The sequence below is a fragment of the Pseudomonas fragi genome, from assembly GCF_900105835.1.
Taxonomy (GTDB): Bacteria; Pseudomonadota; Gammaproteobacteria; order Pseudomonadales; family Pseudomonadaceae; genus Aquipseudomonas; species Aquipseudomonas fragi.
Map to the genome: position 1 here is coordinate 2,057,033 of NZ_LT629783.1, position 225,967 is coordinate 2,282,999.

The 225,967-nt window shown below is 59.7% G+C and carries 226 protein-coding genes, 1 tRNA gene and 4 pseudogenes (2 of these 231 cut by a window edge); 104 read left to right on the top strand and 127 right to left on the bottom strand.

Annotation, left to right across the window (positions count from 1 at the left end; translation table 11 throughout):
• A protein-coding gene (locus BLU25_RS09375) for a TetR/AcrR family transcriptional regulator (RefSeq protein ID WP_016781962.1) crosses the window boundary here: on the top strand, positions 1-175 show its final stretch. Its footprint begins 464 nt before the window's first position; only the last 175 of its 639 coding nucleotides appear in the window; its start codon lies beyond the left edge, outside the window; the stop codon is at positions 173-175.
• A 112-nt stretch (positions 176-287) separates the two neighbouring features.
• Here the strand turns inward: BLU25_RS09375 and BLU25_RS09380 are convergent, their stop codons facing one another.
• Positions 288-1,070: a class I SAM-dependent methyltransferase gene (locus BLU25_RS09380; RefSeq protein WP_016781961.1), complete on the bottom strand. Its 783-nt coding sequence runs from the start codon at positions 1,068-1,070 to the stop codon at positions 288-290.
• A gap of 93 nt (positions 1,071-1,163) precedes the next feature.
• Between BLU25_RS09380 and BLU25_RS09385 the strand changes: the two genes are divergently transcribed.
• Complete coding sequence (locus BLU25_RS09385; RefSeq protein WP_016781960.1) at positions 1,164-1,784, top strand: hypothetical protein; 621 nt, start codon at positions 1,164-1,166, stop codon at positions 1,782-1,784.
• Here BLU25_RS09385 and BLU25_RS09390 read toward each other — a convergent pair.
• From BLU25_RS09390 to ppc, 5 genes are all read right to left on the bottom strand, one after another.
• Complete coding sequence (locus BLU25_RS09390; protein ID WP_029611548.1) at positions 1,781-2,641, bottom strand: DUF72 domain-containing protein; 861 nt, start codon at positions 2,639-2,641, stop codon at positions 1,781-1,783. The two genes, BLU25_RS09385 and BLU25_RS09390, sit on opposite strands and share 4 nt — an antisense overlap.
• 7 nt (positions 2,642-2,648) lie before the next feature.
• The gene (locus BLU25_RS09395; protein ID WP_016781958.1) at positions 2,649-2,933 is read right to left on the bottom strand and encodes a hypothetical protein; all 285 of its coding nucleotides are present in this window, start codon (positions 2,931-2,933) and stop codon (positions 2,649-2,651) included.
• Positions 2,934-3,160: 227 nt separating this feature from the next.
• On the bottom strand, positions 3,161-3,844 hold the full coding sequence (gene tsaB / locus BLU25_RS09400; protein WP_083369612.1) for a tRNA (adenosine(37)-N6)-threonylcarbamoyltransferase complex dimerization subunit type 1 TsaB: 684 nt from the start codon (positions 3,842-3,844) through the stop codon (positions 3,161-3,163).
• Between the two features lie 95 nt (positions 3,845-3,939).
• Complete coding sequence (gene adk, locus BLU25_RS09405) at positions 3,940-4,587, bottom strand: adenylate kinase (RefSeq protein ID WP_016781956.1); 648 nt, start codon at positions 4,585-4,587, stop codon at positions 3,940-3,942.
• A 286-nt stretch (positions 4,588-4,873) separates the two neighbouring features.
• On the bottom strand, positions 4,874-7,504 hold the full coding sequence (gene ppc / locus BLU25_RS09410; protein WP_083369613.1) for a phosphoenolpyruvate carboxylase: 2,631 nt from the start codon (positions 7,502-7,504) through the stop codon (positions 4,874-4,876).
• A gap of 271 nt (positions 7,505-7,775) precedes the next feature.
• Between ppc and BLU25_RS09415 the strand changes: the two genes are divergently transcribed.
• Positions 7,776-8,189: a DUF4398 domain-containing protein gene (locus tag BLU25_RS09415; RefSeq protein ID WP_016781954.1), complete on the top strand. Its 414-nt coding sequence runs from the start codon at positions 7,776-7,778 to the stop codon at positions 8,187-8,189.
• Positions 8,190-8,255: 66 nt separating this feature from the next.
• The gene (locus tag BLU25_RS09420; protein WP_083369614.1) at positions 8,256-9,035 is read left to right on the top strand and encodes an OmpA family protein; all 780 of its coding nucleotides are present in this window, start codon (positions 8,256-8,258) and stop codon (positions 9,033-9,035) included.
• Positions 9,036-9,198: 163 nt separating this feature from the next.
• Here BLU25_RS09420 and BLU25_RS09425 read toward each other — a convergent pair whose 3' ends face one another.
• The 7 genes from BLU25_RS09425 to prfB form a co-directional block, all read right to left on the bottom strand.
• Positions 9,199-9,525 (bottom strand): hypothetical protein, encoded by a 327-nt coding sequence (locus tag BLU25_RS09425; RefSeq protein ID WP_029611547.1) that lies wholly within the window; start codon positions 9,523-9,525, stop codon positions 9,199-9,201.
• Positions 9,522-10,433, bottom strand: coding sequence for an alpha/beta hydrolase (locus BLU25_RS09430; protein WP_083369615.1), 912 nt, complete (start codon positions 10,431-10,433; stop codon positions 9,522-9,524). The genes BLU25_RS09425 and BLU25_RS09430 overlap by 4 nt, the downstream gene beginning before the upstream one ends.
• A gap of 117 nt (positions 10,434-10,550) precedes the next feature.
• Entirely contained in the window at positions 10,551-11,828 is a 1,278-nt protein-coding gene (locus tag BLU25_RS09435; RefSeq protein ID WP_016781951.1) for a flavohemoglobin expression-modulating QEGLA motif protein, read from the bottom strand.
• A 25-nt stretch (positions 11,829-11,853) separates the two neighbouring features.
• The gene (locus tag BLU25_RS09440) at positions 11,854-12,402 is read right to left on the bottom strand and encodes a hypothetical protein (protein WP_016781950.1); all 549 of its coding nucleotides are present in this window, start codon (positions 12,400-12,402) and stop codon (positions 11,854-11,856) included.
• 12 nt (positions 12,403-12,414) lie between these two features.
• Entirely contained in the window at positions 12,415-13,131 is a 717-nt protein-coding gene (locus BLU25_RS09445; RefSeq protein WP_016781949.1) for a TetR/AcrR family transcriptional regulator, read from the bottom strand.
• Between the two features lie 222 nt (positions 13,132-13,353).
• Positions 13,354-14,856: a lysine--tRNA ligase gene (gene lysS / locus BLU25_RS09450; RefSeq protein WP_016781948.1), complete on the bottom strand. Its 1,503-nt coding sequence runs from the start codon at positions 14,854-14,856 to the stop codon at positions 13,354-13,356.
• A gap of 112 nt (positions 14,857-14,968) precedes the next feature.
• Positions 14,969-16,064, bottom strand: a protein-coding gene (prfB, locus tag BLU25_RS23395; RefSeq protein ID WP_106115744.1) for a peptide chain release factor 2 whose coding sequence is annotated in 2 segments (ribosomal slippage) — positions 14,969-15,991 and positions 15,993-16,064 — 1,095 coding nt in all. Because the reading frame shifts where the segments join, the coding sequence is not laid out codon by codon here.
• 363 nt (positions 16,065-16,427) lie between these two features.
• On the opposite strand from prfB, the gene BLU25_RS09455 reads away from it, so the two are divergent.
• From BLU25_RS09455 to BLU25_RS09480, 6 genes are read left to right on the top strand one after another with little or no spacing between them, the layout of a single operon-like run.
• Entirely contained in the window at positions 16,428-17,936 is a 1,509-nt protein-coding gene (locus tag BLU25_RS09455; RefSeq protein WP_016781945.1) for a gamma-glutamyltransferase, read from the top strand.
• The gene (locus BLU25_RS09460) at positions 17,933-19,432 is read left to right on the top strand and encodes an MFS transporter (protein WP_016781944.1); all 1,500 of its coding nucleotides are present in this window, start codon (positions 17,933-17,935) and stop codon (positions 19,430-19,432) included. Before BLU25_RS09455 ends, BLU25_RS09460 begins: the two co-directional genes overlap by 4 nt.
• Entirely contained in the window at positions 19,401-20,003 is a 603-nt protein-coding gene (gene ribA, locus BLU25_RS09465; protein ID WP_016781943.1) for a GTP cyclohydrolase II RibA, read from the top strand. Before BLU25_RS09460 ends, ribA begins: the two co-directional genes overlap by 32 nt.
• A gap of 5 nt (positions 20,004-20,008) precedes the next feature.
• Positions 20,009-20,905, top strand: a complete 897-nt coding sequence (locus BLU25_RS09470; RefSeq protein ID WP_016781942.1) for a beta-keto acid cleavage family enzyme — start codon at positions 20,009-20,011, stop codon at positions 20,903-20,905.
• The gene (locus BLU25_RS09475; RefSeq protein ID WP_016781941.1) at positions 20,898-21,686 is read left to right on the top strand and encodes a class I SAM-dependent methyltransferase; all 789 of its coding nucleotides are present in this window, start codon (positions 20,898-20,900) and stop codon (positions 21,684-21,686) included. Before BLU25_RS09470 ends, BLU25_RS09475 begins: the two co-directional genes overlap by 8 nt.
• Complete coding sequence (locus BLU25_RS09480; RefSeq protein ID WP_083369616.1) at positions 21,686-22,327, top strand: riboflavin synthase subunit alpha; 642 nt, start codon at positions 21,686-21,688, stop codon at positions 22,325-22,327. The genes BLU25_RS09475 and BLU25_RS09480 overlap by 1 nt, the downstream gene beginning before the upstream one ends.
• Before the next feature lie 249 nt (positions 22,328-22,576).
• Here the strand turns inward: BLU25_RS09480 and BLU25_RS09485 are convergent, their stop codons facing one another.
• The 12 genes from BLU25_RS09485 to BLU25_RS09540 all read right to left on the bottom strand — a co-directional run bounded on the left by BLU25_RS09485 (position 22,577) and on the right by BLU25_RS09540 (position 37,506).
• Complete coding sequence (locus BLU25_RS09485; protein ID WP_016781939.1) at positions 22,577-23,578, bottom strand: diguanylate cyclase; 1,002 nt, start codon at positions 23,576-23,578, stop codon at positions 22,577-22,579.
• 52 nt (positions 23,579-23,630) lie between these two features.
• The gene (gene cheB / locus BLU25_RS09490) at positions 23,631-24,641 is read right to left on the bottom strand and encodes a chemotaxis response regulator protein-glutamate methylesterase (protein WP_083369617.1); all 1,011 of its coding nucleotides are present in this window, start codon (positions 24,639-24,641) and stop codon (positions 23,631-23,633) included.
• Positions 24,638-26,947: a hybrid sensor histidine kinase/response regulator gene (locus BLU25_RS09495; RefSeq protein WP_016781937.1), complete on the bottom strand. Its 2,310-nt coding sequence runs from the start codon at positions 26,945-26,947 to the stop codon at positions 24,638-24,640. The genes cheB and BLU25_RS09495 overlap by 4 nt, the downstream gene beginning before the upstream one ends.
• Positions 26,944-27,630 (bottom strand): chemotaxis protein CheW, encoded by a 687-nt coding sequence (locus BLU25_RS09500; RefSeq protein WP_016781936.1) that lies wholly within the window; start codon positions 27,628-27,630, stop codon positions 26,944-26,946. The genes BLU25_RS09495 and BLU25_RS09500 overlap by 4 nt, the downstream gene beginning before the upstream one ends.
• Positions 27,627-28,904, bottom strand: coding sequence for a CheR family methyltransferase (locus tag BLU25_RS09505; RefSeq protein WP_016781935.1), 1,278 nt, complete (start codon positions 28,902-28,904; stop codon positions 27,627-27,629). The genes BLU25_RS09500 and BLU25_RS09505 overlap by 4 nt, the downstream gene beginning before the upstream one ends.
• Positions 28,901-29,416, bottom strand: a complete 516-nt coding sequence (locus BLU25_RS09510) for a chemotaxis protein CheW (protein WP_016781934.1) — start codon at positions 29,414-29,416, stop codon at positions 28,901-28,903. Before BLU25_RS09510 ends, BLU25_RS09505 begins: the two co-directional genes overlap by 4 nt.
• Positions 29,416-30,978, bottom strand: a complete 1,563-nt coding sequence (locus BLU25_RS09515; RefSeq protein ID WP_238930704.1) for a methyl-accepting chemotaxis protein — start codon at positions 30,976-30,978, stop codon at positions 29,416-29,418. The genes BLU25_RS09510 and BLU25_RS09515 overlap by 1 nt, the downstream gene beginning before the upstream one ends.
• Before the next feature lie 288 nt (positions 30,979-31,266).
• Positions 31,267-32,943 carry an acid phosphatase gene (locus tag BLU25_RS09520; RefSeq protein ID WP_016781932.1) on the bottom strand — a complete coding sequence of 559 codons (1,677 nt, stop codon included), beginning with the start codon at positions 32,941-32,943 and terminating at the stop codon, positions 31,267-31,269.
• Positions 32,944-33,114: 171 nt separating this feature from the next.
• Positions 33,115-33,822 (bottom strand): tellurite resistance TerB family protein, encoded by a 708-nt coding sequence (locus BLU25_RS09525; protein ID WP_016781931.1) that lies wholly within the window; start codon positions 33,820-33,822, stop codon positions 33,115-33,117.
• Between the two features lie 77 nt (positions 33,823-33,899).
• The gene (locus BLU25_RS09530; protein WP_016781930.1) at positions 33,900-35,006 is read right to left on the bottom strand and encodes an NADH:flavin oxidoreductase/NADH oxidase; all 1,107 of its coding nucleotides are present in this window, start codon (positions 35,004-35,006) and stop codon (positions 33,900-33,902) included.
• A gap of 205 nt (positions 35,007-35,211) precedes the next feature.
• Complete coding sequence (gene recJ / locus BLU25_RS09535; protein WP_016781929.1) at positions 35,212-36,921, bottom strand: single-stranded-DNA-specific exonuclease RecJ; 1,710 nt, start codon at positions 36,919-36,921, stop codon at positions 35,212-35,214.
• A 42-nt stretch (positions 36,922-36,963) separates the two neighbouring features.
• A complete protein-coding gene (locus BLU25_RS09540) occupies positions 36,964-37,506 on the bottom strand; it encodes a YaeQ family protein (protein WP_016781928.1) in 543 nt (180 codons plus the stop codon).
• Between the two features lie 135 nt (positions 37,507-37,641).
• Here BLU25_RS09540 and BLU25_RS09545 point away from each other — a divergent pair, with 135 nt between their 5' ends.
• Both BLU25_RS09545 and BLU25_RS09550 read left to right on the top strand, forming a co-directional pair.
• Positions 37,642-38,841 carry a CaiB/BaiF CoA transferase family protein gene (locus BLU25_RS09545; RefSeq protein ID WP_016781927.1) on the top strand — a complete coding sequence of 400 codons (1,200 nt, stop codon included), beginning with the start codon at positions 37,642-37,644 and terminating at the stop codon, positions 38,839-38,841.
• Positions 38,842-38,884: 43 nt separating this feature from the next.
• Entirely contained in the window at positions 38,885-39,697 is an 813-nt protein-coding gene (locus BLU25_RS09550) for a TIGR02285 family protein (protein WP_016781926.1), read from the top strand.
• Positions 39,698-39,899: 202 nt separating this feature from the next.
• On the opposite strand, the pseudogene BLU25_RS09555 reads toward BLU25_RS09550, so the two are convergent.
• From BLU25_RS09555 to xerD, 6 genes and pseudogenes are all read right to left on the bottom strand, one after another.
• Positions 39,900-40,280, bottom strand: a pseudogene (locus tag BLU25_RS09555) (response regulator); the annotation flags it as partial.
• A gap of 104 nt (positions 40,281-40,384) precedes the next feature.
• On the bottom strand, positions 40,385-42,511 hold the full coding sequence (locus BLU25_RS09560) for a transporter substrate-binding domain-containing protein (protein WP_050901293.1): 2,127 nt from the start codon (positions 42,509-42,511) through the stop codon (positions 40,385-40,387).
• A 120-nt stretch (positions 42,512-42,631) separates the two neighbouring features.
• Positions 42,632-44,041 (bottom strand): threonine synthase, encoded by a 1,410-nt coding sequence (gene thrC, locus BLU25_RS09565; protein WP_016781923.1) that lies wholly within the window; start codon positions 44,039-44,041, stop codon positions 42,632-42,634.
• A gap of 106 nt (positions 44,042-44,147) precedes the next feature.
• Positions 44,148-45,452: a homoserine dehydrogenase gene (locus tag BLU25_RS09570; protein ID WP_016781922.1), complete on the bottom strand. Its 1,305-nt coding sequence runs from the start codon at positions 45,450-45,452 to the stop codon at positions 44,148-44,150.
• A 137-nt stretch (positions 45,453-45,589) separates the two neighbouring features.
• Entirely contained in the window at positions 45,590-46,321 is a 732-nt protein-coding gene (locus tag BLU25_RS09575) for a DsbC family protein (RefSeq protein WP_016781921.1), read from the bottom strand.
• 136 nt (positions 46,322-46,457) lie between these two features.
• Positions 46,458-47,354, bottom strand: a complete 897-nt coding sequence (gene xerD, locus BLU25_RS09580) for a site-specific tyrosine recombinase XerD (RefSeq protein ID WP_016781920.1) — start codon at positions 47,352-47,354, stop codon at positions 46,458-46,460.
• Positions 47,355-47,474: 120 nt separating this feature from the next.
• On the opposite strand from xerD, the gene BLU25_RS09585 reads away from it, so the two are divergent.
• Entirely contained in the window at positions 47,475-49,274 is a 1,800-nt protein-coding gene (locus BLU25_RS09585; protein WP_083369618.1) for a cation:proton antiporter, read from the top strand.
• 157 nt (positions 49,275-49,431) lie between these two features.
• Here BLU25_RS09585 and BLU25_RS09590 read toward each other — a convergent pair whose 3' ends face one another.
• The 6 genes from BLU25_RS09590 to ffh form a co-directional block, all read right to left on the bottom strand.
• Positions 49,432-49,845, bottom strand: coding sequence for an acyl-CoA thioesterase (locus BLU25_RS09590; protein WP_016781918.1), 414 nt, complete (start codon positions 49,843-49,845; stop codon positions 49,432-49,434).
• Positions 49,846-49,942: 97 nt separating this feature from the next.
• The gene (gene rplS / locus BLU25_RS09595; protein WP_003440273.1) at positions 49,943-50,293 is read right to left on the bottom strand and encodes a 50S ribosomal protein L19; all 351 of its coding nucleotides are present in this window, start codon (positions 50,291-50,293) and stop codon (positions 49,943-49,945) included.
• Positions 50,294-50,338: 45 nt separating this feature from the next.
• Positions 50,339-51,049, bottom strand: a complete 711-nt coding sequence (gene trmD / locus BLU25_RS09600; protein ID WP_228795904.1) for a tRNA (guanosine(37)-N1)-methyltransferase TrmD — start codon at positions 51,047-51,049, stop codon at positions 50,339-50,341.
• Between the two features lie 44 nt (positions 51,050-51,093).
• Positions 51,094-51,633, bottom strand: a complete 540-nt coding sequence (gene rimM, locus BLU25_RS09605; RefSeq protein ID WP_016781916.1) for a ribosome maturation factor RimM — start codon at positions 51,631-51,633, stop codon at positions 51,094-51,096.
• A 5-nt stretch (positions 51,634-51,638) separates the two neighbouring features.
• Positions 51,639-51,896 (bottom strand): 30S ribosomal protein S16, encoded by a 258-nt coding sequence (rpsP, locus tag BLU25_RS09610; RefSeq protein WP_016781915.1) that lies wholly within the window; start codon positions 51,894-51,896, stop codon positions 51,639-51,641.
• Positions 51,897-52,145: 249 nt separating this feature from the next.
• Complete coding sequence (gene ffh, locus BLU25_RS09615) at positions 52,146-53,522, bottom strand: signal recognition particle protein (RefSeq protein ID WP_016781914.1); 1,377 nt, start codon at positions 53,520-53,522, stop codon at positions 52,146-52,148.
• A 208-nt stretch (positions 53,523-53,730) separates the two neighbouring features.
• On the opposite strand from ffh, the gene BLU25_RS09620 reads away from it, so the two are divergent.
• The 3 genes and pseudogenes from BLU25_RS09620 to BLU25_RS09630 all read left to right on the top strand — a co-directional run bounded on the left by BLU25_RS09620 (position 53,731) and on the right by BLU25_RS09630 (position 57,007).
• Positions 53,731-54,543 carry a cytochrome C assembly family protein gene (locus tag BLU25_RS09620; RefSeq protein WP_016781913.1) on the top strand — a complete coding sequence of 271 codons (813 nt, stop codon included), beginning with the start codon at positions 53,731-53,733 and terminating at the stop codon, positions 54,541-54,543.
• Positions 54,544-54,732: 189 nt separating this feature from the next.
• Positions 54,733-55,434 (top strand): annotated as a pseudogene (locus BLU25_RS09625) (transporter associated domain-containing protein); the annotation flags it as partial.
• Between the two features lie 256 nt (positions 55,435-55,690).
• Positions 55,691-57,007, top strand: coding sequence for an MFS transporter (locus BLU25_RS09630; protein ID WP_016781911.1), 1,317 nt, complete (start codon positions 55,691-55,693; stop codon positions 57,005-57,007).
• A 108-nt stretch (positions 57,008-57,115) separates the two neighbouring features.
• Here the strand turns inward: BLU25_RS09630 and purT are convergent, their stop codons facing one another.
• The 5 genes from purT to BLU25_RS09655 all read right to left on the bottom strand — a co-directional run bounded on the left by purT (position 57,116) and on the right by BLU25_RS09655 (position 60,395).
• Complete coding sequence (gene purT, locus BLU25_RS09635; RefSeq protein WP_016781910.1) at positions 57,116-58,297, bottom strand: formate-dependent phosphoribosylglycinamide formyltransferase; 1,182 nt, start codon at positions 58,295-58,297, stop codon at positions 57,116-57,118.
• An 85-nt stretch (positions 58,298-58,382) separates the two neighbouring features.
• Entirely contained in the window at positions 58,383-58,844 is a 462-nt protein-coding gene (locus tag BLU25_RS09640) for a 7-cyano-7-deazaguanine/7-aminomethyl-7-deazaguanine transporter (protein ID WP_016781909.1), read from the bottom strand.
• A 177-nt stretch (positions 58,845-59,021) separates the two neighbouring features.
• A complete protein-coding gene (locus BLU25_RS09645) occupies positions 59,022-59,231 on the bottom strand; it encodes a DUF1289 domain-containing protein (protein ID WP_016781908.1) in 210 nt (69 codons plus the stop codon).
• Positions 59,228-59,752 (bottom strand): gamma carbonic anhydrase family protein, encoded by a 525-nt coding sequence (locus tag BLU25_RS09650; protein WP_016781907.1) that lies wholly within the window; start codon positions 59,750-59,752, stop codon positions 59,228-59,230. The genes BLU25_RS09645 and BLU25_RS09650 overlap by 4 nt, the downstream gene beginning before the upstream one ends.
• A 40-nt stretch (positions 59,753-59,792) precedes the next feature.
• Positions 59,793-60,395, bottom strand: a complete 603-nt coding sequence (locus BLU25_RS09655) for a CoA pyrophosphatase (RefSeq protein WP_016781906.1) — start codon at positions 60,393-60,395, stop codon at positions 59,793-59,795.
• A 146-nt stretch (positions 60,396-60,541) separates the two neighbouring features.
• On the opposite strand from BLU25_RS09655, the gene BLU25_RS09660 reads away from it, so the two are divergent.
• Positions 60,542-61,099: an NUDIX hydrolase gene (locus BLU25_RS09660; RefSeq protein ID WP_016781905.1), complete on the top strand. Its 558-nt coding sequence runs from the start codon at positions 60,542-60,544 to the stop codon at positions 61,097-61,099.
• Positions 61,100-61,134: 35 nt separating this feature from the next.
• Complete coding sequence (locus BLU25_RS09665) at positions 61,135-61,701, top strand: L,D-transpeptidase family protein (protein ID WP_016781904.1); 567 nt, start codon at positions 61,135-61,137, stop codon at positions 61,699-61,701.
• Positions 61,702-61,773: 72 nt separating this feature from the next.
• Here the strand turns inward: BLU25_RS09665 and BLU25_RS09670 are convergent, their stop codons facing one another.
• Together BLU25_RS09670 and purL are read right to left on the bottom strand one after the other, a co-directional pair.
• On the bottom strand, positions 61,774-62,085 hold the full coding sequence (locus BLU25_RS09670) for a YqfO family protein (protein ID WP_016781903.1): 312 nt from the start codon (positions 62,083-62,085) through the stop codon (positions 61,774-61,776).
• Positions 62,086-62,089: 4 nt separating this feature from the next.
• Positions 62,090-65,986 (bottom strand): phosphoribosylformylglycinamidine synthase, encoded by a 3,897-nt coding sequence (gene purL / locus BLU25_RS09675; protein WP_083369619.1) that lies wholly within the window; start codon positions 65,984-65,986, stop codon positions 62,090-62,092.
• 285 nt (positions 65,987-66,271) lie between these two features.
• Between purL and mltF the strand changes: the two genes are divergently transcribed.
• Positions 66,272-67,729 carry a membrane-bound lytic murein transglycosylase MltF gene (mltF, locus tag BLU25_RS09680; protein WP_029611546.1) on the top strand — a complete coding sequence of 486 codons (1,458 nt, stop codon included), beginning with the start codon at positions 66,272-66,274 and terminating at the stop codon, positions 67,727-67,729.
• Between the two features lie 131 nt (positions 67,730-67,860).
• Here the strand turns inward: mltF and pdxJ are convergent, their stop codons facing one another.
• The 8 genes from pdxJ to lptF form a co-directional block, all read right to left on the bottom strand.
• A complete protein-coding gene (gene pdxJ / locus BLU25_RS09685; protein ID WP_016781900.1) occupies positions 67,861-68,604 on the bottom strand; it encodes a pyridoxine 5'-phosphate synthase in 744 nt (247 codons plus the stop codon).
• A gap of 50 nt (positions 68,605-68,654) precedes the next feature.
• Entirely contained in the window at positions 68,655-69,344 is a 690-nt protein-coding gene (gene recO, locus BLU25_RS09690; RefSeq protein WP_016781899.1) for a DNA repair protein RecO, read from the bottom strand.
• Between the two features lie 125 nt (positions 69,345-69,469).
• Complete coding sequence (gene era, locus BLU25_RS09695) at positions 69,470-70,372, bottom strand: GTPase Era (RefSeq protein WP_016781898.1); 903 nt, start codon at positions 70,370-70,372, stop codon at positions 69,470-69,472.
• Positions 70,365-71,054 (bottom strand): ribonuclease III, encoded by a 690-nt coding sequence (gene rnc / locus BLU25_RS09700; RefSeq protein ID WP_029611545.1) that lies wholly within the window; start codon positions 71,052-71,054, stop codon positions 70,365-70,367. Before rnc ends, era begins: the two co-directional genes overlap by 8 nt.
• A gap of 218 nt (positions 71,055-71,272) precedes the next feature.
• Positions 71,273-72,127, bottom strand: coding sequence for a signal peptidase I (gene lepB / locus BLU25_RS09705; RefSeq protein ID WP_016781896.1), 855 nt, complete (start codon positions 72,125-72,127; stop codon positions 71,273-71,275).
• 5 nt (positions 72,128-72,132) lie between these two features.
• Positions 72,133-73,932 carry a translation elongation factor 4 gene (lepA, locus tag BLU25_RS09710; protein ID WP_016781895.1) on the bottom strand — a complete coding sequence of 600 codons (1,800 nt, stop codon included), beginning with the start codon at positions 73,930-73,932 and terminating at the stop codon, positions 72,133-72,135.
• A gap of 161 nt (positions 73,933-74,093) precedes the next feature.
• Entirely contained in the window at positions 74,094-75,155 is a 1,062-nt protein-coding gene (lptG, locus tag BLU25_RS09715) for an LPS export ABC transporter permease LptG (RefSeq protein ID WP_016781894.1), read from the bottom strand.
• A complete protein-coding gene (lptF, locus tag BLU25_RS09720) occupies positions 75,148-76,266 on the bottom strand; it encodes an LPS export ABC transporter permease LptF (RefSeq protein WP_016781893.1) in 1,119 nt (372 codons plus the stop codon). Before lptF ends, lptG begins: the two co-directional genes overlap by 8 nt.
• A gap of 309 nt (positions 76,267-76,575) precedes the next feature.
• Here lptF and BLU25_RS09725 point away from each other — a divergent pair, with 309 nt between their 5' ends.
• From BLU25_RS09725 to rlmF, 5 genes are all read left to right on the top strand, one after another.
• On the top strand, positions 76,576-78,066 hold the full coding sequence (locus tag BLU25_RS09725) for a leucyl aminopeptidase (RefSeq protein ID WP_016781892.1): 1,491 nt from the start codon (positions 76,576-76,578) through the stop codon (positions 78,064-78,066).
• 59 nt (positions 78,067-78,125) lie between these two features.
• Positions 78,126-78,578: a DNA polymerase III subunit chi gene (locus BLU25_RS09730; protein ID WP_016781891.1), complete on the top strand. Its 453-nt coding sequence runs from the start codon at positions 78,126-78,128 to the stop codon at positions 78,576-78,578.
• Positions 78,579-78,585: 7 nt separating this feature from the next.
• Complete coding sequence (locus tag BLU25_RS09735) at positions 78,586-78,969, top strand: hypothetical protein (protein WP_016781890.1); 384 nt, start codon at positions 78,586-78,588, stop codon at positions 78,967-78,969.
• Positions 78,970-79,141: 172 nt separating this feature from the next.
• Positions 79,142-81,988 carry a valine--tRNA ligase gene (locus BLU25_RS09740; protein WP_016781889.1) on the top strand — a complete coding sequence of 949 codons (2,847 nt, stop codon included), beginning with the start codon at positions 79,142-79,144 and terminating at the stop codon, positions 81,986-81,988.
• Positions 81,989-82,087: 99 nt separating this feature from the next.
• The gene (rlmF, locus tag BLU25_RS09745; protein WP_016781888.1) at positions 82,088-83,104 is read left to right on the top strand and encodes a 23S rRNA (adenine(1618)-N(6))-methyltransferase RlmF; all 1,017 of its coding nucleotides are present in this window, start codon (positions 82,088-82,090) and stop codon (positions 83,102-83,104) included.
• Between the two features lie 234 nt (positions 83,105-83,338).
• On the opposite strand, the gene BLU25_RS09750 is transcribed toward rlmF, so the two are convergent.
• Positions 83,339-83,620, bottom strand: coding sequence for an HU family DNA-binding protein (locus tag BLU25_RS09750; RefSeq protein WP_003440137.1), 282 nt, complete (start codon positions 83,618-83,620; stop codon positions 83,339-83,341).
• A gap of 386 nt (positions 83,621-84,006) precedes the next feature.
• Between BLU25_RS09750 and yejK the strand changes: the two genes are divergently transcribed.
• Together yejK and BLU25_RS09760 are read left to right on the top strand one after the other, a co-directional pair.
• Positions 84,007-85,011, top strand: a complete 1,005-nt coding sequence (yejK, locus tag BLU25_RS09755; RefSeq protein ID WP_016781887.1) for a nucleoid-associated protein YejK — start codon at positions 84,007-84,009, stop codon at positions 85,009-85,011.
• On the top strand, positions 85,011-85,361 hold the full coding sequence (locus tag BLU25_RS09760) for a glutaredoxin family protein (protein WP_016781886.1): 351 nt from the start codon (positions 85,011-85,013) through the stop codon (positions 85,359-85,361). The genes yejK and BLU25_RS09760 overlap by 1 nt, the downstream gene beginning before the upstream one ends.
• A 200-nt stretch (positions 85,362-85,561) precedes the next feature.
• Here BLU25_RS09760 and BLU25_RS09765 read toward each other — a convergent pair whose 3' ends face one another.
• The 4 genes from BLU25_RS09765 to BLU25_RS09780 form a co-directional block, all read right to left on the bottom strand.
• Positions 85,562-85,873 (bottom strand): GIY-YIG nuclease family protein, encoded by a 312-nt coding sequence (locus BLU25_RS09765; protein ID WP_037001480.1) that lies wholly within the window; start codon positions 85,871-85,873, stop codon positions 85,562-85,564.
• On the bottom strand, positions 85,870-86,340 hold the full coding sequence (locus tag BLU25_RS09770) for a nuclear transport factor 2 family protein (RefSeq protein WP_016781884.1): 471 nt from the start codon (positions 86,338-86,340) through the stop codon (positions 85,870-85,872). The genes BLU25_RS09765 and BLU25_RS09770 overlap by 4 nt, the downstream gene beginning before the upstream one ends.
• A 65-nt stretch (positions 86,341-86,405) precedes the next feature.
• Positions 86,406-87,725, bottom strand: a complete 1,320-nt coding sequence (locus BLU25_RS09775; RefSeq protein ID WP_029611544.1) for an MFS transporter — start codon at positions 87,723-87,725, stop codon at positions 86,406-86,408.
• Positions 87,715-88,374, bottom strand: coding sequence for a FadR/GntR family transcriptional regulator (locus tag BLU25_RS09780; RefSeq protein ID WP_016781882.1), 660 nt, complete (start codon positions 88,372-88,374; stop codon positions 87,715-87,717). Before BLU25_RS09780 ends, BLU25_RS09775 begins: the two co-directional genes overlap by 11 nt.
• A 165-nt stretch (positions 88,375-88,539) precedes the next feature.
• Here BLU25_RS09780 and BLU25_RS09785 point away from each other — a divergent pair, with 165 nt between their 5' ends.
• Both BLU25_RS09785 and BLU25_RS09790 read left to right on the top strand, forming a co-directional pair.
• Positions 88,540-88,851: a type II toxin-antitoxin system MqsR family toxin gene (locus tag BLU25_RS09785; RefSeq protein WP_016781881.1), complete on the top strand. Its 312-nt coding sequence runs from the start codon at positions 88,540-88,542 to the stop codon at positions 88,849-88,851.
• Entirely contained in the window at positions 88,848-89,318 is a 471-nt protein-coding gene (locus BLU25_RS09790) for a type II toxin-antitoxin system MqsA family antitoxin (RefSeq protein ID WP_016781880.1), read from the top strand. Before BLU25_RS09785 ends, BLU25_RS09790 begins: the two co-directional genes overlap by 4 nt.
• A gap of 154 nt (positions 89,319-89,472) precedes the next feature.
• Here the strand turns inward: BLU25_RS09790 and BLU25_RS09795 are convergent, their stop codons facing one another.
• The 4 genes from BLU25_RS09795 to BLU25_RS09810 form a co-directional block, all read right to left on the bottom strand.
• Positions 89,473-90,237, bottom strand: a complete 765-nt coding sequence (locus BLU25_RS09795; protein ID WP_016781879.1) for an amino acid ABC transporter ATP-binding protein — start codon at positions 90,235-90,237, stop codon at positions 89,473-89,475.
• 12 nt (positions 90,238-90,249) lie between these two features.
• Entirely contained in the window at positions 90,250-91,347 is a 1,098-nt protein-coding gene (locus BLU25_RS09800; protein WP_016781878.1) for an amino acid ABC transporter permease, read from the bottom strand.
• 10 nt (positions 91,348-91,357) lie between these two features.
• Positions 91,358-92,539 (bottom strand): amino acid ABC transporter permease, encoded by a 1,182-nt coding sequence (locus tag BLU25_RS09805; protein WP_016781877.1) that lies wholly within the window; start codon positions 92,537-92,539, stop codon positions 91,358-91,360.
• Between the two features lie 65 nt (positions 92,540-92,604).
• The gene (locus tag BLU25_RS09810) at positions 92,605-93,636 is read right to left on the bottom strand and encodes an amino acid ABC transporter substrate-binding protein (RefSeq protein ID WP_016781876.1); all 1,032 of its coding nucleotides are present in this window, start codon (positions 93,634-93,636) and stop codon (positions 92,605-92,607) included.
• 420 nt (positions 93,637-94,056) lie between these two features.
• Here BLU25_RS09810 and BLU25_RS09820 point away from each other — a divergent pair, with 420 nt between their 5' ends.
• Positions 94,057-94,713 (top strand): alpha/beta hydrolase, encoded by a 657-nt coding sequence (locus tag BLU25_RS09820; protein ID WP_016781875.1) that lies wholly within the window; start codon positions 94,057-94,059, stop codon positions 94,711-94,713.
• Between the two features lie 86 nt (positions 94,714-94,799).
• Positions 94,800-96,302, top strand: coding sequence for an ATP-dependent RNA helicase RhlB (rhlB, locus tag BLU25_RS09825; RefSeq protein WP_083369620.1), 1,503 nt, complete (start codon positions 94,800-94,802; stop codon positions 96,300-96,302).
• A gap of 117 nt (positions 96,303-96,419) precedes the next feature.
• On the opposite strand, the gene moaE is transcribed toward rhlB, so the two are convergent.
• The 3 genes from moaE to moaC are packed head-to-tail and all read right to left on the bottom strand — an operon-like array spanning position 96,420 to position 97,587.
• A complete protein-coding gene (gene moaE / locus BLU25_RS09830; RefSeq protein ID WP_083369621.1) occupies positions 96,420-96,869 on the bottom strand; it encodes a molybdopterin synthase catalytic subunit MoaE in 450 nt (149 codons plus the stop codon).
• Between the two features lie 2 nt (positions 96,870-96,871).
• The gene (moaD, locus tag BLU25_RS09835; RefSeq protein ID WP_016781872.1) at positions 96,872-97,117 is read right to left on the bottom strand and encodes a molybdopterin converting factor subunit 1; all 246 of its coding nucleotides are present in this window, start codon (positions 97,115-97,117) and stop codon (positions 96,872-96,874) included.
• Positions 97,114-97,587, bottom strand: a complete 474-nt coding sequence (gene moaC, locus BLU25_RS09840; protein ID WP_016781871.1) for a cyclic pyranopterin monophosphate synthase MoaC — start codon at positions 97,585-97,587, stop codon at positions 97,114-97,116. The genes moaD and moaC overlap by 4 nt, the downstream gene beginning before the upstream one ends.
• Before the next feature lie 146 nt (positions 97,588-97,733).
• Between moaC and BLU25_RS09845 the strand changes: the two genes are divergently transcribed.
• Positions 97,734-98,180 carry a DMT family transporter gene (locus BLU25_RS09845; RefSeq protein WP_016781870.1) on the top strand — a complete coding sequence of 149 codons (447 nt, stop codon included), beginning with the start codon at positions 97,734-97,736 and terminating at the stop codon, positions 98,178-98,180.
• Here the strand turns inward: BLU25_RS09845 and BLU25_RS09850 are convergent.
• The 3 genes from BLU25_RS09850 to BLU25_RS23400 form a co-directional block, all read right to left on the bottom strand.
• Positions 98,169-99,080 carry a LysR substrate-binding domain-containing protein gene (locus BLU25_RS09850; protein WP_083369622.1) on the bottom strand — a complete coding sequence of 304 codons (912 nt, stop codon included), beginning with the start codon at positions 99,078-99,080 and terminating at the stop codon, positions 98,169-98,171. The genes BLU25_RS09845 and BLU25_RS09850 overlap by 12 nt on opposite strands.
• A gap of 182 nt (positions 99,081-99,262) precedes the next feature.
• Positions 99,263-100,657 (bottom strand): PhoH family protein, encoded by a 1,395-nt coding sequence (locus BLU25_RS09855; RefSeq protein ID WP_029611542.1) that lies wholly within the window; start codon positions 100,655-100,657, stop codon positions 99,263-99,265.
• Positions 100,658-100,917: 260 nt separating this feature from the next.
• The gene (locus tag BLU25_RS23400) at positions 100,918-101,133 is read right to left on the bottom strand and encodes a polysaccharide deacetylase family protein (protein ID WP_156883331.1); all 216 of its coding nucleotides are present in this window, start codon (positions 101,131-101,133) and stop codon (positions 100,918-100,920) included.
• A 66-nt stretch (positions 101,134-101,199) separates the two neighbouring features.
• Between BLU25_RS23400 and BLU25_RS23405 the strand changes: the two are divergent.
• From BLU25_RS23405 to BLU25_RS09875, 5 genes and pseudogenes are all read left to right on the top strand, one after another.
• A pseudogene (locus BLU25_RS23405) lies at positions 101,200-101,271 on the top strand.
• Between the two features lie 60 nt (positions 101,272-101,331).
• Positions 101,332-101,904, top strand: a complete 573-nt coding sequence (locus BLU25_RS23410; protein WP_156883332.1) for a hypothetical protein — start codon at positions 101,332-101,334, stop codon at positions 101,902-101,904.
• 269 nt (positions 101,905-102,173) lie between these two features.
• The gene (gene yaaA, locus BLU25_RS09865; RefSeq protein WP_016781866.1) at positions 102,174-102,953 is read left to right on the top strand and encodes a peroxide stress protein YaaA; all 780 of its coding nucleotides are present in this window, start codon (positions 102,174-102,176) and stop codon (positions 102,951-102,953) included.
• A 57-nt stretch (positions 102,954-103,010) separates the two neighbouring features.
• Positions 103,011-103,475: a multidrug transporter gene (locus BLU25_RS09870; RefSeq protein ID WP_016781865.1), complete on the top strand. Its 465-nt coding sequence runs from the start codon at positions 103,011-103,013 to the stop codon at positions 103,473-103,475.
• 10 nt (positions 103,476-103,485) lie between these two features.
• Entirely contained in the window at positions 103,486-104,307 is an 822-nt protein-coding gene (locus BLU25_RS09875; RefSeq protein WP_016781864.1) for an SDR family oxidoreductase, read from the top strand.
• A gap of 109 nt (positions 104,308-104,416) precedes the next feature.
• Here the strand turns inward: BLU25_RS09875 and BLU25_RS09880 are convergent, their stop codons facing one another.
• Positions 104,417-105,301 carry a LysR family transcriptional regulator gene (locus tag BLU25_RS09880; protein ID WP_016781863.1) on the bottom strand — a complete coding sequence of 295 codons (885 nt, stop codon included), beginning with the start codon at positions 105,299-105,301 and terminating at the stop codon, positions 104,417-104,419.
• A 109-nt stretch (positions 105,302-105,410) separates the two neighbouring features.
• Between BLU25_RS09880 and BLU25_RS09885 the strand changes: the two genes are divergently transcribed.
• Both BLU25_RS09885 and BLU25_RS09890 read left to right on the top strand, forming a co-directional pair.
• Complete coding sequence (locus BLU25_RS09885) at positions 105,411-106,634, top strand: MFS transporter (protein ID WP_016781862.1); 1,224 nt, start codon at positions 105,411-105,413, stop codon at positions 106,632-106,634.
• A 13-nt stretch (positions 106,635-106,647) separates the two neighbouring features.
• On the top strand, positions 106,648-107,043 hold the full coding sequence (locus BLU25_RS09890) for a hypothetical protein (RefSeq protein ID WP_016781861.1): 396 nt from the start codon (positions 106,648-106,650) through the stop codon (positions 107,041-107,043).
• 109 nt (positions 107,044-107,152) lie between these two features.
• Here the strand turns inward: BLU25_RS09890 and BLU25_RS09895 are convergent, their stop codons facing one another.
• From BLU25_RS09895 to BLU25_RS09910, 4 genes are read right to left on the bottom strand one after another with little or no spacing between them, the layout of a single operon-like run.
• The gene (locus tag BLU25_RS09895; RefSeq protein ID WP_016781860.1) at positions 107,153-108,016 is read right to left on the bottom strand and encodes an efflux RND transporter periplasmic adaptor subunit; all 864 of its coding nucleotides are present in this window, start codon (positions 108,014-108,016) and stop codon (positions 107,153-107,155) included.
• Positions 108,017-108,026: 10 nt separating this feature from the next.
• The gene (locus tag BLU25_RS09900; protein WP_016781859.1) at positions 108,027-108,227 is read right to left on the bottom strand and encodes a DUF1656 domain-containing protein; all 201 of its coding nucleotides are present in this window, start codon (positions 108,225-108,227) and stop codon (positions 108,027-108,029) included.
• Positions 108,217-110,403: an FUSC family protein gene (locus tag BLU25_RS09905; protein WP_016781858.1), complete on the bottom strand. Its 2,187-nt coding sequence runs from the start codon at positions 110,401-110,403 to the stop codon at positions 108,217-108,219. The genes BLU25_RS09900 and BLU25_RS09905 overlap by 11 nt, the downstream gene beginning before the upstream one ends.
• A gap of 31 nt (positions 110,404-110,434) precedes the next feature.
• Complete coding sequence (locus BLU25_RS09910; RefSeq protein ID WP_016781857.1) at positions 110,435-111,946, bottom strand: efflux transporter outer membrane subunit; 1,512 nt, start codon at positions 111,944-111,946, stop codon at positions 110,435-110,437.
• Between the two features lie 222 nt (positions 111,947-112,168).
• On the opposite strand from BLU25_RS09910, the gene BLU25_RS09915 reads away from it, so the two are divergent.
• Positions 112,169-113,101 (top strand): LysR family transcriptional regulator, encoded by a 933-nt coding sequence (locus BLU25_RS09915; protein ID WP_016781856.1) that lies wholly within the window; start codon positions 112,169-112,171, stop codon positions 113,099-113,101.
• 95 nt (positions 113,102-113,196) lie between these two features.
• Here the strand turns inward: BLU25_RS09915 and BLU25_RS09920 are convergent, their stop codons facing one another.
• Positions 113,197-113,943, bottom strand: a complete 747-nt coding sequence (locus BLU25_RS09920; RefSeq protein WP_016781855.1) for a 3-oxoacyl-ACP reductase family protein — start codon at positions 113,941-113,943, stop codon at positions 113,197-113,199.
• A gap of 213 nt (positions 113,944-114,156) precedes the next feature.
• On the opposite strand from BLU25_RS09920, the gene BLU25_RS09925 reads away from it, so the two are divergent.
• Positions 114,157-115,146, top strand: coding sequence for a 2-hydroxyacid dehydrogenase (locus BLU25_RS09925; RefSeq protein ID WP_083369623.1), 990 nt, complete (start codon positions 114,157-114,159; stop codon positions 115,144-115,146).
• A gap of 112 nt (positions 115,147-115,258) precedes the next feature.
• Here BLU25_RS09925 and BLU25_RS09930 read toward each other — a convergent pair whose 3' ends face one another.
• A complete protein-coding gene (locus tag BLU25_RS09930; RefSeq protein WP_029611541.1) occupies positions 115,259-116,155 on the bottom strand; it encodes a DMT family transporter in 897 nt (298 codons plus the stop codon).
• A gap of 118 nt (positions 116,156-116,273) precedes the next feature.
• On the opposite strand from BLU25_RS09930, the gene BLU25_RS09935 reads away from it, so the two are divergent.
• Positions 116,274-117,146 carry a helix-turn-helix domain-containing protein gene (locus tag BLU25_RS09935; RefSeq protein ID WP_016781851.1) on the top strand — a complete coding sequence of 291 codons (873 nt, stop codon included), beginning with the start codon at positions 116,274-116,276 and terminating at the stop codon, positions 117,144-117,146.
• A gap of 156 nt (positions 117,147-117,302) precedes the next feature.
• Here BLU25_RS09935 and BLU25_RS09940 read toward each other — a convergent pair whose 3' ends face one another.
• The 3 genes from BLU25_RS09940 to BLU25_RS09950 form a co-directional block, all read right to left on the bottom strand.
• Positions 117,303-119,720, bottom strand: coding sequence for a TonB-dependent siderophore receptor (locus BLU25_RS09940; protein ID WP_029611540.1), 2,418 nt, complete (start codon positions 119,718-119,720; stop codon positions 117,303-117,305).
• 245 nt (positions 119,721-119,965) lie between these two features.
• The gene (locus BLU25_RS09945) at positions 119,966-120,952 is read right to left on the bottom strand and encodes a FecR family protein (RefSeq protein ID WP_016781849.1); all 987 of its coding nucleotides are present in this window, start codon (positions 120,950-120,952) and stop codon (positions 119,966-119,968) included.
• Positions 120,949-121,503, bottom strand: coding sequence for an RNA polymerase sigma factor (locus BLU25_RS09950; protein ID WP_016781848.1), 555 nt, complete (start codon positions 121,501-121,503; stop codon positions 120,949-120,951). Before BLU25_RS09950 ends, BLU25_RS09945 begins: the two co-directional genes overlap by 4 nt.
• 183 nt (positions 121,504-121,686) lie before the next feature.
• On the opposite strand from BLU25_RS09950, the gene BLU25_RS09955 reads away from it, so the two are divergent.
• From BLU25_RS09955 to BLU25_RS09970, 4 genes are all read left to right on the top strand, one after another.
• Complete coding sequence (locus BLU25_RS09955) at positions 121,687-122,175, top strand: sigma-70 family RNA polymerase sigma factor (RefSeq protein ID WP_016781847.1); 489 nt, start codon at positions 121,687-121,689, stop codon at positions 122,173-122,175.
• The gene (locus tag BLU25_RS09960) at positions 122,172-123,137 is read left to right on the top strand and encodes a FecR domain-containing protein (RefSeq protein ID WP_083369624.1); all 966 of its coding nucleotides are present in this window, start codon (positions 122,172-122,174) and stop codon (positions 123,135-123,137) included. Before BLU25_RS09955 ends, BLU25_RS09960 begins: the two co-directional genes overlap by 4 nt.
• 226 nt (positions 123,138-123,363) lie before the next feature.
• Positions 123,364-125,700, top strand: a complete 2,337-nt coding sequence (gene fecA / locus BLU25_RS09965) for a TonB-dependent Fe(3+) dicitrate receptor FecA (RefSeq protein ID WP_016781845.1) — start codon at positions 123,364-123,366, stop codon at positions 125,698-125,700.
• A 202-nt stretch (positions 125,701-125,902) separates the two neighbouring features.
• Complete coding sequence (locus BLU25_RS09970) at positions 125,903-126,331, top strand: HPF/RaiA family ribosome-associated protein (protein WP_016781844.1); 429 nt, start codon at positions 125,903-125,905, stop codon at positions 126,329-126,331.
• A 72-nt stretch (positions 126,332-126,403) separates the two neighbouring features.
• On the opposite strand, the gene BLU25_RS09975 is transcribed toward BLU25_RS09970, so the two are convergent.
• Positions 126,404-126,904, bottom strand: coding sequence for a phosphate-starvation-inducible protein PsiE (locus tag BLU25_RS09975; RefSeq protein ID WP_016781843.1), 501 nt, complete (start codon positions 126,902-126,904; stop codon positions 126,404-126,406).
• 255 nt (positions 126,905-127,159) lie between these two features.
• Here BLU25_RS09975 and BLU25_RS09980 point away from each other — a divergent pair, with 255 nt between their 5' ends.
• The 3 genes from BLU25_RS09980 (at position 127,160) to BLU25_RS09990 (ending at position 128,494) form a co-directional block, all read left to right on the top strand.
• The gene (locus BLU25_RS09980; RefSeq protein ID WP_016781842.1) at positions 127,160-127,417 is read left to right on the top strand and encodes a YebG family protein; all 258 of its coding nucleotides are present in this window, start codon (positions 127,160-127,162) and stop codon (positions 127,415-127,417) included.
• A gap of 78 nt (positions 127,418-127,495) precedes the next feature.
• Complete coding sequence (locus BLU25_RS09985) at positions 127,496-128,071, top strand: NAD(P)H-dependent oxidoreductase (protein ID WP_029611538.1); 576 nt, start codon at positions 127,496-127,498, stop codon at positions 128,069-128,071.
• A gap of 30 nt (positions 128,072-128,101) precedes the next feature.
• Positions 128,102-128,494: a MerR family transcriptional regulator gene (locus BLU25_RS09990; RefSeq protein ID WP_016781840.1), complete on the top strand. Its 393-nt coding sequence runs from the start codon at positions 128,102-128,104 to the stop codon at positions 128,492-128,494.
• Here the strand turns inward: BLU25_RS09990 and BLU25_RS09995 are convergent.
• From BLU25_RS09995 to hmgA, 4 genes are all read right to left on the bottom strand, one after another.
• Positions 128,470-129,495: a Leu/Phe/Val dehydrogenase gene (locus BLU25_RS09995; protein WP_029611537.1), complete on the bottom strand. Its 1,026-nt coding sequence runs from the start codon at positions 129,493-129,495 to the stop codon at positions 128,470-128,472. The two genes, BLU25_RS09990 and BLU25_RS09995, sit on opposite strands and share 25 nt — an antisense overlap.
• Before the next feature lie 242 nt (positions 129,496-129,737).
• Positions 129,738-130,376 carry a maleylacetoacetate isomerase gene (maiA, locus tag BLU25_RS10005; RefSeq protein WP_016781838.1) on the bottom strand — a complete coding sequence of 213 codons (639 nt, stop codon included), beginning with the start codon at positions 130,374-130,376 and terminating at the stop codon, positions 129,738-129,740.
• Between the two features lie 11 nt (positions 130,377-130,387).
• Entirely contained in the window at positions 130,388-131,692 is a 1,305-nt protein-coding gene (fahA, locus tag BLU25_RS10010; protein WP_016781837.1) for a fumarylacetoacetase, read from the bottom strand.
• Positions 131,693-131,695: 3 nt separating this feature from the next.
• Positions 131,696-133,000 carry a homogentisate 1,2-dioxygenase gene (gene hmgA, locus BLU25_RS10015; protein ID WP_016781836.1) on the bottom strand — a complete coding sequence of 435 codons (1,305 nt, stop codon included), beginning with the start codon at positions 132,998-133,000 and terminating at the stop codon, positions 131,696-131,698.
• Positions 133,001-133,164: 164 nt separating this feature from the next.
• Between hmgA and BLU25_RS10020 the strand changes: the two genes are divergently transcribed.
• Complete coding sequence (locus tag BLU25_RS10020) at positions 133,165-133,959, top strand: IclR family transcriptional regulator (protein ID WP_016781835.1); 795 nt, start codon at positions 133,165-133,167, stop codon at positions 133,957-133,959.
• Between the two features lie 12 nt (positions 133,960-133,971).
• On the opposite strand, the gene BLU25_RS10025 is transcribed toward BLU25_RS10020, so the two are convergent.
• The 3 genes from BLU25_RS10025 to BLU25_RS10035 all read right to left on the bottom strand — a co-directional run bounded on the left by BLU25_RS10025 (position 133,972) and on the right by BLU25_RS10035 (position 135,903).
• On the bottom strand, positions 133,972-134,346 hold the full coding sequence (locus BLU25_RS10025; RefSeq protein WP_016781834.1) for a hypothetical protein: 375 nt from the start codon (positions 134,344-134,346) through the stop codon (positions 133,972-133,974).
• 494 nt (positions 134,347-134,840) lie between these two features.
• A complete protein-coding gene (locus tag BLU25_RS10030) occupies positions 134,841-135,527 on the bottom strand; it encodes an LrgB family protein (RefSeq protein WP_016781833.1) in 687 nt (228 codons plus the stop codon).
• Entirely contained in the window at positions 135,517-135,903 is a 387-nt protein-coding gene (locus BLU25_RS10035) for a CidA/LrgA family protein (protein WP_016781832.1), read from the bottom strand. The genes BLU25_RS10030 and BLU25_RS10035 overlap by 11 nt, the downstream gene beginning before the upstream one ends.
• A gap of 99 nt (positions 135,904-136,002) precedes the next feature.
• On the opposite strand from BLU25_RS10035, the gene BLU25_RS10040 reads away from it, so the two are divergent.
• Positions 136,003-136,899: a LysR family transcriptional regulator gene (locus BLU25_RS10040; RefSeq protein ID WP_016781831.1), complete on the top strand. Its 897-nt coding sequence runs from the start codon at positions 136,003-136,005 to the stop codon at positions 136,897-136,899.
• Here the strand turns inward: BLU25_RS10040 and BLU25_RS10045 are convergent.
• A complete protein-coding gene (locus tag BLU25_RS10045; RefSeq protein ID WP_016781830.1) occupies positions 136,880-137,335 on the bottom strand; it encodes a flavodoxin in 456 nt (151 codons plus the stop codon). The genes BLU25_RS10040 and BLU25_RS10045 overlap by 20 nt on opposite strands.
• Before the next feature lie 100 nt (positions 137,336-137,435).
• On the opposite strand from BLU25_RS10045, the gene BLU25_RS10050 reads away from it, so the two are divergent.
• Both BLU25_RS10050 and BLU25_RS10055 read left to right on the top strand, forming a co-directional pair.
• On the top strand, positions 137,436-137,903 hold the full coding sequence (locus BLU25_RS10050; RefSeq protein ID WP_016781829.1) for a PAS domain-containing protein: 468 nt from the start codon (positions 137,436-137,438) through the stop codon (positions 137,901-137,903).
• Between the two features lie 58 nt (positions 137,904-137,961).
• Positions 137,962-138,567, top strand: coding sequence for a hypothetical protein (locus tag BLU25_RS10055; protein ID WP_016781828.1), 606 nt, complete (start codon positions 137,962-137,964; stop codon positions 138,565-138,567).
• A 6-nt stretch (positions 138,568-138,573) separates the two neighbouring features.
• On the opposite strand, the gene BLU25_RS10060 is transcribed toward BLU25_RS10055, so the two are convergent.
• On the bottom strand, positions 138,574-139,506 hold the full coding sequence (locus BLU25_RS10060) for a MerR family transcriptional regulator (RefSeq protein WP_029611536.1): 933 nt from the start codon (positions 139,504-139,506) through the stop codon (positions 138,574-138,576).
• Positions 139,507-139,768: 262 nt separating this feature from the next.
• Here BLU25_RS10060 and BLU25_RS10065 point away from each other — a divergent pair, with 262 nt between their 5' ends.
• The 6 genes from BLU25_RS10065 (at position 139,769) to BLU25_RS10090 (ending at position 142,753) form a co-directional block, all read left to right on the top strand.
• A complete protein-coding gene (locus BLU25_RS10065) occupies positions 139,769-140,338 on the top strand; it encodes an antibiotic biosynthesis monooxygenase (RefSeq protein ID WP_016781826.1) in 570 nt (189 codons plus the stop codon).
• An 88-nt stretch (positions 140,339-140,426) separates the two neighbouring features.
• The gene (gene folM, locus BLU25_RS10070; protein WP_016781825.1) at positions 140,427-141,137 is read left to right on the top strand and encodes a dihydromonapterin reductase; all 711 of its coding nucleotides are present in this window, start codon (positions 140,427-140,429) and stop codon (positions 141,135-141,137) included.
• Positions 141,138-141,161: 24 nt separating this feature from the next.
• Positions 141,162-141,722 (top strand): GTP cyclohydrolase I FolE, encoded by a 561-nt coding sequence (folE, locus tag BLU25_RS10075; protein ID WP_016781824.1) that lies wholly within the window; start codon positions 141,162-141,164, stop codon positions 141,720-141,722.
• Entirely contained in the window at positions 141,722-142,108 is a 387-nt protein-coding gene (folX, locus tag BLU25_RS10080) for a dihydroneopterin triphosphate 2'-epimerase (RefSeq protein ID WP_029611535.1), read from the top strand. The genes folE and folX overlap by 1 nt, the downstream gene beginning before the upstream one ends.
• Before the next feature lie 14 nt (positions 142,109-142,122).
• On the top strand, positions 142,123-142,419 hold the full coding sequence (locus BLU25_RS10085; RefSeq protein ID WP_016781822.1) for a DUF1244 domain-containing protein: 297 nt from the start codon (positions 142,123-142,125) through the stop codon (positions 142,417-142,419).
• Positions 142,412-142,753: a HopJ type III effector protein gene (locus BLU25_RS10090; RefSeq protein ID WP_016781821.1), complete on the top strand. Its 342-nt coding sequence runs from the start codon at positions 142,412-142,414 to the stop codon at positions 142,751-142,753. The genes BLU25_RS10085 and BLU25_RS10090 overlap by 8 nt, the downstream gene beginning before the upstream one ends.
• A 152-nt stretch (positions 142,754-142,905) precedes the next feature.
• Here BLU25_RS10090 and trxB read toward each other — a convergent pair whose 3' ends face one another.
• Positions 142,906-143,868 (bottom strand): thioredoxin-disulfide reductase, encoded by a 963-nt coding sequence (gene trxB / locus BLU25_RS10095; protein ID WP_016781820.1) that lies wholly within the window; start codon positions 143,866-143,868, stop codon positions 142,906-142,908.
• A 312-nt stretch (positions 143,869-144,180) separates the two neighbouring features.
• On the opposite strand from trxB, the gene cysZ reads away from it, so the two are divergent.
• On the top strand, positions 144,181-144,942 hold the full coding sequence (gene cysZ / locus BLU25_RS10105; protein WP_016781819.1) for a sulfate transporter CysZ: 762 nt from the start codon (positions 144,181-144,183) through the stop codon (positions 144,940-144,942).
• A gap of 61 nt (positions 144,943-145,003) precedes the next feature.
• Positions 145,004-146,194, top strand: coding sequence for a glycosyltransferase family 4 protein (locus BLU25_RS10110; protein ID WP_016781818.1), 1,191 nt, complete (start codon positions 145,004-145,006; stop codon positions 146,192-146,194).
• On the opposite strand, the gene BLU25_RS10115 is transcribed toward BLU25_RS10110, so the two are convergent.
• Together BLU25_RS10115 and BLU25_RS10120 are read right to left on the bottom strand one after the other, a co-directional pair.
• On the bottom strand, positions 146,191-146,673 hold the full coding sequence (locus BLU25_RS10115; RefSeq protein ID WP_016781817.1) for a glutathione peroxidase: 483 nt from the start codon (positions 146,671-146,673) through the stop codon (positions 146,191-146,193). The genes BLU25_RS10110 and BLU25_RS10115 overlap by 4 nt on opposite strands.
• Before the next feature lie 135 nt (positions 146,674-146,808).
• Positions 146,809-147,294 carry an FKBP-type peptidyl-prolyl cis-trans isomerase gene (locus BLU25_RS10120; RefSeq protein WP_016781816.1) on the bottom strand — a complete coding sequence of 162 codons (486 nt, stop codon included), beginning with the start codon at positions 147,292-147,294 and terminating at the stop codon, positions 146,809-146,811.
• Here BLU25_RS10120 and BLU25_RS10125 point away from each other — a divergent pair.
• The 3 genes and pseudogenes from BLU25_RS10125 (at position 147,263) to BLU25_RS10135 (ending at position 150,666) form a co-directional block, all read left to right on the top strand.
• Positions 147,263-147,600, top strand: a pseudogene (locus tag BLU25_RS10125) (DUF3565 domain-containing protein). The gene BLU25_RS10120 and the pseudogene BLU25_RS10125 overlap by 32 nt on opposite strands.
• A gap of 60 nt (positions 147,601-147,660) precedes the next feature.
• Positions 147,661-149,760 carry a phosphate acetyltransferase gene (gene pta, locus BLU25_RS10130; RefSeq protein WP_016781815.1) on the top strand — a complete coding sequence of 700 codons (2,100 nt, stop codon included), beginning with the start codon at positions 147,661-147,663 and terminating at the stop codon, positions 149,758-149,760.
• Positions 149,761-150,666: an acyltransferase gene (locus BLU25_RS10135; protein WP_083369625.1), complete on the top strand. Its 906-nt coding sequence runs from the start codon at positions 149,761-149,763 to the stop codon at positions 150,664-150,666.
• Between the two features lie 175 nt (positions 150,667-150,841).
• On the opposite strand, the gene cysN is transcribed toward BLU25_RS10135, so the two are convergent.
• From cysN to BLU25_RS10150, 3 genes are all read right to left on the bottom strand, one after another.
• On the bottom strand, positions 150,842-152,740 hold the full coding sequence (cysN, locus tag BLU25_RS10140) for a sulfate adenylyltransferase subunit CysN (protein ID WP_083369626.1): 1,899 nt from the start codon (positions 152,738-152,740) through the stop codon (positions 150,842-150,844).
• Positions 152,741-152,749: 9 nt separating this feature from the next.
• Complete coding sequence (gene cysD / locus BLU25_RS10145) at positions 152,750-153,667, bottom strand: sulfate adenylyltransferase subunit CysD (RefSeq protein WP_003439932.1); 918 nt, start codon at positions 153,665-153,667, stop codon at positions 152,750-152,752.
• A gap of 247 nt (positions 153,668-153,914) precedes the next feature.
• Positions 153,915-154,673 carry a Nif3-like dinuclear metal center hexameric protein gene (locus BLU25_RS10150; protein ID WP_083369627.1) on the bottom strand — a complete coding sequence of 253 codons (759 nt, stop codon included), beginning with the start codon at positions 154,671-154,673 and terminating at the stop codon, positions 153,915-153,917.
• A 100-nt stretch (positions 154,674-154,773) separates the two neighbouring features.
• Here BLU25_RS10150 and algW point away from each other — a divergent pair, with 100 nt between their 5' ends.
• On the top strand, positions 154,774-155,931 hold the full coding sequence (gene algW, locus BLU25_RS10155) for a Do family serine endopeptidase AlgW (protein WP_083369628.1): 1,158 nt from the start codon (positions 154,774-154,776) through the stop codon (positions 155,929-155,931).
• 126 nt (positions 155,932-156,057) lie between these two features.
• Here the strand turns inward: algW and hisC are convergent, their stop codons facing one another.
• From hisC to BLU25_RS10205, 10 genes are all read right to left on the bottom strand, one after another.
• A complete protein-coding gene (gene hisC, locus BLU25_RS10160) occupies positions 156,058-157,113 on the bottom strand; it encodes a histidinol-phosphate transaminase (protein WP_016781811.1) in 1,056 nt (351 codons plus the stop codon).
• Positions 157,114-157,115: 2 nt separating this feature from the next.
• Positions 157,116-158,441: a histidinol dehydrogenase gene (hisD, locus tag BLU25_RS10165; protein WP_016781810.1), complete on the bottom strand. Its 1,326-nt coding sequence runs from the start codon at positions 158,439-158,441 to the stop codon at positions 157,116-157,118.
• A 148-nt stretch (positions 158,442-158,589) separates the two neighbouring features.
• On the bottom strand, positions 158,590-159,225 hold the full coding sequence (gene hisG / locus BLU25_RS10170; protein ID WP_016781809.1) for an ATP phosphoribosyltransferase: 636 nt from the start codon (positions 159,223-159,225) through the stop codon (positions 158,590-158,592).
• Between the two features lie 181 nt (positions 159,226-159,406).
• The gene (gene murA / locus BLU25_RS10175; RefSeq protein ID WP_016781808.1) at positions 159,407-160,672 is read right to left on the bottom strand and encodes a UDP-N-acetylglucosamine 1-carboxyvinyltransferase; all 1,266 of its coding nucleotides are present in this window, start codon (positions 160,670-160,672) and stop codon (positions 159,407-159,409) included.
• A 31-nt stretch (positions 160,673-160,703) separates the two neighbouring features.
• Complete coding sequence (locus BLU25_RS10180) at positions 160,704-160,943, bottom strand: BolA family protein (protein WP_003439919.1); 240 nt, start codon at positions 160,941-160,943, stop codon at positions 160,704-160,706.
• 114 nt (positions 160,944-161,057) lie between these two features.
• A complete protein-coding gene (locus tag BLU25_RS10185) occupies positions 161,058-161,363 on the bottom strand; it encodes an STAS domain-containing protein (RefSeq protein WP_016781807.1) in 306 nt (101 codons plus the stop codon).
• Entirely contained in the window at positions 161,360-162,019 is a 660-nt protein-coding gene (locus BLU25_RS10190) for an MlaC/ttg2D family ABC transporter substrate-binding protein (RefSeq protein ID WP_016781806.1), read from the bottom strand. Before BLU25_RS10190 ends, BLU25_RS10185 begins: the two co-directional genes overlap by 4 nt.
• An 11-nt stretch (positions 162,020-162,030) precedes the next feature.
• Complete coding sequence (gene mlaD, locus BLU25_RS10195) at positions 162,031-162,498, bottom strand: outer membrane lipid asymmetry maintenance protein MlaD (protein WP_016781805.1); 468 nt, start codon at positions 162,496-162,498, stop codon at positions 162,031-162,033.
• Positions 162,498-163,295, bottom strand: coding sequence for a lipid asymmetry maintenance ABC transporter permease subunit MlaE (gene mlaE, locus BLU25_RS10200; protein WP_029611534.1), 798 nt, complete (start codon positions 163,293-163,295; stop codon positions 162,498-162,500). The genes mlaD and mlaE overlap by 1 nt, the downstream gene beginning before the upstream one ends.
• Entirely contained in the window at positions 163,295-164,104 is an 810-nt protein-coding gene (locus BLU25_RS10205) for an ATP-binding cassette domain-containing protein (protein ID WP_016781803.1), read from the bottom strand. Before BLU25_RS10205 ends, mlaE begins: the two co-directional genes overlap by 1 nt.
• Positions 164,105-164,396: 292 nt before the next feature.
• Here BLU25_RS10205 and BLU25_RS10210 point away from each other — a divergent pair, with 292 nt between their 5' ends.
• The 10 genes from BLU25_RS10210 (at position 164,397) to BLU25_RS10255 (ending at position 171,473) form a co-directional block, all read left to right on the top strand.
• On the top strand, positions 164,397-165,371 hold the full coding sequence (locus BLU25_RS10210) for a KpsF/GutQ family sugar-phosphate isomerase (protein WP_016781802.1): 975 nt from the start codon (positions 164,397-164,399) through the stop codon (positions 165,369-165,371).
• On the top strand, positions 165,371-165,895 hold the full coding sequence (locus tag BLU25_RS10215; RefSeq protein ID WP_016781801.1) for a KdsC family phosphatase: 525 nt from the start codon (positions 165,371-165,373) through the stop codon (positions 165,893-165,895). The genes BLU25_RS10210 and BLU25_RS10215 overlap by 1 nt, the downstream gene beginning before the upstream one ends.
• Positions 165,896-165,903: 8 nt before the next feature.
• Positions 165,904-166,476 (top strand): LPS export ABC transporter periplasmic protein LptC, encoded by a 573-nt coding sequence (gene lptC, locus BLU25_RS10220; protein ID WP_016781800.1) that lies wholly within the window; start codon positions 165,904-165,906, stop codon positions 166,474-166,476.
• Positions 166,463-167,008: a lipopolysaccharide transport periplasmic protein LptA gene (lptA, locus tag BLU25_RS10225; RefSeq protein WP_016781799.1), complete on the top strand. Its 546-nt coding sequence runs from the start codon at positions 166,463-166,465 to the stop codon at positions 167,006-167,008. Before lptC ends, lptA begins: the two co-directional genes overlap by 14 nt.
• Positions 167,008-167,733: an LPS export ABC transporter ATP-binding protein gene (lptB, locus tag BLU25_RS10230; RefSeq protein WP_016781798.1), complete on the top strand. Its 726-nt coding sequence runs from the start codon at positions 167,008-167,010 to the stop codon at positions 167,731-167,733. Before lptA ends, lptB begins: the two co-directional genes overlap by 1 nt.
• A gap of 237 nt (positions 167,734-167,970) precedes the next feature.
• Positions 167,971-169,464 carry an RNA polymerase factor sigma-54 gene (locus tag BLU25_RS10235; protein WP_029611533.1) on the top strand — a complete coding sequence of 498 codons (1,494 nt, stop codon included), beginning with the start codon at positions 167,971-167,973 and terminating at the stop codon, positions 169,462-169,464.
• Between the two features lie 75 nt (positions 169,465-169,539).
• The gene (gene hpf, locus BLU25_RS10240) at positions 169,540-169,848 is read left to right on the top strand and encodes a ribosome hibernation-promoting factor, HPF/YfiA family (protein ID WP_016781796.1); all 309 of its coding nucleotides are present in this window, start codon (positions 169,540-169,542) and stop codon (positions 169,846-169,848) included.
• Between the two features lie 12 nt (positions 169,849-169,860).
• On the top strand, positions 169,861-170,325 hold the full coding sequence (gene ptsN / locus BLU25_RS10245) for a PTS IIA-like nitrogen regulatory protein PtsN (protein ID WP_016781795.1): 465 nt from the start codon (positions 169,861-169,863) through the stop codon (positions 170,323-170,325).
• 2 nt (positions 170,326-170,327) lie between these two features.
• Positions 170,328-171,185 (top strand): RNase adapter RapZ, encoded by an 858-nt coding sequence (gene rapZ / locus BLU25_RS10250; RefSeq protein WP_016781794.1) that lies wholly within the window; start codon positions 170,328-170,330, stop codon positions 171,183-171,185.
• Positions 171,186-171,200: 15 nt separating this feature from the next.
• Complete coding sequence (locus BLU25_RS10255) at positions 171,201-171,473, top strand: HPr family phosphocarrier protein (RefSeq protein WP_016781793.1); 273 nt, start codon at positions 171,201-171,203, stop codon at positions 171,471-171,473.
• A gap of 279 nt (positions 171,474-171,752) precedes the next feature.
• Here BLU25_RS10255 and BLU25_RS10260 read toward each other — a convergent pair whose 3' ends face one another.
• From BLU25_RS10260 to pmbA, 6 genes are all read right to left on the bottom strand, one after another.
• Entirely contained in the window at positions 171,753-172,646 is an 894-nt protein-coding gene (locus BLU25_RS10260; protein WP_083369629.1) for a ZIP family metal transporter, read from the bottom strand.
• 27 nt (positions 172,647-172,673) lie between these two features.
• Positions 172,674-173,285, bottom strand: coding sequence for a superoxide dismutase (locus tag BLU25_RS10265; protein ID WP_016781791.1), 612 nt, complete (start codon positions 173,283-173,285; stop codon positions 172,674-172,676).
• Between the two features lies 1 nt (position 173,286).
• The gene (locus tag BLU25_RS10270; RefSeq protein ID WP_016781790.1) at positions 173,287-173,736 is read right to left on the bottom strand and encodes a hypothetical protein; all 450 of its coding nucleotides are present in this window, start codon (positions 173,734-173,736) and stop codon (positions 173,287-173,289) included.
• Positions 173,737-173,764: 28 nt separating this feature from the next.
• Positions 173,765-175,141, bottom strand: a complete 1,377-nt coding sequence (locus BLU25_RS10275) for a class II fumarate hydratase (RefSeq protein WP_016781789.1) — start codon at positions 175,139-175,141, stop codon at positions 173,765-173,767.
• Positions 175,134-175,529 carry a hypothetical protein gene (locus tag BLU25_RS10280; RefSeq protein WP_016781788.1) on the bottom strand — a complete coding sequence of 132 codons (396 nt, stop codon included), beginning with the start codon at positions 175,527-175,529 and terminating at the stop codon, positions 175,134-175,136. The genes BLU25_RS10275 and BLU25_RS10280 overlap by 8 nt, the downstream gene beginning before the upstream one ends.
• Positions 175,530-175,671: 142 nt before the next feature.
• Positions 175,672-177,018 carry a metalloprotease PmbA gene (gene pmbA, locus BLU25_RS10285; protein WP_016781787.1) on the bottom strand — a complete coding sequence of 449 codons (1,347 nt, stop codon included), beginning with the start codon at positions 177,016-177,018 and terminating at the stop codon, positions 175,672-175,674.
• Positions 177,019-177,125: 107 nt separating this feature from the next.
• On the opposite strand from pmbA, the gene yjgA reads away from it, so the two are divergent.
• Positions 177,126-177,647, top strand: a complete 522-nt coding sequence (gene yjgA, locus BLU25_RS10290) for a ribosome biogenesis factor YjgA (protein ID WP_016781786.1) — start codon at positions 177,126-177,128, stop codon at positions 177,645-177,647.
• A 47-nt stretch (positions 177,648-177,694) separates the two neighbouring features.
• Here the strand turns inward: yjgA and tldD are convergent, their stop codons facing one another.
• The 8 genes from tldD to mreB all read right to left on the bottom strand — a co-directional run bounded on the left by tldD (position 177,695) and on the right by mreB (position 189,067).
• Positions 177,695-179,137, bottom strand: coding sequence for a metalloprotease TldD (gene tldD, locus BLU25_RS10295; RefSeq protein WP_016781785.1), 1,443 nt, complete (start codon positions 179,135-179,137; stop codon positions 177,695-177,697).
• A gap of 155 nt (positions 179,138-179,292) precedes the next feature.
• Entirely contained in the window at positions 179,293-180,120 is an 828-nt protein-coding gene (locus tag BLU25_RS10300) for a carbon-nitrogen hydrolase family protein (protein ID WP_016781784.1), read from the bottom strand.
• Between the two features lie 153 nt (positions 180,121-180,273).
• Positions 180,274-184,086, bottom strand: a complete 3,813-nt coding sequence (locus BLU25_RS10305) for a YhdP family protein (RefSeq protein WP_016781783.1) — start codon at positions 184,084-184,086, stop codon at positions 180,274-180,276.
• 75 nt (positions 184,087-184,161) lie between these two features.
• On the bottom strand, positions 184,162-185,619 hold the full coding sequence (gene rng, locus BLU25_RS10310) for a ribonuclease G (RefSeq protein ID WP_016781782.1): 1,458 nt from the start codon (positions 185,617-185,619) through the stop codon (positions 184,162-184,164).
• 56 nt (positions 185,620-185,675) lie between these two features.
• A complete protein-coding gene (locus tag BLU25_RS10315) occupies positions 185,676-186,281 on the bottom strand; it encodes a Maf family protein (RefSeq protein ID WP_016781781.1) in 606 nt (201 codons plus the stop codon).
• 51 nt (positions 186,282-186,332) lie between these two features.
• Entirely contained in the window at positions 186,333-186,821 is a 489-nt protein-coding gene (gene mreD / locus BLU25_RS10320; protein ID WP_016781780.1) for a rod shape-determining protein MreD, read from the bottom strand.
• Positions 186,822-187,886, bottom strand: a complete 1,065-nt coding sequence (gene mreC / locus BLU25_RS10325) for a rod shape-determining protein MreC (RefSeq protein ID WP_083369630.1) — start codon at positions 187,884-187,886, stop codon at positions 186,822-186,824.
• Positions 187,887-188,029: 143 nt separating this feature from the next.
• Complete coding sequence (mreB, locus tag BLU25_RS10330; protein ID WP_002555108.1) at positions 188,030-189,067, bottom strand: rod shape-determining protein MreB; 1,038 nt, start codon at positions 189,065-189,067, stop codon at positions 188,030-188,032.
• Between the two features lie 210 nt (positions 189,068-189,277).
• On the opposite strand from mreB, the gene gatC reads away from it, so the two are divergent.
• The 5 genes from gatC (at position 189,278) to BLU25_RS10355 (ending at position 194,088) form a co-directional block, all read left to right on the top strand.
• The gene (gatC, locus tag BLU25_RS10335) at positions 189,278-189,565 is read left to right on the top strand and encodes an Asp-tRNA(Asn)/Glu-tRNA(Gln) amidotransferase subunit GatC (RefSeq protein WP_016781778.1); all 288 of its coding nucleotides are present in this window, start codon (positions 189,278-189,280) and stop codon (positions 189,563-189,565) included.
• Between the two features lie 15 nt (positions 189,566-189,580).
• On the top strand, positions 189,581-191,032 hold the full coding sequence (gene gatA, locus BLU25_RS10340; RefSeq protein WP_083369631.1) for an Asp-tRNA(Asn)/Glu-tRNA(Gln) amidotransferase subunit GatA: 1,452 nt from the start codon (positions 189,581-189,583) through the stop codon (positions 191,030-191,032).
• A 10-nt stretch (positions 191,033-191,042) separates the two neighbouring features.
• Positions 191,043-192,488, top strand: coding sequence for an Asp-tRNA(Asn)/Glu-tRNA(Gln) amidotransferase subunit GatB (gene gatB, locus BLU25_RS10345; protein ID WP_016781777.1), 1,446 nt, complete (start codon positions 191,043-191,045; stop codon positions 192,486-192,488).
• A 137-nt stretch (positions 192,489-192,625) separates the two neighbouring features.
• Complete coding sequence (locus tag BLU25_RS10350) at positions 192,626-192,997, top strand: septal ring lytic transglycosylase RlpA family protein (protein WP_016781776.1); 372 nt, start codon at positions 192,626-192,628, stop codon at positions 192,995-192,997.
• A gap of 50 nt (positions 192,998-193,047) precedes the next feature.
• Positions 193,048-194,088: a calcium/sodium antiporter gene (locus tag BLU25_RS10355; protein ID WP_029611532.1), complete on the top strand. Its 1,041-nt coding sequence runs from the start codon at positions 193,048-193,050 to the stop codon at positions 194,086-194,088.
• Here BLU25_RS10355 and BLU25_RS10360 read toward each other — a convergent pair.
• Positions 194,085-195,026 carry an AEC family transporter gene (locus BLU25_RS10360; RefSeq protein WP_016781774.1) on the bottom strand — a complete coding sequence of 314 codons (942 nt, stop codon included), beginning with the start codon at positions 195,024-195,026 and terminating at the stop codon, positions 194,085-194,087. The two genes, BLU25_RS10355 and BLU25_RS10360, sit on opposite strands and share 4 nt — an antisense overlap.
• A 64-nt stretch (positions 195,027-195,090) precedes the next feature.
• A complete protein-coding gene (locus BLU25_RS10365; protein ID WP_016781773.1) occupies positions 195,091-195,648 on the bottom strand; it encodes a hypoxanthine-guanine phosphoribosyltransferase in 558 nt (185 codons plus the stop codon).
• Between the two features lie 165 nt (positions 195,649-195,813).
• Here BLU25_RS10365 and upp point away from each other — a divergent pair, with 165 nt between their 5' ends.
• Positions 195,814-196,452, top strand: coding sequence for a uracil phosphoribosyltransferase (gene upp, locus BLU25_RS10370; protein WP_016781772.1), 639 nt, complete (start codon positions 195,814-195,816; stop codon positions 196,450-196,452).
• 1 nt (position 196,453) lies between these two features.
• Positions 196,454-197,731: a uracil-xanthine permease family protein gene (locus tag BLU25_RS10375; protein WP_016781771.1), complete on the top strand. Its 1,278-nt coding sequence runs from the start codon at positions 196,454-196,456 to the stop codon at positions 197,729-197,731.
• Positions 197,732-197,861: 130 nt separating this feature from the next.
• Here the strand turns inward: BLU25_RS10375 and hemH are convergent, their stop codons facing one another.
• Together hemH and BLU25_RS10385 are read right to left on the bottom strand one after the other, a co-directional pair.
• The gene (gene hemH, locus BLU25_RS10380; RefSeq protein WP_016781770.1) at positions 197,862-198,887 is read right to left on the bottom strand and encodes a ferrochelatase; all 1,026 of its coding nucleotides are present in this window, start codon (positions 198,885-198,887) and stop codon (positions 197,862-197,864) included.
• Between the two features lie 8 nt (positions 198,888-198,895).
• Complete coding sequence (locus tag BLU25_RS10385; protein ID WP_016781769.1) at positions 198,896-199,804, bottom strand: TIGR01777 family oxidoreductase; 909 nt, start codon at positions 199,802-199,804, stop codon at positions 198,896-198,898.
• A 192-nt stretch (positions 199,805-199,996) separates the two neighbouring features.
• On the opposite strand from BLU25_RS10385, the gene BLU25_RS10390 reads away from it, so the two are divergent.
• The 10 genes from BLU25_RS10390 to BLU25_RS10435 all read left to right on the top strand — a co-directional run bounded on the left by BLU25_RS10390 (position 199,997) and on the right by BLU25_RS10435 (position 209,566).
• Positions 199,997-200,983 (top strand): NAD(P)/FAD-dependent oxidoreductase, encoded by a 987-nt coding sequence (locus BLU25_RS10390; RefSeq protein ID WP_016781768.1) that lies wholly within the window; start codon positions 199,997-199,999, stop codon positions 200,981-200,983.
• 189 nt (positions 200,984-201,172) lie between these two features.
• Positions 201,173-202,141, top strand: coding sequence for a YbgA family protein (locus tag BLU25_RS10395; RefSeq protein ID WP_016781767.1), 969 nt, complete (start codon positions 201,173-201,175; stop codon positions 202,139-202,141).
• A 2-nt stretch (positions 202,142-202,143) separates the two neighbouring features.
• Positions 202,144-203,082 carry a MerR family transcriptional regulator gene (locus BLU25_RS10400; protein ID WP_016781766.1) on the top strand — a complete coding sequence of 313 codons (939 nt, stop codon included), beginning with the start codon at positions 202,144-202,146 and terminating at the stop codon, positions 203,080-203,082.
• Positions 203,083-203,090: 8 nt separating this feature from the next.
• Entirely contained in the window at positions 203,091-204,536 is a 1,446-nt protein-coding gene (gene phrB, locus BLU25_RS10405; protein WP_016781765.1) for a deoxyribodipyrimidine photo-lyase, read from the top strand.
• A complete protein-coding gene (locus tag BLU25_RS10410; protein WP_016781764.1) occupies positions 204,529-205,299 on the top strand; it encodes an SDR family NAD(P)-dependent oxidoreductase in 771 nt (256 codons plus the stop codon). The genes phrB and BLU25_RS10410 overlap by 8 nt, the downstream gene beginning before the upstream one ends.
• Positions 205,296-206,543: an NAD(P)/FAD-dependent oxidoreductase gene (locus BLU25_RS10415; RefSeq protein WP_083369632.1), complete on the top strand. Its 1,248-nt coding sequence runs from the start codon at positions 205,296-205,298 to the stop codon at positions 206,541-206,543. Before BLU25_RS10410 ends, BLU25_RS10415 begins: the two co-directional genes overlap by 4 nt.
• Complete coding sequence (locus BLU25_RS10420) at positions 206,540-207,340, top strand: DUF1365 domain-containing protein (protein WP_016781762.1); 801 nt, start codon at positions 206,540-206,542, stop codon at positions 207,338-207,340. Before BLU25_RS10415 ends, BLU25_RS10420 begins: the two co-directional genes overlap by 4 nt.
• Positions 207,327-208,598 carry an SAM-dependent methyltransferase gene (locus BLU25_RS10425; protein ID WP_016781761.1) on the top strand — a complete coding sequence of 424 codons (1,272 nt, stop codon included), beginning with the start codon at positions 207,327-207,329 and terminating at the stop codon, positions 208,596-208,598. Before BLU25_RS10420 ends, BLU25_RS10425 begins: the two co-directional genes overlap by 14 nt.
• Positions 208,591-209,097, top strand: coding sequence for a DUF2878 domain-containing protein (locus tag BLU25_RS10430; RefSeq protein ID WP_016781760.1), 507 nt, complete (start codon positions 208,591-208,593; stop codon positions 209,095-209,097). The genes BLU25_RS10425 and BLU25_RS10430 overlap by 8 nt, the downstream gene beginning before the upstream one ends.
• A 163-nt stretch (positions 209,098-209,260) precedes the next feature.
• The gene (locus BLU25_RS10435) at positions 209,261-209,566 is read left to right on the top strand and encodes a YkgJ family cysteine cluster protein (protein WP_016781759.1); all 306 of its coding nucleotides are present in this window, start codon (positions 209,261-209,263) and stop codon (positions 209,564-209,566) included.
• 826 nt (positions 209,567-210,392) lie between these two features.
• Here the strand turns inward: BLU25_RS10435 and BLU25_RS10440 are convergent.
• The 6 genes from BLU25_RS10440 to hemA all read right to left on the bottom strand — a co-directional run bounded on the left by BLU25_RS10440 (position 210,393) and on the right by hemA (position 215,727).
• Positions 210,393-210,911, bottom strand: a complete 519-nt coding sequence (locus BLU25_RS10440) for an acyloxyacyl hydrolase (RefSeq protein WP_016781758.1) — start codon at positions 210,909-210,911, stop codon at positions 210,393-210,395.
• An 83-nt stretch (positions 210,912-210,994) separates the two neighbouring features.
• Complete coding sequence (gene murI, locus BLU25_RS10445; RefSeq protein WP_016781757.1) at positions 210,995-211,786, bottom strand: glutamate racemase; 792 nt, start codon at positions 211,784-211,786, stop codon at positions 210,995-210,997.
• Complete coding sequence (locus tag BLU25_RS10450) at positions 211,779-212,534, bottom strand: molybdopterin-synthase adenylyltransferase MoeB (RefSeq protein WP_016781756.1); 756 nt, start codon at positions 212,532-212,534, stop codon at positions 211,779-211,781. The genes murI and BLU25_RS10450 overlap by 8 nt, the downstream gene beginning before the upstream one ends.
• Positions 212,528-213,358, bottom strand: coding sequence for a peptide chain release factor N(5)-glutamine methyltransferase (gene prmC / locus BLU25_RS10455; protein WP_029611595.1), 831 nt, complete (start codon positions 213,356-213,358; stop codon positions 212,528-212,530). Before prmC ends, BLU25_RS10450 begins: the two co-directional genes overlap by 7 nt.
• Positions 213,359-214,441, bottom strand: coding sequence for a peptide chain release factor 1 (prfA, locus tag BLU25_RS10460; protein WP_083369633.1), 1,083 nt, complete (start codon positions 214,439-214,441; stop codon positions 213,359-213,361). It lies immediately after the preceding gene.
• A gap of 2 nt (positions 214,442-214,443) precedes the next feature.
• Positions 214,444-215,727 (bottom strand): glutamyl-tRNA reductase, encoded by a 1,284-nt coding sequence (gene hemA, locus BLU25_RS10465; RefSeq protein WP_016781754.1) that lies wholly within the window; start codon positions 215,725-215,727, stop codon positions 214,444-214,446.
• A 201-nt stretch (positions 215,728-215,928) separates the two neighbouring features.
• Here hemA and BLU25_RS10470 point away from each other — a divergent pair, with 201 nt between their 5' ends.
• From BLU25_RS10470 to BLU25_RS10525, 12 genes are all read left to right on the top strand, one after another.
• The gene (locus BLU25_RS10470) at positions 215,929-217,653 is read left to right on the top strand and encodes a tetratricopeptide repeat protein (RefSeq protein WP_029611531.1); all 1,725 of its coding nucleotides are present in this window, start codon (positions 215,929-215,931) and stop codon (positions 217,651-217,653) included.
• Between the two features lie 3 nt (positions 217,654-217,656).
• Positions 217,657-218,283 (top strand): lipoprotein insertase outer membrane protein LolB, encoded by a 627-nt coding sequence (lolB, locus tag BLU25_RS10475; protein ID WP_016781752.1) that lies wholly within the window; start codon positions 217,657-217,659, stop codon positions 218,281-218,283.
• Position 218,284: 1 nt separating this feature from the next.
• The gene (gene ispE, locus BLU25_RS10480) at positions 218,285-219,145 is read left to right on the top strand and encodes a 4-(cytidine 5'-diphospho)-2-C-methyl-D-erythritol kinase (protein WP_016781751.1); all 861 of its coding nucleotides are present in this window, start codon (positions 218,285-218,287) and stop codon (positions 219,143-219,145) included.
• A gap of 37 nt (positions 219,146-219,182) precedes the next feature.
• Positions 219,183-219,257: transfer RNA gene (locus tag BLU25_RS10485), tRNA-Gln, on the top strand.
• Between the two features lie 45 nt (positions 219,258-219,302).
• The gene (locus BLU25_RS10490) at positions 219,303-220,244 is read left to right on the top strand and encodes a ribose-phosphate pyrophosphokinase (RefSeq protein WP_019825119.1); all 942 of its coding nucleotides are present in this window, start codon (positions 219,303-219,305) and stop codon (positions 220,242-220,244) included.
• Between the two features lie 139 nt (positions 220,245-220,383).
• The gene (locus BLU25_RS10495) at positions 220,384-220,971 is read left to right on the top strand and encodes a 50S ribosomal protein L25/general stress protein Ctc (RefSeq protein ID WP_016781750.1); all 588 of its coding nucleotides are present in this window, start codon (positions 220,384-220,386) and stop codon (positions 220,969-220,971) included.
• A 166-nt stretch (positions 220,972-221,137) separates the two neighbouring features.
• The gene (pth, locus tag BLU25_RS10500) at positions 221,138-221,722 is read left to right on the top strand and encodes an aminoacyl-tRNA hydrolase (RefSeq protein ID WP_016781749.1); all 585 of its coding nucleotides are present in this window, start codon (positions 221,138-221,140) and stop codon (positions 221,720-221,722) included.
• 23 nt (positions 221,723-221,745) lie between these two features.
• Positions 221,746-222,846, top strand: coding sequence for a redox-regulated ATPase YchF (gene ychF, locus BLU25_RS10505; protein WP_016781748.1), 1,101 nt, complete (start codon positions 221,746-221,748; stop codon positions 222,844-222,846).
• 124 nt (positions 222,847-222,970) lie between these two features.
• Complete coding sequence (locus BLU25_RS10510) at positions 222,971-224,047, top strand: FUSC family protein (protein ID WP_016781747.1); 1,077 nt, start codon at positions 222,971-222,973, stop codon at positions 224,045-224,047.
• A 235-nt stretch (positions 224,048-224,282) separates the two neighbouring features.
• Positions 224,283-225,200, top strand: a complete 918-nt coding sequence (locus BLU25_RS10515; protein ID WP_016781746.1) for a sigma 54-interacting transcriptional regulator — start codon at positions 224,283-224,285, stop codon at positions 225,198-225,200.
• A gap of 291 nt (positions 225,201-225,491) precedes the next feature.
• Positions 225,492-225,734: a hypothetical protein gene (locus BLU25_RS10520; RefSeq protein WP_016781744.1), complete on the top strand. Its 243-nt coding sequence runs from the start codon at positions 225,492-225,494 to the stop codon at positions 225,732-225,734.
• Positions 225,735-225,826: 92 nt separating this feature from the next.
• A protein-coding gene (locus BLU25_RS10525) for an EscI/YscI/HrpB family type III secretion system inner rod protein (RefSeq protein ID WP_016781743.1) crosses the window boundary here: on the top strand, positions 225,827-225,967 show its 5' end (the start). 228 nt of this gene lie beyond the right edge of the window; 141 of the gene's 369 nt are visible here — the first part of the coding sequence; its start codon is at positions 225,827-225,829; its stop codon lies off the right edge, out of view.

The following is a 225,967-nucleotide window of genomic DNA, read 5'->3' on the forward strand; positions in this document are numbered from 1 at the left end:
CGCGCTGCGCATCGACAACCCCCATTATGCGGCGGAGCACTTCTTCTGCATGCTCAAGGGCGCGCCGAACTTTCGCCTGCTGTTTGCCGGCGGTGAGCCGCCGGGGCCTGAGGACAGCGAGGCCCATGTGCAGGAAGTGGTGGGGATATTTATGCGGGCTTATCAGCCAGTTTGAAGCAACTGTGGGAGCGGGCTTGCTCGCGATGGCTTCACCGCGTTTTGCCTGACAGACCGCGGCGCCTGCATCGCGAGCAAGCCCGCTCCCACAGAAGGTGAGGGTGTAGTGTTTAAGGCTTCAACGCCTTCTTCGGATAAATATCGTACCGGCTCGATTTACCATCCAGCGCATGGCTCGGCTTGGGCCCGGCAATACACGGCGCCTTGCGCGGGCGCTTGACCACCACCCGGTGGCTGGCCAATGCCAACGCCGCCTCAAGCAACGCCGGGGCATCGTTGTCGTCGCCCACCAATGGCCGGAACAGGCGCATTTCCTTTTTCACCAGGGCGGTTTTCTCGCGATGGGGGAACATCGGGTCCAGGTAGATCACCTGCGGCGGTTCGCCTTCCCAATTGCGCATCACTTCGATCGAATTGCCCTTGAGCAGGTGCATGCGCGACACGATCGGCGCCACCTCAAAATCATCCAGGCCACGGGCCAGCCCGTCTTCCAGCAAGGCGCCAATCAGCGGCTGGCGCTCGATCAGACTCATTTCGCAGCCCAGGCTCGCAAGCACGAACGCATCTTTGCCCAACCCTGCCGTGGCATCCAGCACTCGCGGGCGCACGCCCTGCTGGATGCCCACGGCCTTGGCGATCATCTGCCCCGTACCGCCGCCAAACAAACGGCGATGGGCCGCGCCGCCTTCGACAAAATCGACCCGCACCGGGCCGGGCGCATCCAGGCCCAACTGCTGCAACTGCAAACCCTGGGCGCTCAACTGCAAGGCGAACTCGGCGTCCGGTTCGTCCAGGGGCAACCCCAGGCGCTCGGCCCATTGTTCGGCCAGGGCCTGATAGGCCTCGTCCAGGGCCTCGACTTTAATACGACAGCCCGCTGCTTGCTCAGTCATCTAAAAACACGCTCAAAAATTTAATGATCGGCAAAGGCTGCCGATAAATGAAATATCCGACATTTTGCCAGAGCTGGGCGTCAACCGAGAGCCATGTCAGACATTCATTCCGCATCTATCGGCTTTATTGCGCCCATTGGCGACTTTGGCCGACACAATTCGCAGATCACAGGCAGCGTCAATCACCTGTGGAAGGACTTCTATGCCCAGGCGTTGGCAGAACAGTCCGGTGCTGACGATTTTGCGGCGCTCGATATCGCACCCGCTGCCAAGGATGAAAAGACCGAGCCTCGCGGTGGTAGCGAGGTGCTGGGCACTATCGTCACCCAGCGCCATTGCGAAGTTCAGGACACCGAGCTGCGCCCGCCGCAAGCCCTGTTTCTGCCTATTGCCGAATTCGAACTGGACTTGCTGCCGCCGCCAGCAGTGCCCTACCCGCCGGAAGTCATTGCCGAGCAACAGCACCAGCAGGATTTCAACAGTACATGGGTACGTCCGATCGTCATGGATCAGGGCCATCCGCTGCCTGATCCGGGACCAGGACCTGAGCCACGCCCTCTGCATTTGCCGATTGCCGAGTTCGAACTGGACCTGCTGCCACCGCCCGCCGAGCCCTTCGACGCCATGACCCTGATCGAGCAACAACGGGCGATGGACTTCGACCTGGGCTGGGCGCGACCGTTGGTGGTCAATAACCTGCGCCTGGCAGCCTAAAGCAGGCCCAGTTGTTCGCGGCTCTGCGGCGGATGCAGCTCGGGCAGTGCCGGCAGCCCCGGTAACCTTTCACTCAATTGTTGATGAAAGCGCCGCGCCAGTTCCGGTGCGCGGTGATTGTCCGGCGTGTGTAAAAACACATACGGCGTGCGCCCTTCCTCGATCCAGCCCGCGACTTTTTCAACCCAGGGCAACAAGTAAGGGTCGTTGGCTTCAAGCTCCGGGCGGCCAATAAAACGCACCTGCGGCCACTGTGTGAAGGCCGCCGGTCGTGGTGGCACTCGCGGTTTTTTCGATTGGGCGTGGCGCACCGCAGGGTCGCTCGAATCGCAACTGAACAGTGCCCGCGGATCAAGACAGATACGCTCGACCCCGCGATCCATCAGCAAGCGGTTGAGCAAGCGCTCGGCATCGCCTTTGGCAAAGAACTCCGGGTGACGCACTTCAACCGCCAGCGGCCGCTGCAGGGCGTCCATAAAGCTCACCAGCTCAGCCAGGCGCTGTGGCCCGAAGCTGGCCGGCAGTTGTAGCCAAAACGGCGCCACACGCATGCCAAGGGGCTGCAACAGTTGCAGGAAGTCTTCGGCTGCGTGCAATTGCCCACGCAAATCACCGCCGTGGCTGATATCCCGCGGGAACTTGGCTGTCAGGCGAAAGTGTTCGGGCAGGCTGTGCGCCCAGCGCTGCACCGTGGTTGGCGCCGGGCGGGCATAGAAAGTGGTATTGCCTTCCACGGCATTGAAGACCTGCGCATACAGGCTCAGAAAATCCGCCGGGCGGGCGTTTTGCGGATACAGGCCTTCGCGCCAGGCGTTTTCACTCCAGGACGGGCAACCGAGGTAGTAAGGAAGCTCAATCATGGGCTCAGATATACAGATCCAGCCCCAGCACTTCCTGCTCCCAGTCAACAAAGCCTGCGGTGCTCAGGTAGCTGGCAAGGGCACTGGCCGCGCTTTTGCTCATGGCTCGCTGGAAGATCATGTCTTGCGAACGCACCGGCAACTGGCTGATGCGCTCGCCGGAAGATGTACGGGGGGTGTGCTCGGGCGCGGCTTGCGTGTCTTCAACCGACTCATCAACCACCGCCTGACCTTTACGCGGTTTGCGCTTGATGGGGTAGGACTGGGAAGAAAAGCCGTCAATGCGCATGGCTGCATGCTCAGGGGGGATAGTTACAATTTAGCGGCGCAGGCCAGACTAAGCAAATAGGCCGGTTATTTTGTAGCCGCTGCCGAAGGAACGAGGCTGCGTTCGGCGGCGAAGCCGTCGCGAAATCAGGCACTGCGGTGTGCCAGTCGAAACCCGTTATCAGGGTTTACGACGGCTTCGCCGCCGAACGCAACCTCGCTCCGCTCGTCAGCGGCTACAAAAGCGGATCAGACGCCACGTTCGGCTTTTGTTGCCGCAACCTTGTCACGCAGGTACACCGGCTGGGCGTCATCGGCGCGGATGGCTTCGCCACGGTCCCAGGCAAAGCGGGCCAGGGTCAGCAGGTCTTCGGCGTGGGGCAACATCCCCGCATCCATCGCGTAAGGCTTGACGTTCAAGCGCTCGGCATAACCCCAGCCCGTGCCCGCGCCATACCAGTCGCCTGTGGCGCCATCGGGCAAGGCCGCAGCTTCAGGCGCCAATACCGCTTCGGCGCCTTGCAGACGCATCTCACCGGCCTCTTCGCGATAGCAACCCCAGTACACCTCGTCCATGCGCGCATCAATGGCCGCTACCACCTGGGTGGCGCCGTGCTCGCGATGGGCGCGCTGGGCCAGGACCGCCAGGTTGGAAATCGGCAACACCGGGCGCTCCAGCGCAAAGGCCAGGCCCTGCACCACGCCGATGGCGATACGCACACCGGTAAAGGCACCCGGCCCGCGACCGAAGGCAATGGCCTCGACCGCCGACAGCTCGACACCGGCCGCCGCCAGCAGGTCCTTGATCATCGGTAACAGCTTTTGCGCATGCAGGCGCGGGATCACCTCGTAGTGGCTCGTAACCTTGCCATCGTGCAACAAGGCAACTGAGCAAGCTTCAGTCGCGGTATCCAGGGCCAGCAAGGTGGTCATCGGTGTTCCCGTCAGAATCAGAATTGAAAAAAGTCCAGCAGTATAAACAACAACAGCCCGCAAGCGGGCTGTTGTCATGAGGCAAAATCGACTTCTCAGCTCAGCGCTTCAAGCACCTTGGCCGTGATCGATTCTACCGAGCCAACGCCTTCAACGTGGCTGTACTTGGGCTTGCCCTGGGCAGCAGCCAGCTTCTGGTAGAAGTCCACCAGCGGCTTGGTTTGCGAATGATAGACAGACAGGCGGTGACGAACGGTTTCTTCGGTGTCGTCCTTGCGCTGTACCAGGTCTTCGCCGGTCACATCGTCCTTGCCTGCAACCTTTGGCGGGTTGTAGACGGTGTGGTACACGCGGCCCGAGGCTTCGTGTACGCGACGGCCAGCAATACGCTGGACAATCTCTTCGTCTTCAACGGCGATTTCCAGCACGTGATCCAGCTCTACACCGGCTTTGACCAGCGCTTCAGCTTGCGGGATGGTGCGCGGGAAACCGTCGAACAGGAAACCGTTGACGCAATCCGGCTGAGCAATACGCTCTTTCACCAGGTTGATGATCAGGTCATCGGAAACCAGACCGCCGCTGTCCATCACGCCTTTGGCGATCAGGCCCAGTTCGGTGCCGGCTTTAACGGCTGCACGCAACATGTCGCCAGTGGAGATTTGCGGGATGCCAAATTTTTCAGTGATGAACTTTGCCTGAGTACCTTTACCGGCCCCGGGAGCTCCCAGCAGAATTACGCGCATCGATGTGCTCCTCAAATTTTTTATTTAAATGACAACAGATTCGCCTCTTTGGGCCAATCTCAAAATCGGGTTCTGGCCATCAAAACGGCCAAGGGCTGATCAAGATACACAGCAGGCCCGGCCCACACAAGCCGCCCAAAGTAGGAAAAATTACAGCCAAACGGGCCTGTGCGGCCGGGTGTCACAGGTCGCAACCCCACAATAAAGTGTCGCGCCCACACAGGGGTCGGCACCAGGCCTGCCCTGTGCCTGCCTGCTCTGGCGCGACATTTGCCGCCGTTTTGCCCTAGCCGGTGTTGCGCAAGCCGGCCGCGATCCCGGCCACAGTCACCAGCAACGCTTGTTCCAGAGGGCTGTCCTGCGCCGCTTGCTGGCGTCGCGACCGCGCCAGCAGCTCGGCCTGCAATAGATGAAGAGGGTCCAGGTAAGTGTTGCGCAAACGGATGAACTCAAGCGTCTCCGGGCTATGTGCCATCAACTGCGCCTGGCCGGTCAAACCCAGCACCACCGAACACGCCTGCGACAATAAGTCGCGTAAGTGCGCACCCAATGGCAGCAGTTCCGGGCTCACCAGACGCTCGTCGTAGAGCCGGGCGATATCGGCATCGGCCTTGGCCAGCACCATCTCCAGCATGTCGATGCGGGTGCGGAAAAACGGCCACTGCTCGCGCATTTGTGCCAACTGCTCCCCTTCGCCCCGTGCCAGTGCCTGGCTCAGGGCGGTCTCCCAGCCCAGCCAGGCGGGTAGCATCAGGCGGGTCTGGGTCCAGCCGAAAATCCACGGGATGGCCCGCAGGCTTTCAATCCCCCCTGCCCGGCGCTTGGCCGGCCGGCTGCCCAGAGGCAAGCGGCCCAGTTCCTGCTCCGGGGTGGACTGGCGGAAATACTCGACGAACTGCGGATTGTCCCGAACCACGCCACGGTAGGCAGCGACGCCATCCGCCGCCAGCTCATCCATCAACACCCGCCAGCCCGGCTCCGGCAAGGGCGGCGGCAGCAAAGTGGCTTCCAGTACTGCGGCCAGATACAGATTGAGATTTTGTTCGGCAATGTCCGGCAGGCCGAATTTAAAGCGAATCATTTCGCCTTGTTCAGTGGTGCGGAAACGCCCCGCCACCGAGCCCGGCGGCTGTGACAGGATCGCCGCGTGAGCCGGGCCACCGCCGCGCCCCACGGTACCGCCGCGACCATGAAACAACAGCAGCTCGACACCTTGCTCACGGCAGATATTGACCAGGGCTTCCTGCGCCCGGTATTGCGCCCAAGCGGCTGCCGTGGTGCCAGCATCCTTGGCCGAGTCGGAATAACCGATCATCACTTCCTGCGGCCCCTGCAGATGGGCACGATAGCCCGGCAGCAACAGCAGGCGCTCGACCACCGGCCCGGCATTGTCCAGGTCAGCCAGGGTTTCAAACAGCGGTACAACCCGCATCGGCCGCACCAGCCCGGCCTCCTTGAGTAACAGTTGCACCGCCAGTACATCGGAAGCGGCACCTGCCATCGAAATCACATAGGAACCCAGCGAGGCGCCAGGCGCGGCAGCCACTTCGCGGCAGGTCGCCAGCACTTCGGCGGTGTCGGCACCCGGCTTGAAATAACCGGGCAACAGCGGCCGACGGTTGTTCAATTCACGCATCAGAAAGATCAGGCGCGCATCTTCGTCCCAGTCTTCATAGCGACCCAGGCCCAGGTAATCGGTGATTTCGGTCATGGCCGAGGCATGGCGGGCGGCGTCCTGGCGCACATCGAGGCGCACCAGGAACAGGCCGAAGGTCACCGCCCGGCGCAGAAAGTCCAACAACGGGCCATCGGCAATCACGCCCATGCCACAGGCATGCAAGGACTGATAGCAAAGCTGCAACGGCGCCAGCAGCTCGCGGTTGTCCTGCAGCACTTCGGGCGGTGGCGCCTGGGTGCTGTGCAAGGCGCTATGAGCCCAGCTGCGCGTCGCACGCAGGCGTTCGCGCAGTTGCTTGAGCACGGCCCGATACGGTTCGGCACTGTCGCCTGCTGCGGCCAGCAGCTCGGCGCTGGCGTGTTGCATCGACAGATCGGCTGCCAGTTTGTCGAGATCGCGCAGGTACAGATCCGCGGCCATCCAGCGCGCCAGCAGCAGTACTTCACGGGTCACGCTGGCAGTGACATTGGGGTTGCCGTCACGGTCGCCGCCCATCCAGGATGCAAAGCGGATCGGCGCCGCTTCCAGAGGCAAATGCAGGCCAGTGGCCGCATGCAGGGCCTTGTCGGCCTTGCGCAACATATGCGGCACGGCGTGCCACAACGAATGCTCGATAACCGCAAAACCCCACTTGGCCTCATCGACAGGCGTGGGCCGGGTGCGGCGGATTTCTTCGGTATGCCAGGCCTCGGCAATCAGGCGCTGCAAGCGCTGCTGGATCTCGGATTTTTCCGCCAGGGTCAGCTCACGGTGGTCCTGGGCCGCCAGCTGTTCGGCGATTGCATCGTACTTTTGAATCAGCGTACGGCGGGTCACCTCAGTAGGGTGCGCGGTGAGCACCAGTTCGATTTCAAGGCGGCTGACCTGACGCGCCAGCGACTCCGGGTCATGTCCTTCGGCCAGCAGACGTTCCAGCAGTTGCGGCAACACTAACGCTTCGAAGGGTTGGGGCTGGCCTTCTTCACGCCGGTGGATCAATTCGTACTGCTCGGCAATGTTGGCCAGGTTCAAAAACTGGTTAAAGGCCCGCGCCACGGGCAGCACTTCGTCATCGCCCAGGGCATCCAGAATCGCACTCAATTCCTCGCCCGTAGTGCCGCGCCGGTCGGCCTTTGCCCCCTTGCGAATCAGCTCGATCTTGGCGAGAAAAGCGTCGCCGTATTGGTCACGAATCGTATTACCCAACAGCTCACCCAGCAGGTGAACATCATCGCGCAAGCGTGCATCAATATCGGTCATCAGCAGTTTCTCCAGCAGGATCCGGGGACAGCTCGTACCCCAAGAGTGCGTTGCAATCGCTGCCTGTGGCAAGCCACGGGGCTCGCAGATTTAAAAAAATGTGCTGACCAATCGGTCAAAAAATCTTTTAGGCCAAATGCCATCTTTTATTGAACTATTCAAAAAACGCTTCGGTCACAGCCATTAACCATCACCGCTGGAACTCGTGTTCCAACACTCCGGGTGACCTTACCAGTCGTGATGGAATTTGCTGTTTTTAAGGAGCTTCCCAATGGAGTTGAAGACCATGATGACCCGCACTGTCAAAACCACCTCACCTCGCCTGCGCGGGCTAAAACTGGCTGCGCTGGCAATCGGCACCAGCTTCGTTCTGGCCGGTTGCGCTGGCAATCCACCTTCAGAGCAGTACGCCGTGACTCAATCGGCGGTGAATAACGCCGTGAGCGCAGGCGCTACTGAATATGCACCGGTGGAAATGAAATCGGCCCAGGACAAACTCAAGCAGGCCGAGCTGGCCATGCATGACAAAAAATACGACGAAGCCCGTCGTCTGTCCGAACAAGCGGAGTGGGATGCTCGCGTAGCAGAGCGCAAGGCCCAGGCGGCGAAGGCCGAGAAGGCTGTTCAGGATGCTCAGAATGCCGTTCAGCAATTGCGTCAGGAAGGCATGCGCAGCGTTAAGTAAACGCGGCCCTTTTTTGACTGCATCTGGCGACACAGCATTCCAAATCGATAGAAAGGACTAAATATCATGCGCAATACAGTACTGATCCCTGCCCTGTTGGCCCTGAGCGTTGGCCTGGCGGCGTGCTCGCACCAGCCGAACGTCAACCTGGAAAACGCCAAGACCAACTTCTCGGCCCTGCAGACCAACCCTGAAGCGACCAAGGTGGCAGCCCTGGAAACCAAGGACGCCAGCGAATGGCTGGACAAGGCTGAGAAGGCTTACCTGAACAAGGAAGACGAATCCAAGGTTGACCAACTGGCCTACCTGACCAACCAGCGTGTTGAAGTAGCCAAGCAGACCATCGCGCTGCGTACCGCTGAAAACAACCTGAAAAACGCCGGTGCCGCGCGTAACCAGGCGTTGCTCGATGCGCGTGATGCGCAAATCCAGCAACTCAAGGGCATGAACGCCAAGCAGACCGAGCGCGGCACGCTGGTGACCTTTGGTGATGTGCTGTTCCAGTTCGGCAAGGCTGACCTGCAACCCAACGGCATGCGCAATATCAACACCCTGGCCGAGTACCTGCTGCAGAACCCGGATCGCAAGGTGATTGTCGAGGGTTACACCGACAGCGTCGGCTCGGCGGCTTTCAACCAGACCCTGTCTGAGCGCCGTGCCGAATCGGTGCGTAATGCACTGGTGCGCAAAGGCGTAGACCCGACCCGCATCGTGGCCCAGGGCTATGGCAAGGAATACCCGGTGGCCAGCAACAACAGCGACTCGGGCCGTGCCCAGAACCGCCGCGTTGAAGTGACCATCTCCAACGACAACCAGCCGGTAGCACCGCGTACCTCAATGCGCTAAGTGGTCATGAAAAAGCCCCGCCTGAGTGATCAGGCGGGGCTTTTTTTTGGCGCAAATATATCCACAACTGTGGGAGCGGGCTTGCTCGCGATGCAGACAGCACGGTTCGTCAGGCAAACCTAAGCGATTCCATCGCGAGCAAGCCCGCTCCCACAACAGAACGTTACTGCTCCAGCTTCGGCGTTTCCTGGCCCAGGCAGCGTACCGCCTGTTTCTTGTTGTTGACCAATACCCCGGTCAGGCCTTTTTGTTCGGTGTCGAACAAGACGATGATGCCGTCGATGCACTGCGCCACCTGGTTGGCCGGCGTGAGCGAAACCTTATAGTCCTCCCCCGGGATAGTCTTGAGCATGGTGAAGTCGCTGAGGAGCAAGGCGTCTTCGGGTTTGGCAAAATGCAGGTAACCGTAGTACCACAGGGCGCCCACGGTGCCGATGATGCTGCAGATACCGGTGATGATCAGGGGAATGGCGTTGCGTTCTTCACTCATTGTTGGCTCTCGGGTTCAAGTTCGGTGTTCGTTGAGGCGGGGTAGTTGGCGATTTCGCCCAGGCGCCGCACGCCATTGAAGTGTTGCGGGTCATCCAGGTATCGCAGCATTACCTGGCGCCAGGTCGGGTCGGCAAACGTCTGTACATGGCCGCCACGGGTCAGTTGCAGCACCTTGGGCGGTGGCGCAGCCTGGTACAGGCGCAGACCATTGGAAAGCGGCACGACGGGATCATCCAGACTGTGGAAGATCAGCATCGGCGTGTCGCCCATGTTCGGCATCGCGTAAATGGCACTGTCGGCATCCGGCACCAGCCAGGACAGCGGCACTTGCAACGGCCAGGTCAGCCAGGAGGTGCTCAGGGCAAATTGCCCCACTTCGCGGTAACTGGCCGGCACGCCATCGAGCACCAGGGCCGTGATGCGCTCCCGCTGCTGCGGGTGCTCACTCAAATAATGAATACCCATCGCGCCGCCCAGGCTTTGCCCCAGCACAATCAGCGGCAATCCCTGGGCTTGCGGCTCATGCTGCAACCAGTCAAAAGCGGCATCGATGTCCTGGTACACCTCCGGCAACCCCGGCGCCCCTTGGGACAGGCCATAACCGCGATAGTCGAGCATCAGCACTTGATAGCCCTGCTCCGGCAACCAGGCCGTGGCGCCCAGGTGGTAAGCCAGGTTGCCGCCATTGCCGTGCAAATGCAGCACCGTGCCCTTGAGTGGCACGCCTTTTTTGGCCGGCAGCCACCAACCGTGCAGGCGGGTGCCATCGGCGGCTGTCAGGGTGACATCACGGTAGTCCAGGCCCGCGGCCGTCGGGGTGATCGGCTGGCCGGGCTCGGGATAGAACAGCAGGGAGCTGCATCCGCTGAGGGTCAGCAGCAGGCAGAGTGCAGCCAGGGTTTTCATCAGAACCATTCGCCTGAACGGGTGAGTGTGGGAGCGGGCTTGCTCGCGATGACATCGGCGCGGTTCAAATGAAACACCGCAGCGCCTGCATCGCGAGCAAGCCCGCTCCCACAGGGTTCACAAAATGTTGGAGTAATCCGCTTCGATACGGTCAAGGCTCAAATGGTTGAGGAAGTTGCTGAAGCACATCCAGGCCGAGAGCGCATTCATGTCGCGGAACTGGTCCGGCAGGTACTTGGGCGCTACCACCAGGCCTTCATCCACCAACTGGCGCAGGGTTCGCATGTCTTCCAGGGTGGTCTTGCCACAGAACAACAACGGCACCTGTTCCAGCTTGCCTTTACGCACGGCCAACTGAATGTAGTTGTAAACCATGATGAAGCCCTTGAGGTAGGACAAGTCTTTGGTGAATGGCAGGCCATTAGGCACCGATCCACGGAAAACCCGACTCGCGTTGCCGTAGCTTTCTGGCATCTCGAAGCCTTGCTCACGGAAGAATTCGTACACCTGCATAAAGTCCGCGCCCTCCTCCACCATGTGGATGGCCCGGGTACGGTTGGTCAGTTTGCGCAGGCGACTTGGGTAGGAGGCAAAGGTGATGATCTCCATCAAGATCGCCAGGCCTTCCTGGGTCACGGTGGACGATGGCGGCCCCTTGGACAGGAAGGTGCAGATCGGCTGGTTCAGGCCATTGAGCGTGGTGCCCACATGCACCAGCCCTTCGTGGACCTCCAGCGCACGCACATCACGTTCGTTGAACATCGCATCGCTACGGATCTTGATGTAGTCGGCGCCCGCCGCCGCATCCGCAACAATACCGTCGGACTCGAACACGCGGATGGTTTCTTCGGCCTCGCCAAACACCTTGTTCAAACGACTTTGCAGCAGATGCACGGCATCCTTGGCGGTGAGGGTCTTGGCTTCGTCCTTGAGCGCGCCGCGCCCGTCGATGTTATCCAGGTAGTCGGACATCATCAGGCCCAGGTCGGCCAGGGTCGGGTCACCGGCATGGAACGCATCGGAAGCGGCGCCATACAGTTCCTGAGAAATCAGCCCGAAGTCTTCGGTGCCGCGGGCTTCGAGCATGCGCACGACCATGCGGTATTCCTTGCACATGCGCCGCATGATCTGCCCGACCGGGTTGAACTGCCCCAGTTGGCGGGTGATATCCCGCTCGATACTCTGGAATTCGGACTTCACCGCCGCTGAATCGAAGGTCAGCGGCCGGCCCAGGTAATAGTCGCGGTCGACCGCCGGCATGGCCTTGCCCTTGGCCTTTAAAAAGCCCTGGCGGATGCTGTCGTCCCACTTCACCGCATCCAGCACGCGGATCGGGGTTTGTGCCAGCACGATGCGGTCAGACAAGGTGCGTATCGTGCGCTGGTAGTCGTCCACCGGCAGCTTCCTTTAATTAAGAGCGTTACTTGGCCACACGTTTATAGCGGGCCGCTTCGACAAATACGTCGGAATTGGCCGGGTCGTCCAGGTAGGCAAAGACCTCAGCCGACGGGCTTTTGATCAGGGTACCGGTGCCTTCGGCGGTTTCCACCGGCTCCCCCCTCAACACGGACTGGCCGACAGCCTGCTTGACCTGGTCAAGATCCAGATCATAGATCACCAGTTCACCGTTGTCGGTCAGCTCAAAACCGCTGAGGGTATGGTTGCCGCCCAGTTTGGCCGGTATCGCAGCCGAGGCATACCAGCGACTGCCGTGGCGGGCAACGATAAAGATATAACGTTCACGCGCCTTGGGTTCGCCCTTGGGATAGACGACGGCCTGATAACGGGTTTTGTCGATGGCACTGATTTCAAGATTGCGCGCCTGCCCCCAGGCATCCTTGCTGATCCATTTGCCCAGCAACTGTTTGGGCGCCGGCTGCGCCTCGATCGGTGCCTGGCTAAAGGTCACCAGACAGCCATTCAACATCAAAAATGACACTGCCAAAAGCATCACGCGCCAAGCTTTCATGCCTGCATCCTTCTATAGAGCGGCCAACACCAAGTGCATGTAACGCGTAAGAATAGCCAGCCGGTCGTCATCCGCCTCGGGCTGCGCGCCATCAAGTAGGGCCTGATATTCCATCCGACCGATAATCGCCGTCAAGACTTTGGCATCCTGCTGAGGTTGTGTGGAGCCTAGCACTTCGAAGATCTGCCCGGCCCCCTGCAGGAATATCTGTTGATGGGCACGCACCAGCACCGCCAGCCGGGGGTTGATCAGTGCAGCCTGATGAAAGGCTTGCTCGGCCATCAACTGGTCGCGACGGGTGAGCATTTGATGCTGAAGATAATCGGCGGTCATCCTGGCAATGTCATCGGCAAGCACCGCTCGCGCCTGCGCACTGCCATCCCCTTGCGCCATCATTTCACGCAACTTGCCTTCGGTGCCCTGCCATAATTTGGCCATAAAGGCCGCACTGTGCTCCACATACTGGGCGAAGGTGTCGTTGATCAGGTCATCGATATCCTTGAAGTAGTAAGTGGTTGCCGACAGCGGCACCCCCGCTTCGGCAGCCACCGCCCGATGGCGCACACCGCGCACGCCATCGCGGATGACGATGCGCATGGCAGCATCGAGGATCAGCTGGCGACGCTGCTCGCTGCCATGACGGCTGGCCTTGCGGCCCTGGTACTCAACACTTTGCGCAAGCGCGACCGCGACATTGGCTGCACCTTGGGAAGACCTGACGAGGCTCACGGAAAAATCCTTTTAATGTTGATAGTGATCTTGTAGCAGCTGCCGCAGGCTGCGTCCGGCTGCGCAGCAGTCGTAAAACAGCAATGCACGGTTTACCTGATGCACCGCGCAACCTGTATTTGCGATGGCTTCGCCATCGAACGCAGCCTTCGGCAGCTGCTACGCACGGGCATGCCAGGCAATAAAAAGCCGCCTGACAAGGCGGCTTCTTATTTTGCATCGTTACGCTTGTGGGCGCATGTGCGGGAACAGGATCACGTCGCGAATCGACGGTGAGTTGGTCAACAACATCACCAGACGGTCGATACCGATACCTTCACCGGCAGTCGGCGGCATGCCGTATTCCAGGGCACGCACGAAGTCTGCGTCATAGTGCATCGCTTCGTCGTCACCTGCGTCCTTGTCAGCAACCTGCGCCATAAAGCGCTCGGCCTGGTCTTCGGCATCGTTAAGCTCGGAGTAGGCGTTGGCGATTTCACGGCCACCGATAAACAGCTCAAAACGGTCAGTTACGTTCGGGTTCTCGTCGTTGCGACGGGCCAGCGGCGACACTTCGAACGGGTACTGGGTAATGAAGTGCGGCTGTTCCAGCTTGTGCTCGACCAGCTCTTCGAAAATCATCACCTGCAGCTTGCCCAGACCTTCGAAGCCCAGCACCTTGGCGCCGGCTTTCTTGGCGATGGCGCGAGCCTTGTCGATGTCGTTGAGGTCGTCAGCGGTCAGCTCGGGGTTGTACTTGAGGATCGAGTCGAATACCGACAGGCGCACAAACGGTTCGCCAAAGTGGAACACCTTGTCGCCATACGGTACGTCGGTCGTGCCCAGAACCAGCTGCGCCAGCTCACGGAACAGTTCTTCGGTCAGGTCCATGTTGTCTTCGTAGTCGGCGTAAGCCTGGTAGAACTCCAACATGGTGAATTCAGGGTTGTGACGAGTCGAAACGCCTTCATTACGGAAGTTGCGGTTGATCTCGAACACTTTTTCAAAACCACCTACTACCAGGCGCTTGAGAAACAATTCCGGCGCGATGCGCAGGTACATGTCCATGTCCAGGGCATTGTGGTGTGTTTCAAAAGGCTTGGCCGCAGCGCCGCCCGGGATGGTTTGCAACATCGGCGTTTCAACTTCAAGGAAGTCGCGGGCCATCAGGAAGCTGCGGATGTGCGCAATCACTTGCGAACGCACACGGAAGGTGTGGCGCACGTCTTCGTTGACGATCAGGTCAACGTAACGCTGGCGGTAGCGCTGCTCGGTGTCGGTCAGGCCGTGGTGCTTGTCCGGCAGCGGGCGCAGGGATTTGGTCAGCAGGCGCACGCTGGTCATTTCAACGTACAGGTCGCCCTTGCCGGAACGGGCCAGGGTGCCTTCGGCGGCAATGATGTCGCCCAGGTCCCAGGTTTTCACGGCGGCCAGGGTTTCTTCCGGCAGGGTCTTGCGGTTGACGTAGACCTGGATGCGACCGGTCATGTCCTGGATCACCATGAACGAGCCACGGTTAAGCATGATGCGACCAGCAACCTTGACCGGGATGGCGGCTTCAGCCAGCTCTTCCTTGGTCGCTTGCGCGTACTTCTTCTGCAGGTCGGCGCAGAGGCTGTCACGGCGGAAGTCATTCGGGAAGGCATTGCCCTTGGCGCGCTCGGCTGCAAGTTTTTCCTTGCGCAGGGCGATCAGGGCGTTTTCTTCCTGTTGCAGGTCTTGCGGGTCGAGTTGTTGGTCGCTCATGTCTTTAAAAATTCCATCACAGGTTCGTTGCCCCCGCCTTGCGGCAGGGGGAAGCGGGCTTTGGCGCGCCCTTTGGGCATCGCTGCGGCTTCGCACACGTTTTGTTGCCGACTTACAGCCCTTGTTTCAGGCTGGCTACCAGGTATTCGTCGATATCGCCGTCGAGCACCTTGTCGCAGTCGCTGCGCTCGATGTTGGTACGCAAATCCTTGATCCGCGAGGCGTCGAGAACGTACGAGCGGATCTGATGACCCCAGCCGATGTCCGACTTGGTGTCTTCCAGGGCCTGGGAAGCGGCATTGCGCTTCTGGATTTCCTGCTCGTAAAGACGTGCCCGCAGCATTTTCATCGCGGTGTCTTTGTTCGCATGCTGGGAACGTTCGTTCTGGCAGCTCACCACGGTGTTGGTCGGAACGTGCGTGATACGAACGGCCGAGTCAGTGGTGTTTACGTGCTGACCACCGGCACCGGAAGAGCGATAGGTATCGATCCGCAGGTCCGACGGGTTGATGTCGATTTCGATGTTGTCGTCGATTTCCGGCGAAACGAATACAGCCGAGAACGAGGTATGACGACGGTTGCCCGAGTCGTACGGGCTTTTGCGAACCAGACGATGGACGCCAATCTCGGTGCGCAACCAGCCAAATGCGTATTCGCCCTTGATATGCACGGTTGCGCCCTTGATACCGGCAACTTCACCGGCGGACAGTTCCATGATGGTGGCATCGAAGCCGCGCTTGTCGGCCCAGCGCAAATACATCCGCAACAGGATATTGGCCCAGTCTTGCGCTTCGGTGCCACCGGAGCCGGCCTGGATGTCCAGGTAAGCGTTGTTGGCATCCATCTCACCGCTGAACATGCGGCGGAATTCGAGTTTTTCAAGAGCTTCGCGCAGGCGTTCGACTTCAGCGGCCACGTCATCGACGGCGCCCTGGTCTTCTTCCTCGGCGGCCATCAACAGCAGGTCCTTGGCATCAGCCAGGCCTGTGTGCATCTCATCGAGGGTTTCAACGATCTGCGCCAGCAGGGAGCGCTCGCGCCCCAGCTCCTGGGCGTACGAAGGGTTGTTCCAGACACTCGGATCTTCAAGCTCGCGATTGACTTCGGTCAGACGCTCATGCTTTTGATCGTAGTCAAAGATACCTCCGAATGGTTTCGGAGCGCTCTGACAGGTCCTTGATGCTGTTAAGGATCGGGTTGATTTCCATGGCTGGCGGCACTCGTAGGCGATTTTTACAAAGCCGGGGAGTATACCGTAAACGAAGCGTATCAGCAGCCCGCCTGGCGGGGTTATGTCGCCTGTGACGACAGGCCGCGTGCACTCGGCCTGACAGGCAATTGGCCCTTCCCGACAAGAAGAACAGGGTGAACTTAAAGTCTGACCGCAAACGATGTGTGACAAACGAATATATTGCGTAGGAAAAGTTACTAACTTTAAAAGAAATAGACTACGAGCCAATTAATTGCACTTGAAAACAGACAACGCTATACCTCAATACGCCTAAGCAAACACCTACTGCTTGATACCCATATGCCATATTCCAATAACCCATTATTCAATGGCAGCCACCATGTCCAACTTAGCCAGCGGTCATGTATTCGGTATTGCGACGCCCCACTTCAAGTCATCCATGATGGGCATGCAAGACTATCTGTTAACAGGCGCAGGGCCGAGCGCCGCCATAAGCGCGGCACTCTCATTGACCTATAACCTCCCGCACCTGTGCGGCCTGGGAGGGGATGCCATCATCATGCAGGCAAGCCCCGGCAACCTGGAGGTATTCAACGGCACGGGCGTAACAGGCACGCACCAGCACCACGACAACTATTTATATAAAGGCCTTGAATCAATCCCGCGACGAGGCATTTACAGCACCATGGTGTATGGCTGCCCCAGTGCCTATGAGCGGTATACACAGTTGCACGACATTGATTTGAACAGGGTATTTAAACATCTGCACGAACATGATTTAAAACATGGACTGATAACAACTGAAAGTTTATTGCAGGCATTCTACAGCAGCACCAAAGAACCCCAGATACACACCCGTTTTACTCAATGGACGCATTGTTTCACTCAACGAAAAGACCCTGAACCCTTCTATCGCCACACCCTGGCAACTTTGGCACGGGAGGGCTTTTCGTCGATGTACCAGGGGTTGCTGGCCGAGCAGGTGTTCGACCTGTTGTCCAGATGCGACCCGCACCTTTATACGGCTGGTGACTTTGCCGATTTTGTGCCCAATCCCTCGCAGGTCAGAAGCACGCGCTTCATGCACGCCACGGTGACGGCACATGGCAGCAACAGCCCGTGGAAAGAGCTGTTCCTGCTGCTGAAAATCTATCAATTGAGTGCCCAGGACACCACCTTGCTGACGCCCGCTCAGCTTTGTACCGCCGCCGGACTGATCGACACCTGGCTGGCCTCACAGCCTGCTTCAGATACAGGCAATGAGCGCACCCTCGACCAACAGGCAGCACTGATCCATCAGCAGCTCAAACAGGACAACCCTGAACCTGTGCCCCAATCGTGCAAAACCTCGCACACCATCTTTATGGCGTGCGCCGCGGCTGACGGCACCCTGACCGGCATCACCAACTCGATCTTCACCCCCCTGGGCTCACTATTCGAAATCGATAACAGCGGCATTATCCTGAGCAACCGGGCCTTCTCATTCAATGGCCCCCATGCGTGCTCGACCTTCAAGGGCAGGACCGCCGCCAGCCACACCACCAACTGCGTCCATGTCAGCACCGACCACCTGGAGTTTATCCTGGGCACATCGGGGGGGCCGGTGCAGTCGCAAACCCTGGCGTTCATCATCTACAAGATTGTCGCGCAGAACTGCCCGATCCAGACCGCCCTCGCCAGCCCGCGCTGTGCCAATCTGGGCCGTCACCCCAAGACCGGCGGCATCACTTATTTAAGTGAGGCGCCACAGGCAGACCCGGTCTTTACCTGGACCAACGGCCTGTCCGACAAACTGGGGGTGGTGCAACTGGCCGGCATCAACACCCTCAACGGCCAGGTGTTCGCTGCAGCCGACCCCCGCGGTAGTGGCGTGGCTCTGGCGGTATGAACATTCACGGCAGCGGCTCGCACCATGCCGCCCTCCTGACCGTCGCCAGCGCTTTTTTTCTGGAGGTGCTGGATGCGACCATCATGATCGTAGCCATTATCCCCCTGGCCAACGATCTGGGCGCGAGTATCAGTGGCGTCACCCTGGCATTGGCCGCTTACCTGCTGGCCCTGGTGGTGTTCACCCCTGCGAGCGGGCATCTGTTCAAAACGCTCGGGCTTGCGCAACGCTTCCAGTGCGGCCTGCTGATTCTTTGCCTGGCATCACTGGCCTGCGCCAGTAGCCAAAACCTTTACATGCTGTGCATTGCCCGTCTGGCCCAAGGCTTTGGCAGTGCGCTGATCGTGCCCGCCGGACGCACCCTGATCCTGGCCAATACCGACAAAAACCAAATCCCCAGGATCATGGCCTGGCTGATTGCCCCTGCGCTGGTCGCCCCGATTGTGGCCCCGTCCATCGCCAACGTACTGCTGAGCCTGGGCAACTGGCGGCTGATCTTTGGTTTTATCGCATTCTGCGCGGCAGGGCTGATTGCCATATGCCGGGCGACGCTGTTCGCACTGCCTGCCCCCGCAGCCCGCCAGCATCCCTTGGACGTTTATGCCTACGGGTTGTGGGCGCTGTCTTCGTCGGCGTTGTTCACGATGTTCGTTGCCGGCTCGAACAGTCGCCCCCTCTATACCCTGTTGGCCGCCATCGTGATGCTGTATGCCGGCGTGCGGTTGTACCAACGACTATGCCAGGCCACTGATAAACAACTGTTCGACCTGTCGTTGCTCAACAACCCGTTGTTCAAGTTCAACATCGTTTCAGGCAGCTTTTTCCGTATCAGCATTTATGCCTTTCCAACCGTGCTGATCATCCACCTGCTGAAAACATCGGATTACCCGCCCAGTTCAATTGGCCACTGCCTGTTGTTTATCTTTGCCGGCAATCTTCTTGCAAAACCCGTGGCGGCCAGGATATTGGCGAACAGCCACTCGATAAAACGCTACATCTTGTACTCGGCGCTGGCAACGTCCATCACATTGAGCGTGTTCTTTTATCCGCGCCTGTCTGACCCACTTCCTGTGCTGTGGCTGGCCTGCGCCCTGCACGGCTGCGCGCGCTCTTTTCAATTTCTCGGCTACTCCTCCAGCAGCCTGCGCGATATCCAACCGTCGCGCATGCATCACGCCAACATTCTTCTCGGCGCGGTCATGCAACACAACGCACTGATCGCACAGGCGGTGCCCGCCCTGCTGGCAGCGTTCCTGATCCCCTCCCGCCTGCCCGGCGAATCCAGCGACGGGTTCTTCAACCTGGGCATGGCCACCGTAACCGCCCTGTCATTGATGGCCGTGCTGAGCGCGCTGCGCATGCCCAATTCGAGCAAACAAGGATCCCCCCCGAGCACTGCAAGCCCCACAAACGTAAAAGCTGGAAATCACACGCACTCAAGCGTTGTTACGCAAGGAGCTGAAGATGAAAGCCGTGAAGCTGAAAACCACCGTTGAAATCCCCATAGAGGGCATCCCCCTGCACACTCGATTTGTGTCATTTGAAGGTGTAGACAAAGAACACTTCGCGTTGCTGATTGGCGACTGCCACACCCTGCCCGTGCTGACCCGTATTCATTCCGAATGCCTGACCGGCGATGTATTCGGGTCCAGACGCTGTGATTGCGGCGCCCAGTTGAAAGAAGCGCTGTCCCACATGTCCGAACGCGGTGGTGGTGTATTGATTTATCTGCGCCAGGAAGGTCGCGGTATTGGCCTGTACTCCAAGTTCGATGCCTATGTGTTGCAAACCCAGGGCATTGATACCTTCACCGCCAATGAGATGCTCGGCTATACCGATGATTCAAGAGAGTTTGAAAGCGCGGGCGCCATGCTCAAGGCCCTGGACATTCGCCATATAGACCTTATTACCAATAACCCGGCAAAAGTCCTGGCGCTGCAAGGTTGCAATATCACCATCAACAGAACCCTGCCATCCGGTGTGTTTTTAACCGTCGAAAACGAGCGCTACCTGCGCAGCAAAATCAATAAAAAACAGCACACGATCAACTTGAATAAAAACAGGTGATTGCCATGAACGCTTATATCCTGAACTTTTGCCCCACCGGCATGGTGCCCACCAAGCACATGAACCCGCATACGCCGGTGAGCACGTCGGAAATCATTGAAGATGTATTGATGGCCTCCGAACTGGGGGCCTCCATCGCCCACTTGCACGCCCGGGATCAAAAAACCGGCGAACCCACAGGCGACCTCAATACCTTCGCCGCAATCATCGAAGGCATCCGCAAATACAACAAGCAACTGATCTTGTGCGTTTCGCTCAGCGGTCGCAATGTTTCCGATCCAGCACTCAGGGCCCTGCCCCTTTCGCTGGATGGCGAGGCCAAACCCGACATGGGTTCATTGACGTTATCGTCCATGAACTTTTCCACTCAAGCGAGCATCAATGCCCCGGGCACGATCAACTACCTCGCCGGGCAAATGGCGCTCAAGGGCATCTCACCCGAAGTTGAGATATTCGACAGCGGCATGTCGAGCTGCCTGAACAGCCTGATCAAAAAATCGTTAATGCCGCCCACTGTCTACGCCAATATTTTGCTGGGTAATTTGTTTGGTGCCCAACCAAGTTTCGCCCATATCGCCGCCATTACCAGTTCGTTGCCTGGCAATGTCGTGAGTTCCTTTGCCGGGCTGGGCAGTTATCAACTGCGCAGCAACGCCCTGGCCCTGGCCGCAGGTCACGGCATCCGCGTCGGCCTTGAGGACAATATCTGGTTCGACCACGAACGCACCACCCTGGCGAGCAACCGCAGTTTGCTGGAGCGCATCACGTCCATTGCCAACCTTCAGCAATTGACCCCGGCCACCCCGACGCAGGTCCGGGAGCGCCTGGGCTTGCAGCCCGGGCAAGGTCGCTATGGCCTGGTCCCTGTTGCTGACCAATACAGGGAAGCCGCCCATGGATAATGTCTGGTTTACGCCCGAGGGCTATCAACGCACGTCGCGGAACCTGCAAAGACGCTGTTTGCAGCTGCTGCTGTCCTTCGCCCCGCCCCGGGGCACCCTGCTGGATGTCGGCTGTGGAACCGGCAATACATTGCTGTTTGCGGACAAGGAACACATTGAACAGTATGTGGGCATTGATATTTCCCAGGACATGATTGCGTATGCCAACCGAGCCCACGCAGCCCCCCATGTCAGGTTTATGGTCAGTGACTTTCTCGATTACCCCCTTGAGCAATTACCGCTGTTTGATGCCGCCATTTGTGCCGCCTGTTTGCACTGGTTTATCCCCCACGAACAAACCGTTATCGACAAGTTGGCCGACGCCATAAAGCCGGGCGGTTATCTGTATTTGTCCTGCGCCTTTGACTTCGATTATGTCTTGGGCGAGCGCGCGATCCAGGAACAGGTGCTGATGGATATCCGCCGGCAATACCCCTGTATTGCCGACCCGGTGGTATTCGATGACTTTCGTTTCAACAGAAGCTCCCTGATCGACGCACTGCACGACTTTGAAATCATTCGCTCGCACCGTATCGAAGAACCTGTGCAGTTTGAGAACTTCGAAGACTTCAGAGATTGGCACCTGGGCAGCGGCTCGGTGATTTACGCTCAGTTCGATGAACGATTCCGCGAACGGGCAATTACCGATTACTACCAGAAACTGTATGAACACTATTGTGCCGGCACTTATAAAACCGCGTATTCCACTGGCCTTATGCTGCTTGAAAGGAGGAAAGCCTGATGTATACCGGCATTGTGCAAGGCACTGCCCGCGTTCTCTCCCTGCACAAGGAGACAGGGCACCAGAGGGTGGTACTGGTCCAGAGTTCGCCCCTGTTCGATAACATTGATATTGGCGCCAGCGTGTCGGTCAACGGCACATGCCTGACAGTGACCGCTTACTCGTCTGACAGCGCCACCTTCGATATCTCCAATCGGACAGCGGAAATCACCACGCTTGAGCACCTGCGGGTGAATGACCGGGTCAATATCGAACGCTCCCACCGAGCAGGTGAAGAAAACGGCGGGCACGCGCTCTACGGCCACATTGAAAGCACCGCGCAGGTGGTGTCGTGGCAGCCACTGGGCGAAACCGTGAGCGCCGTTTTGCGGCTGGAACCGGCGACCTCGGCTTATGTGTTCGAGAAAGGGTTTATCGGCCTGCATGGCTGTAGCCTGACTGTTGACCGCCTGGATGAAGAGCGGCACACGGTCACGGTCAACCTGATCCCGCAAACCCTGGCCCTGACGAACTTGAGCGGCTTGCAGGTGGGTGACCGGGTCAATGTTGAAATAGACCAGACTACGCGAACGTTGGTGGATACCCTGCAACGAACGCTGGCTCGCCAGCGCGGCCGGCCAAGGGCTATTCGTAGCAGCTGACGAGCGCAGCGAGGCTGCGGGACGTAGCCTCGTTCTACTCGTCAACTGCTACAGGTGCAGCGTGATCCAGGTGTGAATTCTGTAGCCGCTGACGAGCTGCGCGAGGCTGCGCCCGACTGCGTAGCAGTCGTAAACACAGGCGACTCGCTCGTCCTGACACACCGCAATTGCCGGATTTGCGACCGCTCCGCGCTCGATCGCAGCCTCGCTGCGCTCCTCAGCGGCTACAGGTTTTGTGTAGTGCGCCCCCTACTCGATCCCCACCTGGTTACGGCCGTTTTTCTTGGCCAGGTAAAGCCCCTTGTCCGCCGCCGAAATCAGCTCGCGGCAGTTACTGCCCTGCTGCGGGGTCATGGTCGACAGGCCAATGCTGATGGTCAGGCTGGAACCCGCTGTCGGCGAAATATGCGGGATCTTCATCGCTTCTACCGCCATGCGCAGCTTTTCTGCCACCAGCCGGGAGCCACCCTGAGAGGTATTGGGCAGCACGATGGCAAACTCCTCACCACCATAACGGGCCGGCAAGTCCGATGGCCGGCTGCTGGCATCCCGGATGGCTGCAGCCACCTTGCGCAACGCTTCATCACCGTCCAGATGACCGAAGGAGTCATTGTAGGATTTGAAGTAATCGACATCGATCATCAACAACGACAACTGGGTCTGCTCACGCATGGCACGACGCCATTCCAGTTCGAGGTATTCATCGAAGTGACGACGATTGGATAGCCCGGTCAGGCCATCGGAGTTCATCAGCCGTTGCAGCACCAGATTGGTATCCAGCAACTGCTGCTGGCTGACCCGCAGCGCACGGTAGGCCGCATCACGCTGCAACAGCGTCATGTAGGAGCGCGAGTGATAGCGGATGCGCGCCACCAGTTCGATATTGTCCGGCAGTTTCACCAGGTAATCATTGGCCCCGGCCGAAAACGCCGCGCTTTTGATCAGCGGGTCTTCTTTGGTGGACAACACAATAATCGGGATATTTTGCGTCGCCGGGTGGTTACGGTATTCACGGACCAGGCTCAAGCCATCCAGCCCCGGCATCACCAGGTCCTGCAAAATCACCGTCGGCTTGATGCGGATGGCCTGGGCAATGGCCTGGTGCGGGTCCGCACAAAAGTGAAAATCAATGTTCTGTTCAAGGGCCAACCCTCGGCGCACGGCTTCGCCGATCATTGCCTGATCGTCTACCAGCAACACCATGGCCGCGTTTTCATCAGTTTTAACGTCGTCCAACTGCAAGTCGCTCATGCGCGTTCACCTGAATTACTGCCTTCAAGCCAGTCCTGCGGGGTTTTACCAGTCATTTGGCAAATTTCTCCAGCAAGCGTGGCGCAATCTTGTCCAACGGGCGGATCTCAACCGCAGCATCAATGGCGGCCGCCGCTTTGGGCATACCGTACACCGAGCTGCTCTGCTGGTCCTGGGCGATGGTTAGGAAACCTTGTTCGCGCATGAGTTTAAGACCCTGGGCCCCGTCACGCCCCATGCCGGTCAACAGCACTCCCACCGCATCGCCACTCCAGTAGCGGGCAACACTTTCAAAAAAAACATCTATCGAAGGTCGATAAATTTCGTTAACCGGTTCCGCGGTGTATGCCAGCGTACCGTTTTTCAACAAGCGGATATGGTGGTTAGTGCCCGCCAGCAGCACGGTCCCCACCTGCGGCGCTTCACCGTCCCGGGCCAGACGCACGTCAAGCCCGCACGAACTGCTCAGCCATTCGGCCATGCCGGCGGCAAACACCTGATCAACATGCTGGACCAGCACGATGGCGGCCCCGAAGTTTCTCGGCAAGCCCTTGAGCAGGGTTTCCAGCGCTGCCGGGCCGCCAGCCGATGAGCCGATGGCCACCAGGGCACCCCGACCGCCCTGCACCCGCGGCTGGGCCGCTACCTGCCTAACGCGCTTTTCAGTCTGGCCCATCAGCCAGCCGACATTGAGGATCTTGCGCAACAAAGGCGCCGCTGCTTCCCTGGGGTTGCTGCCGCCCAGTACTGGGGTGTCCACCACATCCAGGGCACCAAAGCCCATCGCTTCGAATACGCGGTGTACGTTCTGCTCCCGATCGATGGTCACAATCACGATGGCGCACGGGCTTTCGGCCATGATCCGGCGCGTGGCTTCGACGCCATCCATGACCGGCATGATCAGGTCCATCAGGATCAGGTCCGGGGTGTCCTCGGCGCACAGGCGCACTGCTTCCAGGCCGTCGCCGGCAACCCAGATCACCTGATGGGCGGGCTCGAATGCCAGCGCCCGGCGCAAGGCCTCAACCGCCAGGGGCATATCGTTGACGATGGCGATTCTCATGTCTGGGCTCCTCCAATGAGCTCAACCACTGCATCGAGCAGGGCATCGTCATGGAAACTGGCTTTGGCTAGATAATAGTCGGCTCCTGCATCCAGGCCGCGCCGACGGTCTTCTTCGCGATCCTTGTACGACACCACCATCACCGGCATCGATTGCAAGCGGTTATCGCGACGCAACAGGGTAACCAGTTCAATGCCATCCATGCGCGGCATATCGATGTCAGTAATCAACAGATCGAAGTGTTCGGCCCGCAAGGCGTTCCAGCCGTCCATGCCGTCAACCGCCACGGCCACTTCATAACCGCGGTTGAGCAGCAGTTTGCGCTGCAGTTCACGCACCGTCAGTGAGTCATCCACCACCAGAATACGTTTGCGGGTCAGTTCGGCGGTATGCCGGTTACGCCGGTCGATACGCTCTAGCCGCCCGGTATTGAGCAGCTTGTCGACCGAGCGCAGCATATCTTCAACATCCACGATCAGCACCGGCGAGCCATCATCCAGCAAAGCCCCGGCAGAAATATCCTGGACCTTGCCCAGGCGCGGATCCAGGGGCAGTACCACCAGGGTGCGCTCGCCGATAAAACGCTCCACGGCCACGCCATACACCGCATCGCGCTCGCGAATCACCACCACCTTGAGGGTTTCGTCATCGCTCTGACCGGGCTGGCGTTGCAGCAGCTGGCTGGCGGCAACCAGGCCCACATGCCGGCCTTCGTGCCAGAAGTGCTGACGGCCTTCAAGCTGCACGATGTCTTCGGGCTGCAGGTCGCGCATGCGCTCGATATGGGCCAGCGGGAAGGCATACGCCTCGTCTGCCACTTCAACCACCAGGCTGCGCACCACGGACAGAGTCAACGGCACCTCAAGGTGGAAGCGGCTGCCATGCTGCGGGGTGTGCTCCAGCACAATGGCACCGCGCAACAGGCGCACCATATGCTGTACGGCATCCAGCCCCACACCGCGCCCCGAGACTTCGGTCACGGTGTCGCGCAGGCTGAAGCCGGGTAGAAACAGGAAGGTCAGCAGTTCTTCTTCGCTCAGTTGCGCCACTGTCTCCTCGGTGGACAGCTGACGCTCGACGATCGTGCGGCGCAAACGCTCCAGATCGACTCCGGCACCGTCATCGCTCAATTCCAGCACCAGCAACCCGGCCTGGTGGGAGATACGCAGGCGGATCAGCCCTTCGGCCGGCTTGCCCGCCAGCAAGCGCTGCTCCGGAGTTTCGATACCGTGATCGACGGCATTGCGCAGCAAATGGATCAAGGGCGCTTCGAGCTTTTCCAGCACGTCGCGGTCAACCTGGGTTTTTTCGCCTTCGATTTCCAGGCGGATCTGCTTGCCCAGGGCACGGCCCAGATCACGCACCATGCGCTCCTGCCCCACCAGGACATCGGCGAAAGGCCGCATGCGACAAGCCAGGGCAGTGTCGTAGAGCAATTGCGCGCGCTGGCCTGCCTGCCAGCAAAACTCGTCGAGTTCGGCGGTCTGTTCGCCGAGCAGGTGCTGGGACTCGGCCAGCATCTGCCGGGCATCGACCAGGGCCTGCTCGGCTTCATGGCTGATACCCGCGACCTTGAGGTGCTCATTGAGCGTATCCATAGCCCGCAAGTTGGTGCTTTGCATGCGTTTAAGGCGTTGCAAGGTCACCAGAAAGGGCTTGAGGCGCTGGGTTTCGACCAGGGATTTACTCGACAGGTCGAGCAGGCTGTTCAGGCGCTGGGCCGTGACCCGCAAGACCCGCTCGCCGCTTTCGGTCAGGCGCTGGGGACGCCGCGCAGGCTCCGCTGCTGCCTCGACAGGGGCCTCGACCTGTGGCTCAACCACCGGCTCAGGGGCCCGCTCGGGCACAGCTGGCGCGGGCATCAGCAGCAGCTGCGACACATCAAACTCGGGCGGCGCCACCCGCGCACTGGGCGCAGACGGGTCCAGCAGCTCATTCATGTGTGCCACATAGCCGTCAATGTCCTGAGGCGTGACGGTATTGCCGGGGGTGGCGATGCGCATCAACAGATCGGTGCCCTGCAACAGCGCGTCAATATGCTCGCGTTGCAGGTACAGGCGGCCTTCCTGGGCACTGACCAGGCAGTCTTCCATGACATGGGACACGCTCACGCCGGCATCCACGCCGACAATCCGCGCCGCCCCCTTCAGGGAATGGGCCGCACGCATGCAGGCTTCCAGCTGGTCGGCCTGGGTCGGGTTGCGCTCCAGCGCCAGCAGGCCTTCGTTGAGCACCTGGGTCTGGGCCTCGGCCTCCAGGCTGAACAACTCAAGCAGCGAGGCGTCGCGCATTTGCTCGGGGGTCATGTCAGGCTCCGGGTGATTGCGCTCAGCAGTTGCTCTTCATCCAGTAAACGCAGGCTGCGGGTTTTCCACTGCAGCACACCCCGGGTGTATTTGGCGCTGGCATGCTCGCCAGACAGCGACGCGGCATTGAGGTCGCCCTCGGCGATATTATGAATGCCATCCACTTCATCCACCGGCAGTACCACTGCCCCGCCGTGGGCCGCCACAATCAGCATGCGCGGCATCACCCGCAACGATGAGGCACCCGGCTCGGCAGGGTCGAGGCCCAGCAGTTCAACCAGCGACAGGCACGGCACCAAAGTGCCGCGCACATTGGCCACACCGCGCAAGGCCCGGGAACGCTGGTGCGGCAGAGAATGAATGGTCTGTATCGGCGCCACTTCATCCAGGCAGCGGGTGGGCAGCCCCAGCCACTCTTCACCCAGGCGGAAAACCACCAGTGAGCAGGTAGCCACCTTTTGTTCATGGGCCTGCGGGGCATACAGCTCCTGGCCCTGCTGCTCAAACGAATAACGGTCCAGCAAACGGGTCGCGGCGGCGGCGTAGGTGCCACAGTTGCGGCAATGGATATGCTGGGGCAGCAACGGGCAGCTTTTGTCACCGTAAATGCCGATACGGTTCCAGCAGTCATCAATGGCCTGCGCTTCGGAGTGAATCAAGCTCTGTGCTGCTAAAGCGCTCATTGTTTACGCTCACTTTGGGTGGAACGCCCGTTCCGGGCTGCGCGCTCGTGCAGGCGCCGTGCGCCTGCTTCATCGCCTTGTGAAGCCAGCAGCGCCGCCAGATGGGCCAGTGCTTCTGAATGCTGGGGTTGCAGGTACAACGCCTTGCGATAGAAACCCTGGGCCTGCGCGGTCTGACCCTGCACATCACTGAGCAGGCCCAGCCAGTAGAAGACCTCGGCCTGCGGGTCGTGCCGCTGCAGGAACTGCTCGCACGCTGCCTGCGCCTCGCGGCTTTTGCCCTCATTGGCCAAGGTGGCAATCTGCTCAAGCAGCATGCCCGGCGCGTCGGCTGACGATGCGGTTGTTGCCGCCGGGGCGTGTGAACGCGGGGCAAAAGGCCGGCTGGCCAGTGGCGCTACAGGCATGGGCGCTGGCGCTTTGGGCCGGGCCAGTGGCTTGGGTTCGGCAGGCGCCTGGCGCGCCGCAGGCACTGGCTCATGACTGTGGCAAAAAGCGAATGACTGCGGGGCACCGATCGAGCGCATGCCCAGTCGGCTGAGCAAGCTGCCTTCGGCCGGGCCGATAAATAAAACCCCGTCATCACGGGTCAGGCGCTTGAGCACATCCAGCGCCTGCTGCTGGGTTTTAAGATCAAAGTAAATCAACAGGTTGCGGCAAAACACAAAGTCATACGGTTCGTGGCTGGCGAGCAGGATCGGGTCCAACAGGTTGCCGACGGTGAAGCTGACCTGCCCGCAGACGCGCTCCGACAATTGATAACCGTCGTTGTCGATACTGAAGTAGCGCTCACGAAAATCCGTGGGCTGGCCACGAAAAGAGTTTTTGCCATACAACGCGTTTTGCGCGCGTTGCACCGACAGCGGGCTGACATCCAGGGCCTCGACCTTGAATTGATGCGCAGCAAAACCGGCATCAAAAAGCGCCATCGCAATCGAATACGGCTCTTCACCGGTCGAGCACGGCAGGCTGAGGATGCGCAATGTGCGACGGCTGCCGATTTCTGCCAGGCGCTGCCTGGCCAGGCGGCCCAGCGTGGCAAAGGATTCGGGGTAACGGAAAAACCAGGTCTCGGGCACGATCACCGATTCGATCAGCGCTTGCTGTTCGTCCTGGGAGCTGAGCAAACGCTGCCAGTAGCGATCGTTGTCGGGCATGTCCAATGCCATGCAGCGCTGGCGAACGGCACGCTCGATAATCGCCGGGCCGACTGAAGCCACATCCAGGCCGATGCGTTGCTTCAAATAATCGAAAAACCGTTGGTCAAGGCTCATGGCGCCACCTGGGCACAGGTGTCTTCTTCACCCTCGGCAAACAACAGTGCAGACACTGCCGGGCTGAGCAGGTCATCGACACTCAACCATTGCAACAGCCCGGCCTCGTCCTTGCGCACCGGCCCCAGATACGGCGCATCACGGTTATCAACGCCATAGGGTTGAAAGTCCGCCGGATCACAGCGCAACGTGTCACTGGCCTGCTCAAGCAGCAGGCCGAGCAATCTTGCGCGGTAGTTGACCAGCACCAGCCGGGTGCTGGTGCGGGCCACGGCGGGGCTGCCAAAGGTCATGGCGCTGATATCGATCACCGGCACCATGTGCTCGCGATGGGCAAACACCCCCGCGACCCACGCCGGAGCATGGGCGATCGGTTTGAGCGGCAAGCGCGGCAACACCTCGACCACATCCGTGGCGGCCAGGGCATAGCGCTCATTGTCGATAAAAAACACCAGGAACAGGCGCCTTGACGACACCTTTGCGCCCGCCTGTTTGGTTGCAAGCTCGTTCATCAGACTTTGAAACGCGAAACGCCGCTGCGCAGCCCAACGGCAACCTGACTCAATTCGTCGATCGCGAAGCTGGCCTGACGCAGGGACTCGACGGTCTGGCTGCTGGCATCGCCCAGCTGCACCAGCGCAAGGTTGATCTGCTCGGCACCCGTGGCCTGAGCCTGCATGCCCTCATTGACCATCAGCACACGCGGCGCCAGGGCCTGGACCTGATGGATGATCTGCGACAGTTGCTCGCCCACTTGCTGCACCTCGGACATGCCGCGGCGCACCTCTTCGGAGAACTTGTCCATGCCCATCACGCCCGCGGAAACCGCCGACTGAATCTCGCGCACCATCTGCTCGATATCGTAGGTGGCCACGGCAGTCTGGTCGGCCAAACGGCGTACTTCAGTGGCCACCACGGCAAAACCGCGACCGTATTCACCGGCTTTTTCAGCTTCGATAGCAGCGTTAAGCGACAGCAAATTGGTCTGATCGGCCACTTTGACGATGGTCACCACCACCTGATTGATGTTGCCGGCTTTCTCATTGAGGATCGCCAGCTTGGCGTTGACCAGATCGGCCGCGCCCATCACCGAATGCATGGTTTCTTCCATGCGCGCCAGGCCTTGCTGCCCGGAACCGGCCAGGATCGAAGCCTGATCGGCAGCCGAGGTCACTTCGGTCATGGTGCGCACCAGATCACGGGACGTGGCGGCGATTTCCCGGGACGTAGCGCCGATTTCTGTGGTGGTGGCTGCGGTTTCAGTGGCGGTAGCCTGTTGTTGCTTGGAGGTGGCGGCAATTTCTGTAACCGAGGTGGTGACCTGCACCGAAGAGCGCTGAGCCTGGGAAACCAGCGTCGTCAGCTCGGCCATCATGTCGTTGAAGCCGGTTTCCACGGCGCCAAACTCGTCCTTGCGTTCCAGGTTCAAGCGCGAGCTCAGGTCACCGGAACGCATCACTTCCAGAATCGATACGATGCGCTGCATCGGCGACATGATTGCCCGCAGCAGCAGGAAGCCGCAAAGCGCGGCGGCAAGTACGGCAATCACCAGCGAAATGATCATGCTGACCTTCGCGGTAACGACGGCCTGGGCAATCGTGTCACTTGCCTGGGCTGCAGACTGACGGTTGGTATCGATCAGGAAGTTGAGTTGTTTACGCCCGGCCATCCAGGCCGGGGCCAACTCCTCGCTGACCAGACGCTGGGCCTGGTCGAACTGCTTGCTTTCGTACAGCGCAATCACCTTGGCCAAGTCTTCGGAATACTGCTTGTGCAGCACCTCGAATTCATCGAAATTGGCGCGGTCATCACCGTCGAAAATAGTCCCGCGGTAGTGCTCCAGCTCTTGATTGAGACGGTCCTCATAGCTGGCGTAAAGTTTGCGGTCTTCGTTGGTCAGGTCACGGCGGTTGTCTGCGCCGATCAATTGCAGGGTCAGGACATAACTGTCCACCCAGGCACTGCGGATCATCGAACTGTAATAGACCCCGGGAATCGCATCGGTGCGCACTGTTTCTTCGCTGCTTTCAATCGACAGCAGGCGCGAGTAAGACGCAACAACCATCAGCAGCATAATGGCGATGATTACAGCAAAGCTCGCCAAGATGCGTTGGCGTAACGTCCAGTTCTTCACAGTCGATCCTCGGGGGTGCCATTAAAATGATGGTGAGTATAGCCGAGGGCGCGCAATGATTCGTACAGGCGTTGAGACAGATCTCACAGCAATAGACAAATATTCCTACATATAAAACTTCAATCCTGTGGGAGCGGGCTTGCTCGCGATGCAGGCGCCGCGGTCTGCCGGGCTGACCGTGTCGAAGCCATCGCGAGCAAGCCCGCTTCCACAAAAGGTGGCCGGTTATCAGAACATCAGTGCATTGCTCAGGTCGCCCATCGGCACCTGCCCGCGCGCCTTCATGGCGTCGTCGCGCTGCTTGAGGCCATCCAGCACTTCCAACTGATGCACCCGGGTAATCAGGCGCAGGATCGAGGCAGTGTCATACACCGTGTGATCCACCGTGCCCTTGCGGGCGAAAGGTGACACCACCAGTGCCGGAATCCGTGTACCGGGCCCCCAGCGATCGCCCTTGGGCGGTGCAACGTGGTCCCACCAACCGCCGTTTTCATCGACAGTGAGCACGATCACCATGTTCTGCCACTGCGGGCTGTTGCGCAGCACCTTGAGCACGCGATCAAGGTGACGGTCACCGGCAGCCACATCGGCATACCCGGCGTGCAGGTTGAGGTTGCCCTGGGGCTTGTAGAAGCTCACGGCCGGCAACTTGCCAGCCTCGGCGTCAGCCAGGAAACGGTTGGTAGCGGCTTCGTCGCCCAGCCCACCATCACGCAGGCGCTTGCTGCGCTCCTGCGGGTTCTCTGGGCCTTGTCGCACAAAGTAATTGAACGGCTGGTGGTGGTACTGGAAGTTGGGGATCTTGGGGATGCCGTCCGAGCCCTTGTACTGCTCCAGCGTGGCCTGCCAGGCGCCCGCGTACCAGGCCCAGTCGATGTTCTTTTTGCTCAGTTTGTCGCCAATATGCTCATGGCTTTGTGGCACCAGTACGCTCGGCAGGTCGGGTTTGGCGTAGTCCGGGCGCTCGGGGTCGCGGATCCAGGTCGGCCAGTACGGTGGGGCCATTGTGTTAACGGCAAAACCGTCGGGTGTGAGCGCGCTGGGGCCGAACTGCGGGGCGCCGGTCATGGCGCTGGCCGGGGACTTGGCCAGGGGCTTGAGGCGCGTACCGGTGGGGTCGTCCCCTTGCAGCACGGCAATCTGCCCCTCCGCCACGGAGGTGCCCGCATTCGGATAAAACGGCACCGTCGCGCTGACCAGGTACTGGTGGTTAAGGAACGAACCGCCGAAAGCGCCCTGGAAGAAGTTGTCACACAACACGAATTCCCGGGCCACGTCCCACAGGCGCAGCGAGTACTGCGACTGGCCGTAGTAACCCATCGGCAGGCCACCCGAGTCACCCCAGGCGACGAACTGGTCATTTTTGCCATCGTTGATCTGCATCTGGTTCTGATAGAACACATGCCACAGGTCGCGGGTTACCAGGTTCAGCGGCAAGTCTTCCTGATTGGGCCCTTTGAGGGCAAAGGGGGCGTTGGGCAGGTTCTGCTGGTACTGCTCGCCCGGGGCATAGGTCACCCCATCGACTGTCTGAGGCCCGACTTGCACGACCCCGCCCCAGGCGGGTGGCAAGGTTTGTAACAAGCTGCCATCACGGTCGCGCTGCTGATAATCGGCAGGTTTGAGGGCTGACAAGGGTTTTTCGACGCCGGGAAAGTTGGCAAACAGATTATTGAAGCTGCGGTTCTCGGCATAGATCACCACGATGGTCTTGACCTGCTCGTGGAGTTTTTTGTCCAGATCAGCAGGTGTCAACGGCTGCGACTGGACAGGCCGGCCCTGCTCGCTGGCACCGCAAGCACTCAGGGTAGCGGCCCCGACGCCCAGTGCGGCAGCACCGGCGAGGAAGCGACGGCGGCTGCTGTCAGCCGGGAGTTGGGTGTCCGGGTCTTTCTTGTCGCTCATTGCAAATCCCTGTTGAGGCGTAACAAATTATTTCTGGCGGGCAGACTAGCAGGGGATTATGACGGGGAAGTTGCAGTAGATCGAAGCCGGGGAGCATAAAAAACGCCCCGGACCGTAGCGGTTCGGGGCGTCTAAAACAGCTATATCGCGGAACATCGCCCGCAGAGTGGGTTAGCCGTGTGCCTGTTTTACCTGCGCCTCCAGCTCGGTCTTCAGGCCCGGGTCGAGCTTGAGCTGTTTGGCCAGCTCTTCCAGATAGGCGCGCTCCATAAAATGCTCTTCGTCCACCAGAACAAGGCTGGCGATATACATTTCGGCCGCGATTTCCGGGGTAGTGGCAGCACGGGCGACTTCGGCGGGGTCCAGCGGTTTGTTCAGCTCCGCTTGCAGCCATTGGCGCAGCGCAGGGTCACCATTGAGCTTGTTCAGTTCGCCATCGATCAATTGGCGCTCGCGCTCATCCACATGGCCATCAGCCTTGGCGGCAGCCACCAGCGCCTTGAGGATTGCCTGGCTGTGTTGCTCCACTTGCGGTGCCGGGACGCGGTCAATGGTCTGCGGTTCGGTCTGCGGTGCCGTGCCCTGATTGGCCTGCCAGTTGCCGTAGGCTTTATAGGCCAGCACGCCCAAGGCCGCCAGGCCACCATAGGTCAGCGCCTGGCCACCATATTTTCGCGCACTCTTGTTGCCCAGCAGCAGGCCCAGGGCACTGGCTGCCAGGGCACCGCCGCCCGCACCGGAAAGCATGCCGCCCAGCCCCCCGGAGCCAAGCAGGTCTCCCAGGCCACCTTTGCCACCAGTGGAGGCGCCGCCTTGGGTACCGGTTTTTTTCTCCAGCATCTGTTGGCCGGATTTAAGCAGTTGGTCGAGCAAACTCATAAGCATCCTCTCGTAACAGGGTCAGGGGGAGCCAGAAAGCCCGCCAGCAGGCGGGCTTATCGTAAAGAGCAAGGGGATCAGTCGCGCAGGTCGGACTCATGAATCGGTTGGTCGCGATGGGTTGCACGCTGATACTGGGCTGGCCAGGTCGCCTTTTTGCCGCCCAGGTCATCGTCTGCGTGCAGCGGCCAATACGGGTCACGCAACAGCTCGCGGGCCAGCAGAATCAGGTTGGCCTGCCCGGTGCGCAGGATATGCTCGGCCTGTGCGGGTTCGGTGATCATGCCCACTGTACCGGTGGCGATGCAGGCCTCCTTGCGCACGCGCTCGGCAAAGCGGGTCTGGTAACCCGGCCCGACCGGGATCTCGGCATTGGCTGCAGTACCGCCCGAAGACACGTCGATCAAGTCCACCCCCAATGCCTTGAGACGGCGCGCCAGCTCGACGGTTTCGTCAGGGTTCCAGCCGTCTTCCACCCAATCGGTGGCCGACACCCGCACAAACAGCGGCAGCTCCTGCGGCCATACCCCGCGCACGGCCTCGGTCACCTCCAGGACCAGACGAATTCGATTCTCGAACGAACCACCGTATTGGTCACGTCGCTGGTTGCTCAACGGCGAAAGAAATTGATGCAGCAAGTAACCGTGAGCGGCGTGAACCTCGACCACCGAGAACCCGGCTTCCAGTGCCCGCCTGGCAGCCGCCACGAAAGCCTGGACAACGTCCTTGATCTGGCTTTCGTCCAGTTGCGCGGGCGGTGTGTGTTGCGGGTCGAAGGCTATCGGTGACGGCCCGACCGGCACCCAGCCGCCCTCCTCCACCTTGACGCTGCCATGCTTGCCCAGCCAGGGGCGGTGGGTGCTGGCCTTGCGCCCGGCATGGGCCAGCTGGATGCCGGCCACAGCGCCCTGGGCGCGGATAAAGCGGGTGATGCGTTGCAGGGGTTCAATCTGTTCGTCGTTCCACAGGCCCAGATCCTGGGCAGTAATCCGGCCTTCGGGGGTGACAGCAGTAGCTTCGGTAAAAATCAGCCCGGCACCGCCAACGGCACGGCTGCCAAGGTGGACCAGGTGCCAGTCATTAGCCAGCCCGTCGACGCTGGAGTACTGGCACATTGGCGAGACCGCAATACGGTTAAGAAGGGTCAGTTGGCGCAGGGTATAGGGTTCGAGCAGCAGACTCATGGGTCACCTCTAATTCCAGTGGGCAGGCTCCAAGTACTTCTGAAGAGCCTAGTCGACAACACTGGATGAGGGAGGGTTCAAATCGCACCGGGTCGTGGTGGTTTTGGTGGGAGCGGGCTTGCTCGCGATGGGGTCAGTGCGGTCTGTCAGGCCAACCGCGGTGATCCCGTCGCGGGCAAGCCCGCTCCCACAGTGGCTTGGCGGATCATCGCGGTTCGATATGGGCAATCATCAACTGTACGGTTTCGTTGCCGCGAAACTCGTTGAGGTCGAGTTTGTAGGCCAGTTCAACCCAGCGAATGGTCGGGTTCGGCCACACTTCGCGGTCGATCCCGAAAGCAATGCCATCGAGTTTGACGCTGCCACATTCGGTCTTGAGCACCACTTTCAAATGCCGCTCGCCCACGATGCGCTGCTCCACCAGCTGGAACACCCCGTGAAACAACGGCTCGGGAAAGTGCTGGCCCCAAGGCCCGGCATTGCGCAGGGCCCGCGCCAGCTCCAGATGAAACTCTTCAACCGCCAGGCTGCCATCCGACAGCATGCGCCCGGTCAGGTCTTCTTCACGCAATTGACGTCGCACTTCGGCATCAAAAGCCTCACAGAACAGCGGAAAGTTGGCCTCGGGCAACGTCAGGCCAGCCGCCATCGCATGGCCACCGTATTTGCTGATCAAGTCCGGATGTTGTGCCGCCACCACACTCAGCGCATCACGAATATGAAAGCCCGGCACCGAGCGCCCGGAGCCCTTGAGCATGCCATCACCGGCATCGGCAAAGGCAAAAGTCGGGCGGAAGTAACGTTCCTTGAGCCGCGAAGCCAGAATTCCGATCACCCCCTGGTGCCACTCGGGATCGAACAGGCACAGGCCAAACGGCATGCTGTCGATCGTCAGGTCCTTGAGCTGGGCCAGCGCTTCACGTTGCATGCCCTGCTCGATGGATTTGCGGTCCTGGTTCATCTCGTCCAGTTGCGCAGCCATTTCCCGCGCCGCGTTGGCGTCATCGGTAAGCAGGCATTCGATGCCCAGGCTCATGTCGTCCAGGCGCCCGGCAGCGTTCAGGCGCGGCCCGAGGATAAAACCCAGGTCGGTGGAGGTGATTTTCGAGTGGTCACGCTTGGCCACCTCCAGAATTGCCTTGAGCCCCGGCCGCGCACGCCCGGCACGAATGCGCTCAAGCCCTTGATGAACGAGGATGCGGTTGTTGGCATCCAGCGGCACCACGTCCGCCACGCTGCCCAGGGCCACCAGGTCCAGCAGCTCGGCGATATTTGGCGCCTTGCTGTTCTGGTACCAGCCCAGGCTGTTCAAGCGCGCCCGCAAGGCGATCAGCACATAGAAAATCACCCCGACCCCCGCCAGCGCCTTGCTCGGGAACTCGCAGCCGGGCTGGTTGGGGTTGACGATGGCATCTGCGGCCGGCAACTCGCTGCCCGGCAAGTGGTGGTCGGTAACCAGCACGCTCAGACCGGCCTTTTTGGCCGCGGCCACGCCTTCGATACTGGAAATTCCGTTATCGACCGTGATCAACAGCTGCGGCGTGCGGGTCAGCGCGACTTCGACGATTTCCGGGGTCAGGCCGTAGCCATATTCGAAGCGGTTAGGTACCAGGTAATCGACATGGGCCGCCCCCAGCAGGCGCAGCCCCAGCATGCCCACGGCGCTGGCCGTGGCGCCGTCGGCGTCAAAGTCGCCGACGATCAGGATGCGCTGGCGCTGCTCAAGCGCGACCACCAGCAAGTCCACTGCAGCATCGATGCCCTTGAGCTGCTGATACGGAATCAGCCGCGCCAGGCTCTTGTCCAGTTCAGCTTGGGACTGCACACCGCGTGCGGCGTACAGGCGGGTCAGCAGGGTTGGCATTTCGCCCAGAAAAGGCAGGGTTTCAGGCAATGGACGAGGTTCGATGCGCATAAGCAGGTGGAGAGTCTCTGAGCGTAGAAAAAAAGTTGTAACTTAGCCGCGTTCGCCTTGCAGCCACTGCAGTTGCACTTCGTGCTGGCCGCGGTCGTCAGTCACGAAAATCGTGCCTTCGCTGATCATTACGTCCCACTTGATAACCCGGGGCATGTCTTTGGCCAGGACTTCAAGAATCTCTTGTGGCACGGCAGCAATGTTGACGTTCTTCAGGTTCTTGATCGCCGGAATGACCTTGCCTTCCCACACGCGCAAGCTGCCATAGGCCAGCAGGCTGGTGCGTTCGGTACGGCGCGAGCACCACGTCAGGCGGTCGGCATCGGGCTGGCCAACTTCGATCCAGTGCAGGACACGGTCGTCCAGGCTTTTTTCCCACAGGGCTGGTTCGTCTACATCAGACAGACCACGACCAAAAGACAGCTGCTCGTTGTACCAAAAGGCGTAGGCCAGAAGGCGCACGGTCATGCGTTCTTCAGTTTCCGAAGGGTGACGGGCGATGGTCTGCTTGACGCTTTCATAGACCCCGCGATCGAGATCGGTAAGGTTGAGTTCAAACTTGTAGGTCGTGGACGGCTGTGCCATGAACGGGCTTCTTGATACGGAGAAAGGCGGCAAGTCTAACCGATACACCGTGATTGAACGAATCGGCCAGCTTCTTGCCAGCCGCCAGCTATGTTAAAAGGCTGTACTCGCTCGCCCCCTGGACAAGGATTCCACATGCCGCTCGCCACCAAACCCCTTTCGGGCCTTAAAGTCGTCGAATTGGGCACCCTGATCGCCGGGCCTTTTGCATCGCGGATTTGCGCCGAGTTCGGCGCCCAGGTGATCAAGGTCGAATCCCCGGACGGCGGCGACCCGCTGCGAAAATGGCGCAAGCTGTATGAGGGCACGTCGCTGTGGTGGTTTGTCCAGGCACGCAACAAGAAATCCCTGACCCTGAACCTCAAGCACCCGGATGGCCTGGGCATCCTCAAGGCGCTGCTGGCAGACGCCGATATCCTCATCGAAAACTTTCGCCCCGGCGTACTCGAAAAGCTCGGCCTGGGCTGGGAGGTGCTGCATGCGCTGAACCCCAAACTGGTGATGGTGCGCCTGTCCGGCTTTGGCCAGACCGGGCCGATGAAAGACCAGCCGGGGTTTGGCGCGGTCGGCGAATCCATGGGCGGGCTGCGTTATATCACCGGTTTTGAGGACCGCCCGCCGGTGCGCACGGGCATTTCGATCGGCGACTCGATTGCCGCGCTGTGGGGCGTGATTGGCGCACTGATGGCCTTGCGTCATCGCGAGGTCAACGGCGGCCAGGGCCAGGTGGTAGACGTGGCGCTGTACGAGGCCATTTTTGCCATGATGGAAAGCATGGTGCCGGAGTTCGATGTATTCGGTTTTATCCGTGAGCGTACCGGCAATATCATGCCGGGTATTACCCCCTCCTCGATCCACACCAGCCAGGACGGCAAGCATGTGCAGATCGGCGCCAACGGTGACGCCATCTTCAAGCGCTTTATGCAGATTATCGGCCGTGACGACCTGGCCAATGACCCGGCGCTGGCGAGCAACGATGGCCGCGACGCGCGACGCGACGAGCTGTATGGCGTGATTGACCGCTGGGTCGGTTCACTGCCGCTGGCAACGGTGCTTGAACAACTGGCTGCGGCACAGGTGCCGGCCAGCCGTATTTTTTCGGCAGAAGATATGTTCAGCGACCCGCAATTTCTGGCCCGAGAGATGTTTCTGCAGGCCAAACTGCCGGACGGCAAGGACTTCAAGATGCCGGGTATCGTGCCCAGGCTGTCCGATACCCCGGGCTCGGCGGATTGGGTCGGCCCGCAGCTGGGCGAGCACAATCACGAGGTATTGAGCGGCCTGGGTTACGACGCCGCGGCAATTGCCAGCCTCAAGCAGTCAGGCGCCATCTAGGCGTGCTGGCCATTTTTGCTGGCAAGCGAAGGAGATCAGCACGATGACTTGTCCCTCGACGCGGCGAAGCCTTTGGGCTGGCCTGATCGCCTCGCTGATGCTGGGTTGGGTTCCTGCAAGCCAGGCGGCGCCAACGCTGATCTGGCTGCTGCGCGACCTGCCGCCCTTGACCGTGTTTCATGGCCCGCAAAAGGGTCAGGGGGTGATCGACAAAATGATGCCCGACCTGATCGCCAACATGCCGCAGTACCAGCACATTGTGATGCAGGTAAACCGCGCACGGGCCCTGCAGATGCTTGAAGAGCAATCGCTGGCCTGCGACCCGGCATTGGTCTGGAACCCGGCTCGCGCCCTATCGATTGTCTATTCCGACCCCGTTACCGAGCTGCACAGCAATGGCATGGCGATTCTGCGTGAGGACCGGCAACGGCTGCAGCCCTTTATTCATGACGACAAGGTCGACCTGCAAGGCCTGCTCAAGGCACAAACCCTCAAGCTTGGGGTCATTGCCAAACGCAGTTACGGGGTATGGATTGATAACCAGCTGGCGCGAGGCCCGGCGAGCCAGATTGTCATGCATTACGGCAGCGATCCGCTGGCCAGCCTGTTGCAGATGCAGCAAGCCGGCCGCATGCCGGCACTGCTGGGCTATTGGCCGGAAATCCAGGCCAAGGCCAGCCAGCAAGGCTTGTCGCCCGACGCGCTGATGTTTTACCCGATCCAGGGCGCGCCCGAGTTTCAGCCCATCTACGTTGGCTGCACGGACACGCCTGAAGGCCGCGAGGTGATCAGCCACGTCAATTCGATTCTGCTCAAACTGGGCCCAGCGCCCCCGTCCAGCCTGGATGTGCATTGACAAAAAAAAGCCATAAAAAAACCCCGAACAGTGGGGAGGCTGCCCGGGGTCTAACAAGGTCATGATGACCTGCTCAACAGGCTACAAGCATCGGAGCAATAAACTTGCCCCTGTTGATAGTAAATCTGACATGCCTAGGCTGGCGGAAGTTCCCCCGTGCGGGCAATTAATTTGTGCCGCTCTCCCCTGTACACCGGTGTGACTGTCGATAAAGATCCAGCAACTGCCCCAACCCGGCCACTGTCACCGGTTTGGGCAGGCACCCCAGCACCTCAAGCCCGTGCCGACGGGCCATGCGGGCCGCCATTTCGATCACATGGGGCGCAGCCGCACTCGAGATGATCAACGCCGTGGCATCACGCTTGAGCGCCAGCTCGCGGATAAGCTGCAGCCCTGAAGGCCCCTCCATGTACAGATCGCAAATAGCCACATCAATAGCCCCGCGATTGAGCAGCGAATGGCGGGCAGAATCCACGCTTTCGGCGGTCAACACGTCAAAAATACGGAATGCATTCAACATTTGATGCAACACCATCAATTGAAATGGGTTGTCTTCAAGAATCAATACTTTCAACGGTCGCATCATGGGCCTTCAGGGCATAAACCTGATGTTACAGAGGTGGTAAACCTTAGTAGGCTCAACAGCCGCATAACATAGGACAATTCCGCAATTGGCGTGGGAATGCGCTACAAGCGATTTTCACCGCCTAAAATGCCCCGTGACTCCCATTTCCTGGCTTCTGACTTGTCAAACCAGCCCCCTACCAGCCCCTCCATACGGCCGGTTTCCGAGTAGAACGGCGCGGCCCACTGATAGATTTCCATCCCGCCGGTTTTAAACTCCACCCAACGCTTTTGGTAGCACGGTTTACGGCTTTGAATCATGTTCAAGATTTCGCGCTGAAATTTTTCGGCCAGCTCCTGGGAAAACAAATCCACTTCTGTCACCTTCAACCCGCAAATTTGCCCCAGGCGGACCGACAAGCGTTCCTCATAGCTTTGATTACAGGTAATCAACTGGCCCTCCAGGCCAACCACAAAAATCGGGCTGGGGATGCCATCCAGAAAGCGGTGGCTGAGCTTCAATTGTTCTATGAGGCTCAGCTCGTACTCGCGCCCGGCCCCCAGTTGCCTGCGCAAAAAACCGTTGTAGAAAAGTGACATAAGCCCGACCGAGCACAAGCCCGCAATCGCCCACCACAGCCCCGGCGAGTGGTACAGGCCACCCTCGATAATCAGCGGCTGGCCAGCCCCACCCAGCCATGTGGTGCGCAGCGCGCGGATATCGGCCACTGGGATGGCCTCCAGGGCCTTGTTCATGATGCTGAACAGCTCCGGGTAGCGGGCTGGTACCGAAAAAGTGGCGGCCGCCCATTGCCCTTCAACACTGCGCCCGACTTTCAACCGCCCCGGCGGATACAGATAGGCCTGCGTTTCGGTCTGGATCGTCGCATCCGCATCGCCATTGGCCACCGCGTGACGGGCCTGGGCATAGGTCTCAACCAGACGCAGGGTGACTGCGGGGTATTCACGCCGAATGTAGTCTTCAAGGGCATGCCTGGCCGGCAGCACCAGGACCTTGCCGGCAAGCTGGCTCAGCGAGCCCAGCCGGGAATCATTGACGCGCACTACAAACACCCAGGGTGCCCCGCCGTATGAGTGGGTGAAGTTCAGGAAGGCCTTGCGCTCACGGCTTCTGGAGAGGCTTGAGTTCATTTGCGCCTCGCCGCTTTTGAGCATGTCGAGGATTTGCACGGTTGAAAACGCCTCTTTATGAACAAATTGCAGGCCGGTCATGCGAGAAATGCGCGCCAGAATGTCAATGCTCAGGCCCGCCCAGCGGCCGTCGCCGGTCCTGAAGCCGTAAAGGGGAAACTGCTGGGTGGCCAGGGTCACAACCGGATTGCGCTGGATCCACTCCCGTTCGGTGGGCAGCAGATCGATGCGCTGCTGCGCAATGCTGCCTTCCAGCCCGCTGGTCCAGCGCGAAAGCACCATGCGCGTTGCACGCTCATCGAGGCTTTCAAGTGCGCGATCGATCAGTGACGCCAGCCTGGAGCTGGAATGACGCGTGGCAAAAGCAAAGCCGAATGCGGGCAAGGCACTGTCACCGACAATGCGCAGCCCCGAGTGCGGACGAAAGCTTTTGAATGACTGCACGATCAGTTCATTGCCGATAAAGGCATCGATATCGCCCTCGGTCAGCGCGTCCATTGCATTGTGCAGATCGGCAATGATGACGATCTCACTGCTCGGGTAAAACGCCTGGGCTGTATGAAAATCGACGTATCCGGCCATAAAGCCGATTTTTTTGCCGACCCAGTTGCCGACCGGCCCTTCATCATCGGTACGGCAAACCACAACCAGGCGGTCGGCCATGTACTCCTGGGACAGAACAACGCCTTCGATACCACGCTCGAATCCGCTGGCGCTGGTCAGGATATCGACTTCGCCGGCCAGTAGCCGGGCAACCGCCTGCTCCCGCGTCCTGTAGCCCAGGACCTCAACGGGCACCCCCAGCTTGTCGCGCAGGATGCTCAAGTAATCGGCACTCAGGCCTTGGTAGTTGTTGCGGTCGGTGATGATGTCGACAGGTTCGTAATCAACGGTGGCGATACCGATCCGCAAGGTGCCCTGGCTGGCCAGCCATTGCCGGTCGGCGGCGTCCAGCTGCATTGGCACGGGCTCGACAGCGCTGCTCGAAAGCCTGAAGGGTATGCCCGGTTCGCCGATGACCGGCTGGGCAAGACTGAACATGCCCATAGCCAGCACTATGCGCATCCATGTTTGAAATGCCTGGTGAATACATGACATGACAGCATCCTTGACCGGGTATTCGCCAGCATACGAGGGGCGAAAACCAGGCGAGTTTGCCATGCACCAATAAAAAAGCCCGTCAGATGACGGGCTTCAAAACGCGTAAGACAAATGCCTTCAGAGCGGCTTGCCACGGTTGCCATGCTGGCTGACAAAGGCTTGTACAGCCTTGAGGTCATTGGCCAACACGGTGTAGCGCTCTTCTCGCTCAAACAAGTCAGAAAGGTGTGACGGCAGCTCCAGCGCTTTACCTACGCCAGCTTTTTCAACCGCATCCGGGAACTTCACCGGGTGCGCCGTGCCCAGGATCACCATCGGAATATCCAGGCTGCGACGGCATTCACGCGCTGCATGCACACCGATGGCCGTGTGCGGATCGAGGACTTCGCCGGTTTCAGCAAACACCTGAGCGATGGTTTCGCAGGTTTGTTCGTCATCCACTGCCAGCGAGTCAAACAGACGGCGTGCTTCGGTCCAGCGGTCTTCTTCAACGCTGAAGTTGCCGGTTTGCTTGAAGGCATCCATCAGGCCCGCAACAGCGGCGCCATTGCGACCGTGCAGGTCGAACAGCAGGCGTTCAAAGTTGGACGACACCATGATGTCCATCGACGGCGACAGGGTCGCGTGCAGGGTGTCCTTGGCATACTGGTTGCCGCTCATGAAGCGGTGCAGGATGTCATTGCGGTTGGTGGCCACGATCAGTTGATTGATCGGCAGGCCCATGTTGCGCGCCAGGTAACCGGCGAAGATATCGCCGAAGTTGCCGGTAGGCACCGAGAACGACACGGAACGGTGCGGCCCGCCCAGTTGCAGGGAGGCGTGGAAGTAGTAAACGATCTGAGCCATGATCCGCGCCCAGTTGATCGAGTTCACGGCCACCAGGCGGGTGCCCTTGAGGAAACCCTGGTCAGCGAAGCTGGCCTTGACCATTTCCTGGCAGTCATCGAAGTTGCCTTCGATGGCGATGTTATGGATGTTGTCACCGAACAGCGTGGTCATCTGCCGACGCTGTACTTCCGACACCCGGTTGTTGGGGTGCAGGATGAAAATATCGACGTTTTCGCAGTGCTTGCAACCTTCGATCGCCGCCGAACCAGTATCCCCGGAGGTGGCGCCGACGATCACTACACGCTCGCCGCGTTTTGCCAGTACATAGTCGAGCAAGCGGCCGAGCAGTTGCAGGGCAAAGTCCTTGAACGCCAGGGTCGGGCCGTGGAACAGCTCCAGCACCCACTCGTTGCCGTTGAGCTGACGCAGCGGCGCTACAGCGGCGTGGGAAAACGCGCCGTAGGTTTCTTCGAGAATCTTTTTGAAGTCGGCATCCGGAATGCTGCCGGTCACGAACGGACGCATCACCCGGAAGGCCAGCTCGTGGTAAGGCAAACCGGCCCAGGAAGCGATTTCTTCCTGGGTAAAGCGCGGCAGGTTTTCCGGCACATACAAACCGCCATCACTGGCCAGACCGGCCAGCAACACATCTTCAAAATTCAGGGCCGGTGCCTGGCCACGGGTACTGATATAGCGCATGGGTTCAAACCTTCGGTTCGAGCGGCAAGCGGTTTAGCTACAGCGGCAAGAAAAATGCAATCTGGCTCTTGCTTGCCGCTTGTAGCTTGTAGCTTGCAGCTCTTGATTAATTAAGATGCTCAACGCGGATGCGAACAACCGGGCCCACAACGCCTTGCAGCGCTTCAAGCGCAGCGATGGCATCGTTGATGTGCTGCTCGATCACGCGGTGGGTCAGCAGGATCATCGGCACCAGGCCGTCATGCTCCTCGACTTCTTTCTGCATGATCGATTCGATGTTGATGCCGCGCTCGGACAGGATGCTCGCCACTTGTGCCAGCACGCCCGGGTGGTCCTTGGCCTGGATACGCAGGTAGTAGGCACTTTCGCACGCTTCGATCGGCAGGATAGGGTGATCGGACAGCAGATCCGGCTGGAAAGCCAGGTGCGGTACGCGGTTTTCCGGGTCGCTGGTCATGGCACGCACCACGTCCACCAGGTCGGCAACCACTGACGAAGCCGTTGGCTCCATGCCGGCGCCGGCGCCGTAGAACAGGGTCGAACCGGCAGCATCGCCGTTGACCATCACGGCGTTCATCACGCCATTGACGTTGGCAATCAGGCGGTCAGCCGGGATCAGCGTCGGGTGGACCCGTAGCTCGATGCCGTTGGCCGTGCTGCGTGCAACACCCAGATGCTTGATGCGATAGCCCAGCGCTTCTGCGTAATTCACATCAGCGGTTGTCAGCTTGGTGATGCCTTCGGTGTAGGCCTTGTCGAATTGCAGCGGGATACCGAAGGCAATCGACGCCAGAATGGTCAGTTTGTGCGCCGCATCAATGCCTTCGACGTCGAAGGTCGGGTCGGCTTCGGCATAACCCAGCGCTTGCGCTTCAGCCAGCACGTCTTCGAACGTGCGGCCTTTTTCGCGCATTTCGGTGAGGATGAAGTTACCGGTGCCGTTGATAATACCCGCCACCCAGTTGATGCGGTTGGCCGAGAGGCCTTCACGGATCGCTTTGATCACCGGGATGCCGCCTGCAACGGCCGCTTCGAACGCAACGATCACGCCCTTTTCCTGGGCCTTGGCGAAGATTTCGTTACCGTGAACGGCAATCAGTGCCTTGTTCGCGGTCACGACGTGCTTGCCGTTTTCGATGGCTTTGAGCACCAGCTCGCGGGCGATGGTGTAACCGCCGATCAGCTCGATAACGATGTCGATTTCAGGGTTGGTCGCAACAGCGAATACATCGTTGGTAATGGGGGTACCGGTAATGTCGCACTGAGGGTTTGGCGTACGCATTGCAATTTGCGCAACCTGGATACCACGCCCTGCACGGCGGGCAATTTCCTCGGCGTTACGCTTTAGTACGTTAAAGGTGCCGCCACCGACGGTCCCGAGCCCACAGATACCTACTTTGACCGGATTCACGCTGAACTCCCCATAAAACGGCCGACTCAAGGTCGGCCGTGGAAAACAACCGTGGATTGCCACGGTTCTCTAATGAATGGCCGGGCAGCTGAAGCGCCCCGCCATGATCGTCACAGGCTTAGCGTGACGACGCTGGATTATTTAACACTCAGTGCCAGCTTGCCAACCTGCGCAGCAGGCTGATAACCCGGAATCACCTGACCGTCAGCCAAAACGATGGCTGGCGTGCCATTGACGCCGATGGACTGGCCCATGGCGAACTGCTTGGCAACCGGGTTGGCGCATTTTGGCGCCTCGACCGTTTTGCCATCAGTCATCTTGTCCATCGCCGCTTTTTTGTCCTTAGAGCACCACACCGCCTGCAACTGCTGGTCACCCGGCGAACCGAGGCCCTGACGCGGGAACGCTACATAGCGCACTTCAATGCCCATTTTGTTCAGTTGCGGGACTTCGGCGTGCAGCTTGTGGCAATACGGGCACGTTGTATCGGTAAAGACCGTGATATGCGACTTGGTTTCGCCGATGGCAGGGTAAACGACGGTTTCTGCCACCGGGATACCATTGATCAACTTGGCCACACCAACGCGCTCGGCCTGCTCGGTCAGGTTGACCGGCTTGCCGTCCTTGAGCTGGAACATATAGCCCTGGACGATGAACTGGCCATCGGCGCTGGCATACAGCACGCGGCTGCCCTTGAGCTTGACTTCATACAGGCCGGCCAACGGGCTGGCACTGATGCTCTCGACCGGCACATCCAGCTGCAGGGTTTCGAGGCTCTTGCGGATGGCTTGTTCGGCGCCGGTATCGGCGAACGAGAAGGTGCTGACCAACGCAATGGCTGCGGCGGCAAAAATCTGGATCACACGCATGGGAACTCCTGAAGACGGGCAAAGCGGCCAACCCCGATACCCGTCCTGAAACAGCGGGTTTGGGCGGCGCGCTTTCTAAACCGGCAAAGCCTACCACAGATGGCCTGCATGGCCGACCCTGACTGACGCAAGACACCTAGCCACGCGGGTGATGGAGGGCATGCAGGTCCTGCAGGCGGGCACGGGCAACGTGGGTGTAAATCTGCGTCGTCGACAGGTCGCTGTGGCCCAGCAGCATTTGCACCACACGCAAATCGGCGCCGTGGTTGAGCAAATGGGTGGCGAAGGCATGGCGCAGGGTGTGTGGCGACAGCGACTTGTCGATCCCGGCCACCCTGGCCTGATGCTTGATGCGGTGCCAGAAGGTCTGGCGGGTCATTTGCTCCCCGCGCAGGCTGGGGAACAGCACATCACTGGGGCGACCGCCGAGCAACTCGTGACGGGCATCGCGCATGTAGCGTTCAACCCGCACGATGGCCTCCTCCCCCATCGGCACCAGACGCTCCTTGCTGCCCTTGCCCATCACCCGCAAAACGCCCTGGCGCAGGTTGACCTGTTCCAGGGTCAGACTGATCAGCTCGGTTACCCGCAGGCCGCAGGCATACAGCACTTCGAGCATGGCCCGATCACGCTGGCCGATGGCCTCACTCAAGTCGGGGGCAGCGAGCAATGCCTCAACGTCCGCTTCCGACAGGGACTTAGGCAATGGCCTGCCCAACTGCGGCATATCGACCTGCAAGGTAGGGTCGATGGCAATCAGCTTTTCTCGCAGCAGATAGCGGTAGAAGCCACGCGCACCTGAGAGAAAACGCGCCGTTGAGCGTGGCTTGTAGCCCTGCTCCAGCCGCCAGGCCAGATGATCGAGGATCAACTCGCGCCCGGCACTGGCCAGGGCGATATCGCGCTCCTGCAACCAGCCATTGAACAAGGCCAGGTCACTGCGATACGCGTTGCGGGTGTTGTCCGACAGGCCCTTTTCCAGCCACAGGGCATCCAGGAAACGGTCGATAAGTGGGTCGTCTATAGCGGGCATTGGCTCTCGAAACGCACAGGCCGAAGGCTGCGCACAAATAAAAAGTGAACTGCAAAAGTGAGCGCTAGTCTTTCATGGCTGGCGGATGCCATAAACCCCAAGTTTTCACAGGATGACCTTATGACCGAACAACAGATTCTGCTGTCTTTCGGCGGCATCGGCATCGCAGCCCTGGGTTCCCAATGGCTGGCCTGGCGCCTGAAGCTGCCGGCCATCCTGTTTTTGCTGTTGAGCGGGATCCTGGTCGGCCCCGTGCTGGGCTGGCTGGACCCGCAGGAGCTGTTCGGCCCCCTGCTGATGCCGCTGGTTTCCCTGGCGGTGGCATTGATTCTGTTTGAAGGCAGCCTGACCCTGCACCTGTCGGAGTGGCGCGAAATCGGCACTGTGGTGCATCGCCTGGTGACCATCGGCGCGCTCTCGACCTGGGCGGTGATCACCCTCGCCACCCATTGGCTGCTGGGTTTTGACTGGCTGCTGGCGCTGCTGTTCGGCACCCTGACCCTGGTCACCGGGCCTACGGTGATTGTACCGATGCTGCGCGTGGTGCGGCCCAAGGCGTCGATTGCCAATATCCTGCGCTGGGAAGGCATCGTGATCGACCCGATTGGTGCGCTGCTCGCGGTGGTGGTCTACAGCTTTATTATCGCCAGCGCCACTGGCGAGGGCCTGAGCCACAGCCTGCTGACCTTCGCCGGGGTGATTGTATGCGGCAGCCTGTTTGGCATCGTGGGCGGCTGGATCATGGGGCAGATCGTACGCCACCAGTGGCTGCCAGAGTACCTGCACAGCCTGGCCACGCTGGCGGCGGTGCTGGCCGTGTTTATCGGCGCCAATACGGTGATGCATGAGTCCGGCCTGCTGGCGGTCACGCTGATGGGCATGTGGATGGCCAATATGAAAGGCGTGGATGTGCGCAACATCCTGCACTTCAAGGAAAACCTGAGCATCTTCCTGATCTCGGGGCTGTTTATCCTCCTCGCAGCGCGCCTGGACTTGAACGCGATGATCGGCCTGGGCCCCGTGGTGCTGGTGTTGCTGCTGGTCATTCAGTTCATTGCCCGGCCGCTGAACGTGGTGCTCTCGACCTTTGGCTCGAAACTGAACTGGCGCGAGCGGGCCTTGCTGGCCTGGATTGCCCCGCGCGGGATCGTCGCGGCAGCCGTTTCAGCAATTTTCGCGATCCGCCTGGATGAAGCAGGCCATCAGGGCGCCCTGCTGCTGGTACCCCTGACCTTTGCGGTGATCATTGGCACCGTGGTGTTGCAAAGCGCTACGGCACGCCCCCTGGCACGCTTGCTCAAGGTGGCAGAGCCCGCGCCCAGCGGCTTTTTGATCGTCGGCGCCAATGGCCCTGCCCGGCTCATTGGCAAAGCCCTGCAACAACTCGGTAGCCGCGTGCTGCTGACCGACTCCAACTGGGAGAATATTCGCGCAGCGCGTATGGAAAACCTGCCCACTTACTTTGGCAATCCGGCCTCGGAGCACGCCGAAAGCCATCTTGATCTGGTGGGCCTGGGGTACTTGCTCGCGCTGTCACCTTCTGGCGAGCTGAACACCCTGGCGGCGGCACGCTTTCATCATGAGTTCGGGCCACAGCGCCTGTTTGCCTTGACCAATGGCCAGGAGATCCGCCGCACCGACAAGCACCGTGCCAGCCATGAATACCGCGGGCAGGCACTGGGCAATCCGGCGCTGACTTACGGCCAGCTGGCCAGTGAATTGAGCCAGGGAGCCGAGCTGTACAGCACCAACCTGACCGACAACTTCACCTGGGAAGACTACCTGGCCCTGCACGGCAAGCGTCTCACCCTGCTGTTCGCCCGCGACAACAGTGGCTGGGTGCATGTGGTGACACCTGACAGCGATTTGAAACCAGGCAGCGGGTGGACGTTGCTGGCGTTGATCAGACAAACCCCGTAGCAGCTGCCGAAGGAACGAGGCTGCGTTCGACTGCGCAGCAGTCGTAAACCCTGAGTTTTCGTGTTTGACTGACACACCGCAGTGTTTGATTTCACGGCGGCTGCGCCGCCGAACGCAGCCTCGTTCCTTCGGCAGCTGCTACAAGGTTCTCGGGTAATTACGGGGCAAAGCCCGGCAACACCGGCACCGGGCGCTTGTCTTCGTCGATGGCAACAAAACTGAACACGCCCTGGATCGCCAGCTCACGGCTGTCGCAACTCATGCTTTCGACATACACCTCAACTTCAACCTTGAGGCTGGTGTTGCCAACTTTAACCACACGCCCCACCAGTTCAACAATGCAGCCAGCGGCAATCGGGTGGTTGAAATCAATACGGTCCGTGGACACCGTCACCAACGGCAGACGGCAAAAACGCGTTGCGGCAATAAACGACACTTCGTCCATCCACGCCAGCGCAGTACCGCCAAACAGGGTGTTGTGGTGATTGGTGGTCGAAGGAAATACCGCTTTGGTGATGCGTGTAACGGACAGGTCTGTACGGCGTTGAATCTCTTGCTCACGCGAATTCATGCTTACTAACTACCTACAACTGGACAAAGGTCTGACAAATCTCAGGCAACAAAAAAGCAGCCCGAAGGCTGCTTTTTTCTGCATCGGGAAGCTGGACTTAAGCCAGTTTTTCCTTGATGCGAGCTGCTTTACCCGACAGGTCGCGCAGGTAGTACAGCTTGGCTTTACGCACGTCACCGCGACGCTTAACAGCCATGCTGTCGATTTGCGGGCTGTAGGTCTGGAAAGTACGCTCTACGCCAACACCGTTGGAGATTTTACGAACAGTGAAAGCACTGTTCACGCCACGGTTACGCTTGGCAATCACTACACCTTCGAAAGCTTGCAGACGCGAACGATCGCCTTCCTTCACTTTCACCTGAACGACAATGGTGTCGCCCGGGGCAAAAGGAGGGATCTCTTTAGTCATCTGCTCTGCTTCGAGTGCAAGGATGATTTTGTTAGTCATGCTGTGCTCCTAAGGTAGATCAACTGATCTACCATCGATACGTTGTTAACTATCGTCCCGCTCGCGGATGTATTCCTCGAGCAGCTTCTTCTCTTCTCCAGAAAGCGAGCGGCTTTCCAGAAGATCGGCGCGTCGTTCAAAGGTCCGCCCAAGGGACTGCTGTAAACGCCAACGCCGGATGTGTGCATGATTGCCACTAAGCAATACGTCGGGAACACGCTGATCCGCATACACCTCCGGTCGGGTGTAGTGCGGGCAATCCAGCAAACCATCCGTGAAGGAATCTTCCTCCGCGGAGTCCGCATGCCCTAAAGCTCCAGGCAGCAGTCGTGTAACCGCATCAATCAGAACCATCGCCGGCAGCTCGCCACCAGAGAGTACATAGTCACCAATCGACCACTCTTCATCGACATAAGCGTCTATAAAACGCTCGTCAATGCCTTCATAACGACCTGCAATAAGGATTAATGCTTCCTCATTCGCCAGTTCGCGTACCGCCGACTGATTCAGTTGACGGCCTTGGGGCGACAGGTAAATCACCTTCGCCGCCTCTCCGGCTGCTTCCCTGGCCTGAACCAGTGCATCTTCCAGAGGTTTGATCTTCATCACCATGCCCGGACCACCGCCAAATGGGCGATCATCCACAGTGTGATGTCGATCCGTTGTGTAGTCTCGCGGGTTCCAACAAGTCAGCTGCAAGAGCCCTTGTTTCACCGCACGACTAGTGATGCCGTAGTCGCTGATGGCGGAAAACATTTCGGGAAACAAACTGATCACTTCTACGCGCAATTTAGCCACGCTTAGAAGTCCGCATCCCAATCCACCTTCATCTCGCCAGCGGCAAGGTCGACGCTCAACACGCATTGCTCTGTATAGGGCAACAAGCGATCGCGATCATCCAGGCTACCTGGGCAAGGTTTGACTTCCATGACATCGTTCGAGCCAGTTTCCATCAGGTCAACAATCTTGCCGAGCAATTGCCCTTCAAGGTTGGTCACTTTCAGTCCCTGCAGCTGGTACCAGTAGTACTCGCCGTCGGTCAGTTCAGGAAACAGGTTACGCGGCACGCAGATTTCGAATTCACGAAGAAGACCAGCTTCATCACGGTCATCGAGACCCTTGAGCTTTACAACCAGAAACTTGCCGTTATGAGAACGGCCACTGACCAGCTCTACCTGTCGTACATCATTACCGCGCCGAAGCGTCAGTTTTTTGTAGTCCAACAGGTTATCAATTGGATCCGCAAAGGAATAAACCTTCACTTCGCCGCGCACGCCGTGAATTGAGTAGATTTTGCCGATAACGATCAAATCATCAGCAGTTTCAGGCGTCACGCTCATATTGCTCAGGCCGCAACCTTAGCTTTTTCGTTCTCTTTAACCAGCTGAGCAACACGCTCAGACAGTTGAGCACCAACGCTCAGCCAGTAGGCGAGGCGGTCTTCTTTAACGGAGAAACGGATTTCCTGACCACGGGCAACCGGATTGAAGAAACCAATTTGTTCCTTGTGGGAACCGTCACGTGGGTTACGGCTGTCGGTAACGGTCAAGTGGTAAAACGGGCGCTTTTTGGAGCCGCCAAGGGCAAGACGGATTGTTAGCATGTGAACATCGTTCCTGTAGTCGGTGCTGCAAATCTAAAGGCACAGCGGGCATAGGTGCCCGAAAGGCCGCATATTCTAAGGAATATCCGGACTTTTGCAAATGTCTTTTTCTGGCGCCTATCGGCATGCCGTACAGACTTGCAACTAGGTCACCACGAATGGTGACAGGTCAGCTCCCGCACAGTGCGGGTTTGCCGGGTGTCTCGCATTGCTGCGAGTTGCCCGCACGCAAGCGTGCGGGCGGGTAAATTACATTTTTGGCATGCCGCCGCCGGGCATCATCGAGCCCATGCCGCGCATCATTTTGGCCATCCCACCCTTGGTGGAGAACTTTTTCATCATCTTTTGCATCTGCTTGTGCTGCTTGATCAAGCGACCGATGTCCTGCACCTGAGTGCCGGAACCCATGGCAATCCGGCGTTTGCGCGAACCGCTGATCAGCTCAGGGTCGCGGCGCTCGGCCGGGGTCATGGAATTGATGATGGCTTCCATCTGCTTGAACTGCTTTTCAGCTGCGCCCTGGGCATTGCCCATTTGCGCCAGATTGACCCCACCCATGTTCGGCAGTTTGTCCATGAGGCCGCCAAGGCCGCCCATGTTCTTCATCTGTTGCAGCTGGTCGCGGAAGTCTTCGAGGTCGAAGCCTTTGCCTTTTTTAAGCTTTTTCGCCAGTTTGTCGGCTTTGTCTTTATCGAGGGTCTGTTCGGCCTGCTCGATCAGGCTGAGCACGTCGCCCATGCCGAGGATGCGCGAGGCGATACGGTCCGGGTGGAACGGCTCGAGCGCATCGCTCTTCTCGCCCATACCGATGAACTTGATCGGCTTGCCGGTAATGGCACGCACGGACAACGCAGCACCGCCACGGGCATCACCATCGACCTTGGTCAGGATCACGCCGGTCAGCGGCAGGGCATCACCGAACGCCTTGGCGGTGTTGGCCGCATCCTGGCCGGTCATGGCATCCACGACAAACAGGGTTTCTGCAGGCTTGACGGCCGCATGCAGTTCCTGGATCTCGGCCATCATCTCGGCATCGATATGCAGGCGACCTGCGGTATCGAGGATAACCACGTCGATGAACTTCAGCTTCGCTTCAGCAATGGCTGCGCGAGCGATGTCTACCGGCTTCTGGCTCAGGTCGGACGGGAAGAAGGTAACCCCGACCTCATTGGCCAGGGTTTCGAGCTGCTTGATCGCTGCCGGACGATAAACGTCGGCCGAGACCACCATCACGGTTTTCTTTTTGCGCTCTTTAAGGAAGCGCGCCAGCTTGCCGGCGGTGGTGGTTTTACCCGCACCCTGCAAACCGGCCATCAATACAACGGCTGGCGGCGTGACATTAAGGACCAGGTCCTCGTTGGCAGCGCCCATCAGGCTTTCCAGCTCGGCCTGGACGATCTTCACAAACGCCTGGCCCGGCGTCAGGCTGCGGGACACTTCAGTGCCTACAGCGCGCTCTTTGACCGCGTTGACGAAGTCCTTGACGACCGGCAACGCCACGTCGGCTTCCAGCAACGCCATGCGCACTTCACGCAGGGTGTCTTTGATATTGTCCTCGGTCAGCTTGGCCTTGCCGGTGACATGGCGCAGCGTCTGCGAGAGACGATCGGTTAAATTTTCAAACATGCGCGATCCTTTCAGGCCCAAAGTAGACCGGGGTTATTGCGGCCCAGCCCGTGTAAAACTGATGCTCGGCGAGCCTGCGGCGTGGGCAGGTCGCGGATTATAGCGAAGACTGGCCGCCTCCGACACCATGCCGTCGGCTTATGTGGTCTTTCGTGTACAGGCGGTTGTATGCCAAACTCAGTCCTTTCGGGCTTGTCTAACAGGATTTATGCTCCCCTTGTCACCCAGCTTGCTACCCAGCCTCGCCGCCGCCTGCTTGTATGCCGCTGCGACCTTCTATCAGGGCTCTTGTCTGCGCCAAGGCGCAAAGGCAAACAAACGTCTGTTGGTGACGCTCGGCATTCTTGCCGTGCTCGCCCACGCCGCCAGCCTGTTTACCCACCTGATGACGCCTGCCGGCCTCGAACTGGACTTTTTCAGTGCGGCCAGCCTGATTGCCGTGGCCGTTATCAGCGTGACCCTGGTTGCTTGCGCACGCATCCCGGTCGAGAACCTGCTGCTGCTTTTATATCCGCTGGGCATGTTGACGGTATTAATGTCCGAATTCGCTCCACCCGGCACGGTTCAGGTCATTAATGAAGAGCCGGGCATTCTCGCGCATATCCTGCTGTCGATCCTGGCCTATGGCATGTTCACCATTGCGGTGTTCCAGGCGCTGCTGCTGTCGCTGCAGAACTATCAGCTCAAGCACAAGCACCCCAAGGGCCTGATCAAGAACTTCCCGCCGCTGCAAACCATGGAAAGCCTGCTGTTCGGCTTCCTCTGGGCTGGCTGGTCGCTGCTTTCGCTGTCGCTGATTTCCGGCTGGCTGTTCCTGGGCAATCTGTTCGCCCAGCACCTGGTGCACAAAACCCTGCTGGCCTGCCTGGCATGGATCGTATTCAGCGTGTTGCTGTGGGGCCGTCACCACCTCGGCTGGCGCGGCCACAAAGCCATCCGCTGGACGTTTGCCGGTTTTTGCCTGCTGATGCTGGCCTACTTTGGCAGCAAGCTGGTTCGTGAATACATACTGCATATCTGACGGGCGATAATTATGGATAGCTTGCCCCCCGGGCCGATTCTGGCGGCCTCGGCACTGTTGATTGCTGGAGCCGGCATCCTTGTCGGCTATGTACTGGGCAAGCGCGGCGCGGCCGCAAGGCGCGCGCAAGCCCTGCAGCCACGCGAAGAACTGCCCCAGCAGCAGGACGAGCAATCCAGCAGCCGCCCGCCATTGCTGTCCGGCATCCATGCGCTGGACAACATCACGGTCAACGACATCCTGATCCCGCGTAGCGAAGTCGAGGGCCTGAACCTCGACGACCCGATCGACGAGCTGATCGAACAGCTGCGCCAGACCACGCGTACCCGCCTGCCGGTGTTTCACAACGACATCAACCAGGTCGAAGCCATCCTCAACACCCGCCACATCCAACACATGCTGCCCGACGCCAGCCTGACCAAAGAGGCATTGCTGGCCGTTTGTCACGAACCCTACTTCATCCCCGAAAGCACCCCGCTGCAATTGCAACTGCTGAACTTCCACAAGCAGCAGCGCCGGCTGGGCGTGGTGGTCGATGAATATGGCGAAGTGCTCGGTATCGTGACGCTTGAGGACATCCTCGAAGAGATCGTCGGCGAGTTCGAAGACGAGCAAAACATCGACAACCCGCATATCGACCCCCTGCCCGACGGCCGTTATGTGGTCGATGGGGCCGCCTCCATTCGCGAGTTGAACAAGGCCCTCGGCTGGCACCTGCCCTGCGACGGCCCCAAAACCCTTAACGGCCTGGTCACCGAAGCACTGGAAACCATCCCCGAAACCACTGTATGCCTGAAAATCGGTGGCTATCGCCTGGAGATCCTCCAGACCGAAGAAAACCGCGTCAGCCGCGTGCTGATCTGGCACAACAGCGTCAAGCCCGCGGTTTAATCGCCGCGCAAGGTCTTGTTACATTTGAACAGGCCTCCCTATAATCTTCCTCGCTTACCCAAGCCTCGCCGACCCGCGTGTTACCCACACCCTGCGCTGTCGGCGCGTTGCTTTACGCAGTACCTGCGTACGTTCCCATCCTGAACTGCGCTTGCACCCTGTTATCCCTCAGGGCCAACGACCATAAAAATTGCTCGCCATGTCACGCCGCAAGGGCAGGCATCGGCCACAGCTCATAACTGTCAGGGATATACGCATGACCTCCAGCACCACCTACAGCGAAGCTACGCCCGACAAACCGGTCAACTCCGCGACCCGCGTAGCCACGGCCAGCTTTATCGGCACGGCCATCGAGTTCTATGACTTCTATGTGTATGCCACCGCCGCAGCACTGGTCATCGGCCCGGTATTTTTCCCGCAGACCTCCGGCACCGCACAAATGCTGTCGGCCTTTCTGACCTTCGGTATCGCCTTTCTCGCCCGCCCCCTGGGCTCCTTCCTGTTTGGCCACTTCGGTGACCGCATCGGGCGCAAGTCCACCCTGGTGGCCTCCCTGCTATTGATGGGCGTGTGTACCACGCTGATCGGCGTGCTGCCGGGCTATGCCACCATCGGCGCCTGGGCCCCGATCCTGCTCTGCGTGCTGCGCTTCGGCCAGGGCCTGGGGCTGGGCGGGGAATGGGGCGGCGCGGCATTGCTGGCCACCGAGAACGCCCCCAAGGGCAAACGCGCCTGGTATGGCATGTTTCCGCAACTGGGGCCTTCGATCGGCTTTCTGGCGGCCAACGGGCTGTTTCTGATTTTGGCCATGAGCCTGAGCGATGAGCAGTTCCGCTCCTGGGGCTGGCGCATTCCGTTCCTGCTCAGCGCTGCACTGGTGATGGTGGGCCTGTATGTACGCTTGAAGCTGGAAGAGACCCCGGTCTTCGCCAAGGCCGTGGCGCAACACGAACGGGTGAAAATGCCGATTGTCGAGTTGTTCAGCCAGTACTGGGCGCCGATGCTGCTGGGCGCGGCGTCGATGGTGGTGTGTTATGCGCTGTTCTATATCTCGACGGTGTTTTCCCTGAGTTATGGCGTTGCCACGCTGGGCTATACCCGCGAAACCTTCCTCGGCCTGCTGTGTTTTGCCGTGCTGTTTATGGCGGCGGCCACCCCGCTGTCGGCCTGGGCCAGCGACCGTTATGGGCGCAAGCCGGTGCTGGTGGTTGGCGGCGTGCTGGCGATTTTGTCCGGCTTTTTGATGGAACCCCTGCTCACCCACGGCACCACCTGGGGTGTGGCGCTGTTTCTGTGCATTGAGCTGTTTCTGATGGGGGTGACATTTGCCCCGATGGGCGCCCTGCTGCCGGAACTGTTCCCGACCCGCGTGCGCTACACCGGTGCGTCGGCGGCTTACAACCTGGGCGGGATTGTCGGCGCCTCGGCGGCACCGTTCTTTGCCCAGAAGCTGGTGAGCATGGGCGGCTTGAGCTGGGTCGGCGGGTACGTGTCGGGCGCAGCGATTCTCAGCCTGATAGCCGTGCTGTGCCTGAAGGAAACGAAAGAAGCTGACCTGAACAAGGTCGCGTAAAGAAACACTCAACCTGTGGGAGCGGGCTTGCCCGCGATTGCAACGCCTCGGTACATCAGATGTACCCAGTCGCTTGAATCGCGGGCAAGCCCGCTCCCACAAGGGCTTTTACAGCTCTACAACTACCGCTTTGGCCGCACGGGTGGCTTTGGCGCGGGCGGCTTCGATCGACTCGTCACGCGCCAGGGCTACGCCCATACGGCGCTGGCCGTTCACCTCTGGCTTGCCGAACAGGCGCAAGGCCGTGTCCGGCTCGCTCAGGGCTGCACCCAGGTTGGCGAACGCGGTCTGGGTCGACTGCCCTTCCACCAGAATTACCGCCGAGGCCGATGGCCCGAACTGGCGGATCAACGGAATCGGCAAACCCAGAATCGCCCGTGCATGCAGTGCAAACTGCGACAAGTCCTGGGAAATCAGGGTCACCAGGCCGGTATCATGGGGGCGCGGCGACACTTCACTGAACCACACCTGATCGCCCTTGATAAACAGCTCTACACCAAACAGGCCGCGCCCCCCCAGCGCCTCGGTAACCGCCCTGGCCACACGCTCGGACTCGGCCAGCGCAATCGGGCTCATGGCCTGCGGCTGCCAGGACTCCTGATAGTCGCCCTTCTCCTGACGGTGACCGACCGGCGCACAGAACGTGGTGCCGCCCACATGGCGCACGGTCAGCAGAGTAATTTCGTAGTCAAAGTCGATAAAGCCTTCAACGATGACCCGCCCTTTACCCGCCCGGCCGCCTTCCTGCGCGTAATCCCACGCAGCTTTTACATCATCGGCGCTGCGCAGCAGGCTCTGGCCCTTGCCCGACGAACTCATTACCGGCTTGACCACACACGGGAAGCCCAGGTCCAGCACCGCAGCGCTGTAGTCTTCGAAGGTGTCGGCAAAGTGGTACGGCGAAGTCGGCAGGTCCAGCTCTTCAGCGGCCAGACGGCGAATGCCTTCGCGGTTCATGGTCAGCGAGGTGGCGCGGGCAGTCGGGATGACGGTAAAACCTTCAGCTTCCAGCTCGACCAGGGTCGCGGTGGCGATGGCTTCGATTTCCGGGACGATAAAGTGCGGTTTTTCAGCTTCGATCACGGCACGCAGGGCGGCACCATCGAGCATGTTGATCACATGGCTGCGGTGAGCAACCTGCATGGCGGGTGCATTGGCATAGCGATCGACAGCGATCACTTCGACCCCCAGGCGCTGCAATTCGATGACAACTTCTTTGCCCAGCTCACCGCAGCCACACAACATGACGCGGGTGGCAGTGGGCGACAGTGGAGTTCCGATACGGGTCATTTCAGGTCCTCAAGGAAACAAATCATCGAAGGCACTGACCACGCCAGCGCCTGCAGGGGGATACAAAGGCCGGCATTTTACATGACTAGACCGCGGCTTTGCGTAAACGCCAGGCCATCGCCAGCCATACGCAGGTAACACCGGCGAATTTCGACGCCATCGCGATAATGATCACGCCAGGGGTGAACGCATCGATCATGCCGAAGAAGATAAAGGTGTCGATCGGGATGCTCAGCGCGGAACTGATCCACAGGCGGTCATGCAGTGGTCGCTTGGTGATGCTGAACACCAGCCAGTCGATGCACTCGGAAACGGCGAAAGCCGTGGCGCTGGCCAGGGCTATGGAAGGATCGGAGGTGATGTATGACAGCACCAGCGCCGCCAGCATGGCCAGCAGGGCGCCGTGGCCGAAGCGGGTTTGCACCATGTCGCGCAATACAAAGACCAGGCCACCCCAGGCCGACCAGATAATGTCCAGGTGCGGCGCCGTGGAAAACGCGAAGTTGATCAGCACGACGCTGGCGATATAAGCGAGAAGAAACAGCATGGCAGCGGGCGACACCTCTGAATAAGGCGCACAGGGTACTTGAGTCACAGTCGATTTTGTACCCGCGACATTCCCCTGTGGGAGTGGGCTTGCTCGCGTTGGCATCAGCGCAGTTTGCCTCACAGGCCGCGGCGCCTGCATCGCGGGCAAGCCCGCTCCCACCAAAAAGAAGAGTTGTCAGCTACCAGAACCCAGCATCCACACCACGCCACTGGCCTTGGCCCGTTCATGGCACAACACCAGCACTTCGCGACGTTCCGGGTTGGTCATGCGGCTCCAGCGGGTAATTTCTGCCACGGTGCGCTGGCAACCGCTGCACACGTCATCGTCGTCCAGCGCGCAAATGTTCACACAGGGCGAGGCGACCGGGCGCTCTGCTTCTGTCATTGCTCCTGCACCTCAAGCTCACGGGCATAACGCTGGCCGTTCTTGACGTAGTGGGCCGCGCTGGCCTCCAGCAGTTTTTTCTGTTCATCCGTGAGGTCGCGCACCACCTTGCCCGGCGAGCCCATGACCAGCGAACCGTCCGGGATTTCCTTGCCCTCGCCAATCAGCGAGTTGGCGCCAATGATGCAGTGCTTGCCAATTTTGGCGCCATTGAGGATGACCGCATTGATCCCGATCAGGCTGTAGTCGCCCACCGTACAGCCATGCAGCATGGCGTTATGGCCAATGGTCACGCCGGTGCCGAGGGTCAGCGGGTAGCCCATGTCGGTATGCATTACCGCGCCATCTTGCACATTGCTGTGCTTGCCGATCAGGATCAGCTCGTTGTCACCGCGCAACACGGCGTTGAACCAGACACTGGCGCCCTCCTCCAGCCGCACCTTGCCAATCAGAGTGGCCGTGGGCGCGGTCCAGCTTTCGGGGTGGGTTTCGACGAGCGAGTCGCCCAGACGGTATTTCATGGGATGTCCTCAAGGCAGGCGTGGCCGTCTGCAGACGGCTCTAGATTGGAATGGAACGTTCAGGCGGGGTGTGCAGGTTGATATTGACGTCGTCATAGAGCAGGTTCATCAGTTCCACGATCATGATAGCCGTCAGCCCCCAGATTTTGTAAACGCCAAAACGGTAGCTCGGCACATACCAGCTGCGGCCCTGGTAGTCGATGCGATGGGTATGCTCGCGCGGGTCCTGGCGGAAAAACTCCAGCGGCACGCTGAACACGGCGGCGATTTCGGCATCATTGGCCAGATACTCAACGTAGTCAGGGACCAGACCGACATAAGGAGTGACGCGAATACCGTGCAACGAGATCAAGGGGCTCAGCGGCCCGATCACCTCGACCAGCCCCGGCGGCAAGCCGATTTCTTCTTCGGCCTCACGCAAGGCGGTGAACACCAGGTCGGGGTCTTCCGGGTCGCGGCGCCCGCCCGGAAAAGCCACTTCACCACCGTGGGTCGACAACCCGCTGGCACGCAGGGTCAGAATCAGTTCAGGCTCAGAACTGCGGGTCACCGGCAACAACACCGCAGCTTCCGGGAAATTCCGTTCTGTTTCCAACGTCCGTGGGGTATAGCGGCTCACACGGCCAAGCAGCTCGTCCAGCATAGGTCATCTCGATCCGTCACTTATCGGGCATCATGCACCAAATCGTACCGGGCACCCAAGTCCTACAGTGTCGCAGGCCGCCATGCCGCACTTGCCGCCAGGCCGCTTCACCCCCCAAGATAGGCACCAGAGCCAGAGACCCCAGCATGAAATTTTGCAGCCAGTGCGGCCATACCGTCAGCCAGCTTGTCCCCTTGGGCGATTCACGCCTGCGGTATGTCTGCGACCATTGCCAGACCGTTCATTATCAAAACCCCAATATCGTCGCTGGTTGCGTGCCCGTGTGGGGTACCCAGGTGCTGTTGTGCCGCCGCGCCATCGAGCCGCGCAAAGGCTACTGGACCCTGCCCGCAGGCTTTATGGAGAACGGCGAGACCGTCGAAAACGCAGCCCGGCGCGAAACCCTTGAAGAAGCCTGTGCCGTGGTTGAGAACCTGGCCATCTACACCTTGATCGATGTGCCGCATATCAATCAGGTGCATATATTCTACCGCGCCGACCTTCTGGGCCCGGACTTCGCAGCCGGTGAAGAGAGCCTGGAAGTGCGCCTGTTTGAAGAAGCCGACATCCCTTGGTCAGAGCTGGCTTTCCGCACGGTCAGCCGTACCTTAGAATGCTTTTTCGCTGACCGCCCGGGCGCCATCTACCCCGTGCGCAGCGAGGCTGTACCACCCCTGGCCAGCCTCAACAAACCCCAACAATAATGCTGATTGCCTAGTACCTCAGGAATACCCCTCTAATGCGTTGGTTGCTCGCTGCCCTCTGTCTGTCATTTGCCGTTACCTGCCAGGCTTCTGTTGTCATCACCGTAAACGGCAAACCCGTTGATAAAAACCAGGTCCTCAAGCCAGCCCCGTCGTCGCAACCGGTGCGTGCCGGGCAGAGCATCGACAAGGTGCTGGTCATCAAGTCGGCGCGCAAGCTGGAACTGATCAGCAATGGCAAGCCCATCAAGACCTACCGCATTTCGTTGGGCAAACAGCCGAAGGGCCCGAAAATGCGCGAGGGCGACAAGCGCACCCCCGAGGGCATCTACTGGGTCGACTGGCGCAAAAAAAGCGACAAGTTCAACCTGGCCATGCATATCAACTACCCCAATATCAGCGACGCGGCCACGGCGCGACGTGAAGGCTTGAACCCGGGCTCGATGATCATGATCCACGGCACGCCCGACAGCGAAGACAACCCCGAAGAGCTGTTCCATACCCTGGACTGGACAGATGGTTGCATCGCCATGAAAAACCACGAGATGCGCGAAGTCTGGAACCTGGTTCCTGACGGCACCATGGTTGAAATCCGCCCGTAACCAGGCACCACGCAAACAACAAAAAACCCGCTGACCGTTACCGGTTCAGCGGGTTTTTTATGTGCCTTGTGGCTAGATATCAGCCAGTTGCCACACTTCGTACGCGGGCGTTTCATACGGGTGGCTGAGCTTGAGCGCAGCCACCACGGCCTGAATCAGATCATCGGCAACGACCAGTTCAACCTTCCATTCCCCCACATACTCGACCTGACCGGTTTGCCCGATAAACGGCTGGCTGCCGTCCAGCGCACGAAACTGGCCCTGACCCATGGTTTGCCACGCGCAGTGGTCATAGCTGCCGATTCGTCCGCCACCGGCGGCGAATACGGCATCCTTGACCCCATCCACATGGCTTGGGGGAACGAAAAAGCTGAGCTTGTACATGCGCTTAATCGACCCACACACGAGCGTTACGGAACATGCGCAACCACGGCGCGTCTTCGCTCCACTCTTCCGGGCGCCACGAGTTCTGCACGGCGCGGAATACCCGCTCCGGGTGCGGCATCATGATGGTCACACGGCCGTCACGGCTGGTCAGGCCGGTGATCCCGCGCGGCGAGCCGTTCGGGTTGGCCGGGTAGTTTTCCGTGACCTTGCCGTGGTTGTCGACGAAGCGCAGTGCCACTGCACCGGACAGGTCCGCCTGCAACATGGCTTCTTCGCTGGCGAACTCGGCATGGCCTTCACCGTGAGCGATGGCGATCGGCATGCGCGAACCGGCCATGCCCTGCAGGAAGATCGAGTTCGACTCCTGCACCTGCACCATTGCCACGCGGGCTTCGAACTGCTCGGAACGGTTACGCACAAAGTGCGGCCACAGCTCGCTGCCAGGGATCAGTTCGCTCAGGTTGGACATCATCTGGCAACCGTTGCACACACCCAGGGAGAAGCTGTCAGTGCGCTCGAAGAAGCTCTGGAACGCATCGCGGGCACGGGTATTGAACAGAGCCGACTTGGCCCAGCCTTCACCGGCACCCAGCACGTCGCCGTAGGAGAAACCACCGCAGGCAACCAGACCCTTGAACTCGTTCAGGTCGACACGGCCGGCCAGAATGTCGCTCATGTGTACGTCGATAGCATTGAAACCGGCACGGTCAAACGCCGCGGCCATTTCAACCTGACCGTTGACGCCCTGCTCACGCAGAACTGCCACTTGCGGGCGAATGCCTTTCTTGATGTACGGCGCGCTGATATTGGCGTTCACGTCAAAGCTCAACTGGGCGGTCAGGCCCGGGTTGTCTTCTTCGAGCAGTACATCGAACTCTTGCTGCGCGCAGTCCGCGTTGTCACGCATGCGCTGGATCTGGAAGCTGGTTTCAGCCCACTGGCGCTGCAACTCGCCACGCTGACCGGCAAACACTTTTTCACCGTTGAAGGTGATGGTGACTTCGCTGTTGTTCAGCGGCTGGCCGATCACGTCGACACACTCACCCAGGCCTGCGGCGCTGAACTGTGCAAGCACATCAGCGGTCGCGTCCTGACGCACCTGAATCACGGCACCCAGTTCTTCGTTGAACAGGATGGCCGGAAGCTGGCTGGCGCTGTCTGCGAGGCAGTCGAGGGTCAGGTTCAGGCCGCAGTGACCGGAAAACGCCATTTCCATCACGCTGGTGAGCAAACCACCGTCGGAACGGTCGTGGTAAGCCAGCAGGTGGCCATCAGCATTCAGGCCCTGGATCACGGCGAAGAAGGCCTTGAGGTCTTCTGCGTCGTCGACGTCAGGCGCCTGCTTGCCCAGCTTGCCGTAGGTCTGGGCCAGGATCGAGGCGCCCATACGGTTCTGGCCACGGCCCAGGTCGATCAGGATCAGATCGGTCAGACCCTTGTCCATGCGCAGTACCGGGGTCAGGGTCTGGCGAATGTCGAGCACCGGGGCAAAACCGGTCACTACCAGCGACAGCGGCGAGGTCACGGTTTTGTCCGCACCCTCTTCGCTCCAGCGGGTTTGCATCGACATCGAGTCCTTGCCCACCGGGATGGTGATGCCCAGCTCCGGGCACAGTTCCATGCCGACAGCTTTGACCGTGTCGTACAGACGAGCGTCTTCACCCGGGTGGCCGGCAGCGGACATCCAGTTGGCGGACAGCTTGATGTCGCTGATCTTGCCAATGCGCGAAGCGGCGATATTGGTCAGGGTTTCGCCAATGGCCATGCGGCCCGATGCCGGAGCATCCAGCAGTGCCAGCGGGGTACGCTCGCCCATGGCCATGGCTTCGCCGGTGTAGACGTCGAAGCTGGTTGCGGTGACAGCCACGTCAGCCACAGGCACCTGCCACGGGCCAACCATCTGGTCGCGGGCAACCAGACCGGTGATGGTGCGGTCGCCGATGGTGATCAGGAAGCTTTTGCTGGCCACGGCCGGGTGATGCAGGACGCGCTCGACGCACTCGCCGATGCTCAGCGCAGCAGGGTCGAAGTCATCGCCCAGCTCTTCTTCGCGAACGGCCGAACGGTGCATGCGCGGGGCCTTGCCCAGCAGCACTTCCAGTGGCATGTCCACCGGGCTGTTGCCGAAATGGCTGTCGGTCACGGTCAGTTGCGGTTCGGCAGTGGCTTCACCGACAACGGCAAACGGGCAACGCTCACGCTCGCAGATCGCCTGGAAGCGCTCGAAATCTTCGACGCCCACGGCCAGAACATAACGCTCCTGGGATTCGTTGCTCCAGATTTCGTGCGGGGCCATGCCCGGCTCGTCGTTTGGAATGTTGCGCAGTTCGAAACGACCACCACGGTCGCCGTCGTTCACCAGCTCAGGGAAGGCGTTGGACAGGCCACCGGCACCCACGTCGTGGATAAAGCTGATCGGGTTCTTGTCACCCAGCTGCCAGCAACGGTCGATCACTTCCTGGCAACGGCGTTCCATTTCCGGGTTTTCGCGCTGTACCGAAGCGAAGTCCAGGTCAGCCGAGCTTGCGCCGGTGGCCATCGAGGATGCTGCACCGCCACCCAGGCCGATCAGCATGGCCGGGCCGCCCAGCACGATGAGCTTGGAGCCCACGGTGATTTCGGCTTTCTGTACGTGTTCGGCGCGGATGTTGCCCATGCCGCCGGCCAACATGATCGGCTTGTGGTAACCACGCACTTCTTCGCCACGCGGGGTGGTGATGGACTGCTCGAACGTACGGAAGTAGCCGGTCAGGGCCGGACGACCGAATTCGTTGTTGAATGCAGCACCACCCAGCGGGCCTTCGATCATGATGTCCAGCGCGGTCACAATGCGCTCGGGCTTGCCGTATGGCACTTCCCACGGCTGTTCAAAGCCCGGGATCTGCAGGTTGGACACGGTGAAACCGGTCAGGCCGGCCTTTGGCTTGGCACCACGACCGGTTGCACCTTCGTCGCGGATCTCACCACCGGAACCGGTCGCCGCACCCGGGAACGGGGCAATGGCGGTCGGGTGGTTGTGGGTTTCAACCTTCATCAGGATGTGCACCGGCTCCTGCACCGCACCGTACTGGCGGGTTTCAGGGTCCGGGAAGAAACGCCCGGCAACACTGCCGACGATGACCGAGGCATTGTCCTTATAAGCAGACAGAACGCCTTCGCTGTGCATCACGTAGGTGTTCTTGATCATGCCAAACAGGCTCTTGTCCTGGCTTTGGCCGTCAATGTCCCAACTGGCGTTGAAGATCTTGTGGCGGCAATGCTCGGAGTTGGCCTGGGCAAACATCATCAGTTCGATGTCGTGCGGGTTGCGACCCAGACCGTTGAAAGCATTGACCAGATAGTCGATTTCGTCTTCGGCCAGGGCCAGGCCCAGCTCGACGTTGGCTTTTTCCAGCGCGGCGCGACCGCCACCCAGTACGTCAATGGCTGTCAGCGGCTTTGGTTCGGCGTGGCTGAACAAACCGGCAGCCTGCTCCAGGGTACCCAGCACGATTTGCGTCATGCGGTCATGCAATGCAGCAGCGATCAGCTCGGCATCCGCGTCGCTGAACTGGCCAGCCACATAGAATGCAATGCCGCGTTCCAGGCGCTGGATTTTCGCCAGGCCACAGTTACGGGCAATATCGCTGGCCTTGCTCGACCAGGGAGAAATGGTGCCAAACCGCGGCAACACCAGGAACAGTCGGCCACTCGGCTCTTGCACCGGCACGCTTGGGCCGTACTTCAGGAGACGAGCCAGTACCTGCTGTTCATCGCTGGTCAGCTCGCCGGTAGTATCGGCAAAGTGGGCGAATTCAGCATACAAACCCGTGACAGACGGAACCTTGAGGCTCAGTTGTGCAAGGAGTTTGCTGTGGCGAAAGGCAGAAAGGGCAGGAGCGCCGCGCAGGATCAACATCTTCGGGACAGCCTCGGGAGGGGTATGCTTTGAGGCCCGGCATTCTAGCGTAAACCATCGCCAACGGCACCCGAAACGGCACACCAGACGCATACCAAACGCGACTAATCGACCAAAGCCTTATTCTTTATGGCTATCAGCCGCTTGGCGCATGGTTGTTTATGATCTTTAAAGAGCGATCCACCCCCCATTCCACAAGGGTTTCAGCGATTTTCGCGGTCAATATCAGAATGACTGAAAATTGTCGAGATATGGCACCCGCGCTGCTTTGCGTATACTGCGCGGATGTTTTCTCTAACTGATATCCGCCCGCGCTGCGCCAAATGGCTGCTCGCAACCGGACTCTTCCTGATGCTCAGTGCCTGCGTTGAAAAACCCAGCACCCTGGAGCGCGTAAAGGAGGATGGGGTACTGCGGGTGATTACCCGTAACAGCCCCGCGACCTACTTCGAGGATCGCAACGGTGAAACCGGCTTCGAATACGAGCTGGTGAAACGCTTTGCCGATGATCTGGGGGTCGAGCTCAAGATCGAAACCGCCGACAACCTGGACGACATGTTCAACCAGCTGGGCCAGCCTGACGGCCCGGTTCTGGCTGCTGCCGGCCTGGTCAGCAGCGAGAAGCGCCTGCAACAAGCCCGATTTTCCCACCCCTACCTCGAAGTCACGCCGCAGATCATCTATCGCAATGGCCAGTCGCGGCCGACCTCTGCCGCTGACCTGGTGGGCAAGCGCATCACCGTGCTCAAGGGCAGCTCCCATGCCGAGCAACTGGCCGAGCTGAAAAAGCAGTATCCCGGGATCGAGTACGACGAATCCGACGCCGTTGAAGTGGTCGACTTGCTGCGCATGGTCGATGAAGGCCAGATTGACCTCACGCTGGTCGACTCCAACGAAGTGGCGATGAACCAGGTGTACTTCCCCAACGTGCGCGTGGCCTTTGACCTGGGCGATGCGCGCAGCCAGCGCTGGGCGGTGGCGGCAGGTGAAGACAACAGCCTGCTTAACGAGATCAACGCCTACCTGGACAAGGTTGAAAAGAACGGCACCCTGCAACGTCTCAAGGACCGTTATTACGGGCATGTCGACGTACTTGGCTACGTCGGCGCCTACACATTCGCCCAGCACCTGCAGCAACGCTTGCCCAAGTACGAAAAGTTCTTCAAGGACGCGGCCAAGAAAGAGCAGATCGACTGGCGCCTGCTGGCGGCAATGGGCTATCAAGAATCCCTGTGGCAACCTGCAGTAACGTCAAAAACCGGCGTTCGCGGCCTGATGATGCTGACCCAGAACACAGCACAGGCGATGGGCGTGTCCAACCGCCTGGATGCCAAGCAGAGCATCATGGGCGGTGCCAAGTACCTGGCGCTGATCAAGAGCGAACTGGACGATGATATTCAAGAGCCGGATCGCACCTGGTTTGCACTGGCGGCCTACAACGTGGGTGGCGGTCACCTTGAAGACGCGCGCAAGCTGGCCAAGAAGGAAGGCCTGAACCCGAACAAGTGGCTGGACGTAAAGAAAATGCTGCCTCGCCTTGCGCAGAAGCAGTGGTACAGCAAAACCCGCTATGGCTACGCCCGCGGCGGCGAGCCGGTGCACTTTGTGGCCAACATCCGTCGTTACTACGACATCCTGACCTGGGCTACGCAGCCGCAGCTTGAAGGCGACCAGGCGGCGGACAGCAAACTGCACATCCCCGGCATCGACAAGACCAAGCCCAAGGAAGAGCCGCAGCTTTAGCTGAGGGAGCGAGCCTGTTGTGGGAGCGGGCTTGCTCGCGATTGCCCCAGCATGGTCTTACAGGTAAAACCTGCCGCCCGCATCGCGAGCAAGCCCGCTCCCACAGGGGTCCAGGATCCGGCCCTCAGGTTTTAGTCTTTCGCGGCCGCCACGATCAGCGCCTTCATCTCGGCAACAGCCGACTTGAAGCCCACGAACAACGCATGCGCCACCAGCGCATGGCCAATGTTCAACTCGTTAATCCCCTTGATGGCCGCTACCGCTTCCACGTTGTGGTAATGCAAACCGTGGCCGGCATTGACGATCAGCCCTTGAGCCAGGCCAAACGCTACGCCATCGGCGACACGCTGCAATTCTTCGGCGACTTCGGTCGGAGTCTGTGCATCGGCATAACGGCCCGTGTGCAGCTCGATCGCTGGCGCGCCAACGCGTTTTGAAGCTTCGATCTGACGCTCATCGGCATCGATAAACAGCGACACTTCACAGCCAATCCTGCTCAGCCGCTCGACCGCCGCCTTGATCCGCGCTTCTTGCCCGGCAACATCCAGACCGCCTTCAGTGGTCAGTTCCTGACGGGTTTCAGGCACCAGGCAGATATGCGCCGGGCGAATACACTCAGCAAACACCATCATTTCTTCGGTAACGCCCATTTCGAAGTTCATGCGCGTTTGCAGCACGTCCTTGAGCAGCAACACATCACGCTCCTGGATATGCCGGCGGTCTTCGCGCAGGTGCACGGTAATGCCGTCGGCGCCCGCCTCTTCTGCATCCAGCGCCGCCTTGACCGGATCAGGGTAGCGCGTGCCGCGCGCCTGACGCAGTGTGGCTACGTGGTCGATGTTGACGCCGAGAAGAATGCGATTGCTTTGGGTCACGGGGGCTCTCCTGAAGAGTTGACGATTCGGCGCACAGCATACCGGTCTATTCAGGGCTTGCGAAACAACTCACGACTGGCCAGCGGCTTGCCAGCCAAATGAACGGCCAATGCCTGACGCATCAGGCGCTTGGCTGCCGACAAGGCGCCCGGAACGGTCCAGTCAGCCTCGGCCATCGCCTGCAACTCGGCGCCATGAAACAGCCCGGGCTGTACCAGGTAAATGCGCTCAAGGCCGGCATCCACCTGCAGGCGATACATGCCATCAGCCGCTACCGGTTCGCCCTGAATATCCTGCGTTAGTGAAAAGCCATAACCCAGGTCGTCCAGCAAGCGCCACTCGAATGCGCGCAGCAATGGCTCCAGCGGACGCCCTTCAGCCAGCGCCACCAGTGTCGCGGCATAGTGGTCAAACACTGCAGGATGGGGGTCTTCGGCAGGCAGTAGCCGAATCAGCAACTCATTGAGATAGAGACCGCTGAACAGCGCTTCGCCATTGAGCCAGGTGGCAATCCCGGCACTTTCCATGCGCCCGACGTTTTTCAGCTCGCCACGACCGCGAAATTCGATTTCCAGGGGTACGAAAGGCCGTGCCAACGTCCCCGCCTTGCCCCGCGCACTGCGCAACACCGCCCGCAGACGCCCCTGAGGCGTGATGAAGTCCACCAGCGCGCTGGTTTCACGGTAGGGGCGACTGTGCAGGACGTAGGCGAGTTGCGCGACGGGTGGGTTGCTGGACATGAGTCTGGTGTACCAAAGGCTAATGTGGGAGCGGGCTTGCTCGCGATGCAGGCAACCCGGAACTTCAGACAGACCGAGTTGATGCTATCGCGAGCAAGCCCGCTCCCACAGGGGTACTACGATGTTTACAGGTCGCCGTAGCCCAGCGAACGCAGGGCACGCTCGTCGTCGGACCAGCCGCCTTTCACTTTAACCCACAGGTTAAGCATGATCTTGGAGTCGAACAGCAGCTCCATATCCTTGCGCGCTTCGGTGCCGATGCGCTTGATACGCTCGCCCTTGTCGCCAATGATGATTTTTTTCTGACCGTCACGTTCAACCAGGATCAAAGCGTGGATATGCAGGGTCTTGCCCTGCTGCTTGAACTCTTCGATCTCGACGGTGATCTGGTACGGCAGCTCTGCACCCATCTGGCGCATGATCTTTTCGCGAACCAGTTCGGCGGCCAGGAAGCGGCTGCTGCGGTCGGTAATCTGGTCTTCCGGGAAGAAGTGCTCGTTTTCCGGCAGGTGATCGGCGATCACGCGCTCCAGCGCTTCAAGGTTATGACCATGCTGGGCAGAGATCGGGATGATCTGGGCGTTCGGCAGTTGCTCCTGAAGCCAGCTCAGGTGCGGCATCAGCTCGGCCTTGTCTTCGATGCGATCGGTCTTGTTCAGCGCCACGATCAGCGGGCCGGTTACGTACTGCACGCGCTCCAGCACCATCTGGTCTTCGTCGGTCCACTTGGTGCGGTCAACAACGAAGATCACCACGTCGACGTCTTTCAACGCCGCCGAAGCGGTTTTGTTCATGTAGCGGTTCAGGGCCTTTTCGCCGCCCTTGTGCATGCCCGGGGTATCGACGTAGACCGCTTGCACGTTGCCTTCGGTCTTGATGCCCAGCATGTTGTGGCGGGTGGTCTGGGGCTTGCGCGAGGTGATCGCCAGCTTTTGACCCAGGATATGGTTCAGCAGCGTGGATTTACCCACGTTTGGACGACCAACAATGGCAACGTAGCCACAGCGAGTTGCGGTTGTATCAGTCATGGCCATTCTCCACGCCAAGGGCAATCAGTGCTGCGGCGGCCGCTACCTGTTCGGCAATGCGACGGCTCACGCCCTGTCCCCGGCTTTTTTCATTCAATAAGGCAATCTCGCACTCGACAAAGAAGGTGCGGCAATGCGGTTCGCCCTGGATATCCACCACTTCGTAACGTGGCAGGTCGCAGGCACGCGACTGCAGGAACTCCTGCAGGCGGGTCTTTGGATCTTTGTTGGTATCGACCAGGGTCAGCGTCTCGAACTCGCTGGCCAGCCAGGCCAGTACGCGGTCGCGGGCGACTTCCATGCCAGCGTCCAGGTAAATGGCGCCGATCAGCGCTTCAAGGGCGTCTGCCAGGATCGATTCGCGGCGAAAACCACCGCTTTTCAGCTCGCCCGAACCCAGACGCAAGTACTCGCCCAGCTCAAAGCCTCGCGCCAGTACTGCCAGGGTTTCGCCTTTGACCAGGCGGGCACGCAAGCGTGACAACTGGCCTTCACGTGCCAGCGGGAAGCGGTCAAACAAGGCTTCGCCGGCAACAAAATTGAGAATGGCATCACCCAGGAACTCAAGGCGCTCGTTATTGCGCCCCGCGAAACTGCGGTGTGTCAGGGCCAGAACCATCAGTTCCTGGTCTTTGAAGGTGTAGCCGAGCTGACGCTCTAAACGTTCTAAAGAAAAACTCACGATTTACCCACGCTGAGTTCGTGGCCGAATGTCACCACCGGACCGATATTAGGGATCAGTGATGCTCGTTTATCGCATAGCAAATGGACAGGGAACAGGCTGTTCGCCGCCGTCACACTTAACGCTTTGTTCAAATCCACATCCTGAATACTCAGGCGCGCGACTTGTTTCGCACACCTGAAAAGCAATCGGCGCTGTTATAAACAGCGCCGTTTTGGCTACTTGATCAGACCAACCCGCGAGAAGTTCGGCAGGTTGCTCGCCTTGGGTTCCGGCCAGCTCATCCAAACAGCGAAGGCCTTGCCGACAATGTTCTTGTCGGGAACCATGCCCAGCTCGTCTTTGGGAATGTTCGGATCATCCCAGTAACGGCTGTCGTTCGAATTGTCGCGGTTGTCGCCCATCATGAAGTAATGCCCGGCCGGAACCGTCCACTCCTTGTCAGGCGGCGCACGATAGCGGCTCATTTCCTTGCGGATCATGTGCTCGACTTCGCCCAGCTTCTCTTTGTACAACTCGGCACTGCCCAGGGTTCCAGGCTCGGCCTTGACCAGTTGCTCGGCAACCAGTTGGTCGTTGACATACAGATGCTTGTCGCTGGTGTAGCGGATCTTGTCGCCCGGCAGGCCAACTACACGCTTGATGTAGTTGACTGTCGGATCGCTTGGGTAGCGAAACACCATCACATCGCCCCGCTTCGGATCACCCACTTCGATGATTTTCGTGTCGAGTACCGGCAAGCGGATCCCGTACGAAAATTTGTTCACCAAAATGAAGTCGCCCACATCCAGGGTCGGTTTCATCGAGCCGGACGGAATCTGGAACGGCTCAACCAGAAACGAACGCAACACCAGCACGATAAACAACACCGGAAAGAACGACTTGCCGTATTCAACCAGCAGCGGTTCCTTGTTGAGCTTTTCGACGACCTGCATATCAACCGGCGTAACGCTGGCTTGATAGTTGGCAATGGCCTTGCGCCGGCGCGGAGCCAGGAAGACCACATCGAGCAGCGCCAGCAAACCGCACACGGCAACAGCAATGACCAGCAACAGCGGGAAATTTAGTGACATAGGACCTAGCTATCCAAACGGAGCACTGCAAGGAAGGCTTCTTGTGGAATTTCCACGTTGCCCACTTGCTTCATGCGTTTTTTACCGGCTTTCTGCTTTTCCAACAGCTTGCGCTTACGGCTAACGTCACCACCGTAGCATTTGGCCAGTACGTTCTTTCTGAGAGCCTTGACGGAGGTCCGTGCAATGATCTGCCCGCCAATGGCGGCCTGGATCGCGACGTCGAACATCTGGCGCGGAATCAGTTCTTTCATCTTCTCGGTCAACTGGCGACCTTTGTAGTGCGCGTTTTCCTTGTGCACGATCAGGGCCAGCGCATCTACCTTGTCACCGTTGATCAACACATCGAGCTTGACCAGATTAGCTGACTGGTAACGATCGAAGTGGTAATCGAGCGAAGCATAGCCGCGACTGGTGGATTTGAGACGGTCGAAGAAGTCCAGAACCACTTCGTTCATCGGCAAATCGTAGGTCACTTGCACCTGGCTGCCCAGGAACAACATGTCGTGCTGCACGCCACGTTTTTCAATGCACAGGGTAATGACGTTACCCAGGTGCTCCTGAGGCACAAGAATGTTGGCACGCACGATTGGCTCGCGCATGTCTTCAATCATGGAAAGATCTGGCAGCTTGGACGGGTTGTCGACGTAAATCGTTTCACCGGTCTTGAGCAGCAACTCAAAAATTACGGTTGGCGCGGTGGTGATCAGGTCCAGGTTGTACTCGCGCTCCAGGCGCTCCTGAATGATCTCCATGTGCAACATGCCGAGGAAGCCGCAACGGAAGCCGAAGCCCAGTGCGTCAGAGCTTTCTGGCGTGTATTGCAGCGAAGAGTCGTTCAGTGTCAGCTTTTGCAGCGCGTCACGGAAGTCTTCGAAGTCATCGGAGCTGACCGGGAACAGACCCGCATACACCTGAGGCTGAATACGCTTGAAACCGGGCAGTACATCAACATCCGGCGTCGTGCTCAAGGTCAGGGTATCGCCCACTGGCGCACCGTGAATGTCCTTGATACCGGCGATGATGAAACCTACTTCACCGGCTTTCAGGTCGGCAGTGGCGGTGTGTTTCGGGTTGAATACACCGACGCTGTCCACCAGGTGGATCTTGCCGGTGGACTTGACCAGAATCTTGTCGCCCTTTTTCACGCGGCCGTGGCGCACGCGAACCAGGGACACAACGCCCAAGTAGTTGTCGAACCAGGAGTCGATGATCAACGCTTGCAGCGGGTCTTCGATATTGCCGGTCGGCGCAGGAATGGTGTGTACCAGGCGCTCAAGCACCTCGTCCACGCCCAGGCCGGTCTTGGCGCTGCAGGTCACGGCATCAGTGGCGTCGATGCCAATGATTTTTTCGATCTCTTCTTTAACACGATCAGGATCGGCCTGTGGCAGGTCGATCTTGTTCAGAACCGGCATCACTTCCAGGCCCTGCTCGATCGCGGTGTAGCAGTTGGCTACGGACTGGGCTTCTACGCCCTGCCCCGCATCGACCACCAGCAAGGCACCTTCACAGGCCGCCAGGGAGCGACTGACTTCGTAGGTGAAGTCAACGTGGCCCGGGGTGTCAATGAAGTTCAACTGGTAGGTTTTGCCGTCTTTGGCCGTGTAATACAAGGTGACGCTGTGGGCCTTGATGGTGATCCCGCGCTCACGCTCGAGGTCCATGGAGTCCAGTACCTGGGCTTCCATTTCGCGGGCAGTCAGGCCACCGCACATCTGGATAAAACGATCGGCCAGCGTCGACTTGCCATGGTCAATGTGGGCGATGATGGAGAAATTGCGGATATGACTCAGATCACTCACGGGTCAACACTCAAAAAAGTCGCAGGCAGACTGCCCGCCGAAAAATAGCCGGGAATTGTACCTGAACATCGCGCCAAGCGTCACGTTCACAGGCCAATGGGCACCCACAAAAAAGCCCCTATCGCGAGATAGAGGCTCTTGATTGACTCAATGACCGCTACTCAACCCGCCCGGCGCAACAACCAGATGCCGGCCACGGCACAGATGGAAGCCGGCAGCAGCACCGCAAACAACGGCGAGAAGCCGAACACCAGGCTCAATGGCCCCAGCAGGTCCTGGGCGATCTTGAAGGTAAACCCCACCAGAACCCCGGTAAACACCCGCTGACCAAGGGTAACAGAGCGCAACGGGCCGAAGATGAAAGATATGGCCATCAACACCAGCGCAGCGGTGACCAGTGGCTGCAACACCTTGACCCAAAAAGCCAGCCAGTAGCGGCCATTATTCAGGCCCTGGTCCTTGAGGTAGTGGATATAGCTCCACAACCCGGCAATCGACAGCGACTCGGGGGCCATGACCACGGTATTGAGCAATTGCGGGCTCAACGACACGTCCCATTTTTCTTCAGGTGCCTTGACCACTTCGGTGCTGTCACCGTGAAAAAGGGTGGTACTCACATCGCTCAACTGCCAGTTGCCCTGGTCGTACTGGGCCTTTTTGGCAAAGCTTGCCGACTGCATCTGGTGGTCTTTGTCGAAGCGATAACGGGTGACGCCATAGAGCAGCCCGCCGGGCTGAACCGCGTTGATATGAATGAACTCGTCGCCCTGGCGATGCCACAAGCCATGCTTGGAGCTCTGCGAATCACCACTGCCCTGCGCCAGCGCACGGTTGGCCTGGGCCATGCTTTCAGTGGCAGGCACCACATACTCGCCAATCAGCACACCCACCACCATCAGCACCAGCATCGGCTTCATCACGGCCCAGACGATACGCCCCAGGGACACACCGGCGGCACGCATGATGGTCAGCTCGCTGTTGCTGGCCAGACCACCCAAACCGATAAGACAACCAATCAGCGCCGCCATCGGCAACATTTCATACATGCGCCGCGGCGCGGTCAGCATGACAAAACTGAACACATCCAGAACCGTGTAGCTGCTGCTGAGGCTGCGCATCTCATCGATCACGGCAAACAGCAGGGCCAGGCCGAGAATGATCCCCAGCACAGCCAGGATCGCCAACAACACACTGCTACCAATGTAGCGATCGAGCTTAACCACGGGCCATCTCCTCGGCACTACGGCGACTAGCCAGCTTCAAGCGCAGCGGCTCCCAGTACATCAGCCCCAGGCCAATGACCAGGAACAACCCATGCACCCACCACAGGCCCAGCCCCAGCGGGATCTTGCCATCCTGAAGAAGCCCCTTGCCCCAGGTCAGCATGCTCAGGTAGCTCATATAAAGCAGAATGGCCGGCAACAACTTGAGGAAGCGCCCCTGACGCGGGTTGACTCGCGACAACGGCACCGCGATCAAGGTGACGATAAACACCAGCACAGGGAAGGCAATGCGCCAATGCAATTCGGCGACCACACGAGGGTCCGAGCTGCCGAGGAGGTCCACGGTAGGTATTGCATCGCGGTCTGTTACTTCATTGCTGACTTCAGGCTTGGGCAGCAACACACCGTAGGTTTCGTACTTGATCGCCCGATAGTCGGCCTGCCCCGGGTTGCCGTCATAACGATAGCCATTGTCCAGCACCAGCCAGCGGCTGCCGTCAGGACGCACCTCCTGGCGGCCCTTCTCGGCCAGCAGCACGGAAATGCTGCGGTCCTTGGCTTCCTCACCGAGTTTTTTCTGGGTGATGAACACCCCGGACAAGAGCGAGCGGTCATTGCTCAGCTCCTCGGTGTAGGTCACCCGCGTACCGTCACTCAACGACTGGAAACGCCCGGCTTCCAGGGTATCGAACTCGGTCAGGGCATCCTGCTTGTTGAGCAGCAGCTGAAACTCATTGTTGCCCTGCGGGGCCAGGCTCAGGCTGAGCCACGCCACGATCAGCGCCACCAGCGCAGCCGGTGCCATGGTAATGGCCAGCAGGCGCTGGCGACTCATGCCGGTGGCCGACAGCACGGTCATCTCGCTTTCAAGGTACAGCCGCCCATAGGACAGCAGAATGCCCAGGAATAGCCCCAGCGGCAGGATCAGCTGCATGAAGCCCGGCAGGCGAAAGCCCATGATCAGGAACAAGGAGCCCGGATCCAGGGCGCCAGAGGCGGCCTGGGCCAGGTATTTGATGAAACGACCGCTCATGATGATGACCAGCAGCACAGCGCTGACAGCGCTCAATGTAAGCAGGACTTCGCGGGACAGATAACGGAAGACGATCAAACCAGACACTCCAGGGTCGTCAGGCTAAGGCGGCCAAACAAGCAGCATAACGAGTCGGCCAATACCTCATCATAGATGAGACGGGCCGTCTAAAAAGATGGCGCATTATCCTGTGAATGGCCGCCCCTGTCACTGCGCAGTCTCGAAAGTGCCAAGTTGTAGTTATAGCGGGGTTGTCAGGCTCCTGCGACGGGGTTCAAACTGCCCGCCTTGACGCCCGCCTTGAACACAGGTGAAGCGCTTCTTCTATCTGGCAAACGAACAGTACTGTTTGTGCGCATGTTGACCATTTGATTCAGGGACCCCGACATGGAACTGGTTGTAAAAAGCGTTAGCCCGGAAACGTTGAAAACCGCCACCCTGGTGGTCGCCATCGGCGAAGGCCGCAAGTTGGGCGCCAGCGCCAAAGCCATCGATGAGCTGACGGGCGGCGCCATCAGCGCTGTACTCAAGCGCGGCGACCTTGCCGGCAAGACCGGCCAGAGCCTGCTGCTGCACAGCTTGCCCAACCTCAAGGCCGAACGCGTGCTGCTGCTGGGCACCGGCAAGGATGAAGAACTGGGCGACCGCCCGTTCCGTAAAATCATCAGCGCCGCCCTGAGCGTGCTCAAGGGCCTGGGCGGCAGCGATGCCGTGCTGGCACTGGACGAACTGGTGGTCAAGGGTCGCGACAGCTACAGCAAGACCCGCCTGCTGGCCGAAACCCTGATCGACGGCGAATACAGCTTCGACCGCTTCAAAAGCCAGAAAGCCGAACCTCGCGCCCTGAAAAAAATCACCCTGCTGACCATCAAGGCCGCCCAGGCTGAAGTTCAACGCGCAGTGACCCACGCCCAGGCCATCGCTGCGGGCATGGCATTCACCCGTGACCTGGGCAACCTGCCGCCGAACATCTGCCACCCGGTCTTCCTGGCCGAGCAGGCCAAGGACCTGGGCAAGGAATTCAAGGGCCTGAAGGTCGAGATTCTTGACGAGAAGAAAATCAAGGATCTGGGCATGGGCGCGTTCTACGCCGTGGGCCAGGGCAGCGACCAGCCGCCACGCCTGATCGTGATGAACTACGCCGGCGGCAAGAAATCCGAAAAACCGTTCGTGCTGGTCGGCAAGGGCATCACCTTCGACACCGGTGGCATCAGCCTCAAGCCGGGCGCCGGCATGGATGAAATGAAGTACGACATGGGCGGTGCGGCCAGCGTGTTCGGCACCCTGCGCGCCGTACTCGAGCTGAAACTGCCGATCAACCTGGTGTGCATCCTGGCCTGCGCCGAAAACATGCCAAGCGGCGGCGCGGCCCGTCCGGGCGATATCGTCACCACCATGAGCGGCCAGACGGTCGAAATCCTCAACACCGACGCCGAAGGCCGCCTGGTGCTGTGCGATGCCCTGACCTACGCCGAGCGCTTCAAGCCTCAGGCCGTAATCGACATCGCCACCCTGACCGGTGCCTGCATGGTTGCCCTGGGTGCCCACACCTCGGGCCTGATGGGTAACAACGACGAGTTGATCAACCAGTTGCTGGAAGCCGGCAAGCAAGCCGACGACCGCGCCTGGCAGCTGCCATTGTTCGACGAATACCAGGAGCAACTGGACAGCCCGTTCGCCGACATGGCCAACATTGGCGGGCCTAAAGGCGGCGCCATCACTGCTGGCTGCTTCCTGTCGCGTTTCGCCAAGGCCTACCACTGGGCGCATCTGGACATCGCCGGCACCGCATGGGTCAGCGGCGGCAAGGACAAGGGCGCCAGTGGCCGCCCTGTGCCCCTGTTGACCCAGTACCTGCTCGATCGCGCCAACGCTTGAAACTGACAATCGAAGGCTGCGCCGTCTGACGGCGGCGCAGTCCCGATTCAGGAACCGCAATGACCCCAGCACCCGATACAGAGCTCACCAAGATCGACTTTTATATCCTGCCCAGCGCCGAGCCGTCTGCGCGGCTGGATTTTGCCTGCAAGCTCACCGAAAAGGCCTGGCGCCTGGGCCATCGCGTGTACCTGCACTGCACTGACAACGCCCAGCGCCAGGACCTGGATGAACGCCTGTGGCGCTTCAAGGGCGAAAGTTTCGTGCCCCACAGCAACACTGAAGACCAACCCGATGGCGTCGTCGTCATGGGCTGTACCGATGCACCCGCAAGCCATCAGGACTTGCTGATCAACCTGGACCTCAAGGTCCCCGAATTTTTCAAACGCTTCGCCCGTGTGGCCGAAGTCGTGGTCGAAGACCCTGCCGTGCGGCTGGCCGCGCGGGAGAGTTTCCGCTTCTACCGCGAACAGGGCTATCCTCTGCAAGACCACAAGCTGCAACGACTCTGAGCCCACGATGGACACTTCCAATTCGCCGCAAAAAGCTGCACACCTGCTTGACGACCTTGAGTCCATTCGCAAGCTGCTTGGCGATGAGGGCCTGCAACCGCCGCTGCTGACGGAGATGGTGGGCGGCGAAGACACGCAGATACCGCTGTTGTCCGAAGTCATCAGCGAAGAACCCGAGCCTGCGCAAATACCGCTGGTCGGCATCGCCCCTGCACCCGTGGCAGAAAAAGCTCCCGACGCCCTGCTGGTACATCTGGACAGAGAGCTGCGCACCGCGGCCCAGGCCATCATGCAGGACGTGATCAACGACTTCGCCCCGCATATTGAAACCGAGATCAAGCGCCGCCTCGATGCCCATATGGAGCGGTTGCTCGCACAGCATCAAAGCTGACCCTGCGGGAGCGGGCTTGCTCGCGATTGCAGCGCCTTGATGAACCAGATGCACCGCGTTGCCCGTATCGCGAGCAAGCCCGCTCCCACAACAGCAATAGGTTCCCCGCGCAGTCCCACCCCGCTATACTTGTCGGCTTTCCTGAATTAATGCCAATAGGGTCCCGCCGCGCATGGATAAGACCTACCAGCCGCACGCCATTGAAACTTCCTGGTACAAAACCTGGGAAGAAGAGAATTATTTTGCCCCGCAAGGCGCGGGCGACCCGTACACCATCATGATCCCGCCGCCGAACGTCACCGGCAGCCTGCACATGGGGCACGGTTTCAACAACGCGATCATGGACGCCCTGATCCGTTTCCGCCGCATGCAGGGTCGCAACACCCTGTGGCAGCCGGGCACCGACCACGCCGGTATCGCCACCCAGATGCTGGTTGAGCGTCAGATCGAAGCACAGGGTCTGAACCGCCACGACCTGGGTCGCGAAAAATTCCTCGACAAGATCTGGGAGTGGAAAGACCAGTCCGGTGGCAATATCAGCCGTCAGATCCGTCGCCTTGGCTCGTCCGTAGACTGGAGCCGCGAGCGCTTCACCATGGACGACGGCCTGTCCGAAGCCGTGAAAGAAGCTTTTGTGCGCCTGCACGAAGACGGCCTGATCTACCGTGGCAAGCGCCTGGTCAACTGGGACACCAAGCTGCACACCGCAATTTCCGACCTTGAAGTGGAAAACCACGACGAGAAAGGCTTCCTGTGGAACCTGCGCTACCCGCTGGCAGACGGCGCCAAAACCGCCGAAGGCCTGGACTACCTGGTGGTTGCCACCACTCGTCCGGAAACCATGCTGGGCGACGCCGCCGTAGCCGTTAACCCGGAAGACGAGCGCTACAAGGCCCTGATCGGCAAGTTCGTCGAGCTGCCACTGGTGGGCCGCCGCATCCCGATCATCGCGGACGACTACTGCGACCCTGAATTCGGCACCGGCTGCGTGAAAATCACCCCGGCCCACGATTTCAACGACTACGAAGTCGGCAAGCGCCACAACCTGCCGCTGCTCAACATCTTCGACAAAAACGCCGCGGTGCTGCCTGCAGCCCAGGTGTTCAACCTCGACGGCACGCTCAACGAGTCCATCGACGGTACCCTGCCAGCCAAGTACGCAGGCCTGGACCGCTTCGAGGCGCGCAAGCAAATCGTTGCTGATTTCGACGAAGCCGGCCTGCTGGTCAGCGTTGACGATCACGCCCTGAAAGTACCTAAAGGCGACCGTTCCGGCACAGTGATCGAGCCGTGGCTGACCGACCAGTGGTATGTATCGACCAAGCCTCTGGCAGAACCTGCCATTGCTGCGGTTGAAGACGGCCGCATCGCGTTCGTGCCTAAACAGTACGAAAACATGTACTTCTCGTGGATGCGCGACATCCAGGACTGGTGCATCAGCCGTCAGCTGTGGTGGGGCCACCGCATTCCGGCCTGGTACGACGAATCGGGCAAGGTCTATGTAGGCCGCGACGAAGCCGAAGTCCGCGCCAAGCACAACCTGGGCCCGGACGTTGCGCTGCAACAGGATAACGACGTGCTCGACACCTGGTTCAGTTCGGGTCTGTGGACGTTCTCCACCCTGGGCTGGCCGGAAAAAACCGAAGCACTGAAAACCTTCCACTCCACGGACGTGCTGGTTACCGGTTTCGACATCATTTTCTTCTGGGTTGCCCGGATGATCATGCTCACCATGCACCTGGTGAAAAACGAAGACGGCACCCCGCAAGTTCCGTTCAAGACCGTGTATGTCCACGGTCTGGTGCGTGACGGTCAGGGCCAGAAGATGTCCAAGTCCAAGGGCAACGTCCTGGACCCGCTGGACATCATCGACGGCATCGAACTCGAAGACCTGGTGGCCAAACGCACCACCGGCCTGATGCAGCCAAAACTGCTGAAGAAAATCGAGAAGCAGACCCGCGACGAATTCGCCGACGGCATCGCCAGCTACGGCACCGACGCCCTGCGCTTCACGTTCTGCTCGCTGGCGTCCACCGGTCGTGACATCAAGTTCGACATGGGCCGCGTCGAAGGCTATCGCAACTTCTGCAACAAGATCTGGAACGCCGCACGCTATGTGCTGGACAAGGGCGAAGACTGCGGCCAGAACGGCGAAGCCTACGAACTGTCCCTGGCTGACCGCTGGATCATCTCGCAGTTGCAACGCACCGAAGCCGAAGTGACCCGTCACCTCGACCAGTTCCGTTTTGACCTGGCGGCACAAGCGTTGTACGAGTTCATCTGGAACCAGTACTGCGACTGGTACCTGGAGCTGTCCAAGCCTGTGCTGTGGGACGAAAACGCCCCGGTAGAGCGTCAGCGCGGCACCCGCCGCACGCTGGTGCGTGTACTGGAAGTGGCCCTGCGCCTGGCGCATCCGTTCATGCCGTTCATCACCGAAGAAATCTGGCAGCGCATCGCGCCGCTGGCCGGCGTTGAAGGCAAGACCATCATGCTGCAGCCGTGGCCGGTACCGAACGAGGCGCGCATCGACCAGGCCGCCGAAGACGATATCGAATGGCTCAAGGGCCTGATGCTCGGCACGCGCAACATCCGTGGTGAAATGAACATCGGCCCGGGCAAGCCGTTGCAGCTGTACCTGAAAAACGTCAGCAGCGAAGACCAGCGCCGTTTGACCGAGAACGATGCTTTGCTCAAAAAGCTGGCTAAACTCGAATCGATCACCGTGCTGCAAGACGGTGCCGAAGCCCCTCTGTCTGCCACCGCTCTGGTTGGCGAGATGGAAGTGCTGGTGCCGATGGCTGGCCTGATCGACAAAGATGCAGAGCTGGCGCGTCTGGACAAGGAAATCCAGCGCCTGAACGGCGAAGTGGCGCGAGTAGGCGGCAAATTGTCGAATGCCGCGTTCGTTGACAAGGCTCCGGCCGAAGTCATCGAGAAAGAACGTGCCAAGTTGGCCGAAGCCGAACAGGCCTTGAGCAAACTGGCAGACCAGCACGCGCGGATTTCCAGCCTGTAAAAACGCTGCGCACCTGATCGCGGGCAAGGCCGCTCCTGCAGGGTTTTAACTCTGCAGGAGCGGGCTTGCCCGCGATTGCTTTTGTGGAATGAATTGAACATGACTACCCCTCGCACTTCCAAAGCCACACGCCACAAGCCCAAGGCTGCCAGCGACGCCAAACCGGTCGAGCCGCGCGTCAAGCCCAGCCTGCACCCGCGCAACCGCCACCAGGGCCGCTATGACTTCCCGCAGCTGATTTCGGTGTGCCCGGAGCTGGCCGAGTTCGTCATCATCAACCCGTATGGCAAAGAGAGCATCGACTTCGCCAACCCGGATGCCGTGCGCGTGTTCAACCGCGCGTTGCTCAAGGCGTTCTACGGTATCGCCCACTGGGACATTCCGGCTGACTACCTGTGCCCGCCTGTGCCCGGTCGCGCTGACTATGTGCACTTTCTGGCCGACCTGCTGGCAACCATGAACGATGGCGTCATCCCGCGTGGCCCGAGCGTGCGCGTGCTGGATATCGGCATGGGTGCAAACTGTGTTTACCCGCTGATTGGTCACAGCGAATACCGCTGGCAGTTCCTGGGCACCGAAGTTGACCCTACTGCCGTTAAAGCGGCCAAGGCGATCGTGCAGTCCAACGGCCTGAACAAAGCCATCAACCTGCGCCTGCAACCCGATCCGAAGAAGATCCTGCTGGACGTGCTGGACAGCGCCGAGCGTTTTGACCTGAGCATGTGCAACCCGCCGTTTCATGCGTCTATCGACGAAGCCACGCGCGGCAGCGAGCGTAAATGGCGTGCACTGGGCAAGGCTGATCCCAAGCGCAAACTGCCGGTACTGAACTTTGGCGGTCAAGCTGCTGAATTGTGGTGCGAAGGTGGCGAGCAGCGCTTTGTGACCCAACTGATTCGTGAAAGCGTGCAAGTGGGCCGTCAGGTGCTGTGGTTCAGCGTGCTGGTGTCCAAGGCGTCCAACTTGCCGGCGATCCAGACTGCACTGAAAAAAGCCGGCGTGCGCGAAAGCCAGGTGGTCGACATGTCACAGGGCAACAAGCAAAGCCGCTTTGTCGCCTGGACATTCCATGACAAAGAGCAGCAACTGCTGTGGCGCGAGAAGAACTGGAAGTAAGCGTGTAAATACGCAAAACCTCGTAGCAGCTGTCGAGCTGCGCGAGGCTGCGTTCGGCGGCGAAGCCGTCGTAGATTCAGCTGCCCCCGTTTTTCAGGAAAACCGGGGGGCCCGGATTTACGACGGCTTCGCCGCCGAACGCAGCCTCGTTCCTGCGGCAGCTGCTACAGGAATAGCGCCCATAAAAAAGCCGCGCTTCGGAGTGATCCCAAGCGCGGCTTTTTTACAGCAGTCTTACTTGTTAACAGCGTCAGTCAGGCCTTTGGCCACAACGAGCTTGATAACTTTTTTGGCTGCGATTTCGATGGCTGCGCCAGTCGAAGGGTTACGGCCAGTACGGGCAGGACGCTCAGTCACTTTCAGTTTGCCAATACCTGGCAGAGTGATTTCGCCGCCATTTTCCAATTGATCAGCAACGATCTGGGCCAGTTGGTCCAGAGCGTTACGCGCGGTAGTTTTCGGCGCGTCGATAGCTTCAGCGATATCGGCGATCAGTTGGTCTTTAGTAATAGCCATTGAGATGTTCCTTCCCTATCAAATTCATTTGGTTTGCAGAGTGCAATGTCAGCCATCGAGCCAGATCTCAAGGGTCTGGCACACCCGCCAGCTTTCACGACGAATCGCGGATGTAGATAGCTAAAACGGGGTTTGGTTCGGCCTGACACATGCTGAATGCACGCTTTGCGCCGTTTCCGAGCGCAAGACCGGGCAAAACTAGCACAGAGACGGGTAAATATCCGCCTCTACCTGGGCTTTTGGTCAGCTTTATCGCCTTAAAACCGTAAAAAACCGCTCCAGGGCGCCCTCCAGCCCCCCAAACTGCGACCCGGGGCTCAGGTGCGGTACACTTGGCGCCTTTGCGGGGTGAGTGCCCTGCCCTCTCATTACACACCGAGAAGCCCATGCCGATCCGTCATTGCATCGTCCATTTGATTGACAAAAAACCCGACGGTACGCCCGCTGTTCTCCATGCCCGTGACTCCGAACTGGCCGAGTCCCAAGCCATCGAGAACATGCTCGCAGACCTGAACGAAAGCTATAACGCCAAGCAAGGCAAAGCCTGGGGGTTTTTCCATGCCGAGTCCGGTGCGCACCCGTTCAGCGGCTGGCTCAAGGAATACCTCGATGGCGGTAAAGACTTCACCGCCTTCAGCCGCGTGGCCGTCGAGCATCTGCAAAAGCTGATGGAAGAGTCCAACCTCTCGGCCGGCGGTCATGTGCTGTTTGCCCATTACCAGCAAGGCATGACCGACTACCTGGCCATCGCCCTGCTGCACCACAGCGAAGGCGTGGCGGTGACCTCGGAGCTGGACGTGACCCCGTCGCGCCACCTGGACCTTGGCCAGCTGCACCTGGCTGCGCGGATCAATATCTCCGAGTGGCAGAACAACAAGCAGTCCAAGCAGTACATTTCGTTTATCAAAGGCAAGAACGGCAAAAAAGTTTCGGAATACTTCCGCGACTTTATCGGCTGCCAGGAAGGCGTCGACGGCCCGGGCGAAACCCGCACCCTGCTCAAGGCTTTCAGCGACTTCGTAGAGAGCGAAGATCTGCCGGAAGAGTCCGCCCGGGAAAAAACCAAGACCCTGGTCGACTATGCCAGCAGCCAGGCAAAAATCGGCGAACCGATGGGCCTAGAAGAGTTGTCCGAGCTGATCGACGAAGAACGCCCCAAGGCCTTCTACGACCATATCCGCAACAAGGACTACGGCCTGTCGCCGGAGATTCCGGCGGACAAACGCACCCTCAACCAGTTCCGTCGCTTCACCGGGCGTGCTGAGGGGCTGTCTATCAGCTTTGAAGCCCACCTGCTGGGCTCCAAGGTGGAATTCGACGAAGAAGCCGGCACGCTGGTGATCAAGGGCCTGCCGACCCAACTGCTCGACCAGCTCAAGCGCAGCAAGTAATGCTCAACGGGATCCTGAAGAAAGTCCTGTTTGTTCTGGTGGTCGTGGTCATTTTCCAGAACTGGGGCAAGATCGAGCGCGTACTCAACCCTTCAGGGGTCGTGTCCGAGCAAACCCGGGCCAGTGCCCGGGTGGTGCTGTACTCCACCGAGTGGTGTGGCTACTGCAAGGCGACGCGGCGGTTTCTGGATGAAAAAGGCATTCCGTTCAAGGAATTCGATATCGACAAGGACGCCAGCGCCCGTCAGGCCTACGAGGCGTTGGGCGGGCGTGGCATTCCGATACTGGATGTGAACGGCACGCTGATTCGCGATTTCAAGCCCGATGCGATATTGGCGGCGTTGAAGTAGAGCTCAAGAGCCCCTCACCCTAGCCCTCTCCCAAAGGGAGAGGGAACTGATTTTCGGTGTTCTCAAGGCCGCGTGCAGTCAGCTCCCTCTCCCTCAGGGAGAGGGAACTGATTGTCCCTGTTCTCAAGGCCGCGTGCAGTCAGCTCCCTCTCCCTCAGGGAGAGGGAACTGATTGTCCCTGTTCTCGAGGCCGCGTGCGGTCAGCTCCCTCTCCCTCCGGGAGAGGGTTGGGGTGAGGGCAAAAAATCTCCAGCCTGGCTCTGCACCAGGCACTCCTTGGCACTCTTCCTGAGCTTCTTGATCAGGCGCTCCTGGCGCAGGGCTTCACCCTTGTCCGGCCAGGACTCGACATACACCAGCGCCACTGCCGGGCTTGAAGCAAAAAAACGCGCGCCCTTGCCGGTTTGATGCTTGGCAAAACGGCGCACCGGGTCATCGCTGATACCGCAATACAAAGAGCCATTGGCGGCCCGCACAAGATACACAAACCAAGGTTTCCCGCTCACTTTCAGCGGCTGCCCTGAAAGGCCTTGAGCCCTTTTTTGGCCTGTGCCCGGATGGCGTTCTGCACCAGCGGTGTCCACCCCAGCAGCAAACCCTTGAGGCCCAGCGCCTGACGCGACCAGCGCCACAGGTCGAAGTGATCGTGATGCTCGCAAATCTTGCCATCACGAAATACAAAGCGCGCCTGGATATCATTGACCACCGTGGCCCCGGTCTGGCCAAACACATAGGTGGCCACCCAGTGCGCGCTGCCGCGCTGGCTGTCGGCCTGAACCTGATCGAAGGTGAGGCTGAAGTCCTTGGCCCGCGAAGTCAGCATGCGCCACATGTCGGCAGCGTTGTGGCCACGCAGTTCGCCAAACACCGGGTCGCTGAACACCACGTCGGTGGTGTAGCAATCAGCCATTGCCTGAGCATCAAGCCGCTGGAAGGCCTGGTAGAAACGAGTGATCAATGCTTGATGGTCCTGGCTCATGGCAGGCTCCGTGCGGGTCAGTAATGCGAGCACGATAATCTGCCATGAGCAGAAACACTATGGCCTCAGACTTTCTCGCTTTGCACATTCACATACAACGAGCGCCCGGCACCCAGCCCGGCGATGATCGCGCCCAGGCCGATAACGGCAAAAATCCAGCCCAATGCACTCCAGCCACCGGTCACTTCATGCACCACCCCTACGGCCAGCGGGCCCATCGACGCCACGGTATAACCAATGCCCTGGGCCATGCCTGACAGGTTGGCCGCAACGTGGGCATCACGCGAACGCAGCACGATCAAGGTCAAGGCCAGGCTGAACGTGCCGCCCTGCCCCAGGCCCAGCACGATCGCCCAGCCCCACAAGCCGTCGATGGGTGCATAAAGGCAGCCAAACAGCCCGGCCAGGGTCATGCCCATGACCAGCACAATGGCCAGCCGTTGATCCTTGCCCCGCGTAGCCATCCAGGGCGCCGTCAACGCCGTGATCAATTGCACGATCACCGAACCCGACATCACCAGCCCTGCCTGGGTCGGTGTCAGGCCACGACCAATAAGAATTGAAGGCAACCAGCCAAACACAATGTAGGACAACGAGGATTGCAGACCCATATACAGCGTCACTTGCCAGGCCAGCGGATCGCGCAACAAGCCGCGCACGCGATAAGCCACATTGTGTGTGCCCTGGCGCTTGCCCACTTGCGGCAGCCAGAACATCATCGCCAGCAATGCGGGCAAGGCCCAGAACCCCAACCCCATTGCCCAGCTCTGCCCAAGCGACTCGCTAAGTGGCACCGTGGCCCCCGCTGCCAGCGCCGCTCCCAGGCACAAGGCCATTGTGTAGACCCCGGTCATGGTTCCCGCATGCCCGGCGAAGTCACGCTTGATGATACCCGGCAACAACACACCGATAACGCCAATACTGGCCCCCGCCAGAATGCTCCCGGCGAACAGCCCCACCTCCCCCAGACAACTGCGCAGAACAATGCCTCCGCCCAGCGTCAGCAAAATCCCCAGCACCACCCGCTCTGTACCGAAACGCCGCGCCAGAATTGGCGCCAGCGGTGCGAACAGGCCCAGGCACAGTACCGGCAAAGTGGTCAGCAGCCCCGCCTGCGCCGCCGACAGGCCCAGCTTGTCCGAGACCTCACCCAGCAACGGCGCCATGCTCGACAATGCCGGGCGCAAGTTCAGCGCCACCAGCACCAGCCCCAACAGCAGCAGCCACGGGCGCAACACCACGGGTGGTGTGTGCTGCACTTGCTCGTCGTCGGCTTCGGCGTCGATCAGCAACTCTTCCAGCTCATCAAGATGACGAACGGGCTCGACGCTGGCATTGGCAATTGACGAGGGGTGGCTCATGGCGTGCTCCGGCTCAAGGTTCATTGATCAACGTCCGGCACAGCGCCATGGCCCGTTGCGGGTTTTGTTGTTCTACGGCTTGCAGCAGCTCGACGTGCAGGTCGAACACCTTTTGGCGACGCGGGTGAACATCCATCGTCTTGCGCAAATGATTAGTCACAACGCTTGCGGTGTAGCGATACAGCTCGCTCAAGGCCGGATTGTGGGCGGCATCGATCAGCCGCTGGTGAAACACCAGGTCGCAGCAAATATAGGCATCGAGCTCACCGTGATAGTGCTGGCCACTGGCATCGAGCGCCTGATGCAACAGGCGCAGGTCTTCGTCGGTGCGGCGCAAGGCCGCCAGGCCAACGGCTTCGACCTCGATGATGTGACGCATCTCCCGCCCCTGCTCCAGAGAACAGGATGACAACGCACGCAGGGTGTCCATCGGGTCGACGCGGCCACGCAGGTAACTGCCATCGCCCTGGCGAATCTCGATCAGCCCGGCGAATGCCAGTACGCGCATGGCCTCACGCACAGTGTTGCGGCTGATGTTCAGTTGCGTGGCCAGCTCGGGCTCGGTCGGCAAACGCTGCCCGACCTCCCAGGTACCGTTGTTTATTCGCGCGCGCAACTGCTCAAGGGCCTGGTCGACCAACGAGCGTTTGATGATGGGAGAAGCGTCTGTCATTGAATCCGCCCTTTCATCCAATCATAGGATGAATTTTCCTACATGTTATCCAGACACCTCTATGCAAGCAATCAACTACAGATTTAGAACCCCCAAAAAACGTTTATTAATCATTGAACTAAAAACCCTTTAAGGGTAATTTAAGGCATATCGAGGCGACCTCTTATGGAAAAGAAAACACCTCACTACAACCTCCAGTGCATTCAAGCCGATGTACAGCGGCTGGGCGCGGTAGCGTTCACCAAAAGCGCACTGGATGGCGGACGGACAATGGGCCTGACCCTCGCACAAATGCAGCGGGTCATTGCCTCCCTTGAGCGCAGGGCGTTGTATAAATCGATGTCGACCCACGCCGACCACAAGGTCTGGCAGGACGTCTACCACGCACACGCATGCGGTCTGGCCATTTATATCAAGGTGACCTATCGCCCCAGTGGAGGGCCACCAGTCATCGCCTTCAAGGAGAAAGACTTATGAGCAAACATGACTGCTACAGCTGCGGGGCCGCCAATGCGATGCAAGCCTTCAAGGGCCGCAGTTTCAATGTGAACTTCAAGCAATTGAACCGCATGGTCCATAGCCTGGCCGGGCGCGAATGCTCCGCGTGTGCAGAGATCGAATTCGATGCCCCCAGCGCAGAACGCTATGCTCAGGCAGGTGACGAACTTATCGAAGATGCCAAGCGAGTGATGGCAGAAGAGATGAAACGGATTAGACGCAAGCTGCACTTCACCCAAAAAAGTGCCGTGCAGTTGCTCTCGGGGGGCGGCCACAATGCCTTCAGCCGTTATGAGCGGGCCGAGGTAGAACCCCCTAAGCCCTTGTTTGTGCTGATGCGTCTGCTTGACCGTCATCCTGAACTGGTCCGGGAGCTGCAAGCCATCAACGAGTGCGCAGACATCAACGCGCTGCTGGTGCAAAAACAACAGCAGCGCGAAATCTGACACCTTTGCTTTGTAGCCGCTGACGAGCGCAGCGAAGCTGCGATCGGGCGGGCAGCGGCCGTTAACCTGTGATCCGGGTTTAAATGGCTGATTTTACGACTGCTGCGCAGTCGATCGCAGCCTCGCTTCGCTCCTCAGCGGCTACAAGCCCCGATCAATGCAAAATCTGATTGAGGAACAGTTTGGTCCGGTCATTTTGCGGGTTGTCGAAGAAGTCATTAGGGGCGGCCTCCTCGACGATTTCACCCTTGTCCATAAAGATCACCCGGTTGGCCACGGTGCGGGCAAAGCCCATTTCGTGGGTCACGCAGAGCATGGTCATGCCGTCTTCAGCCAGGCCGATCATGGTGTCCAGCACCTCCTTGACCATCTCCGGGTCAAGTGCTGATGTCGGTTCATCGAACAGCATGATTTTCGGCTTCATGCACAACGCCCGGGCAATCGCCACACGCTGCTGCTGGCCACCTGACAACTGCCCCGGAAACTTGTGCGCCTGCTCCGGAATCCGTACACGCTCCAGATAATGCATGGCAATTTCTTCAGCCTTGCGCCGGGGCATCTTGCGCACCCACATCGGTGCCAGGGTGCAGTTCTGCAGGATGGTCAGGTGCGGGAACAGGTTGAAGTGCTGGAACACCATGCCCACTTCACGGCGCACCGTCTCGATCTGCTTGATGTCGTTGGTCAACTCCACGCCATCCACCACGATGCGGCCCTGCTGGTGTTCTTCCAGACGGTTGATGCAGCGGATGGTGGTCGACTTGCCCGACCCCGAAGGCCCGCACAATACAATGCGCTCGCCCGGCTGCACGTTAAGGTTGATGTCCTTGAGCACATGGAACTGGCCGTACCACTTGTTGACGCCCTGCATCTGGATAATGCCTTCAGCGCTTGCAGGTTTTTTGATTGCTTCACTCATGTCGCACTACTCCTAACGCTTGTGGCCAGTGTCCAGCTTGTGCTCCAGATGCATGGAGTAGCGGGACATACCAAAACAGAAAATCCAGAACACCAATGCTGCAAACACATAGCCTTCAGTGGCCATGCCCAACCATTTCGGGTCGGCGGCGGCCTGCTTGACGCTGTTGAGCAGGTCGAACAACCCGATGATGATCACCAGGCTGGTGTCCTTGAACAGGGCAATAAAGGTGTTGACGATGCCGGGGATCACCAGCTTCAGGGCCTGCGGCAAAATCACCAGGCCCATGCTGCGCCAGTAGCCCAGGCCCATTGCCGCAGCCGCCTCGTACTGCCCCTTGGGGATGGCTTGCAGACCACCGCGCACCACTTCAGCCACATACGCCGACTGAAACAGGATCACGCCGATCAAGGCCCGCAGCAGTTTGTCGAAGTTCATGCCCTCGGGCAGAAACAGCGGCAACATCACCGAGGACATGAACAGCACGGTAATCAGCGGCACACCGCGCCAGAACTCGATAAAGGTCACGCACACCACACGAATGGCCGGCATGTCCGAACGTCGGCCCAACGCCAGCAAGATCCCCAATGGCAAGGCACCGGCAATACCCACCGTGGCAATGACCAGGGTCAGCATCAGGCCGCCCCACTGGCTGGTGGCTACGTTGGCCAGGCCCCAGTAACCGCCGTGCAGCAAGGTGTACGCCAGGATCGGGTACAGCACCAGAAAGCCCAGGCCATAGATTGCCTTGTGCTTGAAGCGCGAGATAAACAACGGCGCTGCGCCCACCACCGCCAGCCACACGGTCAGGTCAACGCGCCAGCGCAGTTCGGGCGGGTAATAGCCATACATGAACTGGCCAAAACGCTGCTGGATAAACACCCAGCAGGCGCCCTCTTTGGTGCAATCCGCCTGGGTGCTGCCCACCCAGTTGGCATCGAAAATCGTCCAGCTCAGCAGCGGCGGCACGATCAGCCAGACCAGGTAAAAGGCAAACAGGGTCAGCAGGGTGTTGAGCCAACTGGAGAACAGATTGGCCCGTGCCCAGGCGACAATGCCGATGCGGTTGCCCGGCGGCGGCATGTCGGGTTTGAAAACATGAGTGGTCATAGTCCCGTCCTCATCGCTCGATCAGCGCAATACGCGTGTTGTACCAATTCATCAGCAGCGAAATGCTGATGCTGATGGCCAGGTAAACGCTCATGGTGATGGCAATGACTTCAATCGCTTGCCCGGTCTGGTTGAGTACCGTACCGGCAAACAGTGAAACCATTTCTGGGTACCCGATACCCGCCGCCAGGGACGAGTTTTTAACCAGGTTCAGGTATTGGCTGGTCAACGGCGGAATGATTACCCGCAACGCCTGCGGGATGATCACCTTGCGCAACGTCGGCCCCGGGCGCAGGCCCAGCGAACGGGCGGCTTCGGTCTGGCCGTGGCTGACCGACTTGATCCCCGATCGCACGATTTCAGCAATAAAGGCTGCGGTGTAGACCGTCAACGCAATGGTCAACGCCAGCAGTTCCGGGATCAGCACCCAGCCACCGACAAAGTTGAAACCCTTGAGCTGTGGCATTTCCCAATGCACCGGGGTGCCGAACAGCAATACGCACAGGCCCGGGATCGCCAGCAGCAGGAACAGCCCGACCCAGAACTTGTGGAACGGCTCGCCGGTATCTTCGAAACGCTTGTTGGCCCGGCGGACCATCAGCACCACGGCCACGATCGCCAGTACCACACTGGCCACAAACGGCCAGAAGGCCTCTGTGCCCACAGCGGCCGGCATGTTCAGGCCCCGGCTGCTCATATAGAAGGTGTCCGCGAAGTTGTGGCTGTTGCGTGGCCCCGGCATGGTCAGGAAGACCGCGAAGTACCAGAACAGGATTTGCAGCAAGGGCGGGATATTGCGAAAGACCTCGACATACACCGTGGCCAGCTTGCTGATCATCCAGTTCGACGACAAACGCGCCACACCGATGATAAAACCCAGGATCGTGGCCAGGACAATACCGATCACAGACACCAGCAAGGTGTTGAGCAAACCGATCAAAAAGACCCGGGCGTAACTGTCGGACTCGGTGTAATCAATCAGATGTTGCGCAATGCCAAACCCGGCACTGCGCTCAAGAAAGTCAAAACCCGAAGTAATGCCGCGATGCTGCAAGTTGGTCTGGGTATTGTTGAACAGGTACCAGCCCAGGAAGACCACCAGCGCGACGGTGACGATCTGAAACAACCACGCACGCACGCGGGGATCGCCAAGGCTGAGCCTGGGCTTGGGTGCGCCGACTTTAATATGCATGAGGTGCCCCTAACAATGGATCAGACTACATCACCCGGCAGTTGGCCTGCCGGGTGAAAGGGCTATCAGCGCACTGGAGGTGCGTATTGAATGCCGCCGTTATTCCACAAAGCGTTCAGCCCGCGGTCGATGGCCAGAGGAGTGCTTTTGCCGAGGTTTTTCTCAAAGACTTCGCCGTAGTTGCCCACCTGGCTGACGATCTGCACCACCCAGTCTTTTGGCAGTTTCAGGTCTTTGCCGTATTCGCCGTCAGCACCCAGCAAGCGGGCCACGTCCGGGTTTTTGGTCGACTTGGCTTCAGCCAGGACGTTTTTCGAAGTGATGCCGGCTTCTTCAGCATTGAGCATGGCGAACAGGGTCCACTTCACGATGCTGAACCAGTCTTCGTCGCCCTTGCGCACCACAGGGCCCAGGGGCTCCTTGGAAATGGTTTCAGGCAACACGACATAGTCGTTCGGGTTCGCCAGTTTGCTGCGCTGGGCGTAGAGCTGCGACTTGTCGGAGGTCAACACGTCGCAACGGCCGCTTTCCAGCGACTTGGCGCTTTCATCGGAGGTGTCGAAGGTGATCGGGGTGTACTTGAGGTTATTGGCGCGGAAGTAATCCGACACGTTCAACTCGGTAGTCGTACCGGCCTGGATGCAGATGGTTGCACCGTCCAGTTCCTTGGCGCTTTTTACGCCCAGCTTGTTGTTGACCAGAAAGCCAACACCGTCGTAATAGGTGACACCGGCAAACACCATGCCCATGCCCGCATCACGGGAACTGGTCCAGGTGGTGTTGCGCGACAGCACGTCCACTTCGCCCGATTGCAGCGCGGTGAAACGCTCCTTGGCGTTCAACTGGCTGAACTTGACCTTGGTGGCATCGCCAAATACGGCCGCGGCCACTGCACGGCACACATCGGCATCGATGCCCATGATCTTGCCGTCCTTGTCAGGTACCGAAAAACCCGGCAAGCCGTCGCTCACGCCACATTGCACAAAGCCTTTCTTTTTAACGCTGTCCAGGGTTGCGCCGGCGTGGGCAAAACCACTGGCACTGAGTAACACAATGGCTGCGGTGGCCAGGGCCAGGGTGGATTTCAACTGCTTCATTCAAACCTCCAGTGCTGCTTTTTTTGTGTTTGAACAAGGCCCGCCGCCCCCTTGTGAGGCACTGTTGACCCATGTCGGCTTTTTTTTGGGTCAAGCGGCATAAGCCTTGAGCGATGGGTGCATCGCACGAACCGTCAAACTGAAGCGCTCACTTGAGCTGTTGAATTCCTTGTCTAACTTCAACCTCGGGATTTTTGCAGTCCCCCCTTCGGCAGTAGCCTGTTAGTGTTACCGCCCAAGGGGATTGCATTCACGTCCCTGTCCACATAGCAAAGCGCGTACCACTCCTGCGGCTTAAGTAAGTTCAGTAGGAAATGCAGGAAAAAACGTTCAAGCACGCGACATAATCTGTAACTTTTAGCCGATCAAGCACACTTGTAGCGCACCCGGTTTGCGCACACGCACAATGATGGAGCAGCCATGACCCAACCACTGATCATCCACCCCCAAAAGACCGCCGACAGCTGTGTTATCTGGCTCCACGGCCTGGGTGCCGACCGCTATGACTTCATGCCGGTCGCCGAGATCCTGCAACAATCGTTGCTGACCACCCGCTTTGTCCTGCCCCAGGCGCCGACCCGCGCCGTGACCATCAATGGCGGTTATGCCATGCCCAGCTGGTATGACATCAAGGCCATGAGCCCGGCCCGCTCGATCAGCGAAGAAGAACTCGAAGAGTCGGCCGACATGGTCATTGGCTTGATCGAAGCCCAGCGCCAGAGCGGCATCGATGCCAACCGGATCTTCCTTGCCGGTTTTTCCCAGGGCGGCGCCGTGGTGTTCCATACCGCTTACCTGAAATGGCAGGGCCCGCTGGGTGGCGTTATAGCCCTATCCACCTATGCACCGACGTTCAGCGACACTCTGCCTTTGTCGGCCAGCCAGCAACGAATCCCGGCCTTGTGCCTGCACGGGCAGCACGACGATGTAGTACAAAACGCTATGGGCCGTACGGCTTATGAGCGCTTAAAGGCTGCAGGTGTTTCGGTTACATGGCAGGAGTACCCAATGGGCCATGAAGTGTTACCAGAAGAAATTCACGATATCGGCACCTGGCTGGCGAAACGCCTGAGCTAAAACCGTAACATCCTGTCGTTCACTACACGCCGAGCACGCGACTTGCATTACACTGCCCGGCGTACACTCCTTAACCAACTGATGAGATGACCGTGCTCAAAGCACTCAAAAAAATATTCGGTAAAAGCGAGGCTGAGCCGCTCGCGCCAGCATCCATTACACCTTCGAGCAACGCCAGGGCGCGAACCGACGCGCAAAAGCCTGGCCGTCCTGCTCACGTTCCAGCTCCCGCTCCTGCGCCGGTGAACACCCCTGACGCACAGCCCGCTGCCGAACAACCGCCTGTCGAAAAACCAAAAATTGCCAAGCCTCGGCGTGCGGCGGCCCCTAAGCCACCCGTTATTCCCTGGAAACTCGAAGACTTCGCCGTCGAGCCGCAAGAAGGCAAGGTCCGCTTTCATGACTTCAAGCTCGCCCCCGAGCTAATGCACGCCATCCAGGACCTGGGGTTCCCGTACTGCACACCGATCCAGGCGGGTGTGCTGGGCTACACCCTGGGCGGTCGTGACGCCATTGGCCGCGCCCAGACCGGCACGGGCAAAACCGCTGCGTTCCTGATATCGATCATCAGCCAGCTGACCCAGACCCCACCGCCCAAAGAGCGTTACATGGGCGAACCGCGTGCGCTGATCATCGCCCCGACCCGTGAACTGGTGGTGCAGATTGCCAAGGACGCAGCCGACCTGACCAAGTACACCGACCTCAACGTCATGACGTTCGTGGGCGGCATGGACTTCGACAAGCAGCTCAAGCAGCTGGAAGCCCGGCATTGCGACATCCTGGTGGCCACACCGGGCCGCTTGCTGGACTTCAACCAGCGCGGCGAAGTGCATCTGGACATGGTCGAAGTGATGGTGCTCGACGAAGCCGACCGCATGCTGGACATGGGTTTTATCCCGCAAGTACGTCAGATCATTCGTCAAACACCGCCAAAGGCCGAACGCCAAACGCTGTTGTTCTCCGCGACCTTTACCGAGGATGTGATGAACCTGGCCAAGCAATGGACCACCGACCCGGCCATCGTCGAGATCGAATCGGTCAACGTCGCCAGCGACATGGTCGAGCAGCACGTCTATGCCGTTGCCGGTGCCGACAAGTACAAGTTGCTGTTCAACCTGGTCAATGACAACGGTTGGGAACGGGTGATCGTGTTCGCCAACCGCAAGGACGAAGTACGCCGCATCGAAGAGCGCCTGGTGCGTGATGGCATCAACGCCGCCCAGTTGTCGGGTGACGTGCCACAGCACAAGCGCATCAAGACGCTCGAAGGTTTTCGTGAAGGCAAGATTCGCGTGCTGGTGGCCACGGACGTGGCCGGTCGAGGGATTCACATCGACGGTATCAGCCATGTGATCAACTTCACCCTGCCTGAAGTGCCGGATGACTATGTACACCGCATTGGCCGTACCGGCCGTGCGGGGGCCAGCGGTGTGTCGATCAGCTTTGCCGGTGAGGACGACTCGTATCAGTTGCCCTCGATCGAAGCCCTGCTGGGCCGCAAGATCAGCTGCGAAACGCCACCGACCGAGCTGCTGCGCCCTGTGGTGCGGGTTGTGCGCAAGCCGCAGGAGCCGACTGCAACGGCCTGATACGCAAATCTGTAGCCGCTGCCGAGGTACGAGGCTGCGATGGGCTGCGAAGCGGCCCCGCTTTTTGAAGGGCCTGCGGCCCTTATCGCAGCCTGCGGCAGCGGCTACAGCATTGCCCTACTTCCAGCGCTGCGCTGCCACTTCATCGCTCACCCGCCCCTCCACCCAGCGCGGGCCGTCAGCGGTCTGTTCTTTCTTCCAGAACGGCGCGCGGGTTTTCAGGTAGTCCATCACAAACGCACAGGCCTCGAACGCCGCCTGGCGATGGGCACTGGCCACTCCCACAAACACGATCGGCTCACCCGGTTCCAGTGCACCCACACGGTGCAGCACTTCAAGCCCGAGCAATGGCCAACGCTGCCCCGCTTCGTCCACGATCTTGCCCAGGGCCTTTTCGGTCATGCCCGGATAATGCTCCAGAAACATCCCCGCCACGTCACGACCATCATTGAAATCGCGCACATAACCGACAAAGCTCACCACCGCCCCCACGCCCAGATTCGCGGCGTGCAATGCGTTGACTTCAGCGCCTGGGTCAAAGGCCGCCGTTTGCACCCGAATGGCCATGATCAGCCTCCGGTCACGGGCGGGAAAAACGCGACTTCGTCGCCGTCTGCCAACGCTTCGTCGAGCTTGCACAGCTCTTCATTGCGCGCACACATCAGGTTGGGCTCGGCCAGCACCTGCCAGGCACCACCGCGTTGCGCCAGGTACGCGCGCAACTGCTCAATGGAGGCAAACTCGCCCTCCACCGCTTCGCCATCCAGCCCCAGGGCCTCGCGATAGCGGGCAAAGAACATCACGTTGAGCTTCATGCCGGATCCGCCTGAAAGTGCCCACTCTTGCCACCGAGTTTTTCCAGCACGCGCACGCTGTCGATGGTCATGCCGCGGTCAACCGCCTTGCACATGTCATAAATCGTCAGGGCCGCCACGCTGGCGGCAGTCAGGGCTTCCATCTCGACGCCGGTCTGCCCGGACAATTTGCAGCGCGCCACGATCAGCACGGCATCGTTGCCCTGGGCGGCGAGTTCAACCTTGACGCTGGTGAGCATCAACGGATGACACAGCGGGATCAGGTCCGAGGTTTTTTTCGCCGCCTGGATCCCGGCGATCCGCGCCACGGCGAACACATCGCCCTTGGGATGGCCACCACTGATGATCATGTCGAGGGTTTCTGGGCGCATGCGCACCACAGCTTGTGCCACAGCTTCACGGGAGGTCACCGCTTTGTCGGTGACATCGACCATATTGGCGCGGCCTTGGGAATCTAAGTGTGTCAGCACAGGAAGGTACTCCAGACAGGAGCACCGATTGTAAACCCGAGGCTCGGCACAAGGCCATCGACCCCGCGAATACCGGGCATCAGGATATGGAATTGGCCGCCTGCAGGCTATCGCCGTACAAAGGTCGAAACTCTGGAGACGTGCTTATGCCATTTTTTATTGCCATTGCCCTCAGCCTGCTGGCGGGCGCCGCAGTGCCCCTGCAGGCGGGCAGCAATGCCCGCCTCGGTGTCGTGCTGGGCCACCCCTTTTGGGCCACCGTGGTCTCACTGCTGATCAGCAGCCTGGCAATTGCGCTGGTGATGCTGATCGTCAAAGTGCCCCGCCCCAACCTTGCGGCCCTGCTCAGCGGTCCCTGGTGGATCTGGCTCGGTGGGCTGGCCGGGGTGTTTTACATCACGGTGGCGCTGATCAGCGTGCCACGCCTGGGCGCGCTGAATTTCATCATGGCGGTGGTGGTGGGCCAGTTGGTTATCTCGATGCTGATCGACTACTTCGGCTTGCTGGGCTTACCAAAAAACACGCCCAGCCTGCAAAAACTGCTGGGGGTCAGCGTGGTGCTGGCGGGTTTTGTGATTGCCTCACGGGGCTAATGGCGCACTCACCTGGCGCACCCGATCACGCAGCCAGCGATGGGCCGGGTCTTCGTTGAACCGCGGATGCCAGACCTGCACATAGTTGAACGGCGCCACGCTCATGGGTGGCGCCAGCGCGATCAGCGAATCACCGAATGACAGGTTGTCCAGGGTACGGGTAGCCACGGTGAGGATCAGGTCAGTACCGGCAATCATCCCCGGAGCCGTGCCCCAGTGCGGGACATTGACCGCAACCCGGCGCTGCAACCCTTGAGCGCGCAACACGTTGTCCACTTCGCCCTGGGTGTTGCCATCCGTCGACACCAGCAGGTGCGGACGGGCCAGGTAGCTGTCCAGGTCAAGCACGCCATTGTCCGGCAGCGAATGACGATTGAGCAGGCAGGTGAAGGTTTCTTCAAACAGCACATCGCTGCAGATATCCGCAGGCAGCGTGGGGAATACGCCCACGGCCAGATCGATCTTGCCCTGCTCGACCTGCTCCAGCATGCCCAAACGGCTGTCCTGGGTGACGACCAGCGAGGTGTCCGGGGCCAGTTTGCGCAGTTGCACCAACAATTTTGGCAACACAATGGCCGCGCCGTAATCGGACATGGCCAGGCGAAAGGTGCGCTGTGAGTTTGCCGGCACAAAGTCGATGGACTGGCCGAACAGCGTTTCGACCTGCCCCAGAATGGATTTGAGTGGTGCCTGGAGATTTTGCGCCAGGGCGCTTAGCACCACCTCGTTGCCGTGGCGAATCAGCAACGGATCGTCCAGCAGCAACCTGAGCTTGTTCAGTGAGTGGCTGATGGCCGGCTGGCTCAAGTGCAAGCGGACACCGGTGCGGGTTACGTGTTTTTCCGTGAGCAGCGCATCGAGCACCACCAGCAGATTCAAATCGATATTACGCAGTAACACCTGACGCTCCTGTCTTGACCCACTCCAGGGCAGCGCTGCATTGCCCGGCGCGCCACCGCCGACAGCTTACCTGAAGCCAAAACAGCCGTGGGAGCGGGCTTGCTCGCGATGAAGCCGACGCGGTATCCCGAAGACACCGCGCCACGCTCATCGCGAGCAAGCCCGCTCCCACAGTCAATGGGTTACAAATGCGATTCGGCGTATTCGGCCAGAATCGAGCGAGGCACCCCTTGCAGCGCGATATGCACGCCGTTGGGGAAGTCTTTGAAACGCTCCGTCAGGTAGGTCAACCCCGAGCTGGTGGCTGACAGGTAAGGGGTATCGATCTGTGCCAGGTTGCCCAGGCACACCACTTTGGAACCTGCACCGGCACGGGTGATGATGGTTTTCATCTGGTGCGGTGTGAGGTTTTGACACTCGTCAATCAGGATCAGGCTCTGCTGGAAGCTGCGACCGCGGATGTAGTTCAGGGATTTGAACTGCAACGGCACCTTGCTCAGGATGTAGTCGACGCTGCCGTGGGTGTTTTCGTCATCCATATGCAGGGCTTCAAGGTTATCGGTGATGGCCCCCAGCCAAGGCTCCATTTTCTCGGCTTCGGTGCCCGGCAAAAAGCCGATTTCCTGGTCCAGCCCCTGCACGCTGCGGGTACAGATAATCCGCCGGTAGCGCTTGCTGACCATGGTTTGTTCGATTGCCGCCGCCAGCGCCAGAATGGTTTTACCCGAACCCGCCGCACCCGACAGGTTGACCAGGTGAATGTCCGGGTCGAGCAAGGCAAACAGCGCCAGGCCCTGGTAAATATCCCGGGGCTTGAGCCCCCAGGCTTCCTGGTGCAGGAGCGGTTCCTGGTGCATGTCGAGGATCAGCAACTGGTCCTTGCGCACCTCCTTGATCCAGCCGACAAAGCCCTGCTCATCAATGATGAATTCATTGATATGCACCGCCGGCAGGTTTTCGTTCATTTGCACCTGGTGCCAGGTACGCCCGTGCCCCTGGCGGGTCTCGACCTTGTTGACACGATCCCAGAACGAACCGGTCATGGTGTGATAGCCACGCGACAGCATCGACACGTCATCTACCAGCTGGTCGGTGCTGTAGTCCTCGGACTCGATCCCGCAGGCCCGGGCCTTGAGGCGCATGTTGATGTCTTTGGTCACCAGCACCACGCGCAACTTCGGCTCACGCGCGTGCAAGTCAATCAACTGGTTGATGATGATATTGTCGTTGAGGTTTTCGGGCAGCAGCGCGTTGGGTTCGCGACGCTTGCTCATCATGATCGACAGGTAGCCCTTGGGCGCGCCTTTGCCACGCTGGATCGGCACACCCTTTTCGACGTCATCGGGGGTGGCAACCCCCAGCAACTGGTCAATCAGGCGAATGGCCTGGCGGCACTCGGCTGCCACCAGCAGTTTGCCGGTTTTGAGCTTGTCGAGCTCTTCGAGCACCGTCATGGGGATCGCGACGTGGTGTTCCTCGAAGTTAAGCATTGCGTTTGGATCGTGAATCAGAACATTGGTATCGAGTACATAAAGGATTGGCTGGTTGGAAGAAGGAGTGCGTCCGTGATCATCCATACTCGGTCACCTTTGTGGGAGCCATTCGACGCAATACCGCAACAGTGCTGCGCCTCGAAGTGACTGCCGTATGCCCTGCCCGATGGGGTCCTGGAAGACGCCACCTGTGTCGCAGGTTTCGGCCGTCTGTCTTCGTAATACTCCTAAACGTGTGACAAAAAAAAGCTTTTTTGGCGTTTGGCGACTTTATTTTTTTGAGTGACGAATAGCCTTGGCGGATGACCAAAGCACAGCTAGAGTCAGGTATTAACCCCATGTTTCTACAGAACTTCGCAGTCTTCCCAACCCAGGCCACTTTGCGCCGTCGCCTTGAGCAACCAGGGCAATGCGCCGCGCACCTTGTCCTGGGTATCATGAAACTTGATCACCCCGTGGCGCCACAACAGCATCAGGGTCAGCACCCGCTGGGCTGACTGTTCGGCACTCAGGTTGGCCGCCATGTCCTGGGCATCGATATCCCACAGCGACACCTGCATGCCCTGGCCCTGGAAAAAAACGCCGCTATCTGCCCGACGTTGCCCATAGGGCGGGCGGAACTGGGCCAGGTAGTTGTGCGGCAAAACCTGTTTGACCAAGGCCACGCTGCGCAGGATCGAGTCCTGCCAGGCTTGCCAGTGGCTGTGGGAGCGATATTCCCAGCCCTGCACGCCCACGCACTGGCCCTTGTACAGCGCTTGCAGCGCCCGCTCGCCGCCCTTGTCCAGACGCACCTGCACACTGTTGCCCAGCACAAAGAACTGGCCGCTGATGGACTGTTTGCGCAAATAGTCGGTCAGCCAGTCGGTGGTGCCCGGCACCTGGCTGGGGCCGCTGTCGAAGGTCAACAGAAACAGCCGGTCATGCATGCCCTCGCCGTTACGCTCCTGCTCGCCGAACACCTCGATTTCGCTGCTGATTTGCGGGAACAGTGCGGCCTTGCGCAGCTGCTCATCCAGATAGCGCTGATGAAATTCACCGCTGGGTTGGGCCCAGGCGACATAAAACGAATCGTCGGCGATGGCGAACTTGCCCGCCTGTTCACGCAGACTGTCCATGCTGTCGACGTAATAGCAAAACGAAGCGTCCTGGTCGCAGCTCTGCTGGGCAACGTTGTAGTTGCTCAACAGCTGCTGCCACATCCGCTTGCGCACGGTATCGATGGCATCCGGATTGATGGTCTTCAGGCCCAGGCGCTGCTTGAGTGCGCTTTCATCCAGTACTTCGCTGGCCAGCAAGGCATGGGCAAAGGCCAGGATTTCGGCGCGTGAGGCCACATCGAACAGGGCCGGGCTGGTGAGTTGCTCGGGCCAGGTGCCGCGATCCAGCGTCGCCGCTTCATTGGGCGCCGCAGTTGCCCCCAGGCACATCAGCCAGGCCGAAAAAAAAACAGCAATGCGCACAGATTCATCTCCCTGTGAAAACTGGCTGCACTATAACCCCGCTCCCACACGTCGTGGTGCGCGCATCTATTGGCGTCATAGGTGGAGTCAAACCGCCCAACCCCCTAGAATCCCCCGACGCTAAAAGGAGACGACCCATGCTGATGGTGATTTCACCCGCCAAAACCCTCGATTACGAAACGCCGCCGGCCACTGCGCGTTTCACCCAGCCGCAGTACCTGGACCATTCCCAGGAACTGATCGAGCAATTGCGCGAACTGAGCCCGCAACAGATTGGCGAGCTGATGCATTTGTCCGACAAGCTGTCGGGCCTTAACGCAGCGCGTTTCGGCAGCTGGACGCCCGCGTTCACCCCTGAAAATGCCAAGCAGGCACTGCTGGCCTTCAAGGGCGATGTGTACACCGGTCTCAACGCCGTGGACTTCAACGAAGCGGATTTCGACTACGCGCAAAACCATCTGCGCATGCTTTCGGGCCTGTACGGTCTGCTGCGCCCGCTGGACCTGATGATGCCCTATCGCCTGGAGATGGGCACCAAGCTGGCCAATGCCCGGGGCAAGGACCTGTATGCGTTCTGGGGCACGCAAATCAGTGAATGGCTCAATCAGGCGCTGGCCGAGCAAGGCGATGACGTCTTGCTCAACCTGGCGTCCAACGAATACTTCAGCGCAGTAAAAAAATCGGCCCTGAACGCGCGCATCATCAATACCGAATTCAAGGACCTGAAAAACGGCCAGCACAAGATCATCAGCTTCTATGCGAAAAAAGCCCGGGGCATGATGAGCCGGTTTGTGATCAAGGAGCGCATCAACAACCCCGAACACCTCAAGCAGTTTGATGCCCAGGGTTATCGCTTCAGCGCCGAACAGTCGAAGCCGGATTTGCTGGTGTTTTTGCGCGACCATGCCCCGCAGTGACAGCGCTGCATGCCTCATGCTGGTAAGTTATAGGTATTCCCTGCCAGAGGCGCGGCCATGTTCATCGGCGTATTACTGATCATCACCTGGCTTGTCCTGTTGCTGCGCTACCCGGCCAAGGCCTTGCCGGTTTCGCTGGCCGCCGTGCTGGGGCTGGCAATCGTGGCAGCGTCAGTGGCGTGGCTGGACAGTCGAGAAGCGGCGCAGCTGGCACGCTTGGAGCTGCGCATCGTCTATGACCCCGCGCAGTGCCCGGCAGACCGCCCGCTGCAACTGACCCTGCAAAACCACAATGACGTACCTCTGCTCGAGCTTGGCTGGCGCGTCGCCGCCTATGCACCGGGCGACACCGTCAACCTGGCCGACAACCTCTATACCGCCCCGCGCTACCGCGGCCCCGGCGAACTGCAAGCCGGGGCCAGCTGGCAGGACTGCCTGCCAATGCCGCCGCTGCGCGCCGGTTATCGCCCGCAAACCCTCGAGTTTCGCGCCGAACGCCTGCAAGGCAGTTTTTCCAATTAAGGATGTTCCCATGCGTGTTTTGATCACCGGTTGTTCCAGCGGTATTGGCCGCGCTCTGGCCGATGCCTTCAAGGCGGTCGGGCATGACGTGTGGGCCTGCGCCCGCAAACCTGAGGATGTGGCGCGATTGGCGACGGCAGGGTTCAACGCCGTACTGCTGGACGTGAACGACCCGCAGGCATTGACGCATCTGGCCGGGCAACTGGAGCACGCAGGCGACGGGCTGGACGTGCTGATCAATAACGCCGGCTACGGCGCGATGGGGCCGTTGCTCGATGGCGGCGTCGAAGGTATTCAACAGCAGTTTGAAACCAATGTATTTTCCATCGTCGGCGTTACCCGCGCGCTGTTCCCGGCGCTGCGCCGCAACCAGGGGCTGGTGGTCAATATCGGCAGTGTTTCCGGCGTGCTGGTCACCCCGTTTGCCGGTGCCTACTGTGCCTCCAAAGCTGCAGTACATGCCTTGAGCGATGCCCTGCGCATGGAGCTGACGCCTTTTGCCATTGGCGTGCTGGAGGTGCAGCCAGGCGCCATAGATACCAGCTTCGCGAAAAATGCCAGCGCCCAGGCCGAGCAACTGATCGACGAGGGCTCTGCATGGTGGCCCATGCGCGACGGTATTCGCGCCAGGGCCAGGGCCTCGCAGGACAACCCCACATCAGCAACTGCCTTTGCAGATGCGGTGCTCAAGGCCGTGGTCAAACCCAAACCACCGAGGCTGCTGCGCTACGGCAATGGCAGCCGCGCCCTGCCGCTGCTGGCTGCGCTGGTGCCCGGCGCACTGCTGGAAAAAATCCTGATGAAACGGTTTGGCCTCAATACCCGAATCTGAGGCCTCCAATCACCTGTGGGAGCGGGCTTGCTCGCGATACCGGCGGCGCGGTGTTCCAGTTAAACCGCGTCGATGCCATCGCGAGCAAGCCCGCTCCCACAAGGTCTGCTCAGGCATGACTTTTCATAAAATCGATAAACACCCGCACCTTCAGTGGCAAATGCCGTGTATCGGGGTATAGCGCGTACACCCCCTGGCGGGTCAGTTGCCACTCGGGCAACAGACGCACCAGTCGCCCGGCCTGCAAGTCATCCTCGATCAACCAGTCCGGCAAGATCGCCACACCCTGCCCCGTCAGCGCAAACGCCTGCAAGACCGATGAGTTGTCCGCCTTGATCCGCGCCAGCGCAGGGTTGGGCTGGTAGGGCCTGTTTACACCGCTACACACCTCGGTAATGCTCAATTCCCCCACCCGCCCATGCTCCAGCCACGATGTTTGCTCAAGGGCTTGCACGCTGTTGATCGGCGCCACACGGGCAACGAACGCCGGTGAGGCCACCGGCAGAATCTCGAAGGTACTCAACTGCACGGCACGATGGCTGGAGTCGAGCACCCGTCCGAGCCTCAAGGCTACGTCAAAACGCTCGGAGATCAGATCCGCGTGGGTCGAAGAGGTCGACAGCTGGACATTCAGGTCAGGGTGCAAGGCGCGAAACAGCTCCAGCGCCGGCACCACTTTGGCCAGCGCATATTCCACCGTGGTAGTGATGCGTAACGTGCCCTTGAGCTCGGTGTGCTCGCTGCGCGCTTCGTCAATCGCCAGGCGAGCCGCTTCCAGCATGCCCAGGCAATGCACGTAAAAACGCTCCCCCGCTTCAGTCAGCGCCAGCCGCCGGGTGTTACGCGTGAGCAGGGTCACGCCCAGCTCAGCCTCGAGGCGCTTGATATTGAAGCTGACCACGGCACGGGTTTGCCCCAGTAAATCAGCCGCTGCGGTAAGGGAACCGGCTTCGACCACGGCCTTGAAGGTGTCGAATCGATCGAGGCTGACCATGAATAAACCCGTAGATTGTCAAAATATTTTTGACAATCTAGCAGCCGGTGGACGGTTCCTCCACAGGCAAAAGCTGCTTACTGTGCGCTCTCCTGACTGGGAGCCAATCATGGCCTATCGCAACAAGATCGCACTGGTGTATTTGCTGGGCTTTGCCCTGGATCTGGTGAACATGTTCGCCGCCGCCATTGCCTACCCCGCTATCAGCCAGGAGCTACAGGCTTCGGTTACGCAGCTGGCCTGGGTCGGCAATGCCTATATGCTCGGCCTGACCCTGATCATTTTACCCAGCGTATGGCTGGCAGCCGTGTTTGGCGCAAAGCGCCTGATCCTGACCTCGCTGCTGATGTTCAGCGTGGCGTCATGGTGCGTAGCGCAGTCGGCCACCATTGAAGCCCTGATTGGCTGGCGTCTGCTGCAGGGGCTGGCGGGTGGTTTGTTGATTCCGGTGGGGCAAGCCCTGGTGTATCGACACTTTCCCGTGCGGGAACGGGCACGCCTGACTTCGGTGATCTTGCTGGTCGCGCTGCTGGTGCCCGCATTGTCGCCAGCCGTAGGCGGTTGGGTGGTCCAGGCAGGGTCGTGGCGCTGGCTGTTTTACGCCAATCTGCCACTGGCCCTGCTTGCCCTGTTGCTGGCCGCTTGCTGGCTTGCCTCGCACCCCCGCCCTGCTTCGCGCCCTGCGCTGAGTTATCAAAGCGTGGCGGTGGGCGCCCTGAATATGGCGCGTTTGCTCAAAAGCCCGCTGCTGCGCGTCGCCATGCTGACCTATCTGTTTATTCCCGGAATTTTTATCGGCACTCAGCTGGTGAGCATTCTGTATCTGCATCAACTGGGCTTGAGCCCTGCGCAAACGGGCGCGCTGATGCTGCCCTGGGCGCTGGCATCGGCACTGGGCATCAGTTTGAGCCGTTACCAATTCAACCGTCTGGGGCCAAAGCCGCTGCTGGTACTGGGCATGACAGCCCAAGCCCTTGGCATCGGTTTACTGACCCGGATCGATGCTCCAGACACATGGCTGCCAATTGCCCTGTATGGGCTGATGGGCTTTGGTGGCAGCCTGTGCAGCAGCACTGCGCAAAACACCGCCTTTATCGATATCACGCCCGAGCATATGGGCCATGCCAGCGCGCTATGGAACATCAACCGGCAGTTGAGTTTTCTGCTCGGCCCGGCCCTGATGATGGCCCTGTATGGCACATTGACCGCAATCACCTCGACGCCCCACGCCTTTGCCCTATGCTTTGCCATCGGTTGTGCGTTGACGCTGGTGCCGCTGGTTCCCGTTCTACGCCTTGATACATCCCGCGTGCTGGCCTTGCTCGCACCCTGACCTGGAGATTGTGATGAGTGATTACAAGAGCTACTTCGACCTGGTAAACGAAACCCACGTCGAGATTGAAGGCTGGTTTTCCGGCCTGGAACCCGGCGTACTACCCGTTTTACTGGGCCGTTTTTCGCCGCAGTTTTCGATGATTGCGCCCAGCGGCACAGTGCTGGATATCGATGGCGTAGAAGCGCTGTTTGAACAACTGCGCGGTGCGCGCCCGGGCTTGAACATCACCCTCAGCGAGTTCAAGGGCATTGCCCTGCATGCGGGCGGTGCCGTGGTCAGCTACCGCGAGCTACAGGAAGAGCATAACGGCAACCGCACTGATCGGCGCGCTACCGTGGTGTTTGAAAAAGACGCCAGCGGCAAGGTGCTGTGGCGTCATTTGCATGAGACGTTTTGCGTGGCGTGAACCCCAGCCTCGCTCTTGTGGGAGCGGGCTTGCTCGCGATCGCATCGACACGGTTTTCCAGCAAGACCGAGCTGAGTCAATTGCGAGCAAGCCCGCTCCCACATTAACTTTACTCGGCCTTGCCCTGATCCACGATCACCGTACAGGTCGTTCCCGCTGCCAGCAGGAAGCCATCGGGGATTTCGTCAATGTGAATGCGCACCGGCACCCGCTGGGCCAGACGCACCCAGTTGAACGTCGGGTTAACGTCAGCCACCAGCTCACGGCTTTCGGGGTTATCGCGGTCGTAGATACCCCGCGAGATGCTTTCCACATGCCCCTTCAATACTTCACCGCTCATCATTTGCAGGTCGGCTTTGTCGCCCACGCGGATATGCGGCAGTTTGGTTTCCTCAAAGAAGCCATAAACCCAGAACGAATCCTGGTCGATCACGGCCATTTTCGGATCGCCCACCCGCGCATAGTCGCCGCGATGCACATTGAGGTTGGTCACATAGCCATCGACCGTGGCCAGAACTTTGGTGCGCTTGAGATTAAGCTGCGCCGCGTCCAGTTGCGCCAGCGCGTGCTGATAGTCGGCCAGGGCCGAGTCGGCAATGTTGCTGGCGTCGTCACGGTTCTCGCGCGAGATCACCAGGCTGTCCATATCGGCCCGGCGATGGGCGTTGACCTTGCGCATTTCCCAGGTCGCCTTGCGGGAAGCCACCAGCGACTGGGCTTGCTTGACCATGATTTCGTAGTGTTCAGGGTCGATTTCCAGCAGCACATCGCCCTTTTTCACCAACTGGTTATCCTTGACCGGCACCCCGACCACATAGCCGTTGACGTCGGCAGCCACGTTGATGATATCGGCCCGCACCCGTCCATCACGGGTCCACGGGGTGTTCATGTAATGTTCCCACAGGGTTCGGCCGATCCATATCGCAAGGGCCAAAACCAGCAAGGTGGCAAGCAGGCTGAAGAACTTTTTCATCGGATCGGTCTCAACGGTAAACAGTGAGCGCCATGGCGCCAAAAAGACAAGCAAACAGGCTCAGGCGCAGCAGCGCCGGGTGCCAGAAGAAGCGATACAGGTCGTAGCCGGAAAACAGTCGGTCAAAGCCCCATGCCAACCCCGCCGCGATAAAGAACATCAGGGTCATGGTGGGCATGTAGACGCCGTGGAAGGCGATTTCACGAGGCATGTTCAAGTCCTTGCGGCTGGGCATAAGCGGCCAGCGGCGATTGCGGGTCAAGCAGTGATGTACGGATAAAATGCAGGTAGCTTTGCACCCGGACCAGCGCCGAGGTGTCGAAGTTGCGGGCAAAGGGTTCGTCGGTGGACTGCACGCGGCTGATGGCGTGGTCCACGGCAATCAACGCGCGCTCCAGGTTGCTTTCGCTGGGGGCGATAAACAGCCGCACCAGCGCCCGGCCCATGACCCGGATGGCCTGGCGCCACGGCTGGGCTTCGGCGTACGCGGGGTGCACCGGCAAAATCGCCTGCTCCTTGCGCAGCTCGATAATGGCGTGACCGACTTCCAGCACCACAAACATCCAGCGCAGCAATTGGCGTTGAACCTGCGGTTTGCCTGCCGCCAGGCCATAAGCCTGGTGCATCAGGTCGCGGGTGCGGCTTTCCAGGCTGGAGCTCAGGCCGCGCAATTTGCCGCTGATGGCATACACCACTTGCTCACGCAGATCTTGCTCCAGACGGCTCCACAACCAGCGGCTGTTGGGCGGCAGGATAATCGCACCGGCAGCGGCACACACCAGCATGCCCATGACCATAGCGATGTAGTCGTTGATGAACTGGTACGGGTTGTAGATGGTCAGGTTGTCGGGGACCGAGCCGGTGCTGAAAAAGATCAGCAAGCCCAGGCCGACACCGGCGTAGTTGGCCCGCGAAGTAAGGAACGAACCGAGCACGATCACCGGCGCCAGCACCAGGCACAACAGCGGGAAACCGTCGATATGGGGCAGCACGAAGAACATTTCGACAAAGCCGATCAACGCACCGAGGAATGTGCCGCAGGCCATCTGGAACGCCATGCGCTTGGGGTTGGGCGTGGCCGCCGACAAACCGACAGTGGCTGCAGCGATCAGGGTCATCATCGCGCCGCTGGGCCAGGCGGTCATCACCCAGTAGGTGCCGAGCACCGCCAGGATAAACGCTGCCCGAATCCCGGAAGCGGCCGCCGACCACCAGTTGGTCTGGGAAATAAACGGTTGATCCCAACGCTCCCGTTCGTGGGTGTGGTCGGCCAGCGAGGCGTGGGTCAGCGCGTAGTTGTGCAGGTCGTCAACAAAGCGGAACAGCAGCTCGTAGGCGGTGTTGAAGTCGAGGAAGTCCGACGGGCTGGGCTCGCTTTCCAGAAACTTGACCCGCAACGCACGCACATGGCCCGGCAGGCTGGCCTTGAAGGCATCCAGTTGCTCGGCGAGCAAGGCCGCGTCTTTATCGGTCAACGAGCGACCGGCATAGGTGTCGAGCAACTGCGCGAGTATTTCCAGCTCCGGCTCGATGGCCGACACCACATCAACCACACCACGGCTGCGCAAACGGGCAAGCAACTGGTGCAAGGCATTGAAGCGCGTGGTGATGGCCATGAATTCGCTGTTCAAACGACTCAGGCGGCCGCTGCGACGACGCATATGCGGGTCTTCAAATACGGTCACGCTGCGCATGCCTTCCAGGCCCACGCTTTCACCGATAAAGCGCACGTTGCTGGCCTCATAGGCCTCCTGGGAGGACTGGCCACGCAGGCCTTCGGCAACAAAACCGGCAAATACGCCAAAGCGTTTGTACAGCGCGTCATGCATCGCCGCGCCAGCGGTTTTCGGCAGGATCGCAGCGCTGACCACGGTGGAGCAGAGAATGCCCAGCGAGATCTCCAGCACCCGCCACACCGCGGCCATAAAAGCACCATCGGGGTGGGCCAGGGCAGGCAGGCCGACCATTGCAGCGGTGTAACCGGCCAGCACAAAACCATAAGCACGGAAGTTGCGGCAGCGGGCTGCACCGGCGGAGCAGATGCCCACCCAGATCGCCATCGCACCGAGAAACAGCACGGTGTTCTGCGCGAACAGGGCGATCAGCGCCACCATCACCGCCGAGCCGGTCAGGGTGCCCAAAAACCGGTAAAAGCTTTTGGCGAACACCTGGCCGCTTTGCGGCTGCATCACGATAAACACGGTGATCATCGCCGTGCGCGGTTGCGGCAGCTCAAGACGCATGGCCAGCCACAGGGTCAGAAAGGCGGCGACCAGCACCTTGAAAATATGTACCCAGGTCACGCCATCGCTGCGTGCCCAGTCAAAAAAGCCACGGCGCCATTCCAGGGAATACAGCCAGCGTACCGGGGCGGGCAAGTGGTTCATCTACAGGCTCTCAAAATTAGCCATCGGGGGTTTAGTGGTTGAACAGCGCCATGACGGCCGGCGGTTTGTCGGGCACATAACGGTCGTCCTTGGGCACATCGTTGCCAGCGCCAAGCCCACCACCCAGCGCCGTTACCAGCTCGGCGTGGGCGCTCAGGCGGGCGGCCTGGACCTGTTGCTGGATCTGCTGCTGTTTGAAGAGCAGGGTTTGCGCATTGAGCACGTTGAGGTAATCGGTCAGGCCGCGCTGGAAGGCGACCACGGCGATGTCATAGGTTTTTTGCGCGGCCTGCACCGATTCGGCGGCGAAGACCTGCTGTTTTTCCATCGACTCGCGCTTGATCAACTGATCGGAAATGCCCTTGAGCGCAGTCACCAGGGTCTGGTTGTACTTGGCCACGGCCATGTCATAGCCACCAGAGGCCACGCCCAGCTCCGAGCGCAGGCGACCGCCATCGAAGATCGGCAGGGAGATCGCCGGGCCGACGCTGTAAGTGAGCTTTTTGGAGGTCAAAAACTCCAGCGCGCCGCCACCCGTGGCGATAAAGCCCAGGCTGGCCGTCAGGTCGACGTTGGGGTAGAAACCGGCGTGTGCCACATCGATACCACGGGCCTGCGCTGCCACTTCCCAGCGACTGGCGACCACGTCAGGGCGCTGTCCCAGCAGTTCTGCAGGAAGGCTCGACGGCAGTTTCAGCGCAGTGGCCAGCGCCAGGGTCGGACGCTTGAGGCGTGCGCCCTCCCCCGGACCTTTGCCGGCCAGCGCAGCCAACTGGTTGCAGGTCAGGGCGATTTCTTCTTCCTGGGCATCGATCTGTCGATGAATCTCGGGCAGCGGCGCTTGCGCCTGACTGACTTCAAAATGGGTGCCGATACCGCCGTCCAGGCGCTTTTGCGCCAGATCGAGAATCTGTTCTTGCTGGTGCAGGGTCGATTCGACGATATCGAGCTGGGCGTAATGCAACGACAGCTGGATGTAGGCACGAATTACGTTGTTCTGCAGTTCGAGCTGGGCCTGGCGGGCCTCGGCCGCACTCATGTGCGCCATGTCCACGGCCTGCTCGCTGGCATTGCTTTCGCGACCCCACAGATCGAGGTTAAAGCTGAAGCCCAGGGCCGCGGCGTTGTCGAAAGTGGTAGCGCTGTCCAGGGCCCCCGGGCCATAGAGTTGGTCCGAAGGCCACTTATGGCGCTTGAGGGTCGAATCAGCATTGATTTGCAGCGACTCGGCCGACTCGGCAACCCCGGCCATGGCTCTGGCCTGACGCACACGGGCTGCAGCCATTGCCATCGTTGGGCTACCCTGTACGGCAAGGCTGATCCACTCATCCAGTTGCGGGTCGCCATAAGCGTGCCACCATTGGGCTTTGGGCCAGTTTGCGTCTTTCGCGGCGCTTTGAATCGCCTCGTCGGTGGCCAAGGCATTGGCGGGAAGCATGCTGCCCTTGGGCGCAATGCCACCAAAACCGATGCAGCCGTTTAATGCTAACGATAAAGCCAGAACACTGAGGGCTTTGAGCTCTCTGCTGATGCGACGCTGCACTGCTGCAAATTCCTGAAAGGAGGGAGGATGAGGCTTGAGATAGAGAAGTCTATGACTTGGCAGGCACAACGATAAGCGGGCATAAATGTGAATCTTTATTACCGTTTTTGGGGTAATCCGTTGGTCGAATGAAAAGCGTCCTGTAAAGCCTGAAACTTCATGTCACAATTTGTTGCTGTGTAATTGGTTGCTGTCCCCTATATCGCCCCTTGAGAGCACTTCATGGACACTTTGCAAAACATGCGCGCCTTCAGTTGTGTGGCCGAAGCCGGAAGTTTCACGGCCGCTGCCGCCATGCTGGACACCACCACGGCCAACGTCTCGCGCGCGGTCTCCAACCTTGAGGCCCACCTGCAAACACGCCTGCTGAACCGCACCACTCGCCGCATTGCCCTGACCGAAGCCGGCAAACGCTATTTGCTGCGCTGCGAGCAAATCCTGGCCTATGTCGAAGAAGCCGAAGCCGAGGCCAGCGACGCCCACTCGCGCCCCGCCGGACAATTGAAAGTGCACACCATGACCGGCATCGGCCAGCACTTCGTGATCGACGCCATTGCCCGCTACCGCAAGGCCCACCCGGATGTGACCTTCGACCTGACCCTGGCCAACCGCGTGCCGGACCTGCTCAACGAAGGCTACGACGTGTCCATCGTGCTGGCCAGCGAACTGCCGGACTCGGGTTTTGTGTCCCAGCGCCTGGGCATTACCTACAGCATCGTTTGTGCATCGCCTGCCTATGTAAAAGCCAACGGCACCGCCACCAAGCCCAGTGACCTGCTCAACCATTCCTGCCTGCGCCTGGTCAGCCCGGTGATTGCCCTGGACAAATGGGTGTTCGAAGGCCCGGAAGGTCAGGAAATGGTGCTGATCAATTCTTCGCCGTTTCTGGTCAACTCGGCCGACGCGATGAAAACTGCGATCACCAGCGGCATGGGTGTCGGCGTGCTGCCGGTGTACGCCGCCATCGAAGGCCTGCGCAACGGCACGCTGGTGCGCATGCTGCCCAAGTACCGCTCCCAGGAATTGAACCTGTACGCCATCTACCCGTCGCGCCAGTACCTGGATGCCAAGATCAAGACCTGGGTCGAGTACCTGAAAAGCTCGTTGCCGGAAATTCTGGCGGCGCATCAGACCGAGCTGGCCACCTATAGCTGATTGCGCTATCTGGCCGCTACCGGGCTACGCCAATGGCCATGAACTCGTTTTTTGAATAACCGGGTACAGGGTCATTGGCGACAACCGGCAAAATTTCAGGCGCTGAACCCGCCATCCGCAGTCAGGCTCGCACCGGTGATGTAGCCACTCTCCGGGCCTGCAAGATAGGCCACAAAACTGGCAATTTCATCCGCCTTGCCATAACGACCAATGGCCATCAACGGGATCAGGCTTTCGGCAAAATCACCCGTGGCCGGATTCATGTCGGTGTCCACCGGCCCCGGCTGTACGGTGTTGATGGTAATGCCCCGTGGCCCAAGGTCCCGCGCCAGCCCTTTGGTCAAACCCACCAGTGCGGATTTGCTCATGGCATATGGCCCACCACCCGCGAACGGCATGCGCTCGGCATTGGTGCTGCCAATATTGATGATGCGCCCGCCTTCGGTCATGTAGCTGGCCGCCGCCTGGGTTGCGACAAAAACACTGCGCACATTGATGGCCAGGGTGCGGTCGAAATCTTCCAGGCTGAAGTCTTCCAGCGGCCCCACCGCCAGCACGCCCGCGTTGTTGACCAGAATATCGAGGCGACCAAAGGCTTTGACGGTGCTGTCTACCGCAGCACGAATCGCCTGGGCATCGGCACTGTCCGCATGTATGGCCAAGGCCTTGCTGCCGCTGGCAATCAGGCTGTTCTGCAGCTCCTGGGCCTTGGCCGATGAACTGACGTAGGTGAACGCAACCGCCGCGCCCCCGGCGGCCAGCCGCTTGACGATGGCTGCCCCGATCCCCCGCGAACCGCCTTGAACCAGCGCAACTTTACCCTGAAGGCTATTGGTACTCATAAATGACTCCCAAGATGCGAGGCGGGATGCCTTGCAAGCCGACGAGTATCGACCTCCCCTGCACGGCCGGGTAGCGCCTTGTTGCTATAGCCCAGCAACCTTAACGTTATGAAAAACCGGCACAGAAGAGCCCGAGCGGCAGCCGAACGCTGCAATATTCGGCAATGAATGTTAGCGTGCTTACATTCCCGACAGCCGATGAGTCTTGTTCAGATGAGCCTTTCCAGCACCAAGAAAACCGTACTTGCCTTCAGCCGCGTCACCCCCGAGATGATCGAGCGCCTGCAACAGGATTTCAACGTCATCGCGCCCAACCCCAAGCTGGGCGATATCAACGCCCAGTTCGAAGAGGCACTGCCCCACGCCCACGGTCTGATCGGCGTCGGCCGCAAACTGGGGCGCAAGCAGTTGGAAAATGCCCGTCAGCTGGAAGTGGTGTCCAGCGTCTCGGTGGGTTACGACAACTACGATGTCGACTACTTCAACGAACGCGGCATCATGCTCACCAATACCCCGGACGTGCTGACTGAAAGCACCGCCGACCTGGGTTTTACCCTGATCATGAGCAGCGCACGTCGGGTCGCCGAGCTGGATGCCTGGACCAAGGCAGGCCAGTGGCAAGCCAGCGTGCCGCCGGCCCTGTTTGGCAGCGATGTGTACGGCAAGACCCTGGGCATTGTCGGCATGGGTAATATCGGCGCAGCCGTTGCCCGTCGTGGTCGCCTGGGTTTCAACATGCCCATCCTGTACAGCGGCAACAGCCGCAAGACCGCACTGGAGCAAGAATTGGGCGCGCAGTTTCGCAGCCTCGACCAGTTGCTGGCCGAAGCTGATTTCGTGTGCCTGGTGGTGCCATTGAGCGAGAAAACCCGGCATCTGATCAGCCAGCGCGAACTCAAGCTGATGAAGCCGAGCGCCATTCTGGTGAATATCTCCCGTGGCCCGGTGGTCGACGAACCGGCACTGATCGAAGCCCTGCAAAACGGCACCATTCGCGGCGCAGGCCTGGATGTTTACGAGAAGGAACCGCTAAGCGAGTCACCACTCTTCGCGTTGAAAAACGCCGTGACTCTGCCCCATATCGGCTCGGCCACCCACGAAACCCGCGAAGCGATGGCCAACCGCGCCCTGGCCAACCTGCGCAGCGCCCTGCTCGGCGAACGCCCGCAAGACCTGGTCAACCCGCAGGTGTTCAAGGGCTGACGCAAGGTCTGTTGTGGGAGCGGGCTTGCTCGCGATTGGATCGCCGAGGTGCGACTGATACACCGCGTCGCTGCCATCGCGAGCAAGCCCGCTCCCACAGGGGGTTACAGACTCACGCCAGCTTGGCGCTCAATGCCACCGGCTTGGGTTTGCGAAACACCAGCACATTACCCAGCATCACCAGCACCAACCCGGCCAGCGCCGGGGGGGTCCACTGGTAGCCTTCGGCAAAGGCCGACACATTCAGCGCCACCAGCGGGAACAACACCGTGCAGTAAGCGGCGCGTTCCGGCCCCATGCGCCCGACCAGGGTCAGGTACGCGGTAAAACCGATCACCGAGCCCGGTATCACCAGGTACAGCAGCGAACCGATATAGCGCGTGTTCCATTCCATATCGAACGGGATACCCCTGAGTGCGCAGTACACCGCCAGCATGCCAGCCCCATAAAGCATGCCCCAGGCGTTGGTGGTCAGCGGCTTGAGCCCGGCTTTCTGTTGCAGGCTCGACAGCATGTTGCCCGCCGAAAAACACAGGGTGCCGATCAACGCCAGCCCCAGCCCGAGGGCAATATGCGGCGTGGCGGCATGCCCGCTCAATTCCGGCCAGAACAACAGGCCCAACCCGAACATCCCCAACGCACCACCCGCAATCACGTTGCGGGCGATTTTCTGCTTGAAGAAAATCCGCGCATTCAGCGCGTTCCACAACGTGGCAGTCGAAAACACCACCGCGATCAGCCCCGTGGTGACCCACTGGCTGGCGGTCAAAAAGCACATAAAGTTGACGCAAAACAGGCACAACCCCTGGGCCAGGCAAATCAGATGTCCGCGCCGGTTCATCACCTGCAGCTTGCGGCTGAGCAACAGCACGGCAAACAGCACCAGCGCCGCCAGGCCGAAGCGGTAAACGATGGACACAGGAATCGCCACCACTCCCAATTGCAGTTTCAGGGCAATCCAGGTGGTGCCCCAGATCAAGACAGTCATCACATACAAGAACAGGTTCATGGCGCACTCCAGACAATGGCTTTCAGTCTGGGCCTGCGGCGGTGCGCGCACTTGCAGATTCTTGCGCTTTTGTTGGCCCGGGGCTGGCAGCCGCAGTGCGACGGAGTAGGATGCGAACATGCCCGCATTCGATACCCTGCAAGTCTTCCAGTCCATGAACAGCTCGCCCAATGCCCGTCTGGAGCACAGTGCCGAACTGGGTGAAGGCATGGCTGCTGCTTTGTGGACCAACCACCACGATGCGCGTGAATATGAAGCGCCGACGCACCACACCTTGTCGTGCTATATCTCCGGCGGCACCGGTACTTTCAGGCGTGAGCAACCGGGCGCCAAGGGCTCACCGGGCAAGCTCTGCGTGCTGCCGGCCGATCATCAATCGGCGTGGGTGATCAATGGCGAAATACGCCTGGCCCATGTGTATGTCAGCCAGGAGCAATTTGCTCTGGGCTGCATCGCCCTGCTCGACCGCGAACCCCGGGAGATGCAACTACGGGAGCTGACCTTCCAGGATGACGAACAGCAAACCCGCCGCTTTCACCAACTGATCCAGACCAACTGGGACGAACCCGGTGAACGCCTGCTTACCAGTAGCCTGGCCAGCGCCCTGCTCGATCATGCCGTGCTGACCCAGGTCGGCCTGCGCGACGGCCTGCAACTCAAGGGCGGGCTGGCGGCGTACCAGCGGCGCCAGTTGATTGAATACATCGAACACCGGCTGGCCGAACCACTGAACATCGGCCAACTGGCCGCGCAATGCGCGCTGTCGCCTTACCACTTTGCGCGCATGTTCCGCGAAAGCTTTGGCGTACCGCCCCACCAATACCTGCTGGCCCGCCGCCTGGCCCGCGCCCGCGACCTGCTGCGCAACAGTGCACTGGCGCTGGGTGACGTGGCACTGGCCTGCGGCTTCGCCAGCGCCAGCCACTTCGCTAACCGCTTCAAACAGAACATGGGCGGCACGCCGGGGGCATACCGGACGGTGTTCAGGTAACCCCACAACCTTCTTTGTGGGAGCGGGCTTGCTCGCGATGGTATCGACGCTCTTTACCTGAACAGACCGCGTCGCCTGCATCGCAGGCAAGCCAGCTCCCACAGGTATAGCTGTGCCACATTAACTGCGGCGTGCTGGTTCATTGTGGGAGCGGCCTTAGAACTCCAAAGTGCTGGAGAGCGTGAACTGTCGTGCATCGCCGATGGAGACGAACGTGCGGCTGGCCGCCGAGGTGTAGTAAGTGCGGTCGAAGAGGTTTTTGACGTTGACCTGAAACTTGACCTTTTGCCCTTCGATTTTTGTGTCGTAGGTGGCAAAGGCATCGGCCACGGTGTAGCCCGGCAGGTCGAAGTCGTTCAGGGCATCCCCCGCCCGTTCGCCTACATAGCGCGCGCCCGCGCCAACGCGCAGCTTGTCACCGCCCACGATGTTGCCAAAGTCGTACACCGCCGACAGCGAGCCGCTGTTCTTGGCCACGTTCTGCAGGCGCATACCCTGGTAGGTGGTGTCTTTGGTCACTTCGGCATCGGTGTAGGCGTAGCTGCCGATCAGGCTCCACTGGTCGGTCAACTGACCGCTGACGTCCAGTTCCAGGCCCCGGGAACGCACTTCACCCGCTGCCGAGTAGGCAGTGACATCGTCCACCGTGGAGGACACCAGCACATTGCGCTTTTTGATGTCGTACAAGGCCAGAGTGCCGGTGATGCGACCCGGGATATCCAGCTTGGCCCCCAGTTCCCAGGATTTCGACTGCTCCGGCGCGATGGAGGAGTCCAGTACCACGCCGCCCGTCAGCGGAGCGATCGAGGAGTTGGGCTTGAACGATTCGGTATAGCTGCCGTAGAACGACAGTTCATCGGTGTAGCGGTACACCAGCCCGGCCCGCGGGATCCATTTCACCCCGTTGGTATCGGTGCTGGCCTTGAACGGAATGCTTTTGCCCGCCAGTTGGTCGTACTTCTGAAAGCGCGCACCCGCCACCAGAACCCATTGGTCGGTGAGATGGATCGAGTCCTGGGCGAACAGCGAGTCGCTGCGCAGCAGATCGGTCTGGTTGCTGTCGCTGGCGCTCACCGTGGTACCGGCGACTTCATTGCCGTACACCGGGTTTTCGTAGTTGAAGGTGGACTGGCTGTCCTGGCGGATCAGCTCGGCACGGTAGATCTTGCGGTATTCGTCGTCCACGCCAAACACCAGGTCATGCTGCATGCCAGCAGCCTGAACCTTGCCCTGCAAGCTAACGGTGCTGAAGCGGTCGGTGGTGATGGCGCCCTTGGTGCCGTCCATTTTGCGCGTCAGGGTGCCGTCGGAGTTGACCTTGGTGACGCGAACCTGGCTTGCGTCGTAGGTTTCGCGGTTCCAGCTGTAGCCGAAATGGGCTTTCCAGTCGTCGTTGAGGTCGTGATCGACTTCAAGGCGGTACAGGTCCGAGCGCCCTTCCATATTGTTGAACGGCTCGTCCAGGCGGCGGGTGGCCGGAATGTCCAGCGGATGGTTGGTCGCCGGATTGATGGCCGTGCCACGGTCGAACGGGGTCAGAAATTCGCGATGCTCATAGGCCAGCAGCACCTGGATGTTGTCGCCATACCAGGCCAGCGACGGCGCGATCAGGGTTTCGCGATGCACACCAAAATTGCGCCAGTAATCTTCGTCTTCATGGTCGATGATCATCCGGTAGGCCAGCCCCGAATCACCCAGCGGCCCGGTGCTGTCGAGGCTGCCACCGCCGCCGTTTTTGCCGGCGCCGTAGGTTGAACCGCGCACGGTCACCGCGTTGTACTGCTCCAGCTGCGGCTTTTTGCTGACCACGTTGACGACACCGCCCGGGTCCTGAATGCCGTAGAGCAACGAGGCCGGGCCCTTGAGCACCTCGACCCGCTCGGTGGCAGCGTTCATGGCCCGGCCCTGCACCAGCGGCATGCCGTCGCGCATGATCGAGCCGTCGCGGTTGTCGCCAAAGCCGCGCTTCATCACCGAATCCTGGGTGCTGCCCAGGGTGTTGCCCTGGGTGATGCCGCTGATGTTGTTCAGCGCATCATCCAGATTGCGCGGCGCCTGGTCGCGGATCACCTGGGCGGCGACCACGTTGATGGTTTGCGGCACTTCCATGGACGAGCCCGTGCCGCGCATCACTGAGGCGGTGGCGGGCGGCTGGTAGCTGGTGTCGGTTGAGGCCAGCGAGGTAATGCTGGTGGCCCCCAGGTTCAGGGCGCCTGCCGTGGGCTGTGGTTCGAGGGCAAAGGTGTTGGCGTCGGTGCGGCGCACGTTGAAGCCCGACTGCGCGAGCAACTGCTGCAAGGCCTGGTCAGCGCTCATGCGCCCCTTGAGCGCCGGCGCTTGCAGGCCAAAGGGGGCTTCGTCGGTGTAGACCACGCTCAGGCCGGTCAGCCGGGAAAAGTCATTGAGCGCCTGGGGCAGCGGTTTGGCCGGCTGGTTGAAATCAAACAATGCACCAACCTGCTGTTGCGGCGACTCAGCAGCCATTGCCGTGTAAAGCGGGTTGAGCGCCAGCCCGGCCATCACGAATGCAGAAGCTCCCAACCACTGTTTCACCGAACTTGCCCTGGACTTCATGCTCATGACCTGTGTGTTGACCTGATACGGAATACGAATTTTTCGCATTTTCAAGCACTACACGGATGGGGCCGGGGTTTACCTCACCACGCAATGAAAAAAAATCCGGGATGCCACCACAGGCCGCCTGCGGGAAAACGGTGGGAGCGGGCTTGCTCGCGATAGCATCGATACGGTTTTCCAGTTAGACCGAGTTGATTCAATCGCGAGCAAGCCCGCTCCCACAGGGATATGTGGAGGGCGCGTCAACGCAACACAATCAGCCCGAGCACGTTGTGTTGTTCAAACCCGAGCACGCCCTGCAATGAATTGAGCACCGCCTGCGGGTCCTGGCTAGGGAAACTGCCGCTGATCTTCCTGGCTCCCAACTCACTGTTGAGCAGCACAATCTGGCCCGGGTAATAACGTTTGAGATCGGCGACAACATCAACCAGCGGGGTTTTGTAATAGCTCAGCCAGCCCGAGCGCCAGCCCAGGCGGGCCTGGCTGTCAACGTGATGCACCGTATCGGTCACACCTGCGTCGTAGGCTATTTGTTGATCGGCTGTAAGGATCTGCTGCGCTGCATTCTTGCCGGCCTTGACCCCTACCCGCCCGGACAACACCGTGACTTGCGCGCCTCCCGGTTGCAGGCGTACTTCAAACTCGGTGCCCAGTACCCGTGCTTCACCCCCGTCGGCATCCACTACAAAGGGCTCGCCGGTGTGGGTGACGTGAAAAAAGGCCACGCCGCGGCGCAACTGCACATGGCGCTCGCCGCCACTGAAGTTCACCGCAATGGCGCTGTCGGCATCCAGCGTGACCTGCGATTGATCGGCCAGCACCACAGTGCGAACTTGCCCCGGCGCACTCACATAGTCCGCGCCCAGATCGTCCACCCAGCGCGCCGGCTGCCAACCGGCAAACACACCGACCATCAGCAGCAAACACGCGGCAACCGCCAACCCGCCAGACCAATGCCGCAGGCGGCCGCGCCGGGACTTGTCCATTGCCGACAGGTAACGCTGCATGGCCAGCGACTCTTCGTCGGCCAGGGTGGCACCGGCTACCTCGCTCAACTCCCACACTACCTGGGCCTGGGCATAGGCCTCGGCGTGGGCCGGGTCAGCCAGCAGCCAGCGACTGAAAGTGGCCTGATCGCCGCTGTCCGGCTGATCGTGCAGCACACTGAGCCATGCCAGTGCGGCGCGCTCTTGCTCGGCAGTAACGGCAACTCTTGAACGACTGATCACAACGCGGTCCCTGATGACGGCTCTCGCAGGCTGGCCTTGCAGGCCTCCAGGGCGCGCATCATATGTTTTTCGACGGCACTTTGGGACACACCCATGACCTTGGCGATCTCGGCATAGGTGCGACCGTGAATGCGGTTGAGCAAAAAAATATGCCGCGTGCGCTCGGGCAGGCTGCGCAGGGCCGCCTCGACCTGGCGCAAGTCATTACCGGCTTCTAGGGCGGCCTGGGGCTCACAGCTGTTGGCGTCGGGTTCGGGTTGCCAGTGATGGCTGACCCGCTCGCGCGTGCCTTCGCTGCGCAAATGGTCAATGGCAATGTTGCCCGCACAACGCAGCAGATAGGTGCTCAGCTCTTCAACCTGCACCAGTGGCCGCCGCCAAAAACGCAGGAACAGATCCTGCACCAGATCGGCAGCCGTGGCCCGGCAACCCACGCGGCGGCTCACCAACGCTTCCATTTGCGCACGCTGGGTCAAAAACACCTGCAGAAAATGCGCTCGTCCCTGGCGCGGTTCACTGTGGGGGCCATCCTTGAGTTCGGGTGGGGTCATGGAGATCGATGCGCAGGTCAAAAGGAAAGCGATACTAATGATAAATATTCTCATATGCAAAAGCAGATGACGGGCTGCGTGACGACCATTGATAAGTGGTGATTGCTCAATGCAATAAGCCACTACTACAATGCGAACAATTCTTGTTCTCTAAAGCGTTATTCAGCGCAGCCGGAGTGGTCGTTGTCGCAGTCAAACACCGTCGAGGTTCTGTATCAGGACCATCACAGCTGGCTCACGGGCTGGTTGCGGCGCAAGCTCGGTTGCCCGCAGAGTGCCGCCGACCTGGCCCAGGACACGTTCATGCGCCTGCTGACCGCGCGCGAGACCCCACCCCTGAACGAACCCCGGGCGTTTTTGACCGTGGTGGCCAAGCGCGTACTGTTCAACCACTACCGCCGCCAGGACCTGGAGCGTGCTTACCTGCAGGCCCTGGCCGGGATGCCCGAGCAGGTCGCCCCCAGTGAAGAAGAACGCGCGATCATCCTGCAAACCCTGATGGAGCTTGACCAGTTGCTCGACGGCCTGCCCTCTCCGGTCAAACGGGCCTTTTTGCTGGCCCAGGTCGATGGTTTGAGCTACGCCGAAATTGGCGCTCAACTGGGCATCTCGATTGCCACGGTCAAACGTCACTTGAGCAAGGCAGCCCTGCGCTGCTACTTCGCCCTGTGAACGGTGCATTCAACGCACCGCCCGACATCGGCGCGGCGGTGGCCGAACAAGCAGTCAGCTGGCTGGTAGAAATGCAGGGCGGCGCACTCAGCCCCAGGCGCCAGCAGGCCTGGGAGCAATGGCTGCACGCCCATGCTGAACATCAGCGGGCGTGGGAGCATATCCAGCGCATCAACCAGCGCTTGCGCGGTTTATCGTCGCCACTGGCCCATGCGGCCTTGAACGCGCCTAAAAGCAGCAGCCGCCGTCAGGCATTGAAGCTGTTGCTGCTTTTAGGCGCTGGCTCGGCGCTGACCTGGGGCCTGCGCGAGCAGTTGCCCGTCACCCCGCTGCTGGCAGACTTCAGCAGCCCGGTGGGGCAGCGGCGCAACGTGCAACTGCAAGACGGCAGCCAGGTCCAGCTCAACACCGCCAGCGCGGTCGATGTGCAGTTTGATGAACAGCAGCGGGTGATCCGCCTGCTCGAAGGCGAAATGCTGCTGACTGCCGCCCGGGATTCTCGCCCTCTGCTGGTGCGTACCGCCCACGGCACCTTGCAACCCCAGGCGGCGCGCCTGAATGTGCGCCAATTTGGCGACCGTACTGAAATCGCCGTGTTCGAGGGGCGGGTTGCGTTGATGCCAACGGCGCATACGGGCAGTGCATTGTGGGTCGAACCGCACCAGCAACTGAGCTTCAACCGCCAGGCCTGGAATGCTCCACGCCCGCTCGATGCCGGGAGCGGGGCGTGGGCTGACGGCATGCTGGTTGCTGCGCATATGCGCCTGGCAGACTTTCTCGCCGAACTGGGTCGCTATCGCCGTGGCCAGCTCAACTGCGATCCGAAGGTTGCCGACCTGCTGATCTCCGGCACCTACCCGGTGGACGACAGCGAGCGCGTGCTGGACCTGCTGGCGGTCAGCTTGCCGGTGCGGATCAAGCGCTTTACCCGCTATTGGGTAACGGTGGAAGCGCGGGTGTAACGGCTCTGTGTGAACGGACGTGTTGTAGCAGCGGGCTTGTTGTGGGAGCGGGCTTGCTCGCGATGGGATCGCTGCGGTGTGCCAGACAGACCGCGTGGTTGCCATCGCGGGCAAGCCCGCTCCCACAAAGGGTCTGAGTTTAATTTCAAAAAATGTGAGCTGATTTCGGATCTGGCGTGACAGAGAAGGCAAGCCACTTCGATTCTCATCCTCACAGGATCCCTTCATGCCCGCTCAGCCCTTCCGCCTTACGTCCCTGGCCCGTTTGCTACTGGGTGCCAGTTTGAGTTTCAGCGTCTTGCCGATGGCGTTTGCCGACACCAAGGCTTATCACATCGCACCTTCTACGCTGGAAAATGCCCTCAACCAGTTTGGACGCGAAGCCGGGGTGCTGATTTCGTTCAGCTCCACCGCCGCCAGCGGTATTCAAAGCAAGGGCCTAGAAGGCACCTATGACCCTGAACAAGGCCTGCAGGCCCTGCTCGAAGGCACCGGCCTGCAAGCCCGCGCCGAAGGCCAGGGCGCATTCAGCCTGCAACCGGCAACGGCTGCCACAGCCCCTGCCAGCATCGAGCTGGGCACCTCCAGCGTGGTCGGTGACTGGCTCGGTGACGCAGCACAGACCGATGTGTTCGAGCACCCCGGCGCCCGTGACGTGATCCGCCGCGAGGAATTCGAACGCCAGGGTGCCACCAGCGCGCGTGAAGTGCTCAATCGTATCCCCGGCGTCAACGCTCCGGAAAACAACGGCACCGGCAGCCACGACATGGCCCTGAACTTCGGCATCCGCGGCCTCAACCCGCGCCTGGCAACCCGTTCGACCGTGTTGATGGACGGCATTCCGGTGCCCTTCGCCCCCTACGGCCAACCACAGCTGTCGTTTGCCCCCATCAGCATGGGCAATATGGATGCGGTAGACGTGGTGCGTGGCGGCGGTGCCGTGCGTTATGGCCCGCAGAACGTCGGCGGTATCGTCAACTTCGTGACCCGCGCCATTCCCGACGAGCCGACGGTAAAAGTCGGCCTGCAAACCGAAACCAGCCCGTCCTCCACCCAGGATGGCTTCAAGAAAACCGCCAACCTGCTGGCCGGCGGCACGGCCGACAACGGCCTGGGCGGCGCCCTGCTGTACTCCGGTGTACGCGGCGGCGACTGGCGCCAGCACAGCGACACGCGCATCGACGACCTGATCCTCAAGGGCAACTACCAGATCGACGAAGCCAACAGCCTGCACGCCATGGCCCAGTACTACGATGGCGAAGCCGATATGCCTGGCGGCCTGAGCACCGCGGCCTACAGGGCCGACCCCTATCAGTCGACCCGCCCCAACGACAAGTTCTGGGGCCGTCGCACCCTGGTCAACTTCGGTTATCGCTACCAGCAAGACCGCCGTGAATTCACGGTCAACAGCTTCTTTACCAAGACCCTGCGCAGCGGTTATCTGGACCAGGGCAGCTTCCTTTCGCTGTCCCCCCGCGAATACTGGGTGCGCGGTATCGAAACCCGCATCGCCCAGGGTTTTGACCTGGGCAACAGCAGCCACGAAGTAGGCGCGGGCTATCGCTATATCAACGAAGCCGGCCATGAACTGCGCTACCGCACGCCGATTGCCGCCAACGAACTGCCCACCACCAACAGCCGCAATGACCGCGACACCCGTGGCGCCACCGAGGCCCATGCGTTCTTTATCGATGACAAGATCGACATCGGCAAATGGACCTTCACCCCCGGCATTCGCTACGAAATGATCGAACAGCAGCAAACCAATCTGCTGACCAACGTCAAATACAAGGGCGACTACAACACCCCGCTGCCCGCGCTGAACGTGATGTACCACGTCACCGACAGCTGGAATCTGTACGCCAACACCGAAGGTTCCTTCGGCAGCGTGCAATACAGCCAGATGCCTAACCGCGTGACCGGCGGCGAAGTCAAACCGGAGAAAGCGCGCACCTGGGAAATCGGCACACGCTACGACAATGGCAACCTGCGCGCGGAGATCGGCGCATTCTTGATCAATTTCAACAATCAATACGACAGCAACCAGACCACCGATACAGTGATCGCACGGGGCAAGACCCGTCATCAAGGCATCGAAGCCAGCGTCAACTACGCACTCGACGGCCTGAGCCCGGTACTGGCGGGGTTCGACGTGTACGCGACCTACGCCTATGTTGACGCGACCATCCGCGAAGATGGGCCGAACAAGGGCAATCGTGTGCCGTTCTCCTCAAAAAACAAAGGCAGCCTCGGCGTCGGCTACACCGAAGGGCCATGGAAAGCCAATCTGGACAGCACTTTCCAGAGCAACCAGTTCGCTGACAACGCCAACACCCGCGCCGAAAGCGCCGACGGCAGCACCGGTCTGATCCCGGGCTACATGGTGTTCAACAGCCGCGTGGGGTATGACTTCGGCCATCAACTGTCCGACCTGAACGTGGCGGTCGGGGTGAAAAACATCCTCAACCACGAGTACTACACCCGCTCGTTTGACGACAACAACAAGGGCAAATACGTGGGCGAGCCACGCACGCTCTATGTGCAGACTTCTGTCGCATTTTGATTTAAATCGGCTAAAGCCCGCACACGCGGGCTTTTCCTACAGGCAAAGACTGACACCGGTCACGACTTGCAAGACTTCCTGAAAATAGTGCTTGAAATATTTGCTCATCGGCCCAAACACTGTAACTGAGCGATGACGATGAACCTTTGTACACTCAAGGCCGTCAGACCTCACACGAGCACGCTTATATAAGGGAAGAACTATGCTTACTCACGTCTTTTCCGATAAACACATCGACAGTGACAAACGCACCCAGGATTGGGTTACTGCAACTGTTGAAGTCACGCTCGAACGCCATTTGGAAGATCTGACCCGGGTCGAGGTCCATCTCAGTGATGAAAATGGCGGCAAGTCCGGTCCCAAGGACAAACGCTGCAAAATGGAGGCTCGACCTAAAGGACACCAGCCAATTCTTGTTTCCCACGACGCTGATTCGCTGACCCAGGCCGTGGAGGGTGCCGCCCAGAAGCTGGAGCACGCTCTGGAACACCTGTTCGGCAAGCTGCGTGGCAAACGCACAACCACCCTCGCCCCGGAAGGGTTTGAGGCAAAAGAGCCAAAACAGACCGCTGACGACTTGCTCGAAGAAGAGTTTTTAGAGAAAGAAAAAGAACTCGATAAAATCAGCTGATTAGGCGTCCTGGACGCACAAAAAAGGCGGGCCCACTTCGGTGGGCCCGCCTTTTTCATGCCTGCAAACCGCTTAAAGTTCGCCCTTCTCCACTTCCGGGTGCTCACCGGAGCCGGCACCGGTCTTGCGATGGGGGTTCTCGATCTTCACCGACGGGAACTGCGACGAGGCATAACGCACCACCAGGATGGCAAACGCCAGCAACAGGATCGCCCCGGTCAGGTACACCACGCCCATGTCCGGCGGGTTGTGATGGGACACGTTGGAAATCAGCAAACGGGTCAGCGCCGTGATCGCCACATAAATCAGGAAGCGCACGGGCATATGATTGGTCTTGAAATAAATCCCGACCATCGCGCCCAGCTCGAGGTAGATAAACAGCAACAGGATGTCATCAATCGTGATGTTGCCCTTCTCCACCATCCCAAGGAATTCCATCACCGCCGCCCAGGCAGTGACCGCGCCAATGGCAAACAGCGCCAGGTAATGGAAGGTTTCGACGAACAGATTGCCCATCGACTCGGCCAGTTCATGAACCTGGCGACGTAGCTTCTCAGCTTTGTTAACTCTCACGATGCAGCTCCTTGAATCGACTCGAACGGATCATCCGCGATGCACATGACGCTTTTTACATGCAGAAAAAAGGCCAGTCACTGCTGTTGAGATGGTGACCGCCGCCCATAAGGCACCTCTGGCCCGATCGGGCATGCCATTTACAGCTACATTGAAAAAGCCGCTATTCAAATGCTGGCGATTGGCTTATCCTTTTCTCTGTATATAAATACAGTAATCGCTAGATAATTTACGTGAAGGCATATGAGGTGGTAAATGGCCGTCGAAGTGGTATACCGCAGCAGCCGAGATCTGGAGCGTTTGTTCATGGATAAAGCCGAAGCTGACCGTCATGACAAAATGCTGGAACTGGCAGAGTTGCTGGCCGAAGTGCTGCAAAAAGCAGTGCCGTCCCTGAACGAGCAACAAGTCGAAGAAGCCGGTATCTACATGGCGAAAAATCGCGATGTGTTTGCCAAGGCCTTCAAGAGCCAGCCGGACGCCCTGTCCGAGTTGCTGGTCGACAGCGAGTAAGACTGCCGCGTACTCGCTTGACTCTCCCCTACGGGGCAGACCCTACCCTCAAAGGCCCCCTTTCAGGTTGGCGTCATGATGAGCAAGCGAGTACTGGTCATTCTCGGTCACCCCGGCACCCACAGTTTCTGTAGCGCACTGGCAGACAGCTATATAGCTGCAGCCAAGGATGCCAGCCATGATGTACGCGTCATGCGCCTGGGCGATCTGCGCTTCGACCCGGTGCTGCGCGAAGGCTACCAGCAGGTCCAGGCGCTGGAGCCTGACCTGCTGCAGGCTCAGGCCAATATCCATTGGGCCGAACACCTGGTGCTGGTCTACCCGATCTGGTGGGGCGGGATCCCTGCATTGCTCAAGGGTTTTTTCGACCGCATCCTGCTGCCCGGTTTTGCCTTTCAATACCGTGAGGGCAAGGCCTTCCCCGCAAAATTGTTGAAAGGCCGCAGCGCACACCTGCTGGTGACGATGGACACCCCGCCGTGGTACTACCAATGGGTGTACCGCATGCCGGGGCTGCATCAGGTTCGCAAAACCACACTGGCATTTTGTGGCATAAAACCCACCGCTACCCTGACATTTGGCCCGATCCTGAACGCCACGCCCGGGCAAAGAGACGCCTGGCTTCAGGCGGCACACCAGCTCGCCACGCGTTAAGCCAGCGGGCGGCGATTAAAAGGACTTTTCATGTATATCGGCAAAGCCGCCCAGTTGTCGGGCACCACCGTCAAAAGCATTCGCCACTACGAAGACATCGGTCTGCTACCTGCGCCGCAACGCCGTGGCGCCTATCGCGTCTACAGCGAGCAAAGCGTTGAACTGCTGATGTTTATCAAGTGCGCGCAGCAGTTGGGCTTCAAGCTCAAGGAAATGCAGGCCATTCTTGATCAGCATCGCGGCCAAACGCTGCCGTGGCAGGTCGTAAGCAACGCCATCGCCCGGAAAAAACACGCCGTAATGGGCCAGATAGATGCGTTGCAACAGGTGCATGCGGGGCTGGTCGAGTTTGAGGCTCGCTTTGCCCTGGGAGGTCCGGAGCTGGACTTGGCCTGTGTTCAGTCCTTGGGATACAACAATTGATGTGCCAGCTCGTCAGAAACCCGTGCCGGTGAGCGTTTTTCAGCCTGGGCATGGGCATAAATGCCGGTCAAACGCTGGCTGATCTGCAATAACTGCTGGTTGATGGCCTCGGGGGCTGCACCTTCATGGGTCAGGGCCATATAGATCAGCCCGCCGGAATTGATGACGTAATCGGGCGCATACAAAATGCCTCGCCGCTCCAACTGATCGGCCACTTGCAGATTGGTCAGCTGGTTATTCGCACATCCGGCCACCGCCGAGCAGCGCAATTGCGCCACGCTGTGCCAGTTCAACACCCCGCCCAGACCGCACGGCGCAAGAATGTCGCAGGGGGTGCTGAGCAAGGCTTCGCAGGCAATCGGGTGCGCCCCCAGCTGCTCCATGGCCAGGCGCACTTTGCCGGGGTCGGTATCGCACACCAGCAGTTCGGCACCCGCAGCATGCAGTTGTTCGGCCAGGGCGTAACCCACTTTGCCCAGGCCCTGCACTGCCACCCGCAAGCCTTCGAGGTTGTCACTGCCCAGGCGCGACGACGCCGTGCTGCGGATTCCGGCAAACACCCCCATCGCCGTATGGGGCGAAGGGTCGCCGGCAGCAGTGGTGCTGGTCACATGCCGGGTGTGCTGCGCTATGCAGTCCATGTCTGCCGTTGATGTGCCGCTGTCGATTGCCGTGATATAGCGCCCGTCCAGTTGGTCTACACAGCGACCAAAGGCTTCGAACAGCGCCGCGCGGCTATCGACGTGGGCCGCACGCACCACCACGGCTTGCCCCCCTCCCACGGCCAGCCCGGCCAGCGCCGCCTTGTAGCTCATGTCCTGCGCCAGGCGGACAGCATCACCCACCGCACTTTCGTCATTGGGGTAAGCCAGATAGCGACAACCCCCCAATGCCGGCCCCAGGCGAGTGTTATGGATGGCAATTACGGCTTTCAGGCCTGTAACGGGGTCTACACTAAGGTGCAGCGACTCAAGCTGAGCGCTTTGCATGAGAGCAAACATCATCAGGCCCTCGAACGATTATGGGTATTCGCCAGTATAGGCGGCGCCAGAAAATTCGTTGAAGTGCGCAGGCATAAGCCTGTGCGCTTTTCAGGGTTTCGGACATATCCACAAGGGAGCACATCCTGTGGGAGCGGGCTTGTTATGGGAGCGGGCTTGCCCGCGATGGGATCGCCGTGGTCTGACAGATAGACCGCGTCGCTCCCATCGCGAGCAAGCCCGCTCCCACACACAGAGTGGGGTCAGGCCGGGGTGTCGGGCTGACTGGCCGGGTGCGCCGAGATAAACGCCGGATGTTGTTCTGCCAGCGCCGCCACCCGGGCAATGCGCGGGTACGCCGCCAGGGGCACGTTAAACCGCTGCGCCGCATATAACTGCGGGATCAAATATACATCCGCCAGCCCGGGCTGTGGCCCGAAGCAATAACCGCTGTCACCGATCAACTGTTCAATGGCGCCCAGCCCCTGGCTGATCCAGTGAACGATCCACTCCCCCACCTGCGCTTCATCGTGCCCCAATTGACGCAGCCGGTTAAGCACGCTGACGTTGTGCAACGGGTGAATATCACACGCCACCAGCGCCGCCACCGCCCGCTCCCGGGCACGGACGGTCAGGTCGGCAGACAGCAGCGCCACTTGCGGGTAACGCTCTTCGAGGTATTCGATGATCGCCGGTGACTGGGTCAGCACATCGCCCTCGTCCGTGCGCAAGGCCGGTACGCGGCCTTGCGGGTTGATCGCCAGGTACGCCGGCTGACGGTGCTCACCGCCAGCCGGCGCGATCAGATTGACCGGTAGCGCTCGATAATCCAAACCCTTGAGTGCCAGCGCAATACGTACCCGGTAGGACGAGGTTGAGCGGTAATAAGTAAAGAGTTCCATAGCCCGCTCCTTTAGCGCGCGGCAACAACCTTGCCCCGGCACTCGCCAAAACCGATGGAGGCATGACCTTCACGGGTGCAGCGGGCACGCAGAATGATTTCGTCACCATCTTCCAGGAACTTGCGCACTTCACCCGAAGCCAGCTCGATCGGGTGTTTGCCGCCTTCGGTGATTTCCAGCAGGCTGCCCAGTTGCGAGCGGTCGGGGCCCGACAAGGTCCCCGAGCCAAACAGGTCACCGGACTGCAACTGGCAACCGTTGACACTGTGATGAGCCACCAGTTGGGCCGCAGTCCAGTACATGTTCAGGCTGTTGCTCAAGCCCAGGCGATGGGCTGGCAGGTTCTGTTCGCGCATCGCCTCGGTCAGCAGCAGCACTTCCAGTTCGATATCCAGCGCGCCACTGGCCTGGTCCTTGGTATCGAGCAGGTAAGCCAGTGGTTGCGGGTCACCTTCAGGGCGGGCCGGTTGTGCACGGCGGAACGGCTCCAGCGCTTCGGCGGTCACCACCCACGGTGAGATGCTGGTAATAAAGCTCTTGGACAGGAACGGGCCCAGCGGCTGGTATTCCCAGGCCTGGATATCCCGCGCCGACCAGTCGTTGAGCAGGCAGAAACCGGCAATATGCTCGCCTGCTTCGCTGACCGGGATCGCGTCGCCCATGTCATTGCCCTGGCCAATCCAGATCCCCAGTTCCAGCTCGTAGTCCAGCCGTGAACACGGGCCAAAGGTCGGCTCGGTCTGCCCGGCAGGCAGGGTTTGCCCTTTGGGGCGGCGTACTTCAACACCAGAGGGGCGAATGGTCGAAGCGCGACCGTGGTAGCCAATCGGCACATATTTATAGTTGGGCAGCAGCGGATTGTCGGGGCGAAACAGCTTGCCGACGTTTTTGGCGTGCTCGATGCCGACATAAAAATCGGTGTAGTCGCCGATTTTGGCCGGCAGATGCAATTGGCAATCCGCCGCCAGTGGCAGCAGCCGCGTGCCCAGGGCTTCGATTTTGCCACGCAGGGTGCTGCCCTCGACCAACAGTTCCAGCAAGCGCTCGCGCAGGGCGACCCGGGCACTGCGGCCCAGGGCGAAAAAAGCATTCAACGCGCCGCCCAGGGAAGCTTCAACCGCCACCTTGGCCGGGCCTTCAAACAGGCCCGCCGCCAGCCCGGCCTCCAGATCGAAAATCGCATCGCCAATGGCAACCCCGCTGCGCGGTGCCGACCCGCCAATGCTGAAAATTCCCAGCGGCAAGTTCTGCAACGGGAAATCGCGGTGGCCGTTGGCAGAGCTGATCCAGCTTCGGGCAAGAGTGGTCTGGGTCATGGGTTATCTCCGATTCGGGGTGAAGGTCACGGGCAGCGTGGCCCAGCAAGCGTCGTAGTTCGATTGCAATTGCGGGCATTCAAGGGCAAACCGGCTTGGGCGCAACACCTGGCTGGTCTCGAACATAAAGGCCATGGTGTTGTCGATCTTGCTCGGTTGCAGCTCGGCCGCAATCGCCTTGGTACAGGTTTCGCCATCCGGGCCGTGGGCGCTCATGCAGCTGTGCAGCGACGCACCGCCGGGCAGGAAGCCTTCGGCCTTGGCGTCGTAGCTGCCCTGGATCAGGCCCATGAATTCGTTCATCAGGTTGCGGTGGAACCACGGTGGCCTGAAGGTATTTTCAGCCACCATCCAGCGCGGAGGAAAGATCACGAAGTCGAGGTTGGCCAGACCCGGCACGCTGGTAGGCGAAGTCAGGACAGTAAAGATCGACGGGTCGGGATGGTCGAAGCTGACCGTGCCGATGGTGTTGAAGCGGCGCAGGTCATATTTGTACGGCACGTTGTTGCCATGCCACGCCACCACGTTAAGCGGCGAATGGTCCAGCTCGCAGCCCCACAGCTCACCGAGGAATTTTTGCACCAGGGGCGTGCCCTGGCGTGTGTCTTCGTAATGGGCAACCGGGGTCAGGAAATCCCGGGGGTTGGCCAGGCCATTGCTGCCAATCGGCCCCAGATCGGGCAGGCGCAGCGGCGCGCCGTGGTTCTCGGCAACATAGCCGCGAGCCTGGGCATCGAGCAGCTCAACGCGAAACTTGAGGCCACGGGGGATCACCGCGATTTCCAGTGGTTCCAGATCCAGGCGCCCCAGCTCGGTACAAATGCGCAAGCGGCCCAGTTCGGGCACCAGCAGCAACTCACCATCAGCATTGAAAAACACCCGCTGCATCGAGGTATTGGCGCGGTAATGGTAGATGCTGATGCCCGAAGGTTTTTCCGACCCGCTATTGGCCGCCATGCCCACCAGGCCGTCGATAAAATCTGTTGCTTGATCTGGAATCGGCAACGGGTTCCAACGCAAGCGATTGGGGGTCACCGGCCCCAGCGGGCCTCCCGCCAATTGCCGCTCCAGCTTGACGAACGCCGGGTGGTTGGCGGATGGCTGGATGCGGTACATCCAGGTACGCCGCGCCTCGCTGCGCACCATGGTGAACGCCGTACCGGAGAACAATTCGGCGTACAGACCGTAGGGGGCTTTTTGCGGGGAGTTCTGACCCACCGGCAGGGCGCCGGGCAATGCTTCGCTGCTGAATTCGTTGCCAAACCCGGATTGATAGCCAAGACCTGACGAGGGCGAATCGACGTTCATGGAGCCTCCAGCATGGAGAAGGCAGCGGACTGCGCCCGGCGCTGGAAGCGTTTGCGCGTCGCTGCGTTATTTTTATCGTAATTCGATTACGCATAACGTAATTTGATTGGTATTCAGCGTCAAGCTATAAAGACGCCCATTCGTCCCGAGATATAAGCACTTCCATGGAAAAGCCCCGCAGCAGCACCGACAGCACCGGCAAGCAGAAAGTGCGTTCGGCCGAGGTCGGCACGGACATCCTCAAGGCGTTGGCCGAGCTGTCCCCCTCGACATCGCTGTCGCGCCTGGCCGAACACGTACAAATGCCCGCGAGCAAGGTGCATCGCTACCTGCAGGCACTGATCGCCAGCGGTTTTGCCGAACAGAATGCCGCCACCAACCACTACGGTTTGGGCCGCGAGGCATTGCGCGTGGGGCTGGCCGCGCTCAACAGCATGGACGTGCTGAAAGTCGCCAGCCTGCCTTTGGCCGAGCTGCGCGACGACTTGAATGAAACCTGCTTTTTGGCGGTGTGGGGTAATCAGGGGGCAACTGTGGTGCACATTGAGCCAGCCGTGCGGGCAGTCACCGTAGTGACCCAACTGGGTTCGGTCTTGCCACTTCTCAGTTCATCGACAGGGCTGGTGTTCAACGCATTTTTGCCGGATCGCGAAACCGTCGACTTGCGCGAACTGGAGTTCAAGACCGATCAGGTACATCCGCTGCAAACACCTGAAGCCTACACCGCGCTTTGCAGCCAGATCCGCAAGCGCGGTTTGCATTTCGTGCATGGCTTGCTGATGCCTGGTGTCGATGCCTTGTCGGCCCCGGTATTCAATGCAACCGGCCAGGTGGCGGCTGTACTGACCGTGGTTGGCCCAACGTCACTGTTTCACGCCGATGAAAACGGACCAGCGGCCAAACGCTTGCTGGCCGCCAGCCAGGCCATCAGTTGGCGGATGGGGTATCAGCCGGGCTGATGGCCCACGGCATCACACCATCCACTTGTATTTGGCCTGATCGAGCAGCTCGCTCATCATCTGTTCGATGCGCTCGATGGGCAGGTGGTCGAGCCGATGGATATCCTGGAACGAGCCACCCTTGCTGAACACCCCGGTTTCCCAGTCGTTGTGTGCTTGCACAGTGCCCCACTCCAGCGTGTCCATACCCAGGCCCAGCAGGTCCTGGCTGTAGATGACCGTCATGTCGACAATGTTGTTGACCGTGTTGAGATAAATGTTTTCGCAGTCCAGTGCCAGGTGCTGCAGTTGCTCATTGAGAAATTCGCGCACCCGCTCAACCACTTGCGGGCTGGGTTTGAGGGTGAATTTATCGGTCATGAATGCGTTGTTATCCTGAGTGTTCATGATGAACTCCTGTCCGTGCTCCCGGCCTGTTCAGCGTCTTGCTGCAACAAAGGCTGCCGGGAGCAATCATGTGAAACCCCATTCAACACGATCCGTGCCAGGGGCCTGCGATACATAGTTATCGTGTATCCAGGTCCTTGAGCCACAAGCCTTTTTAGCCACACAACTGTTGCCGAAGATGTAAAACAGATTGTCCCAAAGCGGGCTTACTCCTCTGCCGACCAGCCCTTATTCTTGTCGAACGTTCCAGCACGGGCACACGCCCAACGCATCGAGTCGCATCGACTCTGCCCACCGATTTACCCTGACGTTGATTTGTAGCTCCTTGATGAACGTCTTCCTTGGCCGCTGTTTTACAGCGGCCTTTTTTATGCGCGTAAGAAACTGTGGGAGCGGGCTTGCCCGCGATGGCATCGACACGGTTCTCCAGCAAGACCGCATTGGGTCAATCGCGAGCAAGCCCGCTCCCACGGGGTCTGTGGTGTGCTGAGTAACTAGAACACCATCGCCAGCAACGGCGCGGCGAACAGGTTGAGGATGCCAGTGAGTACCATCACCAGCCCCGCCACCGAACCTTCTTCACTGCCCACTTCGCGGGCGCGGCTTACACCGGCACCGTGAGCGCCAATGCCAAACAGCGCGCCCCGCGCCAGGCTGCTGCGCAGCGGCAGCCACTTGAGCAGAATCCCGCCGAGCAAGGCACCAAAAACACCAGTAAACATCACAAACACCGCTGTCAGTTCAGGCACGCCGCCCAGGTCCTGGGCCAGCGGCATGGCAAACGGGGTGGTAATGGAGCGCGGTACCAGCGACATGGTCAATGAGGTGTCCAGCGCCAGCGCCCGGGCCAGCCAAAACGAACTGCCAATGGACGCCGCGCTGCCCGCCAGCATCCCCAGCAGCAACGCCACCCAGTGTCGCGCCAGCAGCTTGCGTTGCTGCCAGATCGGCACGGCAAAGGCCACGGTCACCGGCCCCAGTACCAGCATCAGCCAATGGGTATTGCTTGAGTACTCGGCATAGGCGGTGTGCAGCGGCACGGCCACGGCAAGCAGCAAGGCCGGCACCAGAATCAGCGGCGACAGCAGGTAACGCCCGGTACGCCGGTACAGCCAGCGGCTGAAGCCGTAGGTCAACAGGGTGAACAGCAGCCAGAACATGGGCATCAATTCAAACTTCATGACGCAGCCTCCAGCGGCACACGGCTTCCACGGTAAATGCCGTAACCACCATCACCAGCAGGGTGCTGACGCCGATCACCAACAGGATGCGCCAGCCCTCGTCGCGCACGAGCACGCCGTAATCGAGCAGGCTCATCAGTGCCGGGATAAAAAACAGCAGCATTTCAGCCATCAACACACCGGCGCCCAATTGCAGGGTTGCAGGCTTGACCCAGCCCAGGGCAAACGCCAGCAACAGCAGCGCCATGCCCACTACACCGCCGGGGATCGGCAGGTGCCACCAGGCCGCCAGCTGGCAACCCAAAAAGTACAAAGCCAACAGCACGGCCAGCTCACTGACCAACCGACCCAGGCGTTTTACATCGAAGCGTTTCATGATTTTTCCATTCCAGACAGGCCTTCAGTTTAAAGAGCCTGCTAACATCCCTAAAACGAATTGTCAGACTTGCAGCCATTCCAAACTGGAATTACACCAATGGAATTCAAACACCTGCGCACCTTTGTCGAAGTGGCCCGCCTGGGCGGCTTTACCCCCGCCGCCCACAGTTTGCACATCAGCCAGTCGGCCGTGAGCAAGCAAGTGGCGCAGCTCGAACACAGCCTCGGCACGCCGCTGTTCGACCGTACCGGCTCACAGGTGCGGCTAACAGCGGCAGGCAATGTAGTGCTGCAACGGGCCGAAGGCATGCTGCGCTTGCACCGGGAATTGCTGAGCGAGCTGGACGATCTGAGCCATATGACCCGGGGGGAGCTGCGGCTAGGCCTGCCGTTGCTGGGCAGCAACACGCTGTTTGCCGGGTTGTTTGCCGAATACCGACGACGCTATCCGAATATTCAGGTGCAGTTGCTCGAAGAAGGCAGCTTGAATATCGAGCAGGCCGTGCTGAGCGGCGAGCTGGAATTGGGTGGCAGCCTGACGCCGAAAAATCCCGCGTTTGCTTATCAGCCGTTTTGTGACGAACCGCTGGACGTTTTGCTCCCGGCCGATCATCCGCTGGCCGAGGGGCCGGGCGTGCGCCTTGAACAATTGGCTGATACGCCATTTTTGCTTTACCAGCGCAGCTTTGTGCTCAACGACCGGGTGCTCAAGGCCTGCCAGCAGGCTGGCTTTACCCCCAGGGAAGGCGGGCGCAGCGGTCAGGCGGATTTTCTGGTGGCGCTGGTGGCCGCAGGCCAGGGCGTGGTATTGCTGCCCAGCGTAGTGGCCCGCGGCCTGGTGCGCCCCGGGGTGGTACGCCTCAAACTGGCTGCACCGGATGACTTGCGCTGGGATATCGCGTTTATCTGGCGCGATGGCGCGTACCTGTCACGGGCAGCCCAAGCCTGGCTTGAGCTGCTGCGTGAGCGCCCGGTTACGGCTTCAGTGCTTTGATCAAGTCCGCGATCCACGGCTCGGAGTCTTCCTCCGGGGTGACCGTGACGCTGGAATCCAGGCGCAGCATCGGCAGTACTTCGCGCACGCCCAGCTCGGCAAACAGCTCGCGCATTTGCTCGCCACCGCCACAGAAGGTATCGCCGTAGCTTTCGTCACCCAAGGCGATTACCGCGCCGGGCAGCCCACGCCAGGCGGCTGGCAACTGGTCACGAATGGCGCTGTACAGCGGCACCAGATTGTCCGGCAGCTCGCCCATGCCCGTGGTCGAGGTCACGGCCAGCAGCGCCTGGGGAGCAAACGCCTGGACATCGGCCAACGTGGCGCGGGTATTGAGCAAAACCTCAAAACCGGCATCGGTCAGCAGTTGTTTCGCATTGCGGGCGACTTCTTCAGCGGTGCCGTACACCGAGCCGGAAAGGATGGCGACTTTCATCAATCTGATCCTGTAACTGACTAAAAGCCCGGGATATTAACAGGTCTGGCAGCGATGCCTTACCATGCGCCAGTCCGCACACCCCAAGGAGAGCAACCCCATGATCAACGCCCGCTTGCTACAACGCATGGTAGACGCGTCCCAGGACGGCATTGTGGTTGCCGAACAAGAGGGTGAAGACAACATCCTGATCTATGCCAACGCCGCCTTTGAAGCCCTCACCGGCTACAGCCGCGACGATATCCTGTACCAGGATTGCCGCTTCCTGCAGGCCGGCGACCGCGACCAACAGGGCCTGCAGTTGATCCGCGAGGCGATTGCCAGCGGCCAGCCCACCCGCCAGGTGCTGCGCAACTACCGCAAGGACGGCACGCACTTCTGGAATGAGCTGTCGATCACCCCGGTATTCAATGAGAACGACAAGCTGACGTACTTTATTGGCGTGCAAAAAGACGTCACCCAGCAGGTCAAGGCCCAGCAGCGGGTCGCCCAGCTCGAAGCCCAGCTGGCCGCTGTACAGGCCGAGCTGCAGGCGCTCAAGGCGACGAGCGGATTAAACAAAACGTAGAAATCGAGGTCTGATAGTCGCTATGACGATTTTTCAGACAATTTTTTGAGCCTCATCCATGTCTCACGATGCCCTTTTGACTCAGGACGAGCTGGATTTCATACAAACGATGCACCAGAACCCGCTGCTGAATGTGCGGGATGCGTCGTCCAGCCTGATGGTCAACGGGATGTCGCAAATCCGCGATTTGCTGACACGCCTTGCCGCTCATGAACAGGTGACCATCCAGGCGCAATTCGCCAATCAGCAAATGAGTTTTCCGCTGCGCCTGGTTGAAGACGAATTCCATGCCCAGCACCTGCAACTCGGTGCCCCGAGCATCTTCGAAGACGGGCCCAAAGCGCGCCCCTGGCGCCTGACGCTGGCCGAGCCGGTGCCACTGGAAAACATCCGCGGCAAAGCCGGCCACTTGTGGATCACCGAACTGTCGTGCAAGGGGGTTCTGGTCGAAATGCGTCATGACAGCCAGCCGCCCCGCCAATTTGCCCAGTGGTTCCGCCCAGGCGGATATGAGCGCATTGCCCTGCGCGGTACGCTGGAGCGCAAGACCGAGCCGGGCCTTTATGCCTACCGGCTAAGCGAGCGCGACAAGAGTGAAGCCGAGCGGCTACGCCAGTACATCCTGCAACAACACCGTCTGACGCACCCCGGGCTGCACATATGATATTGCTCAGCCGCCCAGGGTGGCCTTGAGATCAGCGTCCAGGCGTTGATTGATCAAGCGCGCTTCGCTGCCCAGGCAAGCAATGGATGACCCTGTCAGCGCCTCTTGCGCCATATTCGCAGCCTCGCCGGCCAGCGACACCGAGCAGTTCAAGGTTTGCGCCAGCCGCACCAGCCTGCGCTGTTGCGCCGTGCTCAGCGCGTGGCTGGCAAACAGCACAACGGCTTGCGGCTCGAGCTTCTGGCAAATCAGCGATAGCTCCTCCAATGGCTGGCCGACAGCCAGCACCCGGACCAGCCGATCATGGCGGCTCAGCAGCAAGCCTGCGACCAGCAGCTCAAGCTCAAGGCATAGCTCGGGCATGCCCACCACAACCACACACTGCCCGGCCTGCGGGGTCTGCAATTGCAAACGATGTTGCACCCGCCCGCGCAGGAACCCGTCCAATAGCAACCATTCGCTGGTGCGACCAAACACGTCCCGGGTTCTGAACAGTTGTTGCCACAGCGGCAGGAAAATCCCCTGGAACACAACTTCAATCGGGTAACTGGAAAAGATCTGACCGTACAGGCGCTCCAGCTCAGGCTCGTTGAACGCCGTCAGGGCTGTACCGATACGGGTTTGCCAGTCGCTGTATTCGCTGGCAAGCGGTTGCGGGTCATCCACGGGCTGACTGCTGGCAAGCAATTGCGCGACCTTGCTGACAGAAACCCCACGCTCAAGCCAGCTCATGACCTGACGAATTGTTCCAATATCGCTCACGGAATACAGGCGATGCCCACTTTCGGTGCGTTTTGGTTCAATCAAACCATAGCGCCGCTCCCAGGCGCGCAGGGTCACCGGATTGATCCCCGTGAGCCTGGCCACTTCCCTGATCGGATACAGGCCCTGGCAATCATCAGCCTGGGCAATGGGCTCAAGTTCAGTCATTACAGGCATCGGGAGGACAACAATCAGAAAGGGATAACTGGATTCTACCTGCCATTCGAGCCCCTGTGGGAGCGGGCTTGCCCGCGATGCAGGCCGCGCTGTCTGTCAGGTGAACCGCGGTGCTGCCATCGCGGGCAAGCCCGCTGCCACAAACAGCGCTGCGGGCATTCAGGAACAATCCTTGCTTGTTTTTACGAACACGGCCCACCACCCCGGCGCTGTGTTTTATGCCTGCCCTACCCGGGCAGCATCAGCCTCATGGAGATACACAATGTCTACCTCCCCTGTCACCTTGATGGTAGCGCGCCGTGTCGCCAAAGGCCGCTATCAGGAACTGATCGCCTGGCTGCACGAAGGCGAACAACTGGCCACGGACTTTGCCGGCTACCTGGGCTCAGGCGTTCTGGCCCCGCCACCCGGCGACGACGAATTTCAAATCATCTTCCGCTTTGCCGACGAAGCCACCCTGCACGCCTGGGAGCATTCCGTGTCGCGCAAGGCCTGGTTGCTGCGCGGCAGTGACTTGTTCGCCCATCCTTACGAGCACAGGGTCAGCGGCATCGACGGCTGGTTCGGCACAAGCGGCCAGCGACCACCGCGCTGGAAACAAGCCGTTGCCATCTGGCTGGCCTTTTTCCCCGTCTCATTACTGTTCAACTTTGCCTGCGCGCCCTTGCTCGGCGAGTTGAGCCTGGTGCCGCGGGTGCTGGTCAGCACCCTGGCCCTGACGCCGCTGATGGTTTATCTGTTTATCCCGCTGTCAACGCACCTGCTGGCGGGCTGGCTGCACAGTTCGGCGGGCAAACCCCTGCGCAGCAGCATCGCACCACAACGGCACTGAAGCCGGGCTTGGGCGCAAGGTCGCGGACGCTGGTATAGTTTTACCCTTGCGCCGCGACTGTTTCCGGCTTTTTTGCACCGAGCCCGTCATGCCCACTTCTTCTGCACCGATTCTGATCACTGGCGCAGGCCAGCGCGTTGGCCTGCATTGTGCGCAGCGCTTGCTGGCAGACGGCTATGCGGTGATCTTCACCTATCGCAGCGAAAAACCCGGTGTGCAGACCCTGCTGGACCTGGGCGCGACGGCATTGTTTGCCGACTTCTCGAATGAGGCCGGCATCCTCGATTTTATCCAGCGCCTCAAGGCCCACACCCACAGCCTGCGGGCAATCGTGCACAACGCCTCGGCCTGGCTGGAAGAAACCCCACAGACAGAAACCAGCGCGTTCATGCACATGTTCAGCGTCCACATGCTCGCGCCCTACCTGATCAACCTGCACTGCAGCGAGCTGCTCGAACGCTCGAGCCCGGCGGATATCGTGCATATCAGCGATGATGTGACACGCAAGGGCAGCAGCAAGCACATTGCCTATTGCGCAACCAAAGCCGGGCTCGACAGCCTGACCCTGTCATTCGCGGCTAAACTGGCGCCACAGATCAAAGTCAACGGCATCGCCCCGGCCTTGCTGATGTTCAACCCCGACGACGATGCGGCGTACCGCACCAAAGCGCTGGCCAAATCCGTGCTGGGCATCGAGCCCGGCGCCGAGGTGATCTACCAGGGCCTGCGTTACCTGCTGGACAACCCCTATGTGACCGGCACTACCCTGACCGTCAACGGCGGCCGGCATTTAAAATAAGCCGCCCCGCGAGGAAGTACCTAGATGAGCGCATCACTGCCTGAGCATTACCGCGAGATTCTTATTGGTTTAGGCGAAGACCCTGAGCGCGAAGGCCTGCAAGACACCCCCAAGCGTGCTGCCAAAGCCATGCAGTACCTGTGTCATGGCTATGAGCAGAGCCTGGACACCCTGGTCAACGGTGCCCTGTTTGCCTCGGACAGCGACGAAATGGTGATCGTGGCCAATATCGAACTGTACTCGTTGTGCGAACATCACCTGCTGCCCTTTATCGGCAAGGCCCATGTGGCCTATATCCCGACGGGCAAGGTACTGGGGCTGTCGAAGATCGCCCGTATCGTCGACATGTTCGCCCGGCGCCTGCAAATCCAGGAAAACCTCACCCGGGAAATCGCCGACGCCATCGAGAGCGTCACCCAGGCCGCCGGCGTGGCCGTGGTGATCGAAGCCCAGCATATGTGCATGATGATGCGCGGCGTGGAAAAACAGAATTCGACCATGAACACCTCGGTCATGCTCGGCGCATTTCGCGAACCGAGCACCCGCATGGAGTTCTTGCAACTGATTGGACGGAGCAAGCCGTAATGCCACAACTTCAGCCAGGAATGGCCCGTATTCGCGTCAAGGACCTGTGCCTGCGCACCTTTATCGGCATCAATGAGGACGAAATCCTCAACAAGCAGGATGTGCTGATCAACCTCACCATCCTCTACGCGGCGCAGGAGGCGGTGCGCGATAACGATATCGACCACGCGCTCAATTACCGCACCATCACCAAGGCCGTGATCCAGCACGTCGAAGAGAACCGCTTCGCCCTGCTGGAGCGCCTCACCCAGGAACTGCTCGACCTGGTAATGGCCAACGACGCGGTGCTGTATGCCGAAGTCGAAGTCGACAAGCCGCACGCGCTGCGCTTTGCCGAATCGGTATCGATCACGCTGGCGGCAAGCCGCCAGACTGCAACCTCATAACCCCGGTGAACGCCATGACACCTCAAGAACAACTTGAACTCGAAGCTGCCGCCTTTCGCCGCCTGGTCGCGCACCTGGACAGCCGCAAAGACGTGCAAAATATTGACCTGATGAACCTCTCGGGTTTTTGCCGCAACTGCCTGTCCAAGTGGTACAAGGCCGCTGCGGACGAGCGCCAGATCGACATCAGCCTCGATGACGCCCGCGAAGTGGTGTACGGCATGCCGTATGCCGAGTGGAAAGCCCAATACCAGAAAGAAGCCAGCGCCGAGCAGACTGCGGCGTTCGCCCAAGGAAAAAAGCATGACTGACTTGAACACCCTGCGCGCCAGCCTCAACAGCGGCGAGCACGTTTTTGCCGATACCCTGGCGTTTATTGCCGCGCATTATGACTACCAGCCCCAGGCGTTCAGCAACGGCCCTGTGGAAAACGCTGCCGGGCAGAACGAAGGCTCGTGCAAGACCCTGGGCCTGGCCCTGCTCGAAGGCTTGAGCGACCAGGAAGCCCTGCTGGCTTTCGGCGAGCACTACCGCTCGGTTCTGGCCACGCCTGAAGGCACAGACCACAGCAACATTCGCGCACTGATTGCCCACGGCCTGGCCGGGGTCAAATTCGAAGCGCAACCGCTGACCCGCAAGGCGTAATACTGCGACTCATTGTGGGAGCGGGCTTGCTCGCGATACAGGCGCCGCTTTTATTCAGGTACACCGCTGCGATCCCATCGCGGGCAAGCCCGCTCCCACAGGGCAGACACAAAAAAACCGGCCAAGGCCGGTTTTTTTGTTGGGGCGGGCTATCAGAACTGGGCGTTCTGCAGGCCGTCCAGGTAGCGCTCGGTATCCAGCGCTGCCATGCAACCGGCGCCAGCCGAGGTGATGGCCTGACGATAAACGTGGTCCGCCACGTCGCCCGCAGCAAACACACCTTCAACGCTGGTCGCAGTGGCATTGCCTTCACGGCCGCCCTGCACAACCATGTAACCGTCTTTAAGCTCCAGCTGACCTTCGAACAACGAGGTGTTCGGCGTGTGGCCGATGGCGATGAATACGCCGTCGACTTTCAGCTCGTCAAAGCTGCCGTCGTTGTTTTTCAGGCGCGCACCGGTCACGCCCATGTTGTCACCCAGCACTTCGTCCAGGGTCGCGTTCAACTTCAGCTCGATCTTGCCTTCCGCTACACGGGCGTGCAGCTTGTCGATCAGGATCTTCTCGGCGCGGAAGGTTTCACGACGGTGAACCAGGGTTACTTTGCTGGCGATATTGGCCAGGTAAAGCGCCTCTTCAACCGCGGTGTTACCACCACCCACTACGGCAACAGGCTTGTTGCGGTAGAAGAAACCGTCACAGGTCGCGCAGGCAGAAACGCCCTTGCCCATGAACGCTTCTTCCGACGGCAGACCCAGGTAACGGGCACTGGCGCCGGTCGCGATGATCAGGGCGTCGCAGGTGAACGTACCGCTGTCACCCTTGAGGGTGAACGGACGGTTTTTCAGATCCACTTCATTGATGTGGTCGAAAATGATTTCCGTCTCGAAACGCTCGGCATGCTCACGCATGCGCTCCATCAAGGCCGGGCCGGTCAGGCCGTGAACATCACCGGGCCAGTTGTCGACTTCGGTGGTGGTGGTCAGTTGACCGCCAGCCTGCATGCCCGTGATCAGCAGTGGTTTGAGGTTGGCGCGGGCCGCATAAACAGCGGCGCTGTAACCGGCAGGGCCGGAACCCAGAATAATCACACGCGAATGACGTACTTCAGACATGACTCACTCCTATGACCGCCCGCATTGAAACCGGGTCGGAACGCCGCTTTACCGGCTGGAATAAAAAAGAAACCGTAAACCTGCCCAGGCTATGCCTGCAACGCGCAGATCCTGAAAAATATGGGTGAAGCATATAGAGGCCGCAGAGAGTAAGGAAATACGCATTAACAATCCAGCTCATAGCAGGTCTCTATGTAGTCGAAGTCGATTTTAGACGGCTTTGTTACAGTTATTGTCGATACTGCGACAAGGCTTTCGTCCTGCGGACAAAGCCGTTAAGGTCGCCCGGTTTTCCACTGTTCGGAGCACGCTATGCCCGCCCCTGTTCTCTCTGGCCCGCAGTACCTGCGCGAAGGCCTGAAGCTGGTCTTAAGCCCTGGCTTGCGCCTGTTTGTGCTGCTGCCCTTGCTGATCAATCTGGTGCTGTTCGTCGGATTGATTTATTTCGCCGGGCATCAGTTCAGCCTCTGGGTCGATACGCTGATGCCGACCCTGCCCGGCTGGCTGAGCTTCCTCAACTACGTACTGTGGCCTCTGTTCGTGGTGCTGGTGGCGTTGATGGTGTTTTTCACCTTCACCATGCTGGCCAACATCATCGCCGCGCCATTTAACGGTTTTCTCTCGGAAAAGGTCGAGGCCGTGGCACGCGGGGTCGATACCTCCCCACCCTTCAGCTGGGGGGAACTGGCGGCGATGGTGCCGCGCACCCTGGCCCGGGAAATGCGCAAGCTTGGCTACTTTCTGCCAAGGGCCATTGCACTGCTGATTCTCTCGTTTATCCCGGTGCTTAACCTGATCGCGGCACCGCTGTGGCTGCTGTTCGGGATCTGGATGATGGCCATCCAGTACATCGACTACCCGGCCGACAACCACAAGCTGGGCTGGAACGAGATGCTCGCCTGGCTGCGCGAGAAGCGCTGGCAGAGCATGAGCTTTGGCGGCATCGTTTACCTGGTACTGCTGATCCCGGTGGTCAATATCCTGATGATGCCCGCCGCCGTTGCCGGCGCAACCCTGTTCTGGGTGCGCGAACGTGGCGATGAAGCGCTGGCCGCTGCCAATCGCAGCCGCTGACTTCATAAATCCATCATCACCGTGACACATTGACGTCATGACCCCACCCCACACTGGGGTCATGACCACAGCCCTTCATATCGCCCTTGTTACCGAAACCTTCGCCCCTGAAATCAACGGAGTGGCCAATACCCTTGGCCAACTGTGCGATGGCTTGCGCGCCCGCAACCACCGCGTGCAACTAATACGCCCACGCCAGAGCGCCGATGGCAACCAGCGCAGCAGCGATGAGCTGATGCTCTGCCGCGGCTGGCCGCTGCCCGGCTACCCTGGCCTGCAATGGGGCCTGACCTCCACCCATCGCCTGACCAGACGCTGGCGCCAGCAACCCCCGGATGTGGTCTATATCGCCACAGAGGGCCCGCTGGGCTTGTGTGCATTACGGGTAGCCCGGCGTCTGGGCATCACCGCAGTCACCGGCTTTCATACCAATTTCCAGCAGTACTTGCGCCAGCATGGCCTGACCCTGTTTACCCGTGCGCTGACCCACTACCTGCGTGGGTTCCACAACCGCTCGGCGCTGACCCTGGTGCCCAGCACCAGTCAGCGTGTAGAGCTTGAACGCAGGCATTTCCAACGCCTGGAGCTGCTCCCGCGCGGCGTCGACAGCCAATTGTTCAGCCCGGCCAAACGCCAGCAGGCATTGCGCCAGAGCTGGGGCCTAAGGGATCAGGATATTGCCCTGCTGTATGTTGGCCGGCTGGCACCGGAAAAGAATCTGGATGCACTCAAGCGTTGTTTCGATGAACTGCAAGCGCGATATCCCGCGCGCCGCTTCAAGCTCATCGTGGTGGGCGACGGTTCAAAGCGTGCCTCGCTGGAGGCCTCGTTGCCGGAAGCAATCTTTTGCGGGGAGCAATCGGGCGAAGCCCTGGCATGCCATTACGCATCCGGTGACGTGTTTTTGTTTCCCAGCCTGAGCGAAACCTTCGGCAATGTGGTACTCGAAGCCCAGGCTTCGGGTCTGGGGGTGGTGGCCTATGACGAGGCCGCGGCCGGTTTGCACATTCGGCATGGCTACAACGGGGTACTGGCCATGCCGGGGGATGAATACGCCTGGATTGAAGCCGCCTGCTGGCTGCTGGAGGCTCCCGAGACCTTGCGCACCTTGCGCCTCAACGCCCGCCGCCATGCCAGCCGGCAAAGCTGGGCGGGCATTATCGAACAGTTCGAAAGCCTGTTGCAGCGAGCTTGCCTGGGCCACGCATGCGCAGCCCCGGTTGCGGTCCAGGTCGCAGCAAAGAAGCCTTAAGCCAGGGACTTCTCGATGGCCTGAATCACCGTGGCATCGTCTGGCGCGGTGCGCGGTGAAAAACGCGCCAATACCCGACCATCTTTGCCCACCAGAAACTTCTCGAAGTTCCAGGTGATGTCCCCCTCAAATTCGGCGCCCTCGCCTGCCAGCAACCGGTAGAGTTGATGACGATCTGGCCCGTTGACCTCAAGCTTGCTGCTCAGAGGAAAAGTGACGCCGTAATTGAGGCTGCAAAACTCCTGAATGTCCTGCTCGCTACCCGGCTCTTGCCCGGCAAATTGATTGCATGGCACGCCCAGAACACTGAAACCCTTGCCCTTGAACTGCTGGTACAGGTTTTCCAGTGCCGCGTATTGAGGGGTCAAACCGCACTTGGAGGCAACGTTCACTACCAGTACCACTTTGCCTTTAAAGGTCTCCAGCGGCAGCGGCTTGCCATCCAGCGCGTCCAGGGTAAGTTCGTGAAATGCACTCATGACGGACTCCAAAAATTCCCGTATCTACATTCAAACAATCGTTCAGTTCAGCGATTGCCCTCATAACCCAGGATGCAAAAAGGCGCCCGAAGGCGCCTTTCCTGGCTAGCTCACCTGTGAGCGTAGCAGCACTTGTCAGTGCTGATGACCGCCTTCGCCGTGTACGTGGCCGTGAGCGATTTCTTCTTCGCTCGCGTCACGGATGGCAACAACCTTGACCTTGAAGTTCAGACGCTGGCCAGCCAATGGGTGGTTACCGTCTACAGTCACGTCGTCGCCGTCCAGATCACGGATGGTCACGATTTGCATTTGGCCGTCCGGCGCCGAAGCGTGGAACTGCATGCCAACTTCCAGTTGGTCAACGCCTTCGAACATGCTGCTGCTCAGAGTGCTGACCAGCTCGGCGGAGTATTCGCCGTAAGCGTCTTCCGGCTCAACGGAGACTTCCAGCTCATCACCAACGGCCTTGCCAACCAGAGCCTTTTCCAGACCCGGGATGATGTTACCTGCGCCTTGCAGGTAAACCAGCGGTGCGCCGCCGGCGGAGCTGTCGATGACCTCACCAGCGTCATTGGTCAGGGTATAGTCGATGGAGACAGCCTTGTTGGCGGCGATCGTCATGGGGCGAGACCTTTTGCAAAAAATAATGAGTGCGCAAGTTTAACCAAGCAATCGCTCGAAAGCGAACACAACCAAGACCAACGGATAAATTTGAAAACATCAACGATCATTGCCTGGCGTCAGGATGAGGAGCAGCACTGGGTTGCCGTGCTCTCCTGCGGCCACACCCAGCACCAGCGCCATCTACCGCCTTGGCAATCCAGGCCGTGGGTGCTTGACCCCGATCAGCGCCAGGCAAAAATAGGTCAGCCCTTTGCCTGTGGCTGGTGTGCTCAAGAGGCGGATAGCGCTAATCTTGGCAATTGATTCAGGCACAAGCCCCGTTTGAAGGGGGGTGCCCTTGCACTGCCACGTCAGGAAGCTCGCATGCAAACTTTCTTTATCGCACCCACCGATTTTGGTGTGGGGCTGACCTCCATTAGCCTGGGCCTGGTCCGCACCCTGGAGCGCGCCGGGTTGAAAGTCGGTTTTTTCAAGCCCATTGCCCAGCCGCACCCCGGCGACCTCGGCCCTGAGCGCTCCACCGAACTGGTGGCCCGCACCCACGGCCTCAAGCCACCCACCCCGCTGGGCCTGGCCCATGTCGAACGCATGCTGGGTGACGGCCAGCTCGATGAATTGCTCGAAGAGATCATCAACCTTTACCAGCAGGCCGCCGTCGGCAAGGACGTGCTGATTGTCGAAGGCATGGTGCCCACCCGCACCGCCAGTTACGCGGCACGGGTCAACCTGCACCTGGCCAAGAGCCTGGATGCCGAAGTGATCCTGGTCTCGGCCCCGGAAAACGAAGTGCTCACCGAGCTGTCTGGCCGGGTGGAGTTGCAGGCCCAGCTGTTTGGCGGGCCAAAAGACCCGAAAGTGCTGGGCGTGATCCTCAACAAGGTGCGTACCGACGAAAGCATGGAAGCGTTCTCGGCGCGCCTCAAGGAGCATTCGCCGTTGCTGCGCAGTGGTGATTTCAAGTTGCTGGGCTGCATTCCCTTTCAGCCCGAACTGAACGCTCCACGCACCCGCGACGTGGCCGAATTGCTGGGGGCCCAGGTGCTCAATGCCGGGGACTATGAAACCCGACGCATGTCGAAAATCATCCTGTGCGCACGCACCGTGCTCAACACCCTGCAACTGCTCAAGCCTGGCGTACTGGTGGTGACCCCCGGGGATCGCGACGACATCATCCTCGCCGTCAGCCTCGCGGCCATGAACGGCGTACCGCTGGCGGGCCTGCTGCTGACCAGTGACACCCAGCCCGACCCGCGCCTGATGGAACTGTGCCGGGGGGCCCTGCAAGCCGGGTTGCCGGTACTGTCGGTGAGCACCGGTTCGTACGACACCGCCAACCGTCTCAATGGCCTGAACAAGGAAATCCCCATCGATGACCGCGAACGTGCAGAGATCATCACCGATTTCGTCGCCAGCCACCTCGATGCCCACTGGCTGCACCAGCGTTGCGGTACACCCCGCGAAATGCGCCTTACCCCTGCCGTGTTCCGCTATCAGCTAATCCAGCGCGCCCAGCAGGCCAACAAGCGCATTGTCCTGCCCGAAGGCAGCGAACCCCTGACCGTACAGGCTGCGGCCATTTGCCAGGCACGCGGTATCGCCCGTTGTGTATTGCTGGCCAAGCCCGAAGAAGTCCAGGCAGTGGCCAAGGCCCACGGCTTCGAACTGCCCGAAGGCCTGGAAATCCTCGACCCCGACCTGATCCGCGGTCGCTATGTCGAGCCGATGGTGGCCCTGCGCAAGACCAAGAGCCTCAATGCGCCGATGGCCGAGCAGCAACTGGAAGACCCGGTGGTGATCGGCACCATGATGCTGGCACTGGACGAGGTCGACGGTCTGGTATCCGGAGTGATCCACTCCACCGCCAACACCATCCGCCCTGCCCTGCAGCTGATCAAGACCGCGCCGGGCTGCACCCTGGTGTCGTCGGTGTTCTTTATGCTGTTCCCCGAGCAGGTGCTGGTGTACGGCGACTGCGTAATGAACCCGCACCCGAGCGCCACTGAACTGGCTGAAATCGCCCTGCAAAGCGCCGACTCTGCCGCTGCGTTCGGCATCACCCCGCGGGTGGCGATGATCAGCTACTCCAGCGGCGAGTCGGCCAGCGGTGAAGAAGTCGAAAAAGTCCGCGAAGCCACCCTGCTGGCCCATGAAGCGCAGCATGCGCTGCTGATCGACGGCCCGTTGCAATATGACGCAGCTGCCAACGAAGCCGTAGCCAGGCAACTGGCCCCCAATAGCCAGGTGGCGGGACGGGCCACGGTATTTGTCTTCCCCGACCTCAACACCGGCAACACCACCCACAAAGCCGTGCAACGCAGCGCCGATTGCGTCAGCCTGGGGCCGATGCTGCAAGGCCTGCGCAAGCCGGTAAACGATCTGCCCCGCGGCGCGCAAGTGGACGACATCGTCTACACCATCGCCCTTACGGCGATTCAAGCCGCCAACCGACCTATGGATGTGTAAATGCTGGACTTCCTGCCTGCGCCGATACGCGGCGTCATCGCTTCACTGCTACTGGCGATCAACACCATCGTGTGTTGCACGCCGCTGTTTATTGTCGCGATCTTCAAGCTGTGCCTGCCCTTCCCGGCGGCGCAGCGGGTAACCGACGAATTGATGCGCCGTATCCACGAAGCCTGGGTCGGCAACAACAATCGCTGGATTGATCTGCTGCGCAAGACCCACTGGCATATCAAGGGCCTTGAAGGCCTGGACTATGAGCACTCCTACCTGGTGACCAGCAACCACCAGAGCTGGGTTGACATCATGGTGCTGCAATATGTGCTCAACAAACGCATCCGCCCGCTGAAGTTCTTCCTCAAGCAAGAGCTGATCTGGGTGCCAGTGATTGGCCTGGCGTGGTGGGCGCTGGGCTTTCCGTTCATGAAGCGTTACTCCAAGGCGTACCTGGCCAAACACCCGGAGAAAAAAGGCGCTGACCTGGCAACCACGCGCAAGACCTGCGCCAAGTTCAAGAACCAGTCGGTGGGCATCTTCAACTTCGTCGAAGGCACGCGCTTTACCGAGGCCAAGCATGCGCAACAGAACTCGCCGTTTCGCTACCTGCTCAAGCCCAAGGCCGGTGGTATCGCCTTTGTGCTGGACGCGATGGGCGAACAGCTGAAGTCGATTGTCAACGTCACCATCCACTATCCCGGCGGGCGTCCGGGTTACTGGGACCTGTTGTGCGGCAATGTGAAAGACGTGGTCGTGGTGTTTGAAGAACTGCAGATACCCGAGGAATTCCTGGGTAAAAACTACGATCAGGACCCAGAGTACCGCCTGGCGTTCCAGAGCTGGATCAACCAGCTCTGGGAAGACAAGGACCGCTTGCTGGAGCAATTGCATCGAGACTACCCCAAGACTTGATGCTCCCCTTGATCCTGTGGGAGCGGGCTTGCTCGCGATGATATCAACTCGGTAAACCGTCATACCGGGGCGCCTGCATCGCGAGCAAGCCCGCTCCCACAAGAGCATGTTTGGCGTTTGTCATGCACAAAAAAGCCCGCCACCGATCACTCGGTGGCGGGCTTTTTAGTGCGGCTTAAATTGCGCCGCGTTGACGCAACAGGTCCAGCACTTGCTTGACGCTTTCTTCCAGTGACAGCGTTTGCGTGTCGACCACCAGGTCGGCATCCAACGGCACGTCATACGGGAAAGACTCACCCGGGATGTTGTCGCCACCCGCCGCGTAAAGCCCTTGCGGGTCACGCTCGGCGCACACAGCAGGGGATGCCTGCACATACACGGTGATCAGCCGATCGCTGCCAATCAGTGCCTTGGCCTGTTCACGGCCTTCAGCATCCGGGGCCACGAACGCGGCCAATGTCAGCAAGCCCGCTTCGTTGAACTGACGTGCCACATGCGCAGCACGGCGCCAGTTTTCCGTGCGCCCGGCACGGTCCTGCGGCAATCCCTTGTTCAGGTCATGGCGCAGGTTCTGGCCATCCAGCACGAATACCGCACGGCCCATATCGAACAGCTTGCGCTCAACCGCGTAGGCCAGGGTGCTCTTGCCGGCGCCAGACAAGCCGCTGAACAACACAGTGGCCGGCTGTTGGCCAAAGCGCTGGGCACGCTCTTCGACGGTCACATGGGCCAATTTGCCGTGATGGGTCGCACTGCCATGACTCAACGGCTGGGCCACGATCATGCCTGCACCCACGGTGCCATTGGTCAGGCGGTCGATGATGATGAACGAACCGGTGGTGCGGTTGCTGGCGTAACCGTCCAGGGCGATCGGTGCGTCGAGGCTGATCTTGACCTTGCCGATCTCGTTCAGTTGCAAGGCGCTGGCCGGGCCTTCTTCCAGGGTGTTCACATCGACCTTGTTGACGATGCTGGCAATCGAACCCGGCACATAGCTGGTCGCGCGCTTGATGTCGTACTTCTTGCCCGGCAGCATCGGCTCTTCCGCCATCCACACCAGCATGGCTTCGAAGTTGTCGGTCACCAGCGGCACGTTGTCGGCATGCACCAGCAGGTCGCCACGGGAGATGTCGATCTCGTCTTCCATGGTCAGGGTGACCGCCTGGCCCGGGCCGGCGTGTTCCAGCTCACCTTCAAAGGTGACGATGGATTTGACCCGGCTGCTCTTGCCCGACGGCAATACGACGATTTCATCGCCCTTGTGCACGATACCGCTGGCCAGGGTGCCGGCAAAACCACGGAAGTTCAGGTTCGGACGGTTCACGTACTGCACCGGGAAGCGCAAGTCGGTGAGGTTGCGGTCGGCCGCCACTTCCACGGTTTCGAGGATTTCCATCAGCGACTGGCCGGTGTACCACGGCGAGCGCTCGGACTTGTTCACCACGTTGTCGCCTTTAAGGGCGGACATCGGCACAAAGTGCAGGCTGGTTGGCTTCATTTTCAAGCCTTCGGCGAACTTCAGGTAGTCGGCCTTGATCGACTCGAACACACCTTCGTCGAAACCCTTGAGGTCCATCTTGTTGATGGCCACAACGATATGCTTGATGCCCAGCAACGAGGCAATAAAGCTGTGGCGACGGGTCTGGGTCTGCACGCCGTAACGGGCATCGACCAGAATGATCGCCAGGTCACAGGTGGATGCACCGGTGGCCATGTTGCGGGTGTACTGCTCATGGCCAGGGGTGTCGGCAATGATGAATTTGCGCTTGGCGGTAGAGAAATAGCGATACGCCACGTCAATGGTGATGCCCTGCTCGCGCTCGGCTTGCAGACCGTCCACCAGCAACGCCAGGTCGATATCGTCGCCCGTGGTACCGCTTTTTTTCGAGTCGCGGGTAATGGCTTCCAGATGGTCTTCGTAGATCATCTTGGAGTCGTGCAGCAGGCGCCCGATCAGGGTGCTCTTGCCGTCGTCGACGTTGCCGCAGGTCAGGAAGCGCAGCATTTCTTTGCGTTCGTGCTGGCCCAGGTAGGCGAGGATGTCCTCGCTGATCAAATCAGATTGGTGCGACATGACAACCCCTTAGAAATAACCTTGACGTTTTTTATCTTCCATTGAGCCGGCGCCATCGTGATCGATGACTCGGCCCTGGCGCTCGGAAGTTCGCGTCAGGAGCATTTCCTGGATGATGTCGGTCAGGGTTTCAGCCTCGGACTCCACCGCACCGGTCAGCGGGTAGCAGCCCAGGGTACGGAAGCGGACCTTTTTCTTGACGATGCGCGCCTTGTCTTCGTCAGACAGGTGCTCAAGGATACGCTCGTCGTCGATCATGATCAGCGTGCCGTTCTTCTCGATCACGTCGCGCTCGGCAGCGAAGTACAGCGGCACGATCGGGATGCCTTCGAGGTAGATGTACTGCCAGATGTCCAGCTCGGTCCAGTTCGACAACGGGAACACACGGATGGATTCGCCCTTGTTGACGTTACCGTTGTAGACGTTCCACAACTCGGGGCGCTGGTTTTTCGGGTCCCAGCGGTGCTTGCTGTCACGGAAGGAGTACACGCGCTCTTTGGCCCGGGATTTTTCTTCGTCGCGACGCGCGCCACCAAAGGCTGCATCGAAGCCGTATTTGTCCAGAGCCTGCTTCAGGCCCTCGGTTTTCATGATGTCGGTGTGCTTGGCGCTGCCGTGGGTGAAGGGGTTGATCCCTTGCGCCACGCCGTCCGGGTTGACGTGAGTGATCAGGTCCAGGCCCAGCTCGGCAACCATCTTGTCGCGAAAGCGGTACATCTCCTGGAATTTCCACTGGGTGTCGACATGCATCACCGGAAACGGCAGCTTGCCAGGGAAAAACGCCTTGCGTGCAAGGTGCAGCATCACGGCGGAATCTTTACCGATCGAGTACAGCATCACCGGGTTATCGAACTCGGCGGCCACCTCGCGGATGATGTGGATGCTTTCCGCCTCCAGCTGTTTCAGGTGCGTCAGTTTGTCGACCATGGCTACTCACGAAAGCTATCTTATGAACGGCCTGCGGGCCGTGTTCGAGGCTCGAATGCTAGCACAGCGCCCTCTTCTATAGATGGCGCCAACTAGATCGAAAAGGTCTAAGAATAGATCCCGGAGTTTGGCCATCAAGCCCTGTGGGAGCGGGCTTGCTCGCGATGAATGCGCCGCACAGATGCAGGCAAACCGCGTTGCCTGCATCGCGAGCAAGCCCGCTCCCACAGAGAGGAGTGAGGTGGGTTCAAATCGGATTCGGGCAATCGATAAACAGATGCTCCAGGGCAAATCGCCGTGCCAGGTAATCACCCAAAGCCTGCACGCCATAACGCTCAGTGGCGTGATGGCCGGCGGCAATAAAGCTGATGTCGTTTTCGCGGGCACTATGGAACGTTTGCTCGCTGGCCTCGCCGCTTAAATACAGGTCAACCCCGGCCAATACCGCCTGGTCGATATAGCCCTGCCCGCCTCCGGTACACCAGCCCACGCGGCGGATCATCTCGCTGCCTTCAATCAGCAACGGCTCGCGCCCCAGCGCCTCTTGCACACGGCGAGCAAAATCGCGAGCCGTCATCGGCTCGGCCAAAGAGCCCACCAGCCCCACCACTTTCGGATTGCCCGGTTCCAGCGGGCCTTCGACGGTGATGTCCAGCTGCCGGGCCAATTGCACGTTGTTACCCACTTCAGGGTGTAGGTCCAGCGGCAAGTGATAGGCCAGCAGGCTGATATCGTGCTTGAGCAGGGTTTTCAGGCGGCGCTGTTTCATGCCGGTGACGCAAGGGTCTTCGCCCTTCCAGAAATAACCGTGGTGCACCAGTATCAGGTCAGCCTGGGCCTCGACAGCGGCATCCAGCAAGGCCTGGCTGGCGGTCACGCCACTGACGATACGCATCACCTGCGGGCGACCTTCGACCTGCAGGCCATTGGGGCAATAATCACTGATGGCGGCACTGTTGAGGTAACGATTTGCTTCTTCTACCAGCGTGCTCAAGGCGACAGCCATAAAAGACTCCTAAATATAGCGTTCAGAGCCGGGCGGCCCTCGTATAATGGCGCCATTATGGGCCGTCAGAATGGCTCTGCAACCTTCAGGACTGAGTTCAATGTTTAAGGCTTTGCGTTTCTTTGGCTGGCCACTGCTGGCTGGCGTGCTTATCGCTTTGCTGATTATTCAGCGTTACCCGCAATGGGTTGGGCTGCCGAGCCTGGACGTCAATCTGCAACAAGCCCCGCAAACCAGTTACGTGCAGCAGGGCCCGGTGACTTATGCCGACGCCGTGGTGCGTGCCGCGCCAGCCGTGGCCAACCTGTACACCACCAAGGTGGTGAACAAAAACGCCCGCCCCCTGTTTGAAGACCCGCAGTTCCGTCACTTTTTCGGCAACAACGAGCCTAAACAGCGTCGTATGGAGTCCAGCCTGGGTTCGGCGGTACTGATGAGCCCGGAAGGCTATTTGCTGACCAACAACCATGTGGTCGCAGGGGCCGACCAGATTGTAGTGGCTCTCAAGGACGGTCGTGAAACCCACGCCCGGGTCATCGGCAGCGACCCGGAAACCGACCTCGCGGTACTGAAGATCGACCTGAAGAACTTGCCGGCCATCACCATTGGTCGTTCGGACACCTTGCGCATCGGTGATATCGCACTGGCGATCGGCAACCCGTTTGGCGTGGGCCAGACCACCACCATGGGCATCATCAGCGCCACCGGGCGCAACCAGTTGGGCCTGAACAACTACGAAGACTTTATCCAGACCGATGCCGCGATCAACCCTGGCAACTCGGGCGGCGCGCTGGTGGATGCCAACGGCAACCTGACCGGGATCAACACCGCAATCTTCTCCAAGTCCGGTGGTTCGCAGGGCATCGGCTTTGCGATTCCGATCAACCTGGCCATGGAAGTCATGAAGTCGATTATCGAGCACGGCCAGGTGATTCGCGGCTGGCTGGGGATCGAGGTGCAGCCGTTGACCCAGGAACTGGCCGAATCGTTTGGCCTGAGTGGTCGCCCGGGGATTGTGGTGGCGGGGATTTTCCGTGATGGCCCGGCGCAAAAAGCCGGCTTGCAACTGGGGGACGTGATTCTGAGCATTGATGGCGAACCCGCCAGCGATGGTCGTCGCTCGATGAACCAGGTGGCAAGGATCAAGCCTTCGGACAAGATCACGATCCAGGTCATGCGCAACGGCAAAGAGCTCAAGCTCACCGCCGCAGTGGGCCTGCGACCGCCGCAAGAGCAGCCGCCGCAGCAGGATGAGTAAGCAGCGCGCCCTCCCCACCTGATGTGGGAGCGGGCTTGCTCGCGAGGGTATCGCCGCGGTTTGCCTGAGCTACCGCGGCGCCTGCATCGCGAGCAAGCCCGCTCCCACAACAGCTGTGGTCAACCTCTATTCGATATCCGACAACCCTTCAATCAACGCCGCATTCTGCTCCGGCGTGCCGATGCTGATGCGCAGGAACTGGGCAATGCGCAGTTGCTTGAAGTGACGCACAATCACGCCCTGCTCGCGCAACCTGGCCGCCAGCGCCGCCGCATCGTGCTCCGGGTGACGGGCGAAGATAAAGTTCGCCGCCGACGGCAGCACTTCAAAACCCAACGCTTGCAATTGCCCGATCACCTGTTCACGGCTGTCGATCACCAACTGGCAGGTGTGCTCAAAGTACTCACGGTCGGTAAACGCCGCCGCCGCGCCAGCAATGGCGATGCGGTCCAGCGGGTAGGAGTTGAAGCTGTTCTTGATCCGCTCCAGCGCCTCGATCAGATCCGGGTGGCCCACCGCCAGGCCGACCCGCAAACCGGCCAGGGAGCGCGACTTGGACAGGGTCTGGGTCACCAGCAGGTTGGGGTAGCGATCCACCAGGCTGATGGCGGTCTCGCCGCCAAAGTCGATATACGCTTCATCCACGACCACCACTGAATCAGGGTTGGCCTTGAGGATCTGCTCGATGGCGTCCAGCGCCAACAGGCAACCCGTCGGGGCGTTGGGGTTCGGGAAGATGATCCCGCCATTGGCCCGGGCATAGTCTGCAGGCTGGATCTGGAACTGCTCATCCAGCGGCACGGCATCAAATTTGATGCCGTACAAGCCGCAGTAAACCGGATAGAAGCTGTAACTGATATCCGGGAACAGCAGCGGCTTGTCGTGCTGGAACAGGCCGTTGAACACATGGGCCAGCACTTCATCCGAACCGTTGCCCAGGAACACCTGATCGGTCTGCACACCGTAGTACTCGGCCACCGCCTGCTTGAGCAGGTCGCTGTTGGGGTCCGGGTACAGACGCAGGTTGTCATTGATCTCGGCCTGCATCGCTGCCAGCGCTTTAGGCGAAGGCCCGTAGGGGTTTTCGTTGGTGTTGAGCTTGACCAGTTTGGTCAGCTTCGGTTGCTCACCCGGCACATAAGGCACCAGCTCTTTTACGAATGGACTCCAGAACTTGCTCATGCTTATTGCCCCTGTTTGTCGGCGAGGATGCGGTATTCGGCACTGCGGGCGTGACCGGTCAGCGACTCGCCACGAGCGAGAATCGAAGCGGTTTTGCCCAGTTCGGAAGCACCCTGCTCGGAGCAGAAAATGATCGAGGAGCGCTTCTGGAAGTCATACACCCCCAGCGGCGACGAAAAACGCGCCGTACCGGACGTCGGCAATACATGGTTAGGGCCTGCGCAATAGTCGCCCAGCGCCTCGGAGGTGTGACGGCCCATAAAGATCGCGCCGGCGTGGCGGATCTGCGGCAACCAGGCCTGCGGGTCAGCCACCGACAGCTCCAGGTGTTCCGGGGCAATGCGGTTGGCGACGTCGATAGCCTGCTGCATGTCGTTGACCAGAATCAGCGCGCCGCGACCATTGATCGAGGTTTCAATGATTTCGGCCCGCTCCATGGTCGGCAGCAGTTTGGCGATGCTGGCCGCTACCTTGTCGAGGAATTCGGCGTCAGGGCTGACCAGAATCGCCTGCGCGTCTTCGTCGTGCTCGGCCTGGGAGAACAGGTCCATGGCTATCCAGTCCGGGTCGGTCTGGCCGTCGCACACCACAAGAATCTCCGAAGGGCCGGCGATCATGTCGATACCCACCTGGCCAAACACATGGCGCTTGGCGGTGGCAACATAGATATTGCCCGGGCCAACCACCTTGTCGACTTTAGGCACGCTTTCGGTGCCATAGGCCAGTGCTGCAACCGCTTGTGCGCCACCGATGGTGAACACCCGGTCAACACCCGCGATGCAGGCGGCAGCCAGCACCAGCTCATTGATTTCACCGCGCGGGGTCGGCACGACCATCACCACTTCGGTCACGCCGGCAACCTTGGCCGGAATCGCGTTCATCAGCACCGACGACGGGTACGACGCCTTGCCACCCGGTACGTACAGACCGGCGCGATCCAGTGGCGTGACTTTCTGGCCTAGCACCGTGCCATCAGCTTCGGTGTAGCTCCAGGAGTCCTGTTTCTGTTTTTCGTGGTAGCTGCGCACACGCTGTGCCGCTGTTTCCAGGGCTTCACGCTGTGGCGCAGTGATACGGGTCAGGGCCAGTTCCAGGCGCTCGCGCGGCAGGATCAGGTCAGCCATCGAGGCCACTTCAAGGCCGTCGAAGCGCTGGGTGAATTCGACCAGGGCGGCATCCCCGCGCTCGCGCACGGCCTTGATGATGTCGAGCACACGCTGGTTGACCGAGTCGTCAGACACACTTTCCCAGCTCAGCAGATGATCCAGATGCTGCGCGAAGTCCGGGTCAGCAGCGTTGAGTCGGCGAATTGCAGTGGGAGCGGTCATAGCGAGGGCCTCGGTAATGGGCGAATGCTTGGAATAGGGGTTTTGCACAGCTCAGGCACCACAAGACTACCAAGCCATCCGCGTGGGTACCTGAGATTTCTGGCTATTACGCGGATAGATGGGCGCGGCAAGAAGCCGCGCAGGTGAGTCAGCCGCGGTGTCGAGATTCCACTGCTTTGCGCAGGGTATCGATCAGGGCTTGAATACGGGCGTGCTGCATTTTCATCGAAGCCTTGTTAACCACCAGGCGGGAGCTGATGGCGGCAATGAATTCCTGGGGTTCCAGGCCATTGGCGCGCAAGGTGTTGCCGGTGTCGACCACGTCAATGATCTTGTCGGCCAGGCCAATCAGTGGCGCCAGTTCCATCGAGCCGTACAGCTTGATGATATCGACCTGACGGCCTTGTTCGGCATAGTAGCGCTTGGCGACATTGACGAACTTGGTGGCCACGCGCAGGCGGCCCTTGGGTTCGGCAACACCGATGGCACCGGCAGTCATCAGCTTGCACTGGGCAATCTGAAGGTCCAGCGGCTCGTACAGGCCCTGGCCACCGTACTCCATCAGCACGTCTTTACCAGCTACACCGAGGTCGGCGGCACCATGCTCAACGTAAGTCGGCACGTCGGTGGCACGAACGATCAGCAGGCGTACATCCGGCTGAGAGGTCGGGATGATCAGCTTGCGGCTTTTGTCCGGATTCTCGGTCGGCACAATGCCTGCTTCAGCCAGAAGCGGCAGGGTGTCGTCCAGGATACGGCCCTTGGACAGTGCAATGGTCAACATGGGAAACGTAAGTCCTTATCAGGGTACTTTTGCCCGTGCGCAATCGGCGCCGGACAAGCATCGAGCCTGATATCAGGCTCGACTTGAACGATTCGAGGCCAGGTAAGGTAACGCTTGCAAGCCGTTACGTCACCTGGCGGCTGGACACTATCCCTGTGCCCATGATGCCAAACAGCAAAAACTAGCCCGGAACGCGGCGGATTTTGGCACCCAGCATTTGCAGTTTTTCTTCGATGCACTCGTAACCACGGTCGATGTGGTAGATGCGGTCGATCAGGGTATCGCCTTCAGCCACCAGGGCCGAAATCACCAGGCTGGCCGAAGCACGCAGGTCGGTGGCCATGACTGGCGCGCCCTTGAGGGTCTCGGTGCCAGTGACGATGGCAGTGTTGCCTTCGACCTGGATTTTGGCGCCCATGCGGTGCAGCTCGTAGACGTGCATGAAGCGGTTTTCGAAGATCGTCTCGATCACGGCACCGGTGCCTTCGGCAATGGCGTTGAGCGAGATGAACTGCGCCTGCATGTCGGTCGGGAACGCCGGGTACGGAGCGGTACGCACGTTCACCGCTTTAGGGCGCTTGCCGTGCATGTTCAGCTCGATCCAGTCTTCACCCGTGGTGATTTCTGCACCCGCTTCCTTGAGTTTTTCCAGTACGGCTTCAAGGATGGTCGGATCCGTGTCCTTGACCTTCACACGGCCGCCGGTCACGGCAGCTGCAACCAGGTAAGTACCGGTTTCAATACGGTCCGGCATGACGCGGTAGGTCGCCGGATGCAGCTCTTTGACGCCATCGATGGTGATGGTGTCGGTGCCGGCACCGCTGACCTTGGCGCCCATGGCGTTCAGGAAGTTGGCCAGGTCAACGACTTCAGGCTCGCGTGCAGAGTTCTGCAAGACGCTGCGGCCATTGGCCAGCGCTGCAGCCATCATGATGTTTTCGGTACCGGTCACACTGACGGTATCGAAGAAGAAGTTGGCACCGTGCAGGCCGCCTTCTGGCGCCTTGGCCTTGATATAGCCGCCTTCGACGTCGATCACTGCGCCCATGGCTTCAAGGCCGCGGATGTGCAGGTCAACCGGGCGCGAACCGATGGCGCAACCGCCTGGCAGGGCAACTTCGGCATAACCGAAGCGCGCAACCATCGGGCCCAGCACCAGGATCGACGCACGCATGGTTTTCACCAGTTCGTACGGCGCTACCAGGGTCTTGATGGTATTCGGGTTGATTTCGACGCTGAGCTTTTCATCGATCACCGGCTCAATGCCCATGCGACCGAACAGTTCGATCATGGTGGTGATGTCATGCAAGTGCGGCAGGTTGGCTACAGTCACCGGGCCGTTGCACAGCAAGGTCGCTGCCAGGATCGGCAGGGCGGAGTTCTTCGCCCCGGAAATGCGGATTTCGCCATCAAGACGGGCACCGCCGGTAATAATCAATTTATCCATAACAATCTCGACGCCAATGGGCTCAGGGGGCTCAGGTGCGCTCGGCCCAGGCCGCGCTGCTGAAGAATTTCATAGTGACCGCATGGATGCTGCCATCAGCGATCCACGGGTTCAAATGGGCATAGATGCTTTGTTGACGTTTAACCGGGCTCAAGGCCACCAGTTCGTCACTAATCACGTTCAGCTGAAAGTTGCAGCCTTCGCCCTCAACTTCTACCTGGGTACCAGGCAGCTTTCCCTCAAGAAAGCTCTTCACTTCTACGGCCTGCATGCTCAACCTCAATCGGCGCCTAACGCGCGCGGGTCGGCCATCATACAAAAAAGCCCCGCGCCTGCGAACCCCGCATAACAGGACTCTGACGGGGGGGCTTTGTGTAAGTGGCGATTAATGATGTGCCAGCAACTCGGTCACACCCGAGACCTGGGCGATTTCACGCATGTCTTCGGGCATGGCACGAATGCTCAATGGCTTGTTCAGGGCCTGGGCATCACGGATATAACACAGCAGCAGCGACAAACCGACACTGCTGGATTTGGTGACGCCCGAGCAATCAACCACCAGCTCTTTGGCCAGGGCTTTGTTGATCAGGGCCTGGCCTTCTGTGCGCAAGCGCGGGCCAGTCTGATAATCGAGCACGCCACTGAGGCGCAACTCGCTCTCGCCGGCCAGGGTGATGGCCGCTTCACTCATTGCGCAGCTGCCTTGGGCGAAGCTGCATCAGTGGTCTGCTTGGCCTTGGCCACTTCACCCGCCCAGTTGTCGATGGTTTTATCCAGGTTGTTGCCGTTGCGCTGCATGGCATCGGCGAACTGATCACGGAACAGCTTGCCGATATTGATGCCATTGATGATCACGTTACGCACTTTCCACTCGCCGTTGACCTTGTTAAGGGTATAGGACAGTGGGTAGATGGCGCCGTTGTCACCCTTGACGGTCATGTCGACACTGGTGCGATCGCCGCTTTCGTCCTTGGCCGGGCCAACGGTGATGCCCTGGTTCTTGAACTCAAGCAAGGCATTGCCATAGAACTGCATCAGGCTGCGCTTGAAGTTCTCTTGAAAGCGCTGCATCTGGGCAGGCGTTGCATTGCGCGAGTACTTGACCGTCATGATGCTTTTGGAGATGCCATCGACATCTACCGCAGGGCCGACGATTTCGTTCAGGGCATCGTAGAACTTGCTCGGGCTTTGCTTGTATTGCTCCTTGTTGGCCGCAAGGTCGGCCAGCAAGCGGGTCGTGGTATCTGAAACGATGTCATGGGCCGACTGCCCCGGCGCGGCATTCGCCACCAGAGGCAGGGCTGCGGCCAGTATTACCAGCAGGCCACGGCGCAAGAGAGAAATCATCTAAAAGCTCCTTATTTGGCGTCTTTGCTAACGGTATTGAGCAGGAATTTGCCGATCAGGTCTTCAAGGACCAGCGACGACTGCGTGTCGTGAATGGTGCCACCATCCTTGAGGATGGCGTCTTCGCCACCCACGCTGATGCCGATGTACTTCTCGCCCAGCAGGCCAGCTGTGAGAATAGACGCTGTCGAATCCACAGGCAGGTTATCCACCGCTTTTTCGAGCTGCAATGTGACGCGGGCCATGTAGTTGTCACGGTCCAGGTCGATTGCCGTCACCTTGCCGATGGTCACGCCAGCCATAGTGACCTTGGCGCGCACGGTCAGGCCGGCAATATTGTCAAAATTGGCATAGAGCTTGTAAGTGTCGGTACTCGCCGTCGGGGACAGCCCGCTGACCCGCAGGGCAAGCAACAGCAAAGCCAGGATGCCAGCCAGCAGGAACAGGCCGACACCGATTTCCATGGTGCGGTTTTGCATCAGAAATCTCCAAACATCAAGGCGGTCAAAATAAAGTCCAGCCCGAGGACTGCCAGTGAGGCATACACCACGGTCTTGGTAGTGGCACGGCTGATCCCCTCTGAAGTGGGCTCACAGTCATAACCTTGAAACACGGCAATCCAGGTCACCACAAAGGCAAAGACGATGCTTTTGATGATCCCGTTAACGACGTCACCACTGAAGGTTACGCTGTTTTGCATATTGGCCCAGTAGGAACCGTCGTAGACGCCCAGCCAGTCCACAGCCACCCACGAACCACCCCAGATCCCGACCACGCTGAAAATCATTGCCAGCACCGGCAGGGAAATGAACCCGGCCCACAACCGTGGCCCGATGATGTACTTGAGCGGATCGACACCGATCATTTCCAGACTGGACAACTGCTCGGTCGACTTCATGTTGCCGATTTCGGCAGTCAGCGCCGACCCCGCGCGCCCGGCGAACAGCAAGGCGGTCACCACCGGCCCCAGCTCGCGCAACAGGGTCAGGGCCACCATCTGCCCCACGGCCTGTTCGGAACCATAGCTGGACAGGATGCTGAAGCCCTGCAAGGCCAGCACCATGCCGATAAATATGCCGGACACGACGATAATCACCAGCGACATGACGCCCACGGAGTGCAGCTGCTTGATCAGCAAGCCAAACCCGCCGCCGATACCGCCACGCCCCAGCAGGGCATGAAACAGGAACACTGCCGAGCGCCCCAGTACCGCCACGGTATCGATCCCGGCCCGGCCGAACAGGCCGATACGGTCCATTAATGAAATCTTGCGCATCAGCGCTTCCCCAGTAGATCGGTTCGGTAGTCCGACGCCGGAAAGTGAAACGGAACCGGGCCATCCGGATCGCCGGTCATGAACTGGCGAATGCGCGGGTTATCGGCGTTCATCAATTCTTCAGGCGTGCCCTGCCCCAGCACCTGACCATCACCCACCACATACAGATAGTCGGCAATGCTCGCGGTTTCAGCCAGATCGTGAGACACCACGATACTGGTAATGCCCAGCGCATCGTTGAGCAGACGAATCAGGCGTACCAGCACCCCCATTGCAATCGGGTCCTGGCCCACGAAGGGCTCGTCATACATCAGGATCTGCGGATCCAGGGCAATCGCCCGCGCCAGTGCCACCCGGCGCTTCATGCCGCCGGACAACTCGTCGGGCATCAGGTCGATGGCCCCGCGCAAGCCCACCGCCTGCAATTTAAGCAGCACGATGTCACGGATCATTTCTTCCGGCAGCTCGGTATGCACCCGCAGCGGGAAAGCAACGTTCTCGAACACGTCCAGATCGGTAAACAGCGCACCGCTCTGAAACAACACGCCCATGTGCTTGCGGGCATCAAACAAATCACTGCGCGACAGGGCCGGCAGGTTTTGATTGTTGACCCACACTTCACCGCTGCTGGGACGCAGTTGCATGCCCATAAGGCGCAAAAGTGTGGTCTTGCCGCAGCCCGACGGGCCCATGATCCCCGTGACCTTGCCACGCGGGATACGAATATCGACATTATTGAAGATGCTGCGCGTGCCGCGCTTGAAGGACACTCCCTTCAGCTCGACCGCGTAGGCGTTATCGGCGCTCATCTAAACTCCTTGCGATGCAGCCTCTGCCTCTCACCCGGACACCAAACTTCTTGTGAAGAAGCACGCGTTCCCTGGCGGGCCGAACTGGCGGCGAACTATACCACTGCTCATAGTGACCGCCCAAGACCGAAGGAGTGCCGGTTAAGTCTCAGTACAGAGAAATAAAGCGGTTTTTTCTGCAAACACACGAGCACTTTGCAAACACAGACCATAAAGCACAGCGATCAAGCGTGAGGGAATCCTACATAACCGCTATAATCCTTGCCTTTTCTCAGGCTACCCGACTTCAACCATGAGCCAATCCAGCGACCTGATCCAATCCGCCCAACGCACCATCCGCCTCGAACTGGAAGCCGTAGAGGGCTTGCTGTCGCATATCGACGCAGATTTCGTACGCGCTTGCGAGATGATTCTGGCCAGTAAAGGCCGGGTGGTCGTGGTCGGCATGGGCAAGTCAGGACATATCGGCAACAAGATTGCCGCCACCCTGGCCAGCACCGGCACCACGGCTTTTTTTGTTCACCCGGCAGAAGCCAGCCACGGCGACATGGGCATGATTACCCGCGATGACATCATCCTCGCGCTGTCCAACTCCGGTTCCACCGCCGAAATCGTCACCCTGCTGCCACTGATCAAGCGCCTGGGCATCAAGTTGATCAGCATGACCGGCAACCCCGAGTCGCCGCTGGCCAAGGCCGCCGATGTCAGCCTGGATGCCCGCGTGGCCCAGGAAGCCTGCCCGCTGAACCTGGCACCAACTTCCTCCACCACCGCCACCCTGGTGCTGGGCGATGCACTGGCCATTGCCCTGCTCGAAGCCCGCGGTTTTACCGCTGAAGACTTCGCCTTCTCCCACCCGGGTGGTGCACTGGGCCGTCGGCTGCTGCTGAAAGTGGAAAACGTCATGCATTCCGGCGATGAGCTGCCACAAGTGGTGCGCGGCACACTGCTTAAAGAAGCGCTGATGGAAATGACCCACAAGGGCCTGGGCATGACCGTTGTGATAGAAGAAGACGGACGCCTGGCAGGGATCTTTACCGACGGCGACCTGCGCCGCACCCTGGACCGCGAAATCGATATCCGCAACGCCACCATCGACACGGTCATGACCCCGCACGGCAAAACCGCCCGCGCCGACATGCTGGCGGCTGAAGCCCTGAAAATCATGGAAGACCACAAAATCAGCGCGCTGGTGGTGGTCGACAAGCAGGACCGCCCGGTGGGCGCCCTGAACATGCACGATCTGCTACGCGCAGGAGTAATGTAATGACCCAGGAACTTCTCAAGCGCGGCAAGGGCATCAAGCTGGCCATTTTCGACGTTGATGGCGTGTTGACCGACGGTCGCCTGTACTTCCTCGAAGATGGCAGCGAATTCAAGACCTTCAACACCCTCGACGGCCAGGGCATCAAGATGCTGATGGCCGCCGGTGTGCAAACGGCAATCATCAGCGGCCGCAAGACCCCGGTGGTCGAACGTCGCGCGCAAAACCTGGGCATCCCGTACCTGTACCAGGGTCGTGAAGACAAATTGGTGGTACTGGACGAGCTTCTTGGCCAACTCAACCTAAGCTATGAACAGGTTGCCTACCTGGGCGATGACTTGCCGGACTTGCCGGTTATCCGCCGGGTAGGTTTGGGCATGGCCGTGGCCAACGCCGCGAGCTTTGTCCGTGAACACGCCCACGGGGTAACCCAGGCACGAGGCGGCGAAGGTGCCGCCCGCGAATTCTGCGAGCTGATTCTGCGTGCCCAGGGCAGCCTGGACGCAGCCCACGCCGCCTACCTATAGAGCTTTCTATGCTGAGCAAAAAGATTCGCCAAATAGTGCTGTTTGCAGTGATTGCTTCGCTGTTTGCAGCGGTTGGCTACTGGAATATCAGGCCGGAACGCTTTCTCAACACCCCTACCCTGGCGGTGGATGAAAGCGCTATCGACTACTACGCCACCAACGCACACAGCCGTCAGTTTCTGCCCGACGGCAAGCTGCAGTACGACATGACGTCCGAGAAGCTTGAACATTTGAAGGCTTCCGAGGTCACTCAATTGACCCAACCTAAAATGCAGCTCTACCGCGGCACGGCTTACCCGTGGCATGTGCAGAGCGAGCGCGGTGAAGTCAACCCGGACGGCACCGAGGTCGAGCTGATCGACGCGGTGCGTATCGCGCGTACCGACGAGAAAAACCGCACCACCATTATTACCAGTACCCGCATGACTGTATTCCCCCAGAAGGAATATGCGCAGACCGAGCGAGACGTTAGAATCGACGGTGCTGGCGGCGTAACGACTGGCAAGGGAATGAAAGCATATTTGAAAGACGGCAGGATGGACCTGCTGTCCAACGTAAGAGGACAGTATGAGTCTCGTTAAAACCCTCCCTTTATTGCTCAGTTTGAGCGCCGCACTGGGAAGCGTGAGCGCCTGGGCTCTGCCAAACGACAACGAACAACCTATCCGCATCCAGGCCAACGAGGCGCAACTGGATGACAAGCAAGGTGTTGCCACCTACAAGGGCGATGTCATCATCACCCAGGGCTCGATGAAAATCACCGGCAACACCGTCACCATTACCCGTAATGCTGCGGGCGAAATCGACGTGGTTACATCCGTCGGCAACCTGGCCTACTTCGAACAGCTGCAGAAAGCCACCGACCCCAAACCGGTTCAGGCTTATGCCGTCACCATTCAATACCATGCGCCACAAAACCGCATCGTGCTGATCGACAAGGCCAAGGTCATCAACGACGGCAACACCACCGAAGGCGAGAAAATCGTCTACGACACGGTCAAGCAGGTCGCCAATGCCGGCCGGGCCAATGGTGCCAATGTCACTGCGCCACGCCCGCGCATCGACATGGTGATCCAGCCCAAGAAGAAAACCGACCAGCAGAAGGCCCAGTAATGGCAACTCTGAAAGCCCAGCATCTGGCCAAAAGCTACAAGAGCCGCCAGGTCGTGCGTGATGTCAGCCTGTCCATCGACAGCGGGCAGATCGTCGGCCTGCTCGGCCCTAACGGCGCAGGCAAAACCACCTGCTTCTACATGATTGTGGGCCTGGTGCATGCCGACCAGGGCCGCGTCCTGATCGACGACCTGGACGTCAGCCATGAGCCCATGCACGGCCGTGCACGCGCCGGTATCGGTTACCTGCCGCAGGAAGCCTCGATCTTTCGCAAGCTGTCGGTGGCCGACAACATCATGGCGATCCTCGAGACCCGCAAGGAGCTGGACAAGGCCGGGCGTCGCAAGGAGCTGGAAAGCCTGCTGCAGGAATTCCATATCAACCACATTCGCGACAACCTCGGCATGAGCCTGTCGGGTGGTGAGCGTCGCCGGGTAGAAATCGCCCGCGCACTGGCCACGGCCCCCAAGTTCATCCTGCTCGACGAACCCTTTGCCGGTGTCGACCCGATCTCGGTGGGCGATATCAAGCAAATCATCTACCACCTCAAGGCCAAGGGCATCGGTGTGCTGATCACCGACCACAATGTCCGTGAGACCCTCGATATCTGCGAAACCGCCTATATCGTCAATGACGGGCAACTGATCGCCGAAGGCGATGCTGAAACGATTCTGGCCAACAAGTTGGTGCGGGAAGTTTACCTGGGCCACGAGTTCCGCCTGTAAGCCCGGATACACCAAGGGCCGCCAGGGCATCCGGGCAGTAAAAAATGCGCCAGCTTTTTATTGCCCGAATGCTCGCCAGGGGCGCTCTCGATCAGCTCATCTCCCACAAACTAATTTAGACCGCCCCCTAGGCAAACGCACCAGTTTCAGGCATATAATTTGCTTATGTTTGGCGCTCACGCGCCCTGTAGTGGATGGCGCCATGTGCGCCGGCGAATAAGGTGTTAAGCCCCTGCCATGAAACCATCGCTAGTCCTGAGAATGGGCCAGCAGCTGACAATGACACCTCAGCTGCAACAGGCCATCCGCCTGCTCCAATTGTCGACCCTCGACCTGCAACAGGAAATCCAGGAGGCTCTGGAGTCCAACCCGATGCTCGAACGCCAGGAAGAAGGCGACGACTTCGACAATGCAGACCCCCTTGCCGACAACATTGAGCAAAAGCCCAATACCGACGTCCAGGAACCCACCTACCAGGAAACTGCGCAGACCGTAGACAACCTGGAAGACGGTGACTGGGGCGAACGCATTCCCAACGAACTGCCCGTGGACACGGCCTGGGAAGACATCTACCAGACCAGCGCCAGCAGCCTGCCCAGCAACGACGATGACGAGTGGGACTTCACCACCCGTACCTCGGCCGGCGAAAGCCTGCAAAGCCACCTGTTGTGGCAACTGAACCTGGCACCGATGTCCGACACCGATCGCCTGATCGGTGTCACCCTGATCGACTGCATCAATAACCAGGGCTACCTGGACGAAAGCCTCGAAGAAATCCTCGAAGCCTTTGATCCGGAACTGGACATCGAGCTCGACGAAATCGAAGCCGTCCTGCACCGCATCCAGCAATTCGAACCCGCCGGCATCGGCGCGCGCAACCTGGGCGAATGCCTGCTGCTGCAATTGCGTCAGTTGCCAGCCAAGACGCCCTGGCTGAACGAAGCCAAGCGCCTGGTCAGCGACTATATCGACCTGCTGGGCGCACGCGACTACAGCCAGTTGATGCGCCGCATGAAGCTCAAGGAAGACGAGCTGCGCCAGGTAATCGAACTGGTCCAGAGCCTCAACCCGCGCCCGGGCTCGCAAATCGAATCCAGCGAAGCTGAATATGTTGTTCCAGACGTGATCGTGCGCAAGGACAACGAGCGCTGGCTGGTGGAGCTTAACCAGGAGTCCGTGCCGCGCCTGCGGGTGAACGCACAATATGCAGGTTTCGTCCGCCGGGCCGACACCAGCGCCGACAACACCTTTATGCGTAACCAGTTGCAGGAAGCACGCTGGTTTATCAAAAGCCTGCAAAGCCGCAACGAAACCCTGATGAAAGTGGCGACCCAGATCGTCGAGCATCAGCGCGGGTTTCTGGAGCATGGCGACGAGGCCATGAAGCCCCTGGTTCTGCACGACATCGCCGAAGCGGTGGGCATGCACGAATCCACCATTTCCCGGGTGACTACGCAAAAATTCATGCATACCCCACGGGGTATTTATGAACTCAAGTACTTTTTCTCCAGCCACGTCAGCACCTCTGAAGGCGGCGAATGCTCCTCCACCGCGATCCGTGCCATCATCAAAAAACTGGTTGCTGCGGAAAATCAGAAAAAGCCGTTGAGTGACAGCAAGATCGCTGGTTTACTGGAGGCACAAGGTATTCAGGTAGCCCGTCGCACCGTCGCCAAGTACCGCGAATCCCTCGGGATAGCGCCTTCGAGCGAACGCAAGCGTTTGATGTAAGCCACGGACCCCGGCGTTTCAGTGGCAGGCTGCTCGGCCTGCCGCTTTATGCAATGGCATCAAAGGAGAAACTGTATGCAAGTCAACATCAGTGGACACCAACTGGAAGTCACCGAACCGCTACGCGCATACATCGGCGAAAAACTCGACCGACTGGAGCGTCACTTCGACAAGATTACCAACGTACAGGTAACGATGGCGGTCGAAAAACTGAAACAGAAAATCGAGGCCACCTTGCACATCCATGGAGGAGAAGTCGTTGCCAACGCCGAGCATGACGACATGTATGCCGCCATTGATCTGCTCACTGACAAGCTTGATCGCCAACTGAAAAAGCATAAGGAAAAGACCCAAAGCCTGCTCCAGGGCGCGACCGGTCGTTAATACTCCCTACCCATGATCCGACTTGAAAGTATCCTGACCCCCGGCCGTTCCCTGGTGAACGCGCCGGGCGGCAGTAAAAAGCGCGCACTCGAACATATTGCCAACCTGATCAGCCGCGAAGTGCCTGGTCTCGAAATGCAGGATGTTTTTGAGAGCCTTATTGCCCGTGAAAAACTGGGTTCCACCGGTTTCGGTAACGGCATTGCCATACCCCATTGCCGCCTCAAGGGTTGCGAGTCGCCTGTGAGCGCCTTGCTGCACCTCGACGCCCCCATAGATTTCGACGCCATCGATGGCGCGCCGGTCGACCTGCTTTTCGTTTTGCTGGTGCCAGAAGCGGCAACCGATGCACACCTGGAACTGCTCCGGCAGATTGCCAGCATGCTCGATCGTAAAGACGTGCGCGAAAGACTGCGCAGTGCACCTAGCAACGAAGCGTTGTACCAGGTTGTTCTGGACGTACAGAACGGTCATTAATCATGCGCTTAGTCATAGTCAGCGGACGCTCCGGCTCCGGTAAAAGCACTGCCCTCGCCGTCCTTGAAGACAACGGTTTCTATTGCATCGACAACTTGCCAGCCGGCCTGCTGCCGGAACTGGCCGAGCGGGCGTTGATTCACACCGAGCTGGCGCAACCGCTGGTGGCCGTATCGATCGATGCGCGCAACCTGCCCAGCCACCTGTCCCGCTTCCCTCAGTTGCTTGAAGAGGTTCGCAGCCGACATATTCAGTGCGATGTGCTGTACCTGGATGCCGACGAAGAAACCCTGCTCAAGCGCTTCTCGGAAACCCGCAGGCGCCACCCGCTCAGCAGTGCGAGCCGCTCGCTGGCCGAGGCCATTCGCGATGAAACCCAGCTGCTGGGTCCGATTGCCGACCTCGCCGACCTGACCATCAACACCACCAACCTGAACCTGTACCAGCTGCGTGACACGATCAAGCTGCGCCTGCTGAACAAGCCGGAACCCGGTACTGCCTTTTTGGTGGAGTCGTTTGGCTTCAAGCGCGGGATGCCGGTGGATGCCGACCTGGTATTTGACGTGCGCTGCCTGCCCAACCCGTACTGGAAACCCGAGCTGCGCGAGCAGTCAGGGCTGGACCAGCCGGTTGCCGACTACCTGGCGGCACAGCCTGATGTCGAAGAAATGTACCAGGACATCTCCAGCTACCTGCTTAAATGGCTACCACGCTTTGCGGCCAGCAACCGCGCCTATGTGACCATCGGGATCGGCTGCACGGGCGGGCATCACCGTTCCGTGTACCTGACCGAACGCCTGGGCAAATGCCTGCAAGAAACTCTGAAGAACGTCCAGGTTCGCCACCGCGACCTTACTTGAAGGATCTACCCCGCGATGCCTGCAGTGGAAATTGAAATCATCAACAAACTGGGCTTGCACGCCCGTGCATCGGCAAAGTTTGTCGGCATCGCAGGGCAGTTTCCATGTCAGATCCAGGCGGGTCGCACCCCTGAGTCGATGGTCGATGGCAAAAGCATCATGGCCATGATGATGCTGGCTGCCGGCAAGGGCACCACCATCCACCTCAAAACCGAGGGTGAGAAGGAACAGGAAGCACTGGACGCACTGGTCGCGCTGATCAACAACTATTTTGATGAAGGCGAGTAACCGAACCGTGCATCAACCTGTAGCCGCTGCCTAAGGCTGCGATAAGGCCCGAAGGGTGTTCATGCCCACAAAAGCGCGACCGCTTCGCGCTCGATCGCAGCCTGCGGCAGCGGCTACAGACTTCACACCCAGATCACCCTCCCACCTGTAGCAGTTGACGAGTAGAACGAGGCTACGTCCGGTTTGGTGCGCCACTGCGACGCAGCCTCGCTCCGCGAGTCAGCTGCTACAAAGGCCCCTTGACCGGCAATAGAGTATCTACAGGTTAATCCCCCCTGCTCAGCCCAGCGCCGTATCCATCACCATCATCAGGCAAAAGCCGACGCACAAGCCCAGGCTTGCCAGCTTCTCGTGGCCATTGCGCCGCGACTCGGGGATGACTTCCTGGGTGACCACCAGCAGCATCGCCCCGGCCGCCAATGCCAACCCCAACGGCAACAATACTTCGGCCAGATTGACCAGCCAGGCACACAGCACCGCAAACACCGGCTCAACCAGCCCTGAAGCCGCGCCAATCAAGAACGCCTTGACCCGCGACATGCCCGCCCCAGCCAGCACCAGGGCAATTACCAGCCCCTCCGGCACATCCTGCAAGGCAATCCCCATCGCCAGGCTATCGGCATCTGGCATGCCGCCACCTGCCGACACCCCCACCGCCATGCCCTCAGGAATGTTGTGCGCCACAATCGCAATCACAAACAACCAGATGCGCGGTGCAATGACCGGCTCGCCGGGGCGACTGACAAAAACCTCCGGCCCGGCGCCAGACACCTTGCGATCCACCAGAAACAGGCAAAATGCGCCCAGCAGGATCCCCACGCTGATCAGCCCGCTGGCGGACCAGGGCGACAAACCCAGGCTTTGCGCGGCCGCAATGCCCGGCACGATCAGCGAAAAGGCCGTAGCCGCCAGCATTACCCCGGCCCCAAAACCCAACAAGGTATCGCTGACCGCCACCGGCATTTTTCGAATAACCAGTACCGGCACTGCACCTAGCGCCGTGCCCAACGCACACAACGCACCTCCCTGCAGCGCCCGCAGCAGCCTGGGTTCCAGATCCAGCCAGACCAACCCCTTGGCAACCAGCAAGGCCGTGCCCGCCAACAACAAGAGCGTACCGAAGGCATAGCGAAACATCCGCACGCCCCCGACCGCTAAAATTTGCGTGCCCATAATCCGCCTGAATCCTTTTCGGTGGGCTTAGCCAATCGCCGCTTGATAGCGTCGAGCTACTTCGGGCCAGTTGATCACGTTGTAGAACGCATTGATGTATTCCGGGCGACGGTTTTGATAACGCAGGTAATAAGCGTGTTCCCACACGTCCAGCCCCAGAATCGGCGTGTTGCCGTTCATCAGCGGGCTGTCCTGGTTACCGCTGCTTTCGATCACCAGTTTTTTTTGCGGGGTCACGCTCAACCAGGCCCAACCACTGCCAAAACGCGTCAGCGCCGCCTTGGTGAAGTTCTCCTTGAACGTCTCCAGTCCGCCCAACTGCTCGTCAATGGCCTTGGCCAGCGCACCTTCGGGCTTGCCCCCGCCTTTGGGGCTCATGACTTCCCAGAACAACGAGTGGTTGGCATGCCCGCCACCCTGGTTGATGACTGCCGCTCGCAGTTTTTCGGGTAACTGGTTAACACTGGCCACCAGTTTTTCCACCGGCCATTTGGCCCATTCGGTGCCCTCGACGGCCGCGTTGAGGTTATTGATATAGGTCTGGTGATGCTTGGTGTAGTGGATTTCCATGGTTTGCGCGTCAATATGCGGCTCAAGCGCGTCGTAGGCGTAAGGCAAGGCAGGCAAGGTATAAGTCATATCAATGTGCTCCTAAGTGATGGCCGCTAACGGTCGAGAACTCATGGCTGCTTTGAGCCACGTTGCTTTTGAGCAACAGATTGGAGCGCGGGTATTCGCCGTGCTCGCTGATAAAGTTCAAAAGCTCTACATAGGTCTTGCTGCTCTGACGCAGCGCCGCTTCGCGCAATGCGGTCGGCAGGCGCGGGCTCTGCATGGTTTGCAGCAACCGCTGGTGAATTGCGCAGAGGTATTCGACGCTCTCTTCCGGCTGGTTGAGGCGCAAGTGCAGATCCGCCAGGTTGTGGTGTGAAATGACACAGGCGGCCACTGCTTCGTCGGCATCACTCCAGCGCTCGAACAACACCTGGGCCAGCGCCAGTGCCTGCAGGTAGTGTTCGCGGGCATCGACCAGCTCGCCTTCGGCGAAACAGCGGTTGGCTCTTTCGATCGTGCGTTTCCAGTGCTCCATGTGAACCTCCAAAGCAGTGTTTATCGGGTTAAACGCCGCCGGCGGTCAGTTTTTCGGGGTCCAGCAGGACCTCGAGCTGGCTGCGCGACAGGTCGGTGTATTCGAGGGCCACGTCTATTACCGGGCGCCCCTGCTGGTAGGCGGTCTTGGCGATTTCGGCGGCCTTTTGATAGCCGATGATCGGGTTCAGCGCCGTGACCAGGATCGGATTGCGCGACAGCGCTTCCTTGAGCTTGGCTTCGTTGACCTTGAAACTGGCAATGGCCTTGTCGGCCAGCAGGCGGCTTGAATTGGCCATCAGCTCGATGCTGCTGAGTAGGTTTTGCGCAATGACCGGCAGCATCACGTTCAACTCAAAGTTGCCGGACTGGCCTGCCACGGTGATCACCGCGTCATTACCGATCACCTGCGCTGCGACCATCGCCGTAGCTTCCGGTATCACCGGGTTGACCTTGCCCGGCATGATCGACGAGCCCGGCTGCAACGCCTCAAGTTCGATCTCGCCCAGGCCGGCCAGGGGGCCGGAGTTCATCCAGCGCAGGTCGTTGGCGATTTTCATCAGTGACACTGCCGTGGCCTTCAACTGACCAGAAACAGCCACTGCGGTGTCCTGCGACCCAATCAGGGCAAACAGGTCCTTGCCCGGCGTGAAGACCACCCCGGTCAGCTCGCTGAGTTGCTGACTGAATAACGCAGCAAACTGCGGGTGGGCGTTAACCCCGGTGCCCACTGCGGTACCGCCCTGGGCCAGGGATTGCAGCGCCGGCTGCAGGTTGTGCAAATGCTCGATATTGGCCTTGAGTTGCTGCGCCCAGCCATTGAGCACCTGGCTCATGCGTACCGGCATGGCGTCCATCAAATGGGTGCGCCCGGTTTTGACATAGGCATGAACCTCGATCGCCTTGCGCTCGATAACCTGCACCAGATGGCTCAGCGCCGGCAGCAACTGCTCGTGCAGGCCCAGTGCAGCGCTGACATGGATGGTGGTCGGGATAATGTCGTTACTGCTTTGCCCGCAGTTGACGTGATCGTTGGGGTTCACCGGCTCGCCCAGCAACCGCGTGGCCAGGGTGGCAATCACTTCATTGGCATTCATGTTGGAACTGGTGCCCGAGCCGGTCTGGAAAATATCCACCGGAAAGTGCTCCATGTAATCGCCGGTCAGCAGGATTTGTGCCGCTTCGACAATGGCCTCGCCCTGCGCCGCCGTGATTTGCTTGAGCTCGACGTTGGCCTGGGCTGCGGCGGCTTTGGCGAGGATCAGCGCGCGGATGAATTGCGCAGGCATGCGTTGATGGCTGATCGGGAAGTTGTCGACCGCACGCTGGGTTTGCGCGCCGTATAGCGCGGCCTCAGGTACACGCAACTCACCCATGCTGTCGCGTTCGATACGAGTGTTACTCATCGGGAAATCCTTGCACCAGTTCTGTTAAAGAAATTGAAGGTTCGAGCTCGCAGGTTGCCAACTGCCAGGCAAAGCTTTGCCAGCGCTTGAGCCGGCAGTTGCACAGGGCTTGGGTTTCGAGGTCGCGCAGCGGGCGCCACGCGTTGTCCAGACACAGGGTGCGCCAGTGCCACGGCAGCGCGGTGTCGGTAGCGGTGTCGAGCAACAGCCGGAAGGTGGTCACGGCAATCAACCACGGGGAGGTGGCCGTACAGCCGGCAAGATAGCGGCCTTCGGCCAGGTAATGCTCGATCAGGCGCGGCTCGTTCGGTGCCAGCGCGCAACGGATCTGGCGGCTCATCCAGCGCCAGCTTTCTAGATACGGCCCTTCACGCAACGCAGAACTCATGACCCAGGCTCACTCGATAATGAGATTCATTATTAAGCGATATTGATTATCAAAACAAGCCTGCTAAAGGATGGGGTGCACAAACACAAAAAAGGCGTATCACCGATTCAGTGATACGCCTTGGCATGGAACAGAGCAGCGTTTAGCTACCCGCCACCATCATGCGTTCGATCAGCACCGAGCCGGTGCGGATATTGCTGCGCAGTTCCAGGTCGTTGCCCACGGCCACGATCTGTTTGAACATGTCGCGCATATTGCCGGCAATGGTCACTTCCTGAACCGGGAACTGGATTTCGCCATTCTCGACCCAGAAACCCGCCGCGCCACGGGAGTAGTCGCCGGTGACCATGTTCAGGCCGCTGCCCATCAGCTCCGTGACGAACAAACCACGGCCCATGCGCCGGATCAATGCCGCCTGGTCTTCGTCGCCGTGGGTCACGAACAGGTTATGCACGCCGCCGGCGTTGGCAGTGCTCGGCATGCCCAGCTTGCGTCCGGAGTAGGTGCTGAGGATGTACGAAACCAGCTCGCCGTCCTTGATAAACGGCTTGGCGTAGGTGGCCAGGCCGTCGTTGTCGAACGATGAGCTGCCCATGGCGCGCATCAGGTGCGGGCGCTCGTCCAGGGTCAGCCATTCAGGGAAAATTTGCTGGCCCATCGCATCGAGCAGGAACGACGACTTGCGGTACAGGTTGCCGCCCGAGATGGCACCCAGGAAACTGCCGAACAGGCCGCCAGCCAGTTCGGCCGAGAACAGCACCGGCACTTCGCAAGTGGGTACCGGACGCGAGCCAAGGCGGCGGGCAGCGCGCTCGGCGGCGCGCTGGCCAATGCTCACGGCGTCCATCAACAACTCGCCCTGGCAATTGACGTCATACCAGTAGTCACGCTGCATCTGGCCGTCACCTTCGGCGATCATCACGCAGCTGAGGCTATGCCGGGTGGAAGCCGAGCCACCGATAAAGCCATTGCTGTTGCCGTATACACGGCAGCCCTGATGGGTGCTGAGGGTGGTGCCATCGGCGTTCTTGATCCGGCTGTCGGCATCAAATGCTGCCGCTTCACAGGCCAGGGCCTTTTCAATGGCCTGCTCGGGGGTGATGTCCCAGGTGTGGAACACATCAAAGTCTTTCAGTTCACGCGCCATCAGGCTGGCATCGGCCAAACCCGAGCTTTCGTCTTCCGAAGTGTGTTTGGCGATCGCCAGGGCAGCAGCGACGGTTTCGCGGATGGCCTCCGGGCCGGTGGCCGAGGTGCTGGCCGAGCCTTTGCGCTGGCCTACATAGAGGGTGATGCCAAAACCCTGGTCACGGTTGAACTCTACGGTTTCAACTTCGCGCTGACGTACCGAGGTCGACAAACCCTGCTCCAGCGACACGGCGACTTCACAGGCGCTGGCGCCCTGGCGCCTGGCTTCGGCAATGATTTGCTCGACCTGTTCCTGCAGTGCCGGCAAGGCCTGCGGGCCGACGCTTTGAACTGCACTCATGGTTTTCTCCACTCAAATTCTGTTTTCGGCAGGGCCGCCGAGCGACCGGGCCGGACAAGCGGCCCCCGACTGGTTATCATGGCGGCGTTTCTTTGCGGACTGCCACCATGGTTGATTCTTACGACGACGCCTTCGACGGCGAAAAAAGCAAATCGCAGGTCAAACGCGAGCTTCATGCTCTGGTTGATCTGGGCGAGCGTCTCACGACACTCAAGCCTGACTTGCTGAACAAAATGCCCCTGACTGACGCTATGCGTAAGGCTTTGGCAGATGCTCCAAAACACACGGCTCATATTGCGCGCAAGCGCCATATGATGTTCATCGGCAAACTGATGCGCGATCAACCGCTTGACGAAATTCTTGCCTTGATCGATCAAGTCGATGCCTCTTCTCGCCAGTACAACGAACGTTTTCACAACCTCGAGCGCTGGCGTGATCGCTTGATCGAGGGTGATGACGCTGTACTGGAAAAGTTTGTTGCCGAGTTCCCTGAAGCCGACCGCCAGCAAATGCGTTCGGTGATACGTCAGGCCAAACACGAGCTGGCTCATAACAAGGCACCGGCTTCAAGCCGCAAATTGTTCAAGTACATCCGTGGGTTGGACGAGACTCAACGCGGTCTGCGTTAAGCCTCGTACCCGTGAAGGTTGCCTGGCAACCTTCACGGGACCTCCCCTCAACCGCCCGTACCGCCTACAGTGATCGCGTCAATCTTCAGGGTTGGCTGGCCGACACCTACCGGCACCGACTGCCCGTCCTTGCCACACGTTCCCACGCCGCTGTCCAGCGACAGGTCGTTGCCGACCATCGACACCTTGCTCATTGCTTCCGGTCCGTTGCCAATCAGGGTCGCGCCTTTGACTGGGCGAGTGATTTTGCCGTCTTCAATCAAATAGGCTTCGCTGGTGGAGAACACAAACTTGCCGCTGGTGATATCGACCTGACCACCGCCCAGGTTGGCGCAGTAGATGCCCTTTTTCACCGAGGCGATGATCTCCGCCGGATCGCTCTCGCCACCCAGCATGTAGGTGTTGGTCATGCGCGGCATCGGCAAGTGCGCATAGGATTCGCGACGGCCGTTGCCGGTGCGGGCCACGCCCATCAGGCGGGCATTGAGCTTGTCCTGCATGTAGCCCTTGAGCACGCCGTTTTCAATCAGGGTGGTGCACTCGGTCGGGGTACCTTCGTCATCCACGCTCAGCGAGCCACGGCGGCCGGCCAGGGTGCCGTCATCGACGATGGTGCACAGCTTCGAGGCGACCATTTCACCCATGCGCCCGCTGTAGGCAGAGCTGCCCTTGCGGTTGAAGTCGCCTTCCAGGCCGTGGCCCACGGCTTCGTGCAACAGCACGCCGGACCAGCCCGAGCCCAGCACCACTGGCATGGTGCCTGCCGGGGCCGGTACGGCTTCGAGGTTGACCAGTGCTTGGCGCAATGCTTCACGGGCATAACCCATTGCACGGTCGTCGGTGAGAAAGTAACGGTAGTCGGTACGCCCGCCACCGCCATGGCCGCCGCGTTCGCGACGGCCATTTTGCTCGACGATGACGCTGACATTGAAGCGCACCAGCGGGCGGATATCGGCAGCCAGACCACCGTCAGTGGAGGCCACCAGAATGCGTTCCCAGACCCCGGCCATGCTCACGGTGACTTGCTGGATCCGCGGGTCGAGGGCGCGGGTAGCGGCATCGACACGCTTGAGCAGCTCGACTTTTTCAGCGCGGCTGATGACTTCCAGCGGGTTGTCCGGGCCATACAGCTGAGCCACATCCTGAGTGGTGAACGCCTGCACCGTGCCGTTTTGTCCGGCGCGGGAAATCGAGCGGGCGGCGCGGGCGGCCTGCCCCAATGCGTCCAGGGTGATGGCATTGCTGTAGGCAAAGCCGGTCTTCTCGCCAGACTGGGCACGAACGCCTACACCCTGGTCGAGGTTAAAGCTGCCTTCTTTGACGATACCGTCTTCCAGCGCCCAGGATTCGGAGATCTGGCCCTGAAAGTACAGGTCTGCGGCGTCGATGCCCGGCCCGGCCAGGTCGCCCAATACGCTTTGCAGGCTTTCGATGGTGACACCGCCCGGTGCCAACAGGTGTTCGCTGACTGAGGTCAACAACTCGCTCATATTCACTCCGTCTTGGCCCCTGCTTCAGCATCTTTGAGTGCTGAACCCACGGGCCTGAAAAATCAGTTGTGTGGGAGCGGGCTTGCTCGCGTTGGCATCAATGCGGTGCAACGGTGACACCGCGTCGTCTGCATCGCGAGCAAGCCCGCGCCCACCTAAATTAGCTGGGCGTTAAACCGCCGATGGCTCACCACCGGCATGCGTGCCCGGATATCCGCTTGCTCAGCGGCATCGCGGCGGGCCAGTAATACTCCCTCGCCTTGCGCCTGCTCGGCCAGCACCCGCCCCCAGGGGTCGATAATGGCTGCATGCCCCCAGGTTTCCCGCGGGCCGGGGTGGATGCCGCCCTGGGCCGCTGCGAGGATGTAGCACTGGGTTTCAATGGCGCGGGCGCGAATGAGTACCTCCCAATGGGCCTCGCCCGTGACCGCAGTAAAGGCCGAGGGCGCCGTAATCAGTTCAGCGCCAGCGGCGCGTAGCTCACTGTACAGCTCCGGGAAGCGCAGGTCATAACATACGCTCAGGCCCAGCTTGCCGACCGGGGTATCTGCCACGACCACACGCCCTCCATGAGCATAGTCATCAGACTCACGGTAGCGGCCACGGTTATCGGACACATCCACGTCAAACAAGTGCAGTTTGTCGTATCGAGCAGTGCATTGACCCTCGGCATTGATGAGCAGCGAACAGGCATTGACCTTGGCTTGAGGTTGACCCTCTGGCGGCAGAGGCAAAGTGCCAGCCACTATCCATAACTTGAGGTCGCGGGCGGTCTGTTTCAACCAGGGCAGGATCGGGCCCTCGCCCAAGGCCTCGGCGCGGCCGATGGCGGCAGTATCGCGACGGCCCATTGCGGCAAAGTTCTCGGGCAACACGGCCAGTTGCGCACCGCCTTGGGCAGCCTCCTCCAGCAGGCGACGAGCCTGGGCCAGATTGGCCAGGACATCGCTCTGGCTGACCATTTGAATCACTGCTAGCGACATGACGTATTCCTGATCGAAAAAACCCTTTTGTGGGAGTCGGGCTTGCCCGCGATGGCATCGCCGCGATTTGCCTCACATATCTCGGCGCCCGCATCGCAGGCAAGCCAGCTCCCACTGGTTTTGTGGGAGCCGGACCTGAGGACAATGCTACGCCTAGTTTTTTTCAAAAGGCTTGTCGAAGGTGATTTTCGGATCGTTCCACGGGCCCTGGATGCTGTATTGCACGCTGGCGAAACGCGACACCTGGTCACCGATCAGCTTGTTGAGCAGGAACATCGCCCCGCCCGCTGCCGGCCCGCCCACCAACAGCGCAGCAAGGGGCAGGTTATTGGTCACGGGCAAGGTCACCAGCAGCTTGGCGTCGACCCGGTCGGTGACCATGTTCAATGTACCGTTAAGTTCCAGATTGGTGGACGGCCCGGTCATCAGGATCGGCTTGCCTGTGCTGTACACGCCGCTGCGGGCATTGAGCACGCCCTTGACCCGGTCATAGCTCAGGCCCTTGCCGAACAGGTCGGAGAAGTCCAGGCGCAGGCGACGGCCAATGGCGTTGAAGTTGAGCAAGCCAAAAATGCGCAGCACCTGGGCGCTGCCGTCGACTTCCACAAACTGCCCCTTGTTGAGCGAGGCGTCCAGTGTGCCGGAGAAACGCTTGAGGCCAATCCACGCTGGCGAACCGGGCCAGTTGCCATCGATGTCCACATGAAAGTTGTCGCTGGTGACGCTGGGGGCAAAGCCCCAGTTCTTCAGCACCGTGGCCAGGTTGCCGCCACCCAGGCGCCCCTGGTACCAGCTCTTGCTGTTACCCGCCACCCCTTCCCAACCGCCCGAACCTTCAAGCAGCATGCCTTTGAGCCCCAGGTTGAGGCTGGTCAGGCTGATGCCGCGGCTGTTGGGCCGAATGTTGAGCGACCAGGCACCCAGCAACTCAGAGCCCTGGTAAAGCTGGCGAATAATGATGTCCAGCGCCGGTATTTTACGCGGGTCGACCGCCGCCAGCGGATCGGGGGCGTTGTCATCCGCCACCACCTTGGGGTCGGGGGCCGGCAGGCGAATGGTCTGCATATTGACCACAATCGGCGCGTTTTTCGCATCCGGCAGGGTCACTGCACCAATGGCCTGCTTGCTGTCGATTTGCAGCGCCCAGGAGGCGGCGACGCGCTTCATGACCAGACGCACCTGATCCAATTGGGTGCCGAAGGCAATCAACTTGCCGACTTTAAAGTCCGCACTGCTGAGCAGTTGTTTGGCACTGCCGCCCGGGTCATTGCCGGCATAACGCTCCACCAGCGCCTGCCAGGGGGCTACGTCGAGTTCCGACAGCACACCGCGAATACGCAGGCCCTTGGTAGTCGGCAATACCGGGGCACCACTGCCCAAAAACAGCTCGCCGCGCCCGTCTTCGAACTTGCCGTCGGGCGCGGCAAAGGTCAGGTTGGCCAGATCACCGTAGTCAAACCAGTAACGCCGTTCGGCACCTTGCAGGGTCATACGGAACACACTGTTGCGACTTTCATTGGCCGCCAGCCCAAAGGGCGCAGGCAAATCAACCACCGCCCCCTTGAGGCTGGAGCTGACCCGCAACTGGCTGTCGGCACCGTCGAGGGTGAGTTGCAATTGATATGGCAAATCGCCGCTTATAGGGATCGGTTGATTGAACTTGAGCCAGTCCGTGAGCTTTTTCACCCCCACCTGACCGCTGGCCACTACCCGGGTGCTGATACGACCGGGCTTACCATCGGCAAAAATCTGCGCGGTGATCGGGCGATCGAACGCCCGCGCACTGATGCCCTTGCCGCTCAGGCCCTTGGCACTGTCGAAGCGAAAATCGCCCTTGAGCTGGGTCAGCTCAAGCTCGGGTTCACTGATTTTCAGGCGGGCCTTGTCGGTGCTGAAGCCCACCAGGATTTTCGGCTCCACGCTTTTTTCCAGCGGGATATCCAGATCAACGCGGCCCTTGAGCGAACCTTCGCCCTGCCAGCCAGCAAAGGTTTCGGCGGTGCCAATGGGGGCTTCCTGAAGGATTTTCAGGCCGTCGCCCAGCCCACCATCAAAATTCCCGTCCAGAAACAGATGGCTGACCTTGCCTGCTGGCACATGCGGGATGTTGACGGCCACGTTGCGCACCTGGGTGTCGAGCAACTGGCCTTTGCTGGCCATGATCCGCACGCCGCTGTCTTCGATAAACACGTCGCCCGAGACATCACGCACATGGGGCCAGCCAGGCTGGAACGCCAGTTCGGCGCCATGCACCTTGAAAAACAGGCTGATATTGCGCGCCGCCGCGACGGCGTCGTGGCTCAGGGAGCCCTGGTACTGGAAAAAACCTTCTTCAACCGCACCCTTGATAATCGCCGTGCTCAGCCATTCGGTCAGGGCCGGGCTCAGCACTTCAGGCAGGTATTTGGGGGTGAAACGGCCGTCGCCATCAGTGAGACCAACCCGCAGGTCCATGTAGTCTTCTTGGGAATGATCGAGGTGGATACGGATCAAAAAGTCCGCCGCGATTTTACCTTCTTCACCCAGCACTTTGATGTAGGGCGCAATCAGGGTGAAGCTGTCCTTGTTCAGGGTCCAGGTCAGCAGGGCATTGGCTTGCAGGTACTGCCAGGGCTTGGCGAAGATCGGGTCCAGGTGCAGCATGAAGTCCTTGCTGTCCAGGCGCAGTTCGCCCTTGCCCAGATCACCGCTGATCAGGCCACTGACGTTGCGCGCCGCCGGAGCACCGTGGGTGGCATTGAAGCCGACCTGCTCCAGATTGGCCGCGAAACTGATTTTTTGATCGTCCGTGGCGGCCGGACGATAGTCGGCCAGTACATTGCGCAATGTGCCCGTCACGCTCAACTGGTCGATAACGGTGGCGACGGCCTCCGGCACGGGGGCCAGCGAGTCCATCAGCGGCGTGATCGGCGTTAGGTCCAGGCGATCGGCCTGCAGGTGCCAGCGCTCCTGCTCCTTGTCCGTGGCCGCGAACTGCTGCAATTGCAGACGGGTTTCCCAACGGGTCTTGCCCAGGTTCATGGCCAATGAATCGAGCACCACCTTGAAGCCCTGCTTGCCGCGCTCGGCCCAGGCATGCAGGGCCAGGTTTTCGATGGTCTCGGGTTTGCGCCCGGCATAGGCGCCGCTCAGTTTGGGCGCATTCAGGCGCGCCACGGCGCTCTGCACCGAGCCCTTGCTCCAGTTGAACCAGAGTTCGCCACCCGCCTTGAGCTCAGAGACTTTCCACGGCGCAATCAGCGAGGCCGGCAGCCACTTGGCCCAGTCACTTTGCGGCAGGCTTACATAGGCCTGGGCCGCGCCGTCACGCCAATGGCTGGCCTGGACCTGGGTGCTGAGGCTCAACGCCACGGGCTGGCCATCGGGCAAGGTCAGGCGCGCATCGAGGCGCTGGTCCGAGGCGCCGACGTCCAGGGTCAGCCCTACATAGGTCAGGGTCAGCGGGGCTTGCTTGTAGGGTTCCAGGGTCACCTGGCTGTCGAGCACCGACAATCGCGCCACATGCTGCAACTGGGTGAGCAACTGCTCAGGGTCCAGCGGCTGGTCGTCCTGCACTGGCAGCCCCTCGAGGGTCCAGTGGCCGTGCTCATCCTGGCGCAGGCTCAGTTGCAGGCCATTAAGCTGCACGCGGGCAATGCGGATATCGCGGTTCAACAGGCTGGCCAACACATCGGGCACCACCTGCACTTCGTCCAGGCGCAGGGCACTGTTACCCTCGCCGACCATCACATCGTGGGCCTTCAGTACCGGCACCATGCCGCTCCAGCTTCCCTCAAGGCTGCCAATGGTCAATGGCATGCCCAGGGCGTCACGGGCTTTGTTCTGAACCTCTACGCGGTATTCGGCAATCAGCGGGGTCAATTCACGGCCGATGCTGACGTACAACGCCGTCAGCACCAAAACCAGAGCGCATGCGCCCAACCCCCAACGGGTCAGCGCGGCAAAAAAGCGTGTCAGACGCTCCATGTCAGGTGGCCCCTTCAGTAATGATCGAAGGAGCCGGGTTCAGCCCCTTTGTAACGCTATACGACGCTTGATACTTCAGAGCAGCACCACGTCGTATTGTTCCTGGGAATACATGGTTTCGACCTGAAAGCGAATCGTGCGCCCGATAAAGCCTTCGAGTTCCGCGACATTGCCCGACTCTTCATCCAGCAGGCGGTCGACCACCCGCTGGTTGGCCAGGACCCGATAACCGGTGGCTTGATAGGCCCGCGCCTCACGCAGGATTTCGCGGAAAATCTCGTAGCAGATGGTTTCCGGGGTTTTCAGCTTGCCCCGGCCCTGGCAGCACACGCACGGCTCGCACAAGACCTGCTCCAGGCTCTCGCGGGTACGCTTGCGGGTCATCTGCACCAGGCCCAGCTCGGTGATGCCGATGATGTTGGTCTTGGCGTGGTCGCGCTCCAGCTGTTTTTCCAGGGTGCGAATCACCTGGCGCTGGTGCTCTTCATCTTCCATGTCGATGAAGTCGATGATGATGATACCGCCCAGGTTGCGCAGGCGCAGTTGACGGGCAATGGCGGTGGCGGCTTCGAGGTTGGTCTTGAAGATGGTTTCTTCAAGGTTGCGATGGCCCACAAACGCGCCCGTGTTGACGTCGATGGTGGTCATGGCTTCAGCCGGGTCCACCACCAGATAACCGCCGGACTTGAGCGGCACCTTGCGGTCCAGGGCTTTCTGGATTTCGTCTTCAACGCCGTACAAATCGAAAATCGGCCGTTCGCCCGGGTAGTGCTCAAGGCGGTCGGCGATTTCCGGCATCAGTTCGGCCACAAACTGCGTGGTCCGCTGGAAGGTTTCCCGCGAATCGATGCGAATTTTCTCGATCTTGGGGCTGACCAGATCGCGCAAGGTGCGCAGTGCCAGGCCCAGGTCTTCGTAGATCACCGTCGGCGCGCCAACGGTCTTGATCTGGGCGCCGATCTGGTCCCACAAGCGCCGCAGGTAGCGGATGTCCATGAGGATCTCATCCGCGCCGGCCCCTTCGGCCGCCGTGCGCAGGATAAACCCGCCGGCTTCCTTGATACCTTCCTGGGCCACGCAATCGCTGACCACCTGCTTGAGGCGTTCACGCTCGGCTTCGTCTTCGATCTTCAGGGAGATGCCGACATGGGCGGTACGCGGCATGTACACCAGGTAGCGCGAAGGAATCGACAGTTGCGTGGTCAGGCGTGCGCCTTTGGAACCAATCGGGTCTTTGGTGACTTGCACCACCAGGCTCTGGCCTTCATGCACCAGGGTACCGATGCTCTCAACGGCCTGGCCTTCACGCAGGGAAATTTCGGAGGCATGGATAAAAGCCGCACGATCCAGGCCAATATCGACAAAGGCAGCCTGCATACCGGGCAAAACCCTGACAATCTTGCCTTTGTAGATATTGCCGACAATGCCCCGGCGCTGGGTACGCTCGACATGCACCTCTTGCAGAACACCGTTCTCTACCACCGCCACGCGCGATTCCATCGGCGTGATGTTGATCAGGATCTCTTCACTCATGGCTGGGTCTCGTTCAGGCGTCATCACAGTAGTGCCACGTCTCGTAGGTGCCGTATTCAGCGCACGGTAAGGTTTTGCCAACAGGGTATGCCGAAATGCCCGAGCAGTTCTGCGGTTTCGCACACGGGCAGGCCCACTACAGCGGAATAGCTGCCATTGAGCCCCGCGACAAACACCGCGGCCAGCCCCTGGATAGCATAACCACCGGCCTTGTCCTGGGGTTCGCCGCTGGCCCAGTACAGGCGGGCTTCTTGTGTACTGATGTTACGAAAGCGCACCTGGCTGCGCACCACACGGGTTTCGCAGCGCCCGGCGTCCATGATCGCGATGGCGGTCAACACCTCATGCTCGCGCCCGGACAGCGCCATGAGCATAGCCAAGGCATCGGCCTCGTCGACCGGTTTGCCCAGAATGCGTTCATCCAGCACCACGGCCGTGTCGGCACCCAGCACGCAGAACGCACCGTTGGGTGGAGTGTTTGACAAGTGTTGGTGCCCGGCCCGGGCCTTATCGAGCGCCAGACGCTCGACATAGGCCAGCGGGGATTCATTCGGCAGGGGCGTTTCGTCAATGGCGGCACTGACCGTTTCAAACGGCACGCCGATTTGCGTCAGCAGCTCACGCCGCCGCGGTGAGCCGGAAGCCAGATAAAGTGAAGTCATCAAGACATCTCCCTGTCGAGGTGAACAAACCAGGAAATGGCTCGTATCCAGTTAATTGATTTTGAAACGTCGGCACAGCCCGCGCAGCCCGTAGCTGATCCACGGCCACAGCAAGGCACTGACCACGCCCGGCAATACCAGCGCCAGGGTCGGCTGGCGATTGCCAGTCAAGGCACTGAGCCACAACTGGGCAAGCTGGGCCAGACCGAAGATCACCAGCAACACCAGGCATTGCTGCCACATCGGGAACACCCGCAGGCGCTGCTGAAGGGACAGAACCAGGAAAGTGATCAGGGTCAGCGTCAGGGCATTCTGCCCCAGCAGCGTGCCATACAGCACATCTTCGGCCAGGCCCAGGCAAAACGCGGTGACCATGCCCACTTTATGCGGCATGTACAAGGCCCAGAAGGCCAGCAACAAGGCCAGCCAGAGCGGGCGCAGGATTTCCATGAACTGTGGCATCGGTGAAATGCTGAGCAACAGGCCGATGGCAAACGTCAGCCAGATCATCCAGCCGTTACGCGAACGGGTACTCGCCATTTATTGCCTCTCCCGGGTAGTGGCCGGCACGGCGGCTGGCGGCTTGGCGGCAGGGGTTGCAGCTGGCACAGGCTTTTTAACGGCCTTGGGTTCGGTCACCGCAGGTGCAGGAACGGCTGGGACGGCCGCCGGGGCAACCGTTGGCGCCGGCTTGGGCACGGTGGTCGGAATGATCGGCGCCGGTTCACCATTCTGCTCGGCCTGTTGCGCCTTGGCCGCGTCGTTGGCCCGCTCTTCAGGAGTGCGGCTGTCACTGAATACCAGCAACAGGTAACGGCTGCGGTTCAGGGCTGCGGTCGGCACGGCGCGCACAATGGCAAAAGGCTGGCCGGAGTCGTGAATCACTTCCTTGACCGTTGCCACCGGGTAACCGGCAGGGAAACGCTGCCCCAGACCCGAGCTGACCAGCAGGTCGCCCACCTTGATATCGGCCGTGTCGGCGACATGACGCAATTCAAGGCTTTCAGGGTTGCCGGTACCGCTGGCAATCGCCCGCAAGCCATTACGGTTCACCTGTACCGGAATACTGTGGGTGGTATCGGTCAGCAACAACACACGTGAGGTGTAGGGCATCAACTCGACCACCTGGCCCATCAGCCCGCGTGCATCAAGCACCGGCTGCCCCAATACAACGCCATCGCGCTCACCCTTGTTGATGATGATGCGATGAGTGAAGGGGTTGGGGTCCATGCCGATCAACTCGGCCACTTCAACCTTTTCGTTGACCAGCGCAGAAGAGTTGAGCAACTCGCGCAGGCGCACGTTCTGCTCGGTCAAGGCGGCCAGCTTTTGCATGCGGCCTTGAAGCAGAAGGTTTTCGGTCTTGAGTTTTTCGTTCTCGGCCACCAGTTCGGTACGGCTGCCGAACTGACTGGCCACGCCCTGCCACAAGCGCTGCGGCAAATCGGTGATCCAGTAGGACTGCATCAGCACCAGCGACATTTGACTGCGCACGGGCTTGAGCAACGTGAAGCGAGCGTCCACTACCATCAGCGTGACCGATAGCACGACCAGCACCAGAAAGCGCACGCCCAATGAGGGGCCTTTGGAAAAGAGCGGTTTAATAAGCCGCTCCTCCGGGGCAAGTGTTCAATTTATTCATGCGGCTTCAAGCGGCCTGGATGAAGATTGACAAAAGATAAACGCCAAAAGGCAGCACTGCAAAGTGCTACCTTTTGATGATAACCAAAGGACTGCACCCGGCGATCTTATTCGCTGGAGAGCAGATCCATCGTGTGTTTATCCATCATTTCCAGCGCACGGCCACCGCCACGCGCAACGCAGGTCAGCGGGTCTTCGGCAACAATCACCGGCAGGCCGGTTTCCTGGGCCAGCAGCTTGTCGAGGTCACGCAGCAAGGCGCCACCACCGGTCAGTACCAGGCCACGCTCGGCGATGTCCGAAGCCAGCTCTGGCGGGGACTGCTCCAGCGCACTTTTCACGGCCTGAACGATGGTTGCCAGGGACTCTTGCAGAGCCTCGAGCACTTCATTGGAGTTCAGGGTGAAGGCACGCGGCACGCCTTCTGCCAGGTTACGGCCGCGCACGTCGACTTCACGCACTTCACCGCCCGGGTAGGCTGTACCGATTTCCTGCTTGATGCGCTCCGCCGTCGACTCGCCGATCAGGCTGCCGTAGTTGCGACGCACATAAGTGATGATCGCCTCGTCGAAACGGTCGCCGCCAACCCGAACGGATTCAGCGTAAACCACACCGTTGAGGGAGATGAGTGCGATTTCTGTGGTACCGCCACCGATATCGACCACCATCGAACCGCGGGCTTCTTCAACCGGCAGGCCCGCACCGATGGCCGCAGCCATTGGTTCTTCGATCAGGAACACTTCACGCGCACCGGCACCGAGTGCCGATTCACGGATGGCGCGACGCTCTACCTGAGTCGATTTGCAAGGCACGCAAATCAGCACTCGCGGGCTTGGCTGCAGGAAGCTGTTTTCATGCACCTTGTTGATGAAGTACTGCAGCATTTTTTCGCAAACGCTGAAATCGGCAATAACGCCGTCCTTCATCGGACGAATGGCAGCAATGTTGCCCGGTGTACGGCCGAGCATGCGCTTGGCCTCGGTGCCGACGGCAACGACACTTTTCTGGTTACCGTGTGTCCGAATGGCCACAACCGATGGTTCATTCAGGACAATACCGCGCTCACGCACGTAAATAAGGGTGTTGGCAGTGCCCAGGTCGATGGAAAGATCGCTGGAAAACATGCCACGCAGTTTCTTGAACATGGGAAAGGGACCCTAGGCAACGCGTGGGTAAAAAAGTGCGGCAAACTCTAACAACGACAGGGATTTTGGGCAAGGCGCCAATATGTTAAATTGGGCGCTTTTCTGAGCACCAACTCCCATAATCGCGGCCATATGACCGTAGAAATGCGGTAGTGTTCCGACAATCTAACACACGGATAGCATCCGTCCTGTTTTCCACTGGAGAATCCCATGGCGCTAGACCGCTCCGACGTGGAAAAAATCGCACATTTGGCCCGTCTTGGCCTCAATGATGCCGATATTCCACGCACCACCGAAGCCCTTAACAGCATTTTGGGGCTGATTGATCAGATGCAGGCCGTCGACACTACCGGTATCGAGCCTCTGGCCCACCCACTGGAAGCCAGCCAGCGCCTGCGTGCCGACGTCGTGACTGAAAGCAATCATCGCGAGGCTTATCAGTCCATCGCACCAGCGGTCGAAAACGGCCTTTATCTGGTTCCGAAAGTCATCGAGTAAAGGGAAAGAGCCTGCATGCATCAATTGACTCTGGCCGAGATCGCCCGCGGACTCGCCGATAAAAAGTTTTCTTCCGAAGAGCTGACCAAGACCCTGCTGGCGCGTATCGCCCAGCTCGATCCTCAGCTCAACAGCTTCATCACCCTCACCGAAGACCTTGCGCTAGAGCAGGCCAGGGCCGCTGACGCACGTCGCGCCAACGGTGAAACCGGGGCCCTGCTGGGCGCGCCGATCGCTCACAAGGACTTGTTCTGCACCTTGGGCGTGCGCACCAGCTGTGCCTCGAAGATGCTCGACAACTTCAAGGCACCCTACGACGCCACCGTGGTTGCCAAGCTGGCCGCAGCCGGCGCCGTAAGCCTGGGCAAGACCAACATGGACGAGTTCGCGATGGGCTCGGCCAACGAATCGAGCTACTACGGCGCGGTCAAAAACCCGTGGAACCTCGAGCACGTACCAGGCGGTTCGTCGGGTGGTTCGGCTGCAGCCGTTGCCGCCCGTCTGTTGCCTGCGGCAACGGGCACCGACACTGGCGGATCTATCCGACAGCCGGCAGCCCTGACCAACCTCACAGGCCTGAAACCGACATACGGTCGCGTTTCGCGCTGGGGCATGATCGCTTACGCGTCCAGCCTCGACCAGGCTGGACCGTTAGCGCGTACTGCCGAAGATTGCGCCATCCTGCTCCAGGGCATGGCCGGTTTCGACCCACAAGACTCCACCAGCATTGACGAGCCCGTACCGGACTTCAGCGCCAACCTCAACGGTTCGCTGCAAGGCCTGCGTATCGGCGTGCCTGCGGAGTTCTTCAGCGAAGGCCTCGACGCACGCATCGCCGAGCTGATCCACAACAGCATCAAGGAGCTGGAGAAGCTCGGTGCCGTGATCAAGCCGATCAGCCTGCCGAACATGCAGCACGCGATCCCTGCGTACTACGTCATCGCACCTGCCGAGGCCTCGTCCAACCTGTCGCGTTTCGACGGCGTGCGCTTCGGCCACCGCTGCGAAAACCCGAAAGACCTCACCGACCTGTACAAGCGCTCGCGCGCCGAGGGCTTTGGCCCGGAAGTACAGCGCCGGATTCTGGTCGGTGCCTACGCCCTGTCGGCGGGTTACTACGACGCTTACTACCTGCAAGCGCAAAAAATCCGTCGCCTGATCAAAAACGACTTCATGACTGCATTCAACGAAGTCGACATCATCCTCGGCCCAACCACGCCTAACCCGGCCTGGAAAATCGGCGCTAAAAACAGCGACCCGGTTTCGGCCTACCTGGAAGACGTCTACACCATTACCGCCAACCTCGCGGGCCTGCCGGGCCTGTCGATGCCAGCCGGTTTTGTCGATGGCTTGCCAGTGGGCGTGCAGCTGCTTGCGCCTTACTTCCAGGAAGGTCGCTTGCTCAACGTCGCCCACCAGTATCAGTTGCACACTGACTGGCACACGCGCTCACCTGCCGGCTTCTGAGGAGAAACACATGCAATGGGAAGTTGTGATCGGGCTGGAAATTCACTCCCAGCTCGCCACCCAATCGAAGATTTTCTCCGGTAGTGCCACCACGTTTGGCGCTGAACCGAACACCCAGGCCAGCCTGGTAGACCTGGGCATGCCCGGCGTACTACCGGTGCTGAACCAGGAAGCCGTGCGCATGGCCGTCATGTTCGGCGTGGCCGTTGACGCCGAAATCGGCCAGCACAACGTGTTCGCCCGCAAGAACTACTTCTACCCCGACCTGCCCAAGGGCTACCAGATCAGCCAGATGGAGCTGCCGATTGTCGGCAAGGGCCACCTGGACATCACCCTGGAAGATGGCACGGTCAAACGTGTCGGCATTACCCGTGCGCACCTTGAAGAAGACGCCGGCAAAAGCCTGCACGAAGATTTCAGCGGCTCCACCGGCATCGACCTGAACCGCGCGGGCACCCCGCTACTGGAAATCGTTTCCGAGCCGGACATGCGCAGCGCCAAGGAGGCCGTGGCCTACGTCAAGGCCATGCACGCCCTGGTGCGCTACCTGGGCATCTGTGACGGCAACATGGCCGAAGGCTCGCTGCGTTGCGACTGCAACGTGTCGGTACGCCCGGTGGGTCAGGCCGAGTTCGGCACGCGCTGCGAGATCAAGAACGTCAACTCGTTCCGTTTTATCGAGAAGGCGATCAACAGCGAAATCCAGCGCCAGATCGAGCTGATCGAAGACGGCGGCAAGGTCATCCAGCAAACTCGCCTGTACGACCCGAACAAGGACGAAACCCGCGCCATGCGCAGCAAGGAGGAAGCCAACGACTACCGTTACTTCCCCGACCCTGACCTGCTGCCGGTGGTGATCGAGGATTCGTTCATCGAAGACGTGCGCGCCACCCTGCCGGAACTGCCACCGCAAAAGCGCGAGCGTTTCCAGTCGCAGTTCGGCCTGTCGGCCTACGACGCCAGTGTTCTGGCCTCGAGCCGCGAACAGGCGGACTACTTCGAAAAAGTCGTGAGCATCAGTGGCGACGCCAAGCTGGCGGCCAACTGGGTGATGGTTGAGCTGGGCAGCCTGCTTAACAAGCAAGGCCTGGACATCGACCAGTCGCCGGTCAGCGCCGAGCAATTGGGCGGCATGCTGCAGCGCATCAAGGACAACACCATCTCCGGCAAAATCGCCAAGGTAGTGCTTGAAGCGATGGCCAATGGCGAAGGCACCGCCGACGAAGTCATTGAAAAACGTGGCCTCAAGCAAGTAACCGACAGCGGCGCCATTGAAAAGGTGCTGGATGAAATGCTGGCGGCCAACGCCGAGCAGGTCGAGCAATACCGTGCGGCAGACGAAGCCAAGCGCGGCAAGATGTTCGGCTTCTTCGTGGGCCAGGCGATGAAAGCCTCCAAAGGCAAAGCCAACCCGCAACAGGTCAACGAATTGCTCAAGAGCAAGCTCGAAGGCTAAGCCATACAACTGTGGGAGCGGGCTTGCTCGCGACGGGATCGATGCGGACCTTACTGAAATACCGCGCCGCCCGCATCGCGAGCAAGCCCGCTCCCACAGGGTTTTGTGGTTTTTTCCCGCAACATAAGGATCCCCCCATGAAGCGGCTACTCGGCGCCTGCGCCCTGCTCAGCTTGCTCGCCGGCTGCGCCAGCCATGACATAGACCCCCGCGGCTATGATCAAACCGGCACCGCCTCTTATTACGGCGCCCGTCACCACGGTAAACGTACCGCCAGTGGCGAGCCTTTCGACCAGCACGGCCTCACGGCCGCCCATCGTCAGCTACCCTTCGGCACGCGCGTCCTGGTCACCAACCTGAGCAACAACAAATCTGTCGTGGTGCGCATCAATGATCGCGGACCGCACACCCGTGGCCGCCTGATCGATCTTTCCCGCCAGGCCGCCGAGCAACTGGGCATGCTGCGCAGCGGCACGGCCAAAGTGCGGGTCCAGGGCATGAATGATTAATTGAGGGAGTGGTCGCCATTTTGGCTTTGAGCACGCTGTCACCGTGGAACCTGCTGCAACTGCTCTGCGGCCTCGCGCTGCTGGTCGCCGGGGCCGAACTGCTGGTGCGTTGCGCCGTGCGCATGGCCGCCAACCTGAAGGTGCGCCCGCTATTGATCGGCTTGACCCTCGTGGCCGTGGGCAGCAGCGCACCGCAACTGACCGTCAGCCTGCAGGCCGCCCTCAATGACACGGCAGACATTGCCGTAGGCAGCGTAATCGGCAGCAATATCTTCAATATTCTGGTCACCCTGGGCCTTTCGGCACTGATCATCCCCTTGCGGGTGTCCCGCCAACTGGTGCGCCTGGACATCCCGCTGATGATCCTCGCCAGCGGCCTGGTGTTTGCCCTGGCCCTGAACAAGCAGCTCGACCGCCTGGACGGCGTCGTCCTGCTGGGCGGCCTGTTGGTTTACCTGGCCCTGCTGCTGCGCCAGTCGCGCCACAGCGGCCATCATCACCCCCGCCACGACCTGCCGCGCACCTCCTGGCTGCACAACCTCGTACTGATGCTGGCCGCCCTGCTGCTGCTGGGGCTTGCCGGGCACCTGTTGCTCGGCGCCGCAGTCACGCTCGCCACCGAGCTGGGGCTGTCGGAGCGGATCATCGGCCTGACCATCATTGCAGTCAGCACGTCGCTGCCGCAGTTGGCTACCTCGCTGATCGCCGCCTTTCGCGGCCAGCGCGAAATTGCCGTGGGCAATGTGATCGGCAGCAATGTATTCAACCTGCTGGGCGTGCTCGGGCTGACCGCCCTGGTAGCACCTGCGCCCCTGTCGGTATCACCCAATGCCCTGGCGTTCGATCTGCCGGTGATGCTGGGAGTCGCGGCACTGTGCCTGCCGGTGTTCTATACCGGCTACCGCGTCACCCGGGGCGAAGGGTTGCTCTTCCTGGGACTGTACCTGGCCTATGGCCTGCATGTGGTGTCGTTTACCACCGGGATGCCGCTAGCGGGCAAGCTTGAGCATTTGATGCTGTTCTTTGTACTGCCGGCGCTGCTGCTGTTCCTGCTGCTCAGCACCTTGCGTGCGTGGCGTAGGCAGCACTAGATCCAGCCACCCCACTGCAGCACAAAGATGCCGAGATTGGTGGTGAGCGCCGCCATCAAGGTGGTGATCACGATGATTGCAGCTGCCAACTCGTGATTGCCATTGGCCGCCCGGGCCATGACATAACTGGCCGCCGCCGTGGGGCTGGCGAAGTACAGGAACAGAATCCCCAACTCCGGCCCGCGAAAGCCGCACAGCCAGGCACCCAGGGTTGCCAGCAACGGCATGCTGACCATTTTCACCAGGCTGGCGCTCAGTGCCATATCGCCACTTTTGCGCAGGCTGGCCAATGACAGCGTGCCGCCGATGCAAATCAGTGCCAGGGGCAGGGTCATCGCTGCCAGGTACTCGCCCGATGCCTGCAACCAGCCGGGCAAGCCGATCTTGAACACCGCGAACGGCACCGCCGCCAGCACGCTGATGATCAGCGGGTTCTTGACCACACTTTTGCAGATGCTCCACGGATCGGACTTGATCACCGGGCTGTACACCGCCAGCACAATGGTCGACAGGGTGTTGTAGAGCAAAATCACCAGCCCGGCGAGCACCGCCCCCAGCGAAATCCCGTAGTCGCCGTACATGCTGGCCGCCAGGGCCAGGCCGACCACCCCGTTATTGCCGCGAAAGGCGCCCTGGGTGTAGATGCCGCGATCTTCCCGCGGGCAGCGCCAGATCGACCAGCCCCACGCCAGCGCAAAGCTGAGCAAGGTTGCCGCAACAAAATACGCCAGCACCTTGGGCTGCAAGGCCGCCCTGAGATCGGCGTGCAAAATACCCAGAAACAACAACGCCGGCATGGTGACGTTAAACACCAGTGCCGACGCAGTATGGATAAAGTTGTCGTTGATCCAGCCCACACGCTTGAGCACCACGCCTAAAAACAGCATGGCAAACACCGGGGCGGTAATCGTGAGCGTCTGAAGGAAAATAGCCAGCATGTCAGCCCACTCGTGGGGGAACAGCGGGTTGAAGCTCTCTGGAAGAAAGCTTCAACGATATTTTTTACATACCTTTGACGGCATAAATACCGGCAGCATTACGCCAGTAGCCTTTGTAGTCCATGCCATAGCCAAACACGTAACGGTCAACGCACGGCAAGCCCATGTAGTCGGCCTTCAGGTCAGGACGCGCCTTGCGCTCATGTTCCTTGTCGATCAACACCGCGGTATGCACCTGACGGGCACCGGCGTGTTTGCAGAAATCAACAATCGCGCTCAGGGTGTGACCTTCATCGAGGATGTCATCGATGATCAGCACATGACGGTCGATAAATGACACTTCCGGCTTGGCTTTCCAGAACAGGTCACCGCCCGTGGTTTCATTGCGATAGCGCGTCGCGTGCAAATACGACGCTTCAAGCGGAAATTGCAGATGGGTTAGCAGCTTGCCGGAGAAAATCAGGCCGCCGTTCATCACACAAAATACCACTGGATTGGTCTCGGCCATTTCAGCCGTGATTTGCGCGCCAACGCGGGCAATGGCCGCCTCGACTTCAGCTTCGGTGTACAGGCAGTCAGCCTCTCGCATGATTTGACGGATATGCTCGAGATCAGCAGACATGACGCTCTCCAGGGGGGGTTGTGCAAGAAAAGCGGGCAAAGGTACGCATCCGCTTGGCTCAGATCAAGCATTTATGGACTAACGTGCAGTAATGTCTGTAGGACATCACCCCGGATTAGATTAATCTAGGCCGGTTTTTTTGCCTGCCCCCGGAGTTTTTTCCCTATGCCTATCCGTGAGATACGCCACCCGCTGATCCGTCACAAACTCGGCCTGATGCGCCGTGCTGACATTAGCACGAAGAATTTCCGCGAGCTCGCTCAGGAAGTCGGCGCGTTGCTGACCTATGAAGCCACCAGTGACCTGACCCTCGAAACCTACAATATCGACGGTTGGTGCGGCACTGTTCAAGTTGAAAAAATCGCCGGTAAGAAAATTACCGTCGTACCGATCCTGCGCGCCGGTATCGGCATGCTTGAAGGTGTCCTGAGCCTGATCCCGGGCGCCAAAGTCAGCGCTGTGGGCATTGCCCGCAACGAAGAAACCCTCCAGGCCCACACCTACCTGGAAAAACTGGTTCCGGAAATCAACGAGCGTCTGGCGATGATTATCGACCCGATGCTGGCCACCGGCTCGTCGATGGTTGCCACCATTGATCTGCTGAAAAAAGCCGGCTGCAAAGAAATCCGCGCGATGGTGCTGGTTGCCGCGCCAGAAGGGATTGCTGCGGTTGAAGCCGCTCACCCGGACGTGACCATCTACACCGCTTCCATTGATGAGCGTTTGAACGAGCACGGCTACATCATTCCGGGCCTGGGCGATGCCGGCGACAAGATCTTCGGCACCAAGCAAAAGGACATTTAACATGCAGGACGAGTTCAACGACCCGCTCTGGCGCCAGATCATCTCTGGCGCGCAGATGCTCTTCGTGGCCTTTGGCGCGTTGGTGTTGATGCCTTTGATTACAGGCCTGGACCCTAACGTTGCGCTGTTCACGGCGGGTCTCGGGACTCTGCTGTTCCAGATCGTGACCCGGCGCCAGGTGCCGGTCTTTCTGGCTTCGAGTTTCGCTTTCATTACCCCGATCATTCTCGCCAAGGGCCAGTTCGGCCTGGCTGCGACCATGGGCGGCGTGATGGCAGCCGGTTTCGTGTACACCTTTCTCGGTTTCGCGGTAAAACTCAAGGGCACCGGTTTTATTGACCGCCTGCTGCCACCCGTGGTGATTGGCCCGGTGATTATCTCGATCGGCCTGGCGATGGCGCCGATTGCGGCGCATATGGCCATGGGCCGCGCGGAAGATGGCACCGAGCTGATTCACTATCAGACGGCCATGCTGATCTCGATGCCAGCACTGCTGACCACCCTGATCGTGGCCGTATTCGGCAAAGGGATTTTCCGTCTGGTGCCGATCATTGCCGGTGTGCTGGTAGGTTTTGGCATGGCGTTCTACTTCGGTGTTGTCGACACTGCCAAGATCGCTGCCGCGCCGTGGTTTGCCCTGCCGCACTTCACCGCGCCCGAGTTCAACTGGCAGGCGATTCTGTTTATCGTCCCCGTGGCACTGGCCCCGGCCATTGAACATATCGGCGGCGTGATTGCCGTAGGCAGCGTGACCGGTCGTGACTACCTGAAAAACCCGGGCCTGCACCGCACGCTGTTCGGTGACGGTATCGCCACCACGGCTGCCGGCATGCTGGGCGGACCACCCAACACCACCTACGCCGAAGTGACGGGCGCAGTGATGCTGACCAAGAACTACAACCCGAAAATCATGACCTGGGCGGCAATCTTTGCCATCAGCCTGGCGTTTATCGGCAAGTTCGGCGCACTGCTGCAAAGCATTCCGGTACCGGTGATGGGCGGGATTCTGTGCCTGCTGTTCGGTTCGATTGCAGCGGTGGGTATGAATACCCTGATCCGTCATCAAGTCGACCTGAGCGAAGCACGCAACCTGGTGATCGTCTCGGTGACCCTGGTATTCGGGATTGGCGGCGTACTGATCGGTACGGGGATGGGGCCTGAGGACTTCGGTCTCAAAGGCATCGCGCTGTGCGCCATTGTGGCGATTGCGCTGAACCTGATCCTGCCGGGCAATGACAGCTGGAAGCACAAGAAAAAAGGTGACGGGCCGGTTATCTAAACCGGCTCTACCCTCACCCCAGCCCTCTCCCAATGGGAGAGGGAGCCGATATGTGGCGTTACGCAGATCAGCTTTTGCTTTTAGTCCCCTCTCCCTCCGGGAGAGGGCTAGGGTGAGGGGCTTTCAGGCTTTACAGCGCCAGCGGCGCCCTCTCACACAACGTGTTCAACGCCTGCGCCCACTGCGGGTGGTCATTAAGACACGGCACCAGCACCAACTCCTCGCCCCCCGCCTCGATAAACTGCTCGCGTCCGCGATCGCCGATCTCTTCCAGGGTTTCGATGCAATCGGCCACAAACGCCGGGCACATCACCAGAATTTTCTTCACCCCTTGCTTGGCCAACGCATCCAGCCGCGCCTCGGTGTAGGGCTCGATCCACTTGGCCCGCCCCAGACGGGACTGGAACGCCACCGACCACTTGCCCTCAGGCAAGCCCATGCGCTCGGCAAAGGCCTGGGCCGTGCGCAGGCACTGTGCCCGATAACAGGTAGCAAGCACCGCAGGCGAAGCGTTCTGGCAACAATCTTCATTCTTGAAGCAGTGATTACCGGTGGGGTCCAGCTTGTGCAAATGCCGCTCGGGCAAGCCGTGAAAGCTCAGCAGCAAGTGATCGTAATCCTGCTCCAGATGCGGTTTGGCACTGGCCACCAGCGCATCGAGGTACTCGGGCTGGTCATAGAATGGCTGCAGGATGGAGAACTGAACCGGCAGTTTTTTGGCCTTTACCACCCGCTTGGCCTCTTCAATCACCGTGGTTACGGTGCTGTCGGCAAACTGCGGATAAAGCGGCGCCAGCGTGACCTTTTTAATCCCCTGCGCAGCCAGGCGGGTGAGCACGGTTTCGATCGATGGCTCTCCGTAGCGCATGGCCAGTTCCACCGGCCCCTGGGTCCACTCCTGGGTCATGGCGTGCTGCAAGCGGCGGCTGAGCTCTACCAGTGGCGACCCCTCCTTCCACCAGATCGAGGCGTAGGCATGGGCTGACTGCTCGGGCCGCTTGATCAGGATCAGCGACACCAGCAAGCGTCGCACCGGCCACGGCAGATCGATTACATACGGGTCCATCAAAAACTGGTTCAAGTAACTGCGTACATCCGCTACCGAAGTAGATGCCGGCGAACCCAGGTTAACCAGCAACAGCGCGTGGTCGGTCATGCAACTTCCTATTTCAGGGGCGGGCGGGCCACATCATCGAGCGCCGCACGCAAATCGGTGAACTGAAAAGTAAAACCGGCTGCCAGCAACCTTGCAGGTCTCGCTCGCTGGCCACCCAGCAACAAACCGGACATTTCGCCCAGCAGCACGCGCAATACAAAGGCGGGCATGGGCATAAACGCCGGGCGGTGCAACACCTGGCCCAGGGTCCGGGCAAACTCGGCATTGCGTACCGGCTGCGGCGCGCAGGCATTATAAGGACCGCTGGCGGCATTCTCATGCACAAGAAAATCAATCAGGGCGATTTGATCCTTGATATGAATCCACGGCATCCATTGCCGACCATTGCCTATCGGCCCGCCCAACGCCAGCTTGAAAGGCAACAACAGGCGCGACAAAAAGCCGCCTTCGGCTGCCAGCACCAGCCCCGTGCGCACCAGCACCACACGCATGCCCAAGGCCTCAACACGCTGTGCGGTTTCTTCCCAGGCGATACACAAGTGACTGGCGAAATCCTCACTCACGGGTGGCGATTCTTCTGTCAGCTCACGCTCGCCGCCGTCGCCATACCAGCCCACGGCCGAACCGGACACCAGTACAGCAGGCTTTTGCTCGCGGCTTTGTAGCCAGGCCACCAGGGTTTCAGTCAGGGTAATGCGGCTGCTCCACAACAACGCCTTGCGGCTGCGCGTCCAGGGCCGGTCAGCAATGGGCGCACCGGCGAGGTTGACCACGGCATCGATCGGCTCCTCGCCAAGTTCTTCAAGCAGTGCGACTCCCTTCACCTGGGCACCACACAATCGGGCCACTTGCTCAGGGCGCCGACTCCACACACTGAGTCGATGGCCCTGCGCCAGCCAGTGACGACAGAGCTGACGCCCGATCAAGCCTGTACCGCCGGTCAGCAAAATGTGCATGAGTTGATCCTCGCAAGGAGTTTTATCGGTAGCACTGGTCTATTTTTATAGAAAGACCTTTAACCAGTCGTTGAGCTAACTTAAGAATAGGCCACATGGATCCGGAAGAAACGCTAAAACTTATACTAAAAATCAGAATTGTACAGGTATTGCCGACGGCGTAGTCTGTGCAAACAGAGATCGGGGGCCCTAATGACTGTACCCATCGCAATTATCGGTGCCGGCATAGCCGGGCTGGCAGCAGCAAATTTCCTGCACAAGGCGGGGCATGTGATTCATCTGTTCGATAAAAGCCGTGGCAGCGGCGGACGCATGTCGAGCAAGCGCAGCGATGTCGGGGTACTGGACCTGGGGGCTCAGTATTTCACCGCTCGCGACCGCCGTTTTGTCGATGAAGTCCAGCAATGGCAGGCCAACGGCTGGGCCGTCGAGTGGGAACCCCATCTGTACCACTATAAAAATGGCCAGCTGACCCCCTCCCCGGACGAACAGACCCGCTGGGTGGGCACGCCGCGCATGAGCGCCATTACCCGTGGCTTGCTGGGCCAGTTGCCGATCAGCTTTACCTGCCAGATCACTGACCTGATCCGGGGTGAAAAACACTGGCATCTGCTCGATGCCGAAGGCGAGGAGCACGGCCCCTTCAGCCACGTCATCATCGCCACACCGGCGCCACAGGCCACCTCCCTTCTGTCCAGCGCGCCCAAACTGGCCAGTACCGCTGCGGGGGTAAAAATGGAGCCTGCGTGGGCCGTTGCCCTGGCCTTCGAGTCCCCCCTCGATACGCCGATGGAAGGTTGTTTTGTACAAGGCAGCCCGCTCGACTGGCTGGCGCGCAACCGCAGCAAACCCGGGCGTGACAGCCAGCCCGACACCTGGGTGCTGCATGCGACCAGCGCCTGGAGCAAACAGAACCTCGACCGCACCAAGGAATCGGTCATCGAGCATTTGCACGGTGCCTTTGCCGAATTGATGCACTTCCCGACCCCCGCACCGATTTTCAGCCTGGCCCACCGCTGGCTTTACGCCCGGCCTGCGGCGGCCCATGAATGGGGCGCACTGGCGGACTCCGACCTGGGCCTGTATGCCTGCGGCGACTGGTGCCTGTCAGGCCGCGTCGAAGGCGCCTGGCTCAGCGGCCAGGAAGCCGCGCGGCGGCTGATCGAGCATCTGGATTGAATTGACACAAAACTTGCCGTAGCAGCTGCCGAAGGAACGAGGCTGCGTTCCTTCGGCAGCTGCTACGGGGAATTAATAATCCTGCAAATACCTGTACAAGAAATTTGACTTGTACAACATCCGGCATATGATGAACTCAAGTTGTACATCAACAGAAAGATGTACAAGTAATTCTTGGAGGTTCGTCACATGGCCAGCACCGCATCCGCTCAACACAAACCGAAAATCGCCATCAGCGCCTGCTTGCTGGGGGCTGAGGTGCGCTTCAACGGCGGGCATAAAGAATCGCGGTTGTGCAGCCAGGCGTTAAGCCAGCACTTCGAGTTTGTCCCGCTGTGCCCCGAGGTTGCCATCGGCCTTGGCATTCCGCGCCAGCCAGTGCGCCTGGTTGGCGACCCAGCAGCGCCCCAGGCGGTAGGCACTGTCGACAGCACCTTGAACGTAACCCGCCCGTTGCACGACTACGGTATGGAAATGGCCGCCGAGCACACTGACATCTGTGGCTACATTTTTATGCAGAAGTCACCGTCCTGCGGACTGGAGCGGGTCAAGGTGTATCAGGATGGCGGCCGCCCTGCCGAGCTTGCCGGGCGTGGTATCTACGCCCGGGCCTTCTGCGACGCCAACCCCGACTTGCCGGTGGAAGAAGACGGCCGTTTGAACGACCCGGTGCTGCGCGAAAACTTCATGACCCGGGTTTACGCCTACAGCGCCTGGCAGGCATTGCTCAAACAGGGCATCACCCGCCGCTCACTGACCGAGTTCCATGCTCGCTACAAATACCAGCTGATGGCCCATCACCCGGTGCAATACAAAACACTCGGCGCTCTGCTCGGCAACCTCGGCAAGCAAGACCCGCGAGCCATTGCCCCGCACTACTTCAGCGAGCTGATGAAAGCCCTGAAAAAATGCGCCACCCGCCGCACCCACACCAACGTGCTGCAACATATCAGTGGCTACCTCAAGCAATCCATCAGCGCGCAAGACAAGCAGGAAGTCCAGCAACTGATTGGCCAGTACCTGCACGGCATCGTGCCACTGGTCGTGCCGCTGACCCTGCTCAAGCATCACTTTCGCCTGCACCCGCACGCTTATATCTCGCGCCAGGTTTACCTGCAGCCGCATCCGGAAGACCTCAGCCTGCGTAATGCCATCTGACCATGAATGATGACCTGATTATGTCCAACACCCCTGATACGGACTACAGCCAGGCGCTGGCCGAAGGCTGGTTGCCGATCCGCGAAGTGTCGCGCATCACCGGCGTGAATGCTGTGACCCTGCGTGCCTGGGAACGCCGCTACGGCCTGATCGTGCCGCACCGCACGGCCAAGGGCCATCGCCTGTTTTCGACCGAACATATCCAGCGCATCCAGCAGATTTTGTTGTGGCTCAACCGTGGCGTGTCGGTCAGCCAGATCAAGCCGTTGCTCAACGCGCCAGCTGCACTGGCCCCGGCTCCTGACAGCGACTGGCAGGCGTGGCGGCAAACCATGATTGAAGCCATCAGTGAGCTGGCCGAACGCCGCCTCGATGACTGTTTCAACCAGGCAATGTCGCTCTACCCTGCCCGCCCGCTCTGCGAGCAACTGCTGCTGCCCCTTTTGAACGAGCTGGAACAACGCTGGCAAGGGCAGTTCGGTGCGCAATTGGAGCGGGTGTTTTTCCACTCCTGGCTGCGCAGCAAACTGGGCGCGCGGATTTATCACAACAACCGCTCGCTCAAGGGCGCGCCGGTGCTGCTGATCAATCATTCGGACCTGCCCTTTGAGCCACAACTGTGGCTGACCGCCTTGCTGATCAGCAGCAGCCACTGCCCGGTCGAAGTCTTCGACGCCCCTGTACCCGGCGGCGAACTGGGCCTGGCTGTCGAGCATTTGCAGCCCCGCGCCGTGGTGCTGTACTCCAGTAAAACCCTTAATACCCAGCAATTGCCCCGGCTGTTGCAGGGTATCGACTGCCCGACCCTGATCGCCGGACCAACGGTATGCATCCACTTCGACCAGTTGTCCGTAACTACAACCGAGATCGCAGGATTGTATCTGGCCCACGACCCGGTAGAGGCCCATCAACGCCTCAGCCAACTCGGCCTTTATCGCTAGGAAATGACATGCAACTGATCTGGCTGCGCACCGACTTGCGCCACGACGACAACACCGCCCTGAGCGCCGCCGCCAAACGCGGCCCCACCCTGGCCGTGTACCTGATCAGCCCCGAGCAATGGCTGGCCCATGACGATGCGCCGAGCAAGGTCGACTTCTGGCTGCGCAACCTGCGCACCCTGAGCGACAGCCTGCAACAGCTCAATATTCCTTTGCTGATTCGTACCGCGCCCACCTGGGACCAGGCCCCTGCGGTGCTCCTTGAGTTGTGCCGGCAGCACGGTGTCGAGGCGGTTCACACCAATCAGGAATACGGTATCCACGAAACCCGTCGCGACCAGGCGGTGGCCCGGGCGCTTGAAGCCCAGGGCATCGAGTTTCACAGCTACCTCGACCAGTTGCTGTTCCAGCCGGGCAGCATCCTCACGCAGTCGGGTTCGTATTTCCAGGTCTTCAGCCAGTTTCGCCGGATCTGCTACAACCGCCTGCATATGGCCTTGCCCAAGCAGGTTGCCAAGCCTGAGAAGCAGTCTTTGCTGAATATTGAGAGCGACGCCATACCCGAGTCTGTCAGCGGTTTCACAGTGCCCAGCGAATCACTGCGGGCACTGTGGCCGGCAGGCGAAGATCAGGCTCACCAGCGCCTGGCACAGTTTGCCGACGAGCAAATCCACTATTACCAGGACGAACGCGACCTGCCCGCCAAACCCGGCACCAGCCAGCTTTCGCCTTACCTTGCAGCAGGGGTGCTCTCCCCCCGCCAGTGCCTGCACGCAGCATTGCACAGCAACAACGGCGAGTTTGAAAGCGGCAGCCCGGGGGTCTTTACCTGGATCACCGAGCTGCTGTGGCGCGAGTTTTATAAACATATCCTGGTGGGCTACCCACGGGTCTCACGTCATCGCGCCTTTCGCCCGGAAACCGAATACCTGCCTTGGCGCAACGCGCCGGATGAACTGAGCGCCTGGAAACAGGGGCGCACCGGCTTCCCGATTATCGACGCGGCCATCAGGCAGCTGCTGGAAACCGGCTGGATGCACAATCGCCTGCGCATGGTGGTGGCGATGTTCCTGACCAAAAACCTGTTGATCGACTGGCGCGAAGGCGAACGCTTCTTTATGCAGCACCTGATCGACGGTGATCTGGCCGCCAACAACGGCGGCTGGCAGTGGAGTTCATCGACGGGTACCGATTCCGTGCCGTACTTCCGTATTTTCAACCCGGTCACCCAGTCAGAGCGCTTCGATCCCGAGGGAAAATTCATCAAGCACTGGTTACCCGAGCTGAAAGACCTGAACAAAAAACAGGTCCATAACCCTGCCTCCCTGGGTGGTCTGTTTGGCGTGGCCAATTACCCGGCGCCCATCGTCAACCTGAGCCAAAGCCGCGACCGGGCCCTGAGCGCATTCAAAAACCTGCCGTCACGGCAAATGCTGGAGGCCAGCCATGGTTGATCGGCGGCGGATCTGGCTTACGGGCGCCAGCAGCGGTATTGGCGCGCAGATGGCCGAAGTATTGCTCAGCGGCGGCGCCCTGCTGGCGTTGACCGCCCGCACTCTGGAGCCCTTGAGAATCCTGTCCGAGCGTTACCCCGGACAAGTCTTGCTGGTGCCCGGCGACCTGACCGACAGCGTACAGGTACGCGAGATCGGCAAACGCATCGCCCAGGCCTGGGGCGCGCTGGATACCGTAATCCTCAATGCCGGCACCTGTGAGTATGTCGACGCCCGCCAGTTCGACGCGGCACTGGTCGAACGCGTGGTGCGCACCAACCTGCTGGCCAGCAGCTATTGCCTTGAGAGCGCACTGCCACTGTTGCGCGCAGGCTTACAGCCGCATCTGGTGGGCGTGGTCAGTTCGGTCACCTATTGGCCACTGCCCCGGGCCGGGGCTTATGGAGCATCGAAAGCGGGCCTGCGCTACTTGCTTGAATCGCTGCGTATCGATCTGGCCCAGGAGAACATTGACGTGACCCTCGTCAGCCCGGGCTTTGTTGACACGCCCTTGACCGAACACAACGACTTCCCGATGCCCATGCGCTGGCCAGCGCAAAAAGCGGCGCAGCATATTTGCCAGCGACTGGAAAAACGCCCGCTGGAAATCGCCTTTCCCACACCGTTCATTGCCATCCTGCGGCTGCTGGCCAACCTGCCAAAACGTTTGCAAGTGGCGCTCGGCAAGCGTCTGGCACGCACATCCGACGGTAAGCCATCATGAAAATCGCGATCATTGGCAGCGGGATTTCAGGGCTGACCTGCGGCTACTTGCTGCATAAAGAACACGATATCAGCGTGTACGAGGCCAGTGACTGGGTCGGCGGCCATACCCATACCGTCAATGTAAGCGTCAAAGGCCAGGCTTATGCCGTGGATACCGGCTTTATCGTGTTCAACGACTGGACTTACCCCAACTTCATCAAGCTGATGGATCAATTGGGGGTGCGCTCCAAAGCCACTGAAATGAGCTTTTCCGTCCACGACACCGATAGCAACCTCGAATACAACGGCAACACCCTCAACAGCCTGTTTGCCCAGCGCAGCAACCTGTTGTCGCCGAGGTTCTGGGGCATGTTGCGCGATATCCTGCGCTTCAATCGCGAAGCCATCCGCGACCTGGACGAGCAACGTATTGCCAGCGATACCCGGTTGGGCGACTACCTGCAGCAACGCGGCTATGGCTCGCGCTTTATCGAGCACTACATTGTGCCGATGGGGGCTGCTATCTGGTCCATGTCCCTGGCCGACATGCTCGCCTTCCCGTTGCAATTCTTTGTGCGTTTTTTCAAGAATCACGGTTTGCTCAGCGTCAGCAATCGCCCGCAATGGCGTGTGATTGAGGGTGGCTCCAGTGCTTACATCAAACCCTTGAGCGCAGGCTTTGCCGACAGGATTCGTCTCAACTGCCCGGTGATCCAGGTCGCGCGCAATGCCGAAGGCGTTCTGGTGCATAGCGTTGGCGGTACTGAATCCTTCGACAAGGTGATCTTTGCCTGCCACAGCGACCAGGCCCTCAGGTTGCTGGCAAAACCTACAGCCGCAGAACAACAGATCCTGGGGGCCATGCCCTACGCCGACAATGATGTGGTGCTGCATACCGATACCCGCTTGCTGCCCGACCGAAAACTGGCCTGGGCCAGCTGGAATTATCGCCTCGGTGGCGAAGGGCAAAAACGGGCGGCCGTGACCTACGATATGAACATCCTGCAAGGGATTCAGAGCGAGACCACATTCTGCGTCAGCCTCAACCAAACCCCGGCCATTGATCCACTCAAGGTGCTGGCCAGCTACACCTATGCCCACCCGCAATACAGTTTGGCCGCCATTGCCGCACAAGCGCGCTGGCAAGAACTGCTGGGCGCGCAACACAGCTACTTTTGTGGCGCCTATTGGGCCAACGGTTTTCATGAAGACGGCGTGGTCAGCGCCTTGCGCGTGGCCCAGGCCTTTGGCCAGCCATTATGAACAGCGCCCTGTACAGCGGCTGGATCGGCCATCGACGCTTTGCCCCAAAGCCCCATGCCTTTCGCTATCAGATAGGCCTGTTGTATCTGGATCTGGATGAGCAAGACGCTGTACTGGGGCTTTCACCGCTGGCAGGAAAAAGCCGCTTTGCGCCCTTCTCCTTTCGTGAAACCGATTACCTGAAAACCTTCACCGCAACCGGCATGCGCCTGATTGATGCGGTGCGCCAGCAAGTTTCCAGCGCTTTGGGTTATACCCCGCAAGGCCCGATCTGCTTGCTCACACAAGCCCGCAGTTGGGGGCTGTCCTTCAACCCGGTGAGTTTCTTCTATTGCTACGAAGCTGACGGAAAACTGGCCGCCGTCCTGTGCGAAGTCACCAATACGCCTTGGCGCGAACGTTATCACTATGTGCTCCCCGCCAAGGGAGACGGTTTCGCCCACGTTGCGGTGGCCAAGGCCTTCCATGTGTCGCCGTTTCTGCCACGAGACCTGGAATATCGCATGAGTTTCAGCCCGCCCCAGGCCCGGCTCGGGGTGCATATGGCGGACTGGCAGGGCGACCTCAAACTGTTCGACGCCACCCTCAACCTGCAGCGCACAGTGCTGGATCGCCCGGGCCTGCATCGCTACTTGCGGCAGTTCCCGTGGATGACCGCCAAAACTTGTCTGGCCATCTACTGGCAAGCCTTGCGCCTGTTTCTTAAGCGCACCCCGATTTTTTCCCACCAGGCCGCCGACGGCGCCTTTCGCATTGCCGCCCTGCAACCCAAGGATCAACGCCATGAAGAGCCCTAGCCTGGTGAGCAAAACCTCACTGTCGACTACCCATAACCTGACCAGCGCACTACTGCGACGCGGGGTGCTGCGCCAACTCAGTCAATTGAAAAGCGGGCATCTGGTGGTCATCGAAAACGGTGAACGCCTGATGTTTGGTGACAGCGGCGCGGGTCTGGTCGGCGAGGTGCAGATTCACGACACAAGTGTCTGGGGCATGATTGCCAGCAACGGCTCGATTGGCGCCGGCGAAGCCTTTATTCATGGCTACTGGAGTTCGCCTGACCTGACCAAAGTGATCCGCGTGCTGGTCAGCAACATGGACGTGCTCGATGCAATGGAAGGTGGCCTGGCCCGCCTGGGTCGCCCGTTGATACGCGGCTTGCACTGGATCAATCGCAACACCCGCAAGGGCTCGCAAAAGAATATTGCCGCGCATTACGACCTGGGCAATGAGATGTTCGAGCAATTCCTCGACCCGACCATGATGTATTCAGCGGCGCAGTTTTTAACGGCTGACGACACCCTGGAGCAAGCCCAGCTCAACAAGCTGCAGCGCATCTGCCAGAAGCTCGACCTCAAGCCCACAGACCATTTGCTGGAAATCGGTACCGGCTGGGGCAGCATGGCGTTGTATGCGGCGCAACATTACGGTTGCAAGGTGACGACGACTACATTGTCCAAAGAACAGTTCGACTACACCCAAGCCCGCATCGAGGCGCTGGGCTTACAAGAGCAAGTAACGTTACTGCTGGAGGATTATCGCGACCTGACCGGGCAATACGACAAGCTGGTGTCTATCGAGATGATCGAAGCCGTCGGCCATCATTTCTTGCCCAGCTATTTCAAGCAATGCTCCCAGTTGCTCAAGCCCCACGGCCTGATGCTGCTGCAAGCCATCACCATTCGCGACCAGCGTTACGAACAGGCGAAAAGCAGCGTGGACTTTATCCAGCGTTATATCTTCCCCGGTGGCGCATTGCCCAGCGTGCAGAAAATGCTCGAAATCGTTGGCAAGGACACCGACATGAACCTGATGCACATGGAGGATTTTGGCCTGCACTACGCCAAAACCCTGCGTTTGTGGCATGAGAACTTTCGCCGGGCACACGGCCGTTTAACGGAATTGGGCTACGACGACTACTTTCTGCGCCTGTGGGAGTTTTACCTGTGCTACTGCGAAGGTGGCTTTCTTGAGCGCAGCATCGGCACTGCACAACTGTTGCTGGCCAAACCGGCGGCCATGCCCGCGCCATTGCTGGGTCGGTTCAATGCTTAAAAACCTGGCCAATGCCGGGCTGTTCCAGTTCGGCTGGTTTGCCTGTGTGTTGGGCGGCAATAGCCTGTGGTTACTGCTGGCCGCGGGCGCCCTGCTGGTGCATCTGCTGTTTATCAGCCCTTCGTTGGCAGAAGTGCGGTTAGTGGTTGTGGTCTGTTTACTTGGCACGGCAGTGGACAGCCTGCTGCTCAATGCCGGATTTTTCGCCTTCGCCCAGCCCGGGGTGTTGATTCCGTTCTGGCTGATGCTGCTTTGGGCCCTGCTGGCCATCACCCTGACCCATTGCCTGGCGTGGACTGCCACGCCCTGGTGGCGTTCTGTTTTGCTGGGAGCCATCGGTGGACCGCTGTCGTATTACGCCGGGCAACGTCTGGGCGCGGTGCAATTCCCTCTGGGCCTGTGGCCGACGCTGGCCGGGTTGAGCCTGTTGTGGGCCGGGTTGTTTGCGGTCCTTGTAGCAGTTGCCGCCAGGCTACGTCGGGTTGCGCAGCAATCGTAAATTCTGAGAGCGAGGTTCATCTGGCAAACCGCAATGGCTGACTTAAGACGGCTACTCAGCCGGACGCAGCCTCGTTCCTACGGCAGCTGCTACAAGTGTTTATACACCTGCGTTCATCAGCACATTCACACCTGACGGCGGCACTGCCTTACACTGCGCGCCTATGACCAACATCCCCCTGACCGAAATTACCGAACCCGCCGTTACCTGTTCGACGTGCGCGGCATGCTGCTGCCAACTGGAAGTGATGCTGATCACCGACACCGGCGTGCCCGAGCGCTTTATTGCAGAGGATGACTGGGGCGGCGAAGTGATGTTGCGCCTGGATGATGGCTGGTGCGCGGCCCTGGACCGCAACACCATGATGTGCACCATCTATGAGAAGCGCCCACTGATCTGTCGCGAGTTTGAAATGGGCGAAGTCGAATGCCTCAATGAACGCCAGGGGATTTCGACGGCGTACCGCTAAACACTGAACGCCTTGTGGGAGCTGGCTTGCCTGCGATGCATACGGCCCGGTCTGTCAGGTATTTCGCGCTGATGCCATCGCGAGCAAGCCCGCTCCCACAGTGATGCCCCCAAATAGCGGAAGCCCCCCATGACCGGTGGGAGCTGGCTTGCCTGCGATGCATACGGCCCGGTCTGTCAGGTATTTCACGCCGATGCCATCGCGAGCAAGCCCGCTCCCACAATGATGTCCCCAAATAGCGGAGCACCCCATGACCGGTGGGATCAGGCTTGCCTGCGATGCTTACGGCGCGGTCTGTCAGGTATTTCGCGCTGATGCCATCGCGAGCAAGCCCGCTCCCACAGTGATGCCCCCAAATAGCGGAAGCACCCCATGACCGGTGGGAGCTGGCTTGCCTGCGATGCATACGGCCCGGTCTGTCAGGTATTTCACGCCGATGCCATCGCGAGCAAGCCCGCTCCCACAGTGATGCCCCCAAATAGCGGAAGCACCCCATGACCAGTGGGAGCTGGCTTGCCTGCGATGCTTACGGCCCGGTCTGTCAGGTATTTCACGCCGATGCCATCGCGAGCAAGCCCGCTCCCACAGTGATGCCCCCAAATAGCGGAAGCACCCCATGACCAGTGGGAGCCGGCTTGCCTGCGATGCTTACGGCGCGGTCTGTCAGGTATTTCGCGCTGATGCCATCGCGAGCAAGCCCGCTCCCACAGTGATGCCCCCAAATAGCGGAAGCCCCCCATGACCGGTGGGAGCTGGCTTGCCTGCGATGCATACGGCGCGGTCTGTCAGGCACTATGCGGTGATTCTGCTTCCACAATGTCCGGTTCTACAGCGGCATTGTGTAATGCAGCGCATAGCTTTCTACGCCGTCATTGCGGCTGGAGATCCCGGCATTGGAGTAGTGTGTGGCACGTATCCCGACTTCATGCCCCCCCGCAAAACGCAGCCCAAACCCCAGGCGGTCTTCAAACTGGAAAGCACTGCCCAGCCGGTTGCCTTCAACTTCGGTATGGGAGAACAACGCCACCCCGATCCCGGCTTCGAGGTAAGGCTTTACGCTTTCTCCGGCAAATTCGTACACCAGCACGGGCGAGAACGACAGGCTGTTGCTCGCGGATGACTTGTCACCTTCCCAGTAGGTGTAAGCTCCATCCCAATATCCAGTCAGACGCCCCACATCACTTTGCAGCCAGCTTTTGTCCCAGTCAGACTTCAACCCCAGACGATAGGTCATGGTCGATTCGCTGGTGTGCCCCACCGCGAATTCAAGCCCGGCAGCCTGTGCAGCAAGACTTGGCCCCAGTGCAGCGGCTGCAAGCGCAGCCAGACAAAACAGTCGCTTCATAAGAAAAATCCTATTTTCATATGCACATGTCAGTTGTTATGCGCTTCATCAGGCAGGTGTCATGAAGCATAAGTTCTGTTTTTTTACAGATCGAAGCTTCGCACAACGCCAGATTTATTCCACAACACTGGCAGGATATTTCCCAAGTGTTCAGGTGAAGCACTGGTCCAGAACTGTGTTTCGCGAGGCGGCCCGGCGGCCAGCAGGTTTTGTTCGGCGAGCAGACGCTGGAGTTGGCGCGCCACGGCGGCGCCGGTATCGATCAGGGTGATCGATGGCGGGAGCATCTGCGCCAGCAGAGGCTTGAGAAAAGGGTAATGGGTGCAACCCAGGATAATGGTGTCGCAGCCAGCGGCCAGCAATGGCTCAACATAACCGCGCAACAAGGCGCGCAGGGCATCGCTGTGCAAGTCACCGGTTTCGATCAGCTCCACCAGCCCCGGACAAGGTTGGGTGATCACCCGGATATCGCTGGCGAAACGGTCAAGCAAAGCGGCAAATTTGGCGCTTTGCAACGTCCCGGTAGTGGCAAGTACGCCCACTGTACCGCTGCGAGTGGCCGCCGCTGCAGGCTTGACCGCAGGCTCCATGCCAACGAGGGGCCATTGCGGGTAACGCTGGCGTAAATCAGCCACTGCGGCCACTGTCGCGGTATTGCAGGCCAGCACCAGCGCCTTGGCGCCCTGGCGCTGGAAAAAATCAGCCATTACCGCGCAGCGCTGACGAATAAACTCGGGACTTTTTTCGCCATAGGGAATATGCCCGCAGTCCGCCACATAAAGCAGCGACTCATTGGGCAGCAGTGCCTGGATTTCCTTGAGCACCGACAGGCCACCGACCCCGGAGTCGAAAACGCCAACCGGCGCTTCACGCATGGCCTGTACCACACACGCTGCACGCCGGGTCACGCTTGACCCGCAGCTCGCGAAAGCGCGTGCTCAAGGCATCAACCAGCAACAACCGGCCCACCAGCGGCTCGCCAAAACCGGCCAGGACCTTGAGCGCTTCAAGAGCTTGCAAGCTGCCGATCACCCCCACCAAGGGGCCAATCACACCGGCTTCGCTGCAGGTCAACTCCTCTTCGCTGCCATGCCCGTACAGGCAGTGGTAGCAGGGGCTGGCGCTCTGACGCGAATCAAACACCGACAACTGCCCTTCAAGACGGATCGCCGCACCGCTGACCAGCGGCTTGCGCGCCGCAACACAGGCCCTGTTCACCGCTTCACGGGTGGCAAAATTGTCTGAGCAATCGAGCACCAGATCCACTGCGCCAACGACGTCGGCCAGCGAGTCGGCATCCAGTGCCGAGCGGTGGGCGACCAGCGTGATATGCGGGTTAATCAGGCGCAACCGGTGCGAGGCCGAATCGACCTTGCTTTCACCGACAGTGGCGCTGTCATGAATGACCTGGCGCTGCAGATTGGTCAGGTCAACGCTGTCGAAGTCGGCCAGATGCAGTTCGCCGACACCGGCTGCGGCCAGGTACAGCGCGACGGGCGAGCCAAGCCCGCCCAGGCCGACAATCAGCACACGACTGTTTTTCAGCTTCAACTGGCCATCGATATCGACCTGTTGCAACAGGATCTGTCGGCTATAGCGCAACAGCTCCTCGTCGGTCAGCACGGCAGGCGACCCAACGTGATGCGTTCGTGGCCGCCCAGGTCCTTGCGGCTTTCAACCGCTGCAAAACCGGCGTCCTGCAACAGTTGGCGCACGGCCGCAGCCTGATCGTAACCATGTTCCAGCATCAACCAGCCGCCAGCATTGAGGTGCTGTGCCGAGGCGGTGATGATTTCACGGATATCGTCCAGGCCGTCGGCACCGGCGACCAGGGCGCTCTCGGGTTCGAAGCGCACATCGCCTTCAGCCAGGTGCACATCACCGGCGGCAATATAAGGCGGGTTGCTGATGATCAGATCAAAGCGCTGATCGGCCAGTGCGCTGAACCAGTGGCTGGTGAACACATTGACGTTGTCGAGCTGCAAACGCTGGCGATTGCGTTCGGCCAGTGCGACGGCCTCAAGCACCCGGTCAACCGCAGTGACGTGCCAGGCGGGGCGTTCGCTGGCCAATGCCAGGGCAATGGCGCCGCTGCCTGTGCCCAGGTCCAGCACCCTGGCCGGGCTTGCGGGCAGCAGGGCCAGCGCGGTTTCGACCAGCAGCTCGGTGTCCGGGCGCGGGATCAGCGTATGCGGCGCAACCTCCAGATCAAGGTTCCAGAAACCCTGCTGACCCAGAATATAGGCCACCGGCTCACCGGCACGGCGGCGCAGCAGGTATTCGGCGAAGGTCAGTGCCGCTTCGCTGCTGACGATTTTTTCGGGCCATGTGTGCAGATAGCTGCGCGACTTGCCCAGGGCAGCGGCCAGCAGCAGCTCCGCATCAAGACGGGCCGTAGGCGAATCAGGCAGTTCAGCAGCACGCAACAAGCTGGCAATAATAGTCATTTATTCACCCAGGGCTGTCAGTTGATCAGCCTGAAACTCCGCCAATAATGGCTCGATAACGGCATCAACGCCGCCAGCCAGTACGTCATCCAGGGAATACAGGGTCAGGTTGACACGATGGTCGGTCACTCGCCCCTGCGCGAAATTGTAAGTGCGGATGCGCTCGGAACGATCCCCCGAGCCCACCAGCGACTTGCGCTCACTGGCAATGGCATTGGCCGCGGCGCTGGTTTGCTGGTCATTCAACTTGGCCGACAGCCAGGACATCGCCCGCGCCCGGTTTTTATGCTGGGAACGCTCTTCCTGACACTCCACCACAATGCCCGAAGGCAAGTGCGTGATACGGATCGCCGAGTCGGTCTTGTTGACGTGCTGACCACCGGCCCCGGAGGAACGGTAGGTATCCACACGCAAATCCGCCGGGTTGATCTCGATGGCTTCCTGCTCATCGGGCTCTGGCAACACCGCCACGGTACAGGCCGAGGTATGGATACGGCCCTGGGATTCGGTCGCCGGTACCCGCTGCACGCGGTGTACGCCGGACTCGAACTTCAGCTTGGCGTAAACATTCTCGCCTTCGACACGGGCAATGACTTCTTTATAGCCGCCATGCTCACCGATGCTTTCGGAGAGAATTTCAACCCGCCAGCCGCGCCGCTCGGCGTAGCGCGAGTACATGCGAAACAGGTCGCCGGCAAAAATGGCCGCTTCATCGCCGCCGGTTCCGGCGCGAATTTCCAGGAACACGTTGCGCCCGTCATTCGGATCCTTGGGCAGCAGCATGCGTTGCAGGTCTTTTTCCAGCTCGATCAGCCGCTCTTTGGCTTCGCGAACTTCTTCGACCGCCATTTCACGCATGTCCGGGTCGTTGTCCTTGAGCAACGCCTGGGCGCCCTCGAGGTCGGTCTGCACTTTGAGCCACTGCCCGTAAGCGGCAACAATGGGTTCAACTTCCGAGTATTCCTTGGAATAGGCGCGGAATTTGGTTTGATCGGAAATGACTTCGCCATCGCCAAGCAATGCGGTCAGTTCTTCAAAACGGTCCTGGAGGATATCCAGTTTATTAAGCAGTGACGCTTTCATTACTATTTTTTATCCGCAGAGCTATGCGATGAGCCCTCACCGAGGGCAAAAAGTTCTTGGGCCATGGCCAGCGCATCGAGGCGGCCTTCGGCGGAAAGTTTTTTCAACTGCACGCTGGGGGCGTGCAGCAATTTGTTGGTCAGGCCCCGCGCCAGTTGTACCAGCACCTCTTCCGGATTGCTGCCGTTGGCCAGCATGCGCTGGGCCTTTTGCAGCTCTTCGTCGCGCAGGCGTTCGCTTTGCTGGCGGTAGGCCTTGAGCACATCCACTGCCGCCAGCTCACGCAGGCGCACCATAAAATCGTCAGCGCCAATGCTCACCAGCTCTTCAGCTGCCTGGGCCGCGCCCTGACGGCTCTTGAGGTTTTCGGCGACCACTTCATGCAAATCGTCGACGGTATAGAGGTAAACGTCGTCCAATTCGCCGACTTCAGGCTCGATATCGCGGGGAACGGCAATATCGACCATAAAGATCGGCTTGTGCTTGCGCAGCTTCAGGGCGCTTTCGACAGCACCCTTGCCCAAAATCGGCAACTGGCTGGCCGTGGAGCTGATCACGATATCGCTATGGACCAGTTCCTGGGGAATATCCGACAGCAATACGGCATGAGCGCCGAACTGCTCGGCCAGCGTACTGGCGCGCTCCAGAGTACGGTTGGCCACCACGATACGTTTCACTCCCAGGTCATGCAGGTGGCGGGCGACCAGGGTAATGGTCTCGCCCGCGCCAATCAGCAAGGCCTGGCTGCGCTGCAGGTCGCTGAAGATCTGCTTGGCCAGGCTCACGGCCGCAAAAGCCACCGAAACCGGGTTTTCGCCGATGGCGGTGTCGGTGCGTACCTGCTTGGCCGAGTTAAACGTGGCCTGGAACAAGCGCCCCAACAACGGCCCGACCGTACCCGCTTCACGCGCTACGGCGTAGGCCGATTTCATCTGGCCGAGAATCTGCGGCTCGCCCAACACCAGCGAATCCAGCCCCGAGGCCACGCGCATCATGTGACGAACGGCAGCATCGTCTTCATGGACATAAGCGCAGGCACGCAATTCATCGAGGCTCAGGTCATGGTAGTCCGCCAGCCATTTCAGCACGCTGTCTGCCGAAAGGTGGTCCTGCTCTATATAGAGCTCACTGCGATTGCAGGTGGAGAGGATCGCAGCTTCGCGACTGTCGGTTAGGCGGCAGAGCTGCTGCAAGGCCTCAACCAACTGCTCCGGAGTAAAAGCCACGCGCTCGCGGACGTCTACTGAAGCAGTCTTGTGGTTAATACCGAGTGCGAGGAAGGCCATTCAAGATCGCTGATGATGACGAGAAGCCGACAATTGTCCTACTTCGCCAGATTCAGAACAACCATTGCTGACTATTGTCTCTATAGTTAACGTCTGTTGAACCCATCATCAGCCCCGGATATCGATAGTCGCACCTGTTATGGTTTGCACCATTGCATGTGTCATGATGCCCAGACCGCAGGTAAGTCGCCCATCTCTTATATGAATAGATCCTCCGCGTTGCTCCTCGCTCTCGTCCTTCTCAGTGGCTGCCAGGCCTTGGCCCCCACGTCCCCGGATGATTCATCCGCGACTGAAGACGTTACCTCCGTCCCGGAAAAACCCACGGTCTACAGCTCGTTCAGCGAAGACACGCTGTACAGCCTGTTAAGTGCCGAGCTGGCTGGCCAACGCAATCGCCTGGATATCGCCCTAGATAACTATGTGACGCAAGCGATCAACACCCAGGACCCCGGCATTTCCGAACGGGCTTTCCGCATTGCCGAGTACCTGGGCGCCGACCAGGCTGCACTGGACACCTCGCTGATCTGGGTCAAAAACGCCCCGGACGATATCGAGGCACAACGTGCTGCAGCCATTCAGTTGGCGCGTAACGGCCGCTATGACGAATCCCTGGTGTACATGGAGAAAGTCCTGCAGGCCAAGGGCGACACGCACTTTGATTTCCTCGCCCTGGCGGCCATAGAGACCGATGCCGAGACCCGTGCAGGCCTGCAAAAGAGTTTTGACAGCCTGCTGGCCAAGCACCCGGACAACGGCCAGCTGATTTTCGGCAAGGCCCTGTTGATGCAACAGGACGGTGATGCCGAAGGCGCGCTGAAACTGCTGGAGAAAAACCCGCCGCAAAACGGTGAGATCGCCCCGATTCTGTTGCGCGCCCGCTTGTTGCAAAGCCTCAACCGTGGTGATGAAGCGTTGCCGCTGCTGAAAAAAAGCGTCAGCCAGTACCCCGACGACAAACGCCTGGGCCTGACCTATGCACGCACCCTGGTCGAGCAGAACCGCATGGCCGAGGCAAAAGTGCAATTTGCCAGCCTGGTAGAGCAATACCCCGAAGACGATGAGCTGCGATTCTCTCTGGCACTGGTCTGCCTCGAAGGCAAGTCCTGGGACGAAGCCGAAGGTTATCTGCAAGAGTTGATCGAGCGCGACAGCCATGTCGACTCGGCGCACTTGAACCTGGGCCGCATCGCCGAAGAACGCAATGATCCCGAGGGCGCACTGGTCGAGTACGCACTGGTAGGTCCGGGCAACGAATACCTGCCCGCACAACTGCGCCAGGCGGACATCCTGATCAGTCATCGTCGCGGTGCCGAGGCATCGAAAAAACTGGCCTTGGCACGCGACGCACAGCCCGACTACGCCATTCAGCTGTACTTGATCGAAGCCGAAACCCTGGCGGCGAACAATCAGACCGATCGCGCCTGGAACACGCTGCAACAAGCACTCAAGCAATACCCGGACGATCTCAACCTGCTGTATTCACGCGCCATGCTGGCCGAGAAACGTAACGATCTTGAGCAGATGGAGCGGGATTTGCGCGCCATCATCCAGCGCGAGCCGGACAATGCGATGGCCTTGAACGCGCTGGGCTACACGCTTTCAGATCGAACCACCCGCTACGCCGAAGCCAAGGCCCTGATCCAGCAAGCCTACGACTTGAGCCCGGATGACCCGGCAGTGCTCGACAGCCTGGGCTGGGTGAATTTCCGCCTGGGCAATCTTGATGAGGCCGAGCGCTTGCTGCGCCAGGCGCTGGAACGCTTCCCGGACCAGGAAGTCGCCGCCCACCTGGGTGAAGTACTGTGGGCAAACGGTAAACAGCGTGAAGCGAAAAAAATCTGGGGCACTTTTCTCAAAGAAAATCCTGACAGCCCTATTCTGCGCAAAACCATTTTGCGCCTGACCGGATCAGAGACTCTTTAACTCATGTTTTATCGTCACTTGCGCCATCTCGTAGTTTTCAGCCTGGTTGCCGTGCTCGCCGGTTGCGCGGGCTTCGGCGCCCGCGAATCCGTAGAAGGCCACGGCAGCCCTGCCCTGTGGTCGGCACACAAGCAGCAATTGACCCGGCTCGACGGCTGGCAAATCAACGGCAAAGTCGGCATTCGCGCCCCTAAAGATTCGGGCAGCGCCACGCTGTTCTGGCTGCAGCGCCAGGATTACTACGATATTCGTCTTTCCGGGCCACTGGGCCGCGGTGCTGCCCGCCTGACCGGGCGCCCGGGCAGCGTGCTTCTGGAAGTGGCCAATCAGGGCCGCTATGAAGCGCCGACTCCCGAAGAGTTGCTGGGTGAACAATTGGGCTGGAGCCTGCCGGTGTCACATCTGGTCTGGTGGGTACGCGGCTTGCCTGCGCCCGGCAGCAAAAGCCGGGTGACACTCAATGGCGATAGTCGCCTGGCCAACCTGGAGCAGGACGGCTGGAAAATCGAATATTTGAGCTATGTCGAGCAAAACGGCTTCTGGCTGCCCGAGCGCGTCAAGCTGCACGGCCCGGACCTGGACGTCACGCTCGTCGTTAAAGATTGGCAACCTCGTTTGTTGGGTCAATAAGATGCAAGACCGCCTGGATCGAAACACTCTGGTTTTGCCCTCACCGGCAAAGTTGAACTTGATGCTGCACATCCTCGGCCGTCGCGAAGATGGCTATCACGAACTGCAAACGCTGTTTCAATTTCTCGACTACGGCGATGAAGTGACCTTTGCCGTGCGTGAAGATGGGGTTATTTGCCTGCATACCGAATTTCCCGGCGTTGCCCACGACGACAATTTGATCGTCAAGGCGGCAAAAAAGCTTCAGGCGCAATCCGCTTGCCCGCTGGGGATCGACATCTGGATCAAGAAAATCCTGCCCATGGGCGGCGGCATCGGCGGCGGCAGTTCCAATGCGGCGACCACCCTGCTGGCGCTCAACCATCTTTGGCAGTTGGCCTGGGATGAAGACCGGCTGGCAGCACTGGGCCTGAGCCTGGGGGCGGACGTGCCGGTTTTTGTCCGCGGGCACGCCGCATTTGCTGAAGGTGTCGGGGAAATTCTTACGCCTGCAGAGCCAGAAGAACCCTGGTATGTCGTGCTTGTCCCGCAAGTATCTGTAAGTACTGCAGAAATATTTTCAGATCCTTTGTTGACACGCGACTCTTTGCCCATTAAAGTGCGCCCCGTTCCCAAGGGAAACAGCCGAAACGACTGCGAAGCAGTAGTGAAGGAGCGTTATCCAGAAGTACGTAACGCTTTGAATTTGTTAGGTAAATATACCGAAGCAAAATTAACTGGAACTGGAAGTTGTATATTTGGGGCCTTCCCAAACGAAGCAGATGCTGATAAAGTGCTGCACCTTCTTACAGAGACCCTTACAGGGTTTGTAGCAAAAGGAAGCAATGTCTCGATGTTGCATCGCAAGCTGCAAAATTTGTAAAAGGAAACGGGTACACGGTACTCGTAGCAACAGATACAGGGGCGTCGCCAAGCGGTAAGGCAGCAGGTTTTGATCCTGCCATGCGTTGGTTCGAATCCAGCCGCCCCTGCCATTTCTTATACTCATCCAGGTTACCCTCAGCCTTCAGGTACTGCGCGTGTCCAAGATGATGGTCTTTACGGGGAACGCTAACCCCGATCTGGCTCGGCGTGTCGTACGTCAGCTGCATATCCCACTCGGTGACATCTCTGTCGGCAAGTTTTCCGACGGCGAAATTACCGCTGAGATTAATGAAAATGTCCGCGGTAAAGACGTTTTCATCATACAGCCGACTTGTGCTCCGACCAACGATAACCTGATGGAACTCGTCGTGATGGCTGATGCCTTCCGCCGCTCCTCAGCGACTCGTATTACTGCTGTTATTCCTTACTTTGGTTATGCCCGTCAGGATCGCCGTCCGCGTTCCGCACGTGTGGCTATCAGCGCAAAAGTTGTTGCTGACATGCTTACCGTAGTCGGCATCGATCGTGTTCTCACGGTTGATTTGCATGCTGACCAAATCCAGGGTTTCTTCGATATTCCTGTAGATAACATCTATGGCTCCCCAGTTTTGGTGGATGACATCGAAGATCAGCGCTTTGAGAACCTTATGATTGTGTCCCCGGATATCGGCGGCGTCGTGCGTGCACGTGCTGTTGCCAAGTCCTTGGGCGTTGATCTGGGTATCATCGACAAACGCCGTGAGAAAGCCAATCACTCGGAAGTGATGCATATCATCGGTGATGTCGAAGGGCGTACCTGTATTCTGGTTGATGACATGGTCGATACTGCCGGCACCCTGTGCCACGCAGCTAAAGCCTTGAAAGAGCATGGCGCTTCCAAAGTGTTCGCCTACTGCACACACCCTGTGCTGTCGGGTCGGGCAATTGAGAATATCGAAAATTCCATGCTGGATGAGCTGGTGGTGACTAACACCATTCCGCTGTCCGCTGCCGCACAAGCCTGTTCGCGTATCCGTCAACTGGATATCGCACCGGTTGTGGCTGAAGCGGTTCGCCGCATCAGCAACGAAGAATCGATCAGCGCGATGTTCCGCTAAGGGCCCTGCCCTTTCTGGACTTCTGCTGACGAAAAGCGCCCCGCCCCAGCAATCCGTTGGGGCGGGGCTTTTTTGCCCATACCGTCCATGGCGCTGGTCGCAAACGTCAGGGCGGATGTGGTTATTTTGGAGATACAACATGAACGATTTTACTCTGAATGCTGAAGTGCGTTCCGACCTGGGGAAAGGTGCGAGCCGCCGCCTGCGTCGTCTCGCAAGCCTGGTTCCAGCTGTAGTTTACGGTGGCGACAAAGCCCCTGAATCCATCAGCATGCTGGCTAAAGAAGTTGCCAAACTGCTCGAAAACGAAGCTGCTTACAGCCACGTTATCGAACTGACCGTTGGCGGCGTTAAGCAAAACGTGATCATCAAAGCTCTGCAACGTCACCCGGCTAAAGGCCACGTGATGCACGCTGACTTCGTTCGCGTTGTTGCTGGTCAAAAACTGACTGCAATCGTACCGGTTCACTTCGTTGGTGAAGCGGCTCCGATCAAGAAAGGCGGCGAGATCTCCCACGTTGTTGCGGAAATCGAAGTTTCCTGCCTGCCAAAAGACCTGCCTGAATTCATCGAAGTTGACCTGGCTAACGCCGAAGTTGGCTCGATCATTCACCTGTCGGACATCACCGCTCCTAAAGGCGTTGAGTTCGTAGCTCTGGCACACGGTAACGACCTGGCAGTAGCCAACGTTCACGCTCCACGTGTTGCACCAGAAGCAGCAGAGTAATTCATTACTCTGTCGTTGGAGTCTTGAGAAACATCGCGAGCTAACACGCAGCGAGTAAAGCGGACAAGATCGCGAAGTTTACTCATGTAAACCCGCTTTTTTGTCCGTTTTCGCCGCTAACCGTTAGCGGCGATGTTATCCACAACTCCATAGAAGGGCCCTTGTCGTGACCGCCATAAAACTGATCGTTGGCCTGGGAAATCCAGGCACCGAATACGAACAGACCCGGCATAACGCAGGGGCCCTTTTTGTTGAGCGTCTCGCGGCGGCAAACGGGGTCAACCTGGTTGCAGACCGCAAATATTTTGGCCTGACCGGGCGTTTCAGCCACCAGGGTCAGGATGTTCGTCTGTTGATTCCCACCACCTATATGAACCGAAGCGGCCAGGCCGTTGCGGCGCTTGCCGGTTTCTACCGCATTGCGCCGGAATCCATATTGGTGGCCCACGACGAACTCGATCTCCCGCCAGGCGTTGCCAAGCTCAAGCTGGGCGGCGGCCACGGAGGTCACAACGGATTGCGCGACATCATTGCGCAACTGGGGAACAACAAAGATTTCTACCGTCTGCGGCTTGGCATTGGCCACCCGGGCGTCGCCAGCATGGTGTCCAACTTTGTCCTCGGTCGTGCGCCACGCGCCGAACAGGAAAAACTGGACGCCAGCATCGATTTTGCCCTCGGCGTGCTGCCGGATATCCTCGCCGGGGAATGGAACCGTGCGATGAAAAACCTGCACAGCCAGAAGGCCTGACTCTTTTTCCGAGGGGAAACACCATGGGATTCAACTGCGGCATCGTCGGCCTGCCTAACGTCGGCAAGTCCACCCTGTTCAACGCCCTTACCAAATCCGGTATCGCGGCCGAGAACTTCCCCTTCTGCACGATCGAGCCGAACACCGGTATCGTGCCGATGCCCGACCCACGTCTGGACGCACTGGCTGCCATCGTCAAGCCGCAGCGCATCCTGCCGACCACCATGGAATTCGTCGATATCGCAGGCCTGGTGGCTGGCGCATCGAAAGGCGAAGGTCTGGGCAACAAGTTTTTGGCCAACATCCGTGAAACCGATGCCATCGCTCACGTGGTCCGCTGCTTCGAAGACGAAAACGTGATTCACGTTTCCAACAGCGTCGACCCGAAACGCGATATCGAGATCATCGACCTTGAGCTGATCTTCGCCGACCTCGACAGCTGCGAAAAGCAACTGCAAAAAGTCGCGCGCAACGCCAAGGGCGGTGACAAGGAAGCCGTGGCCCAAAAAGCCCTGCTGGAACAGCTGATTGCCCACTTCACCCTGGGCAAGCCGGCACGCAGCCTGATCAAGAACATGGACGCCGATGAGAAAGCCATCATCAAGGGCTTCCACCTGCTGACCACCAAGCCGGTGATGTACATCGCCAACGTGGCTGAAGACGGTTTCGAGAACAACCCGTTGCTGGACGTGGTACTGGCTATCGCTGAAGAAGAAGGCGCCATCGTTGTTCCGGTCTGCAACAAGATCGAAGCAGAAATCGCCGAGCTGGATGACGGCGAAGAGAAAGACATGTTCCTGGAGGCCCTGGGCCTTGAAGAGCCGGGTCTTAACCGCGTGATTCGTGCCGGTTACGAAATGCTGGACCTGCAAACCTACTTCACCGCTGGCGTGCAGGAAGTTCGTGCCTGGACTGTAAAAGTAGGTGCTACCGCCCCGCAAGCAGCCGGTGTGATCCACACCGACTTCGAAAAAGGCTTTATCCGTGCTGAAGTGATCGCTTACGACGATTTCATCAAGTACAACGGCGAAGCCGGCGCGAAAGAAGCCGGTAAATGGCGTCTGGAAGGCAAGGAATACATCGTTAAAGACGGTGACGTCCTGCACTTCCGCTTCAACGTGTAAAACACCGCACGTACAAAAAACCGCGCCCTGGCGCGGTTTTTTTTGGCCTGGCGTTTGTTGCGCACTCCCGGGCGCAACTACGGTCTATGGTTAACGCCATCTCACCTCACGATCGGGAGCCTCAATGATTCCCCGCGCCAATGTCTTCAGTCGCTACGTTGACTCTGTTGTCGAAAAAGTAAAATCACGCTGGTCTCTCGGCTGGCGCGATGCACTGGCTTCAGCCATCGCCGCCGCACTGGCATGGATTATCGCCCGGCATTTCTTTGGTCATATTCATCCGGTGTTTGCCGCGATCAGTGCCGTGGTGTGCCTGGCTCCCGGCCTGCCCAGCCACGGCAAGCAAGCGGTTGGCCTGATGGTGGGGGTCGCCACGGGGATCATCGTCGGCGAAGCGGCCTTGTGGTTGCCGGATGCCTACCCGTTGTTGCGCATCGGGTTTGCCACCTTCTCGGCCATCGCCATCGCGGCCCTCTATGGCTTGGGGGCCGTGGTGCCGATCCAGGCCGGTGTATCGGCAGTGCTGATGCTGGCCGTAGGCCCGGAAAGCGCAGGGGTGGTACGCATGCTTGATGTGGTGGTGGGCTCATGCGTCGGGCTGATTTTCAGCCAGATACTGCTCACCCCCAACCCCATTGGCATTATCGACAGCTCCGCCAAGGAACTGCTCGAAAAGCTCGCGTCCGGTTTCGGCAAAAGCCTGCAGGCTCTTGAAGGGCAAGACGCTGCCAAAGCTCAACACGCGGTACAAATATTCTCCCGGGCCCACGACAGCCTGATCGCCCTGGAAAACGGCATTGGTATGGCCCGCAACACCGCACGCTGGACCTTGCGCGGGCGCTTTGTGTCACGCGAAGTCAAGGATATTGCCAACCGTTACGAGCGCCACGCCGTGCGTTTATACGCCAGCTCCCTGTTGTTTGCCGAAGCCTTTGCCGATGCCTTGCGCAAGGAACAAGGCCCGGCCCCCTCCTCCTTGCACCAACGCCTGGCAAACGTCGCCTCAGGCTGCGCCTCGATCGCCAACGACGACGAACACCCAGTACTTATACCCGTGGCCAGCGATGAACTGGCCGATGTCGTATCAGGGCCGTGGCAGTTGTGCATGCAGCACTTGAGCACCGTGGAAAGCGCCTTGTTGACCTTCGGTTTTACTACCCAGGGCGACAGCAGAAAAAACCCTGATAAAAACCTCGTATAAACATCTACTTATCCTTACCTCCGTGGAGTGTGTTCTACGCAGGTAAGGTGCAATACCCTACGTCAGCAAACACCAACACCTACTACATCTATATCTTTTAACTCACGACATCCAGCCAGTTTAGGACTTGGTTTAAACCGCCAATACCACCAAGCTGTAACTGAACCAATACTGTTTATCCCGACTTGGCGTAGCGAATATCCCCCACAAAAAATATTACGCGGGAGCACATTAGATGGGAGCTTTTCGCCCAGAAAAAGAACCTTTAAAAATATATCTTTTCAACGACAGTGAATTTGACACAACCGTCCGTAACGCGGCAACACAAAATATCGACATTTTGCTTCATGGCGAAACAGGCACTGGCAAAGATACATTAGCCGAGCAAATGCATGCTTTATCCGGGCGCAGCGGCCATTATATTGCACTTAATTGCGCGGCCATTCCCGAGAGCCTGGCGGAAAGCCAGTTGTTTGGTGTGACCCAGGGTGCATTTACCGGTGCCGTGAAGTCGCGGCCGGGCTTTATAGAGGCTTCTGACAAAGGCACGCTGTACCTCGATGAAATAGACAGCATGCCGCTGTCTTTACAGGCCAAGTTGTTACGCGCACTGGAGGCCCGAGGTATTGAACGCTTGGGCTCGACAGCGTTCATACCGGTCGACATGCGCGTGATTGCTTCGGCTCAAACCTGCCTGGCGCAACGGGTCGAACAAGGGCAGTTCAGACGTGACTTGTATTACCGCCTCAATGTGCTGAACCTGCACTTGCCGCCCTTGCGCGAGCGGCGCGAACAGATTGTTCCATTGTTCCAGACTCTGCTTCAGCGAGAAGCGCAATACTTCAACGTGTCTATACCGGTACTTGAGACTGCACTGCTTCAGCACCTGCTGTGCCATGACTGGCCTGGTAATGTCAGGGAGTTGCGCTCAGTTGCCAAGCGTTTGGTGCTAGGCCTGCCGCTGCAGTGCAAGGCTATGCGTGAACATGACGACGCACGCCTCAAGTTGAAAGTGCGCTTGCAGCAAATTGAAAAACTGCTGATTACAGACGCCTTGCGTCGCCACCTGCATTGTATCGATGCGGTTGTGCTTGAACTGGGCATTGCCAAGCGCACGCTGTATCACCGGATGAAACAACTGGATATTTCTTAAATACTCGCCAATGGAACTAAAGCCCTTGGGTTTATCACTTATAAATCGAACCCACTTCCCGGTTCAAATACACACTTATTCATTGAGGCCTCTTCATGCTCCCACTCCTTGCTCTCGCACTCCCTCTTGTAAATAAAGTATCCAACACCCTTGGCGACATGACCAGAATGCTGACAGGCGATATCCAGCGCTCTGCACCTCCAGTTTCCAAGAACATCACCATCAACTCAACCCAGATCCACAATAAGATTTCGTTCTAACCCCGGCCCTCAACTTTAAAGGAAACTACTCATGCTCGGCATACTTCCATTTCTTGGCGCCATGTTCGGTGGCGGTCGTGGCAAAAGCGACGGCAGCGACGATCCGCTCACGGCACAGAAAGAATTTGCTCTTCAACAGGCCTGGACTAACGCACGTACCGCCATGGATAAAATGGAAAACGACGGTAAAAGCGCAAAAGCCAATGGTATTACCGACTCTTATAACAAACAGATAAATGCCATGATTGAAAGTTCCAAAGCCATCAGGTTCTAACTCTGCTGCACAGCCCCCATTCCTCTATGGGGGCTCCAGAAGAGCACGTTAAGCCATTGAATATGGATTCACCTCAGCGTTCGAGGTCTTATATGAAAATACACTCGCTTGCCATTGATACCCCGCAGGCGCCAGCCCTCCCGGACCTGCCATTGCCGCCCTCGGCAATAGCCGATATCAACTGGTTTAACACCACGCTAAAGCCCCCCATGACTGGTACGTCGACCCACATG

Bases quoted from the DNA above. Each gene is read 5' to 3' on its own strand.
- BLU25_RS09845 (WP_016781870.1), top strand. From the start codon at position 97,734: ATGCCATTTTTTATTGCCATTGCCCTCAGCCTGCTGGCGGGCGCCGCA.
- BLU25_RS23400 (WP_156883331.1), bottom strand. From the start codon at position 101,133: ATGCAGGTGTCGCTGTGGGATATCGATGCCCAGGACATGGCGGCCAAC.
- cysZ (WP_016781819.1), top strand. From the start codon at position 144,181: ATGCCCGCCCCTGTTCTCTCTGGCCCGCAGTACCTGCGCGAAGGCCTG.
- prfA (WP_083369633.1), bottom strand. From the start codon at position 214,441: ATGAAAGCGTCACTGCTTAATAAACTGGATATCCTCCAGGACCGTTTT.
- mlaD (WP_016781805.1), bottom strand. From the start codon at position 162,498: ATGCAAAACCGCACCATGGAAATCGGTGTCGGCCTGTTCCTGCTGGCT.
- BLU25_RS09780 (WP_016781882.1), bottom strand. From the start codon at position 88,374: ATGACAGACGCTTCTCCCATCATCAAACGCTCGTTGGTCGACCAGGCC.
- hemA (WP_016781754.1), bottom strand. From the start codon at position 215,727: ATGGCCTTCCTCGCACTCGGTATTAACCACAAGACTGCTTCAGTAGAC.
- BLU25_RS09550 (WP_016781926.1), top strand. From the start codon at position 38,885: ATGACTTGTCCCTCGACGCGGCGAAGCCTTTGGGCTGGCCTGATCGCC.
- BLU25_RS09880 (WP_016781863.1), bottom strand. From the start codon at position 105,301: ATGGTCAGCCTCGATCGATTCGACACCTTCAAGGCCGTGGTCGAAGCC.
- BLU25_RS10055 (WP_016781828.1), top strand. From the start codon at position 137,962: ATGTCTCACGATGCCCTTTTGACTCAGGACGAGCTGGATTTCATACAA.
- murI (WP_016781757.1), bottom strand. From the start codon at position 211,786: ATGCGTGAAGCGCCGGTTGGCGTTTTCGACTCCGGGGTCGGTGGCCTG.
- BLU25_RS09385 (WP_016781960.1), top strand. From the start codon at position 1,164: ATGTCAGACATTCATTCCGCATCTATCGGCTTTATTGCGCCCATTGGC.
- yjgA (WP_016781786.1), top strand. From the start codon at position 177,126: ATGGTTGATTCTTACGACGACGCCTTCGACGGCGAAAAAAGCAAATCG.
- hemH (WP_016781770.1), bottom strand. From the start codon at position 198,887: ATGACCGACCACGCGCTGTTGCTGGTTAACCTGGGTTCGCCGGCATCT.
- fecA (WP_016781845.1), top strand. From the start codon at position 123,364: ATGCCCGCTCAGCCCTTCCGCCTTACGTCCCTGGCCCGTTTGCTACTG.
- BLU25_RS09940 (WP_029611540.1), bottom strand. From the start codon at position 119,720: ATGAAGTCCAGGGCAAGTTCGGTGAAACAGTGGTTGGGAGCTTCTGCA.
- BLU25_RS09885 (WP_016781862.1), top strand. From the start codon at position 105,411: ATGGCCTATCGCAACAAGATCGCACTGGTGTATTTGCTGGGCTTTGCC.
- BLU25_RS09480 (WP_083369616.1), top strand. From the start codon at position 21,686: ATGTATACCGGCATTGTGCAAGGCACTGCCCGCGTTCTCTCCCTGCAC.
- BLU25_RS09650 (WP_016781907.1), bottom strand. From the start codon at position 59,752: ATGAAATACCGTCTGGGCGACTCGCTCGTCGAAACCCACCCCGAAAGC.
- BLU25_RS10120 (WP_016781816.1), bottom strand. From the start codon at position 147,294: ATGACGATCGCCGCCAACAAGGCTGTCTCCATCGACTATACCCTGACC.
- BLU25_RS10300 (WP_016781784.1), bottom strand. From the start codon at position 180,120: ATGTCGCTAGCAGTGATTCAAATGGTCAGCCAGAGCGATGTCCTGGCC.
- recJ (WP_016781929.1), bottom strand. From the start codon at position 36,921: ATGCGCATCGAACCTCGTCCATTGCCTGAAACCCTGCCTTTTCTGGGC.
- BLU25_RS09575 (WP_016781921.1), bottom strand. From the start codon at position 46,321: ATGCGTGTGATCCAGATTTTTGCCGCCGCAGCCATTGCGTTGGTCAGC.
- maiA (WP_016781838.1), bottom strand. From the start codon at position 130,376: ATGGAACTCTTTACTTATTACCGCTCAACCTCGTCCTACCGGGTACGT.
- lptA (WP_016781799.1), top strand. From the start codon at position 166,463: ATGAGTCTCGTTAAAACCCTCCCTTTATTGCTCAGTTTGAGCGCCGCA.
- BLU25_RS09585 (WP_083369618.1), top strand. From the start codon at position 47,475: ATGACCGAACAACAGATTCTGCTGTCTTTCGGCGGCATCGGCATCGCA.
- ispE (WP_016781751.1), top strand. From the start codon at position 218,285: ATGCAAGACCGCCTGGATCGAAACACTCTGGTTTTGCCCTCACCGGCA.
- BLU25_RS09785 (WP_016781881.1), top strand. From the start codon at position 88,540: ATGGAAAAGAAAACACCTCACTACAACCTCCAGTGCATTCAAGCCGAT.
- BLU25_RS09440 (WP_016781950.1), bottom strand. From the start codon at position 12,402: ATGAAAGCTTGGCGCGTGATGCTTTTGGCAGTGTCATTTTTGATGTTG.
- BLU25_RS10060 (WP_029611536.1), bottom strand. From the start codon at position 139,506: ATGCCTGTAATGACTGAACTTGAGCCCATTGCCCAGGCTGATGATTGC.
- BLU25_RS10400 (WP_016781766.1), top strand. From the start codon at position 202,144: ATGAATGATGACCTGATTATGTCCAACACCCCTGATACGGACTACAGC.
- BLU25_RS10520 (WP_016781744.1), top strand. From the start codon at position 225,492: ATGCTCGGCATACTTCCATTTCTTGGCGCCATGTTCGGTGGCGGTCGT.
- BLU25_RS09590 (WP_016781918.1), bottom strand. From the start codon at position 49,845: ATGAATTCGCGTGAGCAAGAGATTCAACGCCGTACAGACCTGTCCGTT.
- hpf (WP_016781796.1), top strand. From the start codon at position 169,540: ATGCAAGTCAACATCAGTGGACACCAACTGGAAGTCACCGAACCGCTA.
- BLU25_RS09665 (WP_016781904.1), top strand. From the start codon at position 61,135: ATGCGTTGGTTGCTCGCTGCCCTCTGTCTGTCATTTGCCGTTACCTGC.
- pta (WP_016781815.1), top strand. From the start codon at position 147,661: ATGCAAACTTTCTTTATCGCACCCACCGATTTTGGTGTGGGGCTGACC.
- rhlB (WP_083369620.1), top strand. From the start codon at position 94,800: ATGACCGTGCTCAAAGCACTCAAAAAAATATTCGGTAAAAGCGAGGCT.
- BLU25_RS10110 (WP_016781818.1), top strand. From the start codon at position 145,004: ATGACCACAGCCCTTCATATCGCCCTTGTTACCGAAACCTTCGCCCCT.
- BLU25_RS09775 (WP_029611544.1), bottom strand. From the start codon at position 87,725: ATGAACCTTGAGCCGGAGCACGCCATGAGCCACCCCTCGTCAATTGCC.
- gatA (WP_083369631.1), top strand. From the start codon at position 189,581: ATGCATCAATTGACTCTGGCCGAGATCGCCCGCGGACTCGCCGATAAA.
- gatB (WP_016781777.1), top strand. From the start codon at position 191,043: ATGCAATGGGAAGTTGTGATCGGGCTGGAAATTCACTCCCAGCTCGCC.
- cysD (WP_003439932.1), bottom strand. From the start codon at position 153,667: ATGGTCGACAAACTGACGCACCTGAAACAGCTGGAGGCGGAAAGCATC.
- BLU25_RS09730 (WP_016781891.1), top strand. From the start codon at position 78,126: ATGACCCCAGCACCCGATACAGAGCTCACCAAGATCGACTTTTATATC.
- ribA (WP_016781943.1), top strand. From the start codon at position 19,401: ATGAAAGCCGTGAAGCTGAAAACCACCGTTGAAATCCCCATAGAGGGC.
- moaD (WP_016781872.1), bottom strand. From the start codon at position 97,117: ATGAAGCTCAACGTGATGTTCTTTGCCCGCTATCGCGAGGCCCTGGGG.
- BLU25_RS10085 (WP_016781822.1), top strand. From the start codon at position 142,123: ATGACACCTCAAGAACAACTTGAACTCGAAGCTGCCGCCTTTCGCCGC.
- BLU25_RS10360 (WP_016781774.1), bottom strand. From the start codon at position 195,026: ATGCTGGCTATTTTCCTTCAGACGCTCACGATTACCGCCCCGGTGTTT.
- BLU25_RS10185 (WP_016781807.1), bottom strand. From the start codon at position 161,363: ATGAGTGAAGCGGCCATCACCCTGGCCGGCGAGAGCGAGTTGCGCCTC.
- BLU25_RS09645 (WP_016781908.1), bottom strand. From the start codon at position 59,231: ATGACAGAAGCAGAGCGCCCGGTCGCCTCGCCCTGTGTGAACATTTGC.
- BLU25_RS09990 (WP_016781840.1), top strand. From the start codon at position 128,102: ATGTATATCGGCAAAGCCGCCCAGTTGTCGGGCACCACCGTCAAAAGC.
- BLU25_RS09505 (WP_016781935.1), bottom strand. From the start codon at position 28,904: ATGAGCCTTGACCAACGGTTTTTCGATTATTTGAAGCAACGCATCGGC.
- rimM (WP_016781916.1), bottom strand. From the start codon at position 51,633: ATGAGCGTGACGCCTGAAACTGCTGATGATTTGATCGTTATCGGCAAA.
- BLU25_RS09540 (WP_016781928.1), bottom strand. From the start codon at position 37,506: ATGGCACAGCCGTCCACGACCTACAAGTTTGAACTCAACCTTACCGAT.
- BLU25_RS09525 (WP_016781931.1), bottom strand. From the start codon at position 33,822: ATGAGTTTGCTCGACCAACTGCTTAAATCCGGCCAACAGATGCTGGAG.
- mlaE (WP_029611534.1), bottom strand. From the start codon at position 163,295: ATGCGCAAGATTTCATTAATGGACCGTATCGGCCTGTTCGGCCGGGCC.
- moaE (WP_083369621.1), bottom strand. From the start codon at position 96,869: ATGGCCATTCGGGTGCAAACGGCGGCCTTTGACCCAGGCGCTGAAGTC.
- BLU25_RS10020 (WP_016781835.1), top strand. From the start codon at position 133,165: ATGGAAAAGCCCCGCAGCAGCACCGACAGCACCGGCAAGCAGAAAGTG.
- BLU25_RS09485 (WP_016781939.1), bottom strand. From the start codon at position 23,578: ATGAGCGACTTGCAGTTGGACGACGTTAAAACTGATGAAAACGCGGCC.
- BLU25_RS09395 (WP_016781958.1), bottom strand. From the start codon at position 2,933: ATGCGCATTGACGGCTTTTCTTCCCAGTCCTACCCCATCAAGCGCAAA.
- trmD (WP_228795904.1), bottom strand. From the start codon at position 51,049: ATGTTTTCCGCCATCAGCGACTACGGCATCACTAGTCGTGCGGTGAAA.
- BLU25_RS10430 (WP_016781760.1), top strand. From the start codon at position 208,591: ATGCTTAAAAACCTGGCCAATGCCGGGCTGTTCCAGTTCGGCTGGTTT.
- purL (WP_083369619.1), bottom strand. From the start codon at position 65,986: ATGTTGATCCTGCGCGGCGCTCCTGCCCTTTCTGCCTTTCGCCACAGC.
- BLU25_RS10210 (WP_016781802.1), top strand. From the start codon at position 164,397: ATGAGCCAATCCAGCGACCTGATCCAATCCGCCCAACGCACCATCCGC.
- BLU25_RS09970 (WP_016781844.1), top strand. From the start codon at position 125,903: ATGCTTACTCACGTCTTTTCCGATAAACACATCGACAGTGACAAACGC.
- fahA (WP_016781837.1), bottom strand. From the start codon at position 131,692: ATGACCCAGACCACTCTTGCCCGAAGCTGGATCAGCTCTGCCAACGGC.
- phrB (WP_016781765.1), top strand. From the start codon at position 203,091: ATGCAACTGATCTGGCTGCGCACCGACTTGCGCCACGACGACAACACC.
- pmbA (WP_016781787.1), bottom strand. From the start codon at position 177,018: ATGAGTGCAGTTCAAAGCGTCGGCCCGCAGGCCTTGCCGGCACTGCAG.
- BLU25_RS09855 (WP_029611542.1), bottom strand. From the start codon at position 100,657: ATGGATGATCACGGACGCACTCCTTCTTCCAACCAGCCAATCCTTTAT.
- BLU25_RS09530 (WP_016781930.1), bottom strand. From the start codon at position 35,006: ATGAGTCTGCTGCTCGAACCCTATACCCTGCGCCAACTGACCCTTCTT.
- cheB (WP_083369617.1), bottom strand. From the start codon at position 24,641: ATGAGAATCGCCATCGTCAACGATATGCCCCTGGCGGTTGAGGCCTTG.
- BLU25_RS09985 (WP_029611538.1), top strand. From the start codon at position 127,496: ATGAGCAAGCGAGTACTGGTCATTCTCGGTCACCCCGGCACCCACAGT.
- BLU25_RS09795 (WP_016781879.1), bottom strand. From the start codon at position 90,237: ATGAGTGAAGCAATCAAAAAACCTGCAAGCGCTGAAGGCATTATCCAG.
- BLU25_RS10050 (WP_016781829.1), top strand. From the start codon at position 137,436: ATGATCAACGCCCGCTTGCTACAACGCATGGTAGACGCGTCCCAGGAC.
- gatC (WP_016781778.1), top strand. From the start codon at position 189,278: ATGGCGCTAGACCGCTCCGACGTGGAAAAAATCGCACATTTGGCCCGT.
- BLU25_RS09895 (WP_016781860.1), bottom strand. From the start codon at position 108,016: ATGAAAAAGTTCTTCAGCCTGCTTGCCACCTTGCTGGTTTTGGCCCTT.
- BLU25_RS09520 (WP_016781932.1), bottom strand. From the start codon at position 32,943: ATGAGCGACAAGAAAGACCCGGACACCCAACTCCCGGCTGACAGCAGC.
- BLU25_RS09495 (WP_016781937.1), bottom strand. From the start codon at position 26,947: ATGACCCCCGAGCAAATGCGCGACGCCTCGCTGCTTGAGTTGTTCAGC.
- BLU25_RS09425 (WP_029611547.1), bottom strand. From the start codon at position 9,525: ATGAGTGAAGAACGCAACGCCATTCCCCTGATCATCACCGGTATCTGC.
- BLU25_RS10470 (WP_029611531.1), top strand. From the start codon at position 215,929: ATGAATAGATCCTCCGCGTTGCTCCTCGCTCTCGTCCTTCTCAGTGGC.
- BLU25_RS10035 (WP_016781832.1), bottom strand. From the start codon at position 135,903: ATGAAACGCTTCGATGTAAAACGCCTGGGTCGGTTGGTCAGTGAGCTG.
- BLU25_RS10090 (WP_016781821.1), top strand. From the start codon at position 142,412: ATGACTGACTTGAACACCCTGCGCGCCAGCCTCAACAGCGGCGAGCAC.
- BLU25_RS09470 (WP_016781942.1), top strand. From the start codon at position 20,009: ATGAACGCTTATATCCTGAACTTTTGCCCCACCGGCATGGTGCCCACC.
- BLU25_RS10305 (WP_016781783.1), bottom strand. From the start codon at position 184,086: ATGGAGCGTCTGACACGCTTTTTTGCCGCGCTGACCCGTTGGGGGTTG.
- BLU25_RS10235 (WP_029611533.1), top strand. From the start codon at position 167,971: ATGAAACCATCGCTAGTCCTGAGAATGGGCCAGCAGCTGACAATGACA.
- BLU25_RS09515 (WP_238930704.1), bottom strand. From the start codon at position 30,978: ATGCTGCTGATGGTTGTTGCGTCTTACTCGCGCCTGCTGTCGATTGAA.
- folX (WP_029611535.1), top strand. From the start codon at position 141,722: ATGCCACAACTTCAGCCAGGAATGGCCCGTATTCGCGTCAAGGACCTG.
- BLU25_RS09475 (WP_016781941.1), top strand. From the start codon at position 20,898: ATGGATAATGTCTGGTTTACGCCCGAGGGCTATCAACGCACGTCGCGG.
- BLU25_RS10135 (WP_083369625.1), top strand. From the start codon at position 149,761: ATGCTGGACTTCCTGCCTGCGCCGATACGCGGCGTCATCGCTTCACTG.
- BLU25_RS09670 (WP_016781903.1), bottom strand. From the start codon at position 62,085: ATGTACAAGCTCAGCTTTTTCGTTCCCCCAAGCCATGTGGATGGGGTC.
- BLU25_RS10420 (WP_016781762.1), top strand. From the start codon at position 206,540: ATGAACAGCGCCCTGTACAGCGGCTGGATCGGCCATCGACGCTTTGCC.
- BLU25_RS09925 (WP_083369623.1), top strand. From the start codon at position 114,157: ATGAGCCTTTCCAGCACCAAGAAAACCGTACTTGCCTTCAGCCGCGTC.
- BLU25_RS09935 (WP_016781851.1), top strand. From the start codon at position 116,274: ATGCCCGCATTCGATACCCTGCAAGTCTTCCAGTCCATGAACAGCTCG.
- BLU25_RS09870 (WP_016781865.1), top strand. From the start codon at position 103,011: ATGTTCATCGGCGTATTACTGATCATCACCTGGCTTGTCCTGTTGCTG.
- rpsP (WP_016781915.1), bottom strand. From the start codon at position 51,896: ATGCTAACAATCCGTCTTGCCCTTGGCGGCTCCAAAAAGCGCCCGTTT.
- rplS (WP_003440273.1), bottom strand. From the start codon at position 50,293: ATGACTAACAAAATCATCCTTGCACTCGAAGCAGAGCAGATGACTAAA.
- BLU25_RS09750 (WP_003440137.1), bottom strand. From the start codon at position 83,620: ATGGCTATTACTAAAGACCAACTGATCGCCGATATCGCTGAAGCTATC.
- BLU25_RS09725 (WP_016781892.1), top strand. From the start codon at position 76,576: ATGGAACTGGTTGTAAAAAGCGTTAGCCCGGAAACGTTGAAAACCGCC.
- BLU25_RS10025 (WP_016781834.1), bottom strand. From the start codon at position 134,346: ATGAACACTCAGGATAACAACGCATTCATGACCGATAAATTCACCCTC.
- BLU25_RS10270 (WP_016781790.1), bottom strand. From the start codon at position 173,736: ATGGAGCACTGGAAACGCACGATCGAAAGAGCCAACCGCTGTTTCGCC.
- upp (WP_016781772.1), top strand. From the start codon at position 195,814: ATGCCTATCCGTGAGATACGCCACCCGCTGATCCGTCACAAACTCGGC.
- BLU25_RS09790 (WP_016781880.1), top strand. From the start codon at position 88,848: ATGAGCAAACATGACTGCTACAGCTGCGGGGCCGCCAATGCGATGCAA.
- BLU25_RS09510 (WP_016781934.1), bottom strand. From the start codon at position 29,416: ATGAACGAGCTTGCAACCAAACAGGCGGGCGCAAAGGTGTCGTCAAGG.
- xerD (WP_016781920.1), bottom strand. From the start codon at position 47,354: ATGCCCGCTATAGACGACCCACTTATCGACCGTTTCCTGGATGCCCTG.
- BLU25_RS10390 (WP_016781768.1), top strand. From the start codon at position 199,997: ATGACTGTACCCATCGCAATTATCGGTGCCGGCATAGCCGGGCTGGCA.
- BLU25_RS09740 (WP_016781889.1), top strand. From the start codon at position 79,142: ATGGATAAGACCTACCAGCCGCACGCCATTGAAACTTCCTGGTACAAA.
- BLU25_RS09620 (WP_016781913.1), top strand. From the start codon at position 53,731: ATGCTCCCCTTGTCACCCAGCTTGCTACCCAGCCTCGCCGCCGCCTGC.
- hisC (WP_016781811.1), bottom strand. From the start codon at position 157,113: ATGAGCAAGTTCTGGAGTCCATTCGTAAAAGAGCTGGTGCCTTATGTG.
- BLU25_RS09810 (WP_016781876.1), bottom strand. From the start codon at position 93,636: ATGAAGCAGTTGAAATCCACCCTGGCCCTGGCCACCGCAGCCATTGTG.
- trxB (WP_016781820.1), bottom strand. From the start codon at position 143,868: ATGTCTGAAGTACGTCATTCGCGTGTGATTATTCTGGGTTCCGGCCCT.
- BLU25_RS09660 (WP_016781905.1), top strand. From the start codon at position 60,542: ATGAAATTTTGCAGCCAGTGCGGCCATACCGTCAGCCAGCTTGTCCCC.
- recO (WP_016781899.1), bottom strand. From the start codon at position 69,344: ATGTCCAGCAACCCACCCGTCGCGCAACTCGCCTACGTCCTGCACAGT.
- BLU25_RS09890 (WP_016781861.1), top strand. From the start codon at position 106,648: ATGAGTGATTACAAGAGCTACTTCGACCTGGTAAACGAAACCCACGTC.
- ptsN (WP_016781795.1), top strand. From the start codon at position 169,861: ATGATCCGACTTGAAAGTATCCTGACCCCCGGCCGTTCCCTGGTGAAC.
- BLU25_RS09430 (WP_083369615.1), bottom strand. From the start codon at position 10,433: ATGAAAACCCTGGCTGCACTCTGCCTGCTGCTGACCCTCAGCGGATGC.
- lptB (WP_016781798.1), top strand. From the start codon at position 167,008: ATGGCAACTCTGAAAGCCCAGCATCTGGCCAAAAGCTACAAGAGCCGC.
- BLU25_RS10410 (WP_016781764.1), top strand. From the start codon at position 204,529: ATGGTTGATCGGCGGCGGATCTGGCTTACGGGCGCCAGCAGCGGTATT.
- BLU25_RS10215 (WP_016781801.1), top strand. From the start codon at position 165,371: ATGACCCAGGAACTTCTCAAGCGCGGCAAGGGCATCAAGCTGGCCATT.
- ffh (WP_016781914.1), bottom strand. From the start codon at position 53,522: ATGTTTGAAAATTTAACCGATCGTCTCTCGCAGACGCTGCGCCATGTC.
- BLU25_RS09805 (WP_016781877.1), bottom strand. From the start codon at position 92,539: ATGCATATTAAAGTCGGCGCACCCAAGCCCAGGCTCAGCCTTGGCGAT.
- BLU25_RS10045 (WP_016781830.1), bottom strand. From the start codon at position 137,335: ATGAAAGTCGCCATCCTTTCCGGCTCGGTGTACGGCACCGCTGAAGAA.
- BLU25_RS10040 (WP_016781831.1), top strand. From the start codon at position 136,003: ATGGAATTCAAACACCTGCGCACCTTTGTCGAAGTGGCCCGCCTGGGC.
- tldD (WP_016781785.1), bottom strand. From the start codon at position 179,137: ATGAGCGAGTTGTTGACCTCAGTCAGCGAACACCTGTTGGCACCGGGC.
- ppc (WP_083369613.1), bottom strand. From the start codon at position 7,504: ATGACCGATATTGATGCACGCTTGCGCGATGATGTTCACCTGCTGGGT.
- yejK (WP_016781887.1), top strand. From the start codon at position 84,007: ATGCCGATCCGTCATTGCATCGTCCATTTGATTGACAAAAAACCCGAC.
- rapZ (WP_016781794.1), top strand. From the start codon at position 170,328: ATGCGCTTAGTCATAGTCAGCGGACGCTCCGGCTCCGGTAAAAGCACT.
- tsaB (WP_083369612.1), bottom strand. From the start codon at position 3,844: ATGACCACCTTGCTGGCCCTGGATACCGCGACTGAAGCTTGCTCAGTT.
- ychF (WP_016781748.1), top strand. From the start codon at position 221,746: ATGGGATTCAACTGCGGCATCGTCGGCCTGCCTAACGTCGGCAAGTCC.
- BLU25_RS09415 (WP_016781954.1), top strand. From the start codon at position 7,776: ATGGAGTTGAAGACCATGATGACCCGCACTGTCAAAACCACCTCACCT.
- BLU25_RS09630 (WP_016781911.1), top strand. From the start codon at position 55,691: ATGACCTCCAGCACCACCTACAGCGAAGCTACGCCCGACAAACCGGTC.
- rlmF (WP_016781888.1), top strand. From the start codon at position 82,088: ATGACTACCCCTCGCACTTCCAAAGCCACACGCCACAAGCCCAAGGCT.
- hisG (WP_016781809.1), bottom strand. From the start codon at position 159,225: ATGTTGACCATTGCACTGTCCAAGGGCCGTATCCTGGACGACACCCTG.
- BLU25_RS09760 (WP_016781886.1), top strand. From the start codon at position 85,011: ATGCTCAACGGGATCCTGAAGAAAGTCCTGTTTGTTCTGGTGGTCGTG.
- BLU25_RS09900 (WP_016781859.1), bottom strand. From the start codon at position 108,227: ATGCCTCGTGAAATCGCCTTCCACGGCGTCTACATGCCCACCATGACC.
- lolB (WP_016781752.1), top strand. From the start codon at position 217,657: ATGTTTTATCGTCACTTGCGCCATCTCGTAGTTTTCAGCCTGGTTGCC.
- BLU25_RS09930 (WP_029611541.1), bottom strand. From the start codon at position 116,155: ATGAACCTGTTCTTGTATGTGATGACTGTCTTGATCTGGGGCACCACC.
- BLU25_RS10350 (WP_016781776.1), top strand. From the start codon at position 192,626: ATGAAGCGGCTACTCGGCGCCTGCGCCCTGCTCAGCTTGCTCGCCGGC.
- cysN (WP_083369626.1), bottom strand. From the start codon at position 152,740: ATGTCGCACCAATCTGATTTGATCAGCGAGGACATCCTCGCCTACCTG.
- BLU25_RS10415 (WP_083369632.1), top strand. From the start codon at position 205,296: ATGAAAATCGCGATCATTGGCAGCGGGATTTCAGGGCTGACCTGCGGC.
- BLU25_RS10365 (WP_016781773.1), bottom strand. From the start codon at position 195,648: ATGTCTGCTGATCTCGAGCATATCCGTCAAATCATGCGAGAGGCTGAC.
- hmgA (WP_016781836.1), bottom strand. From the start codon at position 133,000: ATGAACGTCGATTCGCCCTCGTCAGGTCTTGGCTATCAATCCGGGTTT.
- folE (WP_016781824.1), top strand. From the start codon at position 141,162: ATGAGCGCATCACTGCCTGAGCATTACCGCGAGATTCTTATTGGTTTA.
- BLU25_RS10030 (WP_016781833.1), bottom strand. From the start codon at position 135,527: ATGAAGTTTGAATTGATGCCCATGTTCTGGCTGCTGTTCACCCTGTTG.
- BLU25_RS10115 (WP_016781817.1), bottom strand. From the start codon at position 146,673: ATGAGTGCATTTCACGAACTTACCCTGGACGCGCTGGATGGCAAGCCG.
- BLU25_RS10435 (WP_016781759.1), top strand. From the start codon at position 209,261: ATGACCAACATCCCCCTGACCGAAATTACCGAACCCGCCGTTACCTGT.
- BLU25_RS09455 (WP_016781945.1), top strand. From the start codon at position 16,428: ATGTCCAACTTAGCCAGCGGTCATGTATTCGGTATTGCGACGCCCCAC.
- BLU25_RS10395 (WP_016781767.1), top strand. From the start codon at position 201,173: ATGGCCAGCACCGCATCCGCTCAACACAAACCGAAAATCGCCATCAGC.
- lepB (WP_016781896.1), bottom strand. From the start codon at position 72,127: ATGTCACTAAATTTCCCGCTGTTGCTGGTCATTGCTGTTGCCGTGTGC.
- murA (WP_016781808.1), bottom strand. From the start codon at position 160,672: ATGGATAAATTGATTATTACCGGCGGTGCCCGTCTTGATGGCGAAATC.
- BLU25_RS09420 (WP_083369614.1), top strand. From the start codon at position 8,256: ATGCGCAATACAGTACTGATCCCTGCCCTGTTGGCCCTGAGCGTTGGC.
- BLU25_RS10275 (WP_016781789.1), bottom strand. From the start codon at position 175,141: ATGAGTAACACTCGTATCGAACGCGACAGCATGGGTGAGTTGCGTGTA.
- mreD (WP_016781780.1), bottom strand. From the start codon at position 186,821: ATGGCGAGTACCCGTTCGCGTAACGGCTGGATGATCTGGCTGACGTTT.
- BLU25_RS10440 (WP_016781758.1), bottom strand. From the start codon at position 210,911: ATGAAGCGACTGTTTTGTCTGGCTGCGCTTGCAGCCGCTGCACTGGGG.
- BLU25_RS10385 (WP_016781769.1), bottom strand. From the start codon at position 199,804: ATGCACATTTTGCTGACCGGCGGTACAGGCTTGATCGGGCGTCAGCTC.
- BLU25_RS10280 (WP_016781788.1), bottom strand. From the start codon at position 175,529: ATGAGTTCTGCGTTGCGTGAAGGGCCGTATCTAGAAAGCTGGCGCTGG.
- BLU25_RS10495 (WP_016781750.1), top strand. From the start codon at position 220,384: ATGAACGATTTTACTCTGAATGCTGAAGTGCGTTCCGACCTGGGGAAA.
- BLU25_RS09875 (WP_016781864.1), top strand. From the start codon at position 103,486: ATGCGTGTTTTGATCACCGGTTGTTCCAGCGGTATTGGCCGCGCTCTG.
- BLU25_RS09820 (WP_016781875.1), top strand. From the start codon at position 94,057: ATGACCCAACCACTGATCATCCACCCCCAAAAGACCGCCGACAGCTGT.
- BLU25_RS09560 (WP_050901293.1), bottom strand. From the start codon at position 42,511: ATGTCATGTATTCACCAGGCATTTCAAACATGGATGCGCATAGTGCTG.
- BLU25_RS09500 (WP_016781936.1), bottom strand. From the start codon at position 27,630: ATGAGCGCTTTAGCAGCACAGAGCTTGATTCACTCCGAAGCGCAGGCC.
- BLU25_RS09640 (WP_016781909.1), bottom strand. From the start codon at position 58,844: ATGCTGTTTCTTCTCGCTTATATCGCCAGCGTCGTGCTGATCAACTTC.
- BLU25_RS09655 (WP_016781906.1), bottom strand. From the start codon at position 60,395: ATGCTGGACGAGCTGCTTGGCCGTGTGAGCCGCTATACCCCACGGACG.
- BLU25_RS09995 (WP_029611537.1), bottom strand. From the start codon at position 129,495: ATGTTTGCTCTCATGCAAAGCGCTCAGCTTGAGTCGCTGCACCTTAGT.
- purT (WP_016781910.1), bottom strand. From the start codon at position 58,297: ATGACCCGTATCGGAACTCCACTGTCGCCCACTGCCACCCGCGTCATG.
- BLU25_RS10375 (WP_016781771.1), top strand. From the start codon at position 196,454: ATGCAGGACGAGTTCAACGACCCGCTCTGGCGCCAGATCATCTCTGGC.
- BLU25_RS10205 (WP_016781803.1), bottom strand. From the start codon at position 164,104: ATGAGCGCCGATAACGCCTACGCGGTCGAGCTGAAGGGAGTGTCCTTC.
- BLU25_RS09380 (WP_016781961.1), bottom strand. From the start codon at position 1,070: ATGACTGAGCAAGCAGCGGGCTGTCGTATTAAAGTCGAGGCCCTGGAC.
- BLU25_RS10515 (WP_016781746.1), top strand. From the start codon at position 224,283: ATGGGAGCTTTTCGCCCAGAAAAAGAACCTTTAAAAATATATCTTTTC.
- BLU25_RS10510 (WP_016781747.1), top strand. From the start codon at position 222,971: ATGATTCCCCGCGCCAATGTCTTCAGTCGCTACGTTGACTCTGTTGTC.
- BLU25_RS10425 (WP_016781761.1), top strand. From the start codon at position 207,327: ATGAAGAGCCCTAGCCTGGTGAGCAAAACCTCACTGTCGACTACCCAT.
- BLU25_RS10150 (WP_083369627.1), bottom strand. From the start codon at position 154,673: ATGGCTGTCGCCTTGAGCACGCTGGTAGAAGAAGCAAATCGTTACCTC.
- BLU25_RS10190 (WP_016781806.1), bottom strand. From the start codon at position 162,019: ATGATTTCTCTCTTGCGCCGTGGCCTGCTGGTAATACTGGCCGCAGCC.
- BLU25_RS09460 (WP_016781944.1), top strand. From the start codon at position 17,933: ATGAACATTCACGGCAGCGGCTCGCACCATGCCGCCCTCCTGACCGTC.
- rng (WP_016781782.1), bottom strand. From the start codon at position 185,619: ATGAGTGAAGAGATCCTGATCAACATCACGCCGATGGAATCGCGCGTG.
- BLU25_RS09545 (WP_016781927.1), top strand. From the start codon at position 37,642: ATGCCGCTCGCCACCAAACCCCTTTCGGGCCTTAAAGTCGTCGAATTG.
- lptC (WP_016781800.1), top strand. From the start codon at position 165,904: ATGCTGAGCAAAAAGATTCGCCAAATAGTGCTGTTTGCAGTGATTGCT.
- BLU25_RS09735 (WP_016781890.1), top strand. From the start codon at position 78,586: ATGGACACTTCCAATTCGCCGCAAAAAGCTGCACACCTGCTTGACGAC.
- BLU25_RS10255 (WP_016781793.1), top strand. From the start codon at position 171,201: ATGCCTGCAGTGGAAATTGAAATCATCAACAAACTGGGCTTGCACGCC.
- era (WP_016781898.1), bottom strand. From the start codon at position 70,372: ATGACTGATACAACCGCAACTCGCTGTGGCTACGTTGCCATTGTTGGT.
- BLU25_RS09800 (WP_016781878.1), bottom strand. From the start codon at position 91,347: ATGACCACTCATGTTTTCAAACCCGACATGCCGCCGCCGGGCAACCGC.
- lysS (WP_016781948.1), bottom strand. From the start codon at position 14,856: ATGAGCGACCAACAACTCGACCCGCAAGACCTGCAACAGGAAGAAAAC.
- BLU25_RS10065 (WP_016781826.1), top strand. From the start codon at position 139,769: ATGTCTACCTCCCCTGTCACCTTGATGGTAGCGCGCCGTGTCGCCAAA.
- yaaA (WP_016781866.1), top strand. From the start codon at position 102,174: ATGCTGATGGTGATTTCACCCGCCAAAACCCTCGATTACGAAACGCCG.
- adk (WP_016781956.1), bottom strand. From the start codon at position 4,587: ATGCGCGTAATTCTGCTGGGAGCTCCCGGGGCCGGTAAAGGTACTCAG.
- BLU25_RS09950 (WP_016781848.1), bottom strand. From the start codon at position 121,503: ATGACCCCACCCGAACTCAAGGATGGCCCCCACAGTGAACCGCGCCAG.
- BLU25_RS10180 (WP_003439919.1), bottom strand. From the start codon at position 160,943: ATGCAGGCCGTAGAAGTGAAGAGCTTTCTTGAGGGAAAGCTGCCTGGT.
- BLU25_RS09980 (WP_016781842.1), top strand. From the start codon at position 127,160: ATGGCCGTCGAAGTGGTATACCGCAGCAGCCGAGATCTGGAGCGTTTG.
- BLU25_RS10265 (WP_016781791.1), bottom strand. From the start codon at position 173,285: ATGACTTATACCTTGCCTGCCTTGCCTTACGCCTACGACGCGCTTGAG.
- hisD (WP_016781810.1), bottom strand. From the start codon at position 158,441: ATGACCGCTCCCACTGCAATTCGCCGACTCAACGCTGCTGACCCGGAC.
- algW (WP_083369628.1), top strand. From the start codon at position 154,774: ATGTTTAAGGCTTTGCGTTTCTTTGGCTGGCCACTGCTGGCTGGCGTG.
- mltF (WP_029611546.1), top strand. From the start codon at position 66,272: ATGTTTTCTCTAACTGATATCCGCCCGCGCTGCGCCAAATGGCTGCTC.
- thrC (WP_016781923.1), bottom strand. From the start codon at position 44,041: ATGCGCTATATCAGTACCCGTGGCCAGGCACCGGCCCTGAATTTTGAA.
- mreB (WP_002555108.1), bottom strand. From the start codon at position 189,067: ATGTTCAAGAAACTGCGTGGCATGTTTTCCAGCGATCTTTCCATCGAC.
- prmC (WP_029611595.1), bottom strand. From the start codon at position 213,358: ATGACTATTATTGCCAGCTTGTTGCGTGCTGCTGAACTGCCTGATTCG.
- BLU25_RS09920 (WP_016781855.1), bottom strand. From the start codon at position 113,943: ATGAGTACCAATAGCCTTCAGGGTAAAGTTGCGCTGGTTCAAGGCGGT.
- folM (WP_016781825.1), top strand. From the start codon at position 140,427: ATGCCCACTTCTTCTGCACCGATTCTGATCACTGGCGCAGGCCAGCGC.
- BLU25_RS09770 (WP_016781884.1), bottom strand. From the start codon at position 86,340: ATGAGCCAGGACCATCAAGCATTGATCACTCGTTTCTACCAGGCCTTC.
- BLU25_RS09905 (WP_016781858.1), bottom strand. From the start codon at position 110,403: ATGAACCACTTGCCCGCCCCGGTACGCTGGCTGTATTCCCTGGAATGG.
- BLU25_RS10260 (WP_083369629.1), bottom strand. From the start codon at position 172,646: ATGGGCACGCAAATTTTAGCGGTCGGGGGCGTGCGGATGTTTCGCTAT.
- BLU25_RS09915 (WP_016781856.1), top strand. From the start codon at position 112,169: ATGGACACTTTGCAAAACATGCGCGCCTTCAGTTGTGTGGCCGAAGCC.
- BLU25_RS10315 (WP_016781781.1), bottom strand. From the start codon at position 186,281: ATGACTTCACTTTATCTGGCTTCCGGCTCACCGCGGCGGCGTGAGCTG.